Raw genomic sequence first — 186,443 nt, 5'->3', positions numbered from 1 at the left:
TTTAAAAATTCAACTAACAAAGAAAAACATTTATCTTTGAATTAATTAACAGAACACTCTCTTAGTAAAAGTCCAAATTAGTTTGAAGACGTACAGTTTTACCGTAATTTCATTTATTTTATAATTCCCTAGACTTTCCAAAAACTTGGTTGAAATTTCATTTAAGTTGATATTGTCTTTATAGGCATTAATTCTTGTTGAAGGCAATTTAATTCTTTCTTTTTTTTCATCCCATTCTTTAAGATTATTTACAGTGTAAGGTGTCGCTCCTCTAAATCTAATTGAGCCATTTCTAAATTCAAAATTAATCGTTAACTTTGACTTGTTTTCTCGTAGAAAAAATTTCGTTTTCATCTGTGTTTTTTTTAAGTTTTTAAACATTTTAAATTTAATTCTAATTAAGTTTTGTGTCTAAAAACGTGTCCATTTATGTGTCCATTCAAGTACATTAATGTCCACTTGTGTCGTTTAAACCAAAAATACTTTTCAGAATTAGACCAATAAAAACGTCAGATTGACCATAATTCAACAAAAAAACGATAGAAAAACCAATTCAGTCAAGGTCACAAACTAAAAGTCCATTTCTTACGAAATGGGCTTTTTTTTATGCTATAAACAAAACATACTCCGTTTTCAAAAAATTTATTGAAAAAACTTAAATTTGATTGAATAAAATTTAATCAAAAAACAGTTTTATATCTTATTTTTGCCTTTAAGTGAAAATCATTAAAATCACGTAAATGACCGACAAAAACAAATTCTTAATCAGAGATTCCTTTTTGGGCACCATTTTTTCGTTTTTAGCCTCATTTATTTTATACGTCATTGTTGTCAATATTTCAATTTTTGATCCTTTCGAGAAAGCTTTCGAGGATTTCAACTTTACGGATATTTATTATGCCAAGGAACTTTATGAAAACAAGATTTCCAAAGACGTTGTTTTAGTCAACATAAAACATTCTGGTAGAGTGGAAATTGCAGAAGCCATAAACAAAATTGCGGATCAAAAACCAAAAGTCATCGGAATTGATGCCATTTTCAAAGAAAAAAAAGAGCCTTTTGTAGATTCTATTTTAAATGCCGCGCTTCATAAATCCAACAAAATTGTCACGGCTTTTTTTCATAAAGAAAATGGCAGTATTACAAGAAGTCAAAAAGAGTTTCACACTTCAAAAACGCATGAGGGTTATGTCGATTTTAACCTTGAAGGAGAAAACAATGTCGTTAGAGAATTTAAAGGCGTAAATACCGAAAAAGATACTGTTTTTGCTTTTGCAACCCAAATTGCAATGGTCTCGGGCTATTTGGATAAAAATACGGCAAAACAAAAATTAAGTGAAGAATTAACCATAAAATATACAGGGAATCTAAATTCGTTTTTGGTGTTGGATATTGATGATGTTTTGGCAAAGGACTCTATTCCGGCACTAAAAAATGCCATTGTGATTATGGGATATTTAGGCGATCCAACCGACAACCCATATGATATCGAAGATAAACTTTTTACGCCTTTAAATCCCAAATACACAGGAAAATCTACACCAGACATGTTTGGTGTGCTTGTTCATGCCAATATTGTAAAAATGCTTATTAATAAAAGCTTTATAACTGTTACGCCTAAATATGTTTGTTACATTTTGGCCTTTCTCGTATCCTTTGTCTTTATCATGATTAGCTTGGTTTTGAATAAAGGCAACTCTGTTATTTCCCATATCTTAATCAAGATACTTCAACTTCTATTTACCGTCTCAACTTTATACTTGGCTTTGCTTTTATTGAAAAACGACATTATAATAAATGTAACTCCAATTTTAGTTTTAGTATTGTTATCCGGGGAAATGGTGTCTTATTTTGAACACTTATTAGAATATCTAAAACATAAATTTCAATGGAAAAATTATCTAGACTTCTAAAAGTCATTATTTTGTTTAATTTATGTATTCAGCCGCTAAATGCGCAAAATCGTCTTTGTATATACAATACAAAAGGGAGTGTTGTTTTAGAAGAAAACCCAATAAAAAAGGAGATTAAAAAAGGGGATTTTATAAACAAAAAAGACAACGTAAAAGTAGCCGATAAATCCCAAATTACAGCTTTGGATGAGTCTGGACAAGTGTATCTTATCGATAAACCGGGTAATTATAATTTCGATAAATTACTTCTTTTTCGCAAAAAAGAAGCAACAACAGGACTAACCTCCAAGTATTTTAAACTTGTTTGGCAAGAAATGACCCAAAAAGGAGGAAAAAAAGTCATTGGTGCTGTTTATCGTGGCAATAACTTGATGCTCTCGCCAAAAGACAGCGCGAAGGTTAAAAATTCAAAAATCACTTTACGATGGAAGGCAGATTCGCTTTCTCTGAACTATGTTTTTATTCGAAAAAAAGAATCTGATGAAGTGCTAAAATTGGCAACAAACGGATCAGGGTTGGTTCTTTTTAATGACAATCCTATTTTCCAGCAAGGAACCACTTTTGAATGGACGGTTTCCAAAGAGTCTTTTCCCAATTTAAACAATCTTCCTTTTTATACTTTTACTTTAGTTGACAGAAATAAATACAAGACATTAAAAGACGATTATAAATCGTTTATCGATGATTTGAAAGCATCGGGACTCGATGATGAACAAATAAACAATGTTCTTTGCGAAAGGTTTGGCCTTTGTGAATAGTGTGTGTTTAAGCGTTTAGTTTACCATAATTTCAATTCCGTTTTATCATTGATTTCTCGTAAATCCGGAACTTGTTTGTTATTTGTGCTTTCCATGACTTGTTTAAACAGTTTTGAAATATCCTCTTTGGTCAACGGTATTGACCTTTGCAGCTCTTCTTTCTCCAAGCTCACCCCTGCATTTAATTTTTCTTTTAATAGTTTTATATAGGCTGCGGTAAAAGCGCCATTCCCTAATCGTTTGTTTTCATAAGCAACATCAGATCCCGAGGATGCCGATACAATCGTGACACCGCTTTTTGACAAGAAATTTTCAAACAATGTACCTACAACTTCTGATACTTTAAAAGCTGTTTCATCTTTGGTCGAAGTTGCCGACGAACCTCTATGTTCACTATTGGCAGTCGTTACATTAGCATTAACATCAGTATTTGTATTTGCTATATCAAGGGTATTTCCAGAATGACAAGAATCCATCAATAAAAGTTTATTGGCTGCAGGCGCGTTTTTAAGCGAATTAACCAATGACTCAAACGAAATTCCATTGGTGGCAACATTAGTAAAATCCATATCTGTTGGAGCGAAATAATAATTATTGTTTTTGTCCAAAACACCGTGTCCGGCAAGAAAAATCATTACTTGATCGTTTGCCTTGCTTTTTTCAAAAAAATGTGCCAAAGTTTCTTTTATATTTTTAGAATTTGCATCACCATTAACTAGATTAGTCACGAATACTTTTTCAAACGAAAAGGGTTGACCGTTGTTTAATAGCTCATTATCATTGGAGTCTGTCCAACTCTCGTCCAGTAATGGCTCACTCATCTCGACCCATCTAGGTTTTGCATCGCAAATTGAAAATCCTTTGATTGCATATTCTTTATCCGTGAAAGATTGGTTTTCGATTGATTTTCCATCAATTGCATAAACGAATGAATTGTATCTCAAACCATCTGAATTTGTTTTTAATACACAAAAAGTTTTTCCATCTTGAGAAATTGATATTAAATCCCCAGATTCAATTTTATTGTCGGCATCTATTTTTACTGGAACTGGATTACTTTCTTTGGTGTCAACCATAAACAAAGACTCATTTATACTGAATAAAACATATTCGCCGTCTTTTGAAATATTCCTCAAATGAGGCAAATTATATTCTTCAAAATCTTCTGTTTTCAGATTTCCTTTTTCATCTTTTGTTTTGTAATTTTTTAAATTAATTTCTATTTGTTTATTGCTTATGCTTTTTTCGACGTCATAAAAATTCAGGACCACTTTTGTTAATGAATTCGAATTGGTGTACTCAAAAATCAGCCATTCTTTTTCTGAAACTAAAGCATAATCTCCCGAATTAGTGGAAGCAGGAAGTTTATGAAACTCCGTCTTTTTACTTTTTATCGAATAATTCATAATTTTATCACCGTTAAGCAATGCAAAACCGCTTCCGTCCGGATACGGATTTACTTGTTTGGCTTTGTCATAAACTGAAAGCGGAAAATCTTTTGAGAAAATCAATGAATCAACAGTTTGCGAATTAAAGTTCCATAAATTGAACTTGTTGTGATTTACTTCCAACCAGCTGTTTTCTTTAGGGTTTACCAGAAAAAAATCTCCCGTACTTTTGTAAACATTCCCCAAATATTTTTTTATTTTGCCAATAACTTGATCCTTTTTTTCGTGCAAGCTGAAAACATCCCCAAAGAATTTGTCTTTGTAGTCTTTAATATCATTTTTGTCAAACTTGCCGTAAATATGTGCAATGTCTTTGGCATCTTTATCAGCAAATGTCAGATTGTATTTCGATTGTTGGTAATCTGAAACTCCTATGGATACCAAGTACAAGTTGGGGTTGCCCAAGTTCTCATTTGGTGTTGAAACAGCATTACCCGTAACTTTGGTTTCAGGATTGGTTGCCGTTTTGCTTTCGTTTCTAATGGCAATTGCTTTATCGAGTGTTTTTGCATATTCTTCATTTGGTTTTCCAAACAGCGAAAGTATTTTTTCGGGCTTGAATGCTTCGTTTTCAATTTTTTGCAATGCAACTTTTTGATTTGATTGAGTGGCAAAAAGATAATTCCCTGCATCAATATTGCTGAAATAGTACCCATTAGTGTCCAAAAACACATGACTGTCTTTGTCGGGATGCATCATCGAACCTAATTCTTTCAAGGTATTGGCATCATAAATTTTTATGATGCCTGTTTTAAAACTGACCATTATTTTTGTTGCATCCGAATTGAAAGACACACTCAATGGTATTTCAGAAGCATTGAAATTTAATGCTTTGTCTTTTACTGCCACTATTTGATTATTAATGATCAAGGCTGCAGACTCATTCTTATAGCTAATAGCAGAGATTATGGCACAATCTTGCACTTTTGAAGTTACCTTATTATTATTGACTTCCAAGATAAGAGATTGGGAATAACAATTCTTGGAACTTTTTTTACGTAACGAATTGCTAATGACAAAACCGGAATCACCGGCAATTTCAACATCAATATTTCCCTCGTCGAGTTTTTGGGAATAAATAATTTCATTGTTGGAAATATTTCTGACTTCAGCAATGTCATCGCTATTAATCGTCAGTAAATAATCTCCATTATTGGAAAATTTCCCTGTCTTGTAGCTTTTAGGCAACTCAATATTCTCGTTGTTTTCAAGAATCATTATTTTATTGGAAGCAGTGCTACCATCCGTGTATTTACCCTCGGAAAGCAAAAGAGATTTAGTTTTGTCATTATAATCCAAAATATTGAAATATCCTTTTTGATCCTCGAATAGCTTGGTTACTTTGTCATTTATCAAATCGTATTTGTAATAATGGTATTTTCCTTCCAATACTTTGTCCTTTTCTCTCCCATAAAAAATCTGACATCCCGAAACTCGATCGAATAGTGTCCCGTAATTTGCTGAAATAGCAGTGCTGCTAATATTGTGTTTTAACGGTATATAATCATCAATTTTTAGTTTGGCGAAACGATTGTTAAACGTTCCAGCATTGAAATATTTCACATAGTCTATCGATCCAGTAATGCTCTCGCCTACTACTAACCAATTGTCATTTGGCAAAAAATAACCTTTGCTTAGCCCTTTTATAGTATTTGGAAATTCTCCAGTTATTTTATTTGTTTTGGTGTTGTACACATTAAAACTAACTGCATTGGAAAAATTGGGATTAAAATTTTGATAAAATATAATTTCCTCTTTTGATGGAACTTGAAGTGCAATATTTGGATAAGTGCCAAATTCCATTTCTATTTCCATGGCACTAAACTTGTCGCCTTTTTTTTGAACTAGTATTGGATTTGAATTAAAACTATTGTTGGTTATTACTATATTTTGGTCATTGTTCGTTGCTGTTGCGGTAACCAATGTTGATGACGAAAATCCCTTGTAGGCATAAGTAAAAACACTATTGTTCCAAATAGCATCATTTTTATATTTAAAAATTTCCATTTTTTTTTCTTCTTCAAGATAACATAAGGCATAAAATGATTCCGATGCAGTATCAAAAATCAAATGAAGGACTTCCGTTTTTTCTTTTATGGGAATTTGTTTGACTATTGCTCCGGACGAAATATCTTTTATGATAATATTTTTTTGAGAAACATAATCCCTTTCAACATAAATTATCTTTTTTTGGTCATTAGAAATTTCAAGTACATCAATGTTTTCGGGGTTGTTGAATGTGTAAAAACTGGTAAAATTATTTTTAATGATTTCGATGTTGCAACCATAGTTTAATTTATGATTGACAATGGAAAGATCCTTTTTGGTATTGCCTAAAAAGCCGAAACTTTCTTTATTTTTCAATACTATTTTGTTGTCATGTAATCGGATGCCAATTATGGAATCTGTTGTGCCGTCGCTATATTGGTATTTTTGGGAAATCAATAAAAGGGAATCATTTTTTATCAATCGCATGCTGTGTATGGGAATTCCGGAACTTTTTCTGATGGTCTTGACATAGTCAAATTTATTCGCGTCAAACAGCAAAATCTTACCTGTTTCATCAGACGTTATGATGCTTTTTTCATCTTTTGTGAGCAAAGTAGCCGTGACTTTACGATAATGATTGTCTTTCAAACCAATAGCAATATCACTGTTTACTTGGGAAAAACCAATAGTCGATATAAATAAGATTAGAATAATTTTTATATGTTTCATTTAAAATTGAATTTATTAATGTTAAACTGCCAGCAAAATAGCAGTTCCTAATACTCTGGATTTAAATTCGTTTCTGCGGGTTTTATAAAATTCATCATTTCTTGAAAAACAGCCATGACCTCGGATGCTGCTTTATTTTCCGTGTCGCTCTTTAACATTCCTTCATCATCAAAACTCACGTTTGTTTTACCTAGATTTTGAATGTTAAACGTGCTTGGTTGCCCATCTGTTTTATAATCTATCGACAATAACTGCTTGCCCATATTGATTGCAACAACTTTTTGATCTTTATCGTACTCCAGTTTAACCATCTTGTTGTCACTCCTTTTGGCTAGTACCATATTAAAATCTTTATCATATTCGAATGTCGTGATTAATCCAGCATCATTTACCTCTGTTATTTTGTCCACATCAGAATGCCATTTTTGCGTTTTTACTTTTCCGGAAGGAGCTATTTCTTCGACGAGCAAACAGCGACTGTCATATTTTAATTTTGTGATTTGATTGTCGACATTTTTTTCAATCGGATAATAGCATAAATCATCCATAATAAAAACAGATTTTATACCTTTTTCTTCTTTGATATATTTTGAGATATATTCTTCGCCATTTTCGTTCTCTTTCAACAGATATTCATAATAACTTTTTTGTTTTTCCCCTTTTTTATCAGTTTTGACAATAGCCGTGGCATAATGTTTTTTGTCTTCAGAACCATCGTTGTTGTAAAAAAACTTATAGTCATAATCGGTTATTTCGCCTTTGTAGTTGACTTGTGTTGCTAAATAGTTTTCTCTGCTGTATGTTATTTCCATCGAAGTTCCATCAGTATAACTGATCCTGATCATGTTATAATTGGCGTCGTAGGTATGCTTGTAATTGTTTTTTTCTGCATCTTCCGTTTCAACCAAATTATCATTGTCATATTTATAAACCGCAAACTCATTACCAAAAGCTATTTTGACAATATGTCCATCTTTATTGGTGGTGATTAAATAAGATGCATGATCCGCATTGGTTATTTTAGCTAATTTTCCGTCTACGTACTCAAATTCCGAAAAAGAGTCTCCTGAAATACTTTTTATGAGTTGACCTTTAAAATTAAAATAATCTTGTTGATTCTCATACGTTCTTACATATCCTGTTTGGGTTTTAATTATTTTTTGGTTGCTTTCCTGATTGTGCTCCCACTCCATGCCAACCGAAAATTCTGGGGTATATTTCAGGTATCCTTTCTTGATGTATTCTCCCCATCGTGAAGTTCTATATTTTTGCTCCTTTAATTTTTCCCTGTTTTTTAAAATCTCGTCCGGATTATTAACTATAAATCCTTGCTCGATACCCGATTTTATGAGTTGGTCAATCATGTTGTTTATTAAATCATCAGTAGTTAAAATCGACTCAAAATAAGTAGGATAGATTCCGTTTTCATAGACAATTATGGAACCATCGGGATAAACGCTCAAAAAAGTGTCCAGAGCCGAACTCCAGCCAGAGCCGAACAAACCATTGAATGTGCTTTTAGAGCTGTAAGTTCTATAAATGTTTGTTATACTTCCCAAAGTATGTTCGGGCTCAATGTCAGTATATGAAATATAAAACTCTCCTGTTTTGATATTTACGCCGGAATAAGTTACTAGAGTAAAAAATAAGCTGCTTATAAAAACCAATCTGTTTTTTATCTTTCTCATTGCAAAAGTGTTTTTATTTTTTGGATTGTTTTTTCGCTGTACTTTAGCTTTAAATTTTCTTCATTCAACAACAATGGATTGAGATTTTTCAACAAGTTCTTGCTTTCTTTTGTTTTTCCTATTTGATTAAGATATAAAGCCTGCACAATTTGGTCAATCTTGGTTTTGTTCGTCGTTACTGTGCCAAGTTTATTATAATATAGGGTCCCTAAAGCTGAATCATCGGCATCCGATGCAATTTTAATTCCCAATTCGAAGAGTTTTACCTCCCAAAATTTAACTTCATTGGCTTTAATTATTTTTTCAAGGAAAATCTTCGCTTTTTCAGTTTCGTTTTCGAGATAATAAACTTCATTCAAGGCATAACCAGCCGCAATATCTGATTCCACATTGTAGGCTGTTTCCAATATAAGTTGGGCTTGATGCAATTCATTGTTTTTAATTTTGGCCCTGGACTCTATCAATAATAAATCTGTAAATTGGGTAAGTTTATTTTTATACGGATCATATTTGTTTGCCAAAACAAAATAATCTTTTGCCTGGCCAAAATCTTTTTTCTGAAGCAAACTGTAAGCCAGATTACCATAAGCTTTTGCATAGGTTGCATCTAATTCTATCACTTTTTTATAACAACTAATTGCTTTATCCAGATTATCTGCCGAGAAATAAGTATCTCCCAGCAAGTTTTGAAAATCTAATGAGTTTGGATTAGTTCTAAGTAGTTTCTGGAGCAACTTGACAGCTTTGTCTTGTTGCTTTGATTTATTGTACAATTTTATCAATGCTTCATAGGCCGGGATGTAATATTGGTCTTTCTTAATTGCTTTCAAGTAATTTTTCTCGGCATTCTTTGGTTCTGCAAGCACCCTGTCTTGAAAATCGGCATAATAATAATATGCAAAGGGCTTGCGAGGATTAATTCTAATGCCTTCCAAAAATGATTCATTGGCCTGTCCATCATTTTTCAACTGATGAAATAACCATCCCCTTCCTGCATATGCCCATTCATTATAGGGATTGTTTTGAATGGCTACACGATAGAGCGAGTCAGCAACCTTTAAATTTTCTTCTCCACTGGTTTCATTTTTTATAAAATCGGCATAGTCTGAATACACGTTGGAATAATGCGGATTTTCTTTAATGGCTCGTTTTAACAAGTCCTCGGCTTTTGTCCGGTCTACACTGAAATCTTCCAGGTAATCGGACAAGCCATAATCCCGAAATGTTCCGGATGTATCTATTTCAATGGCTTTAGCATACCATTCTTTAGACTGTTTAATATTCCCTTTCATCTTATTCAAATTCCCTAATTCTTTGAGAGATCGAATATTGTTGGGATTGAACTCCAACGATTTTTTAAAATATTCCTCCGCTTTTTGATATTTGCCCTCGAGATTAAAAACAACACCAATATTACTGTATAACACGCTTTTATTTCCATTTAACTTTAATGCTTCAAAATATTTTTCTTTGGCATTTTCATATTGAAACAAGTCCGTATAATTAACCGCAATATTGTTTAACGGTAAAGCCCAGGAAGGAATCAATTTTTGCGCAGTGGCATAATGGGAAAATGATTTTTTATAATTTTCCGATTCATTATAAAGAAGTCCCAATGCATTGTGGATATAGGCTGCTCTTGGTTGTAATTTCAGGGCTTCCAAAAGTTTTTGTTCCGCTATCTTGTAATTAGAAAAATTCAAGTTTCTAATAATACTGTAGGCTTCTAGGAATAATTTGCTCGTCAAGAATCTGTCACGATCAAAGGCATCTTTATCCAGGACATCCAAACAAATCTCCAATTGCTTTGCAAAGTCCAAAAATGTTTTTCCCGAAGGAAGGGCTTCTGCTCCACCGATGTAATCATTTATCAGTATTTGGGCATCAGTGGAAAGTGCTTTTACTAATGTGTATTGCATCTTGTTGATTGTTTTTGCATCAACAGTTTGATTTTTTCTTGCTTGGGAAAAAAGCTCGTAGGCACTGTTTGCAGTACCATGATAGTCTCCTTTTTTTAATAAAGCATTAAAGTCTTGAACAATCGGATTCATCTCTGTTGCAGGAGTGGAAACTTCGGCTGAATTGTCGTTGATGCCTCTTGCAGCAAATGCCTTTTTCAGCACGCTCGTTTTTTTTATCGAATTTAAGGCTACTGTTTTGTCTTTTGCATTGATTGCCCGAAAAATGGAAGTTGATTTTTGATTCCATACAACTGGAGTCTGCTTTTGATTGGTTTCGCCTGTAACATTTTTATCCAGAAAAAGCTCCAATTCAAAATATTTAATTTGACCATCGACTTCTGTTTGATCAGCTGCTCCCATTAATCCCAAAATTAAATAATAGGTAAAATAACCTTGCTCCAGTTCAGCACTCTCTATAGATACCTGGTCAGGACCACAACTAAGAAATTTTGTGGATTTTATGAAATTATCATTTAAAGTCTCTTGATTTTTTTTTGATCCCTCCTGAAATAAAAAGCCCGAATGACAAGCATCCAGGATTAAAATTACCTTGCCGCCTTTAGAAGTGATATTATCAACAACTTCGTTAATAAATTTCAGGGACACAACACCATTTGTACCATAATATTCCTGCCTATTATTGGCATCTGCAGCCAATAAAAATCCTTGTTTACCTTTTAAATCATCTACCACATCACCATGCCCTGCAAAATAGATATAAGCAATATCACCTGATTGTGTCTGATCCATTATTTTTTTTAACCCGTCCAGGATATTGATGGATAATGCATCTCCATCTATGAGCGTACTAATGTTTTCATCGGGAATTAATTCGACTTTTTTTAAATAGTCCTTGAATAATAAAGCATCTTTATGTGCATAACCCAGCTTTAATCCTTCAGTAATATAATTAGAAATCCCCACCAATAAAGCTCGGGTGGTGCCATTTTTTTCTTTTTTCGTAACTATTGAAACTGAGCCTCTTTCTCCTTGCGAAATTCCATTTTGAAGAAAAACAAAAAATAATATTAGTGAATAAAGTTGTTTATTCATTTGCTACATTTTTAAATTCTGCATGCCACAATTTATTTTTATCCTGAACAAATATTAAATTATTTAAAATCATAGGCTAAAATTAAGTATTTTCGCTAATATTTATTCATTTCAAATAAAATTATTTACCAATCTAAATTATTTAATTATATGAAGAAAATTATTTTACTGCTACTTATTCTTTCTAATCTACAGTTACAAGCCAAAAAAAGAGCACTAATAATTGCTGTTGGAGATTATCCTAAAGAATCTGGTTGGGGAAGCATCAGTTCTTTGAACGATGTTCCTTTAGTAAAAAATAGTCTCTTAAAGAATGGTTTTTTAGAGGAAGACATTACCGTTTTGACAGATGCAAATGCTGACAAAAAAGGCATTTTGGAGGCATTGACAAAATTGCAGTCAAAAATTGTAAAAGGTGACATAATAATGATCCATTATTCAGGTCATGGCCAACAGATATTTGATGACAACGGAGATGAAATCGATGGCAAAGATGAGGCCATTGTTCCTTATGATGCTTATGCCCGTTATTCGGACAATTATAAAGGTGAAAATCATTTTCGCGATGACGAAATAGGAAATGTAATTACCAGCTTCCGAAATAAATTGGGCAAATCTGGCCAGTTATTAATGTTGTTGGATAGTTGTCATTCAGGTTCCGCAACAAGAGGAACAGGAGAAAAAACCAGAGGGGGTGAACCAACTTTTGCACCGGTTGGATGGAAAGAAAAAGACTTGATAAATCAAAAAGGGAGTGCCATGTTTGAAAAAGCCGCCATCGACAAAGATGCCGCACCTTTTGTCATGATTACTGGAGCATCGGCAGACGAGTTAAATTATGAATACGAGGGTTTTGGATCTCTCAGCTATGCTTTCTCTAAAGCAATGACAGATTTGGGAACCGATTTTTCATACCGACAATTGTTCTCCAAAATCACTACAAACATGAACGTGATTACACCCAAGCAAACCCCAACCATTGAGGGCGACGTAGATTATAAATTGTTTAAAGGAGAATATGTGGCACAACAAACTTATTATGAAATAAATAAAATTGCCAAGCCGGACATCCTTCAAATAAATGCAGGAAAACTAAATGGGTTATTCGACAAAACAACTGTTTTTATCCTTCCTGCCGGAACTTCAAAAGTAGACAAGTCCAAAGTGATAACAACTGGAACTATAACGAATGCGGGTTTTAGTTCGGCTACAATAAAACTGGATTCTGCCCTACCGGATGAAAACCAGAAAAAATATTGGATTTTCGTAGACAAGCTTTCTTATGGAGACATTGCTTTAAAAGTCTATTTGGAACCTTCAGTAACAGATCCGGTTGCTAAAGAAGGAGTTAGTTCTTTTTTGTCAAAAAATAATATTGGTGAAATCGTTGCAGATTCTAAAAGTAGTGATATTGTCATTTCCAGAGGAAAATCTGAATATGTGTTAAGTTCTTCCCATGGTGAAGAAACCATTGATAAAATTGCTTCAACAAGGGGCTCAAATGATGTTGAAATAATCAATCAAAAAATATTCAATTACGCACAAGGTAAATATTTAAAGGATTTAAGTTTGAAAAATTATAATTATGAATTCGAATTTAAACTTTTGCCCGTAGAATACAATAAAGACACGAATACGGCTGGAGAATTAAAACCTGAAAATTCATTTTATAACAGTAGTGGCACATTCGAAGTAAATACCAAAGATAGTTTTGTGGTTTTGCAAGTAACCAATAAAAGCGAAAGACCCATATATTTCAGTATCATAGAAATCAACTCAAAGGGAGAAATAAATCCTTTTATGCCCAATGGCAATTGTACATTAAACAACAACGAACGAAAATTGGAACCTGGAAAAACAATGATTTTCAAAGATTGTGTTTATTCTTTTGGTCCGCCATACGAACGTTTGATACTGAAAGGATTTGCTACTTCGACTCCAATCAATTTTCAGCCTACAGTTCAAGCACGAGGGGCTGGATCAAGAGGGGTTGGCGAAAATCCGTTAGAAAATTTTATCCAGCAAAGTTATGCCCATTCCAGAGGTGCAGAAGCAAACTCACCATCCGAGAAAATAGATGGTTTTAGTGCTGAATTTGTTTATGAAATTGTAAAGTAATATTTTTTTTAAGAAAATTTTAATATGAATTTTGATTGTAAATATATTTTTTAATATTTTTGAAAAATATAAACCTTATAAAAATTAACATCTATGAAAAAATTATTACTAGTTGCTGTTTTATTCTTAGGAGTATCTTTGACTTCTTTTGCACAGCAAAAAGCAAAAAAAGAAGTTACCATTACTGCAAAAAAAGTTGCGAAAACTAGAGGTCAAAATCCAAACATCAAAAAAGATTTTGTTTGTGATGCTCCAGATGTTCCAGTTGCAAAACCTGAAAAGTCTCGTGGTGCAGGAGACAATTGCGATTTAAAATTTGATAACTGGACAGGTTATGATGTTAAAGTATATGTTGATGGATATTTTAAAGGTTGGGTATTAGCTTGGAGTAATGGTTCTGTTACTGTTGGTGGAGGATATACCACAGTTTATTGTATAACTGCCGGTGGTACTCTTGAATGGTCCGATAAAGGCAATTGTGAAGCTAGCTACACATATAAACTTAGCGCTGATAATGCCAATTAATACTTTTAGCCATTTTAAAATTTCCCTTAAAACAGGCTAATTTCTTCAAATCTTGGAGGAAACAATTTAAAAATTGTATCTCAAGAGTAACTAAAAACCCTAAACACTTTAAAAATGTTTAGGGTTTTTGCTTTTTTGCAAACAAATCCAACCATATTCCATAATTTCATGCCTAAAACAGAAATAACTGCACATGAAATGGATTACCAGAGAACGCCCCAAGATTGACAGGATAGCCTGCCCTTGGTTGATTAAAAATTTTGTGGACAAAGAAGCTGAATTTATTTATGTTCCTTTCAGCGAAGTTTTGGATAAAGCAAAACAATTGGATGCCATACCGTTTGATATTCCCAATGTGGAATTTACCCATTACGAAGAACAATGCACTTTTGACTACATCGTAAAAAAATATGGAATTGACGACCCAGCTATTTTAATTATGGCAGACATCGTTCGTGGTGCAGACACGGACAGACACGATATTGCAAAAGAATCGGCGGGGCTTTGGGCAATTTCGGCGGGGCTTTCCCATAATATTACGGATGATCATAAATTATTGGAAACCGGAATGGTTCTTTACGATGCAATGTACAGTTGGGCAACGCATTTGTACAAACAAAAACATTTGCAGAATAGTCCTTTCGAAAGTTTGTTGCACGAAGTGTATAACAAGTTTTTGAAAGAGAAAAAGACAACCAAGAAGAAAACTCCAACTTGGGTCAATGATTTAAAAGCAATTATTCAAGATCAAATAGACACGCAATTCACTTTTGACCTAAAGAAAATCTCCAATGACCTCGAAATGAATCCTTCCTATCTGTCAAGAGAGTTTTCCAAGTATTTTGAAGACCTTAATTTTGGAGATTACGTTCGGAAACTACGAATTGAAAAAGCCATTAATCTTATCCAGAATTCAACCTACCCACTTACGGAGATAGCGTATATGACCGGATTTTCAGACCAAAGTCATTTTACGAGAATATTTAAGCAGAGCACTGGAAAAAACCCTTCCTCTTATCGAAAAAATGCACAAAAAAGTAATCCAGATACAAAAAGTAAATAACATGCTATTTCGACCTTTTTAGTAGTATTAGCTTTGTTGTCATAAATATAAACAATATGACACAAGTTAGATTTGCAATTATTTTTGCATTGTTGGCTTTCAATACGCCTGTTTTTTCACAGACCACATATCCAAAAATTACGGGATATTTTTCCGTGATGCATCCCATAGTAACCTTAAGCAGCGAGGAAACTGCCGTGAACTTCAGGGATTATTATTCCGTTAATTTTCCAACAGGAATCAATATCTGGAAAAGTGCCAAAATTGGGTTTTCTTTTGAAATAGCTCCCAGCATAAAAACTGACGACGGAATCAGTAAAGTAAATAGTGTATTGTTTCATCCCGGCGTATTGGTAGCATTGGGGCACGGCTACACTTTTGCTGGCAGGGCTGCCTTTGAGACCAGTGGCCGATTTGGTGTCACTCCGGTAATAACCAAAACAGTAATAAAAAATACCAACAGCAGCTATTATGTTTCTGTTCCATTCCCTGTACGATTTGGCAATGACCATCCTGCCACTTTTACCGTAGGCCTTCAACTTGGTATTGCCTTTTAACAATATTTTAAATTATGAAAGAGAATCCAATATATACTTTAAAAGAATTGACCTTTTATTTTCTAAAATTAGGAACAATCGGTTTTGGCGGTCCAGTGGCATTGGTCGGTTATATGCACAAAGATTTAGTCGAAAATCGAAAATGGATTTCAGAAGAAGAATACAAGGAAGGTTTGGCTTTGGCACAATTGGCGCCGGGTCCATTGGCGGCACAATTGGCGATTTACCTTGGATTCGTGCATTACAGTTTTTTAGGAGCGACGTTGATAGGTTTTGCCTTTGTTTTGCCTTCGTTCATAATGGTGGTACTATTGGGAATCATTTACAAATTATATGGCGGATTGTCTTGGATTCAAGCCGTTTTTTATGGTGTAGGCGCAGCCGTTATAGGCATTATCGTGATGAGTTCTTATAAGCTGACGCTGAAGTCTATAGGTAAATTCAATTTAACCTCTTTTAAAACCAATTGGCTATTGTGGCTGTTTTTTATAGTGGCAGTAGTGGTAACATTGGTCACGCAGCAAGAACAAGTTTTGTTGTTTGTATTGGCCGGGATTTTATACATGTTTGTCAAAGCGCCTCCAAAATGGTTTAATGGCAAAACCGCCAATTCTATTGCTTTATTGCAAATAGGTTTTTGGAACTTTGAAAACACTACCCTTATGAAAATTGCCGTCTTTTTTGCGGAAGCAGGAGCATTTGTATTTGGCAGTGGACTGGCGATTGTACCTTTTTTACATTCGGGAGTTGTGGTCGAAAATCAATGGTTGACGGAACATCAGTTTGTCGATGCCGTTGCCGTGGCAATGATTACTCCTGGTCCGGTTGTTATCACGGTTGGGTTTATAGGCTATTTAGTTGCAGGGGTACCAGGTGCTTTGGTAGCTGCTTTAGCCACGTTTTTGCCCTGTTATTTATTCACGATTGCTTTGGCTCCATCCTTCAAGAAAATTGCACAAAATAAATCCATCAAAGCCTTTGTGGATGGCATTACTGCCGCTGTTGTCGGCGCATTGGTGGGAGCAGTTGGCGTAATTGCATCCAGGAGTATTTTGGATATTCCAACAACGCTGATAACCATTGCCACCATTTTTGCTTTAATTTATATCAAGAAAATCCAGGAACCGTATATCATTGCTGTCGCGGCAGTTCTGGGAATCATCATAAAATTAGCATTATAACTGAAAATATTTTTTAGGACGAGACATTGCAAAAAAAAGCCCCAAACATAGTTGAGTGTTTAGGGCCTTACTTATTTATGTTTCATAAAAAGAAAAAAGAATATTTTCAAAAAACTCCGTAAACTCCTTAGGAATAAGGACTTTTATTTTTATACTGATTTTTTACACTACAATCCACACGACCCCTATTCAGTGGAAATCAAATACCTTTGAACCATGTTTTCGTTGCTCTTTTAAAAAAAATGTAAAAAAATATCAATTCTGGAACGCTTGTTCCAAAAATAGTTTTACATTTGCAAAGTGAAAAACAAATCTTATGGCTCGCTGTGTAGAATTTAACGAAGTCGAAAAAATTGAAAAAGCAATGAATGTCTTTTGGGAAAAAGGATATAATGCCACTTCAATGCAGGACTTGGTGGATGCCATGCAGATCAACAGAAGCAGTTTATACAACACCATTGGCGACAAGCACCAGTTATTCATGAAATGCATTGCCAATTATTTTGATAATGCCATGCAGGAAGTAAGAGAAAAAGTGGCCAAAGAAACATCTGCCAAAGCAGCATTGATCAAAATGATTACTGATAAAGCAGAGTGGATTATATCCTGCGACAAAGGATGTCTGGGGATGAAAACAATTTTCGAAATTGCTCCGGATGATTGCACAGTCCGAAACCAGATGAGTAAAAACAATGATGTTTTCATCGAATTTATGGCCACAATAGTTCAAAAAGCCATGGATGAAGGCGAAATGGATGATACCGAAGATGCAGCATTAATGGCTGAATACATTGCCACTTCTTTTACTGGATGGAAGCAATCGTACATTCTTCATGGAAATCCAATCAAAATCAAAAAAATGTCAGAATTCCTGATTAAAAACATATTTAAATAACCCTTTTTTTTACCTAAATTCTGGAACGTTTATTTCAGATAACAATATACAATAAGCTTACGCATTTTTAAATTACAGCACTTATTCTGAAACGATTGTTCCAGAATTATTGCTCCACTAAACCATAACCTTTAAATAAAAAACAGCATGAATTCTGAAACGATTATTCCAAAAACAATTATATCCAATACCAATTTTAAACCAATTTCAATTATGAAAAAAATCACATTTTTAAGCTTAATGGCTGTTTTTTTAATCAGCTGTGCAGATAAACAGCAGGCTCCTGCCGCTGCACCCGCTCCGCTCCTGCCTGTTATGGCAATAACCACTGAAAACACCACTACCGATGCTGAATATCCTGCAGCCATACAAGGAACCGTGGATGTGGAAATCCGCCCCCAGGTAAGCGGAAATTTAGACCGCGTTTTGGTCGATGAAGGAGCGTATGTTACCAAAGGACAATCCTTGTTCAAAATAAACGAACGTCCTTACCGTGAGCAGTTAAACAATGCTTTGGCCAGTCTTCATGCTGCCGAAGCGGCTTACATCAACGCACAGCTTGAGGTGGATAAACTGACACCACTGGTTCAAAACAAAGTGGTTTCTGATTATCAGCTGAAATCGGCAAAAGCTTCCCAGAAAATTGCTGCCGCCAATATCGAGCAGGCCAAAGCAATCGCAGCTTCGGCAAAAATCAATTTAGGTTATACCACCATTACGGCTCCAGTAAATGGTTACATCGGAAGATTGCCAAAAAAACAAGGAAGTTTAGTTTCTGCAACAGATATTGACGCACTAACAACTCTTTCAGATGTTCAGGAAGTGTATGCTTATTTTTCTTTGAGTGAAACGGACTTCATCCAATTCAAATCAAAATATGCAGGAAACAGCATTGGTGACAAAATCAAAAAACTTCCTCCGGTTACTTTACTGTTAGCAGATAATAGTGCTTATCCACAAACAGGAAAAATAGACATGGTCGATGGACAGTTTGATAAAACTACCGGAGCTATTACGGTAAGAGCTAAATTTTCTAATCCACACAAAACGTTACGTTCTGGAAATACAGGTAAAATCCGTTTAGGAATGGAGCATGACGATGCTATTTTGATACCGCAGTCCGCTACTGTAGAAATGCAGGATAAAGTTTTTGTATTTACCGTAAACAAAGAAAACAAGGTTACCAAAATGCCGATAACTGTTATTGGAAAAAGCGGTGTTAACTATCTTATCAAAGACGGTGTAAAAACGGGTGACCAAATTGTATTAAGCGGTATCGACAAACTTCAGGAAGGACAGCTGATTCAGCCCGAAAAATCAGCTGTTAAAATTGCCCAAATCATTAACAAAAAATAATTTTTACAGATGTTCAAAATATTTATACAAAGACCCGTACTGGCAACCGTTATCTCCATTTTACTGGTGATATTAGGAGTACTTGGACTTACGAAATTGCCTTTACAACAGTTTCCTGATATTGCGCCGCCATCGGTTTTGGTGACGGCAGTTTATCCGGGAGCGAATGCAGAAACTGTTTTGCGTTCTGTTGCGCCATCGCTGGAAGAATCCATAAATGGTGTCGAGAACATGACTTATATGAGTTCCACTGCCAGTAACGACGGTACGTTGGCGATTACCGTTTTCTTTAAATTAGGAACTGATGCCGATCAGGCTGCAGTTAACGTTCAGAACAGGGTTGCTCAAGCGACAAGCCAATTGCCTGCGGAAGTAGTACAGCAGGGAATTATCACTGCCAAACAGCAAAACAGTTTTATCATGGCAATCGGTATGTATACCGAGGATGAATCCAAATACGACCAAACGTTTGTTGCCAATTATGCACAGATCAATATTATCCCTGAAATAAAACGTATTCCGGGAGTTGGTGCTGCCAGTATTTTTGGAGGTGTAAAAGATTATTCGATGAGAGTTTGGCTGAATCCAACTCAAATGTCCACTCATAATGTGACGCCAAATGAAGTTATGGCAGCGATTCAGGACAAAAGTCTGGAAGCGGCTCCGGGTAAATTTGGAGAAAGAAGTACCGAAGTTTTCGAATACGTGATTAAATACAAAGGAAAACTAACCAAACCTGAAGATTATCAAAATATTGCCATTCGTTCCAATTCCGACGGTTCTATTCTTCGATTGAAAGATGTGGCAAGAGTTGAATTGGGTGCCTACTCCTACAACAGTTTAACGCGTTTGAACGGTAAAAAAGGAATCGTTATTGGCGTGATTCAGCTGGCGGGTTCCAACTCGAATGATATCCAGATTGCGATCAACAAACTGATGGTTAAAGCATCCAAAGATTTTCCAGCGGGAATAAAACACAATATTTTCTACAGTACAAAAGTTTCTCTGGATCAGTCTATTGAACAAGTGGAGCATACTTTACTGGAAGCTTTTATACTGGTATTTATAGTTGTTTTCCTCTTCCTGCAGGATTTCAGATCAACATTAATTCCGGCTATTGCAGTTCCGGTAGCGATTTTAGGAACGTTCTTCTTCATGCAGTTATTCGGATTTTCGATAAACCTTTTAACGCTTTTCGCTTTAATTCTCGCAATTGGTATTGTGGTCGATGATGCGATTGTCGTCGTCGAAGCCGTGCATGCCAAAATGGAACACAAAGGTCTGTCTCCAAAAGTAGCCACACATGAAGCAATGCACGAAATTACCGGAGCGATTATTTCGATCACGCTGGTAATGGCTGCGGTATTCTTGCCAGTTGGTTTTATGGAAGGTTCAACAGGAGTTTTCTACCGTCAGTTTGCCTTCACTATGGCAATTGCGATTGTAATTTCGGCCGTTAATGCTTTGACCTTGAGTCCTGCCCTAGCCGCTTTGTTCCTAAAAGACAATCACGCAAAAGGAGACGCTCCTTATGAGAAAAAAGGTTTTAAAGAAAAATTCTTTACTGGATTCAATAATAGTTTTGAGTCTTTGACCAACCGTTATGTAGGCGGATTGAAATTTTTGATCCGTAACAAATGGGTAAGTTTAGGCGGATTGGCTTTAATTACTATTGCAACTATTGTAATGGTAAAAACGACTCCATCTGGTTTTATTCCGACAGAAGATCAAGGGTTTATTGCTATTGCAGTTAATACTCCTTCAGGGACTTCTCTAGACGGAACCCAAAAAGTAATGACCAAAGCAGAGAATACTCTGAGAGGTTTGGAATCATCCCGATTTGTAACGGCGATTTCAGGTTTCAACTTGTTGACCAATTCTACGAGTCCGTCTTCGGCAGTGGTTTTTGTATTGCTTAAACCAAATGAAGAACGTGGCAGCATTAAAAATATCGATGAAATAATGAATGAGGTTCGTGGCAAATTAGGCGCGATTTCCGAAGGCAGTTTCTTTGTGTTCAGTTTCCCAACCGTACCCGGTTTTAGTAATGTTGAAGCCTTGGATTTAGTATTGCAGGATAAAACAGGCGGTAAACTGGACAAGTTTAGTAGCATCTCTCAAAAGTTCATTGGAGAATTGATGAAACGCCCGGAAATTGCTGTCGCTTTTACCAGCTTCAAAGCCGATTATCCTCAATTGCAATTGGATATCAATGATGCCAAAGCCGATCAATTGGGCGTAAAAGTTAAAGACATTCTGCAAACGATGCAGGCTTATTTTGGTAGTGCACAAGCATCCGATTTTAACCGATTTGGGAAATATTACCGAGTGGTGGTCCAGGCCGATATTGCCGACAGGGCAGATCCGTCAGCCATTGACCGTGTATTCGTGAAAAACAAAAACGGCGAAATGGTTCCGATCAATACTTTGGTAAAACTGTCTCGTATTTATGGTTCCGAAACAGCTTCGAGATACAATTTGTTTAATTCTATTTCGGTGAATGCGATTCCGAAACCCGGATTTAGTTCTGGAGACGCCATCAAAGCAATAGAGGAAGTCGCAGCGCAGCAATTGCCAGCAGGTTACAGTTATGAATTCTCGGGACAAACACGCGAAGAGATTTCTTCGGGAGGACAGTCAGCGACGATTTTCTTACTGTGTCTGATATTCATTTACTTCCTGCTTGCTGCACAGTACGAAAGTTACATTTTGCCTTTGGCAGTAATCTTCTCGATCCCAGCCGGAATCTTTGGAGTATTTGTTGCCATCGGATTGACAGGAATCGAAAACAACATTTATGTGCAGGTTGCCTTGGTAATGCTCATCGGACTGCTCGCCAAGAATGCCATTCTGATTGTAGAATTTGCTGTCCAAAAGCGAAAATCCGGTCAGGCATTAGTCAAAGCTTCCATAGATGCTGCCAAACTGCGTTTACGTCCAATTATTATGACGTCACTGGCTTTCGTAGTTGGATTAATTCCGATGATGACCGCCAAAGGTCCGTCAGCCCAAGGGAATCATTCCATTAGTATTGGTGCTGCGGGCGGAATGATTTCGGGAGTAATTCTAGGGTTGTTGATCATCCCAGTTTTATTCATCGTTTTCCAATATTTACAAGAAAAAGTTACCGGGAAACCAGTAGCTGTAATTCATAACAAAGAAAATAAAAATGGAAAATTATATCACAACAATTCTATTGACAATCATCACCAGCCTCACGTACATAGCGTATAAAGTGTCAAAAGATATTGACAACAGAAAAGAGAACTGCCCAGAAATTTAATTACGAAAAAGTAAAATGAAAAAATATATAACCAAAATCGTGATGGTCCCCATTTTGATCACCACAATAATATCCTGTACAGTTTCCAAGGATATTGAAACTCCAAAAGATGCCTTTCCCGAGAATTTCAGGAATGCATCGGTTTCAAAAGATACTGCCAGTATTGGTGATTTGGAGTGGAAAAATTTCTTTACCGAAAAAGATGTCATCCAATTAATTGATAGTGCCGTGGCCAAAAACAACGACTTGCAGATTGCAACAAAAAACATCGAAATTGCACAATACAGATTCACGCAATCCAAATGGGGAAATGTACCGCAGGTCAATTTATTTGTGACTGCCAATACCAATAATCCTTCTGATAACAGTTTTACCGGAAGAACTCTGGATCAGGCTCTAGGTGCCAAACATATTGACGATTTCTCGACAGGAGTTTCTCTTTCGTGGGAAGCTGATATCTGGGGGAAAATCAAAAACCAAAAGAAAGGCGCATTTGCCAGTTATCTTCAATCGGAAGAAGTAAAAAAAGCATTACAGACCACTATTGTTGCCAATGTTTCCAGCGGCTATTACAATCTTTTGATGTTGGACGCACAATTGGAAATCGCCAAGAAAAACGTGCAATTAATTGACAGCACCTCTACTATCATCAAACTGAAATTTGACGCCGGGCAGGTGACTTCATTGGCCATCCAGCAGTCGGAAGCGCAAAAATTAAATGCAGCGCAATTGGTTCCTTTATTGGAACAAAACATTGCGATTCAGGAAAATGCGTTGAGCGTTTTGACCGGTTCATTCCCCAATTCGAAAAAAAGAAGCATCGTTCTTGGTGCTGTCGAAGTGAAAAACAATGCTTCAATCGGAATTCCGTCTTCATTGGTAAGCAGAAGACCTGACGTAAAAAGCGCCGAATTGGCTCTAAAAACTGCCAATGCCAATGTTGGAATCACCAAAGCCGATTTGTATCCTGCGCTCAGAATCACGGCTCAAGGCGGATTAAATTCGTTCGAAAGCAGTAACTGGTTCAATATTCCGGCTTCCTTATTTGGAACTGTTGCGGGAGGTTTGACACAGCCTTTATTGAACAACAAAAAACTGAAAACACAATATAATATTGCGGTTGCCGAAAGAGAAAAAGCCGTTTTAAGTTTCAGACAATCTGTGTTGGTGGCAGTTAGCGAAGTATCGAATGCCTTGGTTAAAGTCGAAAAATTAAACCAGCAGCAGTACTTTCTTCAGGAACGCGTAAAAACATTGCATCAAGCCATCAAGAATTCGAAAATGTTGTTCCAAAACGGAATGGCAGAATATCTTGAAGTATTGTCTGCACAGGCCAATTTACTGCAAAGTGAACTGGAACTGGCAGATATCAAAAGAGCACAACTTACAGCCAATACTGAATTGTACCGTTCATTGGGCGGAGGCTGGAGATAAATCACATTTTTTTTCACCATTAAGATATTAAGAAAAATTAAGTTTCTATTTTTCTTAACCGTTAATAAAATCAAAACCATTAAAATATGTAAGATAGATTAAGTCTTTATTCCCTTAATATCTTAATGGTAAAAAAAATAACGGTTTGTAAACCGTTGAGAATAGATTAAGCCTTTATTTTCTTAATATCTTAATGGTGAAACCAAAACACATTAATAATCTAACATATAAAAATTATGAGTACAACTAATTTATTTACGCCCTTTAGCCTAAAATCGTTACATCTTAAAAACCGAATCGTAATGGCGCCAATGACGCGCTCCTTTTCTCCAAACGGAATTCCAACAGACGAAGTAGCCGCTTATTATCAAAAAAGAGCCGAAGGCGAAGTGGGTTTGATATTGTCGGAAGGAACTGTCATCGACAGGCCTTCGTCATCCAATGATGGAAATGTTCCCCACTTTTATGGCGATGAAGCACTGAAAGGATGGAAAAAAGTGATCAATGAAGTCCACTCTTCCGGAGGCCAGATGGGACCGCAAATCTGGCACATGGGAATTATGGACAATCATCATTCGGGCTGGGTACCGCCAGTTCCTTTTGAAGGGCCGTCGGGATTAAACCGTCCGGGTTTCAATAACGGAAATACGATGTCTGAAAGAGATATTGAAGACACCATTCTTGCTTTCGGAAAAGCGGCTGCCGATGCCAAAAGACTGGGTTTTGACACCATCGAAATTCACGGTGCCCACGGGTACTTGATTGACCAATTCTTCAGCCCTGAAACCAATTTACGCACGGATATTTATGGCGGAAAAACATTGCGGCAACGCAATCGTTTTGCCATTGAAGTAGTGAAAGAAATCAGAAAACAAGTCGGCAACGATTTTGCGATAATCATGCGTTTCTCCCAATTCAAGCCTTCGGATTACAATTATAAATTGGCCAAAAATCCGCAGGAACTAGACGCTTGGCTAACGCCTCTTGTGGATGCCGGTGTCGATATTTTGCATTGTTCACAGCGCCGTTTCTGGGAACCCGAGTTCGAAAAATCGGATTTAAATTTTGCGGGTTGGGCCAAAAAAGTAACGGGAGCTCCAACCATTACCGTTGGTTCTGTTGGACTTTCAGGTGATTTCTTTGGTGCTTTTGCAGGCGAAAGTTCACAGCCCACTTCATTGGATGAATTGAACAGACGTTTCGACAGGGGCGATTTTGATTTGGTTGCCGTTGGAAGACCTTTATTGTCCGACCCCAACTGGACTGCAAAAATAAAATCAGGAAAAACAAGTCAGCTTGTAGGATTCAGTAAAGAAGCTTTGGGCGAATTGGTATTGTAATAAATTTTTGACCCAAAATGGGGCTACAAAAAACCCTAAACACTTAAAAATGTTTAGGGTTTGCTTTTTTTACATCTTTATTTATTGCTTTTATTTAAACAAAGGAGCGTATTTTTCTTTGTTGTCATACATTATCCAAATCAAGATAGCACTAAAAACTCCCGCAATAGGCAATCCGCTGGAATCCTGCACTATATTCGTCAATACAATTCCGACCATAATGGGGAAAATCATCAAAGCGCCCAATGCTCTTGTCTTTGGTATGATGATCAACAAACCTCCCAAAACTTCAAAAGTTCCAACAAGCGGCATTAGCCAACCTATTTCCATAAAAGCAGCCATTGCTTTCATCATTTTCTCGGGCAAATGCTCCGGCATTGGCATATAGTTCAGAAACTTGTTCAATCCGGCATTGATAAACATCAGTCCAAATAACAGACTTAAAACGAAAGTGATTTTGTTTTTCATAATTGATTATTGGTTTAGTTTTAATATTAATTGGTCTAATCATTATAAACCAATTGCTTGCAAAATATATACAACTTTTCGGTTGCGCAAATATTTTTGGAAATTTTTCAGGACGATACACAAAAAAAAGCCCCAAACACTCAACACTGTTTAGGGCTTTTGGCAATTAAAAAAAATGGTGTTATTTTCAATCTTGTGAGTATGTATCTCTTCCTCAGATTACTTTGCTCTTGTGCAAATCCAACTATCGAAGTATTAAATACGTGAATAATGCAACTCCTTTTTTGAATTATATAACTCTTTTAGGAATAAACTACAATACTTTTGATTCAACTTAAAATCAATTATTATGCCACTACTTACCATATTGCTAGTACTAATTATCGTGGGCGTCCTTCTTTGGCTCGTTAACACTTATATTCCAATGGATTACACGATAAAAAAAATCTTCAACATTGTGGTTGTAATTCTTGTGATTGTTTGGCTACTCAAAGCGTTTGGTCTTTTCGACAACTTGATGAATGCACATGTGTAAAACATTTAGCACTGTCCACACCAATGGATAATTCAATAGTATTCTTCCTGATTTGACAAGTTGGCAAAATGGCATCAAGAACACAGGGGTTTTTCCAACTTTCCGTCTGTGACCAACGAAAAGGTACACGAGCTTGACACCCATTGATCAGAAGAAGCTATTAAAGACCAATAAATACGTTTCTGATGAAAATAAGTGGTTTTGATTATTCTTAAAAGCTCAAAAAAAAAACAATTTTTTAAAAACTAGGTTCGCCAAAACAAGTCAAAGCATATATTTCTTTGAGCAATTGGCAATCTCAAAGCTAACTAATTTAAAGTATAATTATGGTGTTGTTTTTAAAAAGTTGTTTCACAAAAAGGAGTAAAATAAATTTCGCCATCATTGTATTGATCTTGGTAGCACAATCTTGCGCTACACATCATGCCCAATATGGCAAAAACATAAAAAATTATGTCATCCTAAATGAAACCGATTCCTCAAAAATTGCCCATACCTTTTTCTTGATTGGCGATGCAGGAAATACTGAAGAAGAAAAAGCGCAGCAAACGCTTGCCATACTCCAAAACAGGTTAGAAAATTCAAATAAAAAAAGTACGCTATTATTCCTTGGCGACAATATTTATCCCAAAGGATTTCCAAAAAATGATGCTCCAGAAGAACGTGCTTTGGCTGAAACCAAACTCAAAAACCAGTTGCAGTTATCCAAAAACTTCAAAGGCAAAACCATTTTTATTCCCTGCGATCACGATTGGTACAACGGAATTACGGGATTGGAACGTCAAGAAAAATTTGTAACGGATTACCTCAATGACAAAAAAGCATTTTTGCCTCAAAAAAGCTGTGGTCTGGAAGAATCAATAATTGACAAAAACATCACTTTAATCGCTATCGACAGTCAATGGTTTTTGGAAGATTGGGACAAATACCCCACCATAAACGACAATTGCAGCATCAAAACCCGGGAAGGTTTTTTTGACGAACTGGCAAGTCTTTTGAATAAAAATCAAGACAAAACAGTAATCATTGCAATGCATCATCCGCTAATGAGCAACGGTTCCCACGGCGGACAATATGCGTTGGAAAAAGAACTTTTTCCATTGGAACAAAAAATCCCGCTTCCCGTTATTGGTTCTGCCATCAATTTAATTCGCAAAACATCTGGCATCAATCCACAGGATACTCAAAACAAGGTGTACACCAATTTTGCCAAACGGGTAAAAACACTTTTGCAAAACCAAAGAAACGTGATTGTGGTATCGGGTCATGACCGTAATTTGCAATACTTGGGCAAAAACAACATAAGACAAATCATTAGCGGTGCCGGTTCAAATCCAGAAGCTGCCAAAGCGGTCAATCCAACTGATTTTTCATACGGAGGCAATGGCTATGCTGTATTAACGCTTTATAAAAATGGTGAAACTAAAGTAGCCTTTTATGGCAATGAAAACCAACGGGAGAAATTGCTTTTGGAACAAACCATCATAAAAGTGCGAGACACTGTGGCACCAATCAACTTGCCCACAAAATTTGCCGCGACAACTACAACCTCCATTTATTCCGATGAAATGACCCGGAAAAGTATTTTTCATAAATTCCTTTTTGGGCAACATTACCGTAAATATTACAGCTTGCCCATTAAAGCAAAAACTGCCACTTTGGACACTCTTTTTGGCGGAGTCAAACCCACAAGAGAAGGTGATGAATACCAATCTAAATCGTTGGGTCTTGTTAATGCAAAGGAAAAAGAATATGTAATGCGTGCCCTAAAAAAAAGCACCTCCCGTTTTCTGCAAACTGTATTATTCAAGAACCAATTTGTTTTAAATCAATTTGACAACACTTATGCTGAAGGTTTTTTATTTGATTTTTACACTACTTCCCACCCTTATACCCAACTGGCCGTAGCAAATCTGTCAGACAAAATTGGCGTGGCACATACAAATCCCCTTCTATATTTCATCCCAAAACAAGCTGTTTTAAAGGGCTTCAATTATAATTTTGGAGATGAATTGTACTTGGTGGAAGAAAATCTAACGGGCAGTCAAAAGAATACGGAAAGTTTTGGAAAACCTCTTGATATCATCAGTACTGATGATGTCATGAAAAACCTTCATAAAGAGGAAAAATATACCATAGATGAACCGGAATATATTAAAGCCAGATTATTTGACATGCTAATTGGCGATTGGGACAGGGATAGTGATCAATGGCGCTGGGGCGAATACCATGAAAACGGAAAAATAGTTTACAAACCCATTCCCAGAAACAGGGATCAAGCTTTTACAAAATTTGATGGTGCCTTATTCTCCATATTAATGAACAAACCCGTAATGCGCAATCAACAAACATTTAAGAATGATATTAAAAATGTAAAATGGTTGAACCGTGAACCCTATCCACAGGACATTGCTTTCCTGAAAACAGCCGATGAAAAAGAATGGATAAAACAAGCCAAATACATCCAAGAACAGCTTTCGGATGTCGAAATTGACGCCGCTTTTACCAATTTGCCCAAAGAAGTCCAGGACGAAACGATTGAAGAGATCAAACAAAAATTAAAAATACGAAAAACCAAACTTCAAAACTATGCCAAAGAGTATTACCGCGTATTGCAAAAAACGGTTTTGATTGTCGGTACAGATAAAAAAGACAAATTCATAATAACCAACACCTCAAAAAACAACACTGAAATAGCAGTATACAAGCTCAACAAAGAAGGTGATGAATTACTGTACACCAAAAATTTCACTGCTGGAAAAACCAAAAACATTTGGATTTATGGTTTGGACGACGTCGATGTATTTGAAGTAAAAGGCAACTCTAAATCGGGTATAAAGATTCGATTGATTGGGGGACAAAACAACGATTCCTATACTGTTGAAAATGGAAAAAGAATAAAAATCTATGACTTTAAATCAAAACCGAACAATTATGCTTTGGATGCCAAAACCAAAACGGTTTTGACCGATGAATACGAACCCAATTTATACAACTACCAAAAGGTAAAATACAATGCCTTTTCGGGATTTCCTTTTGGCGGTTACAATCCTGATGACGGCGTGAAATTAGGCTTCATTGCAAACTATGTCGTAAACAAATTCAATCAATATCCCTATACCCAAAAACACGTGTTGAAAGTCAATTATTTATTTGCAACCAGCGGCTATGAATTTACTTACAATGGCTATTTTCCAAGAATTTTAGGCAATTGGAATTTCGAATTAGAATCAAATTTTACGAGTCCCAACTTCACCATCAATTATTTTGGTTATGGAAATGAAACCGTAAATGATGATGAACTTTATGGAATGGATTACAATCGGGTTCGTTTGCGAACGCTGAGAGCAACACCTTCCATCAAAAAAGTGGGACGCCATGGAAGTGAAATTAGTTTTGGCGCTCTTTTTGAAAAATTAAAAGTCGAAGAAACCACCGATCGATACATCAATATTCCAGGAGCCGTAAACCCGAATGTTTTTAATAACCAACAATATGTGGGAGTCGCCCTCAAATATAGTTTTGAGAATTATGATGTTCCCTCGCTTCCTACCATGGGATTTGGATTTTCAGTGGCGGGCAGTTGGAAAATGAATGTAGGGGAAACGAAAAGCAATTTCCCAACCTTGGACGCAAAGATTAACTTCAACCATAAAATTGATGCAAAAGGACAGCTTGTTTTGGCCACTATCATAAAATCAAAAGTGTTGTTCAATAATAATTTCGAATTTTATCAAGGAGCCACTTTGGGCGGTGATTATGATCTGAGAGGTTTCAGAAACGAACGTTTTCTGGGGAAAGTTTCATTCTATCAAAGTACAGATTTACGCTGGAATATCGGAAAAATCAAAAAGAGTATCATACCGATGTCTTATGGAATCCTGGGAGGATTTGATTACGGAAGGGTTTGGCTTAATGGAGAAAACTCCCAAAAATGGCATCAATCCGTTGGTGGTGGATTATGGATTAATGGGCTAAACGCAATTACTGGTCGAGTTACCTACTTCAAAAGTATCGATGACCGAGCCAGAATCACCGTTGGTTTAGGGTATGGATTTTAGCGCAATAGAACTAAAATTTTTCATGGACTTCACATTTAGCCACAAAAATAACACATAAATGGAGATGTTATTCCAGATAATTTCCGCCTACTTTCTAAAGTGCAGCCTTTTTTTGTATAGATTTGCTTTTTGAGTTTACTCAAACTATTTCACAATCCATTTATGACCCAATATTTCCTTGACATCGAATACAACAACCTCGTTTATGGTGAACAAGAAGTCAATTTAAAGGAATTTGAATGCTGCACTTTCAACGCTTGCGATTTCTCGCAATGCAATTTTATTGGAGTAGTTTTTATTGATTGTACCTTTAACGATTGTCTTTTTAGCGGAGCCAAAATCAATCACGTGGCGCTTCGAAGCGTATTTTTCAATCTTTGCAAAATGGAAGAAGTGAATTTTGCGATGTGTGACAAACTCATTTTTGAGGTTCATTTCAAGGAATGTGTACTGGATTTCTCCAAATTTTATACCCTGAAAATAAAAGGAACCACGTTTATCGATTGCAGTATTATCGCCGTGGATTTCATGAGCACCGATTTGACTGAAGTAGTTTTCGACAACTGTGACTTATACCGTTCCGAGTTTGCGAAAGCCAACGCAAACAAGGCCAATTTCAAAACCAGCTACAATTACACCATAGACCCAACGAAAACGAAACTAAAAAAGGCTGTCTTTTCGTTGAACGAAGTAAAAGGACTGCTTTTCAAACACGAACTTCTCATAAACTAAAAAATTCCGAAACCTGATAAATCAAGTGTTCGGAATTCATTTATAAATCGTTAAATGATTATGCCACAACCAATTGTTTTTCAAGTAATCCTTTCAACCAAAATCCAACTACCAAGGCAACTACCAACAATATGGAGAACAGGTAGAAAATGGTAATTTCAGTGCTCAAACCCAACAATAAAGGCCCAACAAAGGCTGCTGCCGACCAAGCCGTCAAGGTGTAACCCAATACTTGTCCGTAATTCTCGGTTCCAAAAATACTTTTCACGAAAGAAGGCATAGTGGCAAAACCGGCGCCATAGCCCGCAATAATGACATAAGTCAAGATTTGAAAAGAAGTGTTGTTGCTTGAAAAACTAGGCATCAAGGCAAAACAAACTGCATTTATTCCAATAAAAAGCATAAAAGTGGTCCAACAACCTATTTTATCCGAAATACTGGACCAGAACAAACGCCCGATTCCGTTGAACAATCCAATGATGGCAACAAACATCGTCGCTTGTTCTGCGCTCATTCCCACTACTTCTTGTCCCAACACGGCCGCTTTCGAGATGATGGCAATACCGCCACATACGTTCAAGAACAACAATAGCCAAAGTGCGATAAAACGTTTGTCGGTGATGATTTCTTTTGGAGTCAAATCGACGTGAGCGTGGTGTTTTGCTTCAACAATTGCAGGATTTGCCAAATACAAAGCACTCAACAACATGCAAATTCCGTAAGCAATTCCCAATGTTGAAAATGCGCCGGACAATCCCATGGAAGCAATTAATGGACTAATCAAGAAAGAAGCCAACAACGAGCCCAAAGCAAAGGACATAATGATGATTCCCGAAGCCAATCCTGGTTTATCCGGAAACCATTTTACGACCGTATAAACCGGAACCACGTATCCAAATCCCAACCCAATGCCTTGCAAAACACCAAATGTCAAGTAAAACAAGTAGATGGAGCCTATATTTACAGCGAATGCACTACCCAACAATCCTACGGTTAAAAATACGGTTGCCAATAATCCCGCTTTGGTTGGTCCCACTTTTTGGGCAAATTTACCCATAAAAGCCGCCGTTAATCCCAAAAAACAAATGGCCAAACTAAAACCTGTTTTGGTGTCGTGTGCATCCCAATTTAATTCTTTTGCCAATGGTTCAATCCATTTGCTGTAGGCGTAAATGGACCCAATTGATAGCTGCATGATCATTCCAGCCAAGACAATCAAATATTTATTCTTTTTCATTCTTTTAACTTCTTAAATGCTTTGTAAATTGAATTTATTTTATTTTCACGTTATCCAAATACAAGTCAAAAATAGCTTTTACTTTTTCCAACGTTTCTGCAGTGGGAGAAACTGTTTCTGCAAGTGCATACTCCATGTTCATCAGTTCCCATTTGTGTTTTCCCAGTTGGTGAAAAGGGATAATCTCCACTCTTTCAACTGATTTATAACCCGAAAAATGTTTTGCCCATTCGTGCAAATATTCTTCTTGATCCGTCCATCCAGGTACCAAAACATAGCGCAACCACATGGGTTTGCCGGTGCTTTCGCGATATTCGGCAACTTTCAAGGTGGTACTATTATTCAAACCGGTCAATTTTTTGTGCCATTCTTCGTTGATGTGTTTCACGTCCAGCAACAGCAAATCGGTTCTGTCCAAAACTTCTTTGGTTTGCGAATCCAAAACTCGTCCATTCGAATCCAGGCAAGTATTGATTCCCTGTTCGTGCAAACGGTCAAAAAAAGTAATCAATTTGGATCTTTGCAATAAAGGTTCTCCACCCGAAACGGTGACTCCTCCCTGTTTTCCAAAATAAGATTTTTGTTTTAATGCTTTGGTAACGAGTTCATCGATGGTTACCAATGAACCTCCGTGTATATCTATTGAATCTGGATTTTGACAATACAAACATCGAAATTGACATCCTTGAACGAAAACGACCATTCGGATTCCGGGACCATCATGAGTTCCAAAGGTTTCCAAAGAGTGTATTCTTAATGAATCAAAGTCGGTATCGTTTAATAGATGATTGGGTTGTTCTGGGAAGTACATATTTTATTTTTTAATTGATTTATAAAATGCTATTCCTTTAAAAAAATAATTAAAGGAATAGCATCAATAAAGCCTGCGTTATTTTGAAGCTTTTCAATCAATTACATGGTATCATGGAATGTTCTGCTGATAACTTCAAGTTGGTGTGCTTTAGACAAACGTACGAAATTAACGGCATAACCTGAAACACGGATAGTCAATTGAGGATAATTTTCGGGATGATTGTAGGCATCCACCAAAGTTTCCTTGTTTAGGACATTAACATTCAAGTGGTGGGCATTTCTTCCAAAATAAGCATCCAATGTAGTGGTTAAATTGGCCACTTGCTCTTCCAAGTTATTTCCCAAAGATTTAGGAACCATCGTGAAAGTATAAGAAATTCCGTCTTGGGCATCATTGTAGCTCAATTTACTCACGGAATTCAAGGAAGCAATCGCTCCGTTCTCGTCTCTTCCGTGCATTGGATTTGCTCCCGGGGCAAAAGCCTCGCCTTCTTTACGACCATCTGGAGTTGCTCCAGTATTGGAACCGTACATTACATTTGAAGTAATGGTCAGCAATGAAAGTGTAGGAGTTGAATTTTTATACGTTTTATGTTTTCTCAACTCGTCGATAAAAATTTTGGTCACTTCTTGTGCAATGCTGTCCACTCTATCATCGTCATTACCAAATTTTGGATAATCTCCTTCAATGTTGAAATCCGTGGTCAATCCGAATTCGTTTCTAATTGGAGATACTTTGGCATATTTGATGGCTGATAGGGAATCGGCAATAATGGAAATTCCGGCAGCACCGTAAGCGATGTCAATATTTGGATTAGAATCAATCAAGGACATTTGGGCTCTTTCATAATAATATTTGTCGTGCATATAATGAATGATGTACATTGATTTGGCATAGACACGAGCTACTTCAGCCAATGTTTTCTTGAAAGATTTCATTACAGTGTCATAATCCAAAACTTCATCGTCTATTTCTGAAATGTTGTTCACCACTTGCACTCCTTGAGCTTCTTCTCTACCCCCGTTCAAGGACATCAAAAGCGCTTTTGGCAAGTTGGCACGAGCACCAAAGTGTTGAATGGTTTTCCCGATGTGTTGGTAAGAAACGCAACAAGCAATACCATAATCGTCCGACCCACGATTGTCTCTCATCAAGTCGTCATTTTCATATTGAAGTGATGAAGTGTCGATCGAAACTTGTGCACAAAAATCTTTGAACCCTTGTGGCAATTTTTCAGACCAAAGAATAGTCAAGTTTGGTTCTGGAGAAGCTCCCAAGTTATAAAGTGTTTGCAAGAAACGGAAAGACGTTTTGGTAACTTTGGTTCTTCCATCGTGCAATTGACCTCCAATGGCTTCGGTGACCCAAGTTGGATCTCCACCAAAAATGGCATCATAAGCTCCAGGACGAAGGTGACGCACCAAACGCAATTTCATTACAAATTGGTCAATGTATTCTTGGGCTTGAACCTCGTCAATATTTCCAGCTTCCAAATCGTTTTGGATATACACATCCAAGAACGAAGAAACATTTCCAAGAGACATAGCTGCTCCATCTTGCTCCTTAACGGCACTTAAATAAGCCAAATAAGTAAATTGGACGGCTTCATGTGCATTTACGGCAGGTTTTGAAATATCGATTCCATAAGTCAGCGCCATTTTTTTCATGTCCTGCAACGCATTGATTTGCTCTGCAATTTCTTCACGCAAACGAACTTTGGCATCGTTCATTTCGCCAGAAACCTTTTCTTTATCTGATTTTTTTTCTACAATCAACCGGTCTATTCCGTAAAGAGCCACTCTCCTGAAATCGCCAATGATTCTTCCTCTGGCATAATTATCAGGCAAACCTGTTAATACGTGTTTTGATCTGTAAGTTTTAATTTCGCTGTCATAAGCATCAAAAACGGCTTGATTGTGGTTTTTTGCATAATTAAAAATATCAACCACTCTATCGGAAACTTTCAATCCTCTTTCTGCCACGGCAGATTCAACCAATTTGATTCCTCCAAAAGGTTTCATCGATCTTTTCAAAAGCTCGTCTGTTTGAAGTCCTACAATGGTTTCATTTTCTTTTTGGATATATCCAGGGCCAAAAGAAGTGATATTCGAAATCACTTCGGTGTCAATGGCCAAACAACCGTCATTTTCTCTTTCTTTCAAAAGCGATTCTTTACAAACATCCCATAGTTTAGTTGTTTTGTCTGATGGACCTACAAGAAAACCGGCATCGCCTTCATATGGTTTGATGTTTTTTAAAATGAAATCGTGTACATTAATAGTATTGTTCCAAACTCCTTTATTCAAGACTCCTTCACTTAACTCTGTTCTTTCTAATAAATTTTTCATTTTTAATGTTTTAATTATCTATTTTATTTAAATATATTTTGTTGTTTTTTCTATACCCTAAATTTACAAAATATGTAAATCACTAATGATTTTTAGATGTTTTTTAGCAAATATTCATACATTATCCAAAAAAGCTGCACATCTTCTTTGGTTTACTTCTCAAAAATTAATTATGAGTTTTTTTCAGCTGATTTTGAAGACAAAAAACAAAAATAACGCTAACGTTGTAGTTTTTTTATTTTTTGATTTAGGCGCCATTTTCTTCTGGAAAACTGAAAATAGAGACCTACATTATAAAGGATAAATCTGTCTTTTATTTACGTAAATACCTAAAAACCAACACGAAAGATTTAACAATAAAATGAAAACATTTTCACAAATCAAGGAAATCTATTCCAAGTATTTAACACAAAATTCCCTTTCGAAGTTTATACTTCGAAAGGGAATTAAATTGGGCTATTATATATTATAGGTAGAAAAAAAATTAAATTTTCATTTCCATTTTGTAGTCTTCCATCAAATAACCGTCGCCAATGTCTAAATCTTCTTCGGCAACGACTTCGAAACCCATTTTTTTATAAAAGACGCAAACTTTGTTAAACTTGTTTACATTCAATGAAATCGTGTCGGAATGATTTTCTTTGGCCAAAGCCACAATTCTTTCCAACAACATTTTCCCCAATCCCTTGCCATGCGCTTCCGGAAGGAGATAAATTTTATGCAAACGGGTACATTTCTCGTTCAAATAATTATGTTCGAACGAAGCAAACCCCAAACAAACAGAATTCTCCTTGACCAGTACAAAATGATGCCCTTTATTTAGATTATCCATTAAAGTAGCTTCCGAATACATTTTTTCCAACATATAGTCTATTTGCTCTTTCGATAAAATGTCGCCATAAGTGACCGGCCAAGCGGTATGGGCAATTTTTTGGATGGTTTCAATGTCTTCAACTGTGGCTTGAAAAATTGTCGTCATGTTCATTTGATAAAAAAAACCTTCAAAAGCGAACTAATGAAGGTTTTAAAATTGAATTAAAATAATTTTTAGAAAACGAAGATGGCTCTTTCGCTCATCATTTCGTTTACTTCACTGGCTACTTCTTCGATAACAGCTTCGTTGGTGTGATCTACCAAAACTCTGTCAATCAAGTCAACGATAGTTTCCATGTCTTCTTCAACAAGTCCACGAGTGGTGATTGCTGCAGTTCCCACACGAATTCCAGAAGTCACGAACGGTGATTTATCATCAAAAGGAACCATGTTTTTATTTACGGTTATTTCTGCTTTTACCAAGGCATTCTCGGCCTCTTTTCCAGAAATATTTTTGTTTCTCAAATCAATCAACATCATGTGATTGTCAGTTCCACCAGATATAATGTTGTAACCTCTTTTTACGAATGCATCAGCCATGGCGTTGGCATTTTTTTGCAATTGCAAAGCGTAAGTAAAGAACTCGTCTTGCAATGCTTCTCCAAAAGCCACCGCTTTTGCAGCAATAATGTGCATCAAAGGACCACCTTGATTTCCTGGAAAAACAGCTAAATCCAATAAGGCTGACATCATTCTGATTTCTCCTTTTGGAGTAGTCAATCCCCAAGGATTTTCAAAATCTTTCCCCATCATGATCAACCCTCCACGAGGACCACGCAATGTTTTATGTGTTGTCGTTGTAACAATATGACAATGAGGAATTGGATCATTCATCAATCCTTTGGCAATTAAACCTGCTGGATGCGAAATATCGGCCATCAAAATAGCACCAACGCTGTCGGCAATTATCCTGAAACGCTCAAAATCCATGTCGCGAGAATATGCCGAAGCACCTGCGATGATTAATTTTGGTTGTTCTTTAGTGGCTATTTCCTGAATTTTATCATAATCCAATCGTCCAGTTTCTTTGTCTACACCATAAAAAACAGGATTGTATAAACGTCCAGAAAAATTCACTGGAGAACCGTGGGTCAAGTGACCACCGTGTGATAAATCAAATCCCAATATTTTGTCTCCCGGTTTTAAACAAGCGAAGAAAACCGCCGTGTTTGCTTGTGAACCAGAGTGCGGTTGAACATTGGCATATCCAGCACCAAACAATTCTTTGGCTCTGTCAATGGCAATTTGTTCAATAACATCCACCACTTCGCAACCGCCGTAGTATCTTTTGCCAGGATAACCTTCGGCATATTTATTGGTTAAAACAGAACCAGCTGCTTCCATTACTTCGTCACTCACAAAATTCTCTGAAGCTATCAGTTCTAGTCCATGAATTTGTCTGTCTTGTTCCTCTAAAATAAGGTCAAAAATTTGTTCGTCGCGTTGCATTATCTTTCAATTTAGTTAATTTGTGCGCAAAAATACAAAAAAACGTTTGGTAAACAGTTAGTTTATGATATATTTGAAGACTATTTCTCAACAAAATAATTAACAGCATTATGCCAATATCAGCCAATAACACCAATAGAAAATCATGGATCAACGTTCCCGAGGACAGTGATTTCCCTATTCAGAATATACCTTTTGGCGTATTTATTACCAAAGATGATGTCATCACCATTGGTACTCGAATTGGGAATAGCGCCATTGATATGGGAGCTTTGCAACAGTTAAATTACTTTGAAGGCATTGAATTGACCGACGACATGTTCACGCAAGACACCCTGAATGATTTTATATCGGACGGAAAAAAAACATGGAGATTGGTCCGAAATCGCTTGGCAGAATTATTTGATGAAACCAACCCGGAACTTCAAGACAATAAAGAACATCGTGAAATTATAATTTTTGACATAAAAGATGTCGAAATGCAATTACCAGTTTTGATTGGTGATTTTACTGATTTTTATTCCAATAAAAATCACGCAACCAATATAGGAAAAATGTTTCGCGAAACAGAAGATGCACTATTACCTAATTGGCTTCATATTCCTTTAGGGTATCACGGAAGAAGTTCTTCAATTATTCCATCGGGAGTTCCCGTACACAGACCTATGGGACAAACTTTACCCAAAGGCGAAACAACTCCTGTTTTTGGTACTTCACGATCAGTAGATTTTGAACTGGAAACTGCTTTTATCACTACCGACACCAACATAATGGGAGAAAATATCCCCGTGACAGAAACTGAAGATTATATTTTTGGAATGGTTTTAATGAACGACTGGAGTGCGCGCGATATTCAAAAATGGGAATTCGAACCCCTTGGACCATTCTTGGCAAAAAACTTTGCCACCTCTATTTCTCCTTGGATTATCACATTGGATGCCTTGGAGCCTTTCAGAACCAAAGGACCTAAACAAGATCCTGCGCCATTCCCTTATTTGCAACAAAAAGGAAAACATAATTTTGACATTAATCTCGAAGTGGCTATCCAACCTGAAGAGGCTGTGGAAACAATCGTCACTCAATCCAACTGTAAACACATGTATTGGTCGATGAGCCAACAATTGGCGCATCATACTTCCAATGGTTGCCGAGTGAATTCAGGTGACATGATGGGTTCTGGAACCATTTCTGGTCCAACTCCCGATAGTTTTGGTTCAATGCTGGAATTAACTTGGGGCGGAAAAAACCCTATTAAACTAAATGACGGAACTGAACGCAAGTTCTTAAATGATGGGGATACCGTAATTATGAGGGGGTATTGCAAGAACAATGAAATCCGAATTGGTTTCGGAGAAGTTTCAAGCAAACTGCTACCTCCATTTGTGAGGAAATAAACCATTTTTTACCTACATACACAATCCGACATTTTTTTGATAAAAATGTCGGATTTTTTTGTACGTTTCAATGATGTACTCTTTTGAAAGCACTCGTTTTACGGACAATATCCACATTTGAATTAGAGAGTAAAAACCCAGAATTACCCAATTTTGTTACAAAATAAAAAAAATCATTTATATTTAATAAAATATGTGTAAATTTGCACCAATGAAAAAAACAAGTATACATATTATTACTGTTTCACGGATAAACAAACCAACCGCTTCTCCCGAAGTACGGATGCTATAACTATAGCTCCAAGTGTGTTTTGTAATATTTATTCATTTTTCACTTTTCATTATTTTGAAATTATTAGTATCATCCATCGGATTATTTCATTCTGAAAACATCATTTTTTTCTGCTTGTCATCCTGCACTCTACTTTTAGGGGCGATTTTGTATGGTACTAATTCAACGATAAACTCGAATATGAACAGTTTTTCGAAACCAATAAATTTTTTATTTTTTAACCCCAACTTTAACTCTTGAAATGAAAATATCTATAGTTATAGCTCAAGAAGAACATTTTAAATATGCGCAGGAAATCTGTGACACAATAGAATCTTCTGCTTTATTGAGAGGTACTGGAATTGCGAAAAGAACCCCAGACTACATCAAGAAAAAAATCACTAGCGGTGATGCCGTTATTGCATTGGATCAAAAAGGTGTTTTTGCTGGTTTCTGTTATATTGAAAGTTGGCAACACGGTCAGTATGTGGCACACTCCGGATTGATTGTACATCCTGATTTCAGGAATCACGGTTTGGCCAAAAAGATAAAAACCTTTGTTTTTAATTATTCTTTGAAAAAATATCCTGGAGCCAAAGTTTTTGGAATCACGACTGGTTTGGCCGTAATGAAAATCAATTCCGATTTGGGATACAAACCGGTTCCGTTTTCAGAATTAACTAGCGATCCAAGTTTTTGGAAAGGCTGTCAAACCTGTACCAATTACGAGATCTTGAAAAGCAAAGACAACAAAATGTGCCTTTGTACCGGAATGCTTTACGATCCGGCAGAAAAACCGAAAGATCCACCAAAACATCCATTTAACGTAAGGATTTGGAACAGATTAAAAGAAATTAAAGCAGCTCTTTTTCTAGAAAAAAAGCAAGATAAAGATTCAACAAAATAATAAAATAAATATAAACAGCTAAAAGCTAATCGTTTTAACCAACAGCTTATAGCCAATAATAGTTCAACAATGGGAAGTAAAAAAGTAGTATTAGCGTATAGCGGAGGATTAGACACATCTTACTGTCTAAAATATTTAAAAAACGAACAAGGATACGAAGTTCATACTGTATTAATCAATACAGGAGGATTTGACGATGCTGAATTGAAAGCTATCGAAGACAGAGCTTACGAATTAGGAAGCGCCAAACACGCTAACTTGACGATTTTAGATAAATATTACGACAAAGCTATTAAGTATTTGATTTTTGGAAATGTATTAAAAAACAATACGTATCCTTTATCAGTAAGTGCTGAACGTGTTTTTCAGGCTATTGAAGCTATTAAATATGCAAAATCTGTTGGCGCAACTGCTATCGCTCACGGAAGTACTGGTGCTGGAAACGACCAAATTCGTTTTGATTTGATTTTTCAAACCATCGCTCCCGAAATTGAAATCATCACTCCTATCCGTGACTTGAAATTATCTCGTCAAGAAGAAGTGGATTATTTGGCCAAAAATGGTGTACACTATTCTTGGGAAAAAGCACAATATTCCATCAATAAAGGACTTTGGGGAACAAGTGTTGGAGGAAAAGAAACTTTAACTTCAAGCAAACCATTACCAAGCGAAGCCTATCCATCACAATTGCAAAAAACTGGTGAAGAGAAAGTAACTTTAGAATTCTTGAAAGGAGAATTAGTTGCTGTAAACGGTGTAGCTGACAAACCTTCTAACAACATTGTTGTTTTAGAAAAATTAGCTAATGCTTACGCTATCGGAAGAGATATTCACGTTGGAGATACTATTATTGGAATCAAAGGAAGAGTTGGTTTTGAAGCTGCGGCACCGCTAATCATCATCAAAGCGCACCATTTATTGGAGAAACACACTCTTGGAAAATGGCAGCAATACTGGAAAGAGCAACTAGGAAACTGGTACGGAATGTTATTTCACGAAGGTCAATTTTTGGATCCTGTAATGAGAAACATCGAAACTTTCCTTGAAGACACTCAAAAAACCGTAAATGGTACAGTAACCGTTTCTTTGAAACCATACCACTTTTCATTAGACGGAATCGAATCTAAAAATGATTTGATGAATACAGGTTTTGGACAATACGGAGAAATGAACAATGCCTGGACATCTGACGATGCGAAAGGATTTATCAAAATATTAGGTAATGCTCAAAACATATTTTCGTCTGTAAACAACGAAACTTACGAATAAATAATTATAATAGAGGCGGGTTTTAAACCCGCCTCTACCAAAAATAAAAAATATGATTTCAATAGGTATAATTGGCGGTTCAGGTTACACGGCTGGGGAACTCATCAGAATATTGATGTTTCACCCAAACGCTAAACTTGATTTTGTATACAGCACAACCAATGCGGGAAAACCACTTTCTTTCGCGCATCACGATTTGTTGGGCGATATCGAAATGAATTTTACCGACACCGTAAATCCAAATGTAGATGTCGTTTTCTTGTGTTTAGGACACGGAAAATCAATTTCATTTTTGGAGAAAAATCAGTTTTCAGACCAAACTAAAATCATCGATTTAGGAAATGATTTCAGATTAACGAAAGACAAAAATTTCAACGGAAAATCTTTTGTTTATGGTTTGCCGGAATTGAACAAAACCGACATCAAAAGCGCACAATATATTGCTAATCCTGGTTGTTTTGCAACTGCAATTCAATTGGCATTATTACCATTAGCATCCCAAGGATTATTGAACGATGATGTTCATATCAATGCCACAACCGGAAGTACCGGAGCCGGAGTTACCCCTTCAGAAACCACACATTTCAGTTGGAGAAACAACAATATGTCACATTACAAAGCTTTCAATCACCAACATTTGGGCGAAATAAACCAAAGCGTAAACCAATTGCAAGCGGCTTATAAAAACGAATTGATTTTTGTTCCGAACAGAGGTGATTTCTCCAGAGGAATTTTTGCTACACTTTACACCACAATCGAAGAAAGTCTGGAAGATGTAGTTGCAAAATACAAAGCGTTTTACAAAGATCAGCCATTCGTAACCGTTACTACTACTGATATCAATATGAAACAAGTGGTGCAAACGAACAAATGTATCATCAGTTTAATGAAAAAAGGAAACCGGATTTTGATTACTTCGGTAATCGATAACTTAACAAAAGGTGCTTCAGGACAAGCAATTCAGAATATGAATCTGATGTTTGGACTTGAAGAAACTACAGGTTTACACCTGAAACCAAGCGGATTCTAAAATTGGTTGTTAGTTGATAGTTGTTAGTTGTTGGGATTTCCAACTTAGCTATCAACTATCAACCAAAAACCATCAACTAAAAACAAAACAAAATGAACTTATTTGACGTTTACCCATTATATCCTATTACACCTGTAAAAGCAGTAGACTGCACTATTTACGACGATAAAGGAATCGAATATTTAGATTTATACTCTGGTCACGGAGTAATTTCTATCGGTCACACCCAACCGGATTATGTGGCCAAAGTAAAAGAACAATTGGATAATTTGAGTTTTTACTCGAATGCTATTCAAAATCCATTACAAGTAGAATTAGCAGAAAAACTAGGAAAAGCATCTGGCTTGAATGATTTCAGCTTATTCCTTTGCAGTTCTGGAGCTGAAGCCAATGAAAATGCTTTGAAAGTAGCTTCTTTTCATACCAATAAATCAAGAGTAATTGCTTTTGATAATTCATTTCACGGAAGAACTTCGGCGGCTGTTGCAGTTACCGATAACAAAAAAATTGTAGCTCCATTAAACGCACAACAAGTCGTTACTTTCCTGCCATTGAACCAAATTGATTTGGTAGAAGCAGAATTGAAAAAAGGAGATGTTTGCGCGGTTATCATCGAGCCTATTCAGGGTGTTGGTGGTTTAGACCAAGGAACAACGGAATTCTTTCAGGCTTTAGAAAAAATTTGTGCTGCGAATGAAGTCGTTTTAATCTTGGACGAAGTACAATCCGGATACGGAAGAAGCGGAAAGTTTTTTGCTTTTCAACATCACGGAATCAATCCTGATATCGTAACCACTGCCAAAGGAATGGGGAACGGTTTCCCAATTGGAGGGGTTTTGATTTCTCCTAAATTCCAAGCGAGTTATGGGTTGTTGGGAACTACTTTTGGTGGAAGCCATTTGGCTTGTGCTGCCGGAATAGCTGTTTTGGATGTGATGGAAAAACAAAATCTAATTGCCAACACTAACAAAGTATCAGAATACTTTTTTGAAGCCATCAAAGTTATTCCTGAAATCACGAAAGTAAAAGGAAAAGGATTGATGCTAGGCGTTGAATTTGATTTTGACGTGAGTGCTTTGAGAAAGAAAATGATTATTGAAAAACATATTTTTACGGGTGGAGCCAACAACAAAAACTTGTTGAGAATTCTTCCTCCGTTAACGATTACTACTGATGCTATTGATACATTCATCGTGGCATTACAAGAATCACTGGCTGAATTAAAATAAATGATATTCGCTCCGCAAAGTCTCTGACTTTGCGGAAGTGAGAATCGGTCTATGACCGCATACAAAACGAAGGTTTAAAACCTTCAAACGCATCCTCAAAGTCGGAGACTTTGCGGAGCAAGGAACTAAATATCATAAAAATGAACACATTATTATCCATAGAAAAAAGAAATGCTGTTTTAAGCCGAATGGCTGAACTTCTGGAACAAGAAAGAGCCAATCTTAAAAGTATTAATCAACAGGATATGAGCAATTATTCTGGTGATGATTTGGCTATGGAAAAACGTTTATTGGTAAACGATGCTAAAGTTGACGCAATGATTTTGTCGATGCAGCAATTGGCTAGTCAGGAAGATCCTGTTGGACAAGTTCGTTTTAATTTTACTCACGAAAACGGAATGAAAGTGACCAATAAAACGGCTGCTTTTGGAACGATAATGATTATTTATGAATCACGTCCTGACGTTACTGTTGAAGCTGGAGGAATCGCATTCAAATCTGGAAACAAAATCTTGTTGAAAGGCGGAAAAGAATCTTTGTTGTCGAATTTAAAAATTGTTTCTCTTTGGCACCAAGCCTTGGAAGAAAATGAAATTTCTAAAGACTGGGTGGAGTATTTGAATTACAATCGTGCCGAAACCCAGGCTTTTTTAGAAAACCCAACACAGAGAGTGGATTTAATTGTACCTCGTGGTGGTGAACAATTGATTGCTTTTACCAAGAAACACGCTACTTGTCCTGTTATAGTAAGTGGTCGTGGGAATAACTTTGTGTATGTAAATAAAGAAGCCGATTTGAAAAAAGCCCTTGATATTATTATCAACGGAAAAACTACAAACATCGGCGTTTGTAATGCTTTAGACAAAGTTTTAATTGATACAAAACTGCCTAATTGGGAAGTTTTTGCCAAACAATTAGTAGAAGAATTAAAAAAATATAAGGTTGAAATTTTAGGTGATACTGCTTTCGCAAATGCGACTCAAATACCTGTAATTGAAAATGATGAAATTTGGTACGAAGAATTTTTGAATTATAAAATTGTTGTCGGAATCGTAAATTCGGATGAAGAAGCGATTGCTAAAATCAACAAATATTGTGGTGGTCACTCTGCTTCGATAATCACACAAAATGATGCTGTTGCCCAAGATTTTATGGACAATGTAGATTCAGCGGCAGTGTATCAAAATGCTTCAACTCGTTTCACCGATGGTGGACAGTTTGGTTTAGGTGGTGAATTGGCGATTAGTACAGACAAATTGCACCAACGTGGACCAATTGGTTTGCAACACCTTGTTACTAATAAATGGTATATTTACGGCGAAGGACAAATCAGGTAGCAGATTTTAGGTTGCAGATTAACGATTTTTGATTTCAGATTGTATAAAAAACTTTGTGCCCTTTGTGGTTAAAAAAATAAAAATGGCTAAAAAAAGAATCTTATTGAAGTTAGGCAGCAACACCCTAACCAAAGAAACCAATCACATTTCGAGAGGAAAGATTGAGGATATTGGAATGCAGATTGCCGCTCTTAAAGACGATTACGAGTTTATCATCGTAAGTTCCGGCGCCATTGCTGCAGCAAAACAGTTTGTAAAACTAGACAATCACGATAAAGATGTCTTTGTAAAACAAGCCCTGGCTTCTATTGGTCAGCCTCATTTGATGCGGATTTACAACGAAAATTTCAGTGATTTAGGATTACATACTTCCCAATGTTTGCTTTCGTATTCTGATTTCGAAAAAAAACAAACCAAAGTCAATATCGTCAACACGATAAACGTCTTGGTCAAAAACCATTATATTCCAATCATCAACGAAAACGATACTGTTGCCACAGATGAAATCAAGTTTGGCGACAACGATAAATTAGCTGCTTTAACTGCTGTTTTATTGAATGTTGACATTTTGATTATTGCCACCAATACCAACGGAATTTATACCAAAGCTTCCATCAACGACGAAGTTCCTGAAACCATCGAATTGGTTACTGATTTAAGCGTGTTGGAAAAAGAAATTGGGGATTCCAAATCTTCCCACGGAACAGGCGGAATGCAATCCAAAATCGACTCGGCGGCAATTGCCAAAGCAGCGAACATAGAAACCTGGATTATCAATGGCTTGGAAGACAACTTTATTTTGAAAGCGTTAAAAAACGAAATCTCTTTTACAAAAATCATATAACTATGAACTTTATATCCATACAAAACATAGATTCACTCGATAAATGGGTGAAACAAGCGTTGAAAATCAAAAAGAATCCGCTTAAAAACAAGAAACTAGGCAAGAACAAAGCACTAGTAATGTTGTTCTTTAATTCCAGTTTGAGAACGCGTTTGAGTACCCAAAAAGCGGCCTTGAATTTAGGAATGAACGTGATGGTGATGAACTTTGGCAGCGAAGGTTGGACACTTGAATATGAAGATGGAGCTATCATGAATCAAGGTGCTTCCGAGCATATCAAGGAAGCTGCTGCAGTAGTTTCTCAATACGCAGACATAATTGCCATCAGGGCTTTCGCCGGATTGGTGGACAAAGAAAAAGACAATGCCGAAACCGTAATTTCCGGTTTCTTGAAATACGCCACTGTACCTATAGTAAATATGGAAAGTGCCACGGGACATCCGATGCAATCCCTTGCCGATGCTATTACAATGGCAGAACACAAAACCAAACACAGACCAAAAGTAGTTTTGACCTGGGCACCACATCCAAGAGCTTTGCCACAGGCAGTTCCAAATTCTTTTGTGGAAATGATGCAAAAGCAATCAACTATGGATTTCGTAATTACGCATCCAGAAGGTTATGAATTGAATCCTGAAATCACGAAAGATTCAATAATCGAATACGATCAAGACAAGGCTTTCGAAAATGCCGATTTTATCTATGCCAAAAACTGGAGCAATTACAAGGAATATGGTCAAATTACCAACTCCGACCCGAATTGGACGGTTACTGCCGATAAAATGAAACTGACCAACAATGCCAAATTTATGCACTGTTTGCCAGTTCGTAGAAATGTAATTGTTACAGACGAAGTAATTGACAGCGAAAATTCAGTGGTTATAGAACAAGCCAATAATAGAACGTATTCAGCTCAATTAGTGTTGCAAAAAATATTGGAAAATGTCAAATAAACCATCCTTATCCATTATAAAAATTGGTGGAAACATCATCGATAATCCAGCTGAATTGTCACAATTCTTGGTCGATTTTTCCAAGATTGAAGGCAACAAAATTCTGGTTCACGGTGGCGGAAAATCAGCAACCAAAATGGCGCAAAGTATTGGCTTGGTTCCACAAATGATTGACGGAAGAAGAATTACCGATAAACCCATGCTTGACGTAGTGGTGATGATTTATGCCGGAGAAATCAACAAAAATGTTGTTGCTCAATTACAGGCTCATAATACCAATGCAATGGGTTTTTCGGGTGCCGACGGCAACTTGATTCAATCCACCAAAAGAAACCACCCAACTATCAATTACGGTTTTGTGGGTGATGTTCAAAAAGTAAATACTCCTTTATTGGAAACCTTAATCAATAGCGGAATTGTTCCTGTCTTTTGTGCCATCACGCACGATAAAAATGGACAATTATTGAACACCAATGCCGACACGATTGCAAGTGAATTAGCCATTGCTGCATCGGAAGTTTTTGAAGTAACCTTGAATTATTGCTTCGAAAAAGCCGGGGTTTTAACCGACGTTGAAGATGAAAATTCGGTAATTGAACAAATCAATTCGGCTCTTTATTCCAAATTAAAAGAAGAAGGCGCAATTCATTCCGGGATGATTCCGAAATTGGACAACTGTTTCAACAGTTTGTCCAAAGGAGTCCAGAAAATAAAAATTGGTCATCACAGGATGTTGAAAGATTCGAAGGCTATTTGTACGAGCATAGAATTATAATTAATTTGCCACGAAGTCGCCAAGACACAAAGAAATGATTAAAAAAAACTTCGTGACTTTTTGTCTTTGCAGTAAAAAATAAAAAAACTTTGTGACTTCGTGCCTTTGTGGCAAAAAAGTAAAATATGAAAAACATAGAAACCCATATACAAGAAGCCATTGCGCTATTGAAATCGTTGATTGAAACACCATCCTTTTCGAGTGAAGAAGATCAAACAGCGCTTTTAATCGAAAATTGGTTTACCCAGAACAACATTCCTTTCGAAAGAGAAAACAACAACATTTGGGCTTACAATAAACATTTTGACAAATCCAAACCTACTCTTTTACTGAATTCGCATCACGATACCGTGAAACCTAACCAAGGTTACACCAATAACCCATTTGAAGCTAAAGTTGAAGATGGAAAATTATTTGGTTTGGGAAGCAATGATGCCGGCGGTTGTTTGGTATCATTAATCGCCACATTCACTCATTTTTATGCCGTTGAAAATCTGCCTTACAATGTTGTAATCGTGGCTTCGGCAGAAGAAGAAAGCAGCGGAAAAAATGGATTAAACAGCGTTTTGAAACATTTACCGGAATTGGATTGCGCCATCATTGGCGAACCAACTTTAATGCAATTGGCTGTAGCCGAAAAAGGATTATTGGTATTGGATATTGTCGTGAAAGGTACGGCAAGCCACGCCGCACACAACAATCCGGACAATCCTGTTTACAATGCAATGCCCGTGATTGAATGGTTCAAATCCTATCAATTCGAGAAAATATCCGAGGTTTTAGGTCCCGTAAAAATGACCGTAACCCAAGTTACCGCAGGAAAACAACACAATGTGGTTCCGGCAGAATGCCATTTGGTTGTCGATATCCGGGTGAATGATTGTTACAACAATACCGAAATTCTGGAAACGGTAAAAGCAAACGTGAATGCCGAAGTAACACCGCGTTCGATGCACTTGAATGCTTCGTCAATTCCTGTGAATCACGGATTGGTAAAAGCAGGAATCGCTTTGGGAAGAACGACTTACGGCTCGCCTACCCTTTCCGATCAATCTGTTTTGTATTGCAAATCTTTGAAACTGGGACCAGGAGAAAGCTTGCGGTCACACTCGGCTGACGAATTTATATATGTACACGAAATAGAAGAAGGAATCCAATTGTATATCAAAATACTGACTGATTTTTTCAAACAATAAAAATACGCTTATGAAACTTTGGGAAAAAGGAATACCAACAGATAAACAAATAGAACATTTTACCGTTGGAAATGACCGTGAATTGGATTTAGTTTTGGCCAAATATGATGCTTTGGGTTCTATCGCCCACGCCAAAATGTTGTGTCAAATCGGACTTTTAACGGAAGAAGAAACTGATTCTTTGGTTTTGGCATTGGAAGACATCATCATCGATGCCGAAAAAGGCATATTTGAAATTGAAGACAGTTTTGAAGACATACATTCCAAAATCGAATACCTTTTGACCATAAAACTGGGCGATGCCGGAAAGAAAATACATACTGCTCGTTCTCGCAACGACCAAGTTTTGGTTGACGTGAACTTGTACCTAAAAGATGTGGTAACCGAATTCAAATCGCAAGTAAAAACCTTGTTTGATTTGTTGATGGAATCGGCAGAAAAACACCAAAACGTGTTGTTGCCGGGTTACACGCATTTGCAAATTGCAATGCCCTCCTCTTTCGGAATGTGGTTTTCTGCTTATGCCGAAACCTTGATTGACGACATTACCATGCTGAATGCCGCCTTGAAAATTGTGGATCAAAATCCATTGGGTTCGGCTGCAGGTTACGGAAGCTCTTTCCCTATCAACAGAACTTTTACCACTCAGGAATTAGGATTTGAAACCTTGAAATTCAATTCGGTTGCCGCACAAATGAGCCGTGGAAAATCAGAGAAAACGGTTGCTTTCGCAATGAGCAGCGTGGCCGCGACTTTGGCTAAATTCTCGATGGATGTTTGTTTGTACATGAGCCAGAATTTTGATTTCATCACTTTGCCTTCCCATTTGACGACAGGTTCCAGCATTATGCCACACAAGAAAAACCCGGATGTTTTTGAATTGATTCGTGGAAAATGCAACAAGATTCAAGCTTTGCCTTACGAAATCACCTTAATCACAAATAACTTGCCAAGTGGTTACCACAGGGATTTTCAATTATTGAAAGAAGGTTTGTTTCCTGCCATTCAAAACTTGAAAGCTTGTTTGGATATTGCGATTTTCTCCATCAAGGACATCAAGGTAAAAGACAATATTCTTGCCGATAAAAAATATGATTACCTGTTTACAGTTGATACTTTAAACGAAATGGTGGTAGCGGGAATGCCGTTCAGGGATGCCTACAAAGCCGTTGCAGAACAACTCGAAAATGGTACTTTTCAATCGCCTAAAGAAACCAAACATACCCACGAAGGAAGCATCAACAACCTTTGCTTGGAGGAAATTAAAGAAAAAATGAAATTGGCTTTTTAGAAAAAAAATCTACTGACGAAAAAAAAATAAGGATGAAGACTTGTTTTTCAATAGCGCCTAAATAAATATCTTAAAGAGAGCCCTTGTAATTAATACAAAGGCTCTCTTTATTTTTTACAAATTACTTAACTCTAATTAAGTTATCATCAACATTTTTTTCTTTAAACTCAGTCGGTTTTATTTTTCCAAAGGAGTATTTAACTGCTATTGAAAATTCGTGTGCATCAACTAAATATCTAGCTGTTGAACTAATATTGTTTATCGTAAAACTTTCTTGATAAATCGTGTTTCTAAAAATATCATTATAGCTTAAGGAGCAATTCCAATTCGTGAAAAATGTTTTTGAAACCCCTAAATTCATAATAAACCAAGCCTTTCTCTCAAAAATCCCTTCTTTTTGATTTGTTAGACCATAGGCTGTCAGCACGAACGAATACCCTTTTGGTAGTTTAAATTCATTGTTGGAATAATAATATAAATACGGTTTTGATGTAATAAATTCAGCAGAAGCATCTTCAATTTTATTCAGTATACAGCTTAAGCTGTTCGTTGAAGTCCAGATTTTATAAGTAAAAGGCAAGGTGAATTCTAAATTAAAACCTGTCTCTTTTTCGAAATTTATTTCTCTAAAAATGAGTATGTTATTTTGATTGTCAAATGTAAAACTGCTGTAAACAGGATCTGTATTTTGATAATAACTTAGTTTTACTGATTTATCGTGATATTGAAAAGTGGATGAAATCTGATTGTTAATAGTTGGATTTAAATTGATATTTCTCGAATATAAAAAATATGGATTTATGTAAGTTGATCCCTGACTTGTCGATGAATAATTGGGCCTTGAAATGCTTTTGGAATAATTTACTGTTATCGATTTGGTGCTGTCAATTGGAATGTCAAACTGTGCTTTAGGAAAAAAATCAGTATAATACTTATTGATTAATGGTGCATTATCATTCTTGAATTTTCCAACAATATTGGCGTTTTCGACTCTTAAACCAACCAAATAGCCAATCTTTTTGAAGCTTCCTGATAGTTGTGTATAACCTGCACTGTTTTTCTCTTTGAAATTATAAATCGAGCTGATTGTATTATTGGTTTCAAAATTTAAGATTTCAAAATCTGTTTTAGCATTTGCAGACAAATAAAGTGCACCGTATTCCAATTTCAATTCATTTTTAAATTTCTTTTCAAAATCTGCCCTGCCCGAAAAAACAGCAACATTGAATTTTTGATCACTGTTTTGCGCCAATTCAAATTGAGTGTCATTAAAATTATTCTGAGCCAGCGACTTTGAATCCTGATCAAAATTTGAATATTGAAAACCTGTAAAGAACTGCGTGTCAATAGCCTTTATTTTTTTGGAATAATTGATAAAAGAGTTAATAAAATTCTTCTGGCTCTCATTATCACTGTACGTAACCACATTATTTTCAAGATCATCTTTTTTATTGTAGGTTGTGGTGTTTATGTTAAAAGGTTCACTTTGCAGTTTGCTGTTGATGCTAATTGAAAAATAATCTTCGTCATTAATTTTATAAAAAAGCCCTCCTCCAAAAATAAACTGCTTCCTTTTGGTATTTGCGGTAGCAACATCATAATTCGAAATAATATCAGCATCTGGAATTTGATAATCAATCCTATGGCTTTCCCAAGGCTGTAGTTTATTGTAATTGAAATTGGCTTTCCATTCGAATTTGTTCTTTTTATAACTCGAATTTATGCCAAGATAGTTATTGAATTCTTTTTTGAATGAAGCTACTTCTGATAAAGTTGTTTGTGAGCCTTCCTTTTTGCTGAACTTTCGGGTTATCAAAATAACGGCTCTCCCTTCTGCTTCATATTTGGAGGATGGATTATTTATGATTTCAATTGTTTTAATTTCGTCAACAGACAAGGCATTCAAATCATTCATCCCAATTTTTTGATTATCGATGTATATCAAAGGATTTCCTTTCCCAATAACCGTGATGTTTTCTTTGTCGGCACTGATCGTAATATTGGGTAATTTTGAAAGCAAATCTATTGTATTTGGAATTGCATTCAGAATCGAATTAGCCACATCCACTTTGATATTTCCATTTTTATTGGTGAACATTTTTTTTTCTTTTGTAACTACAACTTCGCTTAATTTATTGGAAATACTGTCATTTACTTTCGTATTTTGTCCGTAACCAAAGCCTGAAATAATAAGACAAATTATAATTTTTGTATTCTGAATTCTTGATTTTTTTTTCATTAAAATAGTGCGTTTTGTGATTTAGAAACACTGCAAAAATGAATCTAAATACCCGCTTTGAAAGTTAATCGAAGGTTAATGCGGAGTTAATAACGGATTTGATTAATAAAAGAATTATTTTTGAATTCAATTTTTATCGAATGAAGCAAAGAATCAATTTACTAATCGCGTTTTCTATCGTTGCATTAATTACTTTATCGGTTGTGCAATGCTACTTGGTAAAAACAGCTTATGATTATAAAGTAGCTCAGTTTCACTCCGAAATCAAGGAAGATATTGCCAAAATAACGAATGATTACAGCGATATTGACTCTGCTTATGTTAATAAAAAGGAAAGACTTTATAAGCTATTGGCACAAAATTATGTTTTGGATAAAAAGTCAAAAACTGCAATTAAAAGCACTTTAATTCTAGATGAATCTAATGATGCTTTGACACGAAAAATACAGCTTAGATTTAAAAGAGATTTTCCAAATATTGCCATTGATTTTGCAATTGTCCTGAATAAGTTTGTCATTTATAACAACCATAAAAAAAGTGATACTATTTTTTCAGAAAAGCCTCTTATACAGAATAAAATCTATGGTAATCTAAAGTCTTTGAATAATGCCTTTTTGGTACGAAATTATGTCAGTACAACAACTGGCTCACTTCAAATGCAGGATTATAAATTGCTAACCGAAGATTCAATGTACGTTTCTGTTATCGATTGGGAAATGATCATTTTCGAACGAATGAAAATGATTTTATTATTATCATTGCTATCGATTCTAACGCTGATAACTCTTTTTGTAATTGCCATCAAAGCATTAATAAAGCAAAAGAAGGTAAACGATGTCAAAACCGATTTTATCAATAATATCACACACGAACTCAAGACTCCATTGACAACATTGGGAATTTCTGCAAAAATACTGGAAAGAAAAGATATTCGTGAAAATGAGGAGCAATTCAACAGTGTTTTGAATACTATTTCCCGTCAAAATCATCGGCTGCAAAATTTAATCGATCAGGTAATGGCTAATTCATTGGGCGAAAACGAAATTGAACTGCAAAAAGAGAAAATTGAAGCCGAATCATTTTTAAAAGCTATTGTTGCCGATTTTAAAATTACGTTTCCAAAAGTGACTGTCAAAACTCATTTTAATACGAATGAAACAGCTTTGGTTTTGGATAAATTTCATCTGACGACAGCTATTCTAAATGTGCTCGAAAATGCCGTGAAATATGGCAGTAACACTATCACTATTAAAACGGAACTAAATAAAAACCAATTCAATATTAGTATTAAAGATGATGGAATTGGAATTTCAAAAAGCAAGCATTCCTTATTATTCGATAAGTTTTATAGAGTTGAACAAGGGAATCTTCATAATGCAAAAGGGCTGGGTTTGGGACTTTTTTATGTAAAACAAATCATAAAAGCACATCAGGGTACAATTGATGTTATAAGTGATTTAGGAAAGGGCTCGGAGTTTACTATTATGTTTAAAATTCAATAATTTAGCATTTGAAAAAAATACTTTTAGCCGAAGACGATGGTGATTTTGCTGGCGTTCTCAAACATTATCTAGAACTGCACCAATTTGAAATCACTTGGGCAGAAAATGGTGAAGAAGCTTTGGCTGTTTTCCAAACTGGGCACTTTGACATTTGTGTTTTTGATGTTATGATGCCCAAAATGGACGGATTTACCCTTGCCGAAAAAATCATCCAAATCAATCCCGAAATTCCTTTCATCTTTCTAACAGCAAGAAAACTGAAAGAAGACAAAATCATTGGATTAAAATTGGGTGCCGATGATTATATCGTAAAACCTTTTGAGGCTGATGAACTTGTTTTGCGCCTGAATAATATCATAAAAAGAAGCAGTCAAAATCAATTTTCTACAGCAACTGATGAACTGCAAATTGGTTTTTATGTATTTGATACCAAAAGATTATGTCTCAAAAACGGTGCTGTAATTCAGCAACTGACTGAAAAAGAAGCCAGCCTCATTCATTTCTTTTATACTCATAAAAATCAAATGATAAAAAGAGAGCAAATTTTGAAAACAATTTGGGGCAGTGACGACTTTTTTTCAGGAAGAAGTATGGATGTCTATATCAGTAAAATCCGCAAATATTTCAAGGACGATTCCAGAATAAGTATTGAAAGCGTCCGAAATATTGGATTGGAATTTAAAATAAAAAAAACAGGCCTATAAGCCGGATTTTGTCACCAATAAATTGGAGCCTTATCATTATTTAGACACTTAGTTGTTCACGCACTCCATCTTTCTACCCTTTGATAACGGGCAATCCGCTTTGATTTATTTCTTTATCTCCGAAATGAAAACAATTTATGAAGATTCTAGTTACATAGTTGTACTTTTAAAAGTCTAATATATAAACTACTAAAATCCTACAAGATGTTTTTCAACTCCCCGGCATCAATTTCATCGTGGGAAACATCATAAACCGATTTTCCTTCCTTGATCAACAACAATTGTGGTGACTGGTGATACACTCCAAAACGACTGGCTATTTCATTTGAAATATCTCTGTACTCCAATAAATCGAGGAAATAAGCATCTACTTCTTCTTTTAAATCAAATTGTTTTTCAAATTGTTTCAAGGCAAACCTGCTCACGCTGCAACGGGTGCTGTGTTTAAAAATAACTGCTGGTTTCTGGTCTGAAAACGCAACCAATTCATCCAATTGACCCAAATAATTTAATGGAATCCAATTGATTTTACTGTTTAATTTATCTTGTTCTTCAGAACCGCCGAAAATATTTGAAAATACACTCATTTTGTCTTTTTTTAAGTCATTTTGTCGTTCGTAACCCCCTTATGGACAGTCAAAATGTCGTAACTTTAGTGGTGGAACAACATTTGACGATTATTTGCCAAAGGTACAATAACTTTAAAGGTACACAAGCACATAAATTAGCCTCTCAAACATTAAACTTTAAATAAAAAGTAAAAATGAACATCAACAAGTTTACGATCAAATCGCAGGAAGCCATCCAGCTTTCACAGCAATTGGCGCAGAGTTTTGGACAACAGCAAATAGAAAACGAACACATTTTCAAGGCCATTTTTGAAGTTGATGAAAATGTGGCTCCCTTTATTTTGAAAAAACTAAACGTAAATGTTCCGTTGTTCGAACAAATATTGGACAGCACCATCCAGAGCTTTCCGAAAGTTTCGGGTGGCGAAATCATGCTTTCCAGAACGGCAAACACCACACTGAACGAAGCGGAAATCATTGCCAAAAAAATGAACGACGAATTCGTTTCCATCGAGCATTTAATCTTGGCCATTTTTGATTCCAAAAGCAAAGCTGCCCAAATATTGAAAGACCAGGGCGTAACCGGAAAAGGACTGAAAGCCGCCATTGACGAACTTAGAAAAGGAGAAAGAGTCACTTCGGCATCAGCAGAAGAAAACTATAATTCCTTGAACAAATACGCCAAAAACCTCAACGAATTGGCTCGAACAGGAAAACTCGATCCCGTAATTGGTCGCGACGAAGAAATTCGTAGAGTTTTGCAAATCTTGACCCGTCGTACCAAAAACAACCCGATGTTGGTCGGAGAACCCGGTGTTGGTAAAACCGCAATTGCCGAAGGTTTGGCACACAGAATCGTGGACGGCGACGTTCCCGAAAACCTGAAAGACAAAATCGTTTTTTCACTCGATATGGGAGCCCTGATTGCAGGAGCCAAATACAAAGGGGAATTCGAAGAGCGTTTGAAATCTGTAGTGAAAGAAGTGATCGCTGCCGAAGGAGATATTGTGCTTTTCATTGACGAAATCCACACCCTTGTGGGTGCCGGCGGTGGCGAAGGTGCGATGGATGCGGCCAATATCCTGAAACCGGCTTTGGCTCGTGGTGAACTGCGTGCCATTGGTGCAACGACTCTGGACGAATACCAAAAATATTTCGAGAAAGACAAAGCGCTAGAACGTCGTTTCCAAAAAGTAATGATCGAGGAACCGGATACTGAAAGTGCCATTTCCATCCTTCGAGGTATCAAGGAAAAATACGAAACACACCATAAAGTACAGATAAAAGACGATGCCATTATTGTGGCTGTCGAATTATCGCAACGCTATATTACCAACCGATTTTTACCAGACAAAGCCATCGATTTGATGGACGAAGCGGCTTCCAAAATTCGCATGGAAATCAACTCCAAACCTGAAGAACTCGATGTTTTGGATCGGAAAATAATGCAATTGGAAATCGAAATCGAAGCCATCAAACGGGAGAAAGACGAAAGCAAACTCAAAATTTTGGGAATGGATTTGGCGAACCTGAAAGATGACCGAAACGTGATTTTTACCAAATGGAAATCAGAGAAAGAAGTTGCCGACAACATTCAGGAGGTAAAAACCGAAATCGAAAATTTCAAATACGAAGCGGAACGTGCCGAACGTGAAGGCGATTACGGAAAAGTAGCCGAAATTCGTTACGGAAAAATCAAGGAAGCCCAAGGACGATTGGAAACTTTCCAAAAACAATTGGCCGAAAACCAATTGGGAACTTCCTTGATAAAAGAAGAAGTCACCAGAGAAGACATTGCCGAAGTGGTCGCCAAATGGACTGGAATTCCCGTGATGAAAATGCTGCAGGGCGAAAGAGAAAAACTCCTGCATCTGGAAAGCGAATTGCACAAACGCGTCGTGGGCCAGGAAGAAGCCATCGAGGCCGTGAGCGATGCCGTGCGTAGAAGTCGCGCCGGCTTGCAGGACATGAAAAAACCGGTGGGAACCTTTCTTTTCTTGGGAACTACGGGAGTTGGAAAAACCGAATTGGCCAAAGCCTTGGCGGAATATCTTTTCGATGATGAAAATGCCATGACCCGAATCGACATGAGCGAATACCAAGAACGCCACAGCGTGAGCCGTTTGGTGGGTGCGCCTCCGGGATATGTGGGTTATGACGAAAGCGGACAATTGACCGAAGCCGTGCGCCGTAAACCCTATTCCGTGATTCTGTTGGACGAGATTGAAAAAGCGCATCCCGACACCTTCAACATCTTGTTGCAAGTCTTGGACGAAGGACGATTGACGGACAACAAAGGACGCCTGGCCGATTTCAAAAACACGATTATCATCATGACTTCCAATATGGGAAGCCAAATCATACAGGAAAAATTCGAGAATTTAAGAGGAAGTGTCGAAGCCGCCACTGAAATCGCCAAAATCGAAATAATGGGATTGTTGATGCAGACAGTGCGCCCCGAGTTCATCAACCGAATCGACGAAATCGTGATGTTTAGGCCGCTGACCAATGCCAACATTGCCCAAATCGTGGGCATACAATTAAAAAATGTCACCAACATGCTTGCCCAACAAGGCATCACGATGGACGCCACACCGGAAGCCATCGAATATTTATCCGAGAAAGGATACGATCCGCAATTTGGTGCCCGACCGGTAAAACGCGTGATACAAAGAGAGGTACTGAACAAATTGTCGAAAGAAATCCTCGCCGGAAAAATCACCACCGACAGTATTATTCTACTGGATTCCTTTGACGGAGAATTGGTTTTCAGGAACCAGAGTGAGTTGGTACATTAATTACAACATTTTGTCATTTCGACGCAGGAGACCCGAGCGATAGCGAACAGGCGTAGCAAATCACACAACCTGAGCAACTAATGTGATTTCTCCCTTTGGTCGAAATGACACAAAAATAAATAACAGCAAGCACCAGTCGAGAGATTGGTGTTTTTTTTTTAAATCTTTAAAATAATAAATGGCGTTTAAACATTAATTTCAAATAATGTTTTGTATTTTTATAAAACAGTATCCGTCAACACATTACATACTGACAACTCTTTTCCATCCCCAATTCTACAAAAAATATTCCCTACAAATTTGCTTGTTTTTTAATTATTGAGTCAATGATTCAATAAAATATTGGGTAGTGCTTTAAATGAATAGTAACTATATTTTAAAACTAAATCAAAATGGAAAAAAATGAAAATCAAAACAGTCTTTATGAACGTCTTGGTGGTGTAGAAGGGATAACTGCCATTGTAGATGACGTTGTTGAATCCCATATGGCAAACCCTGCCATTAAAGCTAGATTTCTTCCTTTAAAAGACGATACGGAGCATTTCAAGGAAGTTAGACAGCATTTGATTAATTTTTTCATTATGGGCAGTGGAGGGCCTAATCAATATACCGGCAAAGACATGCACACAGCCCATATTGGAATGAATATCAATCAGGGAGAATACATGAGCGTGATAGACGACATTATGTTGGCTCTTGACAAAAACAATGTCGATGAGCAATCCAGAAAAGATGTGCTTGCCATACTTTATTCATTAAAAGGACAAATGATTGGAGTATAAAAACTTAGGCTAAAAAAGGATAATTATGCATCAATTGGAAGAATAGAATTTTTATAAAAAGCACCAGTCGTAGAGATTGGTGTTTTTTTTTTGGAGCAAAACGATGGGTTTTCATAACCACTTCTCTCCCGCTGTACGCAATATCTTTTGGGCTGAACCCCAGCCCAAAAGGATATTTGCTGCCATCGGGGCTAATCAATGTATTTTATTGTTTAAAAAAAACTAAGACATTCATTTTAAATTAATTAAACCTAAAATTACACCTTAGTTAACTAAAATAGTATTTCATCGACTTATTATGCTTTTTACAGATTTTACAGTAATTATTTACAAAATAATATTATTTTGGGATAAAATTTTGAAAAACTATGGAAAAAGTAACTGTTAAAAATCTAATTGAATTTCGTGGAAAAAATGAAAGAACGAAAATCACTTTTGTAAATAATCTTAAAAAAGAAAAAAATAACTCAGATGAAGCTTCTGGTGGCGATTATTGGATTAGTTGTTTAAGCGCAATTAGAAATACTTATAAATCAGACAATGTCGATTTATTGGATGAAAAAATTGACTTATTACGAGATAAAATTAAAGTTTCCGATATTAAAAGAATAAAAGACCAATTTCAAAGAAACATTGACATTATAAATAATTTTAAAGATTATGATTTTCGTCATTTAAAACCAAATGTCAATTTAACTTTCTTAACACAACATAAATATCAATCTATACTTGATATTAAAGGATTTCCTATTGAAGCAAAACCCTGTCACATTTTTACATTTTCCAACAATAATAGTGAAGAAATAGGAGGAATCTGGTTTGTTGTACAATTAGAAGGATTCAAAAAAAGTGAATTGGGAATGTTTGCTGACATACTCTATCGATATTTGAATAAACATTATTCAAAGGATTTTTATGTAAATCCAGACTATTGCATTGCGATTGACCTTTATAATGGACAAGAAGTAAGCTATACAGAAATTGAAAATGGTAAAATCCCTGAATTGATTGATTCAACATTAGATGATTTAAATAAAATATAACTATATGAACTTCCTCACTTGCGCGAGCGTCTCGCTCGTGAACACTAACATAAGTAAACAAGTGCAAATTTGTAATAGACACAAGTGGAACGCTAGCGCTAACAGATTATAAACAAATTGATGGCAATTAAAACATTCAAATATGATTGACGAAAACATTATCAAAGAACTACTAAGAATTGCGCCGAGCGGTTTTTTACATCACCGCGAAGGACAAGAATTAGAGTTCAAAGAGTCTTTTAATTTGGCAGGTTTAGCTGATTATTTTCGTGATTTTTCTGCTTTTTCAAACAACAAAGGAGGCTACTTAATTTTTGGAATTACTGATAAACCAAGAAAACTGAGAGGCTTGTCAATAAACAGTTTGGATAGATTTGAAAAAATTGACCCTGAAAAGATTACGGGATACTTATTAGACATATTTTCAGGAGAAATAAATTGGGAGCAAATTGTTTATAAATATAAAGGAATGAGTTTCGGTATCTTTAAGATTTCTCCAGCATTAGTTAAACCAATTATTGCAAAAAAAGATGAAGGTCGTGATCAATCAATCCGAAATGGGGACATTTATTATCGCTATGGGGGTAGAACCCAAAAAATACAATTTGCAGAGCTTGAAAATATCATAAACAAAAGGATAGAGACAAACAACAGTAATTGGCTAGATTTAATGTCAAAAATTGGAAAAGTCGGACCTGGTAATGCAGCAATATTAGACACTGAAAAAGGTATCATAGAGAAAGGCAATTCACAAGTTTTAGTGCTTGATGAAGCATTGACTAAATCGATCAAATTTATTAAGGAAGGAGAATTTGTTGAGAAAAAAGGTTCTGCTACTTTAAAGCTTATTGGTGAAGTTGTGCCAGTAGATAAAGTTGAAGTTATTAGAAGAGTAAAAGAAAATTTGATAAAAGATTATCCTTTTTCTGCAATGGAAACTTCTGCACAAATTAGAAAACTATTGCCTGTATGTAAACAAGGAGAAATATATGATATAATTGGCAGATATGACATAAAAAATAATACAGATTATTCGGCCTACAATTTTAGAAGCAAGCAACACGAAGATAAATTTAAAGAGAGTGGAAATTTACCTAGTGGAACACCGAGCATTTATAATCAAAAATCAATTGATTTTATAGTTCAAGTCTTGAAAAATGAAATATCAAAATAAACTACCCCAGCTGTGCAGCGAAGTCTCCCGACTTCGTACCCACAACTATATGCAGTTAAAACTTTAGAGACTTATTTTCGGCTTGTGTTTATTGCTTATTGGAATAGCTACGAAGTCGGGAGACTTCGCAGAGCATCCCCAGCTGTGCTAAGTCTCCCGATTTCGAACCCTCTACAATATACAGCTACAACTTTAAAACATATTTTTCGGCTTGTGTTTGTTGCCTATTGCAATAGTCAACATCGGCAACAAAATCCTCAAACCTAAACTTGAGGATTTTTTGTATTTTTACAATTCAATATTTTTTGTATGCAAGAAAACAAATCCAACATTCTCATTTATCAAACCGAAGATGGTATCACAAAAATAGAAACCCGGCTTCTGGACGAAACGGTTTGGCTTACCCAAACTCAACTTTGTGAATTATTTCAAAAGTCAAAATCTACTGTTAGTGAACACATCAAAAATATTTTTGAGGAAGGAGAATTAAATCATTTTTCAACTGTTCGGAAATTCCGAACAGTTCAATCAGAAGGTTCAAGAACTGTTGAAAGAGAAGTAGATTTTTATAATCTCGATGTCATTATTTCTGTTGGTTATCGAGTAAAATCACATCGTGGCACGCAATTTCGTATTTGGGCCACACAACGTTTGAAAGAATACATCGTAAAAGGATTTGCGATGAACGACGATTTACTCAAGCAAGCTGGAGGAGGCAATTATTTTGACGAATTATTGGCTCGAATTCGGGATATTCGTTCATCTGAAAAAGTTTTTTGGAGAAAAGTTTTGGATATTTATTCCACCAGTATCGATTATAATCCAAATACCGAGGTTTCTCAAAATTTCTTTAAAACCATTCAAAACAAAATGCATTGGGCAGCCCACGGACACACTGCCGCCGAAGTTATTTATCAACGAATTGACTCTACAAAACCTAATCTTGGATTAACCAATTTCAAAGGAGAAAAACCAAGTTTACAAGAAACCGAAATAGCAAAAAACTACCTTGACGAAAAAGAACTTAACCTGCTCAATAGATTTGTAACTGCCTATTTAGAAATAGCCGAATTGCAAGCACTCAATCAAAACCCAATGTATATGAAAGATTGGCTAGCTCGATTGGACGATTTCTTGAAAATGACAGGAAAAGAAATTCTCAATCATTCGGGCACTATTAGCCATAATCTAGCTATTGAAAAAGCAAAAACAGAATATGACAAATACAAGGAAATCATAAAAAATGAGCTTTCTAATGCGGAAAAAGATTTTATCAATCAATTAGAAAACACCGAGAAAAAGATATCCAAAAAATAGTAAATCAATCTTAAACACACCCGATGTATTAGCTTAACTTTACAGCCATAAAACCATTCAAAAACCACACATGAACATTTTAGCTTTAATACAAAAAAGATATACCGCCAAGAAATACAACGCTCACAAAGTCGTACCTCAAGAAAAAATCGAGGAATTGAAAGAGATCTTGCGCCTCACTCCTTCTTCCATCAACATCCAACCTTGGAAATTTACCTTTGTTCAAAATCCGGAAATCAAGGCAAAACTGGCTTCGGTTTCGATGCACAATACGGAGAAAATCAATCAAGCGCAGCTGTTGGTCGTGTTTAGCGTGGCAGATGATTTGGATGCTTTCGAGAATGAGGTAGTCAACGAATTTCCACAATTCAGGAAAGAAATGTACCATAAAATGAAAACCTATAAATCAGAAGCCGATTTGAAAATATGGTTGTCCCAACAAGTGTATATCGCCTTGGGTGTGGGATTAACGGCCAGTATGGCAATGGGTCTTGATTCGACAGCAATGGAAGGCATAGAAACCGACAAATACAAAACCATCCTGAATATGACAGTCTACAAACCACTATTTGCAATGGCCGTTGGTTATGGTTGCGAAGAGGATTCCAACCGAATTGAAGTGACACCAAAATCCAGAAGATTACTGGAAAATGTAGTCGAAACTATTTAAAAAAAATATGACCCAGAAAATTAAAAAATGAAGCCCGCTAAAATTGTTTTTCACTCCGCTGGGCTTTTTACACTATTTCAAACCACATAACAACACAAACATTTCATTATCTATAATCTACAAACCAAAAACTTTGATTTATGAAATCGCCATTAACAACAAGTTTGTGGAAGCAATTGAATAATCATCGAACTCCGATGAAAATAAAATATAGTGAGATAAACACCGATAAATTAAAAGGCGACCCGAGCGATAGCGAACTGGCGAAGCATAACATATATGACCGCTGACAAATAAAATTTTACATATATGAAAAATAGTATCCTTAAAAACGGAATCTTTGGTGGAATAATCGTAAGTATTGTAATGATTTCGATGACGCTTTACATGAAAACGTATCCAGATTATGAGCCTAGTGCTATCATTGGTTTTGGCAGCATGCTTTTGGCATTTATCTTCGTGATATTGGGAATAAAACAACAGCGTGAAACCAATAATGGTGTCATTACTTTCGGAAAAGCATTCCTGACAGGCTTGAGCATTTCATTGGTTATTTCAACAATTTACGTTTTGGTTTGGCTTGTTATTTACTATAATTTTTTTCCGGATTTTATGGAACAGTATAGTAAAATGGTACTAAAAAACACCAGTCCTGAAGAACTTGCCGCAAAAACTGCCGAAATGAATCAAATGAAGGAATGGTATAAAAACCCAATAATGGTAATTTTACTGACTCTCATGGAAGTTTTTCCCATTGGAATTGTGGTTTCATTGATTGGCGCATTGGTTTTCAAGAAAAAATAATTCGCATATTACTGTATTTCAATACCTAAAAATTGTGCCTTTTGTAAATACCATAAATCCCTGAAACCAACAGACCTTTAAAAACAATATCCCTACCTTTGCCGCTCATTACAAAAACAACAATCGAAAAACACCTCTTTTCGATTGATTTAAAGAATATAAAATGAAGTTCAAAGGTGTTATTTTTGATTTAGACGGAACATTGGTCAATTCTTTGGAAGACATTGCAGATGCAATGAACACGGTCCTCCAAGACCTCGACTATCCTACCCACGATTATGACGATTATCAATATTTCATTGGAAGCGGGCTTCGGAATTTGGTCAGCAAATCGTTGCCGAAAACTCATAATGATGAAAACCAAATTGAACGTTGCTACCATTCGATGATTGAAATCTATCGTGATAATTGCACGAATCAAACCAAACCTTACAATGGAATTGTCGAATTATTGGATGAATTGAAATCTCGCAACATCAAACTAGGCGTGTTTTCAAATAAAGCAGATGCATTGACAAAAGAAATTACAGCAATTATATTTCCTGGTTATTTTAATCCAATAGTGGGATTGAGCGTGGAATCACTCAAAAAACCAAATCCTTTTGAGGCCATTGAAATCAGCAAAAGTTTGGGATTAAAACCCGAAGAAATGATTTTCGTGGGCGATTCCGGCATTGACATGCAAACGGCAACCAATGCCAATATGCACGCAGTGGGTGTAATATGGGGCTACAGACCCGAAGAAGAATTGATCGCCAATGGTGCCAAACACATTTTGAGCCATCCTTTGGATTTAATTCCCATTTTGTAAGCAGTGCAAATGGGCAACAACCCAAACTTGCAACAACTTTTTCACGACACGCTAAAAACCGATACTCAAGATTTGCTAATGAGCGAACTGGCTAAATAATTAGTGCCCTAAACATCAAATTCTACTTAAATTCTCCCGACTGCTCCACACCTATTGAGCCGGCAATACTATTCTACATTCCAAACCAAATAAATCGCTCTTTTTTCAACCTGTGAATCTTGAAACTTTTTTAAAAAGTAATATAAAACAATTTTTAACTAAGAACCTCACCTTTACATTACTGCAATAATTAGGCAAACAGAAAAAAGAACATCCCTAAAACCAAACAACATGAACAACATATTCAGAGGACTAATAGCAGGTTACGGCGCCAAAAAATTAGGCGGAGGCTGTTTTGGCACCATCATAGTTTTTGTGATTATCTGGTTACTGTTGGGTCAATGCAGTTAAAAAATTAAAATTATATGCATCAAAAAAATATTAACAATTTAATAAAAAAATTATGAGCACAGGTAAAGTAGTATTAGGAACAGTGGCAGGACTTGCCATAGGAGGAATTTTGGGAATCTTGTTTGCACCCCAAAAAGGGTCGGTAACACGCCAACAAATCTTGGAAAAAGGAAATGATTATGCGGATGAACTAAAATCGAAATACAACGAGTTTGCAGATACTGTTTCGCAAAAACTTAACAGCGCAAAAGAATTTGCACAAGTGTTGGCCGAGAACGGGAAAGCCGAGTATGATGAAATAAATAATGACCATCATACGGAATCAAATTACAAACTATAAAAAAAATATCATGACCGAAAATACAACTCCCATAGCAACGCTTTTTGAACGGGCGGAAGATTACGGCAAAACAACCCTGAATTTGTTGAAGCTAAACGCCATAGACAAATCGGCCGATGTTGTTTCATCTCTTGCTTCACGACTTGCCGTTATTATGACAGTTGTATTTTCGGTCTTGATTATTTCCATAGGCACATCATTCTGGATAGGCAAACTTCTTGGCGAAACCTCTTACGGCTTTTTTATAGTTGGTGGTTTCTTTGTGCTTCTGGCCATTATACTTCAGGTATTCCGTCATCAATGGCTAAAATATCCGGTCAACAATTCCATTATTAAACAAATGTTGAAACCAAAACATTATGAAAAATAGAAACGAAACAGACGCATTAAACGAATTGATTCTTGTTCAGGAAATGAAATATGCCAATGATTTAGAACAACTCAAGGAGCAATTCCATATAGCTTATGAAAGTGTAAAACCCATCAACCTCGTCAAAAACTTTTTTCACCAAGTAACTGCTTCGCCCGAAATAAAAAATGGAATTCTTAGCAATGTCATTGGCTTTGGCACAGGATTTCTTTCCAAAAAACTTTTGTTGGGCTCTACCCACAATCCAATCAAAAAAGTATTTGGAACACTATTTGAATTTGCAATTGCCAATACGGTTTCCAAACATTCCGAAGGCATAAAAACAATTGGAGGAAACCTCTTGAAGCATTTTTTGAAAAAAACAAGAACTAAATAGTCTACTCCACGAAGTTCTCCACATCAATTTTATATACAAATTCAAGCAAAAAACAGTACTTTCGCAGCTATAAACAATCAACACTCGCTGATTAAATTTTGGAAATCAATACCAAAATCAGCCAGTTTTTAAAACAAGGATATGGCTTCAGGTTTTTTCGCACTATTGGATGATATCGCGGCAATTATGGATGATGTTGCGATAATGAGTAAAATTGCTGCCAAAAAAACGGCCGGTATTTTGGGCGATGATTTGGCCGTCAATGCCGAGAAAGCGTCAGGATTCATTTCTTCGAGGGAAATTCCGGTTTTGTGGGCCATCGCCAAAGGTTCTTTCGTCAATAAATTGATTATTCTGCCCATAGCCTTTCTGCTGAGTGCTTTTTTTCCATTGGCAATTGTAATTATTCTGGTGCTTGGCGGACTTTTTTTGGCCTATGAAGGTGCCGAAAAAATATATGAATACTTCTTTCCCCACAAACACGCTGCAATCGAAATTTTGGCACAAGATTTTACCGAAGCCGAAATTTTGACTCTCGAAAAAGACAAAATAAAATCCGCCATCGTGACCGATTTTATTCTATCGGTAGAGATTGTAATCATTGCTCTAGGTACCGTAATCGAAGAATCTCTCACATCACAAATTGCCGTGGTTTCCATAATTGCGATACTGGCAACCGTTGGTGTTTATGGCATTGTGGCCCTGATTGTTCGAATGGACGAATTGGGTTTCAAACTCATTGGACTGAGTTCCAAAGAACGCAGTTGGTCAAAAACCATAGGAAATATATTGGTTCAAGCCTTGCCCAAAGTCATCAAAAGTTTGGCCGTTATTGGTACAATTGCCTTGATTCTGGTAGCTGGCGGCATCTTTGTGCACAATATTGACTTTCTGCATCATTTATTTCCACAATTGCCTTCGATTGTAAAAGAATTTGGTTTCGGACTCATCATCGGATTGCTGGTTCTGGCAATAGTAAACCTGTTCAAAAAGATAATCGGAAAAAATTAAATCCCCCACCAAACCAAAGTTGAAATCTCCCAAACCCAAATTTATAGGCAACGCACTACGAATATTGCTTTTTAAAAGCACAAAATCACGTACTCTATATTTTTTTCCATAATTAATTGGTAAATACTCATTTTTTAAATACATTTGGGTAATCGATTGCATTATTGTTTTAAGGCTAAAATTGACCCAAATAATAAAATCGATATTGCAAAATGCAATGATTCTAGATTTAAAAAACAGGAAACCTAAATGACAACAACTTCACGATTAATTGCATTTCTTTTTATCTGTTTTTCATTTGCATCAAAAGGGCAAAACCCGGAAATAAAAAAGAAAAACAATTCGAAAACAGAATGGGTATTGGCCAATTTGCTCCACGAGAAATCAAACAATGTCGAAATTAACGGGAAACCCCAAATAGTTGCCTCTCCCTATGGTGAAGCCATTTCTTTCAACGGAACAGACGACGCATTTTTCCTGAATGAACTTCCACTGCAATCTCTTCAGGAATTCACGGTAGAAATGATATTCAAACCCGAGTTAAACGGCTTGTTTGAACAAAGAATCCTGCATATTGGCGAAAGCACGAAAGACCGTATGTTACTCGAAATTCGTGCCGTTGGCAACAACTGGTATTTTGATGGTTATGCCGCTTCCGGAACCAACAAAAAGGCACTTATAGACGAAAAACTAATTCATCCATTGGAACAATGGTATCATGTTGCTTTTGTGGTAACGCCAAAAAGCCTGACCACTTTTGTCAATGGAAAACAGGAATTACAGGAAGATTTTTCTTTTCTACCCATTCAAAGCGGACAAACTTCCATTGGAGTCCGCATGAATAAAGTATGCTGGTTCAAAGGTGCCATTTACAAAATACGAATCACGCCCAAGCAAGTTAATCCAATAGATTTTATGAGTTTCATTAAATAAAAACAATAAAAATGAGAACCATTTCCAAACTACTTCTTGTTTTTGCATTCCTTCAAACAGGAATTCACCTTGAAGCACAAACCAAAATTTCAGGGGAACAGGCAATGAAAACTATGCTGAAAGCCACGGAATACATGGTGCAAAACGTGAGTACCAATGGAGGGTATGTTTGGTATTACACTCCTGATTTGTCACGCCAATGGGGAGAAATGGAAGCCTACAAATCCATGATTTGGTTGCAACATCCCGGAACAATCAGTATGGGACATTTGTTTATAGATGCTTATCATACCACAAAAAACGAATATTATTATCAGGCGGCGCAAAAAGCGGCTGCGGCAGTCGTCCAAGGACAAAGCCTCGAAGGCGGATGGAACTATATGGTCGATTTTAAAGGTGAGGAATCGCTAAAACAATGGTACAACACCATTGGAAAAAATGGATGGCGTCTGGAAGAATTTCAGCATTATTACGGCAATTCCACTTTTGACGATGATGTCACTTCCGATGCCGCTCGATTTCTGTTGCGCATGTATTTAGAAAAAAAGAATTCAATTTATAAACCCGCTTTGGACAAGTCCATCGAATTTGTGTTGGTAAGTCAATATCCCAATGGAGGTTGGCCACAACGATATCCATTAAAAGAAGGATTTTCAAAAAAAGGATTTCCCGACTACACGGGATTCTATACCTTCAATGACGATGTTATTTGGGAAAATATCCATTTCCTGATTCAATGTTACGTGGTTTTGGGAGAACAACGTTTTCTGGAACCCATTCATAAAGGAATGGATTTTTACAGGAAATCACAAGACAAGAGTGGCGCTTGGGGACAACAACTCAACATGAAAATGGAAGTGGCCAGTGCCAGAACCTATGAACCTGCAGCTTATCTTCCGAGTGCAACCTGCGAAAATGCGATGCTTCTTCTAAAATTCTATCAATTTACGGGTGACAAACAATTTCTGGAAGGTGTTCCAAAAGCCATTCATTGGTTGGAAAAAACAGCACTTCCAAAAGATAAAATAGAAGGCAATCGCACCCATCCCACATTTGTGGAAGTAAAAACAAACAAACCTGTTTATGTACACCGCAAAGGTGCCAACGTAAAATTCGGAAGCTATTACGTGGATTATAACGATACCAACTTATTGTCTCATTATTATGGAAAAGCACACGTAGAACTTCAAGAATTGAAAGACGAATATCAAAGAGTGACCCAATTTTCAGATAAAGACGCAACAAAAGATTCGCCTCTGCTTCCCAAACAATTTCATGATGTAGAAACACAGCAAGAATATTATGATTTAAACCGATATAATTTTTCATTCAAACCAGAAGAATCTAAAATAAATGAAATAATAAACTCTCTTGATGATCAAAACCGCTGGCTCACAAGCCGAGTATCCATAAGCAATCCATACATCGGCGATGGTAAAAATGAAGAACAAACCGATAAATATGCCACAACCAAAGTAGGCGATGAAACAGACACATCCCCATACAGCAATACGACTAATCAAAAATATATTTCAACAGGCGAATTCATTTCAAACATGAGAATGCTGCTCAATTACATTCAATACAACAAATCGAATACAGTCAACTAAATAAATAAAACCCAAAAAATTAAAATTGAACACCAAACAAAATATGCTTAAACAATATTTAAAAAAAACAACTGCTTTGGTCCTTTTTGGAATGGTCGGATTTATGGCTGTAGCCCAATCCAACAGCACTACAAAGGAAAAACCGAAACCTCGAATATTGGTTAGTTCCGACATTGGCGGTACCGATCCCGACGATTTTCAATCGATGATACATTTGATGATGTATTCCGATTTATTTCAAATCGAAGGTCTTGTTTCCTCACCTTTTGGCGATGGTCGAAAAAAGCATTTTTTGGACATGATTGATTTATACGAAAAAGATTTTCCAAAACTAACAACACATAATAAAAACTTGACCAACCCCAATGATTTGAGAAAAGTTTGCAAACAAGGAACTATTCCAAGCGCGCCATTCAAAGGCTACAGCACTGCTACCGAAGGCTCGGAATGGATTATTAAATGTGCCAAACAAAAAAACAATCAACCTCTATGGGTGTTGGTTTGGGGAGGTCTCGAAGACTTGGCACAAGCCTTGCACGATTCTCCTGAAATAGAGAAAAAAATTAAAGTGTACTGGATTGGTGGCCCCAACAAGAAATGGAGCATCAATGCGTATTCTTATATCGCCAAAAACCACCCCAATCTTTGGATGATCGAAGCCAATGCCACTTACAGGGGATGGATTATCGATTCCGAATCGCCTAAAGAAATCAGCAGTGAAGCCTATTATGGCAATTACATTCAAGGACGAGGTGCAATGGGCAAAGCTTTCAAGAATTATTATAACGGCAACGTAAAAATGGGAGACACTCCTTCTCTCGCCTATCTAATGAATGGCGACCCAAACAATCCATTAACGGATAGTTGGGGCGGAAGTTTTACTCCAATTAATCGCAGTTCCAGAAACGTTTTTGAGCGCAATACCACTATTAAAGACACCGTGGCTGCTTATGCCGTATTGGAATGGCGGTTCAAAGGACCAAAAATGAATGTCCCTAAAGATTCCGCTTGCTTTATTTTTGAAGCAGGAGGTCAAAAATGGCCTGGTTATTGCTTGGGGGAAGGCGTTTATGCCGTTCGCTATTCGTCCAAAAAACAAGAAACTTGCACCTATGTCACGACCAGTTCCATTCCAGAGTTAAACGAACAAAAAGGGCAATTTGTAAGCACCATTCCGTGGCCGGGAAAACAAACTCCCGATGATTACAAACTTGGTAAACATTGGTATGGAGACCGACAAGAGCCCGAGTTATTCCTGGAACAGCAGCAAGGCGCCAAAACCATCTCGAAGTTTAGATCAGAGTTCCTGCTGGACTGGGCAAAAAGATGGGAATGGCTCAATTAAACCATTAGTAAAAAACACAGTCCTAAAATAAATATTGAAATTAAAACAAACTAAAATAAGAATGAAAACAAAAACAATCAACCTATTGTGCATCGCTTTGACAGTAGTAATGTCAAGCTGGTCGAATAACAGTGTCGCACAAAATTCAAAATCCAATGAAACGTATAAAGGGATTGAATTCAAAATGGCCATCGTCAAAGAACCCATAATTCCAAACAATACCGTAAATATCAAAGATTTTGGTGCCGTAAATGGTGGATACGTTTTAAATACCAAGGCCTTTGCCGATGCCATTGATGCCGTTTCCAAAAAAGGAGGCGGAAAAGTGATTATCCCTCCGGGTATTTGGCTTACAGGACCAATCATTTTGAAAAGCAACCTCGAATTACATGCCGAAACTGGCGCATTGATAAAATTCTCGACTGATAAAAGTTTATATCCAATTATTCAAACCAGTTTTGAAGGATTAAACACTTGGCGTTGCATCTCTCCTATTTATGGAAAAAACCTTGAAAACGTGGCTTTCACCGGAAAAGGCGTTTGGGACGGTTCAGGCGAAGTATGGAGACAAGTCAAAAAAAGCAAGGTAACAGAAGGACAATGGAAAAGTTTTGTTGCTTCGGGCGGTGTATTAAATGAAAAAAAAGACAGTTGGTATCCATCGGAAACGTTCATGAAAGCAGCTACGGGTGCCGACCAAAACGTAAGACTGGATTTAAAAACCAAAGAAGACTTTGAAGCCATCCATGATTTTCTTCGTCCAGTATTGGTAAGCATTCAAAACAGCAAAAGAGTATTGTTTGACGGACCTATTTTTCAAAATTCTCCAGCCTGGAATATTCATCCATTGATGATTGAAGACTTGATCATTCGTAATGTAACCGTTCGCAATCCTTGGTTTTCTCAAAACGGGGATGGACTTGACGTGGAATCTTGCAAGAATGTACTGGTTGAAAATTCCAGCTTTGATGTGGGAGACGATGCAATTTGCATCAAATCAGGAAAAGACAAAGACGGTCGTGATCGTGGTGTCCCTTGCGAAAACATCATCATAAGAAACAATATCGTTTATCATGGACACGGCGGAGTAACCGTTGGTAGCGAAATGTCAAGCGGCGTGAAAAACATGCACGTATCAAATTGTTCTTTTATGGGAACTGACGTTGGATTGCGTTTCAAAAGCAACCGTGGACGTGGTGGTGTTGTGGAAAACATATTCATCTCGGATATATTCATGACCAACATTCCATCACAAGCCATTTCTTTCGACCTGTATTATGGAGGAAAATCCATAGCAGAAACTTTGGCGGAAGGCGGAAATACCGTGAGTACCAAAATAGTTCCCGTGGATGAAAAAACACCGCAGTTCAAAAACATTTCCATCAAAAACATCACCATTGCTGGAGCTTATCAAGCCATCTTTTTGCAAGGTTTGCCTGAAATGAATCTTGAAAACATCGAAATCACCAATTTGACTGCCAAAGCGGACAAAGGGGTTTCGATCATTGATGCCAAGGGAATCAAACTGACCAATATCAAATTGGACATCAAAGAAACCAATGTGTTTGACATTTATAACGGTAAAAATGTATCCTTGAAAAATGTTGAATTCAATTCGACTTCACCAAAAGCGGTTACCATCAATGGAGCGTCTTGCGAGAATATTGAATTAGTTTCTTCTCCAAAATTGGATTATTCCAAAACAACCGTCGTTGGAGAAACTGTTCGTAAAGGAGCCGTAAAATTATAACCTAATTAAAAAAACAAATTCTGCAATGGTTCAAAATTCATTCGATAAAACAAAAGTCATAAAAACATCGGTATTTTTAAAAAGACGCCTACTATTTAGATTTTTATTCGTTTTTATTGGAATTGTCCCTATTGCAGAAGCCCAGGAAAAGCCAAGAGTTCTTATCTTGACTGATATAGAAAACGAACCAGATGACGCGATGTCCATGGTTCGTTTTTTAACCTATTCGAATCAATTTGACGTTGAGGGATTAGTGGCAACAACTTCTATTCACCAACAACACCAGACTGCCGCATGGCGCATACATGAAATTGTTGGAGCCTACGGAAAAGTAAGAGAAAATCTTTTGAAACATGAACCTGGATTTCCTTCGGCAGATTTTTTGTTTTCAATAATCAAAGAAGGACGACCTGATTATGGAATGCACGCGGTAGGCAAAAACATGGATTCCCAAGGTTCTGAATTAATCATACAAGCCGTTGACAAAAAAGATTCCCGTCCGTTATGGGTATTGGCTTGGGGTGGCCCCAATTGTCTTGCCCAGGCGCTTTGGAAAGTTCGTGAAACACGTTCGCCAAAAGAGGTGGCCAAATTTGTGGCCAAACTTAGAATATATACCATTTCGGATCAAGACGATAGCGGTCCTTGGATCAGAAAAAATTTCCCGGAACTTTTCTATATTGCCAGTCCAGGATTTCATGGTCTAGGTGGCTATCATAATTCTACTTGGGTTGGGATTAGTGGAGACCAATTCCATGGTCGTTTTGCTGGAGGCAATTTTACCATAGTCGACAATCCTTGGCTAGATGCAAACATTCGCAGCAAAGGCCCTCTCGGAGCAGAATATCCACAAGCCAAGTTTTTGATGGAAGGTGACACTCCAAGCTTTTTATACCTAATAAACAACGGTTTGGGAGATTCAGAACATCCTGATTGGGGAAGTTGGGGCGGTCGTTATGAATTTTACCAACCACGTACCGAAAAATGGTTCTTGGAACCCGAAACACGTCCACTTTGGAATAATGCGCAAGATGAGGTTTTTGGATTTGATGGCAGTTGGCATACCGATAATAAGGCAACGATATGGAGATGGAGAGAAGCCTATCAAAATGATTTTTCTGCCCGGATGGATTGGACGACCAAGCCTTATGGAGAAGCAAATCACCCACCTGTACCCAAAGTGAATTACGACCAAGAAATAACTGCCAAAGTGGGAGACAAAATAAATCTAAGTGCTGAAGGTTCTACAGATCCTGATGGAAATACCCTTTCTTATAAATGGTTTTACTATGGAGAAGTAGGTACTTTCACGGTTTCTACAGCCAAAACAGCCGAATCTCTAAAAATAGAGGATGCCGACAAGGCAAATGCTTCATTTGTGGTTCCATCCAAAAACGGCAGATTAGGTACCATACATATTATCCTTGCAGTTACCGACAATGGCTTGCCGGCACTTACGCGCTACAAACGCATAATTGTTAACGTAAAACAATAAAACATTTCATCAGCTTTTATGAAAAAAACAGTAGTAAATTCAATCTTGGTATTCGTGCTGTTAATCCTGTCCGAAGGTACTCTAGCGCAAAATGAGATCAAAACTCAATTAGCGAATAAAGAAAGTTTCTTTCTAAATCCAGTGTTGGGTGGCGATTATCCCGATCCATCCATAGTGCGGGTCGGAAGCGATTATTATATGACGCATTCCTCTTTCAATTATTATCCGGGGTTGTTGGTTTGGCATTCAACCGATTTGATTCATTGGGAACGCATATCCTTTGCATTGAAACAATACATAGGCTCCGTTTGGGCTCCAGATTTGGTTTACGTAAACGGAAAATATTATATCTATTTTCCCGCTGGAGGAACAAACTGGGTAGTTTCTGCCAATTCCCCTTATGGTCCATGGAGCAATCCTGTCGACTTGAAATTAAGTGGATACATCGACCCGGGTCATCTGGTGGATGCAAAAGGAAATCGCTATTTGTATTTATCCGATGGTTATGTCGTGAAATTAACTCCCGATGGACTCGCAACCGCAGAAAAACCAGTCCTGAATTACAAAGGCTGGCAGTTTCCCAAAGAATGGAGCACTGAATGTTTCTGTCTAGAATCGCCAAAATCAACCGTAAAGAATGGCAATTATTATTTGACAACTGCCGAAGGAGGAACAGCTGGCCCATCAACTGCACACATGGTGGTTTCTGCCCGTTCAAAATCGCCTTATGGTCCATTTGAAAACTCCCCATACAACCCAATCATACATACCAAAGATCGAAATGAACGCTGGTGGAATCAAGGACATGGAAGTTTGATTGACGATACCAAAGGTAATTGGTGGATGCTGTATCACGGCTACGAAAAAAACTTCCAAACACTGGGAAGACAAACCCTGATGTTGCCAATTGAATGGACAAAAGACGGCTGGTTTAAAGTTCCCGAAGGCATCAATGCTTCAGACAAAATTCCGGCTCCGAAAGAAAAATCATCATTGGCAAACAGTACGCTAAGCGATACTTTCGACAAAGAAACTTTGGGACTTCAATGGCAGTTTTACAAAAAATATGATCCAAATCGGGTCAAACTACAAAATGGAGCCTTGGTGTTTAAAGCTGAAGGAAAAATTTTTGCCGACAGTTCTCCTCTTTTGGTAAACAGTGCCAATAGAAAATATGAAATCCAAGTGGAATTCACGCTGGACGAAAGCACTACCATGGCCGGATTATGTTTGTATTACAATGAATTGGCCAATATGCACATTTCCGTTGACAAAAATCAATTTGTGGTTTACAACCGTCAAAAGAAAAAAATAAGCGAAACCAACACCATTGGAAATCACGGATTTTTGCGCATTTTAAATGATGAAAATGAAGTGAGTTTTTATTACAGCGCCAATGGCAAAGATTGGAATCGAGTAGAAAGAAGTATTGAAGCCAGTGGTTTCAATCACAATGTATTCGGAGAATTCCTTAGTCTTCGTGCCGGCTTATTTGCTTTTGGGGAAGGCGAAGTCAAATTCGACAACTTCAATTATACTGTTCTTGATTAATTAAACCAACCAAAATTTAAACAATGAAAATTTTCGCCCCAAAAAACCAAAAGGCTAGCTTATTACTTGCCGTTGTTCTTACGTCCTTTTCATTTGCTTTTTCAATTGCCCAATCCAACAAGGAAAGCAAAACGACAATTAGCACAAAACCATTTGCCGACGGTGTCAATCATTGGTATCATATTAAAGATGCATCCAATATTGTAAATCCAGTTCCCAACCAGCCTCAATATCCGGAATCCGAATACACTAAAATAGCCGACAACATCATCTATTTTCAACGAGATAATGGTGGATGGCCTAAAAATTATGATATGAGGGCCGTTTTGACTCCAGAACAAATTAACGATGTGGTCAAAACGAAATCTGTTTTGCATACTACTTTTGACAATGCCACCTCTTATACCCATACCTATTATTTGGCACAAGTCTATACGTTGACCAAAACCGAAAAATACAAAGAGGCTTGCCTAAAAGGAATCGATTTTGTTCTTAAAGCCCAATATTCCAATGGAGGTTGGCCGCAATATTTTCCTTTGGAAAAAGGGTACAGCCGTCACATAACCTTCAACGATGGAGCTTATATGGGCATTATGGATATGTTGGGAAAAATCCTTTACAATGATCCAAATTTTGCATTTCTAGATAATAAAACAAAAACTAAAGTAGCTGCAGCTTATCAAAAAGGAATCGATTGCATCCTAAAAATGCAAATTGTCGATCAAGGAAAACTAACGGCTTGGTGCCAACAACACGATGAAGAAACTTTATTGCCGGCTTGGGCCAGAAAATTCGAACCGCCAAGCATCTGCAATGGAGAAAGTGCAGCCGTAGTTTTGTTCTTGATGAATATCGAAAACCCGAATGAAAAAACAATAAAATCCATACAAGCTGCAGTAAAATGGTTTTCGGACTCCAAAATATACAATACCAGAGTTGAAACTTTTGATGCTCCAAAAGAGGAATCAAAATACATGACGATTACCAAAGACAACCGAGTGGTGAATGACCCAACTGCCCCTCCTATTTGGACACGTTATTATGAATTGGGAACAGAAAAACCCCTGTTTTGCGACCGAGACAGCAAGTATTTATATTCTTTGGCCGAGGTTAGCAGAGAACGCCGAGTTGGTTATGCTTGGTACACTTACAACCCTGAAAAAGTCTTGAAAAAATATCCAGAATGGCAAAAGAAATGGGCACCAACAACGGATGTTTTAAAACCGTAAAAATAAAATACACCCCTAAAAACAACCTCTTTTAAAGCGATTTAAAAGAGGTTTGTTTTTAAATCCAAAAGCGAACGCTCCCTTCATCAAAGGAATCCATAAAAAATACAATCGGCATTTTTCCAATTCCTCATAAAAACACTATTTTTGCACTCTAAAATTTTGCCTTATGCCAAAGAAAAAATACAAAATAGCGGTTATTCAATTGAATCTTAATGATGTTGCCGAAAACAACCTGAAAAAATGTTTAGCTTGGGTTCGTGATGCCGCCAGTCAAGGTGCGGAAGTAATTTCCTTGCCCGAATTATACAGCAGCCACTATTTTTGTCAAAGTGAGGACGTGGATAATTTTGCTTTGGCAGAACCATTGTACAGCACTTCGTTTATATCTTTTAGCGCTTTGGCAAAAGAATTAGGAGTGGTAATTATCGTTCCTTTCTTCGAAAAAAGAATGGCGGGAATTTACCATAACAGTGCTTACATCATTGATACCGATGGTTCAGAAGCGGGATTGTACCGCAAAATGCACATTCCGGATGATCCCCATTTCTACGAAAAATTCTATTTCACTCCCGGAGATTTAGGTTTCAAAGCCTTCCCTACCGAAAAAGGAAAAATTGGAACACTTATTTGTTGGGATCAATGGTATCCGGAAGCAGCTCGTTTAACTGCTTTGCAAGGTGCTGACGTATTGTTTTACCCAACTGCAATCGGTTGGCATCCATTGGAAAAAGAGCAATATGGAGAAAACCAACACGGTGCTTGGATGAACGTGATGAAAGGTCACGCCGTAGCGAATGGTGTTTATGTTGCCGCAGCAAATAGAATCGGATTAGAACAATATATTGAAGGAACTGCCGGAATCCAGTTTTGGGGTTCTTCGTTTATAGCTGGTCCACAAGGAGAAATTTTGGCGCAAGCCTCACACGATAAAGAAGAAATTTTGATTGCTGAAGTAGATTTAGATTTGCAAGAAAATGTGCGCCAAAACTGGCCTTTCTTTAGGGACAGAAGAATTGATGCTTTTGGAGATATCACGAAAAGAGCAATCGATTAATTATGAGCAACTCCAATAGAAGATTCCCCGCCGAATGGGAAAAACAATCAGGTATTTTATTGTGTTTTCCACATAATGGCAACGATTGGCCTGGTAAATACGAAGCGATACAATGGGCTTTTGTCGAATTCATCAAAAAAGTAGCCACTTTTGAAGAAGTTTTTTTGGTCGTTGCCGATGAAAAACTAAAGACAAAAGTTTCGGAAATGTTGGAAACGGCAACTGTTAAAATGAGTAATGTTTCTTTCATCATTCATAAAACCAACAGAAGCTGGATGCGTGATTCGGGTCCGATTATTGTTCAAAACGGAACCAAAAGAGAAGCCTTGAATTTCAATTTCAACGGTTGGGCAAAATATAAAAACATCAATTTAGACAAACACGTTCCTTCAAAAGTGGGCGAATTTCTAAAAATTCCCGTAACCCAAGTTATATACAACGGAAAACCCGTAATCGTTGAAGGCGGAGCGATTGACACCAACGGAAAAGGAACTTTGTTGACTTCGGAAGAATGCTTGATGCATCCTGATATCCAGGTTCGAAATCCCAATTTCACCAAAGCAGATTATGAAGCGGTTTTCAAGGAATATTTGGGAATTACCAACGTGATTTGGTTGGGCGACGGAATTGAAGGCGACGATACTCACGGACATATCGACGATTTATGCCGATTTGTAAATGAAGATACCATCATTACAATTGTAGAATCTGACCCAAAAGACAACAACTACAAACCTTTGCAAGACAACTTAAAACGTTTGCAAAATGCGAAGTTGGAAAATGGCAAATCTCCAAAAATAGTGGAATTACCAATGCCAAAACGCATCGATTTTGATGGATTGCGGTTACCGGCCAGTTATGCAAACTTCCTTATTTTGAACAACTGTGTTTTGGTTCCTACGTTTAATGATACCAACGACAGAATTGCCTTAAATATTCTGGCAGGCTGTTTCCCTGACAGGGAAATCATTGGCATCAACGCGATAGATTTAATTTGGGGCTTTGGAACTTTGCATTGCTTGAGCCAACAAATTCCGAAATAAAGATTTAAAACTTTTAATTTATAAAAAACCGCTGATTCGCAAATTATACTTTTAATTTACGAATCTGCGGTTTTCTTTTTTATTTAACTGATTTCCAAGCATTATTACTTTCATTGTAATCTGGAAATACGTGATCGGGGTCAAGAACAACGCTTTCAATTTCTTCTGTAGAATTGTGTTTAAAAGTCCAATCCTTGTTTCTTTGCCAAATTTCTACAGGCAATTTGAGGCGAGAAATTTTTCCGCTTTTGGTCTTTATGTCCAAAACTACCGGCATTACCATTTTTTCGAAGTTTTCGATGGTGATCAAAGTTCCCAACTTTGGATTGTCATCAACATATTTCACGGAATTAATCCCTTGATCCAGTCGCCAATTATTCACAAACCAGCCTCTCCAAAACCAACTTAAATCTTCGCCAGCAACATTTTCCACAGTCCTGAAAAAATCATCTGGAGCTGGATGTTTGAAAGCCCATCGATCAATATAAGTACGGAAAGCCAAGTCAAATCGTTCGGCTCCCAAAACTTGTTCGCGTAAAATTACCAATCCCACACTTGGCTTTCTATAACACAAATCGCCAATATTGGCTTCCTTCATATTATCAGGAGAACTCATTACCGTTTCTAAATCTGGATTGGTATATTTCAGTCCAATTACATGCATATCTACAGGTTTATCCTTGTATTCCCCATTATTAAAATCATCAGAACTCAATGAATTAATAAAAGTATTGAAGCCTTCGTCCATCCAAGCAAATAAACGTTCGTTGGAACCCACAATCATTGGAAACCAAATATGTCCAAACTCGTGATTCGCTGTGTCCCACAAATCTTTTCCTTTATCCTTGTAACTGGAAAAAACAATTCCGGGATATTCCATCCCCGATACAATACTGGCAGAATTAATAGCTGTTGGATAAGGATATTCAAACCATCTTTTTGAATAATTTTCAATCAGTGCTTTAGTAAATTCAGTTGAACGACCCCAAGCCTCATTTCCTTCACTTTCGACAGGATAGGCAGAAATAGCCAATGATTTTTTTCCACTTGGCAAATTAATTCTGGCTCCATCCAATATAAATGATGCCGACGATGCCCAAGCAACATCTCTAGAATTCTTCATTTTAAAATGCCATGTTTTATGAGTTTTAGTCGTTGCATTCACTGCCGTCAAAACCTCTTCTTTTGATCGAATAACCACAGTTTTGTCACTTTGCTTGGCTTGCGAAAATCGTTTTTGTTGGTCAACAGTATAAACTTCCGAAACATTTATTAATTCCCCGGAACAAACCACAAAATGATTTGCCGGAACCGTAATACTCACGTCGAAATCTCCATATTCCATATAAAATTCCGAGGCCCCTTGATAGGGATTGGTATTCCATCCTGCAATGTCGTCATAAACACACATACGTGGATACCACTGTGCTATGGAGAAAATTTTGCCGTTTTTGGTTCCCAATATTCCCATCCGATCAGAACCTTCTTTCGGAGAAATGAATGAAAAATCAATTTTAATCGTAACGACTCCGCCCCTGGATTTCAATTCTTGAGGAAGAAAAACCTGCATTCTGGTATCGTTTATTAAATATTTAGCCTCTTTTTCAGTCGAAATTCCTTTGACTGAAGTAACAATTTTTACCGATTTTATCTTGTGTCCTCCATCAAAAATTTCGCCTTGTGCTCCATTTCTACTACCAGTTATTGGAATAACGGCGTTGCCTCGTGAATCTTCCTTGAATAAATTTTGATCCAAATACATCCACAAAAAAGACATCGAGTCAGGGCTATTATTGGTGTAGGTTATGCTGCTCGTTCCCGTAATCTCATTGTCTGACTCATTTAATTTTGCCGACAGTTTATAATCTGCCTTGTTTTGCCAATATTCAAATCCAGGTTGACCACTTGCCGAACGAGTATTTGTCCCATCCTTAGAATAAAAAAAAAGGGGCAAAAGCTTCGTGGTAATCGTAATTGGAATTTTGTTTGGTTGTAGCTGAAACTCGATTTTGTTGTGCCCAAAGGAATGAAGTTCCCAATAAGAAAGTCAATTGCAGTATATATTTTAGACAAATATTTTTCATTTAATAGATTTTCTACAACAAATTAATGAAAAATAATCTTGACGATGAAAATAAACACTGAAATTTGACAAAACTTTAGTAATCCTACAATTAGTATTCCATTTTAGCTCCAAATTAAATTTATGAAATACATTTACACCAACAAGAGTATTAAACATAATTAGAATTATTTTGACAACAACAATTTCAAATTCGAATTTAACGGCACGAATAAATCACTTTGGAGCTGAATTATTTTCTTTGCAAAATCGTGATGACAAAGAATACATTTGGGAGGGAAATCCATCTTTTTGGGGAAAACATTCTCCTGTTTTGTTTCCAATTGTTGGAACGCTAAAAAACAGTTCCTACTATTATGAAGGAACCGAATATCACTTGCCAAGACACGGTTTTGCAAGGGATATGGAATTTATATTAAGCAATAAATCCGAAAACAGTGCTACATTTTCGTTAACTTCATCCGAAGAATCTCGTAATGTATATCCTTTTGATTTTGAATTGCAAATCATTTATACGTTAGACAAAAACAAATTAATTATTGGTTACAATATCATCAATAACAACAATTGTATAATGCCTTTTTCGATTGGAGCGCATCCGGCTTTTGCATTGCCAAAACCATTTGAAGAGTACTCGCTGGCATTTGAATATCCTGAAACTTTGACTAGTTATGAACTAGAAAATGATTTACTTTCAGATAAATCTACAACACTCGAAATGATAGAAAATCAAATTTCTCTCACCTATTCATTGTTCCAAAAAGATGCCCTGATTTTTAAAAATTTACAATCTAAAAACATCACTATTTCAGAAAATAAAAAACCATTGCTTTGCGTTCAATTTGATGATTTTCCAAATCTGGGAATTTGGACAAAAAGCAATGCTCCATTTCTTTGCATTGAGCCTTGGCTTGGCTATTCGGACACCGTTCATTCATCGGGGAATATTTTGGAGAAAGAAGGCATTCAACTCTTGGAAGCCAAAAAATCGTTGAAATATAATTTTAGCATTGAAATTTTATAAAATATGGTAAACATCAATTTCACTCCTTTCCCGAATCTTGAAACCGAACGTTTGTATTTACGCCGTATAGTAAAAAATGATGTAAAAGAAATTTTTGCTCTTCGATCTAACAAGGAGACCATGAAATATATTCCCAGACCATTGGTAAAAACGAAGGAAGATGCCTTGGAACATATCACGATGATTGATTCGAAAATTGAAACCAACGAAGGAATAAACTGGGCCATTACTTTAAAAGACAATCCAAAACTAATAGGGATTATTGGGCATTACAGAATAAAACCGGAACATTTTAGAGCTGAGATAGGCTATATGCTGCTTCCAGAATATCACGGAAAAGGCATCATTGTTGAAGCAATAAAAGAAACATTGAATTATGCTTTTCAGGTAATGAAACTGCATTCGATTGAAGCCATAATTGACCCTGATAATTTTGCATCCGAGAGAGTCTTGCAAAAAAGTGGTTTTGTCAAAGAAGCCCACTTAAAAGAAAATGAATTTTATGAAGGTCGCTTTTTGGATACAGTTATCTATTCTATTTTGAATAAATACTAAATTTCACACGATTAAAGAAAGCTTTTTATTTATATTTGCCGCCGAATCCAACTCTATTCGTAATTAAAACCATACAAATTTAAATCATCTTATGAAAAAACTCTTTATTTTTTCTTTTCTATTCATTTCAATTTACTCACAATCACAAACCTATATAAAAGCAAATGCCATAACGGCTTTGGCGCTAATTCCTAATGTGGGAATCGAAACCAGTATTGGAAAAAAATCCACTTTCCAGTTTGATGTTTTAGCATCTTTTTGGAGTTCAATAGATGGTAAACCTTACGAATTTTACACTTTCATTCCTGAATATCGATACCATTTTCACGAAAAATATAATGGTTTTTATGCAGGAGCACACGTAGGCTTCGATATTTTTAATGTTACGAAATGGAATTATTATGATAAAGGAGTGTATCAAACCGGTGTTGGATATGTTGCGGGCGCAACAATAGGTTATGAAAAAAAAATAAGTGACCGATTTATGCTAGATTTTTTCATAGGTGGTGGTACTCATCAGGGCTTTTATCATAGCTATTATATTGAAACTGGCGAAAGATGGGAACTTGACAAAGCAGTAGGTCGAAATATAAGTGGAGAATGGCTGATTTACAGAGGTGGACTTATGATTTCCTACCGCTTAAATTAAACTTTAAATTTAGGAACCGTTTTTATATACAATTCTTCCACTTTTTTTCTGGCCCAATCCGTTTTTCGCAAAAAAGTCAGACTTGATTTTATGCTTGGATTATCGGTAAAACATTTGATTTTTATCAATTCAGACAAAGTGTCGAACCCATAATAATCGACAAGTTGTTCCAAAATTCTTTGTAACGTGATTCCGTGAAGCGGGTCTTTTGATTGTGGTTTTTCCATATTGCAAATTTATGGCATTTTTATATATTTCTTTGGTGTTTCATTCATTTGTATCTACATTTGCCATCCAATGCAAAAAACAGTAAACATACTTAATAAAAGAGCCCGATTCGATTATGAAATAATCGAAAAATTTACGGCTGGAATTGTTTTGGCCGGAACCGAAATAAAATCTATTCGTTTAGGTAAAGCCAATATTACCGAAAGTTTCTGTGAATTTAGCGGAACAGAACTTTTCGCCATCAATACCTACATCGAAGAATATGCTTTTGGAAACCAATTCAACCACAAAGCCAGAAGTGAACGCAAACTTTTATTGAATAAAAGAGAGTTGAAAGGATTAGCCAGAAGTGTTCAAGTAAAAGGTTTAACCATTGTTCCCTTGAAATTGTTTACCAACGAAAAAGGAATGGCAAAACTCGAAATAGGACTTTGTAAAGGAAAGAAAACCTACGATAAACGTGAATCCTTGAAAGAACAAGACACCAAACGTGATCTTGACAGGATAAAAAAATCTTTCTAAGATTATTTAAATATTAGTAGGAATTAATCTATTCCTACTTTTTATTCTTATTTTTACCCGAATTAATATCTAACAAATTATAATTATGAAGAAATTTTTTATTGCATTGTCTATAGTTTTTCTTGCTAGTTGCAGCAGTGGTACAACAATTGTAAATAGCTGGAGAGATCCTGAAACTACAACAACAAAGGAAGAATTCAAAAAAATATTGGTGGTAGCTTTAGTGAAAGACGAAGCTACGAGAAGAGTTACCGAAAATAGGATTGCTTCAATCGGTCCTAGATTTCATTCTTCTTATTCCATATTAAATGGAACCAATCTAAACCTTACCAAAGAGCAAAAATTAAAAATTCTTCAAGACGAGAATTATGATGGTGTAATTACCATGCGTTTAGTGGATACCACAAAAGAAACCGACTATGTTCCTGGAACAAATACTTCTATTTATTATGGTGGTATGGGTTATGGCGGAATGTATGGATATGGTTACGGTTTTGGAAACTGGTACGGAATGTATTCCCCAGTATATTATGATCCAGGATATTACCAAGAAACCACTTATTATATGGTTGAAACCAATGTGTTTTCGATGAAACAAAACAAATTAGTTTGGACTGGAACCACAAAATCTTCAAACACAAGCAGCCAAGATTTAGGATTATTGGTAGATAGTATTCTTGCCACTGTTATGCAAGAAATGAAAAAAGATGGATTTATTCCAAAACAATAATTACTCAAGGAAGATTTAAAAATTTCTGTAACAAATTATTATCCATAAAATAACTTTTAAATTAAATTTTAAAAGTTATTTTTTTGTTTAATTTTTATGACTAAATTTGTCTTGACATTAAAAAGTTAATTAAAATGAAAACACTACTCAAAAATGCAAGAGAACGAAAAGGATTGAAAACTAGAGAAGTGGCTCAACTTTTAGGAATAGATCAAGCTTTAATCAGCAAGTTCGAAAAAGGAACCAGAAAACCAACCAAAGACCAAGTAGTAAAATTAGCTTCTTTGTTAGAAATTGACTTTGAAACTTTAATGGTTGCTTGGCTCAAAGAAAAAATCCTTTACGAAATTGGGCAAGATGATTTTGCATTGAAAGCAATCAATATGGTTCGCGAAGAAATGGAGAACAGTTATGTTACTTCAAAAAAATCAATTTCCAAAAACCTTTCGGCTATTCTTGAAGAAATTGATGCTTTAAAAGTAAAACTAGATCAATTTCGCCAGTTTGACAGCTATAGAATTACTCAAGCATTGGAACTTGAATATACTTTTGAAAGCAACCGTATCGAAGGAAACACGATGACTCTTCGTGAAACTGATTTAGTCATCAACGAAGGTTTGACCATTTCTGGAAAAAGCATGAGAGAACATCTTGAAGTAATCAATCATCAGGAAGCTATTGCTTATATCAAACATTTGATGAATAAAAACACTCCTTTAAATGAGCGAGAAGTTTTGTCTATTCACAACTTGATTTTACGAGGCATAAATCCTGAAGATGCAGGTCGTTATCGCAAAGTTCAAGTGATGATTAAAGGAAGCTCATTTATGCCTCCTCAACCTTTTATGGTTGCCAAAGAAATGGAAGATTTTTTTATTTGGTATGAAACCAATAAAAATGTCTTGCACCCAATAGTTTTGGCAGCAGAACTTCACGAACGTTTGGTAACCATTCATCCATTTATTGATGGAAATGGCAGAACTTCCCGTTTGGTAATGAACCTAATTCTATTGCAAAACGGATATGTAATCGCTAATATAAAAGGTGATTACGACAGTAGAATGAACTATTATAATGCTCTAGAAACCGCTCAAACCAAAAACAATAAAGAAGATTTCCTCTTGTTTATTGCTCAAATCGAGAAAGAAAGCTTAGAGCGTTATCTAGAAATCATTGGTCAATAAAAAATCCCGCTATTGCGGGATTATGTTTTAATTTTTATTTTCCAATAGAGGCACGAATTTAAAATCTCCAAACTCGTGTTTTTCAAATTGGGTTTCATTTTTTCTGATTAACAGTGTCATAATTTGAATATCTTCGCCAAGGGGAATCACAAGCCTTCCTCCTATTTTTAACTGAGCCATCAAAGCTTGCGGAATTATTGGCGCTCCAGCCGTAACGATAATACTATCAAAAGGAGCGTGATTGGGTAATCCTTTATAACCATCGCCAAAAGAAAGATGTTTAGGCCTAATACCTAATTTGGGCAATAAAATTGATGTCTGTTTGAACAACTCATTTTGTCTTTCTATACTATACACCTTTGCTCCCATCAAACACAAAACAGCAGTTTGATAACCCGATCCTGTCCCGATTTCAAGAATTTTATGGTCTTTTTTCACTTCCAATAATTGACTTTGAAAAGCCACAGTATAAGGTTGCGAAATAGTTTGACCGGCTCCAATAGGAAAAGCCTTGTCCTGATAAGCATAATCAGCAAAACTGGAATTTAAAAAAAGATGCCTTGGAATTTTATTGATTGCTTCCAAAACACTTTTATCAGTAATTCCTTTTCCTTTCAAAAGGGTTACTAATTGATTACGAAGTCCTTGATGTTTGGCAGTATCTTTCAAAATTTTGGGTAATTTATTTTGGTAAAATTAAACTTTAAAATTCCAAAATCAAATAACAAATTCCAAAACTTTAAACCCCAAACTTTAGACAATAAACAAATAAATTATACATTTGTTAAAAATCATTTTTTATGTTAAAAGTAGGAGTTTTAGGTGCTGGACACCTTGGAAAAATACATTTACGATTATTACAACAATCTGAAAAATACGAATTAGTTGGTTTTTATGACGAAAACCATGAAAACGGCGAAAAAGTAGCCAAAGAATTTGGATACAAACAATTCTCCACAATAGCCACATTAATACATGCCGTTGATGTAATTGACATTGTAACGCCAACACTTTCTCATTACAAATGCGCCAAAGTTTCCATCAAATCAGGTAAACACGTTTTTATTGAAAAACCAATTTCAAATACAGTTGCCGAAGCCGAAGAAATTATCGCTTTAGCAAATGAATACAAGGTTAAAGGTCAGGTAGGTCACGTTGAAAGGTTCAACCCTGCGTTCAAGGCGACCAAGGACATGATTGAAAATCCGATGTTTATTGAAACACATCGTCTGGCAGAATTCAACCCTCGTGGTACTGATGTTCCCGTGGTTTTGGATTTGATGATTCACGATATCGATGCGATTTTGAGTGTCGTTAATTCAAAAGTAAAAGAGATTTCTGCGAGTGGCGTTTCCGTAATTAGTGAAACTCCCGATATTGCCAATGCCCGAATCGAGTTTGAAAACGGATGCGTTGCCAATTTAACAGCCAGCCGAATTTCCCTTAAAAATATGCGTAAATCGCGTTTCTTCCAAAAGGATGCTTATATCTCGGTTGATTTTCTGGAGAAAAAATGTGAGGTTGTAAAAATGAAAGATGCACCGGAAGTTCCTGGAGATTTTGATATTATTCTACAAAATGCAGAAGGCGTAAAAAAACAAATCTACTTTTCTAATCCAGATGTGGAACAAAACAACGCTATTCTGGACGAATTAGAATCCTTTGCTGATGCTATCAATAACGACACTACTCCTATTGTAACTTTGGAACAAGCCACAGAAGCATTGCGAGTTGCTTACCAAATTATTGATTGTTTCAAAAAATAAAAGATGAAACTAATTGCCGTCATCGGAGCAGGAACAATGGGCAACGGCATTGCGCATACTTTTGCACAAAATGGTTTTACCGTGAAACTGATTGATGTTTCCGAGAAAGCTTTGGACAAAGGAATGGCAACTATTTTTGCCAATCTAGACCGAATGGTTTCCAAAGGAAGCATTACTGAAGAAGATAAATTCAAAACCTTAAATAATATTATCACCTATACTGATATTGAAGACGGTGTTGTAGGTGTTGATTTGGTTATTGAAGCCGCTACAGAAAATCTGGAATTAAAGCTAAATATCTTCAGGCAATTAAATGAAGTTTGTTCTCACAATACCATTTTTGCAACCAATACTTCTTCCATTTCCATCACGCAAATTGGAGCTGTTGTAGCTCATCCGGAACGGGTTATTGGAATGCACTTTATGAATCCTGTACCTTTAATGCCTTTGGTTGAAGTAATTCGTGGCAATAAAACGAGTGATGAAGTCACAAAAATCATTATGACTTTAGCTGAAAAACTGGGCAAAACTCCTGTTGAAGTCAATGATTTTCCTGGTTTTGTGACCAACAGAATTTTAATGCCTATGATAAACGAATCCATCGAAACCTTGTATAACAAAGTGGCAGGTGTTTATGAAATTGATACCGTGATGAAACTCGGAATGGGACACCCAATGGGACCATTACAATTAGCCGATTTTATTGGTCTTGATGTCTGTTTGGCAATTCTAAACGTAATGCACGACGGTTTCAAAAATCCAAAATACACTCCTTGTCCTTTATTGGTCGATATGGTCAACACTGGGAAATTAGGCGTAAAATCTGGAGAAGGTTTTTATGATTATAGTGAAAGTAAGAAAGCGGCGAAAGTTGCAAAACAATTCAATTAATTATGTCAATCTCACAAAACCTTCTCAAAATAAAATCTACTTTACCCGAAAACGTAACGCTGGTTGCCGTTTCCAAAACCAAGCCTATTCCTGATCTAATGGAAGCTTATGATGCCGGTCAACGCATTTTTGGCGAAAACAAAATTCAGGAAATGGCAGATAAATGGGAAGCGATGCCAAAAGACATCGAATGGCACATGATTGGTCACGTTCAGACGAACAAGGTCAAATTTATGGCACAATTTGTGAGCTTGATTCACGGCGTGGATAGTTTGAAACTATTGGAAGAAATCAACAAACAAGCCAAAAAAAACAATAGAATTATCGATTGTTTATTGCAAATTTATATTGCCGAAGAAGAAACCAAGTTTGGTCTTGACGAAGAAGAACTAAACGAAATTCTGGCTTCTGCAACATTTCAGGAAATGAAAAACATTCGAATTGTTGGATTAATGGGAATGGCTACTTTTACGGACAATCAAGAACAAATCAAGAAAGAATTCACTCATTTGAAATCGATTTTTGATTCCATCCAAAATCTGAAATCTGAAATCTGCAATCTGAAATCTCTTTCAATGGGAATGTCTGGCGATTATCAACTCGCAATTGAATGCGGAAGTACAATGGTTCGAATAGGAAGTAGTATCTTTGGAGGACGATAAATTGATTTTTGATTGAAGATTAACGAATTTTGGCACAAGCGAAAGCGAACTGGCGAAGCATTTCAGATTTGACAACTGAACACTAAAAACTGAACACCGAACACTTATTTTGTACGCTATACTCGACATAGAAACCACCGGAGGACAATTCAACGAAGAAGGAATTACGGAAATTGCCATCTATAAATTTGACGGTCACGAAATTGTCGATCAGTTCATCAGTTTGGTCAATCCAGAAATTCCAATTCAGCCTTTTGTGGTAAAACTTACAGGAATTAATAACGCTATGTTGCGCTCTGCTCCAAAGTTTTTTGAAGTAGCCAAACGCATCATCGAAATGACCAATGATTCCGTTCTTGTAGCCCACAATGCCGATTTTGATTACCGAATTCTTCGCACAGAGTTTCGCCGTTTGGGTTATGATTTTAATGTAAAAACACTTTGTACAGTCGAATTATCCAAAAGATTATTGCCCGAACAACCTTCACACAGTCTTGGTAAATTGGTTCGTGCTTTAGGAATCCCAATGGCAGACAGGCATCGTGCCAGTGGTGATGCAATGGCAACCGTGAAGTTATTCAAAATGCTTTTGGACAAAGATTTGAATAAAGAAATCGTCAAAGAGCTTATCAAATTTGAAATCCAAAAAGGAATTGCTCCCAAGTTAATGGACATTGTGGAGAAGTTACCTTCCAAAACCGGAATCTATTACATTCATAAGGAAGATGGCAACATCATTTTCATTGGCAAAAGCCGAAACATCAAAAAAAGAGTCAATCAGCATTTTACAGGCATAACCAAAAGTGCCAAGAAAATTCAAAATGAAGTTTTTACCGTGACTTTTGAAGAAACAGGAAGTGAATTAATTGCACTTTTGAAAGAATCCGAAGAAATCAAAATTCACCGACCGATTTATAACCGAATGTCTCCAAAAACCAACTTTTCCTGGGCTGTTTATGCCGAAAAAGATGCTAATGGTTACCTCAATTTGAAATTACAAAAAGCCGACGGTCGCAAAAAAGAAATAAAGTCATACACCTCTCAACAAGAGGGAAAAGATGCTTTGTTTCGCATCAGTTCCCATTATCATTTATGCCAAAAACTGACTGGTTTATACGAAACCAAAACACATTGTTTTCAGCACACCATCAATGAATGTGATGGCGCTTGCGTTGGAAAAATTTCTCCGTCAGAATATAACCAGCGCGTTCAAGCCTTTATAGAAAAGAATTTGTTTGACAATAAAACGTTTGCTCTTTTAGACAAAGGACGTACCATTTCGGAGCGCAGTGCAATTTTGGTTGAAAACGGTGTTTACAAAGGATATACTTTCTACGATTTGAATTACCAAATCAACAACATCGAGATTTTGAGAAACATCATTATTCCGATGCAAAGCAATCGTGATACCCGAAACAGCATCCAAAGTTATATGCGAAGAGCAAAAGCAATAAAAATTATAAATTTTTAATTTATATTTGATAATGCGTAAACCAAAAACAAAACTCAACCTCCTTCGACAACGAATTCATATCATCATATATGGTTCGGATACTCGGGCTGGAAGATTATTCGACCTGATTCTTTTAGGCCTAATACTTTTGAGCGTTTTTTGTGTTATGCTCGAAACTGTCAAAGGATTTGATGTAAAATACCACCACGAACTCATCGTACTCGAGTGGATTATAACCCTATTTTTCACCCTAGAATATCTCCTTCGAATCATCACGACCAATAAACCCAGAAGATACATTTTCAGTTTCTTCGGAATTATCGATTTGATTGCCATTTTACCAATGTATTTGTCCTTTTTCTTAATGGGATCAAAGGTGTTTTCTGTAATTCGAGCTTTGCGATTGTTGCGATTATTCAAAATATTAAACCATCCCAAATTTACGGGACAGTCCCAACATTTATTAAGAGCTTTGGATGCCAGCAGAAGAAAAATCACCATCTTTCTATACTTTATTCTCATCAGCACCATCCTTATAGGATCGCTAATGTATGTCGTCGAAGGTGAAGAAAACGGATTTACCAGCATTCCAACCAGCATTTATTGGACAATCGTAACCCTGACAACTGTGGGCTATGGCGACATTTCACCGGCCACTCCCTTAGGACAATTCATCGCATCAATGGTCATGATTTTGGGATACGGAATTATTGCCGTTCCCACCGGAATTGTAACTGCCGAATTTGCAAAAACAAGCGCTAACAAAACTGAACCAGAAAAAAACAAATGCGGAAATTGTGGCTCAGAAAATCACTATACAAATGCACATTTTTGTTATCATTGTGGCTATCCGTTTACAACCAATTAATTAGAAGCTATTCCAGCTGTACACTGCAACTCCTCGTTGTTCAAGTTGTTTTTCCAAGCCATAAAAGGAGCTTCCCTTGGTCGCTCTTTTATACCAAGAAAAACTAACTTTCACCACTGCGGGGTTTCCGTTTCCATCTGGGCTAAAAAAACATGAAGTACTTAATTACCATAGTCGGACCAACAGCCATAGGAAAAACTTCCTTGAGCATCGCTTTGGCTCAACATTTCAATTGCGACATTATTTCCTGTGACAGCCGACAATTTTTCAAGGAAATGCAAATTGGAACCGCGGTTCCATCAACCGAAGAATTGGCAGGAGCGCAACATCATTTCATCCAAAACAAATCAATTTTCGAAAATTATACCGTTGGCGATTTCGAAAAAGAAGCCATAGCCAAGCTCGACGAATTATTCTTGACCAATGATTATGTAGTGATGGTTGGCGGTTCTGGTTTATATGTCGACGCCGTTTTGAAAGGTTTTGACGATTTTCCAGAAATCGATGCTTCCGTTAGGGAAGAAGTAACTTCAAATTACGAAAAATTAGGAATTGAATACTTGCAAACCGAATTAGAAAAACTCGATCCCAATTATTTTGAAGTCGTTGCCAAAGAAAATCCACAGCGAATGATGCGTGCTTTGGAAGTTTGTATTGGTACAGGAAAACCCTATTCCTCTTTTTTAAACCAAAAGAAAAACACCCGTAACTTTACTCCTATTCACATCGGTCTAGAAGCGGAAAGAAGCGTGATTTACGATAGAATCAACCAGCGTGTCGACATTATGATCAACGAAGGTTTATTGACAGAGGCTGAAGGATTATTACCTCACAAAGACTTAAATGCCTTGCAGACAGTCGGATATCGAGAATTATTTCGTTATTTTGAAGGAGAAATTTCATTGGAATTTGCCATCGAAGAAATCAAGAAAAATACCCGACGATTTGCCAAACGACAACTCACCTGGTTCAAAAGAAATGAAAACACAAAATGGTTTGATTACCTGACCAATAGAAAGGATATTATTAAGTATATAGAGAACGATTTAGTATGAACACATTAAAATTAATAGGTAAAATTATACTTTGGATTTTTACTGTCTTTTTAATAATTCCATATTCAATGGCATTATTTATGAAATTTGAAGAACCTCATTCTAAAAATCTAAACACTAAAGAATTCATTATTTTTGGAATCATATTATTAGTTCTCCTTTTTATTAACCACAAACTATTTTCTCCTTATTTTAAAAATAAAAAATCATAATGCCAATAGATTCTAATTTTAGTTCCATTTTAAGCCTTGATTACGAAATCAATTTCACCCAATGTTTGCCATCAGGAGGCTTAAAATACACCGAACTCTGTAACCTTTTACAGCTTTCGGCGGCCACGCACGCAGAAATGGGTGGTATTAGTTTTACGGATATGCAATCCTTTAATCAGGCTTGGGTATTAAGCAGAATACGTGTTGAAATCAAGGAATTGCCCAAATGGAAAGATAAAGTTACAGTAAGAACCTGGATCAATACCTTGGAAAATTCCCGTTCTGTCAGAGCGTTGGAAATTTACCGCAATGGTAAAAAAATCATTGGTGCCGAAACTTTTTGGGCGGTATTCAACACTGAAAAACGCCGGCCTGAAAATTTGATGTTGGAACACGAACATTTTGAATTATTTCCAGAAATGAAGGCTACCAATCTGGGTTTTTCTAAAATTGAAATTCACCCCGAGAAAGAAGAACTTTTCGAAAAAACAGTAATTCTATCTGATTTAGACATTGTAAATCACGTCAATCACGTCAAATATTTAGAATGGTGTATGGATTTAGTGGATGAAAATATTATTCTTCAACAAAAAGTCAGAAGTTTTGAAATGAACTTCATGAGAGAACTTTCGCTTAGAGACAAAGTTATGATTCATGAAAATATTTCAGAAGAAATAATTGTTTTCAGTATTACCAAAGAAAATAAAAATTGCTTTGCCTTACAGTTGAACTTGGAATAATTTAACCTCAAATTGATACCATTATGAAAATTGCCTTTAGAACGATTGTATTTACAATCTCTTTTTTGTTAAGTAACTTTCCAGTTTTATTTTCACAAGAACATAAAGTAAACTCAAATAAAGAACTGGTTTTCAAAGGGAATCACATTATTTATAAAGGTAAAAAAATTGAACTCGGGCCAAACTCTTTCTTTATCGACGGACAACTTTCGAATGAAGAATCCGCCAAATACAAGTATGTTTACAATTCTATAACCGAAGCTTCCAAACATTTGACCAATGGAACCGAAGCTTTGCCAATGACATTGTACATTGCGCCTTGGGTCTATTGGATCGACAATCCAGACGATCCTGAAATTCGTGTGCCTAAAACCATAGGCGGAACTCCTTTTGGACTCGAAATTAACTGTGAATGGCTTAGATTTCAAGGATTGTCAGATGATGCCCAAAATGTGGTTTTAGCCTGCAACCGTGGGCAAACTATAGGAGCCAAAGGTAATTTTACCATGTTGAACATCAAAGGGCAAGGTGTAAGTGCCGAAAATATCACTTTTGGAAATTACTGCAATATTGACCTGATTTTTCCTTTGAATCCAAAACTGAATCGAGAAAAAAGAAGTTCGGCCATTGTGCAAGGACAACTCATTTTTTCAAATGGAGACAAAGTATTTGCCCGCAACACCCGTTTTATGAGCAGGCTCAATCTCGGTCCTTTTTGGGGGAGCAAAAGAACACTTTTTGATCGATGTCATTTCGAATCTACGGACGATGCCTTGAACGGGACTGCAGTTTACCTCAATTGTACTTTTGGCATCTATTCCTCCAAACCTTTTGGGCATACTTCTGGAACAGGAGCAGTTTTTTTGAATTGCGACATTCAATCTTTTACTCGTGAAAAACAATATTTTGTAAAAGGAAGTGGCCCAGTGGCGGCCATTGACACCCGATTTACTGCCCAAAATTTAGATTACATAGGCTGGCGTGATATTCCTGATACCGAAGCTCGCTACTATCAATACAATATTAGTCTCAATACAAAGCCGGTAACCGTTAGCAATGATATACCTAACACAACTGTTGACATGACAGGAAAAACAATTCTCAATGCCTACCGTTTTGAATACAACAATACCATTGTGTACAACACCTACAATTTATTGAGAGGAAATGACGATTGGGATCCAATGGGAATTAAAGCCATCGTCGAGAAAGCCGAAAAAGAAACAGGAAAAAACTACTCCTCCATTCCAACTCAATTAATGGTAAAACCAGTAAAACAAATCTTGGAAACTGGAAAAAAAGGCGTGACATTGGAAACCATCGTGAATCGTTTTGGAAATTATGAATTAAAAGGCGAAAAAGTATCTTGGAAAATAGCTCCAGAATACCAATCATTGGTCAAATTAGAAACAAAAGAAGATGGAAAATGTACCGTCATTCCAACGAACAACGGCAATGAAACCAAGGAAGTTGTTATCACTGCTTCAACAATATCAGGACTGGAAGCTGCCAGCGTGTTTCAAATTGCACCTTCATTTATTGCTCCGCCGACATTCACGACACTTCCTAAAATCAGCAAAAATAAAGATGGAAAATTACAGCTAAACTATGCATTGGATATGTCTTTTGAAGATGAATCGGTAGTAAATTGGTATCGTTGTCATGATGCCAAAGGAACTCATCCCATCGAAGTTGCCGTTTCTCGATTAAAAAAACCATTGAAAACCTATGAGCTTTCTTCAGGTGATGTTGGTTATTATATTATGGCAAGTGTTTCTCCAAAACATTTGAGATGTCAAGCGGGAACAGCCAAAACAGTGGTTTTTAAGGATGTGATTACAAAAAAAGACATTAAAAAATCCACTATTTTAATTCCAAATTTGGAGAATATGTCTGCTGCATACCAACCTGAAATTCTGCCCGGATTTTGGACACTCGACAGCTTTGCTCCGGCTGATACCAATGAACACAATTGGGTTGGAGACAATAGTAAAAATCCTTGGTATTACGGCACTGGGGTAAACGGTGCTGCCAATGATGCTGGTTTTATCCAGGCTTCAAAAGGGGCTCGAATGCGTTATACTCCCGTTGGAAATTCTTTCGGGGACATGAAAATCAGCTTTACTGCCGTTCCTGCAAAAACTGCTGGACAAGGATTTAGTAGCGCCAGAAGTCAATATATGGATGTCGGCATTAAAATGGACATCAAAAAAATGAACGGTTATGCACTTCGATTAATCCGTACCACCAAATACAGTGATGCCGTCGATTTCATCATAATGAAATACGAAAATGGAATAGCAACTCCAATCAGCAATTCCGTGACAACTTCCTGTTATCGTCCCAACTGTTTAATTTCCATTGAAGTAAAAAACAACAAACTCATGGTTCACGCCGAAAATAAGCTCGATTATTTTTCCGAAACCTATCCACCTGAAGTAGTCAAAATTGTAAATTTAGAAGCCGAGATTACTCCTAATGATTTTGGGGGAATCAGTTTTCAGCATACGGGAACCATTGACAGCGGAGCCACGTTAATAAAAGATTTAAAGCTGGAATGGAAATCTTAAAATTTTCAGCATTCAGTCCCAGTCTTCAGTAAAAACAAAAAAGTCGTCTTGAAAATTCAAGACGACTTTTTAATATTCCAACAATATTTATTTTTTAACCACCAATCTAAATCCTTCTCCGTGGATGTTCAGGATTTCCACATTTGGATCTAATTTAAGATACTTTCTTAATTTAGCGATATAAACATCCATACTTCTGGAAGTGAAATAGTTGTCATCTCTCCAGATTTTGGTCAAAGCCAACTCTCTTGGCATCAAATCGTTCTCATGAAGAATCAACATTTTTATTAATTCATTTTCCTTTGGAGATAATTTCACCGGTTCTCCGTTTTCAAAAGTCAAAAATCGAAGTTTGGAATTCAAATGAAATTTACCCACGTGAAATTCAAACTGAACTGGTTCAGCTTGCGTTGCAGACGATTTTCTTTGAATTATGGCCCTGATTTTCATCAACAAAACTTCTGAATCAAAAGGTTTGTTCAAATAATCATCGGCACCGGCCTTGTATCCTTTCAATACATCTTCCTTCATGGATTTTGCGGTCAAAAAGATAATTGGCACTTCTTGATTTTTTTCCCTGATTTCTTTGGCCAAAGTATATCCATCTTTATATGGCATCATTACGTCCAAAATACACAAATCGTAAGTGTCTTTTTTGAATTTCTCAAAGCCTTCCATTCCATTTTTTGCCAAAGTGACATCAAAATCATTCAGCATTAAATAATCTTTTAGAACGGCTCCAAAATTCAAATCATCTTCAACTAAAAGTATTCTTTTATTTACATTTTCCATATCTTAATTTATTAATGGTATTTTTATTATAAAGGTACTTCCCTTCCCTTTCTCACTTTCTACATAAATTTGACCGTTGTGGTCGTCTATTATTCTTTTTACATAAGCCAAGCCCAAACCATGACCTTTTACATCATGTAAATCTCCAGTGTGTTCTCTATAAAACTTTTCGAAAACTCTTTTCTGGGCTATTTTACTCATTCCTACTCCATTATCCTTAACCTTGATAATCAAGAAATCTTTTACGTTTTCCGTAAAAACATCAATTTTCGGAACATTGGGCGAATACTTGATGGCATTCTCCAATATATTCACAATTACGTTTATAAAATGAACTTCATTTAATAAAACACTGGTTCTAACGGCATTAAAATGTTTGGTTATAGTTCCTTGTCTATCTTCCAATATCAAACCTACATGTTCAACCGCATCGTCAATAACCTCTTGAATATTGGTCGGTTCCTTGCTTATGTTTAATTCTTTTTTTTCCAGCTTGGAAATTCGCAATACATTCTCTACCTGGGCATGCATTCGCTTATTTTCATCCTTGATCATCTGCAGGTATTTTAATACCTTTTCTTTGTCTTCAATAATTTTTGGATTTTTTATGGCATCCAAAGCCAAATTTATCGTTGCAATTGGCGTCTTGAACTCATGGGTCATATTGTTGATGAAATCTGATTTTATTTCAGAAATATGACGTTGACGAATCAATTGATTCAATGCACTTGTATAGGCAATAATTATTATCAGCGTAAAAATGATCGACAATAATGTTATTCCCATTAAATCCGTAAGCAGGAACTTCTTCTTGTGAGGAAATGAAACCAATAATTGATACTTGTTATTTCCCTCATTATCAGAAAATATCGGAATGGAATAGGTGCTGTTTTTATCATAACTAAACCCATCCGATTTTACCTTCGTCGCCAACGAATTGCTGTAAATGCCAAACTCAAATTTGGTATTCACGCCATATTCCTCCAATTCCGTTTTCAATAACTTTTGCAAAGCCTCCTTGGTGACTCTTTCTTGAAGTGGCATTGTCGAAGCAATATCTTTAAAGAAAATTTCAAACTGGGCGTTGTCTAAAACATCCAAGTTTCCTGATTTTTCAATTTTCACGTCAGGAACCATGTCTTGTTGAACACTCGAATTATCTATTTTATTATCGTTATAAACTGAGGTAACTCGTTTTGAATTAAAGCTTTTAAATTTTACACTATCCAATTTTTTGCCAAAGAACGTGGAAGACATGCTATAGTCTTCAGAATTTATGATACTGGAATATACCGTTGTCGTATTTGTTTCATGATTTTTCTGAACATAATAAAACTCTAGTAACTCATTTTTTTGGGGCACTTTGCCCGTACTGTCTTTATACTTGTTGTATTTGTCAATAAACGTGAATGCTTCTTGTTGTTGAAGCTTGTCTGCCACATTTCCTATAACTTGTTTGACGTGATATTTGAATTGCTCGTCATTATTTTGAAATGAGGTATTGAACCAATAAACTTGAACCAGGATTATCCCAATCAAGGATAAACTCATCAGCAGTACCAGTATTCTAAAAAACATTTTATTCATCGATACAAAATTAGTATTTTAACAGTATAAATAATAATAAATTAACCCAAGATTAACAAAATAGATTCAAACTATGAATTCTTCAAAATTTTAAGAATTTCATCCACTTCTGATTCCGTGATTTTTGAGTCAATATTTTCAACAATAAAATCGCTTTTGGCAATGCGCTGATTGTCGTCCCATTGCATGTTTATTCTTTTCAAAACATTTTCACGAGTGGTGTTGTCACGCTGGATCACTCTTTGGATTCTGGATTCCAATGGTGCTGTAACGGTTATTATTTTGTCGCAATTTTTATAACTCCCGCTTTCAAATAAAATGGCGGCTTCATAAATAACAAACGGAGAATCTTTGTATTTTAATATCCAGTTGTCAAAATGTTTTTTTACGGCAGGATGAACAATACCATTCAGAAGTTTCAATTTATCTGGATTATTGAATACGATTTCTGCCAGTCGTTGCCTGTTTAAAATCCCATTTTCAAAAATAGCGGAACCAAACGTTTTCTGGATTTCTTCAATAATTGCAGCCGACTGCATAATTTTCCTGGCTTCATCATCGGCAATATAAACAGGAATGCCAGCCGTCATAAAATGATTGGCAATAGTGGTTTTTCCACTGCCGATGCCTCCTGTCAATCCAATTATTTTTGTCATGTTAGTTTTTGAAAAACAGCTCAGGAAATGCCTCTTCCGGTTTTTGGTTCAGAATAATGATCTTCACGAAGGATTCCAAAAACCCTGTACCGTAACCAAAAAATTGCTTCCAAACTGCCTTGATTGACAATAAACCTATTTTAAAGCTTTTATTCTGATAGGTGGACACCAAAAAAAGTGCCAGAAAGTACACAAAATACAATTGAAGCAATAAATCATAATTAAAAATCAACAAAAGCACCGCAAAGAACAATCCTATTATAAAAATAGTGGGAAAGAAGAAAGTAAGCTTGTTGTATTGGGGATACCAACTATTTAAGATAGGTCTGGCTTTGCCAAATTTATTCACTTGAACAGTAAATTTAGCCCAATCAATTCTTCTTTTGTGATAGACAAATGCCTTAGAAAAAAGTCTGGTTTCAAAACCCAAATTCCACAATCGAATGGATAAATCGGGATCTTCTCCGGGATGAATATTTCCGAAACCATTCGAAGCTTCAAAGGCTTTTCGTGACAATCCCATATTAAAACTTCGGGGTTGAAACTTGTCTATTTTCTCCGAACCACCTCTAATTCCACCAGTGGTAAGAAAAGAAGTCATTGCAAAATTAATCGCTTTTTGAATATCCGAAAAACTATCCAAAGCCTTGTCAGGACCTCCAAAACAATCCACATAATTTTCTTTCAATGCCTTGGATACTTCTGTCAAATAGTTATTTGGAATAATGCAATCCGAATCAAAAATGATAAAATAATCTCCTTTTGCTTTTTTCATTCCATAATTTCTGGAATCCCCAGGGCCTGAATTTTCCTTGTAACAATACGACAAATGCAGTTTCCCCGCATACTTGCGAACCACATCATCGCATCGCAATGAAGAACCGTCTTCAATTATAACAACTTCGAAATTCTCGATATAATCTTGTTGCGACAAACTCTCCAAAAGTTCATCTACTTCATCTGGACGATTGTAAACGGGTATAATTAAAGAAAATAACATAACAAATATTAAGGTGTAACACTTTTGCTCAAAAAATTTGAGCAAAGATAAACTTTATCCATAAAAAAACCACCACGCCAAACGTGATGGTTTCTTCAAATTCTATAATTTTAAGCTATCTACTTATTTAATCAATACTAGATATGCCAACCATTTCGTTGGCATCTGCTTTATAATCCACGCCTTCAAATTCAAAGCCGAAAAGATTAAGAAAATCATTCTTGTATCCCGGTAAATCTCCTATTGCAGACAAACTTTCTGTAGTGGCTTCCAACCAAAGTTTAGCCACTTTAGCTTGAACATCCTCGCGCATTTCCCAATCGTCAATTCTAATTCTACCTTTTTCATCCGTTGGAACCGGTTTGTCAGCGTACAATCTGTCTTGATACAACCGTTGGATTTGCTCGATACAACCTTCATGAATCCCTTCTTCTTTCATTATTTTATACAACAACGAAATATATAATGGAATTACAGGAATAGCAGAACTTGCTTGAGTTACCAATGCTTTGTTCACGGAAACATAAGCCTGCCCTCCTACTGATTTTAAACTGTCAGTAATTGTAAATGCGGTTGCTTCCAAATGGTCTTTGGCACGACCAATTGTTCCTTTGCGATAAACGGCTTCCGTCAATGACGGCCCAATGTAGGAATAAGCAACTGTCGTGGCTCCTTCTGCCAATAAATTTTCGCTTTTAAGCGCTTCCATCCACATTGCCCAATCTTCACCACCCATTACGGCAATGGTATTGGCAATATCTTCGTCTGTGCAAGGTTCTATGGAAACTTCGGAAACATTTCCTGTATGAAAATCTACGGTTTTATTGGTAAACGTTTGCCCGATTGGTTTCAAAACCGAACGATGCAAAACTCCCGTCACGGGATGCAAACGAACTGGCGAAGCTAAACTGTAAATTACCAAATCAACCTGACCCAAATCAGCTTTTATTAAGTCTAGTGTTTGCCTTTTTACGTCATTTGAAAAAGCATCTCCATTGACACTTTTTGCATACAATCCCGCTTTATGGGCTTCATTTTCAAATGCTGCCGAATTATACCAACCTGGTGATGCGGTTTTACCTTCCAAAGGAGGTTTTTCAAAAAACACGCCAATCGTGGCTGCATCTGCACCAAAAGCACTCGTGATTCTGGAAGCCAAACCAAATCCGGTTGAAGCTCCAATTACCAACACTTTTTTTGCTCCTTCAATATGTCCTTTTGATTGTACGTATTTGATTTGATTTTTTACATTTTGTTCACAACCTTTTGGATGGGCCGTCAAACAAATAAATCCTCGCATTCTAGGTTCTATAATCATATTTAGGTTATTCGTTTATTTATTTCGGATAATCGTTAATTCGTTTTTAAGAGGACAAATATAAAGCATTTCTTTAGTTTAACAAGGCTTTTGCGTGGTTTAATGCCGAGTCCGTAATAACATTGCCGGACAACATTTGGGCAATTTCAATCACGCGTTCCTCGTTGGACAACAATTTAAGTTCAGATTGTGTATCCTCGCCAATTGTGGATTTTGACACTTTGAAATGCGCCATTCCTTTTGAAGCTATTTGCGGTAAATGGGTAATGGCGAATATTTGCATTTTCTGGCTCATTTCTTTCATGATTTCCCCCATTCTATTGGCAATTTCACCAGAAACTCCCGTGTCGATTTCGTCAAAAATAAGTGTTGGCAACTTGGAATATTGTGCCAATATTGCTTTCACGGCCAGCATAATTCTGGACATTTCTCCACCGGAAGCCACTTTTTTCAACAAACCAAAATCGGTTCCTTTGTTCGCCGAAAACAAAAATTCAAGTTCATCTTTTCCGTTTTCGAAATAAGTGGAAGAATTGTTGATTTCCATTTTGAAACGTACATTGGGCATTCCCAAGGTTTCTAAAATTGTGGTTAGTTTTTGTGTCAAAACAGGAACAGACTCCACTCTTTTCTTGTGAATCCCGCCAGACAAATTATCTAAAGTAATTATTTTTTGTTGGATCGAATCGGTCAAAGTTTTAATTTCTTCTTCAATATTCCCTAATTCCAATACCGAATTTTCAAGTTTGGTCTGGATTTGGATTAATTCGTCTACAGAGGAAACTTGGTGTTTCTTTTGCAAATTATAAATCAATTGCAATTTTTGGTTGATTAATTCCAATTGTTCGGGGTCATTAAAAAGTTTTTCCGAGCATCGAGTCAATTCATCCGAAATGTCGTCAAATTCAATGGTTAAACTTGTAATTCTTTCCAACAGCACATTATATTCAGGCGAAAATGAAGCGATTTTTTGCAAGGAAGTTTTGATTTCCTTCAAATTGTGCAACACCCCAATTTGTTCTTCATTGGCTATGGCCAAAGATTTATCAATAGATTCTTTTATGATTTCGACATTGTTCAGCTTTTCGAAATCGGCTTCCAGCGTTTCTTGTTCTCCTGATTTCAATTGGGCTACCACTAATTCGTCCAATAAAAAAGTATTGTATTCCTGTTCTTTGGCCGATTCAGCCTGTTTTTTAAGGAGCGAATTCAATTTGGATTTATCCGATTTATAGCCTTTCAAAAGCGCTTGATAATCCAGAATGTGTTCCTGATTGTCGGCAATGGCATCGATAATTTCGAATTGGACTTTCTCTTCCGAAAGCTCCTGGGTTTGGTGTTGGGAGTGAATATCTATCAAAAATAAACTCAATTCCTGCAATTCCTGAAGGTTTACGGGACTGTCATTGATAAATGCCCTTGATTTACCCGAAGACAAAATTTCCCGTCGAATGATGGTTTCGTCTTCGTAATCTAAATCGTTGGCTTCGAAAAAAGGAAGCAAATTGTATTTTGAAATTTCAAAATGGGCTTCTATAACGCACTTTTCTTCCTTGTTTTTCAAGGAAGACAGATCGGCTCTTTTTCCTAAAACAAGACCCAAAGCACCTAATATTATGGATTTTCCTGCACCGGTTTCTCCTGTTATAATCGAAAAACCTTTTGAAAAATCGATGGTCAATTTTTCTATTAAAGCATAGTTTTTTATCGACAGGGTAGTTATCATCTATATTGTTTTTGTGGGGATAAGCAAAATTAAGCGGCTATTTGAAAATCAATTAATACTTAATCAAAGCCCATTTACTGGAATTCAAGGGAGAAGTTTTGTTTAAAACTTCGACTAAATCGGTTATGGAAACACTTGGACCACCAGAAAAAATAGAAGCTATTTCATCTGATTTGGCATCAAAAAACACGCGGGTCAAAAAAGCATTTGGTTTTACACTATTCAACTTTCCTACATTAAGCAGGGATGTTTTTATTTTTTCCTTGGCCGCTTTCAAATCATTATTGCTCATCATGTCCAAACCTGAATGATACAAAAACGAGGATTGACGCACTTCACTATAAGTTGGCGACACTAAATCGTTTATCAAATAATACCTGCTTTGGTTACCGTCAGATTGGCTCCAGCCTTTGTTTCCAGATTGTTGGGCGACATTCGAAATGTTTTGGGCAGTTTTGAAATAAGGATCACCAGCCATTGACACAAAACTATCTGCATCCATTCCCATTATCACATAACAATAAAAAGAAACCACGGAAACTAGATTGGATTCAAATTCAGCCGGATTAAAAATTAGGCTTTCAAACTCGTTGTATCTAAAATTAAAATCTTTGTCATTAAAATTGAATACCGGCGAGGCATAAGTGGAATTGTAAACAAGTCTTGAGGACTGAACCTGAATTGTGCCTGTAAATTGATCTGAATTATTGGACGAAAGGGTAATATACATCGAACAATTTATTTTTTCATTTTGTTTCGCCGTTTGCCCTGTCCAGTTGGTTTGATTTACAAATTCGTTCAAGGAGGTTTGCAAAGTCTTGAAAATCTGCTGGTTTGCGTTTGACAACTTTTCAGAATTTACCGTAACGACACAGTTTAACTCCTGGGAATGAGCAAATCCAAAGGCAAGCAAAAAGAAAAATACAATTATTCTACTCATAAAAATGGGCTATTACTTTGTTTAAAATATCATTGGCAACGGCTTCTTTTGATTTCAATTCCATTGGTTCAACCTTGAAATTGCTGTCAATAAAAGTAATTTTATTGGTTGGTTTTCCGAAACCGGCTCCTTCATCCTGCAAAGAATTTAAAACAATCAAATCTAGGTTTTTTTTCTGAATTTTCAACTTCGCATTTTCAATTTCATTTTCGGTTTCCAATGCAAAACCAATCAAAAACTGATTTTTCTTGATTTCTCCCAAAGAAGCCAAAATATCTTTCGTTTTTTCGAGCTCAATCGTAAAACTGTCGGTGTTCTTTTTTATTTTATTCAGCGCAACATTCTTTGGGCGATAATCTGCAACCGCCGCCGCGGCAATTACCACGTCAACTGTATCGTAATATTGATGGCAGGCATCATGCATTTCTTGGGCTGAAACCACGGAAACCACTTTTACCAAACTATTCTCGATTTTGAAATGAGTGGGTCCAGCAACCAAAATCACGGAAGCACCAAGATTTGCAGCACTTTGTGCAATGTCAAATCCCATTTTTCCCGTGGAATGATTTCCTATAAAACGAACGGGATCTATTGCTTCGTATGTTGGACCGGCAGTAACCAGTATTTTTTTTCCTTTGAGAGGTAAACCACTTTCCAAGTCAGCTTCCAAAAAGGATACTATGTTTTCTGGTTCAGACATTCTGCCTTCGCCTGACAAACCACTTGCCAATTCCCCGCTTTCGGCAGGAATCATGATGTTTCCAAATAATTTCAACTTATGGAAACTCTCCAATGTAGAAGGATGAACATACATGTCCAAATCCATTGCAGGCGCAAAATAAACAGGACATTTTGCCGATAGATAAGTAGCAATCAAAAGGTTGTCGCAAGTACCATTTGCCATTTTAGACAACGTATTTGCAGTTGCAGGAGCAATAATCATCAAATCAGCCCAAAGTCCCAATTCGACATGGCTATTCCATTTTTCGTTGTCTTCACTTTGATCGTAAAAACTGGAATATACTGGATTTTTTGATAAGGTAGATAAAGTAAGAGGCGTTATAAAATCCTTAGAAGCAGGTGTCATTATCACTTGGACATGTGCACCTGCTTTTATGAATAGTCTAACTAATGTAGCTGTTTTATAAGCTGCAATTCCACCGGAAATACCCAGTAAAATTTTCTTTCCGCTTAAAACTGACATTATAAAATATTATTTGTTTCCTTCTCTGTGGTAGATTTTACCATCTAGCCATTCTTGAACTGCCAAAGCATGTGGCTTAGGCAATTTCTCGTAGAATTTGGAAACCTCTATTTGTTCTTTGTTTTCGAAAACTTCTTCCAAACTGTCGTTATAAGTGGCAAATTCTTCCAATTTTTCGGTCAATTCTTTTTTGATTTCAGAATTGATTTGATTTGCTCTTTTAGCCATAATTGTTATAGCTTCGTACACATTTCCTGTAGGCTCTTCAATAACAGTTTTATTGTAGGTTATTGTGTTTACCGGAGCATTTGTCTTTCTTAAATCCATGACTTTATTTATTTAGTGAAATTTTTTAAATCTGTTTCAATTCGAACCATCATTTCGTCCGCAATCTTTTTGTATTTTGTTTCTGGTTTGAATTTTATCAAACTATTGTAAGCTGTTTTTGCAATATTCAATCGTTCCTCCATTTTGGATGGAATACTGTTTATTCCCAATTGGTAAGCCGAATCATATTTATAAAAAAGAGCATCTTCCTTGAATGGTGTTCCAGGATAATCGCCCACAAAATTGTCTAAAGCCACCATTGCAGATTTGTAATCCATGATAGTGTGGTACTGTTTTGCGTTTTCATAGACTTTCTTCTCTATTTTCTCATTCAATTCTCTTAATGTTTTATTCGCTTCAGGCAAATAAGTAGAATTAGGGTAAGAATCTATAAAACCTTGCAATTTGTCTATTGCCTTATAAGTATCAGTCTGATCTAAACTATAAACTGGCGAAAGCATTGAATAACATTTTGCTCCCAAATAAGCAGATTCTTCCACTTTTTCGCTTTTTGGATAACCCGAAACGAAACTTTCGAATTGGTAAGCCGCCAAATAATATTGTCTTGTTTTATAATACGATTGAGAAAACATGTAAAATAATTTCTCCGCCTGTGGTTTCCCTCTGTAAGCTGGAGCAATTTGCTCGATAAGCCTAATGGCATCATCATATTTTCCTGCATCATACAATTTAGAGGCCACTTCAAATTTTACGGCAACATCTTCAGATTTTAAAGCTTTTTGATATTCACCACAAGAACCGAAAAGGATGACAAGAAGAAATAACGATACTATTTTTTTCATTTTTTTTACTTTTTTTTGATTCAACAGAAAGATATCACTTTCAAAAATCATAGCTAAGTTGCGGTGGCAAATTTAGGTATTAATTTAGCCACTACAAAATATATTTTTTTATTAAAAAAGAGGGTGTTTTTTAGGCAATTTTATTGATTTTCTCCACGAATTTATCAATCCTGCCAGCCAATGATTCATCCACGCTTACCAAAGGCAATCGAACCGTATTCTCTGCTATTCCCAATGACTGGAACACTTGTTTGATTCCTGCAGGATTTCCTTGTTCAAAAATCATGTCGATGCAGTCTGAAAATTGGTATTGCAATTTGAATGCGTCATCCACTTTCCGGTTTAATCCCAAACGTATCATTTCTGAAAATTCTTTTGGAAAACCTTGGGCTATTACCGATATAACGCCAGAACCTCCAGCCAAAACCATTGGCAAAGCAATCATGTCATCACCGGAAAGCACCAAGAAATCTTTTGGTTTGTTTTTCAGCAATTGCATTGCTTGTACCATATCGCCATAAGCTTCTTTGATGGCCACAATGTTTTTGAAATCATTCGCCAATCGCAAAACTGTCGCAGGCAACATATTGCTTCCTGTCCTGCTAGGAACATTATACAAAATAACCGGAATTGGAGAAGCTTGGGAAACCGCTTTGAAATGTTGGTAAATGCCTTCTTGGGTAGGTTTGTTGTAGTAAGGCGAAACAGAAAGAATTGCGGCAAATTGCGATAAATCCCTGCTTTTCAATTCTTCGACAACTTCCATCGTGTTGTTTCCTCCAACACCAAGTACCAAAGGTAATCTTCCATTGTTGGTTTCAACTACGGTCTGGATTACAAACTCTTTTTCAGTTTCGTTCATCGTGGCGTTTTCGGCCGTAGTTCCTAAAATTACAAGGTATTCCACTCCACCATCAATGGAGAAATTTACTATTTTTATTAATGCTTCCGTATCAATTGAAAAATCTTTTCTAAAAGGAGTCACAAGAGCAACACCCGTTCCTATTAATGATTGCATAATTTATTTTAAATTTTGTTTAATATTTTTAAATACCTGAATAATTCTTCAACAAATACTTTGTAATTCTCGGCATTCGTATTGATTATCAAATGGTTTAATCTTTTGTCAATTGATTGAAAACCAACTTTAAACAACGCCCTTGAATTGTGGGTAATGTTGAGCAAAATTGCTTTCTCCACATCGTAATAACTTATTAATAAATCAAACTCGTCGTTAATGAAATCATTTACTGTTGGGTCCATGATTTCAGCATTCCAATTGAGTTGTTTGATACTAAATGTCGGCTGTGAATAGACTTCGTTTTTCTTTAACTTGTCCCTGTAAACTATTATACTTATATTATTTCCAGAAATTCCATTGGCTATTAATTCCTTTACCAAGGCGTCTTTTTCAAGAAAATAACTTTCATCAACTAGCACCCCAACCCTTTGTATCGGAACCTTTGAAGAAATACATTTTACATTTTGCAAACTATTTTTTAATATCCTTTTTAAAAAATAATCCTTTATATAATTCAAAAACATGTTACTTTTACGTGGTTACAAAATTAATTAATTAAAGTCGCATAACAGATGGTAAATCTAAAAAACTATAATGACGTTTTAAAACTTTTTGTTATATTCTTAACATTTTTTTTAAGCGTTTCTTGCAGCAAACAAAACTATAATGTAACAAAAATAGAAGGAAAACAAATAGCAATTACCGATAAAGAAAAGCAAAGCCCCCAGTTTGAAAATTTTATTAAACCCTATCGAGATCATATTGACCAAGATTTAAGCAGCGTCCTGGCTTACTCTCCCGAAACATTGGACAAAAGCAGCGGCAAATGGCAAACTCCCATTGGTAATTTACTGGCAGACGTAACTTTACAACGTGGAAATACCATATTCATGACTCGCGAAAAAAAGAATATTGATTTTTGCATTCTTAACCATGGAGGCATTAGGTCGATTCTTCCAAAAGGAAATATTACTTCCAGAACGGCTTTTGAAATAATGCCTTTTGAAAACAGCCTTGTGGTAATCGCCTTGAAAGGAGAACAAGTTTTGGAACTGGTGGACTATTTTATAGCCACAAAAAAACCACATCCCTTGTCAGGAATCACTTTTACAATCGGCAAAGATAATGTTGCAAAAAATATACTTGTTCAAGGAAAACCAGTCGAAAAAGATGCTATTTATTATGTTGCCACCAATGATTATTTATCCAATGGAGGCGACAACATGAATTTCTTTAAAAAAGGAGTGCAAAAATTTGATCTTAATTATAAATTGAGAAACATCCTGATTGATTATTTCAAGGAAGTAGATACAATTACTGCAAAAAATGACGTGAGAATCAGTGAGGAATAATATTGCAGAATAAAACAGTAAAAAATGAAAAGAAGAGAATTTATCGAAAAAACCGCAGCCAGCACAGCTTTCCTGAGTTTAGGATTGTCGTTGAGCAGTTTTAAACCAGACATCAAACATATAACGATACTACATACCAATGATGTTCACAGTCATATTGACCCATTTCCTTTGGATGACCCTCGGAATCCAAATATGGGCGGTGTTGCCAGAAGAGCCGCATTGATTGAAACTATTCGCCAGGAAAATCCAAATGTATTGCTGCTGGATGCCGGTGATATTTTTCAGGGAACTCCATACTTTAATTATTATGGAGGCGAACTGGAATTCAAATTGATGAGTATGATGAAATATGATTTGTCAACGATTGGCAATCACGATTTTGACAATGGAGTTGACGGTTTGACAGCTCAAATGCCGCATGCCACTTTTGAATTTGTTTCGGCAAACTATGATTTCAAAAATACCACGATGGATGGTTTTGTAAAACCGTTCAAGATTTTCGAAAAAAATGGAATCAAAATTGGCGTTTTTGGACTCGGAATCGAACTGGAAGGATTGGTTGACAAGAAAATGTACAAAGAAACCGTGTGGCACAATCCTGTTGAAACAACCCAAGACATGGTTCGAATTCTAAAAAAAGAAAACAAATGCGACTTGGTTATTTGTTTGTCGCATCTTGGTTACAAATACAGCAAAGATGATTCAAACAAAATATCCGACTTAAAACTGGCCGAACTCACCAAAGACATTGACTTGATTATTGGAGGTCACACACACACTTTTCTGGACAAACCAACTATTGTAAAAAACTTGGAAGGCAAAGAAGTTTTGGTAAACCAAGTGGGTTGTTATGGCATCAATTTGGGACGAATTGATTTTTATTTTGACAACGACAAGTCCAAATCTGCCAACGGAAAATCAATTATAGTTTAACCCTTTGCCTTTGATGGTATCTGTCGTTTTCTATAAAATAAGTAGCCATAAAAAAATAAGAGAAAACTTGAACAAAAACAGCTATAAAGCTAAAAGCATAGAGGTTCAAATAGAATTTATTGATTACAAAAAAAACGTCCGAAATCATAAAACAGCCACACATTACAATTAAACAAAAAAAAGTGTAATTCACTTTTTTTAAATAATTGATAATCGAAAAAAAACACAAAAGACTCAATGTAATTCCATATAAAATGTACAATGAAAAATCAAGTTTCATTCTTTCGAAATTTAAACTCAGTATCGAAGTACAAATGGTGGCAATAAAAAAGAAAGAAACCAGCATTGGAACACAATCTTCTTTATTTAATTTTAAATATTTAAAATCGTCAACCGCCAGTTTCAACAACAATACATAAACAAGCATAAAAGACAACAAAGCCCCCAATCCCGAGTCGTTAAATTGCAATAAATTGAATATATCGCCTATAAAACAAAACAAAAACACCAACCCCTTGGTCCAGTTTATTTTATAGTTGTTTGTAATCAAATAATACATAAAAATCAGCGGAACGATAATTGATTTTGTATAAAGCACCAATGAATCATCTTCAGTGATTTTAAAAAAAACTACTAATGCACAAGCTATAAAATAAAAAAAGAGAGAGGGTGTGTTAGTTTTCATTAATCAGTTTCATAAAATCATTTTCTGAAATTATCGCAATATTCAGTTTGTTTGCTTTTTCTAATTTTGCCGGTCCCATATTGGCTCCAGCCACTACATAATCTGTTTTTGCAGAAATGGAACTCCCCACCTTTCCGCCGTTGTCTTCAATGGCTTTCTTCAAATCGTCTCTCGAAAATTGTTCAAAAACACCCGAAACAACAAAGGTTTTTCCGGCGAGTTTATCCGTGGCGTCCGGATTAATAATTTCAATGGTTTCAAATTGGACTCCACAACTTTTCAATCGGTCAATGATAATTCTATTTTCTCGATTTTCAAAAAAATCAATCACACTTTGTGCAATGCGTTCCCCGATTTCGTCAACCAAAACCAAATCCATCAAACTTGCTTGACTCAAGGCATCAATAGTTGCATAATGTTTGGCCAATTTTTTGGCGACAGTTTCGCCTACAAATCGAATACCGAGCGCATACAAAACGCGTTCGAAATGAATATTTTTCGAATTTTCGACACCATTGACCAAATTTTCTGCCGATTTCTGCGCCATTCGCTCCAAAGGAAGAATATCTTCTACCTTCAATTTATACAAATCAGCATAATTTTGAACCAACCCGTTATTATAAAGCAACGCTACCGTTTCTCCGCCAAGACCTTCGATGTCCATTGCTTTTCTGGAAATAAAATGTTGGATTCTTCCAATAATCTGCGGTGGACAACCATAAAAATTGGGGCAATAATGATTGGCTTCGCTTTCTCCTCGAATCAATTCCGTTTGGCATTCCGGACAATGCGTAATGTATTTTGTTTGTTCTGAATTTTCAGGTCGTTTGCTCAAATCAACCGCGATAATCTTCGGGATAATCTCTCCTCCTTTTTCCACAAAAACGGTATCACCAATGCGAATGTCCAGTTTTTCTATTTGGTCGGCATTGTGCAAAGAAGCTCTTTTCACGATGGTTCCCGCTAACTGTACCGGCTCCAAATTGGCAACTGGGGTTATGGCTCCCGTTCTTCCCACTTGATATGAAATCGAATTTAATTTTGTGGAAACTTGTTCCGATTTGAATTTGTAAGCAATGGCCCAACGAGGTGATTTGGCCGTAAAACCCAATTCTTCTTGGTGCTGAAAACTATTCACTTTTATAACGACACCATCGGTTTCATAAGGAAGATTGTGTCTATGAATATCCCAATATTCTATAAACCGGAAAACTTCTTCCATGTTATGTGCCAGTTTCGATTCTTTTGGCACTTTGAAACCCCAATTTCTGGCGGTTTCCAAACCTTCAAACTGGGATTTGAAAGGCAATTTATTTCCGATGAGAAAATACAATAAACAATCCAATGGGCGTTTTGCAACTTCGGCGCTATCTTGTAATTTCAAACTTCCCGAAGCCGTATTTCTTGGGTTGGAATAAGGTGTTTCTCCTATTTCAATCAATTCCTGGTTCATTTTTTCGAAACCGGCAAAAGGCAAAATGATTTCGCCACGAACATCAAACGTTTCCGGAAAATCGCCTTTTAATTGTAAAGGAATTGCCTTTATAGTTTTGATGTTGTTGGTAACATCATCACCTTGAACGCCATCTCCACGGGTAACGGCACGTTTTAACTTTCCATTTTCATAAGTGATGCTTATCGATGCTCCATCGTATTTCAGTTCGCAAGTATAGTCTAGCGGGACATCGCCGAGTACTTTTTGAACACGTTTTTCCCATTCCAACAATTCATCCTTGGAGTAAGAATTGTCCAAAGAATACATTCTATGGACGTGTTTTACCGTTTCAAAGTTTTTTGTTATGGCTCCACCCACACGTTGTGTTGGCGAGTTTTCGTCAAAATATTCGGGGTGCTGATTTTCTAACTCTTGTAATTGTTTGAGTTTTTGATCAAATTCAAAATCGGAAATTGTTGGTGTATCCAACACATAATAATTGTGGTTGTGCCGATTTAATTCCTCTCGTAATGTTTGAATTGTATTCTGAATATTCATAAAAAAATTGGCTATTTTAGCTTTTGAAATAAAAGACTAAAATAACCAATTAAAAAATAAAAACGCCAAATTACGATTCAATAATCGCAATTATTTGTTTGAATAATTGTCCGTCGCTTAAAAAAGAACCTTGTTGAATCAATTCAAAAACAGAAGAATTGCGCTCCTCGGTAAATACTTTTTTACCCGTTTTGATTTCGATGGTTTCCGTAAACATATTGTCGCTCAACCATTGCAATCCCTCTTTGGTCAAAAAATCGGTTTCGGGAACCAATGATTTCAAAACAATAGACTGAACATATGTATCAAAACACTGAAAAAGGAAAATATGATTTTTTGAGAAATGTTCTAAATATTCTGCTCTACTTAAAACGCCTTCCCAAACCAAATCTGAAAAAACATCCAATTCTTGCTCGGCCACTTCGGGTTTTTCCGCTTTTAATTGATCCCATTCTGTTTTGTCGATAGTTTGAGTGGCAAGAAAAGTGCTAAATTCCTGATTCAACTCCTCAAATTGTTCTTTGGTTAATCTCGTGTATTTCATTTATGCTGAATTTATTTCAGCATCTTCTCATTAAGATGCGAATTAATTATAAAAAAAAGAATCTGAAATAAATTCAGATTAAAAAAAAATCCCGACTTTCATCGGGATTTGATTCTATAAATTTAGAAATTATGCTTTTTCAGCAACAATTTCATAAGGCAATTCAACTACCACATCTCTGTGTAATCTGATGCTTGCAGCATATTTACCAGTACGTTTTACGATACCGCTAGTGATAAATTTTCTTTCGATTGATTGACCTGCTTTTTCCAAAGCTTCGGCAATATCGATGTTGGTGATAGATCCAAAAAGTTTTTCTCCACCCGCTTTTGCGAAAATTTTAATTTCCAATGCTTTCAAGTTTTCAGCCAATGCTTTTGCGTCTGCAACAACTTTAGCTTCTTTGTGCGCTCTTTGTTTTAGGTTTTCAGCCAATACTTTCTTTGCAGAAGGAGTAGCCAATTGTCCAAAACCTTGTGGGATTAAAAAGTTACGACCGTAACCATTTTTTACATTTACCACATCATCTTTAAAACCTAAATTTTGAACGTCTTTTTTTAATATAATTTCCATGTTGTTGTCCTTATAAGGTAGAAGTTAGGTTTCATTTGACCGAAAACCAACAACTTTGTTTTTAATATTATTTTAATAAATCGGCCACGTATGGCATTAAAGCTAAGTGACGAGCTCTTTTTACGGCTACAGACACTTTTCTTTGGTATTTCAATGAAGTACCTGTTAAACGACGAGGAAGAATTTTTCCTTGCTCATTAACGAATTTCAACAAGAAATCAGCATCTTTATAATCAATATATTTGATACCTGATTTTTTGAAACGACAGTACTTTTTAGTTTTGTTGGTTTCTATGTTTAAAGGAGTAAGATATCTGATATCTCCGTCTTTTTTTCCTGAAGCAGATTGTTGTAATGTTGCCATGATGATTAAGCTTTTGTAGATTTAAGTTTTGCTCTTCTTCTTTCAGCCCAAGAGATAGCATGTTTGTCAAGACTTACAGTTAAGAAACGCATAACTCTTTCGTCACGTCTAAATTCAGTTTCAAAAGCAATAAGAACTTCTCCTGGAACGTTGAATTCAAACAAATGGTAAAAACCAGATTTTTTGTTTTGGATTTCGTAAGCCATTTTTTTTAGGCCCCAATCTTCTTTTGATACCATTGTAGCTCCACGACTAGTAAGAAAATCTTCAAATTTGCTTACTGTTTCCTTTACCTGAACTTCAGATAAAACGGGATTTAAAATGAAAACAGTTTCATAATGATTCATAAATAATTTATTTATTTGTTAATTTGGGTGCAAAAGTAATCATTTAATTTTAATAAACAAACAGAATTAGATTTAATTCGTTGTAATACAAAAAAAGCCGATAAAGATTTGGTTTTAAAAAAAATACATATTACTTTTACTATCCCGAATCTTAAAAAATGAATATTTATGAAACTAAATTGTGTCGTTGTAGATGATAGTTCCATTCAAAGAATGATTATCACAAAGTTAGTAAATAATCACCCAAACTTACATTTAATAGGTGATTTTTCCAATGCAATTGAAGCAAGAGGATGTATGACCATACATAACGTGGACTTAATCTTTTTGGACATTGAAATGCCCGTTATAAGTGGCTTCGATTTTTTGGATGGTTTAAAAACCAAACCTCAAATTATTTTCATCACTTCAAAGGCTGAATACGCTATGAAAGCGTTTGATTATGACGCAACCGACTACCTTCAAAAACCAATAGCCATTGATAGATTTAATGCTTCCGTAAAAAGAGCCATGGATTTACAAATGTTGCGATCCGAAACCCATGAAGAAGACGGAGACCACATTTTCATTAAAAGCAATCTTAAAAAGCTAAAGATTTTTACCGCTAAAATAAAATGGATTGAAGCTTTTGGTGATTATGTAAAAGTAGTGACCGAAGACGACAGCAACTTGGTGCTTTCCACAATGAAATCTTTTGAAAAAGACTTGTCAAAAGACAAATTTGTTAGAGTACACAAATCTTATATTATCAATATAGACAAAGTGGAACGCTTCAATAGTAGATTTGCCGAAATTGGAATTACCAAAATTCCACTCAGCAGACATAAAAAAGAAGATTTAGTTAGAGCTCTGGCGATTAACTAATAAAAATCAACATTCACGGCGACTTTTATAGCCCTGTATTGTGCAACAGCCTCAAAACTATTCAGCATTTTCTGGATAGTTTTTTTTGTGCCTTGCAGGGGCTGATTCGTCGGGATTTTTACCATTATGGTTCTAATGTATTCGTTTCGGATTCTGGAAATCGGTGGTTCTTCCGGTCCCAGAACTGGAATGGTCAAGTTTTGCTTCATCACCTGGTACAACCACATCGAACCTTCTTTGAGTTTATCAAAATCCCTGTGTTTCAAAGTCAATTTCACGAGTTTATAATAAGGAGGGTAATGATAGATTTGCCTGTCGTATAATTGTTCTTTATACATTCCTTCATAATCATTGCGAACCACTTGCTGAATGGTGTTGTGATCCGGATTATAGGTTTGGACAACCACTTTTCCCTGTTTTTCCGATCGACCAGAACGACCCGAAACCTGGGTCATCATTTGGTAACTTCTTTCAAAAGCCCTGAAATCGGGATGATACAGCATATTGTCGGCATTCATGATTCCCACCAAACCCACATTGTCAAAATCCAAACCTTTGGCAAGCATTTGAGTTCCCACCAAAATATCAACTTCACGGTTTTTGAAACTGTCAATGATTTTTTCGAAACCAAATTTACCTCGAGTCGTGTCCTGATCCATTCGTCCAATTTTAGTATTTGGGAACAATTCGACCAATTCCTGCTGAATTTGTTCCGTTCCAAAACCTTTGGTAGTCAGATGCACACTTGAACAAGTATGACAATTGGTTGGTTTTGCCATCGAATAACCGCAATAATGACAACGCAACTGGTTTTTATGTTTGTGATACGTCAAGCTCACGTCGCATTGTGGACATTGCGGGACGTGACCACAAGTCAAGCATTCTATAATAGGAGAAAAACCCCTGCGATTTTGAAACAAAATAACTTGTTCCCCCAAAGACAAAGCAGTCGTAATATTTTCAATTAAGGTATCACTGAAATGACCTGACATTTTTTTGCGGAAATATTTATCTTTCAAGTCCACCAATTCAATTTCAGGCATTCGAACATTGCCGTATCTTTCGGTAATTTCGACAAAACCATATTTTCCAGATTGGGCATTGTAATAGGTTTCGATACTTGGCGTAGCCGAACCCAATACTACTTTTGCCTTGTGGCTATTGGCCAAAACTACCGAAGCATCCCTGGCATGATACCGTGGCGATGGATCAACTTGCTTGAAGGTTTGTTCGTGTTCTTCATCAACAATAACTAATCCCAAGTTGGAAAATGGCAAGAACAAAGCCGATCTGGCTCCAATGACAATTTGTGCTTTTGGCGATTCCGCCAAGACTTGTTGCCACACTTCCACCCTTTCGTTATTACTGTATTTCGAATGAAAAACAGCCACTTTATTTCCGAAATAATCTCTTAATCTTCCAACTAATTGAGTTGTCAACGCAATTTCAGGCAATAAATACAAGACCTGTTTTCCTGATGCAATATACTCTTCAATGAGTTTGGTGTATATTTCGGTTTTTCCGCTGGACGTTACTCCGTGCAAAAGACAAACTTCTTTTTCAACAAAGCTTTCCTTTATTTTTTCAAAAGCTATTTGTTGGGCTTCACTTAATTGTAATTGCTCTTCCTTTGTTTTTCCTGAAAAGTTGACGCGATCTACTTGAATGTAATATTCTTCGAAAATCTCTTTATCAATCAATACCTTTATAACTGCAGAAGTGGAATTTGCAGTTTCAATCAACTTCTTAACTGTAATCGGCTTTTTCTCGGAAGCACTTAATTGAAAATAACCAAGGACGATTTCCTTTTGTTTATTGGCATTTTTGAGCACTTCCAATAATTCACCCAAACCCTCATTCGATTCGTATTTGGAATGCAATTTTACGTATCGAACCAATTTTGGCGCATAACTTTCCTGAACTTCTTCCTGAAGCACCAAAATATTTTTGTTTACCAATTTTTGGATAACCGGAAAAATATTCTTCTTGTTCAAAATATTCATTATATCCTGAACTTTCAAGGAACTTTGCTGTTGCAAGGCTTCATAAACCAGGAATTCCTCGTCCGAAAGCAGGCTTTCATCTACAAAACCATTTTGCTTTTGCGATATAATAGTTTCGCTTTCCAATAAAAGTGCCGATGGCATTGCACCACGATACACATCGCCAATGGCGCACATATAATAGGAAGCAATCCACTGCCAGTGTGCGATTTGAATCTCGGTGACTATGGGTTTTTCGTCAAGAATTTGATGGATTTCCTTGGCTTCGTATAAAGTGGGTTTGTTTTGATGGATTTCAATAACCAGCGCCGTGTAGATTTTACTTTTACCGAAAGGCACAGCCAGTCGCATTCCTTTTTTGATGTAGTGGTACTCGGTTTCGGAAACGCTGTAAGTAAACGTCTTGGCAAGAGAAAGCGGTAAAATTACTTCAACAAAATGCATTGTGGATTTTGGATTTCTATATTCAAAAAATTAATTCTTTACTCTGTACCAATATTGTGTTCTTCCCAATAATGAAATCCCTATATAACCACGAACTTTGAGTTTATCCTTTGTTTCCAAGGTAATGTAACACTTGTATAAATTACCATTCTTTGGATCCAGGATTTTCCCATTAGTATATTCAGAACCTTCTTTTGAAAGCCCTTTTATTATTATCATTCCAAGAATAGGCTTGTCTTTGTCCTTACCCGAACATTCGACACAAAGTTTCTTCTTGTTTTCAGGCTCCAAAATAAAAACTACTTTCCCGTATATTTTTCCTGATTCCTCATAAATTTCCACTATTGCTTTGGCCTTTCCAGTTTCGTCGTCGATAGTTTTCCATTTTCCGACAACCGTTTGACTTTGAGCAAATAAAATTGCCAAAAAGAATAAAACTATAGTAATAACAAGCTTTTTATTCATAATCCACATTATTTAGTTACACTTTGTAAACCTCCATAAATTATGCTATATGTACTTTTTTTCGTCGTAATTTGTTTATAGATGCATTCAATTCGAAGCCGAGAAGCAAAATCGCGCAATTAATCCAAATGTAAAACATCATGATTAATAACGTTCCTATAGAACCGTATAATTCATTGTATTTAGAAAACCGAATAACCCAAATCCCAAAAGCATAAGAATCCAGAATAACCAAAATAGTGGTAAACACGGAACCTATAGAAATAAATGCGCTATCCTTGGTGTGGGTAGTGCCGAATTTGAAAAGTATGGACACTGTAATTAAAATCATCAGAATCACAAATACATATCTTCCTAAAATGATTAGCGGAATCTGGTCACTCAACACATCCTGAATCGTTGTCATTTGAATAAAAACCTCAAAGACCACGATTATTGCAACGGTTACCAACAACAAAAACGACAATACCAAGGACATTCCCAAAGCAACCAAATATTGGTGCAAAAATCCTCTTTTGATAAGCACGTGCTTCGAGGATTCAAAACCTCCCAGAATCCCATTCAAACCATTGGCCATCAAAAAAATAGACAATATAAAACCTGACGAAAGCAATCCGGAATGACTATTATTAAGAATGTCGTTGATAATTTTATAAATGGCATCATACGTATTGGGTGGCACTCCATCCTTTACAAACTCAAGAAAATCGCCCTGAAACCCTTCGATGGGAATGTAGGGGATAAGGTTTAATATAAACAAGGCAAAGGGAAACAAGGCCATAAAAAAGCTGAATGCAATTGCGCTGGCGTGATAAGAAAAGGCACTTTCCGCAATTCCAAGACCATACAATTCCAATAAATCATACAAAGACAATCCTCCCAATTTGGGCAATTTTATCTTTTTTAATGGACGAATCAAATTGCGAAACACAGGAATTCTCTCTATTCTTTCTTCTATTTCTTTACTCATAGTTTATTTGAATTTAAAAAGCCTTCAAACTCAAATCCATATTATAAATCGAATGGGTCAATGCGCCAGACGAAATATAATTGACTCCACACTCGGCATAACTGCGGATCGTTTTTTCGTTGATGTTGCCAGAGGATTCCGTTTGGCATTTATTACCGATTAATTCGACCGCTTTTTTGGTATCCTCAAAATCGAGATTGTCTATCAAAATCCTGTGAATTCCTTCGTTTTCAAGAATCTCCCTGATTTCTTCCAAATTTCTGGCTTCGACAATGATTCTAAGGTCAAGATTTTTTTCTTTGAGATAAGCCTTGGTTTTGGCAATAGCCAAAGTAATTCCTCCGGCAAAATCGTTGTGATTATCTTTAAGCATAATCATGTCATAAAGCGCAAAACGATGGTTTTCGCCTCCGCCAATTTTTACTGCCCATTTTTCGCAAGCCCTGAATCCAGGAGTTGTTTTTCGAGTATCTAAAATTTTTGTGTTTGTTCCCTCAAGCAAATCGGCATATTTTTTGGTTTTGGTGGCAATGGCACTCATTCGTTGCATCGAATTCAACAGCAGTCGTTCCGCCTTCAAGATGGATTGCGAGCTTCCCGAAACATGAAAAACCACGTCTCCTTTTTTCACGGAAGTTCCATCGGTAATAAAAGTTTCCATTTCTAAAGAAGAATCCACATATTCGAGAATCATTTTGGCGAAAGCCACACCGGCAATAATACCGTCTTCCTTGACCAATAATTTTGCTCTTCCCGTTGCGTTTGCCGGAATACAAGCCAAAGAGCTGTGATCGCCTTCACCTACGTCTTCACGGATTCCGTTTTGTATTATGAGTTGTAATTCGTTTTCGAATTGTGTTTTACTAATCATTTTATGAGGAAAATTTAGAGAATGCTAAAGTAGAATTTATTTTGTGTATTTAAAAATTTGTTCAGGTAGTTCTTTGGGAAAATTAAGGAATAAATAGTCTTCATTAAAAGTATTGAAATCCAAAAAAAAATGTCCCTAACAAAAACATCTTAAACAAGCATTACATCTGGGTCTCCCTGAAATTAAAATTAACAAAGAAATAGCGTTTCAAATTTTCACCCCTAGCATATAAAATCCTATATTTGAAATCACTAACCAAAAAACGTCGTTTATGAAATCCTATTTCAACCTGCTTTTCGTAAGCTCATTACTATTCATTTCCTGCAAAAAAGAACTCGAACCGCAAGACAGCAAAACTCCATCAAAAATAGTTCCGTTTACTGAAGCTGCAAATACACAGCAAAACCAAACGGTAATGCCAGCCCAAACTCCACAAAATCAAACCACGGTTAATCAAAATACTGCCGTGACATCTCCGGTAGCCGTTGCCAAAGGAATGAATCCAGCCCATGGTCAGCCGGGACATCGTTGCGACATAGCCGTTGGTGCACCTTTAAATTCTCCGGTAGTTCCCGCCAAAAGTAATCCGGTAACTACGCAATCTGCTCCACAACAAAATAGTGCGACTTCTACAACTACCGCAACTCCAGCCGTGACAACTCCCACTCCTGAAGGAATGAATCCGCCACACGGCCAAGAAAATCACCGCTGCGACATTGCCGTGGGAGCGCCATTACCAAAAGAGTAATTTAAAAGCATCACACCCTTGAAATTATTAATATTTCCAGCAATCAACGATTCGCTTGGCTTGTCTTTACTATTTTGAAAAAAATCAAATTTTACTGTCAAACAGAACAACAATATAAAACAATAAACCGCCTTACTGTTAAATTTCAACGTCTAAACTTATGATATATGTAAAAAATAAATATTAAATTGCGAAAATGAACAAAAAATGAATTAAAAAACATTGTTTATTAAAATATTAAATTTACTTTTGCGTAATCGATTACATTATACATTTATTTTATGACAAACTATAGTTCTAGGTATGCTTCAAGCCCACAAGCAGTAAAACAATACGACACCGCACAATTAAGGGCAGAATTTTTGATTGACAATCTAATGAAAGAAGGGGAAATTACCTTTACTTACTCTCATTACGACAGGTATATTACAGGTTCGGCTGTGCCAACCACTACTCCAATTACACTTGAAACTATTGACATTTTAAAAATGCCTAATTTTTTGGACAGAAGAGAAATGGGTATCATCAATGTTGGAGGAAATGGTTCTGTTGTTGTTGAAGGAACATCTTATGAATTAGGATTTAAAGATGCACTTTATATTGGAAGTGGAAATGCAGAAGTTATTTTCAAAAGTGATGACGCCAAAAATCCAGCCAAGTTTTACATCAATTCAGCTCCAGCTCATGTTAGCTACCCTACCAAAAAAGTAAGCTTGGCAGAAGCCAACAAACTACAATTGGGAACAATGGAAACGGCCAATCACCGTACCGTAAATCAAATGATTATTGGTGGAATCGTTACTACTTGTCAATTGCAAATGGGAATGACGGAATTGAAACCGGGAAGCGTTTGGAACACCATGCCGGCACACGTTCACGATCGTAGAATGGAAGTGTATTTTTATATGGATATTCCAGAAAACCAAGCGGTTTGCCACTTTATGGGAGAACCTCAAGAAACAAGACATATTTGGATGAACAATCACCAAGCAGTTATTTCACCAGATTGGTCTATTCATTCTGGTGCAGGAACCAGCAATTACACCTTTATTTGGGGTATGGCCGGAGAAAACTTGGACTACGGAGATATGGATGTTTGTAAAATAACTGAATTAAGATAATTAATAACTTATTAAATAAAAATTATGTCAATAAACCTTTTTGATTTAACGGGAAAAACGGCACTTATAACAGGAGGAGTTCATGGTCTAGGAATGGCCATGGCTAAAGGACTTGGACAAGCTGGTGCAAAAATAGTAGTAAACGACCTTTCACAAGAAGCATTGGATAAAGCTGTGGCAGAATACAAATCTGTTGGGCTTGAAGCTTACGGATATGTATTTAACGTTTGCGACGAGAAAGCAGTAATTGCCAACATAGCAAAAATTGAGGCCGAAGTTGGTCCAATCGATATTTTGGTCAACAACGCAGGTATCATCAAAAGAACTCCAATTATCGAAATGGAAGTGGAAGATTTCACGGCGGTAATCACTGTTGATTTAATAAGTCCTTTCATTGTTTCCAAAAATGTTGCCAAAGGAATGATTCAACGTGGTGGTGGAAAAATCATCAACATTTGTTCCATGATGAGTGAATTGGGAAGAGATTCTGTAAGTGCTTATGCTGCTGCCAAAGGTGGTTTGAAAATGCTTACCAAAAATATGGCTACGGAATGGGCGAAATTCAATATCCAAACCAACGGAATTGGACCTGGTTATTTTGCTACAAGCCAAACAGCTCCAATTAGAGTGGACGGACACCCTTTTAATGAATTTATTATAAGCAGAACACCTGCTGCTCGTTGGGGAGATCCTGAGGATTTGCAAGGTGCTGCCATCTTCTTGTCTTCAAAAGCCAGTGATTTTGTAAACGGTCACATTCTTTATGTAGACGGGGGAATCCTTGCCACTATTGGAAAACCATCTAACGAATAATATTTTAAGAAATTTATAATGAGTACAACATTTATACATGATAATTTTTTATTAGAAAATAAATACGCTGAAGAATTGTATCACAACTATTCTAAAAACCAGCCAATTATTGATTATCATAATCACTTATCACCACAATTTATTGCCGAAGACAAGATTTTTGACAACATTACCAAAGTTTGGATAAACGGAGACCACTACAAATGGCGTGCTATGCGTACTTTGGGAGTTAACGAACAATTTATTACCGGAAATGGTTCTGACAAAGACAAGTTCATGAACTGGGCAAAAACAGTTCCTTACACGATGCGTAACCCTTTGTACCACTGGACGCATTTAGAATTGGCCCGTTATTTCGGTATTACCGAATTGTTGAACGAAAAATCGGCTGAAAGAATTTACGAAGAAGCTTCTGCTAAAATAAATTCTCCAGAATACAGTACTCGCAACTTGCTTCGCAAAGTAAATGCAGAATTTGTATGCACTACCGAAGACCCAATTGATACTTTAGATTTCCACGAACAACTTGCTAAAAGTGACTTTGAAGTAAAAGTAGGAACTGCTTTCAGACCTGATAAAGCCATCCTTATTTCTAATGACGGTTACAATGAATACGTTGATAAATTAGGAGAAAAAGCAGGAATTACAATCAATACTTATGCTGATTTACTTTCAGCTTTGAGAAACAGAATCGACTTTTTCGACAAAAATGGTTGCAAATTGTGTGATCACGGTTTAGACCAAGTTTATTTTGAAAGTTATACCGAAAGCGAAATAAGTGCCATCTTCAAAAAGAAAAGAGAAAATGGAGTATTGAGCAACGAAGAAGCCTTGAAATTCCAAAGCGCTGTTTTATTCTTCTTGTTCGAAACTTACCACGAATTTGGATGGGTACAACAACTTCACTTGGGGGCTTTGAGAAACAACAACGCTCGTATGCATAGAATCTTGGGACCTGACACAGGATGGGATTCTATTGGAGATTACCCTCAAGCACAAAAACTGTCCGCTTTCTTGAATGCCTTGGACAGCAAAGACAAATTGGCCAAAACAATCATTTACAACTTAAATCCTGCCGACAACGAAGTGATGGCTACCATGATTGGCAACTTTAATGATGGAAGCGTTCGCGGAAAAGTACAATTCGGTTCAGGATGGTGGTTTTTGGATCAAAAAGACGGAATGACCAAACAATTGAACGCCCTTTCGAATATGGGATTGATTAGTTGTTTTATCGGAATGTTGACCGATTCAAGAAGTTTCTTGTCTTTCCCAAGACACGAATATTTCAGACGTATTCTTTGCAACCTGTTAGGAGACGAAATCAAAAGAGGCGAATTGCCAAATGACATGGAATGGATTGGTAAAATGGTTTCGGACATCAGTCACCATAATGCCAAAGAATATTTCAAATTCTAAACAATAAATTTCAGTAAGGAACTAATGATTTTCATATAATCATTAGTTCCTTCTTTAAAAAAAATAAAAACACAAAATGGAAAAATTAAATAGAAAAAGCCAAGGATTAGAAAAAAAGTTTCCAATTAAGGTAGTGCAATTTGGTGAAGGTAATTTCTTGAGAGCTTTCGTAGATTACGCTTTTCAAAGACTAAATAAAGAAGTTGATTTCAATGCTGGAATTGCAATGGTTCAGCCATTGAAAGATGGTATGGTAAACATGATTAACGATCAAGATGGTCTTTACACACTGTTTATGAATGGAATCAAAAAAGGAGAAAAAATACAGGATATTGAGTTAATTACCAATATTGTAAAAGGTATAAATCCATATACTGATTTTGCAGATTATCTAGCGTTGGCCAAAGAAGAAGAACTTCAATTTATTGTTTCAAACACTACTGAAGCCGGAATTGAATTCATCGGAAGTGACACTCCAGATATGCAGCCACCAGTTTCGTTTCCTGCAAAGTTGACTGTTTTATTACACGAAAGATTCAAACATTTTAATGGAGATACTTCTAAAGGATTAACCATCATTCCTTGCGAATTGATTGATTACAACTCTGAAACGCTGAAAAAAATCATTTTACAATATGTTGATTTATGGAAATTAGAGGATTCATTCAAAACTTGGGTATCTGATGCTTGTACGTATCACAGTACTTTGGTAGATAGAATTGTTCCTGGATATCCTAGAGCAGAAATTGAAGACTACAATAACAAATTAAGTTACCAAGACAATTTAATTGTTGCAGCTGAACCATTTTTCCTTTGGGCTATTGAAGGTGGTGATGATTTGAAAGCAAAACTACCTTTCCACAAAACGGATTTGAATGTGAAGATTGTTGACGATATCCGTCCTTTTAAAATGATAAAAGTTCGTATCTTGAACGGCGCACATACAGCAATGGTGCCTACCTCACTTTTATACGGTAACAAATTAGTAATGGAAACTGTTAACGGAGATTTTACTGGACCATATGTAAACAGTGTTATTGGCGAAATTAGCGAAACACTTGCCATGGACAAAAATGAAATCACGGCCTATTCTGAAGAGGTAATGGATCGTTTTAAAAATCCATTTATTAAACATGCATTGGCCGATATTGCTTTAAATTCTATCTCAAAATTCAAAGTAAGAGTGTTGCCAAGTTTATTAGGATATTATAATGCAAATAAAAAACTTCCAACTGCCTTAACTTTTTCATTGGCTAGTTTAATCCAATTTTACAAAGGAACTTGGAACAACGAAGCCTTGCCCGTAAAAGATACTCCTGAGTTAGTAGAAGCATTTAAAAACGCTTGGCAATTAGGAGCTTTAGATTTGGTTGTTGCTAAAGTTTTAACCAATACCGAATTCTGGGGTGAAGATTTAACAAAAATTAACGGTTTATCAGAGGCTATTGTGGTAGCTTTGAATGAAATTGAAGCCAACGGAATTGAAAAAGGTTTCGCTAATTATAGCAAACAATTCTAATTAGAACTTTCTTAAAATTATTATTATGCAAAAGAAATTAATAAAAGTAAATCCAGCAGATAACGTAATTGTCGCTTTAACTGATTTAGTACAAAACGAACAAATTGCGTTTGAAGGAACTACAGTCATACCAACAACTGATGTCAAAGCAAAACATAAAATTGCAGAGAAAGATTTTGCAATTGGTGATGAAATTATAATGTACGGCGTTTTGGTAGGAAAAGCTGTAGAACCTGTAAAAAAAGGAGAAGTAATTACCACCGAAAACGTAAAACATCAAAGTGAAAAAGTTTTTGGTAAAACCGGAAATTTAGGCTGGACTCCGCCAAATGTAGATCGTTGGAAAGACAAAACTTTCAACGGATACCACCGTACTGATGGACAAGTTGGAACCAAAAATGTTTGGTTATTTATTCCATTGGTTTTTTGTGAAAACAAAAATATCGAAAAACTGAAAGATATTTTCGAAAACGAATTACTGCCAAAAAAAGAAGTTTCTTACAAAAACTTATTACGCTCTTTAATTGAAGAAAAAAGCGTAGAAGAAGTTTCTGAGAAATATCCAACTGAAAATATTTTAGATAATATCGAAGTAAAATTCATCAACCATCAAGGTGGCTGTGGTGGAATTCGACAAGATTCGGAATTGCTAGCAAAACTGCTTGCAGGATATGTGAACAATCCAAATGTTGCCGGTGCAACTATTTTAAGTTTGGGCTGCCAAAATTTGCAAGTAAATATTTTTAAAGATGCTTTGAAAGCAATGAGTCCAAATTGTGATAAAGAAATTTTGATCTATGAACAACAACAAATTGGAACTACCGATCAAATGTTTCAAATGGTAATTAAAGATTCTTATGAAGCCATTAAAAGAGCTAACAAAATTGAACGTAAACCTGCTCCTATTTCAAAACTAAGTATTGGTTTGGAATGTGGTGGATCTGACGGATTTTCAGGAATATCGGCAAATCCAGCATTAGGAGTTGTTTCAGATATTTTCGCAGCTTTGGGAGCCAAATCAATTTTAGCAGAGTTCCCTGAATTATGTGGCGTTGAGCAAGAATTGATGAACCGATGTGTGGACGAAGAAAAAGCAGACAAGTTTTTATCCTTGATGAAAGCTTTTGAAAAATCAGTTGTTGATGCAGGTTCAGGCTTTGATATGAATCCATCTCCAGGAAATATTAAAGACGGATTAATTACCGATGCCATGAAATCTGCTGGTGCTTCTAAAAAAGGTGGAACTGCGCCTATTGTAGACGTTTTAGATTACGGTGAATATATTTCAAAACCAGGTTTAAATCTTCTAAATACACCAGGGAATGACGCAGAATGTACCACAGGATTGGTTGGAGCGGGAGCAACAGTTGTTTTATTTACCACAGGTTTAGGAAATCCGATGGGAAATCCAGTTGCACCCGTTGTAAAAATTGCTTCAAACACGACATTAACTAATAGAATGTCGGATATTATCGATTTCAATGCTGGAACTGTGATTACTGGTGAAAAAAACATAACCGAAGTTGGAGCAGAACTCGTAGATTACATTATAGAACTGGCAAGCGGAAACGTGGAAACAAAAGCAGATCAGCTGAAACAAGATGTATTTATTCCTTGGAAAAGAGGAGTTTCTTTGTAAAAAGAAACTGATTTTGAAACATAAAAAAAGGTGTGAAATTAAATTTTCACACCTTTTTTGTTATTAACCACCTCTAGAGCCTGACTGTTTGACCTTAAAGAGGATTGCCTTATATTCAATTCCGAAGTCAGCACCACTTTCTTTTCTATTTTGACATTTCCAGTATTATCAATATGTTCCAGAAATACTTTGGCAGTCATTTTACCCATTTCCAAAGGCACTTGATCTACAGTTGACATCGGAAGTTCCATAAAATCAGTGAAAGGCTCGTTTCCAAAACCTACTACACAAAAATCTTCTGGAATACGCAGTCCTTCCTTTTTTAATTGTTGTATCGCGCCCAAAGCAGCAAAATCACTCGAAGAAAAAATAGCGTCTGGCGGATTTTTTAATTTCATTAGGGCATTAACGGCAAGTGCACCGGCTTCAACACTACTTTTAGTTTGAACCACATAACTTTCGTTAAATGCTATTCCATTGTCAAGTAAAGCCTGTTTGTACCCTGCAAGACGATTTGCGAAAATTTCCAAGGATTGATTCCCTTTAAAATGGGCAATACGAGAACAACCTTGTTCAATTAAGTGTTTGGTCGCCAAATAGGACACGTCATAATCGTTTATGGTGACAGAACTAACTCCATCTATGTTTTTCTTTCTATCAAAAAAGATTAAAGGAACATTTTTTTCAATAACTCTTTTTATAATTCTGTCGTTTTCTGAACTGTCACTTTCAGAAGTAAAATTCGAAACAGACATTAAAATTCCATCCACTTGAGCATTCAACAATGTATTTATATTTTCAAACTCCCTTTTCTCGTCTTCGTGTGTTTGGCAAATAATAACATTGTATTTGTGTGCATATAATTCTTCCTCAATTCCCCTAATTACGGAAGCAAAAAAATTACTGTCAATACGAGGAACAATTACGCCTACATTATAACTTTTTCCACTTCGTAATGCCAAGGCTAGTTTATTTTGCTTGTAATTCATTTTGGCCGCTGTCTCCAATACAAGTTTACGAGTACTCTCACTGATTTTAGGATTATTATTCAATGCTCTTGAAACTGATGCGGCGGTAATGTCAAGCACTTTGGCAATATCGTAAATCGTTGTTTTTTTATTCATTGGGGAATACTTATATTTAATTTATGTAAAATTAATATTATTTTTTTTTTAAAACCATTGCCATTAAGTGAAATCGATTACACAAAACATCAATTTAGGTTATTTTCGCTTCAAATTTATTGATTATAAAATAAATATGCACTTATAATTAGTTTTTTTTAAGCTAACCGAATAAAAAAAAGCTTTATTTTATGGTTACTGTATTTTTAATGATTTTCTTTTGGTAATATGAAAATTAATATTTACGTTTGTGTAATCGATTGCATTATGTAGTTTGCAAACCAATTACCATCTTAAATTTGCACTTAAAGGAATTTTAATAAAATCATAAATGACTGAAAAAAAAATATCGACAAGCAACTTGTTTTCACTTGTTTTTATCTCATTACTACTTATTTCTTGCGGAGTAAATAAGCAAAAAAACGTTGTAAACAACGATCCATGGAAAGCCATGCAACTCGTGATTAATAGCGTCAAAACACCTTCTTTTGGCAACAAAAAATATTTAATCACGGATTATGGAGCTAAAGCGGATGGCATTTATGACAATACCAAAGCTTTTAAAGAAGCAATCCAAACTTGCTCTAAAAATGGTGGAGGCATCGTTATTGTTCCTTCCGGAAAATATTATACAGGTCCCATACATCTAGAAAACGATGTCAATCTACATTTGGAAGATGGCACAGAGATTTTGTTCAGTACAAAACCTGGTGATTATCCAATTGTTCATACTTCATTTGAAGGTACCGAAGTAATGAATTATTCCCCTTTAATTTATGCCTATAAAAAACATAATGTTGCCGTAACGGGAAAAGGAATTCTTAATGGTCAAGCTACAAAGGAAAATTGGTGGCCGTGGTGCGGAGCCGGTTCTTATGGCTGGAAAAAAGGAATCCCAAGTCAATCCGACCCCTTAAACCGACCACGTTTGGTGGATATGGCCGAAGAAGGTGTACCCGTTGAAAAACGTGTTTTTGGAGAAGGTCATTATTTGAGACCCACTGCTGTCGAGTTTTTTGAATGCACCGATGCACTTTTAAAAGACGTGACCATTGTTGATGTTCCATTTTGGGTAATTCACCCTATAAAATCCGTAAATGTTACCATAGATGGAGTAACCGTAAGAAGTCACGGTCCTAATAATGACGGTTGTGATCCTGAATATTCTAAAAATGTGATTATCAAAAATTGCACATTCGATACCGGAGATGACTGCATTGCCATAAAAGCAGGAAGAGATGCCGACGGAAGACGTGTTGCCATAAAAAGTGAAAACATCGTGGTACAAAACTGCACAATGTTTGACGGTCACGGAGGCGTTACCATTGGAAGCGAAATATCTGCAGGAGTCAGCAATGTATATGTGGAAAATTGCATTATGAATAGTCCTAACCTTGATGTTGCCATTCGATTAAAAACGAATTCAAGAAGAGGCGCATTAATCGAAAACTTCTACGTTAGAAACATCGAAATTGGACAAGTCAAAGAAGCAATATTGAAAGTTGACATGTTTTACAACGTACATGGAAACCAAACCGGCAACTTCATTCCTCGCATCGAAAATATTTATCTCGAAAATGTAAAAGTTAAAAATGCCGGAAAATATAGCATTCTAGCCAAAGGATACGAAGAATCTCCAATCAAAAATATAACATTCAAAAATGTAACCATCGATAAAGTTGGTACGCCTTTTTCTATTGAAAATGTGTCAAATTTGAACTTTATAAACTCCTACATAAACGGAGTGCCAATGAAGAATTCCGACAATTAAGATTCTTATGAAATCGCAATTGGAAATTAATTTTTAGTTTGATGGAAAATCCCAGATTTTCAAATTTTAAAAAAATGTTGAATTAGTTGAATTCGGAGCTTGTAATTTCACAAGCTCCTTTTTTAAATTTTGGTGAAGTATTCAACTCTTTAAAGCAGACAATGAAAAAAACAGTAATTATCTTATTCTTGTTCTCCGCAGTTGCTTTTGCGCAAAGCCACTTTCCTATTGATTCCTCTTATACAGTAAAAAGTGTTTACGATAAAGTAAAAAAAGATCATCCTTACATTAGCTATGTACAAGCTCGAAAATACGAAAACGTAAATCAAAAAAAAGAAATCGTTTATAAAAAAATAAAAGATAGAGAACTACATCTTGATGCTTATTACGACCAAAACAAAAAACTGAATCCTGCAATTGTAATCATTCATGGTGGCGGTTGGAGGTCTGGCAACAAATCTCAAATGGAAACTTTTGCCATGGAAATGGCCTCAAAAGGATACTCTTGTTTCAACATAGAATTCCGATTGTCCTTGGAAGCGCAATATCCCGCAGCTATTTTTGATGTCAAAAATGCAATTCAGTTTATCAAAAAAAATGCACAAAAATTCAATATTGACACCACTAAAGTTGCAGTTTTAGGATGCTCGTCCGGTGGACAAATGGCGGCCTTGATAGGAACTACCAATGGAAAAAGTGACTTTGAAGACACTAAACCCAATGGTAAATTTTCATCAAAAGTTAATGCCATAATAGATGTTGACGGTATTTTGGCATACAAACATCCAGAATCAGCTGAAGGAACCGTAGCCGGTTTATGGCTGGGCGGTAGCTATGAAGAAATACCAAAAATTTGGCAACAAGCTTCTCCTCTAAACCAGACGGACAAAAACACGCCTCCCATCCTATTCATCAACAGTAGTGTACCGCGATTTCATGCAGGAAGAGACGACATGATTGCAATACTCAACAAATATGGAATATACAGCGAAATACAAACCCTTGAAAATTCACCTCATTCCTTTTGGTTCTTGAACCCTTGGTTTGATAAAACAATAGAACATACAACCCATTTTTTAGATAAATTATTCAAATAAAAAAATCAAAAAAGAACAAACAATTTCAATCCTAATCAATGACCTAATTACTGGTGCTTTTAGCGTTGATTTTGTTAAAAAGAAGAAAGCAAAACTCAACGAAAGTGCCTGGTTTTAAACTATATTTGAGACCAATAAAAAATTAATCGTTCACTTATTTCAATATGGCAATAACTGGTACATTCTTTGATTGAGTTGGCAACGATGGTGCAAAAAAAGTACTGCAAAATTTAGACAAATAGAAATTATATTAAATATTAAACCCTGTTATTATGTTAATTAGAAAACAAAACCTATTCAAGACAGCAATTCTTTTTGCTTCAGTTACACTTTTTAGTTGTAAAACCGTGGCTCAAGAACCCGCAAAAAAGGTTGAATCACAAAATCAAATCGTTATTTCAAAAAACGCAAAATGGTCTGATAAAATGGCCTTGACTTTGATGAAACGTCATCCAGAAAGCTACATGATTGACAATGCTAAAGCTCCAAAATGGGACTACGTACATGGTTTGGTTTTGCATTCATTCGAAGAATTATACAAGAAAAACGCAGACCCTAGATATAATGCATACATAAAAGGATATACCGATCATTTGATTGAAAAAGACGGTACTATAAAAACCTATGAACTAGAAAAATACAACATCGACATGATTGTATCGGGACGATTGTTGTTTAACTTGTATGAAACGACAAAAGACAATAAATATCTGGTAGCGATGCAAACGCTAAAAAAACAATTGGAAGGACAACCAAGAACTAGCACTGGTGGATTTTGGCACAAACAAATTTACACCAACCAAATGTGGTTGGACGGTTTGTATATGGGAGAGCCATTCTATGCACAATATACCGTAACCTTTGAAAACGGAAAAAACTTGAACGATGTTGCCAAACAATTTGAAGAAATTCAATTGCACGCCACTGATCCAAAAACAGGATTGTTGTACCACGGTTGGGACGAGAAAAAACTAATGCCTTGGGCCAATAAAGAAACAGGAAATTCACCAAATTTCTGGTCAAGAGCTTTAGGTTGGTATGCAATGGCTCTTGTTGATGCCTTGGATTATTTCCCAAAAGATCACCCGAAACAAAAAGAATTGGTGGGTTATTTAAACAATGTTTGCGCTAGTTTGGCCAAATTCCAAGACAAATCTGGATTATGGTATCAAGTAACTGACAAGGGAGGTAAAGAAGGTAATTATTTAGAGGGTTCAGGTTCTTCAATGTTTGCTTATGCTTTTGCAAAAGGAGCCAACAAAGGATACTTGCCAGCAAAATACAAAAAATTGGCCAACAAAGCATTTGATGGTTTAACTACTAAATTGATGAAAGTAGATGCTGATGGAACAATTACCATGACTGATATATGCGCTGTTGCAGGACTTGGTGGAACTCCATACAGAGATGGGTCTTATGAATATTATGTAAATGAAAAGAAAAAAGACAATGATCCAAAAGCAACTGGACCTTTCATTTTGGCAGCTTTAGAATTAAATAGATAAAAAAATCACATATTCATACTAATGAAATTTACACAAATCACGTCTCTTTTATTATGCTGCATTTCAATTCAAGCAGTAATGGGACAAGAAAAAAATGCTACTAATTATTCCCAAGTTTGGGTTGCAGACAATGGTGACGGAACATACAAAAACCCCATCATAAATGCCGATTACTCTGATCCCGATGCCATTCGAGTTGGTGACGATTATTATATGACATCCTCTTCCTTCAATTGTATTCCGGGCTTGCCTATTTTACATTCCAAGGATATGGTCAATTGGGAACTGGTAAATTATGCGCTTAAAAAACAACCTCCATTTGACGTTTATGACAAACCAGGTCACGGAAATGGAGTTTGGGCTCCATCCATAAGATTCCACAATGAGGAATTCTATATTTATTATCCTGACCCTGATTATGGAATTTACATGATCAAGACAAAAGACCCAAAAGGAACTTGGTCAGAGCCTGTTATGGTAAAAGAAGGAAAGGGATTGATTGATCCTTGTCCGTTATGGGACGAAGATGGCAAAGTGTATCTTGCCTATGCCTATGCAGGAAGCCGAGCTGGATTCAAAAGTATTTTGGCAATTTGCTCCCTAAATTCCGAAGGAACTCTTGCCAACAATAACGATGATGTCATCATTATTGACGGACACGATGGCGAAGCAACCATTGAAGGTCCAAAATTATACAAACGTAATGGCTATTATTATGTTTTTGCTCCCGCAGGTGGTGTACCTACCGGGTGGCAAACCGTGTTAAGGTCGAAAAATATTTGGGGTCCATACGAAAAAAGAAAAGTATTGGATCAAGGAAAATCAAAGGTTAACGGCCCACACCAAGGAGCTTGGGTGCAAACACAAACGGGTGAAGATTGGTTTTTCCACTTTCAAGACAAGGGCGCTTATGGTAGAGTTGTTCATTTGCAACCCATGAAATGGATTAAAGATTGGCCAGTAATTGGAACAGACAAAGATGGCGACGGAACTGGCGAACCGGTGGCAACTTACAAAAAACCTAATGTTGGAAAAACATATCCTATCGCAACTCCTCCTGATTCGGACGAATTTAATACCTCCAAATTAGGTTTGCAATGGCAATGGCACGCCAATCAACAAGTGTATTGGGGTTTCCCTTCCACGATGGGTTATTACACAATGTACTGTCGCCCAATAGTTAAAGATGCAGTCAATTTATTTGACACAGGGAACTTATTATTGCAAAAATTTCCAGCCGATGAATTTACGGCAACTACCAAAATGACTTTTAATGCACGATTTGACGATGAGCAAACTGGTTTAATGATAATGGGACTTGATTATAGTTATTTAAAAGTAAAACAAACCGCAGGACAACTATCCATATCTCAAGTAATCTGCAAAAACGCAGACAAAAAAGGAAAAGAAACAGAAAGTGATTCCTTCAAGTTAAAAAGCAGTACTTTTTACCTTCAAGTAAAAATAAAAGCGGGTGGCATTTGCAGTTTCTTTTATAGTGAAGACGGCAAAAAATTTACAGCCATTGGAACTGATTTTACTGCAAGAGAAGGCAAATGGATTGGTGCAAAATTAGGCTTTTTGGCTTTAAGAAACGGAAACATAAATGACGCAGGAAGTGTTCGCATCGACTGGTTTAGAATAACCAAATAAATACATTTAAAATGAATAAATTGAAAACAACAATTGTCTTTGCCTTGTTTGCATTAAGTACAAGCATTTATGCCCAGGCCAACAAACAAAAATGGCCTGATATTGTAAATAAAACAGATGCCGCTTGGTTTGCAACCGCTGAAGCAAAACAAATTGCCGAAAACGTATTGTTGTACCAACGCAATATTGGAGGTTGGCCCAAAAACATCCAAATGCAAAATCCATTGACCGAGGTCGAAAAGCAAAAATTAATTGCCCTAAAACCCGATACAAAGGAAGTGACAACAGACAACAAGGCAACAACTCAAGAAATGTTGTTTTTATCTAAAATGTATGCCCAAACACCGGACGAAAGATACAAAAAAGCATTCTTGGCCGGATTTGACTATTTATTGGAAGCCCAATATGAAAATGGAGGTTGGCCACAGTTTTATCCTCTTAAAAAAGGATATTACACGCACATCACTTATAATGATGATTCGATGTCAAACATATTGAATGTACTAAAACATTGCATCGACAAAACGGATTATTATTCGATAAAACCTTCAGAAGCCACTCTTGAAAAAGCCAAAACAGCTTTCAACAAAGGAATTGACTGCATCATTAAATCCCAATACAAACAAAATGGAGTATTGACGGCTTGGTGTGCACAGCACGATGAAGTAACCTTGCTTCCAACAAATGCACGTGCTTACGAATTAGCTTCCTTGAGTGGTCAAGAATCAGCTAAAATCGTGTTGCTTTTAATGTCTCTCGAAAATCCTTCTCCTGAAATTATTACTGCTGTAAACAGTGCGGTAGCTTGGTTCGAAAAAACAAAAATCACTGGTATTAGAGAAGACCGCGTTCCTGTACCCAACAGTAAAATCAAGGAAAAAGTATTGGTCAAAGACCCTAATGCAGAACCATTGTGGGCTCGTTTTATGGAACTTGACAACAATGCTCCTTTTTTCTGTGATCGTGATGGAATTAAAAAATCATCTTATGCAGAAATCGGACAAGAACGCAGAACGGGTTACAGTTGGTACACCAATCAACCTAAAGAAGTTTTGAAAAAATATCCAGCCTGGAAAAAAAAACTGAAATCCTAACTGAAAATTCAGTTCCAAAGAATACCATAATTCCAAAAAATGAATATAAAATCGTCGTTGACAAAAACGGCAACGGCGATTTTACTTCCATTCAAGAAGCCATAAATGCCACCAAAGCATTTCCATCCGAAAGAATTACCATCTTTATCAAGAACGGCGTTTATTATGAAAAAATAAAAGTTCCTTCCTGGATTCCCGAAATTTCGTTAATTGGCGAAAGCAGGGAAAATACAATCCTGACCTATGATGACTATTCCGGTAAACCAGGCGCAGTCAGAATTGGCACATCTAATTCCTATACAGTTTTGATTGAAGGCAATGATTTTTATGCTGAAAATTTGACCATACAAAACACTGCGGGTCTAGTGGGGCAAGCAGTCGCCTTGAATGTAAATGCAGACAGGGTGATTATCAACAATTGCTCTTTATTGGGAAATCAAGACACGCTTTTTACATCCGCGGGAGGAGCAGTGAATTATTTTAAAGATTGCCATATCGAAGGCACCACCGATTTTATTTTTGGAGATGCCACTACTTTATTCGAAAATTGCACCATTCACAGCAAAAAAAATTCTTATATTACAGCGGCTTCCACTCGTCAAGAGAGTTCGTTCGGTTATGTTTTCAAAAATTGCAAACTCACCGCCAATGAAAATGCAACCGAAGTATATCTTGGAAGACCTTGGAAAAACTTTGCCAAAACAGTTTTTATAGACTGCGAAATGGGAAAACACATTAGACCAGAAGGTTGGCACAATTGGTCCAAACCAGATGCTGAAAAAACGGCTTTTTATGCAGAATACAATTGCAGCGGCTCCGGTTTTCAACCTGAAAAGAGAGTGGCTTGGTCACATCAACTAACAAAAGAGGAAGCAAAAAAATACACGATTGAAAATATTTTGGGATTCGATTTTTCGAAAACCATAAAAGAATCCCATTCAAAATAAAACAATATTAAAACCAAAACCATGAAATATAAAATCTTGCTTTTCTTGCTGGTTGCCCTAAATTGTTTTGCCCAAAACAACAACTTTCCATCTGGTAAAGTGGATGAAATTATCAAACGCATCCAATTACCCACAACTCCTTCTTTCAAAATTGAAGTGACAAAATTGGGAGCGAAAGGCGATTCCATCAGCAATGCCAAACCCGCTTTTGACAAAGCAATGGCGCTTTGCAAAAAGAACAACGGAGGTACAATCATAGTTTCGAAAGGGATCTATACCTTGAATGGCCCAATTCATTTCGTCAGTAATGTAAACTTGCATTTGGAAGACGGAGCCAAAATTCGATTTGGTTCCAATCCCAAAGACTATCCATTGGTTCTGACCAGCTGGGAAGGAACGATGCTTTACAATTACAGTCCGATGATCTATGCCAACAATGTGGAGAACATCTCCATTACCGGAAATGGAATCATTGATGGTGAAGCCAAAAATACTTGGATAAAATGGAAACCTCTTGAAAAGAAAGACCAACTGTTGAGCAGGGAAATGAACCATAAAAACACGCCAATCAAAGAGCGTATTTTTGGAGAAGGCCATTATTTAAGACCTCAACTAATCCAGTTTTTCAATTCAAAAAACATTCTTGTCGAAAATGTCCAGATAGAAGATTCTCCTTTTTGGTGCGTTCATTTGCTGAAAAGCAAAAGCATAACCATTCGTGGCGTAAAATACAATGCCCACAACAATAACAACGACGGCATTGACCCGGAATATTCCAGCGATATTTTAATCGAAAACGTCCTCTTTGACAATGCCGACGACAACGTGGCCATCAAAGCAGGAAGAGATGATGAAGGCCGCAGCAATTCCAATACGCCATCAGAAAACATCGTCATTAAAAATTGTGAATTCAAAGGCTTGCACGCCATAGTCATTGGAAGCGAAATGTCGGCCGGAGTTAGAAACGTATATGTCGAAAACAGCAAATTCCGTGGTTATTTAAAAAGAGGTGTTTTCATAAAAACCAATTCAGACCGTGGAGGCTATGTAAAAGATATTTATTTCAACAACCTGGCATTTGGAAAAGTAGAAGATTGTATTTACATTACGGCAAATTATCACGGAGAAGGCAGTGGATTATATCCTTCGAAAGTTTCGGATATTTCATTTTCCAACATTAGTTGTGTTGAAGCCACAAATACGGGAATTGTAATCGAGGGGTTTCCTGATAAAAAAGTAGCCAACATCAAACTGGACAACATAAACATACAATCAGCCAAAAACGGAACAACAGTTACCAACTCCGAAAATGTGACCGTAAATGAAGTGGTAATTGGCGTAAAAGCGACAACCCCAACGGCTGCAAAATAAATTAATTAAAACCCAAAACTAAATACCATGAAATCCATTACCCTTTTTTTATTGTTGATCTCGCTAAACTGCTTGGCTCAAAAACCAACTATCTACGGCATTGGTGATTCCACAATGGCCAATAAAACAAAACCTGAAGAAAACCCGGAACGCGGTTGGGGGCAAATGTTGCCACTATTTTTCAATGACAACATCACCATCGACAATAGAGCCGTAAATGGCAGAAGCACTCGAAGTTTCATCACTGAAAAACGTTGGGACGACATTCTTAAAACCCTGAAAAAAGGCGATTACGTTTTTATCCAATTTGGACACAACGACCAAAAAGAAAAAGATTCTACCCGTTATACCAACCCACATACGGCTTATCGCCATAACTTGATTCGCTTTGTGGAAGAAACCAGAGCAAAAGGCGCAACACCAATCCTGTTTTCTTCTATCGTTCGTAGAAATTTCAACGAAAACGGTGTCTTGATTAGCACCCACGGCGATTATACCATGGAAGCGCGTTTGGTAGCCCAAGAATACAACGTTCCTTTCATAGATATGGAATATTATACTGAATTATTGGAACAATCTTATGGGCCCGAAAAATCAAAACAATTACATTTGCATTATAAAGCGGGCGAAATCCCTTTTTACAAAGAAGACAAAGCAGATGACACCCATCTTTGCGTAAAAGGAGCCACCGAAGTTGCAAAAATTGCCGTGCAAGAATTGAAAAAAACCAAACTAGATATTGTAAAATATATCAAACTCTAAAACAAACAAATCACTCTAAAACCAGTCTAACATGAAAGAAAACAATCTAACTTTAGGGGAATTTATTATTGAAAACCAAAAGGAATTTCAATACTCGTCGGGTGAGTTGTCTCGCATCTTCAACTCCATCAAATTGGCGGCAAAAGTAGTCAGTTACAAAGTAAACAAGGCTGGATTGGTTGACATCATTGGTGGTGTTGGCGAGAAAAACGTTCAAGGAGAAGACCAACAAAAACTGGATGTTTATGCCAATGAAGTTTTTATCCAAACTCTCATCAACAGAGAAATAGTTTGCGGAATTGCCTCGGAAGAAAACGATGAATACATTACCGTCCAAGGTAGTGATGAAGGCAACAACAACAAATATGTACTCTTGATGGATCCTTTGGATGGTTCTTCCAATATTGACGTGAATGCATCAGTAGGAACCATTTTTTCGGTTTACAGAAGAATCTCCGAAGTGGGAACTCCGGTAACATTGGAAGATTTCTTGCAACCTGGAACGGCCCAAGTCGCTGCGGGTTACGTGCTTTACGGAACATCAACCGTTCTGGTTTATACCACGGGTCACGGCGTAAATGGTTTTACCTTGAATCCAGCAATTGGAACCTTCTATTTGTCTCATCCAAAAATGAAAATCCCAGTTGACGGTACCATTTATTCCGTTAACGAAGGTAATTATGTGCATTTTCCAAGAGGCATCAAAGACTATATCAAGTATTGCCAAACGGAGGAAGAAGACAGACCTTACACTTCCAGATATATTGGAAGTTTGGCACCGGATATCCACAGAAACATAATAAAAGGCGGTGTTTATTTATATCCAACAAGCACCAAGTCTCCAAAAGGAAAATTGCGTCTTTTATACGAATGCAACCCAATGGCATTCATAGTGGAACAAGCTGGAGGAAAAGCTTCGGACGGGTTTTCGAGAATAATGGAAATCGTTCCAACCGAATTGCACGAAAGATGTCCTTTCTTCTGCGGTAGCTCCAATATGGTGGATAAAGTAGAAGATTTTATGCTTGCTGCCAAATTGAGTAAATACTAATGATTTCAGATTTTTGAATGATGATTTTAGATTTTAGATTTTGCCTAAAATCTTATAAAAAAAGCTCCTTTTAGGAGCTTTTTTTTATTCTAAACTTAAAGTGACGTTCTTCGGATTTGCCACCCGAGCGATTGCGAACAGGCGAAGCAAATCATCCCAAATACAAAACCATTTTTCCATTAAGCCCAATGCCCACCCGAGGCTGCAAGCCGAACGGACGAAGTAAATCCGTTGTAGTGGCTGTTGGTGGCTGGGCTTTCTGCTTTCCAATTTTCAAAACCCATTTGAAAACATAAAACCTATTTCTTTTCTCATTTTTGTTTTTAAAGTGTTTAGCCTTTTAATTTCGCTTTCGATACGATTTAGTTCTAAATACAAATTTGGAATTTTAGATTTTTCAATTAGGTTCAAAAATTCAGTTAGTTTTGAAATGTCGGCTTCATCTAAAATTGCGGAAACATCTCCATTGATTAAATCTAATCGATGTTTACATAAAGTTTTCATTATTCCAGCTTGACAATTACAGTTAATGCTTATCAAATCTTTATCGATTTTAAAGACTACATTGTAAATTCCTTCAGAGCTACTGCTCTTTATTGCAATACTTTTTTCCATATTATTTTTTAATTAATAAACCGTGTGTATTAATATTAAAACGATTTTTGACTCCTTTAAATAAAACACTTTTTAAATTTTCAATAATCTCTTCTGAATTGTTGCTTTGGATAAGAAATAATTCTACACTTAATGTTGGAGAAATACCAGAATATGATTTTTGTTCTTCAATATTTAAGTTAACAGCTTCGTCAAATTCATAAACTTCTGAATGATAATTATATTTTTCAGACAAAGCATTCTCAATTAGAGTTCTTTTTGATATAACTAAATTACTTACACAATCCATAATTATGGCAAATCCGTGCCATCCATCAGGAATTTTTGATTTTATGAATTTTGAATTAATTTGTTTTGCCGATATAGAAGTAATTACAGGGCTTAATATTTCATTACTATTCAAAATTGTTTCGTCATTTTTCCACAGATACGTAAAAAAGCGACCTTGCGTAGTTTCTATTTTTGTGTTTAAATGAGAACTATTCGGATAGATTTTTTCAAATATTATTTTAGAGTTCCAGTTTGCTCCAAAAACATCAATATCTGATGAATTTGAATTTGTACTTGCTCTTAAAGGACTTTTGACTTGAATTAAAAAATCAATGTCAATTTTTTCTTCTCCCCAATTTTTAGCGTTCGATTTGTTTTTGTAGATAACGTCTCCGTGCTCAAATTTGCATTGCGCAATACAATCTTTGAATGCTAATGGAATATTCCATTCAAACCCTTTTATTCTATTATCCATACTTTCTGTTTCGTTCCTGTTTTCTGTAGCCTTGCCACCAACTCGTTTATATGTGTGATAAAATCACACAAAGCCACCCAATTTCGGGTAGATATGTGTGACAAACGTCACATAATATTTAATTTCAAATATATTGATTTTTTCTTACAAATCATAAAAATAACTTTTAAGTTGTTCCAAACTTTTCGTACTTACGCACGTGTAAATTTCAGTGGTTTACCCATTCGGATTCAGAACTCAAATGAAGGAGCTCGGAGGTTATATGGAGATGTTCATAGAGTCTATTGAGATGCTCCGAGTGTATATGGAGACTCTCGGAGTGTATATTGAGACTCTCAGAGAGTATATTGAGATGCTCCGAGTGTATATGGAGAAGCTCGGAGCTTATATGGAGATGCTATGAGTGTATATGGAGATGCTATGAGTCTATATGAAGACTCTCGGAGAGTATCAATTGAATTTTTGTCATTTAGACGAAGGAGAAATCGCATTAGTTGCTCAAATAAATTGCTCTCGATTATTGCTCTCTTTATGTGATTTCTCCTTCGTGGAAATGACACCATACTAATAATATATCCTTAACTTAATAACATTGATTGCTCGAGTGCGCAATTGCTTCGCCTGTTCGCTTCGCTCGAGTTGTTTTGGCTTTTTGAAACTAAAAAAGCTCCTTTCGGAGCTTTTTTTATTCTAAACTTAAAGTAATCTGGCCGTCGTCGTCCAGTTGAATCTCTCCTTCCTCAATATCGGTGTTTCCTTCAACTTCCAACTCTTCTGGAATCACTTCTTCCGGTTCTTCATAAGGTAAAGGTTCCAATAAATTAACTTGTTTGAGCTTCTCCGTTGTCAATTGATTTCCGAGTGCTTTAAATCCTTTTACCGCAATAAAACTCTCGATGTCGACCGTTTGATTTTCTTTCTGCACACCTTTTACTTTCGCAAAAACTAGTTCGGCAACGGGACGATAATCCGTTGACACGATTTCCATTTGAGATTTAGGATGCTCTGTAATGAAAGTTTCTTCTTTTCCTTCATTTTCTATCAAAAATCGCTTGATATAATAACGCTCTTTTTCACCATCATAATAAATGGCAGAAATTGGTTTTTTAGGATGCCATTTCTCCAAAACGACCATATCTTCATCAAAATGCGTCGATAATTCCGGTATAATTACTTTTAATTTTCCCGCTTGTGAAATCACAAGAATTTTGTCATTTGGTCTGAACTCGCCCAATAATTCTCCTCGGGCATCTACATTCAGTTTTTGAACCGTATCGTCAAACCAAATCTTTCGGGGTCTCAAAGTTGAAATTCCTTTTTCCTTGATTTCGATTTTCTTGATGGGATATTTGCTGACCAAATTCCCTTTAGAAGCACGTCCTTTTATGGCAATATTGGCAAAATCTACGTCCCATTTCAATTTTTTGATGCTTCCTATTTGGCGCAAAAGAATCGTGATTACTTCGGCTTCACCATTAGGATTATGAGTAAAATACAAGATTTGAGAACCTTTGGTTTCATTGGTCAAATCATATAATTTATCGCGTGTAACACCCGAAACATTGAATCGTTTGATATACGCCGGACCTGATTTTCCATCACGGTAGATCATGTTATAAATCGTGCGTTTGTCACTTTTATCAAAAATGGCAACGTGAATAATATCTTTTCCAACGAATTTTTTCTCGTCGACTTTGCAAATCATCATACTTCCATCACGTAGAAAAGCAATCACGTCATCAATATCCGAACAATCCGTAACGTATTCGTCTTTCTTTAATCCAGTTCCGATGAATCCTTCTTCCCTATTCACATACAGTTTTGTATTTCGTAAAGCTACTTTGGTTGCTTCAATATTATCGAAACTGCGCAATTCGGTTTGGCGTTCCCTGCCTTTTCCGTATTTCTCTTTTAACTTGATAAAATAAGCAATTGCAAAATCGGTCAAATTCGCCAAATTAAACTCCACTTCCTTCATTTCGTCTTCCAACTTGGCGATTAAATCATCGGCTTTGTCTGAGTCAAAACGAGTAATACGAATCATCGGAATCTGGGTCAATCGCTGCAAATCATCATCGTTAATTTCCCTGACGAATGATTTTTTGAAAGGCTCAAATCGGTCGTACATATATTTATACAAAGATTCCCTGTCGGAATACAATTTGAAATCGATGTACATTTCTTCCCGAATGAAGATTTTTTCCAAGGTGGAAAAATGCCATTTATTTTTTAATTCCTCTAATTGAATTTCCAATTCTTGTCGAAGCAAATCAACAGTTCTGGCTGTCGAAATTTTCAACATATCCGAAACTCCAACAAACAAAGGTTTGTTGTCTTCAATTACGCAACCCAATGGTGCCACCGAAGTTTCACAAGCCGTGAAAGCAAACAAGGCATCGATGGTTTTATCTGGAGATACCCCCGGAAAAAGATGAATTAATATTTCTACATCGGCAGCCGTATTGTCTTCAATTTTCTTGATTTTGATTTTCCCTTTTTCATTGGCTTTCAAAATACTGTCAATCAAAGTAGTAGTATTGGTCGAAAACGGAATCTGGGTAATCACCAATATATTTTTGTCCAACTGGGCAATTTTGGCACGAACACGAACCCGTCCACCACGCATTCCATCATTATAATTGGAAACGTCCGCAATTCCCGCAGTCATAAAATCGGGGTAAATCTGAAATGATTTCCCTTTCAGTATTTTTATGGAAGCATCTATTAATTCATTAAAATTATGTGGCAAGACTTTTGTAGAAAGTCCAACCGCAATCCCTTCGGCTCCTTGAGCCAAAAGCAATGGAAATTTTACGGGAAGATTATTAGGTTCTGCACGACGACCATCATAGGAAACACCCCAATCGGTAATTTTTGGAGAATACAAAACTTCCAAAGCAAATTTCGACAAACGCGCTTCAATGTAACGAGAAGCCGCTGCACCATCTCCAGTCAAGATATTTCCCCAGTTTCCCTGGCAATCTATCAATAATTCTTTTTGGCCAATTTGCACCATTGCATCACCAATACTCTGGTCTCCGTGCGGATGGTATTGCATGGTGTGTCCAACAACATTCGCCACCTTGTTGTAACGACCATCATCCAACTCTTTAAGCGAGTGCATAATTCTGCGCTGAACTGGTTTAAAACCATCCTCGATAGCTGGAACAGCACGTTCCAGAATTACATACGAAGCATAATCCAAAAACCAGTCTTTGTACATTCCGGTAACTTTGGTAATGGTGTCTTCGCTGTTTTCGTCGTTCTCGTAGAAATGATTTCCTCCCGAAGTGACTATGTCTTCGAATCCTTCTTCGTTCGTGGACTCGTTTAACTCTTCGTTATTCTCGTCTTCGTTTGGAACAATGTTATCTTCTTCTTCGTCTTTCATTTATTGTTTTAAATCGTTCTTAGAATTTAATTTGCTTCTATCGTATCCAATTCTACTTTCAAATTATTGATGATAAATTCCTGTCTGTCCGGTGTATTTTTCCCCATATAGAAAGACAATAATTGTTCTACCGAAGTATGCTTATCCATCATAACAGGATCCAATCGAATGGTTTCTCCAATGAAATTTTTGAATTCATCTGGAGATATTTCTCCCAATCCTTTGAATCGGGTGATTTCTGGTTTAGGTTTTAGTTTTTCGATGGCCGCTTTTCTTTCGTCTTCAGAATAGCAATAAATAGTTTCTTTCTTGTTTCGAACCCTAAACAATGGCGTTTGCAAAATATACAAATGTCCTTCCTTGATTAATTCCGGGAAAAACTGCAGGAAAAATGTAATCAACAACAGCCGAATGTGCATTCCGTCGACATCGGCATCGGTAGCGATTACAATGTTGTTGTAACGCAGGTTTTCCATATCGTCTTCGATATCCAAAGCTGCTTGCAACAAATTGAATTCTTCGTTTTCATACACAATTTTCTTGCTCATCCCATAAGAATTCAAAGGCTTTCCACGCAAACTGAAAACCGCTTGAGTATTCACGTCACGGGATTTGGTGATAGAACCCGAAGCCGAATCTCCTTCGGTAATGAAAAGTGTACTTTCAAGATTTCTTGGATTTTTGGTATCGGTAAGATGCGCACGGCAATCGCGTAATTTTTTGTTGTGAAGATTCGCTTTTTTAGCTCTGTCTTTGGCTAATTTTCGAATACCTGACAATTCTTTACGTTCTCTTTCAGCTTGTAAAATCTTGCGTAATAAGGCATCAGCTGTTTCGGGATTTTTATGTAAATAACTGTCTAATTTATTTTTTACAAAATCATTTACAAAAGTACGAACCGATGGCATTCCTGGTTCTGAACCTATTTCAGTTGAACCTAATTTAGTTTTGGTTTGCGATTCGAAAACCGGTTCCATTACTTTGATACTAATCGCCGTAACAATAGATTTTCGAACGTCGGAAGCTTCGAATGGTTTGTTGTAATATTCCCGAATGGTTTTTACAATAGCTTCGCGATAAGCCGCTAAATGTGTTCCTCCCTGAGTGGTATTCTGACCGTTTACAAAAGAGTGATATTCTTCTGAATATTGAGTTTTACTGTGCGTTAAAGCAATTTCAATATCCCCCTCTTTTAGATGGATAATTGGATATTCTAAATCTTCAACACTGATGGTTTCTTCCAATAAATCTTTCAATCCATTTTCAGAAAAATATTTTTCACCGTTGAAAATGATCGTCAAACCATTGTTCAGATAACAATAATTTTTGACCATTCGAATAACATACTCCATTCGGAATTTGTAATTCTTGAAAATCGTTTCATCTGGTGTAAAAGTAACTTTGGTTCCTTTTCGCTTGGTAGTATCAATGATATCTTCCTCCAAAACCAAGTTTCCTGCTGAAAATTCGGCCGCTTTTTGTTTGTCATCACGAACGGATTCTACACGAAAATAATCCGACAAAGCATTTACCGCTTTTGTTCCGACACCATTCAAACCTACAGATTTCTGAAAAGCTTTGGAATCATACTTCCCGCCTGTATTCATTTTCGATACTACATCTACAACTTTCCCTAACGGAATTCCACGACCGTAATCCCGAACCGTAACCGTTTTGTCTTTGATGGTTACTTCGATGGTCTTACCAGCTCCCATTGCAAATTCATCGATACAGTTATCGAGAACTTCTTTGACTAGAATATAAATACCATCGTCTGCTGAAGAACCGTCACCCAATTTTCCAATGTACATTCCGGGACGCATTCGGATGTGTTCTTTCCAGTCGAGTGAGCGTATGTTATCTTCGTTGTATTGGGTTTGATCTGACATTTAAATTTTGTGGATTTTGTGCTAATGTAGTGTAATTTGATAAAATTAAAAAATGAGAAATATCAAAGTTATTGACAAAGTAATTAGCAGATACAAAACAATTTATTGATAATGACAAAAAATTCCTTTATCAGTTACTGTCCACAAACTTGCCTTTTGATTTGCACTTTTTAATGCGTTATTTGCCCAGGTATTACAAGTGTAGAATAAGTTGTAACTACCCTTAGCTTCATAAAACGCATCCCTGTTTCCATAAGAGTTTCCCGAAATCCATTGTACCTTTTTATCAGCATCATAAGTAAAACTTTCAGAAATATAAGTGACCAATTTTTGATATTCTTCAGTCGAAATTTTGATTTTCTTGCAATCAACACCTGCTTTCATTTTTTTGTAAAATGTGGTATGCATAGCTGATGTACCCAAACCAAAAGCCGCGTTGAAAGCAGTGCTTGCTTTCAAATCCGACCATTCTGGAGTATTGAGATAAAAACCTTTATCTCCCCATCCAAAAGCAAGATAATTTACCAAACTATCTTTTGATTTAGTTTGTTGAAAAAGAATTTCTTTCGACCAATCTTTGAATTCGTTTTTTATTGGAACTACAATATCAGTGTGAACTCCATTCGACAAAATGAAGATTTCAATTTCCTTGTCTTTTTGAGAAACATCCGAGTTGACCGAGATTTTAGAAATTAAAAGCGCTGAAACTACATATAAAACAAGGAAACTGATTATTCCTAAAAGGGTCCAGCCCATGATTTTTAGACTCTTTTTTACTGATATCATACGAATGCTTTTTGGTTTTATGGATGAAAACAATTTTCACGCCAAAAAGAATGTGATTTTAAAAACCTTTAACGATTTCCCTCAATTGTTTATCCAATTCCTCATTTGAAATTTCACCTTTTTCAACATCAAAATTATCGTTGAAACTAGGCAAAGAAAAGGTTGCCTTAATATCTGCTCCATAACGAGGCAAGGCATTTTTGGCAATTTCAAGAACCGACGCTCCACCTCTTCCTCCTGGCGAAGTAGCCATTAGCAACATTGGTTTTCCCTGAAAAACTTTCGCCCCAATTCTGGAACACCAGTCGAAAACATTTTTGAAAGCCGCCGAATAATTTGCATTGTTCTCGGCTAGGGAAACCACAAGAAGGTCTGCACTTGCAATTTTGTCCAAAAATGCTTGCGCCAAGGGATGTTGACCGATTATTGTTTCTTTGTCCACACTGAACAATGGCATTTCGTAATCGTTTAAATCCAACACTTCCACTTCGGCATTTTCAAAAAGACCGGCTGCATAAGTGGCTAATTTTTTGTTGATGGAGTTTTTACTTGGACTACCTCCAAAGGCTATGATTTTCATGGAATTTTGTTTTTTTTTAAAAGTAATAAAAATTGGGACACAAATTAAAAATAAAAAAACTGCCCAATTTCTTGAACAGTTTCTTCTATTTTCTTTATTCTTTTTTTCTCTATTTTCTATTTACACATTAAATCTAAAATGCATCACGTCGCCATCTTTCACAATGTATTCTTTCCCTTCCACTTTGAATTTTCCGGCTTCTTTTGCTTTTGCTTCCGATCCGTATTGCACATAGTCCTCATACGAAATCACTTCGGCACGGATAAATCCTTTTTCGAAATCGGTGTGGATAACTCCTGCAGCTTGTGGCGCAGTTGCCCCAATATTGATGGTCCAGGCACGAACTTCTTTCACGCCTGCCGTAAAATAGGTTTGTTGTTTCAATAATTTATAAGCAGCACGAATCAAAACCGATGCACCCGGCTCGGTCAATCCCATGTCTTCCAAGAAAACTTGACGCTCTTCGTAGCTTTCCAATTCCGTGATATCGGCCTCAGCTCCTACTGAAAGGATGATAACTTCGGCATCTTCGTCTTTCACCAATTCGCGAACTTGGTCTACATATTTGTTACCGTTTACAGCGGAACTTTCGTCCACGTTACAAACGTATAAAACCGGTTTTGTGGTAATTAATTGGAAAGTCTCCATCAAAACCTCTTCATCATTATTTTGAGGGCTAACAGTTCTTGCTGATTTGGCCTGCAAAAGAGCTTCCCTGATTCTGTCTAAAAGTGCTTTTTCGGTTTGCGCTTCTTTATTACCGGTTTTGGCGGCACGATTTACTTTTTCGAGACGTTTTTCAACAGTTTCCAAATCCTTTAATTGCAACTCGATATCAATGGTTTCTTTGTCACGGATAGGATTTACGTTACCATCAACGTGAACAATATTATCATTGTCAAAACAACGCAATACATGAATAATGGCATTACACTCCCTGATATTTCCAAGAAATTGATTTCCCAATCCTTCCCCTTTGCTCGCTCCTTTTACCAAACCTGCAATATCAACGATATCAACGGTTGCCATTTGAACGCGTTCCGGTTTTACCAATTCTTCCAATTTATTTATTCTTGGATCGGGTACATTAACTACACCGATATTGGGTTCTATGGTACAAAACGGAAAGTTGGCACTCTGCGCTTTGGCATTGGATAAACAATTGAACAATGTTGATTTTCCAACATTTGGTAATCCTACAATTCCTGCTTTCATTATATTGTAATTTGTTTAAAAGTGTGCAAATATAAGATTAAATATATGCTTCGTCATTAAAAAACTAAAGATTAATATGGTCTTAATTTCTTTTTACAAAAAAATCCTGAACGCAAATTCAGGATTTTATATAATTTTCTAAAACGATTTTTTATTCGTTATGTAAAAACGCTTGTCTATTCAACAATGTTTCTTCACTTTCTACGTGATTTTCATCAGGAATACAACAGTCTACAGGACAAACCGCAGCACATTGTGGCTCGTCATGAAATCCTTTACACTCCGTACATTTTCCAGGAACAATATAATAAATATCATCCGAAATTGGAGTTTGGGCTTCATCAGCATCCACTTCTTCTCCCGAAGGCAAAATTACTTTTCCTCTTATTTTGGTTCCATCTTTGTATCTCCAGTCATCTGCTCCTTCATATATTGCAGTATTTGGGCATTCCGGCTCACATGCGCCACAATTGATACACTCATCTGTTATTATAATAGCCATATCTAATTTTGATTTAGAGTTATTTAAATCCAAATATCTAAAGTCAATTTCACATTCAACTTTAAGACTTTGGACTTTCGATATAATTATCCTTATTTTTGCACAAAACTACAATCTAAACTATAAATATACAAATTAGTTATGCTACAAAACGATAAAAAAAGATGTTTTATTGAATTGGGGAAATTTTTAAGCCAATTTTCCGAGAATGAAACCATCAAGAATCCAACTGTTTTGCACAACGATTTGTTTTTTGAAGATTTTAATGATTTGATTCAACTGTCTCAATCCCACAACGGTTGGTACACTCCAGAAAACGTTTACTTCTCTATCCAGTCTTGGGCGACAGCTTTAACGGAAGAAAATCTGGAAAAATGGCTTTCTGCTTATAATCTTGAATTAAATACACCCAAAAATGTAGGTCTTATTTTGGCCGGAAACATTCCATTGGTTGGTTTTCACGATTTCCTTTCGGTATTAGTTTCCGGAAATAGTCTTTTAATAAAAACATCGTCAAACGATCAACATTTATTGCCTTTCTTGGCTAAATACCTGATTGCCGTCGAACCGGAACTTTCCAATAAAATCACTTTTGTTGAAGGAAAACTGGAAAATTTTGATGCCGTAATCGCCACGGGAAGCAACAACACGGCGCGTTATTTTGACTATTATTTTAAGGACAAGCCAAGCATTATTCGAAAAAACAGAAATTCGATTGCCGTTTTAAACGGAAAAGAAAACAAAGAACAACTCATCGCTTTGGGCGAAGATATTTTCAGGTATTTTGGTTTGGGATGTCGCAATGTTTCCAAACTTTTTGTGCCAAAGGGATATTCCTTTAACGCTTTTTTTGAAGCTATTTTCGAATACCAAGACATCATTCATTATGAAAAATACGCCAACAATTACGATTACAACAAGGCGGTTTTCTTGATGAGCAATTTCAAACTGTTGGACAATGGTTTTTTAACCATTAAAGAAGATTCTAGTTATGCTTCGCCAATTTCAAGTGTTTTCTATGAATTCTATGAAAACCTGGAAGATTTAAAAATTAGATTAGAATCTGAGAGTGAACAAATTCAATGTATTGTAAGCGACAATTTAACAAAAAACAGCATTGCTTTTGGAGAAACCCAAAGACCTAATTTATGGGATTATGCAGATAACGTCGATACCATTTCGTTTTTGTTAACAACAAAATGAAAAAAAGTTTAATTATTACGAATTATTTAACGCTTATTCGACTCTGATTCCCGAAATTTGCACTTTTAATTTTTTGGACACAATCTATACTATGAAAAAACACAACTACAGCGCAGGACCATCTATCTTACCACAAGAAGTTTTCGAAAAATCAGCACAAGCTATTTTAGATTTCAATAATTCAGGATTGTCAATCTTAGAAATTTCGCATAGAAGCAAAGATTTCGTTGCTGTTATGGACGAAGCTCGTGCCTTGGCAATTGAACTTTTGGGTCTTGAAGGCAAAGGTTATCAGGCTCTTTTTCTTGGAGGTGGAGCCAGTCTTGAATTCTTGATGGTTCCTTACAACTTGATGAAAGAAAATGGAAAAGCCGCTTATCTTGATTCTGGAACTTGGGCAACTGCCGCCATCAAAGAAGCCAAGTTTTTTGGAGAAACCGTAATTGTAGGTTCTTCTAAAGAAGATAATTATACATATGTTCCTAAAGGTTACGAAATACCAAGTGATGCTGATTATTTTCACTGTACAAGTAACAACACCATTTTTGGAACTCAAATGAAAGAATTCCCGGCTACAAATGTCCCTGTTGTTTGCGACATGAGTTCTGATATATTTTCAAGAGTATTGGATTTTTCTAAATTCGACATTATTTATGCCGGTGCCCAGAAAAATATGGGACCTGCAGGAACAACTTTGGTGGTTATTAAAGAAGAAATTCTTGGTAAAAACGGAAGAGCCATTCCAAGCATGTTGGATTATGCCAAACATATCAAAGCAGAGAGTATGTACAATACTCCTCCTGTTTTCCCTGTTTACGCTGCTTTATTGACTTTGAAATGGATCAAAGAAAAAGGTGGTGTTGCAGCAGTTGAAAAACTAAACAATGCAAAAGCTGCTTTATTATACGGAGAAATTGACAGAAACCCATTATTCAAAGGAGCTGCCGTAGTGGAAGATCGTTCGAACATGAATGTTACTTTCTTGTTGAACAACGCTGAACACACTGAAACATTTGATAAAATGTGGAAAGAAGCCGGAATTTCTGGTTTGCCAGGACACCGTTCAGTGGGTGGTTACAGAGCTTCCATTTACAACGCAATGCCAATTGAAAGCGTACAAGTTTTAGTTGACGTAATGCAAGCTTTAGAGAAAAGTGTTCAGTAATTAGTGAACAGTATTCAGTTTTGAAATACCAAATACAATTTTACAATATACATTATACAAATTATAAACAATGAAAGTATTAGCCAATGACGGAATTTCAGAAAGTGGAATTCTAGCCTTACAAAAAGGTGGATTTGAAGTTATCACTACAAAAGTGGCGCAAGAACAAGTAGCCAACTTTGTAAACGAAAACAACGTAAGCGTAGTTTTGGTAAGAAGTGCTACCAAAGTTCGTAAAGATATTATTGACGCTTGTCCAGGATTGAAAATTATTGGTCGTGGTGGTGTTGGAATGGACAACATCGATGTGGATTATGCAAAAAGCAAAGGGATTCACGTAATCAACACGCCAGCATCTTCATCAGAATCTGTGGCTGAATTAGTTTTTGCCCACTTACTTTCTGGTGTTCGTTTCTTGCACGATTCCAACAGAAATATGCCTCTTGAAGGAGAAACAAACTTTAACGGTTTGAAAAAAGCATACGCTGATGGAGTTGAATTGAGAGGAAAAACCCTTGGAGTTGTTGGAATTGGTCGTATTGGTCAAGCCACGGCAAAAATGGCTTTAGGTTTGGGAATGAAAGTTATCGCTGCCGATATGTTCATCCCGCAAGTAGACGTGAAAGTTGAATTTTTCGACGGACAATCTATCACAACCACTATCGTATCCCAATCATTGGAATCATTGTTCAAAGAGGCTGATTTCATCACATTGCACGTTCCTGCCCAAGACGGTTACATCGTTGACGAAGCTGCATTGGCAACCATGAAAGATGGTGTTGGAATCGTAAACTGTGCTCGTGGTGGTGTTATTGACGAAGTGGCTCTTATAAAAGCATTGGATTCCGGAAAAGTATCTTTTGCCGGTTTAGACGTTTTTGAAAGCGAACCAAAACCAGAAATCACAATCTTGATGCACCCAAAAATCTCGTTGACTCCACATATTGGTGCTGCAACTGGAGAAGCCCAAGATAGAATTGGCACTGAATTAGCTTCACAAATTATTAGCATATTAGGTTAATAATTTCAAATTATAAGCAAAAAGGCTGTCTGAAAAGGCGGCCTTTTTTTATGCTAAAAAACTACTAATCAACTATTTGTTTTTGTAATTTTATGGTTCATTTTACGCCCATGAAAAATTATATTTACATAATCGCATTTCTTCTTTGCCTAATTATGGGTTGCAACTCTTCGAAATCAACAGTTTCAAGTCCCGAGAAAACATTGACCATCAAAAACGACTCCATACAAATTACCCAAAAACCAGTTCGGATTACCAATGACACGATTCGAATTGCCAATGATTCCTTGCAATATGAGGTAATTATCATAGACCCCGGTTTTAGTACTTGGCTCGTTAGCATGTCTCAACCCCGAGGTTATCATTCGCTAAGCTATTTGGAAATCAAAAACCAAATCTATGTCAACGAATGGAACAATCGTGTATTGCAACCTCAACGATACAACCCGAATTTGTATGAAATGACCATTAACTATGAACCACAAATCCACTATGGCTATGAAGTGAATTACTTAATTTATAATTACATGATTTATTTTCAAAACACTTTCAAACAAAAATTGAATGGTTATGTTCCAACCAGATAATCTCACTATATTTGTTATTATTTAGAGAATATGAGGGACTTAAAAAAACGTTGGGGCATTGAATCGAATTTTCAATTGGTAATTATTTTTGTGGTTTTTGCAATAAACGGTTCTTTGTCGGCGAAGATTTCTAGTTTTGCAATGAATTATTTAGGCATCAATAATGAAAACACCCATTGGATTCCCTATTATTTAATTCTTATTCTTTTGGTGTTGCCCTTGTATCCTTTCTTGCTGATGTTCTTTGGTTGGCTTTTTGGCCAATCCAAATTTTTCTTTCCCTTTTCAAAGAAAATGTTGAAAAGTATGGGATTGGGATTCTTCTTCAAGGAAGAAAAAAAGTAAATCAACCTTTCTTTTTTATCCAATAATTATAAATCCAGGTCAAGGTAAAAGAAGGAATCACATCGCTAAACGGAATGACTTCTTCCAGAAAAGCAAAAACTCCAGCCACCTTCCCCATTTTGCCTTTATACATTCTCGTCATCAGAAACCCGGCAATTGGAGCCCAAACCACGTCCGAGAATTCTCCAATGAGCGGAATAGAAAATGACAACATTCCGATTCCGTCAAACAACAATCCCAGAATAAGATCCCTGCTTTTATTGTCTGCTTGTTCCACTTGAATTTCTTCTTTCATTTTTTAAATTTTCAAAACAAAGATACAAATCCAATGCCAAGATAATTTCAGATTTTTGATATTCGATTTACGATTTAAAACCATCATCCTAAATTTTATTTTACCTCAAAGTCAAAAGATAATTTTAGAAATCAGCCAAAATCTTTGTTTCTTTGTGAAAACTGTTCCAATTCATGATACAAGCAAAAAACATACATAAATATTACGACCAACTTCACGTACTCAAAGGAGTTGATTTACATATCCAAAAAGGCGAAATCGTTTCCATCGTGGGCGCTTCTGGAGCCGGAAAAACGACACTTTTGCAAATTCTTGGCACATTGGATCACCCGAGTCCCGATAACTATCGGGACGAACAGAGCGAAGCTAAACCCACCATCGAAAACGGAATAGGATTGCGCATCAACGACCAAGACATCCTGACGATGAACGACAAAACCTTGTCCAAATTCAGAAACTTGAATTTGGGATTTATCTTCCAATTTCACCAATTATTGCCGGAATTCACTGCTTTGGAAAATGTTTGCATTCCCGCTTACATTGCCAATAAATCAAAACAGGAAACAGAAACGGAAGCCAAAAGACTGTTGGAATATCTCGGACTTTCACATCGAATCAACCATAAACCCAACGAACTTTCGGGCGGAGAACAACAACGTGTGGCCGTGGCGAGAGCATTAATCAACAAACCTGCCATCATTTTTGCCGATGAACCTTCAGGAAATCTCGACACGCATTCCGCAGAAAACCTGCACCAATTATTCTTCAAACTGCGCGACGAGTTTGGACAAACTTTCGTGATTGTAACCCACAACGAAGAACTCGCCAATATGGCCGATAGAAAACTGGTAATGGTGGATGGGCAAATTAGTGGGCAGTAAGCAGTCGCAGTGTTCAGTTTAAAACAAATAAATTAATCAAGGATGAGATTGCTTCGTTCCTCGCAATGACATCAACAGAAAAATTAGTTTCATCAGCGTCATATTATGAATCAATCAAAACTCAAATCCTTCCTTGACGAAAAAGTCTTGCAATACAACACGCTGGATTTCGTCGAAAGTGATCCCGTTCAAATACCGCATCTGTTTTCACAAAAAGAAGACATCGAAATTGCCGGTTTTTTGAGCGCCACCATCGCTTGGGGCAATCGCAAAATGATTATCAAAAACTCCCACAAGATGATGGATTTGATGGGGAATTCGCCTCATGATTTTGTGCTATCGCATACCGAAGATGATTTGGAACGATTGGAAACTTTTGTACACCGAACCTTCAACGGACAAGATTTTATGGGTTTCATCAAAGGTTTGCAACACATTTACAAAAATCACGGCGGTCTCGAAGCTGTTTTTGCCAAACACCAAGAATCGAATTCGATGCAAAAAAGCATTTCCGAATTCAAGAAAACATTCTTCGAAATCGAACACCAAAACAGAACCCAAAAGCACATTTCCGACCCGATGAACGGCTCTGCGGCCAAACGCATCAACATGTACCTGAGATGGATGTGTCGCCAAGACAACAAAGGCGTTGATTTGGGCATCTGGAAAAGCATTTCGCCTTCGCTCCTATCCTGTCCGCTCGATGTGCATTCCGGCAATGTGGCCCGAAAATTGGGCTTGTTGACCCGAAAGCAAAACGACGGAAAAGCTTTGGCAGAACTCGATTCAAAACTTCGTGAACTCGACCCGAACGATCCCGTGAAATATGATTTTGCCCTATTTGGATTGGGCGTTTTTGAAGGATTTTGATTAATCGCACTACGATTTTAAAATATATACAAGCAAAAAGTTCTTTTAATTATTTGTAAATAATTATTTATATATTTGACTTAAAATAAAGCACGACGCTTATCACTACAATCTACCCAAAATTAGGTGTATACTAGCGACCACGTCATTACTATGTACAAGTTAGTAGAAATACTTAAAAACCGCAAAATTGAAACAACCATCTCAATATATAATTCGTAAACGTTTTAAAAGAAAACTTATATTTAAAAGTAAACAAAAAAAGAAAAGAATAATAGCATTAAACTATAATTTAACTCTTAATAAAGAGTTAGATGGTGACCTATCATACGAAATGCAAATTAATAAATGGTTGCCAAAAAACATCAAATTTATATTAGCTAAAATTGAAGGTGTTGATTATTATTATTCTGATTATGTAATAGATTACGAAAAATCCGAGTATAAAATAAAAATTCCGAAAAATTTTTGCTTAAATACTCAGAGAAATAATTCTTTACGCTTTATATATACACTTGTTAATACTATTCTTTCTGATGCATTCAGAACTATCATAATTGATTACAGTAATTGTAAAGATATTGATCTTTCAGCGCAAATATTTTTAGACATTATTTTAATTGATTTATTTAAGTTCGGAAAAAAAAGAAGTTTATATTCTAAAACAAGACCTATTTTGCGAACAATTGGTGGAAGAAATATAGAAGACGAGAACATCCAAAAAATTCTTTTTTCAATTGGCTCTCCTGCAATTATTAACAAAAAAGTCCATAAATTTGAGGACATTGTACCTTATAAACTATGTGTTCACAACAAAGAAAAAAAGAGCATAAATAATGACAAAAGAAAAGAAATTGATGCAACTGATTTAGTTCAACACGTAATAAGTTCTCTTGAAACAATACAAAAAAAATTATCAATAGATACTATAGAAAACCTAAGCACGGTTTTTGGAGAAATCTTAATTAATGCCGAAGAACATTCAACTCAAAATTTCAGGTATTCAACAGGTTATTTTCAACAAATTTCTAATGAAAAATTAAAATCAGCATATGGAATATATCATTTAGTAATTTTGAATTTTGGTGATTCTATCTACCAAAAATTTAAATCTCCAAAATGTACTAATCTTGAGATTAAAGATAGAATGGCTGAACTGTCAAAAAAATATACTGAAAATAATTGGTTTTCGAAATCATTTGATGAAGAGACTCTTTGGACATTATATGCTCTTCAAGAAGGAATTACTTCAATACCGATTGAAGATTACAAGAGAGGAAACGGATCAATTAGATTTATAGAAAGTTTCTTTAATTTAAAATCAAACTCACAAGATTTAGATAATATATCAAGGTTATCTTTGATATCTGGTAATACAAATATTATCTTTGATGGAAAATATGAAATAAGAGATAAATTGATAGGTAAAGATAGTTTTAAAGTTATGACGTTTAACGAGAGTGGAAACATTGAAGATAAACCAGATAGAAAATATGTAAAACATATTAAAGACTGTTTTCCAGGAACAATTATAAGTGCAAAAATATTAATTACTAAAGATGATGTGATATGAGCTATACAATAGATTTAGAATTATATAGAACGAAAGGCGCTAAAATATTTACAGGAAGAGATCGAGGCAGAGAAGTCAGAATTGCTTGTAAAATTGATTCTGTAGCCGAACAATATGATAAAATTGATATTATTATTCCTTCAGATCTATTTTCTATAAATCCATCTTTTTTTGAAGAGCTTTTTATAAATGTTGTAAAGAAATATAAAGAAGATAAGTTCTATGAAAAATTCAACTTTATGAATAAAGGTGAATATCCTTACGAAAAGCCGTTAAAAGAAGCTATCAAAAGAATTTTACGAGAAAACACAGCATTAGATTAGATGTTTAAATTTTATCTTTTTGAAAATGAAACTGATTTACTTGACAAAGTAGATAAAATTTCCAATATAATAATTGCAACTTTTACTTTAGGGTTCTCAATTTATATTTGGTATATTAGTCAGCATAAAGAGAAAAAAAATGAACATACGAGCCGAAAAGTTGATTTTCTAAAAAGTATTGTTTTGGATAACAATCTTATTTATTTTTTTCAATTTCACGATCAGATCTTAACATTTCTTGAGAGCTTTAAAGGTCGTACAATTAGTAATAGTGATCGGTCAACAATAAACCTTTTAATGATTGATGAATTAACAAGATATCGTTTAAGATTTTATGACTTAATCTTACCAATAGATAGAAAACTTTACGAAACATTAAAAAACAGTTCAGACACATTAATAGACGATTTAACTATTAAAATCTTTGACACAACTTTTGATCACTTTGATATACAAAATTTTGAAAACTCTATTTCAAATTTAATCATTGAAACAAGAAACAAATCTTTAGAAGCAATTATTTTTGTGGAATAAAATAGTACTTCAGCTAACAGCCGTTACACGAGACCCGCTCCGCAAAGTCTCCGACTTTGAGGCAGTGACTTTCGGTTTCCAACCGATTTTATTCTAGATTTTTTCTTTTATGTCAGTCACAGACTGACGAACACATCCTCAAAGTCGGAGACTTTGCGGAGCAAATTTGGGCAATTGGCTTAATGGAAAATCACCGTTGATTAATTCGTATTAGATAGATTTATAACTGTTTCTGTATTCCAAAGGCGTCAATTTGATGAAACGAATGAACAATCGATGAAACAAACTGATGCTGTTGAATCCGCATTGATAACCAATTTCCGAAACCGTATGGTCTTTTTCGATTAATAACTGGCAAGCCAGGGCAATCCTGAATTCATTCAAAAAAGTAACGAATGTCTTGTTGTGCACTTTTTTGAAATAGCGACAAAACGAAACTTCGGTAAGTCCAACCAAACCGGCCACTTCCGAAAGCTGGATTTTGGATTGCACATTGTTTTTTACATACGCCTGGATAATGCTTATCCTGTCGCTGTCCTCGGTGGTAATATTGGTTTTGAAACTCGAAGACGACAAAAGCGTGAAATCTTTTTTACTGGACAGTTCGTTCAACAATTCCACAAAACGCATCAGTTTTTCGAATGGAGGCAAATCGACCAAATCCATAAGTCTTTCTTCCATTTTAACGGCAGTCTTGACCGGAAATTTAATTCCTCTGGCGGATAATTCGAGCATTTTTTTAATGGTGTAAAATTCCGGTTTTTGGATCCAATCATTGCCCAACAAGTCTTCGTTCCATTGGATAATCACGGCTTCCACTTTTGAAGTTTGGGCTCCAACCGTTTTCCAGGAATGGGGCAAATTAGTGCCAACCAACACAAAATCGCCTTTGCCGAAATTATGGATGCTGTCGCCAACATAACGCATTCCGCTGCTGCTAACGATATAAGTCAGTTCGTATTGCGGATGAAAATGCCAAGAAGCCGGAAATTCATTGTCCTGAAAAAACGAAACCCGCAACGAATGTTCGTTGTTGTCCATTACATTTCTGTATTCAGCTTTCATTGGAAACTATTCAATTATTGGTGGAAAAGAATTTTTAAAACAAAAATAGACTTTTTTAAACATCAAAAAGACATTAACTACTTTTGAATGCTAAAATAATGCACAATTTAGATAATTGAGTTAATAATGATAACTTAGAATACTCTTAATTTTACTTCGAATTATTTACAAAAAAGATTCTACTGGCTTTTGCGTGAAAGACAAAAAGGTAAACCATTAAGGGAATGAAGAAAATTAAGATTTAGAGCGTTTTTAGTTGTATGTTAATTAATGGCTTGAAAATAAATAGCACTATTTCATCCAAAATAAAGTAAAAACAACTTAATGAACCTTAATTTTCTAAATGGTTGAAAAAAGAATAGACGCACAATATTTCCAGTAGAACCACAAAAAAAACAGAATCAACAAACTATTGACATGAACGATAAAGAATTACAAATACAGGAAATCGAACTATTCAAATTGGTCAGTGTTTTAAAGAAACCCATATCGGATGCCACGCACACACTCAGCGAAATTTCGTTTGTGGTGTTGCGCTTGAAACTTCGCAACGGAATTGTGGGGGAATCCTATTTATTGTCCTTCCAATATTCGCCTGAAGCCATCAAAGGGGCCCTGAAAGATTGCATGGATGCCGTAATTGGGCATTCGGTAAACGAAACGGGACTTGTGTTTGACAAACTGAATCATTTGCACGAATATTTTGGACAAAATGGATTGTTGAGTTGGGTTCAAGGTGCCATCAACATTGCGATGTGGGACGCTTGGGGCAAAGCCTTGCAACAACCGCTTTGGAAATTATGGGGAACCCACAAAGAAAAAGTTTCCTTGTACGGTTCCGGTGGCTGGATTTCCTATTCCATCGACGAATTGATTGAAGAAGTTACCAATTATGTGGATCGCGGATTCAAGGCCGTGAAAATAAAAGTGGGTTCCCCGAATTGGAAAACCGACGTGGAGCGCTTGAAAAGAGTAAGAGAAGCCGTTGGAGACAATGTCAACATCATGATTGATGCGAATCAGGGAATGAAATTGCCCGAAGCCATCCAATTGGCGAAAGCCGCAAACGACTTGAACATTTATTGGTTTGAAGAACCGTTGCACCACGAAAATTTTGATGGTTATCAAACCTTGAAAAACCAAACGGGAATTTCTTTGGCAATGGGCGAACGGGAATTCAACACCCAACCGCTCATCGAATTAATCAAACGCAAAGCAATCGATATTTGGCAACCCGATATTTTGAGAATAGGCGGTGTCGAAGCTTGGAGAGAAAGTGCGGCCATTGCGGCAGGATTCCACATTCCGGTATTGCCGCATTATTACAAAGATTATGACGTACCGTTGTTGTGCACGATTCCAAATGGCGTTGGCGCGGAATCTTTTGATTGGATTGATGATTATATCGATAATCCAATGCTTGTGAAAGACGGTTTTGCCTATCCTCACCAACAACCGGGTTGGGGTTTCAATTTTATTGACGATTATTTGAAAAAAATATAATTCATGAAATTATCTTGTTTTTATTACAATTAAAACCATATTCTTAACTAAACACGGTTTATTTTTTTAGTCTTTTATTTTTTTTGTGAAAACAAATAAAATTCAGTATCATTGCTTAATCGTTAAAGCAAATGATAAAAAGATGAGTAAATTTAAAAAAATATTAAAATGGGTACTGATACTGGTACTTGTTTTATATGTAAGCCTGTGTTGCTTTTATTACTTTTCACAAGAAAAAGTGCTTTTTAACACATCCGTAAAACTCAAACACGAACACGTTTTCAAATTTTCGGAACCGTTTGAAGAACGATACATTCCCATGCCCGACAAAAAGAAACTCAATGGAGTGCTTTTCAAGGCAAAAGAATCCAAAGGACTCATTTTATGGTTTCCGGGTGGTCGAGGGATGATTGACAGCATAGGTGTTGATTCTAAACCCTATACTGATTTGAAATACGATCTTTTCATTCTTAATTTTAGAGGATATGGAAAAAGTGAAGGTGAAATTTCCAGTGAAAAGCAATTCAAGCAGGACATGCAATCCGTTTATGATTACTTCAAAAAAGAATATCAAGAAAAGAACATCATCCTTTTTGGATATTCTGCCGGAACTGGACCAGCTGCTTCAATTGCAGCATCCAACAATCCTAAAATGCTGATTCTGCAAGCTCCCTATTACAGTATGGAAAATGAGGCTCAAAGAGCATTTTTCTACTTGCCAATTCCATTATTAAGCAGATATGAATTCCCTATTTATTCGTATTTACAAAAAACAAAATGCCCAATTGTGCTCATTCACGGAGATAATGACAAGAAAATCCCGGCAAAAACTTCCTCATACCGATTGAAAGAATTCTTGAAACCAACTGATCAATTGATCATTCTTAAAGGTCAAGGCCATAATTATTATTTGGAAAATGCAGCATACTTACACGAACTCTCCAGGATAATAAAATAGTTTTTTTTTAGAAATATTAAAAAAACATTTAACTATCCCTAGAGCCATAAAAGAGTACAGACCACATACCATAACAGTACAGAACAGAACTAATTTATTATATACAATTTTTAATATCATTAAAACTACTAACCCAAAAACCACAATTAAAATGTTTAAAAAAACGATGAAGCTATCACTAATTACCACAATAGTCTGGCTTACTATGTCTGCAACCGGCGTTTTTGCACAGAATCCTGTCGTAAAAATTGATTTTGACCAATCTGGAAGATCTACAGCTGAAGTTAGCGAACCTGGCTACATACCTTGGGTAATTGCTTCTGGAACCACTGCCTCCAAAACAGAAAATGGAGTTACTTTCAAGATAACTAAAGGAACGAATGGAACTCAATTAGCTACAAATTGGTACAAAGCTGGATTACTGTCACCTGATTATGCAAGATTAATCAGCGATGGTGTGACGGTAAAGGACGGCACGGCAAACCTAGGTGGAGCAATCGAATTAACTATCAGTGGATTAGCCACTGGCAATCACACTCTTCTGGCTTTTTTGAATGCAGTAGATAGTCCTACAACCAATACATTTAGCCCTATTGATGTTTCTGTAAATGGAACTTTGATTTTCGACAATGTAATTCCAACTGTAAGAGCAGTAAAAACAGCAGATGCAAAATCAGTTTATTTGAAATTTCAAGCAACAGCTGGAACAGATGTGGTTATATTATTTGCAGCCGAAACTTCAGGAACCGAAAATGTAAAAAATGTAATGCTTAATGGATTCGAATTAAACACTCCTAATATTTTTGATCAAGCAAAAAACCCAATTCCTGGTCATAATGACGAACATGTCGAATTAAATTCTGGAGGTACTTTATTGCAATGGACTTCTGCCGATGATGCTTTATCTCACAATATTTATTTTGGAACTGATTTAACAGCTGTTCAAAATGCTACGACAGCATCAGCTGAATATAAAGGCAATCAAATTAAAACAAACACTTCATTTCCAGTTAATGGATTATATACAGGTGCAACTTATTATTGGCGAGTAGATGAAGTTTTAGCAAACAATGTAATAGTTAAAGGGAATTTATGGCGTTTTCGTCCAGTTCAATTGGCTTTTCCTGGAGCTGAAGGCTATGGCCGTTTTGCACGTGGAGGAAGAGGCGGAAAAGTGGTAGCCGTAACCAATTTGAATGACAGTGGTCCTGGAAGTTTGCGTGATGCCGTTACGAACGACATTGGCCCCAGAACCATTGTTTTCAACACTTCAGGAATCATCCAATTGAATTCTCGTTTGGTATTGAGTCAGCCTTATGTGACAGTAGCAGGTCAAACCGCTCCTGGAAAAGGAATTTGTATTCGCTCGGCTCCTTTTGGAATTACTGGTAATGATGCCATCGTTCAAAATGTAAGAGTGAGATTAGGTGGTGGAGCAACATTCGACGGTATGGGATTAACAGGCGCCAACAATAGTATCATTGATCACTGCTCCATCAGTTGGACAATAGATGAATCTTTTAGTTCACGCTCAGGTAAAAATATTACGTTGCAAAGAACCTTGATTTCAGAAGCACTTAATGCTGCTGGACACACAAATTATCCAGCTGGAACCCAACACGGGTATGCAGCAACCATTGGTGGCGATATCGGAAGTTTTCATCACAACCTTTTAGCACACAACTACGGACGTAATTGGAGTTTAGGTGGCGGACTAGATGCAAATAATTTTTTTGCCGGTAAAATGGACATCACCAATAATGTAGTTTACAATTGGGGGTCCAGAACAACAGATGGAGGAACCAAAGAAGTCAACTTTGTTGGTAATTATTACAAACCAGGGCCTGGTATGGAATTACAGCAGTATGCATTGACAATGGATCATGAAAATGACTTTGGGGGTATGCAAAGAGCCTATTTTAATGGCAATATTATGCCTGGTTATTTTAATGAAACAAATCAAGAATTGGGAAGAAGATCCAGGTTGTCAAATGGTGTTACAATTAACTATGAAACATTTGTAACAACGCCATTTTTTCCTTCCTATGTAACCACTCAATCGGCTGCAAACGCCTATAAAATTGTACTTTCCGACGTGGGATGCACGCAACCTGAATTGGACAATCACGATCAAAGAATGATTACCGAAACTCTAGGCGGAACCTATTCCGTAACAGGAAGTGTAACCGGCAAAAAGGGTTTTCCAGACAATGAAGCAGATGCTGGCGGTTATGAAAACTATCCCGTAATCAATAGAGCTGCCAACTGGGATTCCGACAATGATGGATTACCAAATTGGTGGGAAACTATTAAAGGCACAAATGTTAATTCTGCTAACGGGGATTTCTCCGATTCAAATTTAGATGCCAATTTAGATGGTTACACCAACCTTGACGAGTATTTACAATGGATGTCCCTACCGCATTATGAATCTCCAACAGGAAATAAAGTAAGTATCAACATCCAAAAACTTTCCAAAGGATTTACAAGTGGTGTTAGCTATGCTGTATCCAACGTAGTTAACGGAAATGCCGTTTTAGTTTCTGATGTGGTAGAATTTACCCCAACAGCCAATGGATTAGGCTCTTTCAATTTCACCGTGACGGACAATACTGGAGGAACCATGACTCGTAAAGTGAATATTGTGAGCGGATACACTTTGTTGTCAACAGTAGACAATGCAGAAATCAACTCCGGAATTACCGTTTGGCCAGTTCCCAATAAAGGTTCTTTTTCTGTATTAGTGGCAAATGATGGTGCTGAAACCGAATTTAAAATCTATGATATTTTAGGAAAAGAAATTAGAAAAGGGACTCTTAACGGAAATCATCAGGAAAACATCAACCTGCAATCAAAAGGGGTTTTCATTATAAAAATCTATGAGCCAAGCACTAAAAAAATATTGCACACACAAAAAATCATCGTGCAATAGTTTTTTTCCTATTTTTGATACAAATGGCAGCTTAAAAAGTTGCCATTTTATTTTAAAAACAAAACAACTATGAAAATATTCAAGACCAGTATGAAATTCGCTTCTTTTTTTACTTTACTGATACTAATGACGGCGTGTTTTGGACAGGAAAAAGTCTCAACCAAAACATTTGATGCCATTACTTTAGTCAACAAAATCTATTTTTTTGACTCCAAATTGGATCAACCCAAATTCAGTTGCGGATTCTTGTTGCAATACAATAACGAAACCTACGCAGTAACTGCAAAACATTTATTGAAAATCATCAAGCCCGAAAGTATGAAAACCCTAACATTTGAAAACAACATCAAATCCTGGTCTTTATATCCTTTGGACAATAAATCCGAAATGGTTGCTTGTGATAAATTGTTAAACGAAAACAAGTCTGAAAATTTAGAAGCTAAATCAACTTACGACAATGACTGGCTCGTTTTTTCGATAAAAGAAAACGGGTCAAAAGTGAAACCATTGCAAATAAGAACTTCTCCTTTAATCGCTGGAGAAAAATTGTATGTGGTAGGCTGGACAAGAAAAATGGAAACCGGAAAACAAAGAGTCTATGAGTTTGAATATTATAAAACCATTGGCAACCGAATTCTTTTAAAAGATGTTATTGTTCCAGAACAATTTGGAGGTTTGAGTGGAGGTCCTGTTATTGACGAACAAGGATTGCTTGTCGGAATCGTATCCGGCGGGACTGTTGATCCAGATACAGATAAAAAGTACTTTTCTCCTTGTTCCGTCACGAATCTTGTGCTATTTTTAGAAAAGTTTAAATCTGGGAAATAGTATTTTGATTTAAAACCAGTTTAAAATCTCTTATTCCTTTTTATCACACCCCTTTTGATATAATTATTACGTTAAATAATTGTGTCAAAGGGGGTGCTTTTTAATTGCCCAGACACTAAAAAATCATCATTCAAATTCCAAAAAGAATTCTAAAAACACAAAAAGTGATTTTGGTCATTATTGCTTGTATTTTGGTCATCAAACAGCCCACTGAACATTGCAAATTTGTACCATTAAAGGAAAAACTGGCCATTTGAAGATTTTCTGTGCAATTTATATTTTAAGCTTATATTTTTATATTAAAAAACATAAACTTAATCCTATGTTTATTTAATTTTACGCACTTTATCTATATTTTTGAGCACTTTATCGATTATTTATGAACTTTTTTATAGTATATTTGATACATCTAATTCTTGATAAAGAAAAATAGGATAAATCAAATTATTATTAAAATACAAATAATACAATAATGAGTAACCCTAAAAAAATTGTTCTGGCAGAAGATAATTCAGTCCTTTCATTATTACTGAAATTTAGATTGGAAAAAGAAGGATATAAACTGTTAATAGCTGTTGACGGAAAGCAAGCCATCGAATTAATCGAAGAGCACGATCCTGAACTAATTCTAACAGATATCATGATGCCGTTTGTGAGCGGATTAGAAGTCATAAGTCATGTAAGAAACAAATTGAATCTGCAAACTCCAATCATCGTTTTTTCATCAGCTGGACAAGAAGAAATCGTACTTAAAGCTTTTGATTTGGGAGCTACCGACTTTATGAGCAAACCGTTCAGTCCCCATGAATTGGTAATCAGGGTAAAAAGATTATTGATTTAGCATTTCAAAAATAAATTAAGATCCAAATGAATGAAAATCTACATCTTTTAGAATCTTCTAATGACTCTTCACCAATAATCGTATTGTCGTGGTGGCTGAGTGGTATTTTCTTTCTAATTATCGTATTGTTGATACTTTACGTTAAACGCTTAAGAAACCATTTAAGAGTTAATGCAAAAATAGAGGCCAAATATCAAGAAGAATATGAATCTTGTCTTGTTACGTATTTGTATTCAGGAAATGAAGAGGAAGCCTTTAGCCCAGAACAACTATTAATCATCTCCGAATTAAAAGAATCCATAGTCGATCCTTTTAAAAGAAAAATTATTATTTCAACATTATTGAAGTTACGAAATGAGATATCCGGTGAAATGGGTGAATCTATTGATAAACTCTTTGTTAAAATGGGACTTTTGCGTTACTCATTAGCCAAACTGAGAGATAAAAAATGGGATGTCATTGCTATAGGAATCAGGGAGCTTACACAATTTAAAATAATGGGAGTCAATAAATTAATATTGAACAACATTAACCATCCCACTAAAGAAGTCCGTAAAGAAATGCAATTATACTTGGTTCATTTATACGCTTTCAAAGGACTTGAATTTTTGAATGTTTTGGAAACTCCCTTATCCGAATGGGACCAGATTCAATTGTTGGAAATCCTTCAGCTTAACAATGACTCACAAATTGCAGACATCAAACCATGGTTGAAATCTTCAAATGATTCCGTGGTCAATTTTACTTTAAAACTGGCTAAACTTTACAATCAATTTGAAGCAAAAGACGAGCTTATCAAACTGTTAAACCATAAGAGTGAAGAAGTTAGAATCAACACCATTTCTGCATTAAGCCATTTGAACATATTGGAAGCTAAAAACATCTTGAAAAACAGTTTCAATGAACGCAGTCTTGAAGAACAAATCACTTTTCTCAAAATGATGGAAAATGTACATGAAAATAGCGACAAACCTTTTTTACTGGAACATATGCATCATGAAAATTTTGAAATCAAGTCATTGGTAATGGAAATTTTGAAAAGCATCAATTTTGAAGAGTCTGATTTATACGAAGTCGAAACTAAAAAAACAATAACCGCCTAATATGGATACAAGTACTCTACAAATAATAATGTCGATCATTCATTATTTTTTTATTGTTTTTGCTGCAGTTGCCATTGCTTCTTATGTAATATTGGCGATAATTTCAGTTGTCGAAACAATTGAATACATGAAGAAAAACAGCTTTGTCAATTACAAGGAAATATCGACTTCTACTTTTTCTCCTTCCATTTCAATTATTGCACCTGCCTACAATGAAAGTTTGAACATTGTCGAAAATGTGCGTTCTTTGTTATCGAGTCATTACGTGAATTACGATGTTATCATTGTAAATGATGGAAGTAAAGATGATAGCCTAAGCAAACTTATTGAAGCCTACGACCTAATTCGAATAGATCATTATATCAATGAGCATATTAAAACCAAGCCTCTAAGAAACGGTGTTTATAAATCTACCAATCCAGCATTTGATAAATTGACCGTGGTCGACAAAGAAAACGGAGGAAAAGCAGATGCCTTGAATATGGGATTGAATATTAGTAAAAACAAATATGTGGCTTGCATAGATGTAGATTGTTTGCTATTGGAAGATGCCCTTCAAAAATTGGTTAAACCATTTCTGGAAGCTACAGACACCAAAGTGATTGCAGCCGGCGGAGTGATAAGAATAGCCAATTCATGCATTGTCAAGGATGGTAAATTACTTGAAATAAACTTTCCAAAAAAATGGTTGGAACAGGGACAAATTTTAGAATACCTGAGAGCTTTTTTATTGGGACGAATGGCGTGGAGCAGACTCAATGGTTTGTTGGTAATTTCTGGTGCCTTTGGGTTGTTTGACAAAAAAATAGCCATCAAAGTAGGCGGTTACGACACCAATACCGTGGGGGAAGACATGGAAATTATTGTGCGAATGAGACGCTACATGGAAGACCAAAAACAAAAATACAAAGTGGCTTATATTCCTGACCCTCTCTGCTGGACAGAAGCCCCGGACAATTATAAAACATTCATTTCCCAAAGAAACAGGTGGACTCGTGGAACTATCGAAACACTCAAAAAACACCGTAAAATAGGGTTTAATCCAAAATATAAAGCTTTGGGACTTATCAGTTATCCGTATTGGTTCTTTTTCGAACGAATGGCTCCAATTATTGAAGTTGCAGGTATCATTTATTTTGGAATTCTTGTCGCTCTCGATCAAGTAAGATGGGATTATGCTTTTGCATTTATTGTCCTCGCCTATTTGTTTTCGGTTCTTTTTTCCATCGTTGCCATCGTTTCAGAAGAACTTACTTATCATCAATACAAAAAGAAATCAATAGGTCGTAGATTAGTATTGATAGCTTTCCTGGAACCTTTTGTCAATCATCCAACTATTCTGTATTCTGCAATTAAAGGAAATATAGATTACTATTTTTACAAAAAAATAGAATGGGGACACATGACAAGAAAAGGAATGACCCAAGGTTAAATATTAAAAGTATTATTCTAAAAAATGGAGATTAAAAAAATTTTAAACAAAAGTTGTTTCAACAATAGCCATACCTACATCTATTTAACTTTTTCGGCAATTGTCACGTTTTGGTTGTTAAGCCTATTCGAAATTTGCTCAACACTGTCAGATGGTTCCGAGAACCAAAATATTGGAGCCACTTTGGTATACAAACTACTGAATGATTTTTGGGCTGGAGTTGTCATCGGATTGCTGTTTGTCCCATTTTATTTTGCTTTTCTTTATATAAAAAAGCCTATTGGAGTAGTATTGATTAAAGTGTTGTTTGCTTTGGTCATCATTATTCAATTTGCTTTGGTAAAATACAGTCTTACCACGCACATCAATCTTGGGGCGGATCTATTGGGTTATTCCTTGGATGACATGTACACCACGGTTACGGCTTCTGAATCTTTGTCCCTACTCTATTTCCTGCCTTTTATACTAATGCCTCTACTTTATTTGGGCATAAATTACCTTTTGAAAAAGTTCACGAATGGGCGACAAATTTTTGCCACTTCCTTCATTTTCATAATTATTCTGGGAAGTTTAAAATTGCTTTCTCCTGATTCAACGGCAGCTGTTTATCAAAACAAACTCCATTTTCTGACCAAAGACATTGCTACTTTTCAAAATGAAAAAAGCACATTGGACATATCTAAATTAGTTTACAAGAAAGAGTATCCTTTGCTAAAACCATTCAATGAAACAAAAGATGTATTGGCTCCGTTTTTTAATATTCAGGAAGAAAAACCAAATATTGTAATAATTATAGCAGAAGGATTGGGCAGTGATTTTATAGGAAACAATTCTTATGGAGGTTTTACGCCTTTCCTCGATTCCTTGACTTCAAAATCGCTCTATTGGGAAAACTTCGTAAGCAATACGGGTAGAACTTTTGGTGCGGCTTCATCGCTATTGGGTTCTCTACCTTATGGAGAAAAAGGATTTTTGGAATTAACCAAACTACCCTCCCATATTTCACTTTTGAGTGTTTTAAAAGCAAATGAATACACGACTTCTTATTATTGTGGTGATGATTCCAGTTTTGACAGGAAAATAAATTTTCTGGAATACAATGAAATCGATCATGTAACCGATATAAAAAAATTTGGCCCAGGCTATGTCAAAACCAAAGAAAATTCTGGAGGATTTTCTTGGGGCTATCCTGACGCCGAAATATTCAAAAAAACATTGTCTGAAATGGACAGTAAAAAAACGCCGCGATTGGATGTCATTATGACCCTTTCCAATCATGAACCTTTTGATTTTCCTTCAAAAGATGTTTATTTGAAGAAAGTGGACAACATTCTGAATACAAACAGCACCTTGAATGTTAAAAAAGACGAAATAGGAGCCTACAAAGATATTTTTGCAGCACTTCTTTATACGGACACTTCCATTAAAAACTTTATGGAAGCTTATTCCAAAAGGCCGGAGTACAAAAACACCATTTTCATCATTACGGGAGACCACCGATTGATCCCGATACCACAAAAAGATGAACTATGTAGATTTCACGTGCCGTTGTTAATTTATAGCCCGATGTTGAAAAAAGCGGAAAAATTCAAATCAGTTTCTTCCCATTGGGATGTAACCCCGAGTTTGCTTTCGTTTTTGATGAATAATTACAAGTTCAACAAGCTTGCAAAAACAGCTTGGATGGGTGACGGATTAGACACTGCCAAAGAATTTAGAAACATTCATCAAATCCCTTTAATGCGATACAAAGGAAGCATCAACGATTATATTTATAAAGATTACATGTATTCCGGTGGAGAACTGTATAAAATAAATGAAAATTTCGAAACCAATAAAGTTTACGAAGAAAACATATCTAAAACCATGGCGGATTCCTTGCTGAGTTTTAAAAGATTGAATGCTTATTTAACCAAGAAAAACAAAATTTTTCCGGCTTCCTTAAATAAATATTCACAACCGACAGTTGAATTTTCAAAGGCTGAATTGGCAACCATAAAAACCCTGGCAAAGAATTTAACTTTTGACCAGACTTTTCTTGTTGCCAGAGATTTGGCATTCAAAAAAGACTACAAAAAATCGACATTGTTGTGCGATTATATTTTGAATGAAGTGCCAAATTATTCCGAGGTACGAACTTTAAAAGGACGAATGTTGGCTTGGGACGGAAAATACGATAAAGCGGAAACCGAATTGCTGGAAGCCATCAAAAGAACTCCTTTTGAAACCGACGCTTATTTGGCATTAATGGATGTATACAAGTGGTCGAACCAAAATGCAAAAGCCGTTCAAATTGGCAAAAAAGCAATCGATTCTGGAATAAACAACCCAGAAATCAAAGCCAAATTGGCACAGGCAAAGGCATCGATAAACCAGAAAACATAAAATTAAGAATACAGACAAGCTTTGCAATTATTGAAGCTGAAAATAAAAACACTTAACTTTCAAAAGCATGATTTCGAAAATAGTTACCAAACTTACTTTTATAATGCTATTTTTTTGCACCTTTCAAATGTTGGGGCAAGAAAAAAAATTCAGTGGAGATCCGGACAGTTCGTTCAAGACTGCCCGTGAGTTGGCATTCAACAAGCAACGCAAACAAGCACAGGACACTTTACTTTTCATTTTGACAAAATATCCAGATTATCATGACATTCGTGAATTTTTGGGGACGACTTATTCATGGGACGAAGACTATAAAAAAGCCGGAAAAGAATTTGCTTATATTTTAGGCAAAGATTCCAAACGAAAAAGCACTTGGATAGCGGCCATCAAGAATGAATTATGGGCAAATATGCCGTTTATCGCCCTGAAAATGTCAAATGACGCCTTGGAAATTTTTCCCAATGATCCCGAAATATTGACCTTGAAGGCAAGTGCTTACGAAAAATCAGAAAATCCGCTTGAAGCGATGAGTACAATCCAATTGGTGTTGAATCAAAATCCGGACAATCAAGAAGCTAAAGATTATAAAATCAATTTAAACAAAACACTCAGCCAAAACACTGTTGGAATTAATTCATCTGTGGACATTTATTCGGATACATTTAATCCAATGCAATACTATTCATTCAAATATGGGCGACAAACAAAATATGGCAGCATCATTGCAAAAGTAAATCTAAACAGGAGATTTGATGAAAATGGAGCCCAATATGAAGTGGATTTGTATCCTAAAATTACCAAAGGACTTTATGCCTATGTCAATTTCGGCTTGGCAAATTCATTTCTGTTTCCAGATATGAGATATGGTGCCGAGTTATACAAATCATTGCCCAAAAGCTTTGAAGTTTCGCTCGGTTTCCGAACGTTGAAGTATGCCACATCCACAACCAATATCTACACGGGTTCCGTTGGTTGGTACAACGGAAACAACTATTGGTCTTTTCGTCCGTACCTGACTCCCGGAGACACCGGAACCAGTAAATCGGGGAATTTAATTTTCAGAAGGTATCGAAGTGACGCCAATAATTATTTGGAACTTTCGGCAGGTATGGGATATTCTCCTGAAAACAACCAGAATAACATTAGTGGAAATTTGGCTCCTATTGTCGACTTGAAATCCCAAAAATTCAACGCTGGTTATTATTTTTCTTCTCACAACAAGCAAAATAATTGGGGAACACAATTCGGTATTACCCATCAGGAAAAGAGCTTTGACCAAGGGAGTTATTTTTGGATTTACACAATTGGCTTGACTTGGGAATTAAAATTCAAATGATGCAAACCGTTCGCCTTTTACGTCTTAAAATGAAGCCATTAACATCGTAAATAGGAGTATCCTTAAAAATAACCTACCTTTGCACAAAATTTACGTTTTATGACCACTTTCGAACAATTCAATCTTCCTAAATCTGTACAAAAAGCAATCGATGATTTGGGATTCACCACGCCTACTCCCATTCAGGAAAAAACTTTTTCCGTTATAATGTCGGGACGTGACATGATGGGAATTGCACAAACCGGAACAGGTAAAACGTTTGCCTATTTATTGCCTTTATTAAAACTATATAAATTTACGCCCGGTCATACTCCCAAAATAGTAATTCTGGTTCCAACACGTGAATTGGTGGTTCAAGTAGTTGAGGAAGTAGAAAAACTGACCAAATACATGTCCGTTCGTACCGTTGGTATTTTTGGAGGGGTGAACATCAATACTCAAAAAACAGTTGTTTATACAGGTTGCGATATTCTGGTTGGAACTCCGGGACGCGTTATGGATTTAACATTGGACAATGTAATCCGTTTCGAAGAAATGCAAAAATTGGTCATCGACGAGTTTGACGAAATGCTGAATTTAGGTTTCCGTACCCAATTGACCGCTATTTTGGCAATGATGCCCAAGAAACGCCAAAACATCCTCTTTTCAGCCACCATGACGGATGAAGTGGATAAAGTTTTGAATGACTATTTTGATTATCCTGAAGAAGTTACACTTTCGGCATCGGGAACGCCGCTGGAAAACATCACGCAAATTACTTATAACGTTCCCAATTTCAACACCAAAATCAATTTGCTGAAACACTTGTTGCAGACGAATGAAGACATGAGTCGTGTTTTGGTTTTTGTGAACAACAAAAAAATTTCGGATATGGTTCACGAACGTATCGAGGAAGATTTTGCAGATCAATTTGGTGTAATTCACTCCAATAAATCACAAAATTATCGTTTGAGCACGATGGCTTCTTTTCAGGAAGGAAATCTTCGTGGATTAATCACTACCGATATTATGGCGAGAGGTTTGGATATTTCCAATATTACGCACGTCATCAACTTTGAAATGCCCGAACTTCCTGAATTGTATATGCACCGTATTGGTCGTACCGGTCGTGCGGATGCCACGGGAACTGCCATCAGTTTCATCGCTCCTCGCGAAGAAGAATCCAAATTTGCCATTGAATTATTAATGGATATGGAATTACCTGTTGAAGCTTTCCCTGAAACCGTTGAAATATCCTTAAAACTAATCGAACCAGAAAAAGACCGTCAACCGATCAAGTTTTTGATGAAAAAGGTGAAATTGGAAGGAGACGGCGCCTTTCACGAAAAAAGTAAAAAGAATAAAAAAGTCAATTTGGGTGGCCCTGGTGTAACCAAGAAAAAAACACACGGTTCCGTCAATAGAAATATGCTTAAAAACCAAGCTAAAAAGCGCAAGGACAAGAAATAAAAAAAATAGCCGCTGATTCGCTGATCTTAAATTAATCTAAAAATCAGCGGCTAAAAATTAAATTTTGGTAAAAACCAAGCAAACCGGAGAACACAATTCTATTTTTTTTCCAGTGGCAACAAGACTTCCCGTGGTTGCATCTCTTTTGAAAATCACGATGTCATTGGTATATTGATGTCCTACCAAAAGAAAATTTCCTGTTGGGTCAATCGTAAAATTTCGAGGGCCTTTTCCTAAAGTGCTCGTTCTTTGCACGAATTCCAATTTTCCATTTTTCAATATCTTGAATACAGAAATATCATTGGCTGTTCCTCGATTGGTGGCGTACAAAAACTTCCCGTCAGGCGAAATGTGAATGTCTGCCGAACCAATATCTCCTTTAAAGTCTGATGCAACAACCGTGGTTTCTCCCACTTTTTTCAATGAACCGTTGGCGTAACTAAACGAGGTCAAAGTTCCATCCAATTCTTGCAACAAATAAACCTGTTTTCCATCTTTACTAAAAGTTAAATGTCGCGGGCCGCTTCCGGGTTTAACGTCAATACTATTTTTTAGTTGCAAAACTTCCGTTCTTGAATTGGGATTATATTGATACAAATACACTTTATCGGTTCCTAAATCATTGGCCAAGACATATTTCTTGTCCGGCGAAAAATAAACCATGTGGGCGTGAGGAGTTGCTTGTCTATTGGCATTAATGCTTTTTCCAGTGTGTTGTACCACTTGCTTGACATCGGTAATACTTCCATCTGCATTTTTTCCAAAAACTGTAATGCTGCCACTGGAATAATTGGCTGTAATCACGCTTTTATCATCGTTAATTATATAACAAGGGCCTTGTGCTTTTGCTTCTTGAGTATTTAAGAAGTCTAATTTTCCGCTTTTGCTGTCAAATTTAAAAGAGCTGGCGGCACCCTTTTTCTCAATCTCATTCACGGAATAAACAAATTTATTGTCACTGGAAACCGTCAAATAGCTTGGATTTGAAATATTCTCGCTATTGCTTTTAAGACTGAATTCTCCTGTTTTGGAATCGAATTCATAAACATAAATTCCTTTGCTTTCACAACTTTTGGTATAAGTTCCAACAATCAAATTGAGTTTGTTTTCTTGTGCTTGAATTGTTGTCAAAGCGAAAATGAATAGTAGATAGAAATAGTTTTTTTTCATTAGTTATTTGTTATTGAAATTGATGTTTGACATTGTTATTGTTATTGCCATTGAAATTGCTATTGCTTTTTATTTTCCAAAAGTGTCTTGGCAGAAATGCTCGTAACTACTTTTTTTCCTGTCTTGGCTTCCAGTTCTTTTAAGGCAACTTTGGCAACATTTCCGCCTTGTTGGGCCACTTTTTGACTTTCCTCAAAATTCTTTGGGTTTACTGCTTGCGAAATATCTTTGGTGGAAGCTTCGGCAAGCATATTCAGGATTAATTCGGTATTACTCATATTATCCCGAAGGTTTTCTTTTTTCAAACCTTTCAAAATCTTGTATTCTTTGGTGGTTTTTTCAGACCAAGCCTTGGTAATAATATCGGTTAAAATGGCAAATTGCGAGCCTTCTTTTAATCCTTTGCTTTTCCATTCATCGGTAAGTTCTTTGCGGATTTCAATGCTTTTTAAACGCTGATTAATCCAATTTTCGGAATAACCCAATTGCAAATAATGTTGCAAAGCCCTGTCAATCCCTATTTCAGGATCTTGCATTTCGTCTAGTCGTTCGCTACCTACTTTCGCTAACCAAAGCTTGAATGGTTCCGCTTTTGGTGATGGAATGGATTGGATAATTCTAAAAATAGCTGCAGTATCTCCAGCTAATGTTTGCCTCTTTTTACCATTAGTCAACATAGTTACCTGGGGACAATTTGTCCCTATGTAGCTTCCTAACTCCATATCCCTTTTTCTGATTTTTTTTAAATAATCAGTTGGATTTACAGAATCTGTCAATGCTTCTACCACATCAACAATAGAAAAATACCATCTTTCTTCCTCTTCATTCCATAAAGAACGAACTTGCTTGTGTTCAAAAAATTGCAATGCGGTTTCTTTTGTCATAATTATTTTATTCGGTTCTACTGGAAATGTTGTGAATATTCTTTTTTTAAACCATTAAGAAAATTAAGAAGGTTAGGAACACCACAAATCTTAATTTTCTTAATGAACTTAATGGTTTAAATCTTTTGACTTTCGCACAATACCAGTAGAATCTTTTATTTCATTCTTCAAATATAATCTAAATTCCCGCAAAATCTGAAATCCAATTTCTGAAATATAAAATCAAAATACTATCTTTGAAAAATGCAATTCAAACATCCAGAAATCCTCTATTTTCTTTTCTTGTTGGTCATACCAATTCTGGTTCATTTGTTTCAATTGCGACGTTTCAAAAAAGAATATTTCACGAATGTCCGTTTCCTGAAGGAGCTTTCCATTCAAACCCGAAAGAGTTCCAAAATCAAAAAATGGTTGCTTTTAGCCACGAGATTATTATTGTTAACTTGCCTTATTATTGCCTTTGCACAACCTTTTTTCAAAGCCAAAGACACTAAAAACAGTTCCAACGAAATGTATATCGTTTTGGATAATTCCTTTTCGATGCAGGCCAAAGGTCAAAAAGGTGAATTACTGAAAAGAGCCGTGCAGGAATTACTCGAAAACACTCCTGAAAATCAAACTTTTTCACTGATTACCAATTCCGAAACTTTTTGGAATACGGATATCAAATCCATTCGAACCGAATTACAAAACCTGAAGTACAGTGCTTTGCCATTTCAGTTGGAAAGTGCGATGGCGAAAATAAAATCCCGAAAATCAGCTTTTAACAAAGATGTTGTTATTATTACCGATGCTGTTGGATTGGAATCAAAGCAAGTAAAAAGTGTTGACAGCGATTTCAATACATACTTTATTATTCCTGAAGCGGAACAAAAAAACAACGCTTCGATTGACAGTGTTTTTATTCATCAAACTTTGGACGATTTCTATGAAATTGGTTTGAAATTATCTGCTTTTGGTGAAAAAGACAAAGAACTTCCTGTCGCTTTATACAATCAAAACAAGCTGATTGCAAAGACTTTGACGAAATTTGAAACTAAAGACAAAACAATCTATTTTACCATTCCTAAAAAGGATTTTCACGGTTACGTTTCCATTACCGACAACGGATTAGAATACGACAACAACTTGTATTTCAGTATTTCAAAACCTAAAAAAAACAATATAATCAGCATTGGAACAATTGAAAAATCTAACTTTTTGTCTCGGATTTATACCAATGACGAATTCAATTTCAACAATTTTGCAATTGAGACTTTGGATTACAATGCACTCGAAAAACAAAATACTATTGTCCTGAACGAACTAGATGAAATTCCACAAGCCTTGCAAACTACCTTGAAATCGTTTGTGGAAAAAGGTGGAAACCTCGTTCTTATTCCATCGGCAAAAACTTCAACAGCGAACATTAATCCGTTTTTGAAAATCTTTGGAAACATCCAATTCAAATCTTTGGAAAACAAGGAAAAATTGGTCACTAAAATCAATTTCAATCATCCTTTGTTTAGCGATGTTTTCGAAAATAAAATCAATAATTTCCAATATCCAAAAACAAAAACTTCCTTTGGAATTGCGGGTTCTAATCCAGCGGCTTTGTATTATGAAGACCAAACTGCGTTTTTGACTTCAATCAACAATCCTATTTCGTCGGTTTATGTTTTTACTGCCCCAATTAATGGGGAAAATTCTAATTTTCAACAATCGCCTTTGATTGTTCCTGTTTTTTACAAAATGGGAATAAACAATCAAAATAATGGCGTAAATGCATTGACAATCGGTAACAACAATCCATTTTTTATTGATGCCACTTTGTCAAAAGACGAAATTTTGAAAGTCAAAAACGATGCTGAAACCTTCATTCCGGTGCAACAAATGTTAAACGATAAAGTAAAATTGACTTTCAACGATTTTCCTGAACAAGCCGGAAATTTTGGAATTTACAACCAAAAAGAACGTTTGCAAAACATCAGTTTCAACTACAATAGAACCGAAAGTGATTTGGCTCAAGCCAATGAAGATGCTGTTTCCAACTATAAAACCGTCGATTCTATCGAAACCGTTTTTAACACCTTACAAACCGACCGAACCGACAATCAAATTTGGAAATGGTTTGTTATATTTGCATTGCTTTTTCTGGTAACAGAAATGGCAATTATACGATTCGTAAAATAAAAAGTTAGCCACGAATTACACGAATTAGCACTAATTTCTTAAAACAATTAAGAAAAAATTCGTGGAATTCGTGGCAAAAAAAATATTCAATAATTAGAAAGCACTATGAACACAATCATCCGGGAAGCCAAAATTATCGATTCCGAAAGTCCTTTTCACAACCAAACCGTTGATATTTTAATTGTTGATGGCAGCATCAAAAAAATAGGAACTTCACTTCCCAATCCAGATAATGCCGAGGAAGTTAAACTGGACAATTTGCATATTTCACAAGGTTGGTTCGACAGCAGCGTTTCCCTTGGAGAACCTGGTTTTGAAGACAGGGAAACCATTACTAACGGTTTAAATGTTGCAGCAAAAAGCGGTTTCTCAGCCATTGCTTTACAACCCAACTCCTACCCGATTATTGACAATCAATCACAAATTAATTTTGTAAAAAGTAAAGCCAATGGTTTTGCTACCGAACTTTCCCCAATTGGTGCTTTGACCAAAGGTAGCGAAGGAAAAGACATGGCGGAATTATTCGATATGAAAAATGCCGGAGCTGTAGCTTTTGGAGATTACAACAAGAGTTTGGACAACGCCAATTTGCTAAAAATAGCCTTGCAATATGTTCAGGATTTTGATGGAGTGGTCATTGCTTTCGCCCAAGATTCCAACATAAAAGGAAACGGAATTGCCAATGAAGGCATCGTTTCGACCCGATTGGGATTAAAAGGAATTCCAAACCTGGCCGAAGAATTGCAAATCGCCAGAAACTTGTTTCTACTCGAATACACTGGCGGAAAATTGCATATTCCAACCGTTTCAACTGCAAAATCAGTGGAATTAATCAAAGAGGCCAAAGCCAAGGGATTGAACGTTACTTGCAGCGTTGCAGTGCATCATTTGGTTCTAACAGATGAAAAACTGGAAAATTTTGACACCAGATGCAAAGTTTCGCCACCGTTACGAACAGAAACCGACAGACAAGCATTGCTTGCCGGAATTTTGGACAACACGATTGACATGATTACAACCGACCATAATCCGATTGACATTGAACACAAAAAAATGGAATTTGATTTGGCCAAAAACGGAACAATCGGTTTGGAAAGTGCTTTTGGTGCCTTGTTGACCGTATTGCCTTTGGAAAAAGTGATCGAAAAATTAACTTCTGGAAAAGCTACTTTTGGAATTGAATCTCAAGCCATTTCCGAAGGTAAAATCGCCAACATCAGCTTATTCAATCCTGAAGGAAAAAGCATTTTTACCAACGAAAATATTTTGTCTAAATCTAAAAACTCCGCTTTTCTGGGAACGGAAACCAAAGGAAAAGCATACGGAATTTACAATCAAGGGAAATTAGTTTTAGGTTAAATAAAATGGAAAACAACAGTATCGAAAAAGGAAAAACAGCCGCGATAACAAGCTATATTTTAATCATTGGAGTTTTTATTGCGATGTCGATGAACAGCGGAGAAGAAAAAAGTTCTTATGCTTCTTTCCACATTCGTCAGGCATTGGGATTGTCGCTCACTTTTATTTCATTGGGACTAATCATCAGTAATTTTGACAGTCCGATGATTTCAATTTCCATGTGGGTTTTCCTGTCTGTTTTATGGACTTACGGCATTTTCAGTGCCATCAATGGCGAAACAAAACCAATTCCTTTGTTGGGAAATTATTTCCAAAAATGGTTTCAAAGCATTTCTTAAAAATTAAACAAGGATTTTGTCAAGTCGAGCGCAGTCGAGACCTAGCGTATAGTCTCGACTGCGCTCGACTTGACAAGAATTAGATTAAATATTTACTATGAATTTATCTTTAGAATACCTCGTAAGAGAACCCAAAATAAAACTCGACAAGAATCCACTTTTAGTATTGATTCACGGTTACGGCAGCAACGAAGAAGATTTATTTTCGTTTGCCACGGAACTACCCGATGAATATTATATTGTTTCGGCTCGTGCTCCTTACGACATTCAATACGGAAGTTATGCTTGGTATGCCATCAACTTTGATGCCGACCAAAACAAGTTTTCCGACAACGACCAAGCTAGAAGTTCCAGAGATGCAATTGCCCAGTTTATTGATGAATTGGCAGCTAATTATCCTATTGATTCTCAAAAGGTGACTTTGATTGGTTTTAGCCAGGGAGCCATTTTAAGTTATGCAGTGGCGCTTTCGCATCCTGAAAAAGTGCAAAAAGTCGTGGCAATGAGTGGTTATTTAAATACAGATATTCTAGAGGAAAACTATCTGAAAAATTCCTTTTTGAATCTAAAAATATTCACTTCCCATGGAATCGTGGATCAGGTAATCCCTGTGGAATGGGGACGAAAAGCAAAACCTTTCTTGGAAAATTTAGGCATCAATTCGACTTACAAAGAATACCCAATTGGTCACGGAGTTTCTCCGCAAAATTTTTATGACTTCAAGAATTGGCTTCTTGAAAAATAGTGTCCGTTTCCAGTCGCAGTTTACAGTGCTTACCGAGACTGAAAACTGCGATTGAAAAACTATTTTTGGTACAACAAAGATTGGAATGTTTCGAAAGAAACCGTTTCATCGTCATTGACAAAATACTTGATTAAAGCTTCTCCCCAATATTCTCCATCGCTGAAATCGACAATTATCCAACGGTGGTTCAAGACTTTTACTTTATTGACAATAAATTTATTGGCTCCAATTTGATCTTGGCCAACATAAGGATTTCCTTTAGGATTGGCATTAAAATCCATTAGTTTTTCGGTTACAACAGGAATCAACTTTTCAACCTGAATCGTTTTGGTGGCAGTTTCGGGATTGAAATAATTCTGGGCATTTTCATTATTTTCCAAAGAAAAATAATTGACATCGGCCAGTTTGGCATTGGCAGCCTCTAAATTCTTCTTCAATTTCGCTTCCGTTCTGGCGCTTTTATCTTTTTCAAAAGCCAATTCTTTACTGAAATACATAAAAGTAAAAACATTCAAAAGTAGCACAAGAATAAAAAGGTAAAGCAATAATGATTTTTTCATTTCTAATAAGATTAAAGAGTAATTTCCAAGTTGTCGTAAGCCAAATAAACGTTTTCCGGAAGTCTTTTTTGCACTTCTTCGTGAAAACCCATAATGTGGCTAATGTGCGTGAGATAGGCTTTTTCAGGCTTTATCAAAGTGATGAAATCCAAGGCTTCCTCCAAATTAAAATGTGTGTCGTGTGGTTCTTCTCGCAAAGCATTTACGACCAATACTTTCAGGTTTTTTAATTTATTGATTTCGCTTTTATGTACCGTTTTTACGTCGGTCAAATAAGCGAAATCATCTATTCTGTATCCAAAAACGGGAAGATTTCCGTGCATCACGTTTACGGGAATTGCCGTCTTGTTTCCAATGGGAAAAGGATGATTGTTGACCACTTCAATAGGTAGTACGGAAGGTGCTCCGGGATATCTGTTTTCGGTTTTGAAAATGTAGTCAAATCGCAGTTTCAAATTATCAATAACGCGCTGATGGGCATAAATTGGGATATCACCTTGCCTGAAGTTAAACGGACGGATGTCATCCAATCCAGCCGTATGATCCGCATGTTCGTGGGTGTAAAGAATTCCATCCACTTTTTGACAATTCGAAACCAACATTTGCTGCCTGAAATCGGGGCCACAATCGATGACATACGAATGATTTTCCCAATGAATCCAGATCGAAACTCGGAGTCTTTTGTCTTTTAAATCAGTGCTTAGACAAACCGGATGATTACTGCCAATTACGGGGATTCCTTGTGATGTTCCAGTTCCTAAAAAATATACTTTCATCTAGCACGATATTTGCTAATTATTTTACAAAAATAGGATTAATTTCTCTTTCACAAGAAGCCTAATTAATTAACTTTGTAGAAATAATCCCTATACTTCGAATAATATGGATAAAAAGATAAAACTCAAGGGTGACAGAGTCATCGAACAAATCCCTTCCATCAAAGACAAAGCCCTTCGTATCAACTTAAACGAAAACATTTATGGGACTTTTGCCGAAATTGGTGCTGGACAAGAAACAGTGAGACATTTTTTTAGGGCTGGGGGTTCTTCTGGAACGATTGCAAAAGCAACATCTGCTTATGATAAAGACTTTAGTGACGTAATTTACGGAATCGAGGCCGATGGTCGCTATGTAACGGAAAGTCGTCTCAAAAAAATGCTTTCCCACGAGGTAAATCTAATCGAAAAACGATTAAGCAGAGCCAAACATCCCAACAAAATGTTTTTCAGCTATGCCAATACTGTGGCCACCATTGACTTTGCCAAACAATTTAAAGGACACGGATGGGTAGGCATTCGGTTTCAAATCGAACCCAACGAAGGTTACAACGATATTATTCTCCACATTCGTTTTAAAGAAACCGATGTGCGATTGCAACAAGAAACATTAGGGGTTCTTGGGGTAAATCTAATTTATAGTGCTTATTACAAACACAACGATCCCAAGAAAATCCTACGCTATTTATACGACCATTTAGACAAAGACCAGCTGGAAATAGACACCATCAATTTCTCCGGACCTTGTTTTGCAACTGTCGACAATCGTTTGATGAGTTTGCAATTGGTGAAAAATGGAATGACGGATGCCGTGATATTTGACCCTCAAGCCAGAAACGTGCTGCCGGCAGCCATCTTGTACAAAAAAAACATTCTTACTTTGAGAGGGAGTTTCCGCCCCGTGACCAAGGTAAATATGGACATGTACAAAGAGTCCCTGAAAATGTTCCTGAACGAAAACAAGGTCGATGCCGAAAACACTTTGGTCATCTTTGAAATCACCTTGTCCAACTTGCGTTCCGATGGCGAAATAGACGAAAGAGATTTTATGGATCGAGCCGAATTGCTTTGTTCCTTGGGACAAACCGTAATGATTTCGAATTTTCAGGAATATTATAGAGTGGTCGAATATTTCTCCAACTATACCAAAGCCCGAATGGGATTGGCAATGGGGGTAAACAACCTCGTGGATATTTTTGACGAAAAATACTATCGCCATTTGAGCGGTGGAATCTTGGAAGCCTTCGGAAAATTATTCTACCGAGACATGAAAGTGTACTTGTACCCAATGATTGGCGAAAACGGTGAAATCATGAATTCTGGAACATTGAAAGTTCATCCTCGAATGAAGGAATTGTACAAATTTTTCAAATTCAACGGCAAAGTGGTGGACATCACCAACTTTGATCCCGAAAACTTGGAGGTTTTCTCTCGTCAAGTATTGAAAATGATTGGTCAAAACAAACCCGGTTGGGAATCGATGCTTCCTCCCGGAGTTGCCGAAATCATCAAGAAAAAATCACTTTTCGGATACAACCCAAATACACTATTAGAACCAAGCAATTAGCATCTTTCCAACTTTAGACAACAAAAACGCCAAGAAAATATATGTTCTTGGCGTTTTTGTTTTATTTCGAATTGGCAATTACTTCATCGATGATGTTTTTCATCAACAACCGATTTGTCTTCGTCTACCAATTATAAAAAGTCTCTTTAGTGATTTTTGAAATAAATATCCTATATTTGATAACCAATAAACAATGAAACTTATCAGACATATCTACCCAAAATTGGTGTAATAAGTCTGACAAACGTCAGTAGTATATACAAGTTAGCTGTAATACAAAAACAACATCTATGAAAAAACCTATAATTGTACCAGCAATTAGCAAATTACTAAAATCTAAAACTGGAAGAATTTCCGCGCTATTATTTATCATTAGCTATTTTTTTATAATCCTTGCCTCAACAGGAGTTTTTGACCACTTTTCTATAGAAAAAGTAGACCCAAAGATGATAATTCAAGTCGTAAGCGGGGTTTTTCTAATAATTTCATTAGCACTAATGATGTTTAGCTATTTAGAAGGCAGATATGAAAATCCTAAAGAAGAATTAAATCCATCAGAAGTTAATGAGGAAAAAAATCTGGAAGGAATTAGAAAAGTAATTGACGAATTCAACTATATCTTGAAAAGACAAGAATATGAAAACAAGGAGAATTTTGACGCCCTATCTAAGAAACTACAGGAGACTAGTAATATGAATTTTCATATTGATGATGAGAAAATTAAAAAGCTTTTTATCGACAATATAAATTCTGACTTTTTTAAAGAATTAAACATAAATCTCACTAAGGAAATATCTTCAGAAAAAAGGAGCCAAATAAATCAGCTTATAAGTTTTAACGGAAGATTAAAAGAAAGAATACTAGAAGAAATATCTAAATTAGACAGAAAATCTAATATTAATTTGATAATTGGTTCATTTATGACAATGATAGCTTTATTTGGATTAGGTTATATTGTTTTTACCGATAGTGAAATAAAACCAGGTATTGAGTCAATTCTATTACATTACTTACCTCGAATTTCATTTATTGTTTTTATCGAAATATTTGCATTTTTCTTCTTGAAATTATACAAACTAAATATTAACGATGTCAAATATTATCAAAACGAATTGACTAATATTGAACTAAAATTTACTAGCTTATATACTGCGATAAATTTTGGAAAAGATAGAGATCTTACTTTTACAAATCAAAAGTTCGCTGATACCGAGAGAAATTTTATTATTCAAAAAGGTCAAACAACTGTTGAACTTGAAAAGCTTAAAAATGAAAACTATGCTTTTGAGAAATTCGCAAAAGTTTTCAAAGGAGTTCTTCGTAAATAAGTGTACTACAGCTAACACACGCTACAAGCAATTTGGGTTTTAGGCTTAATTTGAAATTGGTTTTGTATTTGGTATGATTTGTAAAACCCGAAAAATAATACTAATTTAGTTCAAAACTCACTGTAACATAACATTATAAGTAATTGTTGCTGTACAGTAAAATCAAAGAACTAAAAGATGAATGCAGAAGAACTAAAAAACATCCAAGCTCCATTAAAAGAAAAGTATCGTCAACAACCTGAAACCGCAATCATAACATTGAAGGCGACCGGGAAAATTGGAGAAGGAATCTCTTGCAAAGTAGAAACCGGAAAAGCAATGGTTGAAGCGGGACTTCATTCCGCTACTGGTGGCACTGGAATGTTGGCTTGCAGTGGGGACTTGTTATTGGAGGCTTTGGTGGCTTGTGCAGGTGTTACGCTCCAAGCAGTAGCAACAGCAATTGGAATTGAAATAAAGGATGGTACCGTAAAAGCAGAAGGCGACCTAGATTTCAGGGGAACACTTGGAGTTTCAAAGGAAGTTCCTGTTGGTTTCGTTTCAATTCGTCTTTTATTCCATCTTGAAACTGATGCCACTGAAGAGCAAATGCTGTCACTTGCAAAACTTACCGAAAGATACTGTGTCGTATATCAGACCCTGGTAAAGGGAGTACCCGTGAACACAACCTTTAATAAATCCTAAATTAATTCACTTTGCTTATGACAGCCGTTTGCAACAACAAAAACGCCAACAAATATATTTTCCTTGGCGTTTTTTTGTTACTTCAAACTAAATATTACTTCAAAATCTGGTCAGCGTGAGCCTTGGTTTTTACATCCGAGATTACTTCGTCGATGATGCCGTTTTCATTAATGACAAAGGTGGTTCTGTGGATGCCGTCATATTCTCTTCCCATAAACTTTTTGGGTCCCCAAACACCAAAGGCTTCAATAACCAATTTGTCTTCGTCTGCCAATAATGGAAACGGAAAATCGTATTTTTCCTTGAACTTGGCTTGGGCTTTGGCAGCATCGGCACTAACCCCCAAAAGCGCATAATTATTGGCTTGAAAACGTTCAAAATTATCTCTCAAATCGCAAGCTTCTGCGGTGCAACCCGGCGTGTTCGCTTTTGGATAAAAGAAAACCACCAATTTCTTTCCTTTGTAATCGGCTAATTTATGGGAGTTTCCGTCTTGGTCAATTCCTGAAAAGCTGGGAGCGTTGTCCCCTTTTTTTAATGTCGTCATTTGAAGTTTGAGATTAGAAGTTAGAGGTTAGAAGTTTTAAATTGTTGTTGAATTTGATATTGCCATTGAAATT

The 186,443-nt window shown here is 36.2% G+C and carries 160 protein-coding genes and 1 pseudogene; 108 read left to right on the top strand and 53 right to left on the bottom strand.

Annotation, left to right across the window (positions count from 1 at the left end; genetic code table 11):
- Window positions 1-45: 45 nt before the first annotated feature.
- A complete protein-coding gene (locus BUC16_RS07775) occupies window positions 46-354 on the bottom strand; it encodes a hypothetical protein (protein WP_141226099.1) in 309 nt (102 codons plus the stop codon).
- A gap of 386 nt (window positions 355-740) precedes the next feature.
- On the opposite strand from BUC16_RS07775, the gene BUC16_RS07770 reads away from it, so the two are divergent.
- Window positions 741-1,913, top strand: coding sequence for a CHASE2 domain-containing protein (locus BUC16_RS07770; RefSeq protein WP_073369490.1), 1,173 nt, complete (start codon window positions 741-743; stop codon window positions 1,911-1,913).
- Complete coding sequence (locus BUC16_RS07765) at window positions 1,889-2,671, top strand: hypothetical protein (protein ID WP_073369489.1); 783 nt, start codon at window positions 1,889-1,891, stop codon at window positions 2,669-2,671. The genes BUC16_RS07770 and BUC16_RS07765 overlap by 25 nt, the downstream gene beginning before the upstream one ends.
- 20 nt (window positions 2,672-2,691) lie before the next feature.
- On the opposite strand, the gene BUC16_RS07760 is transcribed toward BUC16_RS07765, so the two are convergent.
- From BUC16_RS07760 to BUC16_RS07750, 3 genes are read right to left on the bottom strand one after another with little or no spacing between them, the layout of a single operon-like run.
- The gene (locus BUC16_RS07760; RefSeq protein WP_073369487.1) at window positions 2,692-6,837 is read right to left on the bottom strand and encodes a caspase family protein; all 4,146 of its coding nucleotides are present in this window, start codon (window positions 6,835-6,837) and stop codon (window positions 2,692-2,694) included.
- A 47-nt stretch (window positions 6,838-6,884) separates the two neighbouring features.
- Window positions 6,885-8,525 carry a DUF6531 domain-containing protein gene (locus BUC16_RS07755; protein WP_073369485.1) on the bottom strand — a complete coding sequence of 547 codons (1,641 nt, stop codon included), beginning with the start codon at window positions 8,523-8,525 and terminating at the stop codon, window positions 6,885-6,887.
- Window positions 8,522-11,539, bottom strand: coding sequence for a tetratricopeptide repeat protein (locus BUC16_RS07750; protein ID WP_073369484.1), 3,018 nt, complete (start codon window positions 11,537-11,539; stop codon window positions 8,522-8,524). Before BUC16_RS07750 ends, BUC16_RS07755 begins: the two co-directional genes overlap by 4 nt.
- Window positions 11,540-11,689: 150 nt before the next feature.
- Here BUC16_RS07750 and BUC16_RS07745 point away from each other — a divergent pair, with 150 nt between their 5' ends.
- The 10 genes from BUC16_RS07745 to BUC16_RS07700 all read left to right on the top strand — a co-directional run bounded on the left by BUC16_RS07745 (window position 11,690) and on the right by BUC16_RS07700 (window position 25,291).
- Window positions 11,690-13,657 carry a caspase family protein gene (locus tag BUC16_RS07745; RefSeq protein ID WP_073369482.1) on the top strand — a complete coding sequence of 656 codons (1,968 nt, stop codon included), beginning with the start codon at window positions 11,690-11,692 and terminating at the stop codon, window positions 13,655-13,657.
- A gap of 93 nt (window positions 13,658-13,750) precedes the next feature.
- Window positions 13,751-14,182: a hypothetical protein gene (locus tag BUC16_RS07740; RefSeq protein ID WP_073369481.1), complete on the top strand. Its 432-nt coding sequence runs from the start codon at window positions 13,751-13,753 to the stop codon at window positions 14,180-14,182.
- A gap of 193 nt (window positions 14,183-14,375) precedes the next feature.
- On the top strand, window positions 14,376-15,245 hold the full coding sequence (locus BUC16_RS07735) for a chromate resistance protein ChrB domain-containing protein (protein WP_073369479.1): 870 nt from the start codon (window positions 14,376-14,378) through the stop codon (window positions 15,243-15,245).
- Window positions 15,246-15,301: 56 nt separating this feature from the next.
- The gene (locus BUC16_RS07730; RefSeq protein WP_073369477.1) at window positions 15,302-15,802 is read left to right on the top strand and encodes a hypothetical protein; all 501 of its coding nucleotides are present in this window, start codon (window positions 15,302-15,304) and stop codon (window positions 15,800-15,802) included.
- A 14-nt stretch (window positions 15,803-15,816) separates the two neighbouring features.
- Window positions 15,817-16,983, top strand: a complete 1,167-nt coding sequence (locus BUC16_RS07725) for a chromate transporter (protein ID WP_073369475.1) — start codon at window positions 15,817-15,819, stop codon at window positions 16,981-16,983.
- Window positions 16,984-17,299: 316 nt separating this feature from the next.
- Window positions 17,300-17,878, top strand: coding sequence for a TetR/AcrR family transcriptional regulator (locus BUC16_RS07720; RefSeq protein WP_073369474.1), 579 nt, complete (start codon window positions 17,300-17,302; stop codon window positions 17,876-17,878).
- Between the two features lie 213 nt (window positions 17,879-18,091).
- Window positions 18,092-19,234, top strand: coding sequence for an efflux RND transporter periplasmic adaptor subunit (locus tag BUC16_RS07715; RefSeq protein ID WP_141226098.1), 1,143 nt, complete (start codon window positions 18,092-18,094; stop codon window positions 19,232-19,234).
- A gap of 9 nt (window positions 19,235-19,243) precedes the next feature.
- On the top strand, window positions 19,244-22,468 hold the full coding sequence (locus tag BUC16_RS07710; protein WP_073369471.1) for an efflux RND transporter permease subunit: 3,225 nt from the start codon (window positions 19,244-19,246) through the stop codon (window positions 22,466-22,468).
- A gap of 64 nt (window positions 22,469-22,532) precedes the next feature.
- Entirely contained in the window at window positions 22,533-23,951 is a 1,419-nt protein-coding gene (locus BUC16_RS07705; protein WP_073369469.1) for a TolC family protein, read from the top strand.
- Window positions 23,952-24,187: 236 nt separating this feature from the next.
- Window positions 24,188-25,291 (top strand): NADH:flavin oxidoreductase, encoded by a 1,104-nt coding sequence (locus tag BUC16_RS07700; RefSeq protein ID WP_073369467.1) that lies wholly within the window; start codon window positions 24,188-24,190, stop codon window positions 25,289-25,291.
- A 90-nt stretch (window positions 25,292-25,381) separates the two neighbouring features.
- Here BUC16_RS07700 and BUC16_RS07695 read toward each other — a convergent pair whose 3' ends face one another.
- Window positions 25,382-25,759 (bottom strand): DoxX family membrane protein, encoded by a 378-nt coding sequence (locus BUC16_RS07695; RefSeq protein WP_073369465.1) that lies wholly within the window; start codon window positions 25,757-25,759, stop codon window positions 25,382-25,384.
- A gap of 349 nt (window positions 25,760-26,108) precedes the next feature.
- On the opposite strand from BUC16_RS07695, the gene BUC16_RS07690 reads away from it, so the two are divergent.
- From BUC16_RS07690 to BUC16_RS07680, 3 genes are all read left to right on the top strand, one after another.
- A complete protein-coding gene (locus BUC16_RS07690; protein ID WP_073369464.1) occupies window positions 26,109-26,294 on the top strand; it encodes a Thivi_2564 family membrane protein in 186 nt (61 codons plus the stop codon).
- Between the two features lie 326 nt (window positions 26,295-26,620).
- Window positions 26,621-30,355 (top strand): ShlB/FhaC/HecB family hemolysin secretion/activation protein, encoded by a 3,735-nt coding sequence (locus BUC16_RS07685; protein ID WP_073369462.1) that lies wholly within the window; start codon window positions 26,621-26,623, stop codon window positions 30,353-30,355.
- A gap of 162 nt (window positions 30,356-30,517) precedes the next feature.
- Window positions 30,518-31,087 carry a pentapeptide repeat-containing protein gene (locus BUC16_RS07680; protein ID WP_073369461.1) on the top strand — a complete coding sequence of 190 codons (570 nt, stop codon included), beginning with the start codon at window positions 30,518-30,520 and terminating at the stop codon, window positions 31,085-31,087.
- A gap of 58 nt (window positions 31,088-31,145) precedes the next feature.
- On the opposite strand, the gene BUC16_RS07675 is transcribed toward BUC16_RS07680, so the two are convergent.
- The 5 genes from BUC16_RS07675 to glyA all read right to left on the bottom strand — a co-directional run bounded on the left by BUC16_RS07675 (window position 31,146) and on the right by glyA (window position 37,808).
- Window positions 31,146-32,324, bottom strand: coding sequence for an L-lactate MFS transporter (locus tag BUC16_RS07675; protein ID WP_073369459.1), 1,179 nt, complete (start codon window positions 32,322-32,324; stop codon window positions 31,146-31,148).
- Window positions 32,325-32,358: 34 nt separating this feature from the next.
- Window positions 32,359-33,135: a pyruvate formate-lyase-activating protein gene (gene pflA / locus BUC16_RS07670; RefSeq protein ID WP_073369458.1), complete on the bottom strand. Its 777-nt coding sequence runs from the start codon at window positions 33,133-33,135 to the stop codon at window positions 32,359-32,361.
- Between the two features lie 101 nt (window positions 33,136-33,236).
- Entirely contained in the window at window positions 33,237-35,486 is a 2,250-nt protein-coding gene (gene pflB, locus BUC16_RS07665; protein WP_073369457.1) for a formate C-acetyltransferase, read from the bottom strand.
- A 484-nt stretch (window positions 35,487-35,970) separates the two neighbouring features.
- A complete protein-coding gene (locus BUC16_RS07655; protein ID WP_073369455.1) occupies window positions 35,971-36,465 on the bottom strand; it encodes a GNAT family N-acetyltransferase in 495 nt (164 codons plus the stop codon).
- Between the two features lie 68 nt (window positions 36,466-36,533).
- Window positions 36,534-37,808, bottom strand: coding sequence for a serine hydroxymethyltransferase (gene glyA / locus BUC16_RS07650; protein ID WP_073369454.1), 1,275 nt, complete (start codon window positions 37,806-37,808; stop codon window positions 36,534-36,536).
- A 110-nt stretch (window positions 37,809-37,918) separates the two neighbouring features.
- Here glyA and fahA point away from each other — a divergent pair, with 110 nt between their 5' ends.
- The 11 genes from fahA to argH all read left to right on the top strand — a co-directional run bounded on the left by fahA (window position 37,919) and on the right by argH (window position 50,304).
- Window positions 37,919-39,202: a fumarylacetoacetase gene (gene fahA / locus BUC16_RS07645; protein ID WP_073369452.1), complete on the top strand. Its 1,284-nt coding sequence runs from the start codon at window positions 37,919-37,921 to the stop codon at window positions 39,200-39,202.
- Window positions 39,203-39,735: 533 nt separating this feature from the next.
- Entirely contained in the window at window positions 39,736-40,380 is a 645-nt protein-coding gene (locus tag BUC16_RS07640; protein ID WP_073369451.1) for a GNAT family N-acetyltransferase, read from the top strand.
- A gap of 69 nt (window positions 40,381-40,449) precedes the next feature.
- Window positions 40,450-41,649 (top strand): argininosuccinate synthase, encoded by a 1,200-nt coding sequence (locus BUC16_RS07635; protein ID WP_073369450.1) that lies wholly within the window; start codon window positions 40,450-40,452, stop codon window positions 41,647-41,649.
- A gap of 52 nt (window positions 41,650-41,701) precedes the next feature.
- Complete coding sequence (gene argC / locus BUC16_RS07630) at window positions 41,702-42,679, top strand: N-acetyl-gamma-glutamyl-phosphate reductase (RefSeq protein ID WP_073369449.1); 978 nt, start codon at window positions 41,702-41,704, stop codon at window positions 42,677-42,679.
- A 92-nt stretch (window positions 42,680-42,771) separates the two neighbouring features.
- Window positions 42,772-43,908: an aspartate aminotransferase family protein gene (locus tag BUC16_RS07625; protein WP_073369448.1), complete on the top strand. Its 1,137-nt coding sequence runs from the start codon at window positions 42,772-42,774 to the stop codon at window positions 43,906-43,908.
- Window positions 43,909-44,048: 140 nt separating this feature from the next.
- Window positions 44,049-45,245, top strand: a complete 1,197-nt coding sequence (locus tag BUC16_RS07620) for a glutamate-5-semialdehyde dehydrogenase (protein WP_073369447.1) — start codon at window positions 44,049-44,051, stop codon at window positions 45,243-45,245.
- Between the two features lie 82 nt (window positions 45,246-45,327).
- A complete protein-coding gene (proB, locus tag BUC16_RS07615; RefSeq protein WP_073369446.1) occupies window positions 45,328-46,089 on the top strand; it encodes a glutamate 5-kinase in 762 nt (253 codons plus the stop codon).
- Between the two features lie 2 nt (window positions 46,090-46,091).
- A complete protein-coding gene (locus BUC16_RS07610; protein WP_073369445.1) occupies window positions 46,092-47,042 on the top strand; it encodes an N-acetylornithine carbamoyltransferase in 951 nt (316 codons plus the stop codon).
- Window positions 47,032-47,817, top strand: coding sequence for an acetylglutamate kinase (argB, locus tag BUC16_RS07605; protein WP_073369444.1), 786 nt, complete (start codon window positions 47,032-47,034; stop codon window positions 47,815-47,817). The genes BUC16_RS07610 and argB overlap by 11 nt, the downstream gene beginning before the upstream one ends.
- Window positions 47,818-47,942: 125 nt before the next feature.
- Entirely contained in the window at window positions 47,943-49,013 is a 1,071-nt protein-coding gene (locus BUC16_RS07600) for a M20 family metallo-hydrolase (RefSeq protein WP_073369443.1), read from the top strand.
- Between the two features lie 10 nt (window positions 49,014-49,023).
- Entirely contained in the window at window positions 49,024-50,304 is a 1,281-nt protein-coding gene (gene argH / locus BUC16_RS07595; protein WP_073369442.1) for an argininosuccinate lyase, read from the top strand.
- 121 nt (window positions 50,305-50,425) lie between these two features.
- On the opposite strand, the gene BUC16_RS07590 is transcribed toward argH, so the two are convergent.
- The gene (locus tag BUC16_RS07590; RefSeq protein WP_073369440.1) at window positions 50,426-52,543 is read right to left on the bottom strand and encodes an outer membrane beta-barrel family protein; all 2,118 of its coding nucleotides are present in this window, start codon (window positions 52,541-52,543) and stop codon (window positions 50,426-50,428) included.
- A gap of 140 nt (window positions 52,544-52,683) precedes the next feature.
- Here BUC16_RS07590 and BUC16_RS07585 point away from each other — a divergent pair, with 140 nt between their 5' ends.
- Together BUC16_RS07585 and BUC16_RS07580 are read left to right on the top strand one after the other, a co-directional pair.
- Window positions 52,684-54,045, top strand: coding sequence for a sensor histidine kinase (locus BUC16_RS07585; RefSeq protein WP_073369439.1), 1,362 nt, complete (start codon window positions 52,684-52,686; stop codon window positions 54,043-54,045).
- An 8-nt stretch (window positions 54,046-54,053) separates the two neighbouring features.
- Complete coding sequence (locus tag BUC16_RS07580) at window positions 54,054-54,749, top strand: response regulator transcription factor (RefSeq protein ID WP_073369437.1); 696 nt, start codon at window positions 54,054-54,056, stop codon at window positions 54,747-54,749.
- Window positions 54,750-54,946: 197 nt separating this feature from the next.
- Here BUC16_RS07580 and ytxJ read toward each other — a convergent pair whose 3' ends face one another.
- Window positions 54,947-55,336 carry a bacillithiol system redox-active protein YtxJ gene (ytxJ, locus tag BUC16_RS07575; protein ID WP_073369436.1) on the bottom strand — a complete coding sequence of 130 codons (390 nt, stop codon included), beginning with the start codon at window positions 55,334-55,336 and terminating at the stop codon, window positions 54,947-54,949.
- 176 nt (window positions 55,337-55,512) lie between these two features.
- Between ytxJ and clpB the strand changes: the two genes are divergently transcribed.
- From clpB to BUC16_RS07470, 21 genes are all read left to right on the top strand, one after another.
- Entirely contained in the window at window positions 55,513-58,116 is a 2,604-nt protein-coding gene (gene clpB / locus BUC16_RS07570) for an ATP-dependent chaperone ClpB (RefSeq protein ID WP_073369434.1), read from the top strand.
- 392 nt (window positions 58,117-58,508) lie between these two features.
- Entirely contained in the window at window positions 58,509-58,898 is a 390-nt protein-coding gene (locus BUC16_RS07565) for a group I truncated hemoglobin (protein ID WP_073369432.1), read from the top strand.
- A gap of 368 nt (window positions 58,899-59,266) precedes the next feature.
- Window positions 59,267-59,941 carry a hypothetical protein gene (locus tag BUC16_RS07560; protein ID WP_073369431.1) on the top strand — a complete coding sequence of 225 codons (675 nt, stop codon included), beginning with the start codon at window positions 59,267-59,269 and terminating at the stop codon, window positions 59,939-59,941.
- Window positions 59,942-60,083: 142 nt separating this feature from the next.
- A complete protein-coding gene (locus tag BUC16_RS07555; protein ID WP_073369429.1) occupies window positions 60,084-61,115 on the top strand; it encodes an ATP-binding protein in 1,032 nt (343 codons plus the stop codon).
- A gap of 309 nt (window positions 61,116-61,424) precedes the next feature.
- A complete protein-coding gene (locus BUC16_RS07550; protein ID WP_073369427.1) occupies window positions 61,425-62,432 on the top strand; it encodes a virulence RhuM family protein in 1,008 nt (335 codons plus the stop codon).
- Window positions 62,433-62,502: 70 nt separating this feature from the next.
- Complete coding sequence (locus tag BUC16_RS07545) at window positions 62,503-63,102, top strand: nitroreductase family protein (protein ID WP_073369426.1); 600 nt, start codon at window positions 62,503-62,505, stop codon at window positions 63,100-63,102.
- Between the two features lie 309 nt (window positions 63,103-63,411).
- Window positions 63,412-63,906: a DUF4199 domain-containing protein gene (locus BUC16_RS07540; RefSeq protein ID WP_073369424.1), complete on the top strand. Its 495-nt coding sequence runs from the start codon at window positions 63,412-63,414 to the stop codon at window positions 63,904-63,906.
- Between the two features lie 163 nt (window positions 63,907-64,069).
- Window positions 64,070-64,717, top strand: a complete 648-nt coding sequence (locus tag BUC16_RS07535) for an HAD family hydrolase (RefSeq protein WP_073369423.1) — start codon at window positions 64,070-64,072, stop codon at window positions 64,715-64,717.
- Between the two features lie 502 nt (window positions 64,718-65,219).
- Window positions 65,220-65,507, top strand: coding sequence for a YtxH domain-containing protein (locus BUC16_RS07530; protein WP_073369421.1), 288 nt, complete (start codon window positions 65,220-65,222; stop codon window positions 65,505-65,507).
- A gap of 10 nt (window positions 65,508-65,517) precedes the next feature.
- A complete protein-coding gene (locus BUC16_RS07525) occupies window positions 65,518-65,877 on the top strand; it encodes a hypothetical protein (RefSeq protein WP_073369420.1) in 360 nt (119 codons plus the stop codon).
- Window positions 65,867-66,253, top strand: a complete 387-nt coding sequence (locus tag BUC16_RS07520; protein WP_073369418.1) for a hypothetical protein — start codon at window positions 65,867-65,869, stop codon at window positions 66,251-66,253. The genes BUC16_RS07525 and BUC16_RS07520 overlap by 11 nt, the downstream gene beginning before the upstream one ends.
- A gap of 141 nt (window positions 66,254-66,394) precedes the next feature.
- On the top strand, window positions 66,395-67,264 hold the full coding sequence (locus BUC16_RS07515; protein ID WP_073369417.1) for a DUF808 domain-containing protein: 870 nt from the start codon (window positions 66,395-66,397) through the stop codon (window positions 67,262-67,264).
- Window positions 67,265-67,513: 249 nt separating this feature from the next.
- Window positions 67,514-68,197 carry a LamG-like jellyroll fold domain-containing protein gene (locus BUC16_RS07510; RefSeq protein ID WP_073369415.1) on the top strand — a complete coding sequence of 228 codons (684 nt, stop codon included), beginning with the start codon at window positions 67,514-67,516 and terminating at the stop codon, window positions 68,195-68,197.
- Window positions 68,198-68,208: 11 nt separating this feature from the next.
- Window positions 68,209-69,807 (top strand): pectate lyase, encoded by a 1,599-nt coding sequence (locus BUC16_RS07505; RefSeq protein ID WP_073369413.1) that lies wholly within the window; start codon window positions 68,209-68,211, stop codon window positions 69,805-69,807.
- 43 nt (window positions 69,808-69,850) lie between these two features.
- Window positions 69,851-71,152, top strand: a complete 1,302-nt coding sequence (locus BUC16_RS07500; RefSeq protein WP_211517979.1) for a nucleoside hydrolase-like domain-containing protein — start codon at window positions 69,851-69,853, stop codon at window positions 71,150-71,152.
- Window positions 71,153-71,213: 61 nt separating this feature from the next.
- On the top strand, window positions 71,214-72,902 hold the full coding sequence (locus BUC16_RS07495; protein ID WP_073369412.1) for a glycoside hydrolase family 28 protein: 1,689 nt from the start codon (window positions 71,214-71,216) through the stop codon (window positions 72,900-72,902).
- A gap of 25 nt (window positions 72,903-72,927) precedes the next feature.
- Window positions 72,928-74,397: a nucleoside hydrolase-like domain-containing protein gene (locus BUC16_RS07490; protein WP_073369410.1), complete on the top strand. Its 1,470-nt coding sequence runs from the start codon at window positions 72,928-72,930 to the stop codon at window positions 74,395-74,397.
- 18 nt (window positions 74,398-74,415) lie between these two features.
- Complete coding sequence (locus BUC16_RS07485; protein ID WP_073369409.1) at window positions 74,416-75,948, top strand: family 43 glycosylhydrolase; 1,533 nt, start codon at window positions 74,416-74,418, stop codon at window positions 75,946-75,948.
- Window positions 75,949-75,971: 23 nt separating this feature from the next.
- A complete protein-coding gene (gene pelA, locus BUC16_RS07480; RefSeq protein ID WP_073369407.1) occupies window positions 75,972-77,177 on the top strand; it encodes a pectate lyase in 1,206 nt (401 codons plus the stop codon).
- Window positions 77,178-77,346: 169 nt separating this feature from the next.
- The gene (locus BUC16_RS07475; protein WP_073369406.1) at window positions 77,347-78,234 is read left to right on the top strand and encodes a carbon-nitrogen hydrolase; all 888 of its coding nucleotides are present in this window, start codon (window positions 77,347-77,349) and stop codon (window positions 78,232-78,234) included.
- Window positions 78,235-78,236: 2 nt separating this feature from the next.
- Complete coding sequence (locus tag BUC16_RS07470; protein ID WP_073369404.1) at window positions 78,237-79,277, top strand: agmatine deiminase family protein; 1,041 nt, start codon at window positions 78,237-78,239, stop codon at window positions 79,275-79,277.
- A gap of 79 nt (window positions 79,278-79,356) precedes the next feature.
- Here the strand turns inward: BUC16_RS07470 and BUC16_RS07465 are convergent.
- Window positions 79,357-81,361, bottom strand: a pseudogene (locus BUC16_RS07465) (M1 family metallopeptidase).
- Between the two features lie 171 nt (window positions 81,362-81,532).
- On the opposite strand from BUC16_RS07465, the gene BUC16_RS07460 reads away from it, so the two are divergent.
- The 3 genes from BUC16_RS07460 (at window position 81,533) to BUC16_RS07450 (ending at window position 83,588) form a co-directional block, all read left to right on the top strand.
- Window positions 81,533-82,384, top strand: coding sequence for an aldose 1-epimerase family protein (locus tag BUC16_RS07460; RefSeq protein WP_073369403.1), 852 nt, complete (start codon window positions 81,533-81,535; stop codon window positions 82,382-82,384).
- 3 nt (window positions 82,385-82,387) lie between these two features.
- Window positions 82,388-82,939, top strand: a complete 552-nt coding sequence (locus BUC16_RS07455) for a GNAT family N-acetyltransferase (RefSeq protein WP_073369401.1) — start codon at window positions 82,388-82,390, stop codon at window positions 82,937-82,939.
- Between the two features lie 91 nt (window positions 82,940-83,030).
- Entirely contained in the window at window positions 83,031-83,588 is a 558-nt protein-coding gene (locus BUC16_RS07450; RefSeq protein ID WP_073369400.1) for a DUF3575 domain-containing protein, read from the top strand.
- Here BUC16_RS07450 and BUC16_RS07445 read toward each other — a convergent pair.
- The gene (locus tag BUC16_RS07445; RefSeq protein ID WP_073369398.1) at window positions 83,585-83,815 is read right to left on the bottom strand and encodes a VF530 family protein; all 231 of its coding nucleotides are present in this window, start codon (window positions 83,813-83,815) and stop codon (window positions 83,585-83,587) included. The two genes, BUC16_RS07450 and BUC16_RS07445, sit on opposite strands and share 4 nt — an antisense overlap.
- A 70-nt stretch (window positions 83,816-83,885) precedes the next feature.
- Between BUC16_RS07445 and smpB the strand changes: the two genes are divergently transcribed.
- The 3 genes from smpB to BUC16_RS07430 all read left to right on the top strand — a co-directional run bounded on the left by smpB (window position 83,886) and on the right by BUC16_RS07430 (window position 86,252).
- Complete coding sequence (gene smpB / locus BUC16_RS07440) at window positions 83,886-84,338, top strand: SsrA-binding protein SmpB (RefSeq protein ID WP_073369397.1); 453 nt, start codon at window positions 83,886-83,888, stop codon at window positions 84,336-84,338.
- A gap of 85 nt (window positions 84,339-84,423) precedes the next feature.
- Window positions 84,424-85,068, top strand: a complete 645-nt coding sequence (locus BUC16_RS07435) for a hypothetical protein (protein WP_073369395.1) — start codon at window positions 84,424-84,426, stop codon at window positions 85,066-85,068.
- A gap of 134 nt (window positions 85,069-85,202) precedes the next feature.
- A complete protein-coding gene (locus BUC16_RS07430; RefSeq protein ID WP_073369394.1) occupies window positions 85,203-86,252 on the top strand; it encodes a Fic family protein in 1,050 nt (349 codons plus the stop codon).
- Window positions 86,253-86,279: 27 nt separating this feature from the next.
- On the opposite strand, the gene BUC16_RS07425 is transcribed toward BUC16_RS07430, so the two are convergent.
- A complete protein-coding gene (locus BUC16_RS07425) occupies window positions 86,280-86,921 on the bottom strand; it encodes a protein-L-isoaspartate(D-aspartate) O-methyltransferase (RefSeq protein WP_073369392.1) in 642 nt (213 codons plus the stop codon).
- A gap of 131 nt (window positions 86,922-87,052) precedes the next feature.
- Between BUC16_RS07425 and BUC16_RS07420 the strand changes: the two genes are divergently transcribed.
- The 8 genes from BUC16_RS07420 to BUC16_RS07380 all read left to right on the top strand — a co-directional run bounded on the left by BUC16_RS07420 (window position 87,053) and on the right by BUC16_RS07380 (window position 96,469).
- On the top strand, window positions 87,053-88,018 hold the full coding sequence (locus BUC16_RS07420; protein WP_073369391.1) for a Gfo/Idh/MocA family protein: 966 nt from the start codon (window positions 87,053-87,055) through the stop codon (window positions 88,016-88,018).
- 3 nt (window positions 88,019-88,021) lie between these two features.
- Window positions 88,022-88,909, top strand: a complete 888-nt coding sequence (locus BUC16_RS07415; protein WP_073369389.1) for a 3-hydroxyacyl-CoA dehydrogenase family protein — start codon at window positions 88,022-88,024, stop codon at window positions 88,907-88,909.
- Between the two features lie 2 nt (window positions 88,910-88,911).
- The gene (locus BUC16_RS07410; protein WP_073369388.1) at window positions 88,912-89,571 is read left to right on the top strand and encodes a YggS family pyridoxal phosphate-dependent enzyme; all 660 of its coding nucleotides are present in this window, start codon (window positions 88,912-88,914) and stop codon (window positions 89,569-89,571) included.
- Between the two features lie 109 nt (window positions 89,572-89,680).
- Window positions 89,681-91,042 carry an exonuclease domain-containing protein gene (locus BUC16_RS07405; protein WP_073369386.1) on the top strand — a complete coding sequence of 454 codons (1,362 nt, stop codon included), beginning with the start codon at window positions 89,681-89,683 and terminating at the stop codon, window positions 91,040-91,042.
- Window positions 91,043-91,055: 13 nt separating this feature from the next.
- Window positions 91,056-91,892 carry an ion transporter gene (locus BUC16_RS07400; protein WP_170860859.1) on the top strand — a complete coding sequence of 279 codons (837 nt, stop codon included), beginning with the start codon at window positions 91,056-91,058 and terminating at the stop codon, window positions 91,890-91,892.
- A gap of 152 nt (window positions 91,893-92,044) precedes the next feature.
- On the top strand, window positions 92,045-92,947 hold the full coding sequence (miaA, locus tag BUC16_RS07395) for a tRNA (adenosine(37)-N6)-dimethylallyltransferase MiaA (RefSeq protein WP_073369385.1): 903 nt from the start codon (window positions 92,045-92,047) through the stop codon (window positions 92,945-92,947).
- A gap of 211 nt (window positions 92,948-93,158) precedes the next feature.
- Window positions 93,159-93,899: an acyl-[acyl-carrier-protein] thioesterase gene (locus BUC16_RS07385; protein ID WP_073369382.1), complete on the top strand. Its 741-nt coding sequence runs from the start codon at window positions 93,159-93,161 to the stop codon at window positions 93,897-93,899.
- A 23-nt stretch (window positions 93,900-93,922) separates the two neighbouring features.
- Window positions 93,923-96,469, top strand: a complete 2,547-nt coding sequence (locus tag BUC16_RS07380; protein WP_073369380.1) for a hypothetical protein — start codon at window positions 93,923-93,925, stop codon at window positions 96,467-96,469.
- 87 nt (window positions 96,470-96,556) lie between these two features.
- Here BUC16_RS07380 and BUC16_RS07375 read toward each other — a convergent pair whose 3' ends face one another.
- From BUC16_RS07375 to BUC16_RS07320, 12 genes are all read right to left on the bottom strand, one after another.
- The gene (locus BUC16_RS07375) at window positions 96,557-97,261 is read right to left on the bottom strand and encodes a response regulator transcription factor (RefSeq protein ID WP_073369379.1); all 705 of its coding nucleotides are present in this window, start codon (window positions 97,259-97,261) and stop codon (window positions 96,557-96,559) included.
- A gap of 3 nt (window positions 97,262-97,264) precedes the next feature.
- Complete coding sequence (locus BUC16_RS07370; protein WP_073369377.1) at window positions 97,265-98,848, bottom strand: sensor histidine kinase; 1,584 nt, start codon at window positions 98,846-98,848, stop codon at window positions 97,265-97,267.
- Window positions 98,849-98,919: 71 nt separating this feature from the next.
- Window positions 98,920-99,504 (bottom strand): dephospho-CoA kinase, encoded by a 585-nt coding sequence (gene coaE, locus BUC16_RS07365; RefSeq protein WP_073369376.1) that lies wholly within the window; start codon window positions 99,502-99,504, stop codon window positions 98,920-98,922.
- Between the two features lies 1 nt (window position 99,505).
- Window positions 99,506-100,504, bottom strand: a complete 999-nt coding sequence (locus tag BUC16_RS07360) for a glycosyltransferase family 2 protein (RefSeq protein ID WP_073369374.1) — start codon at window positions 100,502-100,504, stop codon at window positions 99,506-99,508.
- A 127-nt stretch (window positions 100,505-100,631) separates the two neighbouring features.
- A complete protein-coding gene (gene fabV / locus BUC16_RS07355; protein WP_073369373.1) occupies window positions 100,632-101,822 on the bottom strand; it encodes an enoyl-ACP reductase FabV in 1,191 nt (396 codons plus the stop codon).
- A 73-nt stretch (window positions 101,823-101,895) separates the two neighbouring features.
- Window positions 101,896-103,548: a DNA repair protein RecN gene (gene recN / locus BUC16_RS07350; protein WP_073369371.1), complete on the bottom strand. Its 1,653-nt coding sequence runs from the start codon at window positions 103,546-103,548 to the stop codon at window positions 101,896-101,898.
- Window positions 103,549-103,600: 52 nt separating this feature from the next.
- Window positions 103,601-104,488, bottom strand: a complete 888-nt coding sequence (gene porD / locus BUC16_RS07345) for a type IX secretion system protein PorD (RefSeq protein WP_073369370.1) — start codon at window positions 104,486-104,488, stop codon at window positions 103,601-103,603.
- On the bottom strand, window positions 104,481-105,692 hold the full coding sequence (gene coaBC / locus BUC16_RS07340) for a bifunctional phosphopantothenoylcysteine decarboxylase/phosphopantothenate--cysteine ligase CoaBC (protein WP_073369368.1): 1,212 nt from the start codon (window positions 105,690-105,692) through the stop codon (window positions 104,481-104,483). The genes porD and coaBC overlap by 8 nt, the downstream gene beginning before the upstream one ends.
- 9 nt (window positions 105,693-105,701) lie before the next feature.
- Window positions 105,702-106,019 carry a DNA-directed RNA polymerase subunit omega gene (locus BUC16_RS07335; protein ID WP_073369367.1) on the bottom strand — a complete coding sequence of 106 codons (318 nt, stop codon included), beginning with the start codon at window positions 106,017-106,019 and terminating at the stop codon, window positions 105,702-105,704.
- 8 nt (window positions 106,020-106,027) lie between these two features.
- Window positions 106,028-106,822 (bottom strand): outer membrane protein assembly factor BamD, encoded by a 795-nt coding sequence (locus BUC16_RS07330; protein ID WP_073369527.1) that lies wholly within the window; start codon window positions 106,820-106,822, stop codon window positions 106,028-106,030.
- A gap of 130 nt (window positions 106,823-106,952) precedes the next feature.
- Complete coding sequence (dapA, locus tag BUC16_RS07325) at window positions 106,953-107,840, bottom strand: 4-hydroxy-tetrahydrodipicolinate synthase (protein ID WP_073369365.1); 888 nt, start codon at window positions 107,838-107,840, stop codon at window positions 106,953-106,955.
- Between the two features lie 8 nt (window positions 107,841-107,848).
- Complete coding sequence (locus BUC16_RS07320) at window positions 107,849-108,367, bottom strand: DUF6913 domain-containing protein (RefSeq protein WP_073369364.1); 519 nt, start codon at window positions 108,365-108,367, stop codon at window positions 107,849-107,851.
- Between the two features lie 48 nt (window positions 108,368-108,415).
- Between BUC16_RS07320 and BUC16_RS07315 the strand changes: the two genes are divergently transcribed.
- Entirely contained in the window at window positions 108,416-109,195 is a 780-nt protein-coding gene (locus BUC16_RS07315) for a 5'-nucleotidase C-terminal domain-containing protein (RefSeq protein WP_073369362.1), read from the top strand.
- 24 nt (window positions 109,196-109,219) lie between these two features.
- Window positions 109,220-110,131: a bifunctional metallophosphatase/5'-nucleotidase gene (locus BUC16_RS07310; RefSeq protein WP_073369360.1), complete on the top strand. Its 912-nt coding sequence runs from the start codon at window positions 109,220-109,222 to the stop codon at window positions 110,129-110,131.
- Here the strand turns inward: BUC16_RS07310 and BUC16_RS07305 are convergent.
- From BUC16_RS07305 to rpsF, 6 genes are all read right to left on the bottom strand, one after another.
- Window positions 110,121-110,816: a lysoplasmalogenase family protein gene (locus tag BUC16_RS07305; protein WP_073369358.1), complete on the bottom strand. Its 696-nt coding sequence runs from the start codon at window positions 110,814-110,816 to the stop codon at window positions 110,121-110,123. The two genes, BUC16_RS07310 and BUC16_RS07305, sit on opposite strands and share 11 nt — an antisense overlap.
- A complete protein-coding gene (gene ligA / locus BUC16_RS07300) occupies window positions 110,806-112,809 on the bottom strand; it encodes an NAD-dependent DNA ligase LigA (RefSeq protein WP_073369356.1) in 2,004 nt (667 codons plus the stop codon). Before ligA ends, BUC16_RS07305 begins: the two co-directional genes overlap by 11 nt.
- Window positions 112,810-112,879: 70 nt before the next feature.
- The gene (locus BUC16_RS07295; protein ID WP_073369354.1) at window positions 112,880-113,353 is read right to left on the bottom strand and encodes a DUF6495 family protein; all 474 of its coding nucleotides are present in this window, start codon (window positions 113,351-113,353) and stop codon (window positions 112,880-112,882) included.
- 129 nt (window positions 113,354-113,482) lie between these two features.
- On the bottom strand, window positions 113,483-113,926 hold the full coding sequence (rplI, locus tag BUC16_RS07290; RefSeq protein WP_073369353.1) for a 50S ribosomal protein L9: 444 nt from the start codon (window positions 113,924-113,926) through the stop codon (window positions 113,483-113,485).
- A 67-nt stretch (window positions 113,927-113,993) separates the two neighbouring features.
- The gene (gene rpsR / locus BUC16_RS07285; RefSeq protein WP_007138295.1) at window positions 113,994-114,290 is read right to left on the bottom strand and encodes a 30S ribosomal protein S18; all 297 of its coding nucleotides are present in this window, start codon (window positions 114,288-114,290) and stop codon (window positions 113,994-113,996) included.
- Between the two features lie 5 nt (window positions 114,291-114,295).
- Window positions 114,296-114,637 carry a 30S ribosomal protein S6 gene (gene rpsF, locus BUC16_RS07280; protein ID WP_073369351.1) on the bottom strand — a complete coding sequence of 114 codons (342 nt, stop codon included), beginning with the start codon at window positions 114,635-114,637 and terminating at the stop codon, window positions 114,296-114,298.
- 168 nt (window positions 114,638-114,805) lie between these two features.
- Here rpsF and BUC16_RS07275 point away from each other — a divergent pair, with 168 nt between their 5' ends.
- On the top strand, window positions 114,806-115,501 hold the full coding sequence (locus tag BUC16_RS07275; RefSeq protein ID WP_073369349.1) for a LytR/AlgR family response regulator transcription factor: 696 nt from the start codon (window positions 114,806-114,808) through the stop codon (window positions 115,499-115,501).
- On the opposite strand, the gene priA is transcribed toward BUC16_RS07275, so the two are convergent.
- Genes priA through nadC form a run of 4 tightly spaced genes read right to left on the bottom strand, consistent with a single transcriptional unit; the run spans window position 115,498 to window position 120,254 of the window.
- A complete protein-coding gene (priA, locus tag BUC16_RS07270) occupies window positions 115,498-117,948 on the bottom strand; it encodes a replication restart helicase PriA (protein WP_073369347.1) in 2,451 nt (816 codons plus the stop codon). The two genes, BUC16_RS07275 and priA, sit on opposite strands and share 4 nt — an antisense overlap.
- Before the next feature lie 30 nt (window positions 117,949-117,978).
- The gene (locus BUC16_RS07265) at window positions 117,979-118,413 is read right to left on the bottom strand and encodes a DUF2147 domain-containing protein (protein WP_073369526.1); all 435 of its coding nucleotides are present in this window, start codon (window positions 118,411-118,413) and stop codon (window positions 117,979-117,981) included.
- A 40-nt stretch (window positions 118,414-118,453) separates the two neighbouring features.
- Entirely contained in the window at window positions 118,454-119,383 is a 930-nt protein-coding gene (locus tag BUC16_RS07260; RefSeq protein WP_073369346.1) for a YihY/virulence factor BrkB family protein, read from the bottom strand.
- 13 nt (window positions 119,384-119,396) lie between these two features.
- Window positions 119,397-120,254, bottom strand: a complete 858-nt coding sequence (nadC, locus tag BUC16_RS07255; RefSeq protein ID WP_073369345.1) for a carboxylating nicotinate-nucleotide diphosphorylase — start codon at window positions 120,252-120,254, stop codon at window positions 119,397-119,399.
- Window positions 120,255-120,525: 271 nt separating this feature from the next.
- Here nadC and BUC16_RS07250 point away from each other — a divergent pair, with 271 nt between their 5' ends.
- The 6 genes from BUC16_RS07250 (at window position 120,526) to BUC16_RS07225 (ending at window position 127,513) form a co-directional block, all read left to right on the top strand.
- A complete protein-coding gene (locus BUC16_RS07250) occupies window positions 120,526-121,002 on the top strand; it encodes a hypothetical protein (RefSeq protein WP_073369343.1) in 477 nt (158 codons plus the stop codon).
- Window positions 121,003-121,283: 281 nt separating this feature from the next.
- Window positions 121,284-122,123, top strand: coding sequence for a 5-dehydro-4-deoxy-D-glucuronate isomerase (gene kduI / locus BUC16_RS07245; protein WP_073369342.1), 840 nt, complete (start codon window positions 121,284-121,286; stop codon window positions 122,121-122,123).
- Window positions 122,124-122,147: 24 nt separating this feature from the next.
- Window positions 122,148-122,936 (top strand): gluconate 5-dehydrogenase, encoded by a 789-nt coding sequence (locus BUC16_RS07240; protein WP_073369340.1) that lies wholly within the window; start codon window positions 122,148-122,150, stop codon window positions 122,934-122,936.
- 18 nt (window positions 122,937-122,954) lie between these two features.
- Window positions 122,955-124,355, top strand: coding sequence for a glucuronate isomerase (gene uxaC, locus BUC16_RS07235; protein ID WP_073369339.1), 1,401 nt, complete (start codon window positions 122,955-122,957; stop codon window positions 124,353-124,355).
- Between the two features lie 76 nt (window positions 124,356-124,431).
- Window positions 124,432-125,874, top strand: coding sequence for a tagaturonate reductase (locus BUC16_RS07230; RefSeq protein WP_073369337.1), 1,443 nt, complete (start codon window positions 124,432-124,434; stop codon window positions 125,872-125,874).
- Between the two features lie 25 nt (window positions 125,875-125,899).
- Complete coding sequence (locus BUC16_RS07225) at window positions 125,900-127,513, top strand: UxaA family hydrolase (protein ID WP_073369336.1); 1,614 nt, start codon at window positions 125,900-125,902, stop codon at window positions 127,511-127,513.
- A 38-nt stretch (window positions 127,514-127,551) separates the two neighbouring features.
- Here BUC16_RS07225 and BUC16_RS07220 read toward each other — a convergent pair whose 3' ends face one another.
- Window positions 127,552-128,637, bottom strand: a complete 1,086-nt coding sequence (locus BUC16_RS07220) for a LacI family DNA-binding transcriptional regulator (protein WP_073369334.1) — start codon at window positions 128,635-128,637, stop codon at window positions 127,552-127,554.
- 331 nt (window positions 128,638-128,968) lie between these two features.
- Here BUC16_RS07220 and BUC16_RS07215 point away from each other — a divergent pair, with 331 nt between their 5' ends.
- The 9 genes from BUC16_RS07215 to fbp all read left to right on the top strand — a co-directional run bounded on the left by BUC16_RS07215 (window position 128,969) and on the right by fbp (window position 139,888).
- Window positions 128,969-130,408 carry a glycoside hydrolase family 28 protein gene (locus tag BUC16_RS07215; RefSeq protein WP_073369332.1) on the top strand — a complete coding sequence of 480 codons (1,440 nt, stop codon included), beginning with the start codon at window positions 128,969-128,971 and terminating at the stop codon, window positions 130,406-130,408.
- A gap of 161 nt (window positions 130,409-130,569) precedes the next feature.
- The gene (locus tag BUC16_RS07210; RefSeq protein WP_073369524.1) at window positions 130,570-131,505 is read left to right on the top strand and encodes an alpha/beta hydrolase; all 936 of its coding nucleotides are present in this window, start codon (window positions 130,570-130,572) and stop codon (window positions 131,503-131,505) included.
- Between the two features lie 272 nt (window positions 131,506-131,777).
- On the top strand, window positions 131,778-133,010 hold the full coding sequence (locus tag BUC16_RS07205; RefSeq protein WP_073369330.1) for a glycoside hydrolase family 88/105 protein: 1,233 nt from the start codon (window positions 131,778-131,780) through the stop codon (window positions 133,008-133,010).
- Window positions 133,011-133,031: 21 nt separating this feature from the next.
- Complete coding sequence (locus BUC16_RS07200) at window positions 133,032-134,663, top strand: glycoside hydrolase family 43 protein (protein ID WP_073369329.1); 1,632 nt, start codon at window positions 133,032-133,034, stop codon at window positions 134,661-134,663.
- A gap of 11 nt (window positions 134,664-134,674) precedes the next feature.
- The gene (gene pelA / locus BUC16_RS17890; protein WP_073369327.1) at window positions 134,675-135,757 is read left to right on the top strand and encodes a pectate lyase; all 1,083 of its coding nucleotides are present in this window, start codon (window positions 134,675-134,677) and stop codon (window positions 135,755-135,757) included.
- Complete coding sequence (locus BUC16_RS17885; protein ID WP_317614992.1) at window positions 135,724-136,704, top strand: pectinesterase family protein; 981 nt, start codon at window positions 135,724-135,726, stop codon at window positions 136,702-136,704. The genes pelA (BUC16_RS17890) and BUC16_RS17885 overlap by 34 nt, the downstream gene beginning before the upstream one ends.
- Before the next feature lie 21 nt (window positions 136,705-136,725).
- Window positions 136,726-138,075 (top strand): glycoside hydrolase family 28 protein, encoded by a 1,350-nt coding sequence (locus BUC16_RS07185; RefSeq protein WP_073369323.1) that lies wholly within the window; start codon window positions 136,726-136,728, stop codon window positions 138,073-138,075.
- 27 nt (window positions 138,076-138,102) lie between these two features.
- The gene (locus BUC16_RS07180) at window positions 138,103-138,837 is read left to right on the top strand and encodes a rhamnogalacturonan acetylesterase (protein ID WP_073369321.1); all 735 of its coding nucleotides are present in this window, start codon (window positions 138,103-138,105) and stop codon (window positions 138,835-138,837) included.
- Between the two features lie 31 nt (window positions 138,838-138,868).
- Window positions 138,869-139,888 (top strand): class 1 fructose-bisphosphatase, encoded by a 1,020-nt coding sequence (gene fbp, locus BUC16_RS07175; protein ID WP_073369319.1) that lies wholly within the window; start codon window positions 138,869-138,871, stop codon window positions 139,886-139,888.
- Between the two features lie 273 nt (window positions 139,889-140,161).
- Here fbp and BUC16_RS07170 read toward each other — a convergent pair whose 3' ends face one another.
- The 8 genes from BUC16_RS07170 to BUC16_RS07135 form a co-directional block, all read right to left on the bottom strand.
- Window positions 140,162-140,503 (bottom strand): hypothetical protein, encoded by a 342-nt coding sequence (locus BUC16_RS07170; protein WP_073369318.1) that lies wholly within the window; start codon window positions 140,501-140,503, stop codon window positions 140,162-140,164.
- A 1-nt stretch (window position 140,504) separates the two neighbouring features.
- Window positions 140,505-141,248, bottom strand: a complete 744-nt coding sequence (locus BUC16_RS07165) for a hypothetical protein (protein WP_073369316.1) — start codon at window positions 141,246-141,248, stop codon at window positions 140,505-140,507.
- Window positions 141,249-141,933: 685 nt separating this feature from the next.
- On the bottom strand, window positions 141,934-144,639 hold the full coding sequence (locus BUC16_RS07160) for a DNA gyrase/topoisomerase IV subunit A (protein ID WP_073369314.1): 2,706 nt from the start codon (window positions 144,637-144,639) through the stop codon (window positions 141,934-141,936).
- A 26-nt stretch (window positions 144,640-144,665) separates the two neighbouring features.
- Window positions 144,666-146,528, bottom strand: a complete 1,863-nt coding sequence (locus tag BUC16_RS07155; RefSeq protein ID WP_073369312.1) for a DNA topoisomerase IV subunit B — start codon at window positions 146,526-146,528, stop codon at window positions 144,666-144,668.
- Window positions 146,529-146,630: 102 nt separating this feature from the next.
- Window positions 146,631-147,314 carry a TIGR02117 family protein gene (locus tag BUC16_RS07150; protein ID WP_073369311.1) on the bottom strand — a complete coding sequence of 228 codons (684 nt, stop codon included), beginning with the start codon at window positions 147,312-147,314 and terminating at the stop codon, window positions 146,631-146,633.
- A gap of 58 nt (window positions 147,315-147,372) precedes the next feature.
- Window positions 147,373-147,894 carry an NADPH-dependent FMN reductase gene (locus BUC16_RS07145; RefSeq protein ID WP_073369309.1) on the bottom strand — a complete coding sequence of 174 codons (522 nt, stop codon included), beginning with the start codon at window positions 147,892-147,894 and terminating at the stop codon, window positions 147,373-147,375.
- A 120-nt stretch (window positions 147,895-148,014) separates the two neighbouring features.
- On the bottom strand, window positions 148,015-149,109 hold the full coding sequence (gene ychF, locus BUC16_RS07140; RefSeq protein ID WP_073369307.1) for a redox-regulated ATPase YchF: 1,095 nt from the start codon (window positions 149,107-149,109) through the stop codon (window positions 148,015-148,017).
- 151 nt (window positions 149,110-149,260) lie between these two features.
- Window positions 149,261-149,611, bottom strand: coding sequence for a 4Fe-4S dicluster domain-containing protein (locus BUC16_RS07135; protein ID WP_073369300.1), 351 nt, complete (start codon window positions 149,609-149,611; stop codon window positions 149,261-149,263).
- Window positions 149,612-149,752: 141 nt separating this feature from the next.
- Between BUC16_RS07135 and BUC16_RS07130 the strand changes: the two genes are divergently transcribed.
- From BUC16_RS07130 to BUC16_RS07110, 5 genes are all read left to right on the top strand, one after another.
- Window positions 149,753-150,814: an acyl-CoA reductase gene (locus BUC16_RS07130; protein WP_073369298.1), complete on the top strand. Its 1,062-nt coding sequence runs from the start codon at window positions 149,753-149,755 to the stop codon at window positions 150,812-150,814.
- Window positions 150,815-150,905: 91 nt separating this feature from the next.
- Window positions 150,906-151,979 (top strand): 3-phosphoserine/phosphohydroxythreonine transaminase, encoded by a 1,074-nt coding sequence (gene serC, locus BUC16_RS07125; RefSeq protein WP_073369297.1) that lies wholly within the window; start codon window positions 150,906-150,908, stop codon window positions 151,977-151,979.
- A 70-nt stretch (window positions 151,980-152,049) separates the two neighbouring features.
- A complete protein-coding gene (locus BUC16_RS07120) occupies window positions 152,050-153,000 on the top strand; it encodes a D-2-hydroxyacid dehydrogenase (RefSeq protein WP_073369295.1) in 951 nt (316 codons plus the stop codon).
- 110 nt (window positions 153,001-153,110) lie between these two features.
- Entirely contained in the window at window positions 153,111-153,587 is a 477-nt protein-coding gene (locus tag BUC16_RS07115; protein ID WP_073369294.1) for a DUF6146 family protein, read from the top strand.
- A gap of 30 nt (window positions 153,588-153,617) precedes the next feature.
- The gene (locus BUC16_RS07110) at window positions 153,618-153,932 is read left to right on the top strand and encodes a DUF6787 family protein (protein WP_073369292.1); all 315 of its coding nucleotides are present in this window, start codon (window positions 153,618-153,620) and stop codon (window positions 153,930-153,932) included.
- Between the two features lies 1 nt (window position 153,933).
- On the opposite strand, the gene BUC16_RS07105 is transcribed toward BUC16_RS07110, so the two are convergent.
- A complete protein-coding gene (locus BUC16_RS07105; protein WP_073369291.1) occupies window positions 153,934-154,227 on the bottom strand; it encodes a hypothetical protein in 294 nt (97 codons plus the stop codon).
- Between the two features lie 173 nt (window positions 154,228-154,400).
- Between BUC16_RS07105 and BUC16_RS07100 the strand changes: the two genes are divergently transcribed.
- The 5 genes from BUC16_RS07100 (at window position 154,401) to BUC16_RS07080 (ending at window position 158,408) form a co-directional block, all read left to right on the top strand.
- Window positions 154,401-155,108 (top strand): ABC transporter ATP-binding protein, encoded by a 708-nt coding sequence (locus BUC16_RS07100; RefSeq protein ID WP_073369289.1) that lies wholly within the window; start codon window positions 154,401-154,403, stop codon window positions 155,106-155,108.
- A 105-nt stretch (window positions 155,109-155,213) separates the two neighbouring features.
- Window positions 155,214-155,978 (top strand): TIGR02757 family protein, encoded by a 765-nt coding sequence (locus tag BUC16_RS07095; protein ID WP_073369288.1) that lies wholly within the window; start codon window positions 155,214-155,216, stop codon window positions 155,976-155,978.
- A 190-nt stretch (window positions 155,979-156,168) separates the two neighbouring features.
- The gene (locus BUC16_RS07090; RefSeq protein ID WP_073369286.1) at window positions 156,169-157,551 is read left to right on the top strand and encodes a hypothetical protein; all 1,383 of its coding nucleotides are present in this window, start codon (window positions 156,169-156,171) and stop codon (window positions 157,549-157,551) included.
- Window positions 157,548-157,874 carry an STAS-like domain-containing protein gene (locus tag BUC16_RS07085; RefSeq protein WP_073369285.1) on the top strand — a complete coding sequence of 109 codons (327 nt, stop codon included), beginning with the start codon at window positions 157,548-157,550 and terminating at the stop codon, window positions 157,872-157,874. Before BUC16_RS07090 ends, BUC16_RS07085 begins: the two co-directional genes overlap by 4 nt.
- The gene (locus BUC16_RS07080; RefSeq protein ID WP_073369283.1) at window positions 157,875-158,408 is read left to right on the top strand and encodes a hypothetical protein; all 534 of its coding nucleotides are present in this window, start codon (window positions 157,875-157,877) and stop codon (window positions 158,406-158,408) included. It begins immediately after the preceding gene.
- A 210-nt stretch (window positions 158,409-158,618) separates the two neighbouring features.
- On the opposite strand, the gene BUC16_RS07075 is transcribed toward BUC16_RS07080, so the two are convergent.
- Window positions 158,619-159,473 carry an AraC family transcriptional regulator gene (locus BUC16_RS07075; protein ID WP_073369282.1) on the bottom strand — a complete coding sequence of 285 codons (855 nt, stop codon included), beginning with the start codon at window positions 159,471-159,473 and terminating at the stop codon, window positions 158,619-158,621.
- Between the two features lie 417 nt (window positions 159,474-159,890).
- On the opposite strand from BUC16_RS07075, the gene BUC16_RS07070 reads away from it, so the two are divergent.
- The 10 genes from BUC16_RS07070 to BUC16_RS07025 all read left to right on the top strand — a co-directional run bounded on the left by BUC16_RS07070 (window position 159,891) and on the right by BUC16_RS07025 (window position 174,240).
- A complete protein-coding gene (locus tag BUC16_RS07070; protein ID WP_073369280.1) occupies window positions 159,891-160,976 on the top strand; it encodes a mandelate racemase/muconate lactonizing enzyme family protein in 1,086 nt (361 codons plus the stop codon).
- A gap of 142 nt (window positions 160,977-161,118) precedes the next feature.
- Window positions 161,119-161,934, top strand: coding sequence for an alpha/beta hydrolase (locus BUC16_RS07065; protein WP_073369278.1), 816 nt, complete (start codon window positions 161,119-161,121; stop codon window positions 161,932-161,934).
- 166 nt (window positions 161,935-162,100) lie between these two features.
- Window positions 162,101-164,866 (top strand): T9SS type A sorting domain-containing protein, encoded by a 2,766-nt coding sequence (locus tag BUC16_RS07060; protein WP_073369523.1) that lies wholly within the window; start codon window positions 162,101-162,103, stop codon window positions 164,864-164,866.
- Window positions 164,867-164,935: 69 nt separating this feature from the next.
- Complete coding sequence (locus BUC16_RS07055) at window positions 164,936-165,694, top strand: trypsin-like serine protease (protein WP_141226097.1); 759 nt, start codon at window positions 164,936-164,938, stop codon at window positions 165,692-165,694.
- Window positions 165,695-166,166: 472 nt separating this feature from the next.
- A complete protein-coding gene (locus BUC16_RS07050; protein ID WP_073369275.1) occupies window positions 166,167-166,535 on the top strand; it encodes a response regulator transcription factor in 369 nt (122 codons plus the stop codon).
- A gap of 26 nt (window positions 166,536-166,561) precedes the next feature.
- Window positions 166,562-167,638 carry a HEAT repeat domain-containing protein gene (locus BUC16_RS07045; protein ID WP_073369273.1) on the top strand — a complete coding sequence of 359 codons (1,077 nt, stop codon included), beginning with the start codon at window positions 166,562-166,564 and terminating at the stop codon, window positions 167,636-167,638.
- Window position 167,639: 1 nt separating this feature from the next.
- Entirely contained in the window at window positions 167,640-169,070 is a 1,431-nt protein-coding gene (locus BUC16_RS07040; RefSeq protein ID WP_073369271.1) for a glycosyltransferase family 2 protein, read from the top strand.
- 24 nt (window positions 169,071-169,094) lie between these two features.
- On the top strand, window positions 169,095-171,455 hold the full coding sequence (locus BUC16_RS07035; protein ID WP_073369269.1) for an alkaline phosphatase family protein: 2,361 nt from the start codon (window positions 169,095-169,097) through the stop codon (window positions 171,453-171,455).
- A gap of 67 nt (window positions 171,456-171,522) precedes the next feature.
- The gene (locus tag BUC16_RS07030; RefSeq protein ID WP_073369267.1) at window positions 171,523-172,791 is read left to right on the top strand and encodes a YaiO family outer membrane beta-barrel protein; all 1,269 of its coding nucleotides are present in this window, start codon (window positions 171,523-171,525) and stop codon (window positions 172,789-172,791) included.
- A 99-nt stretch (window positions 172,792-172,890) separates the two neighbouring features.
- Complete coding sequence (locus BUC16_RS07025; RefSeq protein WP_073369265.1) at window positions 172,891-174,240, top strand: DEAD/DEAH box helicase; 1,350 nt, start codon at window positions 172,891-172,893, stop codon at window positions 174,238-174,240.
- 57 nt (window positions 174,241-174,297) lie between these two features.
- Here BUC16_RS07025 and BUC16_RS07020 read toward each other — a convergent pair whose 3' ends face one another.
- A complete protein-coding gene (locus tag BUC16_RS07020; protein WP_073369262.1) occupies window positions 174,298-175,410 on the bottom strand; it encodes a lactonase family protein in 1,113 nt (370 codons plus the stop codon).
- 59 nt (window positions 175,411-175,469) lie between these two features.
- Window positions 175,470-176,294 carry a BRO-N domain-containing protein gene (locus BUC16_RS07015; protein ID WP_073369260.1) on the bottom strand — a complete coding sequence of 275 codons (825 nt, stop codon included), beginning with the start codon at window positions 176,292-176,294 and terminating at the stop codon, window positions 175,470-175,472.
- Window positions 176,295-176,537: 243 nt separating this feature from the next.
- Here BUC16_RS07015 and BUC16_RS07010 point away from each other — a divergent pair, with 243 nt between their 5' ends.
- From BUC16_RS07010 to BUC16_RS06995, 4 genes are all read left to right on the top strand, one after another.
- The gene (locus BUC16_RS07010; RefSeq protein ID WP_073369258.1) at window positions 176,538-178,466 is read left to right on the top strand and encodes a vWA domain-containing protein; all 1,929 of its coding nucleotides are present in this window, start codon (window positions 176,538-176,540) and stop codon (window positions 178,464-178,466) included.
- Between the two features lie 105 nt (window positions 178,467-178,571).
- Window positions 178,572-179,825: a dihydroorotase gene (locus BUC16_RS07005; RefSeq protein ID WP_073369256.1), complete on the top strand. Its 1,254-nt coding sequence runs from the start codon at window positions 178,572-178,574 to the stop codon at window positions 179,823-179,825.
- Window positions 179,826-179,830: 5 nt separating this feature from the next.
- Complete coding sequence (locus BUC16_RS07000) at window positions 179,831-180,163, top strand: hypothetical protein (RefSeq protein ID WP_073369254.1); 333 nt, start codon at window positions 179,831-179,833, stop codon at window positions 180,161-180,163.
- A 97-nt stretch (window positions 180,164-180,260) separates the two neighbouring features.
- Complete coding sequence (locus BUC16_RS06995; RefSeq protein WP_073369252.1) at window positions 180,261-180,908, top strand: alpha/beta hydrolase; 648 nt, start codon at window positions 180,261-180,263, stop codon at window positions 180,906-180,908.
- Between the two features lie 59 nt (window positions 180,909-180,967).
- On the opposite strand, the gene BUC16_RS06990 is transcribed toward BUC16_RS06995, so the two are convergent.
- Both BUC16_RS06990 and BUC16_RS06985 read right to left on the bottom strand, forming a co-directional pair.
- Window positions 180,968-181,468 carry a hypothetical protein gene (locus tag BUC16_RS06990; protein ID WP_073369250.1) on the bottom strand — a complete coding sequence of 167 codons (501 nt, stop codon included), beginning with the start codon at window positions 181,466-181,468 and terminating at the stop codon, window positions 180,968-180,970.
- 11 nt (window positions 181,469-181,479) lie between these two features.
- Window positions 181,480-182,244: an MBL fold metallo-hydrolase gene (locus tag BUC16_RS06985; RefSeq protein ID WP_073369249.1), complete on the bottom strand. Its 765-nt coding sequence runs from the start codon at window positions 182,242-182,244 to the stop codon at window positions 181,480-181,482.
- A 106-nt stretch (window positions 182,245-182,350) separates the two neighbouring features.
- Here BUC16_RS06985 and BUC16_RS06980 point away from each other — a divergent pair, with 106 nt between their 5' ends.
- The 3 genes from BUC16_RS06980 (at window position 182,351) to BUC16_RS06970 (ending at window position 185,823) form a co-directional block, all read left to right on the top strand.
- The gene (locus BUC16_RS06980; RefSeq protein WP_073369247.1) at window positions 182,351-183,811 is read left to right on the top strand and encodes a nicotinate-nucleotide adenylyltransferase; all 1,461 of its coding nucleotides are present in this window, start codon (window positions 182,351-182,353) and stop codon (window positions 183,809-183,811) included.
- Between the two features lie 290 nt (window positions 183,812-184,101).
- Entirely contained in the window at window positions 184,102-185,139 is a 1,038-nt protein-coding gene (locus BUC16_RS06975) for a hypothetical protein (protein WP_073369246.1), read from the top strand.
- 177 nt (window positions 185,140-185,316) lie between these two features.
- Window positions 185,317-185,823, top strand: coding sequence for an OsmC family protein (locus tag BUC16_RS06970; protein WP_073369244.1), 507 nt, complete (start codon window positions 185,317-185,319; stop codon window positions 185,821-185,823).
- Window positions 185,824-185,917: 94 nt separating this feature from the next.
- Here BUC16_RS06970 and bcp read toward each other — a convergent pair whose 3' ends face one another.
- A complete protein-coding gene (bcp, locus tag BUC16_RS06965) occupies window positions 185,918-186,370 on the bottom strand; it encodes a thioredoxin-dependent thiol peroxidase (protein ID WP_073369242.1) in 453 nt (150 codons plus the stop codon).
- Window positions 186,371-186,443: the final 73 nt, after the last annotated feature.

It is taken from the genome of Flavobacterium fluvii, from assembly GCF_900129545.1.
Lineage (GTDB): Bacteria > Bacteroidota > Bacteroidia > Flavobacteriales > Flavobacteriaceae > Flavobacterium > Flavobacterium fluvii.
The sequence above is the reverse complement of the archived record's forward strand: the minus strand, read 5'-3'. Positions and strand labels throughout refer to the sequence as shown.

What these genes read in the sequence shown, in the direction of transcription:
- BUC16_RS07775 (WP_141226099.1), bottom strand. Translation starts at nt 354, where the DNA reads ATGAAAACGAAATTTTTTCTACGAGAAAACAAGTCAAAGTTAACGATT.
- BUC16_RS07770 (WP_073369490.1), top strand. Translation starts at nt 741, where the DNA reads ATGACCGACAAAAACAAATTCTTAATCAGAGATTCCTTTTTGGGCACC.
- BUC16_RS07765 (WP_073369489.1), top strand. Translation starts at nt 1,889, where the DNA reads ATGGAAAAATTATCTAGACTTCTAAAAGTCATTATTTTGTTTAATTTA.
- BUC16_RS07760 (WP_073369487.1), bottom strand. Translation starts at nt 6,837, where the DNA reads ATGAAACATATAAAAATTATTCTAATCTTATTTATATCGACTATTGGT.
- BUC16_RS07755 (WP_073369485.1), bottom strand. Translation starts at nt 8,525, where the DNA reads ATGAGAAAGATAAAAAACAGATTGGTTTTTATAAGCAGCTTATTTTTT.
- BUC16_RS07750 (WP_073369484.1), bottom strand. Translation starts at nt 11,539, where the DNA reads ATGAATAAACAACTTTATTCACTAATATTATTTTTTGTTTTTCTTCAA.
- BUC16_RS07745 (WP_073369482.1), top strand. Translation starts at nt 11,690, where the DNA reads ATGAAGAAAATTATTTTACTGCTACTTATTCTTTCTAATCTACAGTTA.
- BUC16_RS07740 (WP_073369481.1), top strand. Translation starts at nt 13,751, where the DNA reads ATGAAAAAATTATTACTAGTTGCTGTTTTATTCTTAGGAGTATCTTTG.
- BUC16_RS07735 (WP_073369479.1), top strand. Translation starts at nt 14,376, where the DNA reads ATGAAATGGATTACCAGAGAACGCCCCAAGATTGACAGGATAGCCTGC.
- BUC16_RS07730 (WP_073369477.1), top strand. Translation starts at nt 15,302, where the DNA reads ATGACACAAGTTAGATTTGCAATTATTTTTGCATTGTTGGCTTTCAAT.
- BUC16_RS07725 (WP_073369475.1), top strand. Translation starts at nt 15,817, where the DNA reads ATGAAAGAGAATCCAATATATACTTTAAAAGAATTGACCTTTTATTTT.
- BUC16_RS07720 (WP_073369474.1), top strand. Translation starts at nt 17,300, where the DNA reads ATGGCTCGCTGTGTAGAATTTAACGAAGTCGAAAAAATTGAAAAAGCA.
- BUC16_RS07715 (WP_141226098.1), top strand. Translation starts at nt 18,092, where the DNA reads ATGAAAAAAATCACATTTTTAAGCTTAATGGCTGTTTTTTTAATCAGC.
- BUC16_RS07710 (WP_073369471.1), top strand. Translation starts at nt 19,244, where the DNA reads ATGTTCAAAATATTTATACAAAGACCCGTACTGGCAACCGTTATCTCC.
- BUC16_RS07705 (WP_073369469.1), top strand. Translation starts at nt 22,533, where the DNA reads ATGAAAAAATATATAACCAAAATCGTGATGGTCCCCATTTTGATCACC.
- BUC16_RS07700 (WP_073369467.1), top strand. Translation starts at nt 24,188, where the DNA reads ATGAGTACAACTAATTTATTTACGCCCTTTAGCCTAAAATCGTTACAT.
- BUC16_RS07695 (WP_073369465.1), bottom strand. Translation starts at nt 25,759, where the DNA reads ATGAAAAACAAAATCACTTTCGTTTTAAGTCTGTTATTTGGACTGATG.
- BUC16_RS07690 (WP_073369464.1), top strand. Translation starts at nt 26,109, where the DNA reads ATGCCACTACTTACCATATTGCTAGTACTAATTATCGTGGGCGTCCTT.
- BUC16_RS07685 (WP_073369462.1), top strand. Translation starts at nt 26,621, where the DNA reads ATGGTGTTGTTTTTAAAAAGTTGTTTCACAAAAAGGAGTAAAATAAAT.
- BUC16_RS07680 (WP_073369461.1), top strand. Translation starts at nt 30,518, where the DNA reads ATGACCCAATATTTCCTTGACATCGAATACAACAACCTCGTTTATGGT.
- BUC16_RS07675 (WP_073369459.1), bottom strand. Translation starts at nt 32,324, where the DNA reads ATGAAAAAGAATAAATATTTGATTGTCTTGGCTGGAATGATCATGCAG.
- pflA (WP_073369458.1), bottom strand. Translation starts at nt 33,135, where the DNA reads ATGTACTTCCCAGAACAACCCAATCATCTATTAAACGATACCGACTTT.
- pflB (WP_073369457.1), bottom strand. Translation starts at nt 35,486, where the DNA reads ATGAAAAATTTATTAGAAAGAACAGAGTTAAGTGAAGGAGTCTTGAAT.
- BUC16_RS07655 (WP_073369455.1), bottom strand. Translation starts at nt 36,465, where the DNA reads ATGACGACAATTTTTCAAGCCACAGTTGAAGACATTGAAACCATCCAA.
- glyA (WP_073369454.1), bottom strand. Translation starts at nt 37,808, where the DNA reads ATGCAACGCGACGAACAAATTTTTGACCTTATTTTAGAGGAACAAGAC.
- fahA (WP_073369452.1), top strand. Translation starts at nt 37,919, where the DNA reads ATGCCAATATCAGCCAATAACACCAATAGAAAATCATGGATCAACGTT.
- BUC16_RS07640 (WP_073369451.1), top strand. Translation starts at nt 39,736, where the DNA reads ATGAAAATATCTATAGTTATAGCTCAAGAAGAACATTTTAAATATGCG.
- BUC16_RS07635 (WP_073369450.1), top strand. Translation starts at nt 40,450, where the DNA reads ATGGGAAGTAAAAAAGTAGTATTAGCGTATAGCGGAGGATTAGACACA.
- argC (WP_073369449.1), top strand. Translation starts at nt 41,702, where the DNA reads ATGATTTCAATAGGTATAATTGGCGGTTCAGGTTACACGGCTGGGGAA.
- BUC16_RS07625 (WP_073369448.1), top strand. Translation starts at nt 42,772, where the DNA reads ATGAACTTATTTGACGTTTACCCATTATATCCTATTACACCTGTAAAA.
- BUC16_RS07620 (WP_073369447.1), top strand. Translation starts at nt 44,049, where the DNA reads ATGAACACATTATTATCCATAGAAAAAAGAAATGCTGTTTTAAGCCGA.
- proB (WP_073369446.1), top strand. Translation starts at nt 45,328, where the DNA reads ATGGCTAAAAAAAGAATCTTATTGAAGTTAGGCAGCAACACCCTAACC.
- BUC16_RS07610 (WP_073369445.1), top strand. Translation starts at nt 46,092, where the DNA reads ATGAACTTTATATCCATACAAAACATAGATTCACTCGATAAATGGGTG.
- argB (WP_073369444.1), top strand. Translation starts at nt 47,032, where the DNA reads ATGTCAAATAAACCATCCTTATCCATTATAAAAATTGGTGGAAACATC.
- BUC16_RS07600 (WP_073369443.1), top strand. Translation starts at nt 47,943, where the DNA reads ATGAAAAACATAGAAACCCATATACAAGAAGCCATTGCGCTATTGAAA.
- argH (WP_073369442.1), top strand. Translation starts at nt 49,024, where the DNA reads ATGAAACTTTGGGAAAAAGGAATACCAACAGATAAACAAATAGAACAT.
- BUC16_RS07590 (WP_073369440.1), bottom strand. Translation starts at nt 52,543, where the DNA reads ATGAAAAAAAAATCAAGAATTCAGAATACAAAAATTATAATTTGTCTT.
- BUC16_RS07585 (WP_073369439.1), top strand. Translation starts at nt 52,684, where the DNA reads ATGAAGCAAAGAATCAATTTACTAATCGCGTTTTCTATCGTTGCATTA.
- ytxJ (WP_073369436.1), bottom strand. Translation starts at nt 55,336, where the DNA reads ATGAGTGTATTTTCAAATATTTTCGGCGGTTCTGAAGAACAAGATAAA.
- clpB (WP_073369434.1), top strand. Translation starts at nt 55,513, where the DNA reads ATGAACATCAACAAGTTTACGATCAAATCGCAGGAAGCCATCCAGCTT.
- BUC16_RS07565 (WP_073369432.1), top strand. Translation starts at nt 58,509, where the DNA reads ATGGAAAAAAATGAAAATCAAAACAGTCTTTATGAACGTCTTGGTGGT.
- BUC16_RS07560 (WP_073369431.1), top strand. Translation starts at nt 59,267, where the DNA reads ATGGAAAAAGTAACTGTTAAAAATCTAATTGAATTTCGTGGAAAAAAT.
- BUC16_RS07555 (WP_073369429.1), top strand. Translation starts at nt 60,084, where the DNA reads ATGATTGACGAAAACATTATCAAAGAACTACTAAGAATTGCGCCGAGC.
- BUC16_RS07550 (WP_073369427.1), top strand. Translation starts at nt 61,425, where the DNA reads ATGCAAGAAAACAAATCCAACATTCTCATTTATCAAACCGAAGATGGT.
- BUC16_RS07545 (WP_073369426.1), top strand. Translation starts at nt 62,503, where the DNA reads ATGAACATTTTAGCTTTAATACAAAAAAGATATACCGCCAAGAAATAC.
- BUC16_RS07540 (WP_073369424.1), top strand. Translation starts at nt 63,412, where the DNA reads ATGAAAAATAGTATCCTTAAAAACGGAATCTTTGGTGGAATAATCGTA.
- BUC16_RS07535 (WP_073369423.1), top strand. Translation starts at nt 64,070, where the DNA reads ATGAAGTTCAAAGGTGTTATTTTTGATTTAGACGGAACATTGGTCAAT.
- BUC16_RS07530 (WP_073369421.1), top strand. Translation starts at nt 65,220, where the DNA reads ATGAGCACAGGTAAAGTAGTATTAGGAACAGTGGCAGGACTTGCCATA.
- BUC16_RS07525 (WP_073369420.1), top strand. Translation starts at nt 65,518, where the DNA reads ATGACCGAAAATACAACTCCCATAGCAACGCTTTTTGAACGGGCGGAA.
- BUC16_RS07520 (WP_073369418.1), top strand. Translation starts at nt 65,867, where the DNA reads ATGAAAAATAGAAACGAAACAGACGCATTAAACGAATTGATTCTTGTT.
- BUC16_RS07515 (WP_073369417.1), top strand. Translation starts at nt 66,395, where the DNA reads ATGGCTTCAGGTTTTTTCGCACTATTGGATGATATCGCGGCAATTATG.
- BUC16_RS07510 (WP_073369415.1), top strand. Translation starts at nt 67,514, where the DNA reads ATGACAACAACTTCACGATTAATTGCATTTCTTTTTATCTGTTTTTCA.
- BUC16_RS07505 (WP_073369413.1), top strand. Translation starts at nt 68,209, where the DNA reads ATGAGAACCATTTCCAAACTACTTCTTGTTTTTGCATTCCTTCAAACA.
- BUC16_RS07500 (WP_211517979.1), top strand. Translation starts at nt 69,851, where the DNA reads ATGCTTAAACAATATTTAAAAAAAACAACTGCTTTGGTCCTTTTTGGA.
- BUC16_RS07495 (WP_073369412.1), top strand. Translation starts at nt 71,214, where the DNA reads ATGAAAACAAAAACAATCAACCTATTGTGCATCGCTTTGACAGTAGTA.
- BUC16_RS07490 (WP_073369410.1), top strand. Translation starts at nt 72,928, where the DNA reads ATGGTTCAAAATTCATTCGATAAAACAAAAGTCATAAAAACATCGGTA.
- BUC16_RS07485 (WP_073369409.1), top strand. Translation starts at nt 74,416, where the DNA reads ATGAAAAAAACAGTAGTAAATTCAATCTTGGTATTCGTGCTGTTAATC.
- pelA (WP_073369407.1), top strand. Translation starts at nt 75,972, where the DNA reads ATGAAAATTTTCGCCCCAAAAAACCAAAAGGCTAGCTTATTACTTGCC.
- BUC16_RS07475 (WP_073369406.1), top strand. Translation starts at nt 77,347, where the DNA reads ATGCCAAAGAAAAAATACAAAATAGCGGTTATTCAATTGAATCTTAAT.
- BUC16_RS07470 (WP_073369404.1), top strand. Translation starts at nt 78,237, where the DNA reads ATGAGCAACTCCAATAGAAGATTCCCCGCCGAATGGGAAAAACAATCA.
- BUC16_RS07455 (WP_073369401.1), top strand. Translation starts at nt 82,388, where the DNA reads ATGGTAAACATCAATTTCACTCCTTTCCCGAATCTTGAAACCGAACGT.
- BUC16_RS07450 (WP_073369400.1), top strand. Translation starts at nt 83,031, where the DNA reads ATGAAAAAACTCTTTATTTTTTCTTTTCTATTCATTTCAATTTACTCA.
- BUC16_RS07445 (WP_073369398.1), bottom strand. Translation starts at nt 83,815, where the DNA reads ATGGAAAAACCACAATCAAAAGACCCGCTTCACGGAATCACGTTACAA.
- smpB (WP_073369397.1), top strand. Translation starts at nt 83,886, where the DNA reads ATGCAAAAAACAGTAAACATACTTAATAAAAGAGCCCGATTCGATTAT.
- BUC16_RS07435 (WP_073369395.1), top strand. Translation starts at nt 84,424, where the DNA reads ATGAAGAAATTTTTTATTGCATTGTCTATAGTTTTTCTTGCTAGTTGC.
- BUC16_RS07430 (WP_073369394.1), top strand. Translation starts at nt 85,203, where the DNA reads ATGAAAACACTACTCAAAAATGCAAGAGAACGAAAAGGATTGAAAACT.
- BUC16_RS07420 (WP_073369391.1), top strand. Translation starts at nt 87,053, where the DNA reads ATGTTAAAAGTAGGAGTTTTAGGTGCTGGACACCTTGGAAAAATACAT.
- BUC16_RS07415 (WP_073369389.1), top strand. Translation starts at nt 88,022, where the DNA reads ATGAAACTAATTGCCGTCATCGGAGCAGGAACAATGGGCAACGGCATT.
- BUC16_RS07410 (WP_073369388.1), top strand. Translation starts at nt 88,912, where the DNA reads ATGTCAATCTCACAAAACCTTCTCAAAATAAAATCTACTTTACCCGAA.
- BUC16_RS07400 (WP_170860859.1), top strand. Translation starts at nt 91,056, where the DNA reads ATGCGTAAACCAAAAACAAAACTCAACCTCCTTCGACAACGAATTCAT.
- miaA (WP_073369385.1), top strand. Translation starts at nt 92,045, where the DNA reads ATGAAGTACTTAATTACCATAGTCGGACCAACAGCCATAGGAAAAACT.
- BUC16_RS07385 (WP_073369382.1), top strand. Translation starts at nt 93,159, where the DNA reads ATGCCAATAGATTCTAATTTTAGTTCCATTTTAAGCCTTGATTACGAA.
- BUC16_RS07380 (WP_073369380.1), top strand. Translation starts at nt 93,923, where the DNA reads ATGAAAATTGCCTTTAGAACGATTGTATTTACAATCTCTTTTTTGTTA.
- BUC16_RS07375 (WP_073369379.1), bottom strand. Translation starts at nt 97,261, where the DNA reads ATGGAAAATGTAAATAAAAGAATACTTTTAGTTGAAGATGATTTGAAT.
- BUC16_RS07370 (WP_073369377.1), bottom strand. Translation starts at nt 98,848, where the DNA reads ATGAATAAAATGTTTTTTAGAATACTGGTACTGCTGATGAGTTTATCC.
- coaE (WP_073369376.1), bottom strand. Translation starts at nt 99,504, where the DNA reads ATGACAAAAATAATTGGATTGACAGGAGGCATCGGCAGTGGAAAAACC.
- BUC16_RS07360 (WP_073369374.1), bottom strand. Translation starts at nt 100,504, where the DNA reads ATGTTATTTTCTTTAATTATACCCGTTTACAATCGTCCAGATGAAGTA.
- fabV (WP_073369373.1), bottom strand. Translation starts at nt 101,822, where the DNA reads ATGATTATAGAACCTAGAATGCGAGGATTTATTTGTTTGACGGCCCAT.
- recN (WP_073369371.1), bottom strand. Translation starts at nt 103,548, where the DNA reads ATGATAACTACCCTGTCGATAAAAAACTATGCTTTAATAGAAAAATTG.
- porD (WP_073369370.1), bottom strand. Translation starts at nt 104,488, where the DNA reads ATGAGTAGAATAATTGTATTTTTCTTTTTGCTTGCCTTTGGATTTGCT.
- coaBC (WP_073369368.1), bottom strand. Translation starts at nt 105,692, where the DNA reads ATGTCAGTTTTAAGCGGAAAGAAAATTTTACTGGGTATTTCCGGTGGA.
- BUC16_RS07335 (WP_073369367.1), bottom strand. Translation starts at nt 106,019, where the DNA reads ATGGATTTAAGAAAGACAAATGCTCCGGTAAACACAATAACCTACAAT.
- BUC16_RS07330 (WP_073369527.1), bottom strand. Translation starts at nt 106,822, where the DNA reads ATGAAAAAAATAGTATCGTTATTTCTTCTTGTCATCCTTTTCGGTTCT.
- dapA (WP_073369365.1), bottom strand. Translation starts at nt 107,840, where the DNA reads ATGCAATCATTAATAGGAACGGGTGTTGCTCTTGTGACTCCTTTTAGA.
- BUC16_RS07320 (WP_073369364.1), bottom strand. Translation starts at nt 108,367, where the DNA reads ATGTTTTTGAATTATATAAAGGATTATTTTTTAAAAAGGATATTAAAA.
- BUC16_RS07315 (WP_073369362.1), top strand. Translation starts at nt 108,416, where the DNA reads ATGGTAAATCTAAAAAACTATAATGACGTTTTAAAACTTTTTGTTATA.
- BUC16_RS07310 (WP_073369360.1), top strand. Translation starts at nt 109,220, where the DNA reads ATGAAAAGAAGAGAATTTATCGAAAAAACCGCAGCCAGCACAGCTTTC.
- BUC16_RS07305 (WP_073369358.1), bottom strand. Translation starts at nt 110,816, where the DNA reads ATGAAAACTAACACACCCTCTCTCTTTTTTTATTTTATAGCTTGTGCA.
- ligA (WP_073369356.1), bottom strand. Translation starts at nt 112,809, where the DNA reads ATGAATATTCAGAATACAATTCAAACATTACGAGAGGAATTAAATCGG.
- BUC16_RS07295 (WP_073369354.1), bottom strand. Translation starts at nt 113,353, where the DNA reads ATGAAATACACGAGATTAACCAAAGAACAATTTGAGGAGTTGAATCAG.
- rplI (WP_073369353.1), bottom strand. Translation starts at nt 113,926, where the DNA reads ATGGAAATTATATTAAAAAAAGACGTTCAAAATTTAGGTTTTAAAGAT.
- rpsR (WP_007138295.1), bottom strand. Translation starts at nt 114,290, where the DNA reads ATGGCAACATTACAACAATCTGCTTCAGGAAAAAAAGACGGAGATATC.
- rpsF (WP_073369351.1), bottom strand. Translation starts at nt 114,637, where the DNA reads ATGAATCATTATGAAACTGTTTTCATTTTAAATCCCGTTTTATCTGAA.
- BUC16_RS07275 (WP_073369349.1), top strand. Translation starts at nt 114,806, where the DNA reads ATGAAACTAAATTGTGTCGTTGTAGATGATAGTTCCATTCAAAGAATG.
- priA (WP_073369347.1), bottom strand. Translation starts at nt 117,948, where the DNA reads ATGCATTTTGTTGAAGTAATTTTACCGCTTTCTCTTGCCAAGACGTTT.
- BUC16_RS07265 (WP_073369526.1), bottom strand. Translation starts at nt 118,413, where the DNA reads ATGAATAAAAAGCTTGTTATTACTATAGTTTTATTCTTTTTGGCAATT.
- BUC16_RS07260 (WP_073369346.1), bottom strand. Translation starts at nt 119,383, where the DNA reads ATGAGTAAAGAAATAGAAGAAAGAATAGAGAGAATTCCTGTGTTTCGC.
- nadC (WP_073369345.1), bottom strand. Translation starts at nt 120,254, where the DNA reads ATGATTAGTAAAACACAATTCGAAAACGAATTACAACTCATAATACAA.
- BUC16_RS07250 (WP_073369343.1), top strand. Translation starts at nt 120,526, where the DNA reads ATGAAATCCTATTTCAACCTGCTTTTCGTAAGCTCATTACTATTCATT.
- kduI (WP_073369342.1), top strand. Translation starts at nt 121,284, where the DNA reads ATGACAAACTATAGTTCTAGGTATGCTTCAAGCCCACAAGCAGTAAAA.
- BUC16_RS07240 (WP_073369340.1), top strand. Translation starts at nt 122,148, where the DNA reads ATGTCAATAAACCTTTTTGATTTAACGGGAAAAACGGCACTTATAACA.
- uxaC (WP_073369339.1), top strand. Translation starts at nt 122,955, where the DNA reads ATGAGTACAACATTTATACATGATAATTTTTTATTAGAAAATAAATAC.
- BUC16_RS07230 (WP_073369337.1), top strand. Translation starts at nt 124,432, where the DNA reads ATGGAAAAATTAAATAGAAAAAGCCAAGGATTAGAAAAAAAGTTTCCA.
- BUC16_RS07225 (WP_073369336.1), top strand. Translation starts at nt 125,900, where the DNA reads ATGCAAAAGAAATTAATAAAAGTAAATCCAGCAGATAACGTAATTGTC.
- BUC16_RS07220 (WP_073369334.1), bottom strand. Translation starts at nt 128,637, where the DNA reads ATGAATAAAAAAACAACGATTTACGATATTGCCAAAGTGCTTGACATT.
- BUC16_RS07215 (WP_073369332.1), top strand. Translation starts at nt 128,969, where the DNA reads ATGACTGAAAAAAAAATATCGACAAGCAACTTGTTTTCACTTGTTTTT.
- BUC16_RS07210 (WP_073369524.1), top strand. Translation starts at nt 130,570, where the DNA reads ATGAAAAAAACAGTAATTATCTTATTCTTGTTCTCCGCAGTTGCTTTT.
- BUC16_RS07205 (WP_073369330.1), top strand. Translation starts at nt 131,778, where the DNA reads ATGTTAATTAGAAAACAAAACCTATTCAAGACAGCAATTCTTTTTGCT.
- BUC16_RS07200 (WP_073369329.1), top strand. Translation starts at nt 133,032, where the DNA reads ATGAAATTTACACAAATCACGTCTCTTTTATTATGCTGCATTTCAATT.
- pelA (WP_073369327.1), top strand. Translation starts at nt 134,675, where the DNA reads ATGAATAAATTGAAAACAACAATTGTCTTTGCCTTGTTTGCATTAAGT.
- BUC16_RS07185 (WP_073369323.1), top strand. Translation starts at nt 136,726, where the DNA reads ATGAAATATAAAATCTTGCTTTTCTTGCTGGTTGCCCTAAATTGTTTT.
- BUC16_RS07180 (WP_073369321.1), top strand. Translation starts at nt 138,103, where the DNA reads ATGAAATCCATTACCCTTTTTTTATTGTTGATCTCGCTAAACTGCTTG.
- fbp (WP_073369319.1), top strand. Translation starts at nt 138,869, where the DNA reads ATGAAAGAAAACAATCTAACTTTAGGGGAATTTATTATTGAAAACCAA.
- BUC16_RS07170 (WP_073369318.1), bottom strand. Translation starts at nt 140,503, where the DNA reads ATGGAAAAAAGTATTGCAATAAAGAGCAGTAGCTCTGAAGGAATTTAC.
- BUC16_RS07165 (WP_073369316.1), bottom strand. Translation starts at nt 141,248, where the DNA reads ATGGATAATAGAATAAAAGGGTTTGAATGGAATATTCCATTAGCATTC.
- BUC16_RS07160 (WP_073369314.1), bottom strand. Translation starts at nt 144,639, where the DNA reads ATGAAAGACGAAGAAGAAGATAACATTGTTCCAAACGAAGACGAGAAT.
- BUC16_RS07155 (WP_073369312.1), bottom strand. Translation starts at nt 146,528, where the DNA reads ATGTCAGATCAAACCCAATACAACGAAGATAACATACGCTCACTCGAC.
- BUC16_RS07150 (WP_073369311.1), bottom strand. Translation starts at nt 147,314, where the DNA reads ATGATATCAGTAAAAAAGAGTCTAAAAATCATGGGCTGGACCCTTTTA.
- BUC16_RS07145 (WP_073369309.1), bottom strand. Translation starts at nt 147,894, where the DNA reads ATGAAAATCATAGCCTTTGGAGGTAGTCCAAGTAAAAACTCCATCAAC.
- ychF (WP_073369307.1), bottom strand. Translation starts at nt 149,109, where the DNA reads ATGAAAGCAGGAATTGTAGGATTACCAAATGTTGGAAAATCAACATTG.
- BUC16_RS07135 (WP_073369300.1), bottom strand. Translation starts at nt 149,611, where the DNA reads ATGGCTATTATAATAACAGATGAGTGTATCAATTGTGGCGCATGTGAG.
- BUC16_RS07130 (WP_073369298.1), top strand. Translation starts at nt 149,753, where the DNA reads ATGCTACAAAACGATAAAAAAAGATGTTTTATTGAATTGGGGAAATTT.
- serC (WP_073369297.1), top strand. Translation starts at nt 150,906, where the DNA reads ATGAAAAAACACAACTACAGCGCAGGACCATCTATCTTACCACAAGAA.
- BUC16_RS07120 (WP_073369295.1), top strand. Translation starts at nt 152,050, where the DNA reads ATGAAAGTATTAGCCAATGACGGAATTTCAGAAAGTGGAATTCTAGCC.
- BUC16_RS07115 (WP_073369294.1), top strand. Translation starts at nt 153,111, where the DNA reads ATGAAAAATTATATTTACATAATCGCATTTCTTCTTTGCCTAATTATG.
- BUC16_RS07110 (WP_073369292.1), top strand. Translation starts at nt 153,618, where the DNA reads ATGAGGGACTTAAAAAAACGTTGGGGCATTGAATCGAATTTTCAATTG.
- BUC16_RS07105 (WP_073369291.1), bottom strand. Translation starts at nt 154,227, where the DNA reads ATGAAAGAAGAAATTCAAGTGGAACAAGCAGACAATAAAAGCAGGGAT.
- BUC16_RS07100 (WP_073369289.1), top strand. Translation starts at nt 154,401, where the DNA reads ATGATACAAGCAAAAAACATACATAAATATTACGACCAACTTCACGTA.
- BUC16_RS07095 (WP_073369288.1), top strand. Translation starts at nt 155,214, where the DNA reads ATGAATCAATCAAAACTCAAATCCTTCCTTGACGAAAAAGTCTTGCAA.
- BUC16_RS07085 (WP_073369285.1), top strand. Translation starts at nt 157,548, where the DNA reads ATGAGCTATACAATAGATTTAGAATTATATAGAACGAAAGGCGCTAAA.
- BUC16_RS07080 (WP_073369283.1), top strand. Translation starts at nt 157,875, where the DNA reads ATGTTTAAATTTTATCTTTTTGAAAATGAAACTGATTTACTTGACAAA.
- BUC16_RS07075 (WP_073369282.1), bottom strand. Translation starts at nt 159,473, where the DNA reads ATGAAAGCTGAATACAGAAATGTAATGGACAACAACGAACATTCGTTG.
- BUC16_RS07070 (WP_073369280.1), top strand. Translation starts at nt 159,891, where the DNA reads ATGAACGATAAAGAATTACAAATACAGGAAATCGAACTATTCAAATTG.
- BUC16_RS07065 (WP_073369278.1), top strand. Translation starts at nt 161,119, where the DNA reads ATGAGTAAATTTAAAAAAATATTAAAATGGGTACTGATACTGGTACTT.
- BUC16_RS07060 (WP_073369523.1), top strand. Translation starts at nt 162,101, where the DNA reads ATGAAGCTATCACTAATTACCACAATAGTCTGGCTTACTATGTCTGCA.
- BUC16_RS07055 (WP_141226097.1), top strand. Translation starts at nt 164,936, where the DNA reads ATGAAAATATTCAAGACCAGTATGAAATTCGCTTCTTTTTTTACTTTA.
- BUC16_RS07050 (WP_073369275.1), top strand. Translation starts at nt 166,167, where the DNA reads ATGAGTAACCCTAAAAAAATTGTTCTGGCAGAAGATAATTCAGTCCTT.
- BUC16_RS07045 (WP_073369273.1), top strand. Translation starts at nt 166,562, where the DNA reads ATGAATGAAAATCTACATCTTTTAGAATCTTCTAATGACTCTTCACCA.
- BUC16_RS07040 (WP_073369271.1), top strand. Translation starts at nt 167,640, where the DNA reads ATGGATACAAGTACTCTACAAATAATAATGTCGATCATTCATTATTTT.
- BUC16_RS07035 (WP_073369269.1), top strand. Translation starts at nt 169,095, where the DNA reads ATGGAGATTAAAAAAATTTTAAACAAAAGTTGTTTCAACAATAGCCAT.
- BUC16_RS07030 (WP_073369267.1), top strand. Translation starts at nt 171,523, where the DNA reads ATGATTTCGAAAATAGTTACCAAACTTACTTTTATAATGCTATTTTTT.
- BUC16_RS07025 (WP_073369265.1), top strand. Translation starts at nt 172,891, where the DNA reads ATGACCACTTTCGAACAATTCAATCTTCCTAAATCTGTACAAAAAGCA.
- BUC16_RS07020 (WP_073369262.1), bottom strand. Translation starts at nt 175,410, where the DNA reads ATGAAAAAAAACTATTTCTATCTACTATTCATTTTCGCTTTGACAACA.
- BUC16_RS07015 (WP_073369260.1), bottom strand. Translation starts at nt 176,294, where the DNA reads ATGACAAAAGAAACCGCATTGCAATTTTTTGAACACAAGCAAGTTCGT.
- BUC16_RS07010 (WP_073369258.1), top strand. Translation starts at nt 176,538, where the DNA reads ATGCAATTCAAACATCCAGAAATCCTCTATTTTCTTTTCTTGTTGGTC.
- BUC16_RS07005 (WP_073369256.1), top strand. Translation starts at nt 178,572, where the DNA reads ATGAACACAATCATCCGGGAAGCCAAAATTATCGATTCCGAAAGTCCT.
- BUC16_RS07000 (WP_073369254.1), top strand. Translation starts at nt 179,831, where the DNA reads ATGGAAAACAACAGTATCGAAAAAGGAAAAACAGCCGCGATAACAAGC.
- BUC16_RS06995 (WP_073369252.1), top strand. Translation starts at nt 180,261, where the DNA reads ATGAATTTATCTTTAGAATACCTCGTAAGAGAACCCAAAATAAAACTC.
- BUC16_RS06990 (WP_073369250.1), bottom strand. Translation starts at nt 181,468, where the DNA reads ATGAAAAAATCATTATTGCTTTACCTTTTTATTCTTGTGCTACTTTTG.
- BUC16_RS06985 (WP_073369249.1), bottom strand. Translation starts at nt 182,244, where the DNA reads ATGAAAGTATATTTTTTAGGAACTGGAACATCACAAGGAATCCCCGTA.
- BUC16_RS06980 (WP_073369247.1), top strand. Translation starts at nt 182,351, where the DNA reads ATGGATAAAAAGATAAAACTCAAGGGTGACAGAGTCATCGAACAAATC.
- BUC16_RS06975 (WP_073369246.1), top strand. Translation starts at nt 184,102, where the DNA reads ATGAAAAAACCTATAATTGTACCAGCAATTAGCAAATTACTAAAATCT.
- BUC16_RS06970 (WP_073369244.1), top strand. Translation starts at nt 185,317, where the DNA reads ATGAATGCAGAAGAACTAAAAAACATCCAAGCTCCATTAAAAGAAAAG.
- bcp (WP_073369242.1), bottom strand. Translation starts at nt 186,370, where the DNA reads ATGACGACATTAAAAAAAGGGGACAACGCTCCCAGCTTTTCAGGAATT.